The sequence below is a fragment of the Devosia sp. MC521 genome, from assembly GCF_014127105.1.
Taxonomy (GTDB): Bacteria; Pseudomonadota; Alphaproteobacteria; order Rhizobiales; family Devosiaceae; genus Devosia.
On record NZ_CP059902.1, the window covers coordinates 2,820,001 to 3,050,686 of the forward strand.

Sequence of the window (230,686 nt, forward strand, 5' to 3'; positions counted from 1 at the left end):
CCGACGGCGGCAATGAGTACCCCTGCCACGGCGACACCCAAGGTGGCAGCCAAGCGATCACTCGTGCCCAAAATGCCAGTGACACGTTCCAACGAAATCTTTTCCGCCCTTGCCACAATGGGGACGAGCGAGCGCTTGGAAATATCCGATGGGCCGCGCAACATGCCCAAGAGGGCGACAACCGGAATGAGCACCCAGACCGAGAACAGTCCAATGGCGAACAACAGGGGGATGCAGAGCACCAATAGGCAGGAGAGCAGATCGCAGAAAATCGCGATTTTGCGGGCCCCGAGACGATCAATATAGGGACCGGCCAAAAACTGGGCCACCACATAGGGTAGCAGTTCCGCCATGGCGACGGCGCCAGTGAGCACGGGAGAATTGGTGGTGGTGAGCACCAGCCACGGAATCGCCACGGCCGAAAGTCGTGTCCCGCCCACCGAGGCTATTGTTGCCAAGGCCAAGGCGATCAATGACCGATGCAGCATGACGCTTCCCCCTCGCGCAATATGGTGCGTCGACTAGATGGGGAAGTGGGCACTTGGCAAGGCGTGTTTGGTCCATTTGAACCGAAACAGCAAAAGAAACGGCCGGACTGATGATCAGCCCGGCCCAAAAATGTTAGTAATCGCGCTCGAAGTAGACGCCCAGGCTTGAACTCCCGTCCTGTCCGGCAGCTCCCCGCACAGTCAAATCGTCGGTCACATCGAGGTTGATGTTGACCTTGGACTGGCCATTGGCCCCAGCCGTTACGCCAAGGTAGACATTGTCTTGGATGTAGGTCCCGGCCTTCACGCCAACATTGCCTTCCGCATCGGTGACAACGTCGAGGTCAGCCAAGCCTGCAGCACCGCGCAGACTGTCGACGAGACCTCCTCCGCCGCCGCCAACCAACTCAGCCGCCGCCGCCGCCAGTTGCGCCAATTGCAGAGGCGATAGTTCACTGATCGGACGGTTGAAGATCAAACGACTGAGCACTTCGTCTTGCGGCAACGTCGGGCTGGAGCCGAAGGTCACGTCCAGAGCCGAAGCGCGCCCAGACACAGTCACCGTCACGTCGATATCGTCGTTTGATGTCGTTGCCACGAGATTGATCTGCGGATCCAGATCACCCAGCAGAGTTACCCCACCCGAGGTGAAGGTAATGCGCTGACCGAGGATCGACAGCCTGCCGCGGATCAAGTTGAACGCACCAACCGGCTGAATATTGCTTGCCGGCCCTGTCAGGCGCAGCGAACCACCCACTTCAGCATCGAGCCCACGGCCGCGAATAAAGATCTGGTTAGGCGCGTCAATCGTGACGTCGAGCGCAAGCTGAGGACCGGCCCCCGCAGCTGCTGAGCGAGAGGCAGCATCCGTGCCGACCTTCGCACGAACCAAGGTCTGCTCAACGTCGGCTGGGGTCGAACGATGGTCGACATCAATTATCTGCCCTGCGCCGCCAAAGCTATCTGGTACGGTGATATTGGCCTGCTCTACGGTCAAGCCGCCCGATAGGAGCGGGGTCCCCATGAGGCCACCCGTTACCTTGAGGCCACCACGTATGGTCGCGATGAAAAGATCGCCATCGGCATAGCGGGCCGAATTGATCGCTATCGTAAGGTTGGCAGGCAGATTGCCGTTAAGACCAATAGTCCCGCCCACCGCCACACTTCCGCCCGTCGCAAGATTTGCCGTGAGGTTTTCGACCGTTGCGGTTGTGCCCGAAAGCGAAGCGCGACCAGTGATCCCCTGCAGTCGCAGGTTTAGTTCTGGGTCGATATAGCCGCCGTCAGCCAGCGAAACGCTGCCCCCAAATTGCGGGCTAGAAATCGATCCCCCAACTTGTGCATCAAAACTGGCCGTGCCCGAAACCTGCGCGCCACGGTCAGCGACGAAGCGGTTTGCCAGCGCCAGCGGCGCCGAGCCCTTGATGCTCACGGCCATGTCCGCACCAGCAAGTGGAATGCGGCCCGAACCTGATACATTGAGCCCACCGTTCCCATTGGCCGTGAGGCTCTCAATGGTCACCGTGTTGGCCGCAAAACTGCCCGCCAACGAGGCCGAGATTGGGGCAATTCCGAAGGGCCCGATCTGCGCTGTCGAAATGCCATTGGCGTTGGCGTTGAAACGCACATTTGGATCGCTTGCAGCGCCCGTCACAATCGCTTCACCATTCAGCGTACCCGCGACACCCAGCGATGGAACGATGGCATTGGCGATGTTGAGCGGCAGCGCGTCAATGACGACGCGCATATCCAAAACATCGCCCGCCGTGCCGGACGCAGTTATAGATCCCGAACCGACATTAAAGCGCAAGGCGTCGAGCGAAACGCTTTCGCCCGCCACAATAAGCTCAGTTGGGCTCGCCAATGTCGCCGCCAACTGCCCCTGCGTGAGGTTGGCGCGATTAAGCGCCAGGCGATAGCCGTCAGCAATTGGGCTCAACGCGCCAGCGAGATCAATATTCGTACCCGTTTCCAGCGCCGCCTGCGCATCAAAATTGGTGGTATCGCCAGATTGGTTGGCCTTGGCGGTCACGGAGTTGATCACCGTGCCCCCGGCCACAATGGTCGATGCATTTGCCACGCCGTCAATCGCCGGAACACCGAAGAGATCGCCAATAGTTGCGGCCACATCGGCACGCCCAATGGCGACGCCGCTGACCTTGAGATCGCTGGCATTGGCAGTGAGCTGCGCGCCCTGCTCGCCATCCACTGGCGCCAGCGTCACCTTGGCATTGAGCGCGCCCGAGGCTTCGGTTAGCGCCAGAGCTGCTGCCAAAGACACATCTGGTGCAGCAATATCAAAACCGCCGTTGATGAGACCAGTCTCCGCATCACGCAGCGCCTGCCCGGTCACATTGGTTCCGGCGATGTCAAACGACAGGCCCGAGAGCGATTGGGCAACTTCGTCGACTTTGAACTGCGAGGCCAGCTGCGCCAAATGCCCGTCGAGCGCTGCGCTGCCGCTGATCGTGCCGTCGGCCGCGCCATTGAACAGCGACGCTGCAACGCCGAACTTAGCGTCGCGAAGCTCGTAGTCAGACAGTGTCCCAGTCGGAACAACACCGTCCAAAGCCAGCACCAGCGGCGCTTCGGCATTTTCCGAAAGGGCCGAACCCGTCACTCGCAAGGCACCGGAGGCATTTTCCGCCACCAGACCGAGATCGGATAGATCAAGGCCGATATTGAAATCGGCGCTATCGCTCGCATAGACGCCATCCGCAGTGACCTGAATGAGCTGGTTGCCGAGCTTGAAATTCTCTGCCGAGAACCCGCCACCATCTCGCGCCACGCGGCCCGATAGCTGTATCTCGCCGTTGAGCAAACGATCCACAGTCGGATCATCAATGCGCAGCGTATCGCCCGTGCCATCAAGCACGAGGTTGAACCCACCGCCCACGGCTTCCACACGCCCAGTCGCGGTCAGGTTTAGCCCACCGCTCAGCGAGCGCCCGGACAGCGACGAGAACGGCGCAATGCTCGATGTATCGATCGAAATCGTGCCGTCAAAATCAGTACCGTCGATCTTGCCGACCAGCCCAGCCGTCAGCGCCTTACCGGCAATGCGGAACTCGGCGAGATCGATCGGCTGCCCAGCGTTCCAAACGCCTGCAAGGCCCAGACCGACGTTGGAGCCGAGGGCGGCCTCTACGCCCGCATCAGCGGCGATGCCCGACAAAACGCCGTCGCCATTAAACGTGACGAGGCGCGCGGCTGGATCCGCCAAGTTCTTGGCCACGCCACCAACGCCGAATTCCAGGTCCCGCGCGGCAAAGCCATCTGTGACAAAATTTGCGATGGTGAGATCAGCCTTCCAGCTGTCATCTGCCGAAGTACCAAAGCCAATACGCAATTCTGCGCCCTGCACGCTGGTGTCAGCGCCCGCCAAAGGCAGCACCACTTTCCCACCCGCTGGATCAGCAATGGTTGCAGTCAAATCCAGCTTAGAGAGGAAATTGTCCGCAGTGGTCTCGGCCGAGCCCACCAGACCCAGCTGCCCGCCACTGAGGCGAATGTCAGAAATGTCAAAGCCGCCCGCCGTCCGCACCAACGCGTTGACGCCAAGGCGCGTGTCCGCACCAAAGAACGGACGATAGGGCTGAGCCACCAGCGTTGAGAGCGGACCACCAAGATCAACGCTCACCGCCAGACCGTCGCTCGCCTGCGCTATACGGCCCGTACCGGCCAATGCTTCTTGGCCATTGGCCAGCAATTTCAGCTCAGCGTTGAGATCAGTCACCGGCCCCTTGCCGATAAGGTTGAGGTCAACTGCTGGTCGTCCCTCGATATTGAGCAGATTGGCGATCACCCCATCTGGCGGTTCCGCCAAATTGAAAGTGACGTCCACTTCAACATTTTCACGACGATACTTGAGATCAAGATCAAGCGTTCCGCCCGGCTCATCGACACGGTCGATATCAGCAAAGACGTCAAGATCGCCATTTTCCAGCGTCACCCAGCCCTTGAGGCCAATGCGCGAGCCAAGCCCAAAGACGCTTTCGCCAAAGGTCACGCTTGGGACAGCGATTTCGCCAATCTGGATGGCCACCGGGAATTGCGGCACTTCAAATCCGCCAGCTTCCGGCGCCGGCAGATCAACCGAATTTTCGGCGGGTTTGGCGTTGCGCAGGTAATCAATGCTCTCTGCCTTGAGGGAATTGACCTCAAGCTTGCCAAAGAACAGCGCGCCTTGGTTCCAGTTCAGCGCCGCATTGTTGATCCGCAACCAAACGCCTTCTTCGTCGGCAATGCTGATTTCGCGGATAGTTACGTCCGAGCCAAGCACGCCGTCGATATTGGACAGGCGGATCTGGCGTTCAGGCGTCGAAAGCTGGCCCTCGACGAAACTCGTCAGCCAATCCTTCTGCTCTTCATTGCTCATGTCCTGCGCGAACAGGGTCACTGGGACAGCGGCCCCGCCCAACAGCAGCGCAGCAAGGACAAGACGGCGCTTGGTCGAAAATTTTGCCATTAGAATGCCTGTCCGATACCTGCGTAGATGGCCCAGTGCGCATCATTCGCACGCTTGTTGAGCGGAACGGCGACATCAAGGCGAAGCGGCCCAAGGCCGGTGTAGTAGCGAACCCCAAGACCCGCGCCGATACGCATGTCCTGTAAGCTCGGAATCGTGTCGGCAGCGACATAGCCAGCATCGACGAAGGCGACGACGCCGATATCCTCGGTCACCTTAGCGCGGGCTTCAATAGAGCCTTCCACCAAATAGCGTCCGCCAGTTTCGGCCCCTGCCCCATTGTCGACACCGATAGACTTGTGTCCGTAGCCACGCACGGAGCCGCCACCGCCAGCAAAGAACAGCTGATCGGGCGAAATTTCTGCCAAATCGGGGCCGAGCAACGCGCCTAGCTTCACGCGCCCTGCGAGCACGAACTGGTCGTCTTCGCCAAAGCCAAAATAGGTGCGCCCCTCAACCTCAACCTTGGCTCCCGGCTTGTTATAAATAACGTCATACCAAGGAGCGACGGTGGCAGCGGCATAGAAGCCTTCGGTGGCATCCACCGCGCTGTCGCGATTGTCAAAGACGACACCGCCATAGGCGCCGAAATAGGCGAAGTCACGCGTTCCGAAACTATCGTCAAAGCGTGCCCGTTTCGCCTGCACCCCGCCTGTCAGCGTAATTTCATCGGAGAAATACCACTTCAACCCCAGCGAGCCACCGACGGCGGTTTCGGCATAGGTCGTGTAGACGTTGCGCTCAGCGGCGATGGCCGCAACCAGATCAACGTCCGGATGGTAAAAACCGGGCTTGGTAAAGGTGCCGCCCAAGAGATAGTCAAACTGCGCGGTATCGATCGGATAACCAATCGAGGCCACACGCGCATCAAGCCGCAAGCGCTCGGCTTGCCCGAAAAGATTGCGCCACAGGTGATAGCCTTCCACGCCAAGCCCATCGGTCGTGGAATAATTTGCGCCAACGCCAAAGCGTCGACCGGCCATTTCTTCGACCGTCAATTCAAACGGCAGCAAGCCATCCGAGCCAATGTCCTGCGCCGCGTCAAAGCGCGCAGAACGGAAGACCTCGAGACGATCAAGCCGCTTCTGCGCCTTTTTCAATTCGTCCGGATCGTATTCCTGACCCACGGCGAGGCCGGTCTGCTGGGCGACGAAATCAGGGTTCATCCGATCAGCACCGGTCACGCGAATGGCGCCGAACCCAGCCTTGCGGCCCGGATTGACAGTGATCAACGCGTCAATCGTATTGGTTTTGTGATCAGCAACCACATCGCGCGAGACGATCTCGGCCTTGGGATAGCCCTGCTGGCGCCATGCTTCCAACGCAAGACCTTCGGCGCGGGTAATAACCCCGGCGCGCGCAATTTCTCCCGACGCGTAGCCACGCATAATCGGCGCATCGACCTGATCACCCGGATCGCTGGTCGGTGCTGCCTGATTGGCAATAGCCACACTGTTGAAACGGAAAACGGGTCCGGGATTGACGGAAACCGTCACCTCAACCTGATCGGGCAGATTGGTATCGGGCGGAAGGCTTGATGCCTCTTGCCCGCCAATACGAATACTCACCACCCCTCCGTAATAGCCCTCATTATAGAGAGCGGCGAGCAAACGGCGATAATCGCCGCGCGCTTTTGCAATCAGCCCCGCTGCGCCCGAAGCGGGTTCAGCTTGGTCTGCGAGCAATCCCGAAGCATTGCGCAACGCCGATTCTATCGCGCCCCCGTCAGAGCTGGAAAACACGACGGTATAGTTTTTGGGATCGACAACGACGGCCTCAGCCGCCTTGTCCGCATCACTCTTGAAGAGGCCGAAAAAGTCGAACGCAGAGGCAGGTAGCACCGAAACCGACAGTGCGGCCGCAGCGATACACAGAGCGCCAAAACTCGAAACGAGACGCACTTTGAACAAAGGTAACCTGCCCTATTACGCAACAAACCAGATACGGGGCTGAAGCACACAATTGATTCCGTTACGGAAACAAAGAGTTAAACCTGCAGCAACTCCCAAGCGGATCGCATAGTCGTGAACGACCGTTAACCAGTTTAAGCTGATCCAGAGCTCAAAAATACCCTTCTTGGTATTTTTCGTGGCATTCCTTGATCAGAGTGGCGCATGGGCAACGACGTTGACGCGCGCGGCATGGCGGTACAGCATAGCCACCACTCAACACTGAAATTCCTTCTAGGACCCGGTATGTATCAGCTGCTCGACGCAAGCCGCTTTATCGTTTTCATCACAGGCGCAACCTCGGGTTTTGGTCAGGCCGCCGCTCGCCGCTATGTGGCAGCGGGTGCCAAAGTGATTGCCACAGGGCGTCGTATGGATCGCTTGATCGATCTGCAGATCGAGCTTGGCGCCGAGAATTGTCACATCATCGAGCTCGATGTCCGCGATCGCGCCGCCATTGAAGCGGCCATCGCTGACATTCCCGGTCCCTTCAAGAACATCAACATTGTCCTCGCCAACGCTGGCCTAGCGCTTGGCCTCGGCCCTGCCCACGAAGCCAGCCTCGACGACTGGCAGACCATGATCGACACCAATATTTCTGGCCTTGTCTACACGGTGCGCCTGCTGCTGCCTGGGCTCGTTGAACGCGGCGGCGGCCACGTTGTCACCTTGGGCTCAGTCGCGGGTGAATTCACCTATCCCGGCGCTTCGGTCTATGCGGCGTCCAAGGCTTTCGTAAAACACTTCGCCCTCGCCATTCGCTCGGACTTGCAAGGCAAGAACGTCCGCGTCACCGATATTGAGCCGGGCCTGACCGAAACCGAGTTTTCTGTCGTTCGCTTTGCAGGCGACCAGAACAAGGCCGACAATGTCTATAAGGGCACCAAGCCGATGACGGCCGAAGACATTGCTGAAAGCATCTTCTGGGCCACCTCTTTGCCCGAACACGTGAACGTCAACAAGATCCAGCTTATGGCGACGACACAAGCGATCGGCGCGTTTGACATCTACCGCGAGAAATAAGTCGCACGAGGGCGCGCGGCTGCGGCCAAGTTTCCAGTGACGCCGCGCGCTTAGATTTGTATGATCACGGGGCAATAATGAGATAGGCCCCATGACAACTGACCTGGACCCATTCACACGTGACCTTTGGCACGTGATTGCAGCCACGGACGAGCTTAAGATCGGGCTCGTTGAAAACACCATGCTGCTCGACCGCAAAATCTCCATGACCCGTGGGGTTGATGGCGAACCGGTTGTTTGGCTGCGCAGCAATGAGGAAGACGGCGACGACATCGACGCCGAGTCCATCCTCGACCGCCTCCCGGTGAAAACCGCTTATGGCTACACGTGGACTTGCCTCGGTAATCCAACCATAGCCCTGTTCCCCATCCCAGAATTTGCCGAACCCGACCGCAAGAATATGAACTGCGGCTCCATCGGCATTGCCTGCTCGGCGCCTCGTGCCGTTGAGAACTTCCTCGACATGGGCCACTTCCCTTATGTTCACACCGACATTCTCGGCGCTGAACCCCATACGGAAGTGAAGGAATACGACGTAGAAGTGTCGGAAGAACGCGACGAAGTGCTCGCCACCAAGTGCAAGTTCATCCAGCCACGCGCTGCCAAGTCGGCCACCAAGCCGATGGAAGTAGAATATGTCTACCGCGTGCCGCACCCCTTCTGCTCGGTTCTTTATAAGTCCTGCCCAGAAGACGAAAGCCGTCGCGACGTCATCGCAATTCTTCTCCAGCCGATGACTCAGGAAACCTGCCGCGCTCACCTGCTGCAGTCGATGATCGACAGCTATTCCTCCCTCGAAGATCTCCGCCGCTTCCAACAGACCATTTTCGGTCAGGATAAGCCGATCCTCGAAAATCAGTACCCGAAAAAGCTTCCGCTTGATCCGCGTTCTGAAACCCCGATCCGCGCTGATAAAAGCGCCATCGCTTACCGCCGCTGGCTCAGTCAGAAGGGCATCACCTACGGTGTGATCCCACAAGCGAGCTAATCACGCCTCTCTTCCGAGACGCATTCGGCCTCCCCGTACGCCAGGGAGTGCGACGACTAAATCAAGATCGTGGCGCGATCCAACCACTCGGATCAGATCGACATGGCCCTGTCCCTCTCCGACCCAAATTGGTACCCAATCGCCTCAAGCGATGACCTACCATTCCGCCACGTCTACCAAGGACAATTGCTTGGCCGCGAGCTCGCCGTTTGGCGCGCTGACGACGGCAATGTGAACGTCTGGGAAAATCGCTGCCTGCACCGCGGCGTCCGTCTTTCCATCGGCATCAATGAAGGCCAAGAACTCAAGTGCCAATACCACGGCTGGCGTTATGCCAATCAGTCCGCTGGCTGCACCTACATTCCGGCTCACCCCGCCGACGCTCCTGCGCGCCGCATTGAAAACCGCAAATACCCCGTCAAAGAAGCTTTCGGCCTCATCTGGTCGGCTGCTAATGAAGACCTGCCCTTCTCGCCCTTCCCGGGCTCTGAAAGCGGCGACTGGTTTGCGCTGCGCCCCATCCCGATCAATGCTGAACCTGAAGATGTGGTCGCCGGTCTAGCGCGACTTGCGCCCGATGATCAGCCAGCCGAAATCCTGCCTGCAATGGCGGTCCGTCTTGGCCACGCAATTTTCTTCGTCCAGCCGATTGACGCCACCCGCGCACAAATCCGTGGCCTCGTAGAAGGCAAGCCGTCCGACGAGCTGGCGATCCTGCGCCACTACAATGAGCTTCTCACCAAGCTGCGCGATCGTCTCGAACGCGCGCAAATGCGTAAGGCCGGCCAGCCAACGCCGCTCGAACCAGCGTTCGAAAAGGTATCGGTAGAGCTCTCCACCATGCCCGATATTGCCGTACCGCGTGGCAACACCATGCCTGTCGTGGTCAAACGCAAGTGGCAGACCGCCGATGGCATCATGGCCTTCCAGTTCGCCGACCGCGACGGCAAGCACATGCCGACTTTCCAGCCTGGCGCGCATATCGACGTGCACCTGCCCAACGGTCTCATCCGCCAATATTCGCTGACCAACGGCCCGGGCGACCTCTCGTCCTATGTTATTGGCGTCAAGCTTGAGAACGCCTCCAAGGGCGGCTCCAAAGCGCTGGTAGAAACCGTGCGCGAAGGCGACGTGCTGGCCATTTCCGAGCCACGCAACAACTTCCCGCTCCGCCGCGACGCGACCCGCACCGTGCTTATCGCTGGCGGCATCGGCATCACGCCGATCCTCTCCATGGCTCGCTTCCTCGACAAGTCGAGCCTGCCCTATGAAATGCACTACTTCGCGCGCAACGAAGAAAACCTCGCTTTCAAGAGCGAGCTTGGCGCGCTGCATGGCGCGATCACCAATCATCTCGGCCTTGATCCGGTAGCGGTGAAAGCCAAGGTCACCGAAGTCCTCGGCGCTTACGACTTCTCCAACCACGTCTATATCTGCGGCCCCGGCCCCCTGCTGGAAATGGTCCGCGACACCGCCACCGAACTCGGTTGGCCGGATGAAGCCATCCACTTCGAATATTTCCAGAACACCACCGAGATCGACAGCTCTTCCGCTTTCGACATCGAACTGGCCCGTTCGGCGATGACGCTGCACGTCCCGGCTGGCAAGACCATTCTGGAAGTCATGCGAGAAGCTGGCCTCACCGTGCCGTCCTCGTGTGAACAAGGCGCCTGCGGCACCTGCCTCACCGGCGTCATGGAAGGCGAGGTTGACCATCAGGACGTCTACCTGAACAAGACCGAAAAAGCCTCCAACACCTGCATGATGACCTGCGTCAGCCGTGCCAAATCCTCTCGTCTGGTATTGGATATCTAACCCATGGCCATCACGCTTTATGATTTCGAGCTTTCGGGCAACTGCTATAAAGTCCGCCTGCTGCTCAACATCCTGAACCAGCCTGCCGATATGCATCCGGTGGAATTCTTCCCCGGCAAGGAGCACAAGTCCGACTGGTTCTTGCGCCTCAATCCCTTCGGCCAGCTTCCGGTGCTGAAAGACGATGACCTCGTCCTTTCGGACTCAGGGGCAATCCTCGCCTATCTGGCCAAGAAATATGACACCACCGACCAATGGTTCCCGGACACTCCTGCCGTCACCGCAGAAATCCTGCGTTGGCACTCGGTCGCCGATGACATCACCTCCACCAGCTCGGCAGCGCGTCTTGCCCTCGGCTATGGTTATGATTTCAACATCGAAAAGGTTCAGGCCGGTGCTCACCGCATCTTCCGCCTGATGGACGAGCATTTGTGGTTCGGCGAACGCCAGGGCCGCGATTGGCTCTGCTCGCCATCCCACCCGACCACGGCCGACATCGCCTGCTTCCCTTATGTCATGCTTTCGGAAGAAGGCGGCATTTCCCGTCAGGACTATCCAGCGCTCCGCCGTTGGACCGACCGCGTCCGTCGCATACCCGGCTTCATGGTCATGTCAGGCATTTTCCCGGCCGGCAAGGCCAAGGAAAGCGCATAAATCACCTTCAAATTTGCCCCTAGCGGGCAAAACAACCCGTGGCGGCTGGAAACCAGCCGCCATAAACGCTATCAGCGTGGCAAGATCGAGGAGTTATTCTCATGATTATCGAGCCCAAAATTCGCGGCTTTATCTGCACTACCGCTCACCCAACTGGTTGCGCCCGCAATGTGCAAAACCAGATTGATCACGTCACGATCAAGGGCGCTATCCCGTCAGATCGCAAGCGCGTTCTCGTGCTCGGCTGCTCCACGGGCTATGGCCTTGCCTCGCGCATCGTCACCACTTTCGGCTCTGATGCCGACACCGTTGGTGTTTCCTTCGAACGCGAGCCCGGTGAAGCCAAGCCAGCGTCGGCTGGCTGGTACAACAACCGTGCCTTCGAGAACCGCGCCAAGGCTGCTGGTCGCAAGGCCGTCACCATTGAAGGCGACGCCTTCTCGGACGCGGTAAAGGCTGAGACCATCGAAGCGATCAAGGCGAACTTGGGTCAGGTTGACCTCATCGTCTACTCGCTCGCTTCTCCAGTCCGCACCGACCCCAAGGACGGCGTCACCTACCGTTCGGCCATCAAGCCATACGGTTCGCAGGTCACCTCCAAGACGCTCAACACGGGCACTGGTGAAGTTTCTGAAATCACCGTTGAACCGGCGACCGAAGAAGAAGCTCAGGCGACCGTCAAGGTTATGGGCGGCGAAGACTGGGAACTCTGGATTGCGGCGCTCGCCGAAGCTGGCGTTCTCGCTGATGGCTTCCGCACCCTCAACTACACCTATCTCGGCTCAGAGCTGACTTGGCCGATTTACCACAAAGGCACTCTTGGCCGCGCTAAGGCTGACCTCGACCGTGCTGCAGCTGCCATCCGCGCCAGCCACGGCAAGGACTCGGCAAACGTTGTTGCGCTCAAGGCTGTTGTCACACAGGCAAGCTCGGCAATCCCCGTCGTTCCGCTCTATGGTACGCTCTTGATCAAGGTCGAGGACGAACTGGGCCTGGGCGAAGGCCCAATCCACCAGATCGATCGCCTCTTCCGCGAAAAGCTTCAGGGCGACGTTGCGCTGGACGACGAGAACCGCATTCGTGTTGACGATTGGGAACTCTCCGAAGCCATGCAGGCCGAACTCAAGAAGCGTTGGGCAGAACTCTCCACCGAGACCCTTGCCGATCTCGCGGACCTGCCGAAGTACCGTGAAGAGTTCATGCGCCTCTTCGGCTTTGCCGTTGGCGGCGTGGACTACTCCCAGGACGTTGATCCTCGGATCGTCGAGTAATCAAAGTTTAGGGGCGCTCCGGCGCCCCTTTTTTATTGTTCAGAATTTGGCATTTTGGGCGGATATTGATGCACATTGCCCTGCCAATCGGCCACTAAATGCCCCTGATCGGCCAATTGGGCCATAGAAACGGCCAAAGGAGATTTCCCATGTCCACCGGGAATATCGAGCACGTAGGTCGGCTGGCACAGCCCCGATAACCGTCCGCGCAATTGCGCCACCAATTCCTGACCCCGCTCCACGGAAACCCGGAAATGCCCCGTGCCCGGCGCCAAGTCCGGGTGGTGTAAGTAGTAGGGTTTAATGCGGTTTTCGACAAAACCACGCATCAAAGCGGCGAGCGTATCAAAGTCGTCATTGACCCCCGCCAAAAGCACGCTCTGGCTGACAAGAGCAACGCCACCTTCCACCAACCGGGCGAACGCGGTTTTGGCAACTGCCGTAAACTCACGCGGATGATTGGCATGCACCGCCAGATAGGTCGTCTTGCCCGAAGCCCTAAGCGCCGAAACCATCGCATCATCAACCCGTTCCGGCTCAACCACCGGCACACGTGTATGAAATCTAACGATTTTTACGTGTTCAATCGGTGCCAGACGCTCCATCAAATCACGCAACCGGCGCGGCGAGAGCACCAGCGGATCGCCACCGGTAAGGATGACTTCCCAGATTTCCTCATGCTCAGCGATATAGGCAATCGCAGCGTCCAGCTCCGCTGGCGTCAGCGTCCCTAACCCCTGCGGCCCCACCATTTCGCGGCGGAAACAGAAGCGGCAATAGACCGGGCAGACATGCACAGCCTTGAGCAAAACACGGTCCGGATAGCGATGCACGATCCCTTCAACCGGCGAATGCGCAAGATCGCCAATGGGATCGTCCCGCTCTTCCGGCGTGGTCGTAAGCTCTTCTACACGCGGCACAAATTGGCGGGCCATCGGGTCATTGGGATCGTTAGGGTCGATCAATGCCGCGACAGCAGGCGTAATGCCAATGGCATACTTATCCCCGACTGCATCCAGCCCTGTTACATTCTGAGCAAAACCTGCGGCCTGTAGTTCTGCAACCGACTTTATCGCGCGCGCAGGGCTACTCCCTCGCCCCTCAGGGGAGAGGGCTGGAGTGAGGGTTGAAACGCCGTCGGCAGGTACACTAGGCAAGGAGTTCATTCCGCCACAGGAGCCCACAAAACAGCATCGATGCGCTGGGCCCCCGTCGCCAGCATCACCACGCGATCAAAGCCAAGGGCTACACCCGAAGCTTCCGGCATAAAGGCCAATGCTGCTAGAAAGTCCTCGTCGATTGGATAGCGCTCACCATAGATGCGCGCTTTTTCGTTCATCTCATCCTCAAAGCGTACACGCTGTTCAGCTGGGTCTGTCAGCTCGCCAAAGCCATTGGCAAGCTCCACACCACAAGCATAGACCTCGAACCGTTCAGACACACGCCTATCGCCCGGAACACGGCGCGCCAAAGCCGCCTCACAGGCCGGATAGCGATCAAGCACTGTCACCCGGCCATTGCCCAGTTCCGGTTCAACCTTCTCCACGAGCACATGCGTAAAGAGGTAACTCCATGAGTTATCGTCAGGAATTGCCATGCCGACAGCCTTCATTTGCGCCGCAAGCTTTTCCCCGTCCGGTACTCCGTCTTCGTCCATGGTCGCTAAAAGATCGACACCAGCGAACTGCAAGAAAGCTTCGGCCACGCTGACACGTTCGGCGGGCAAGCGCGGATCGCAGGTTCTGCCCTTAAAGGCGAACTCAGCAATCCCGGTCGTTTCTGCTGCCAGTTTAATCAGCGCCACCGTGTCCTCAATGATGACATCATAAGTTTCGCCAACCCTATACCACTCCAGCATGGTGAACTCGGGATGGTGGGTCGCAGAGCGTTCACGATTGCGCCAGACGTGCTGCAGGCTAGCTATGCGGCGCTCTCCCGCAGCCAGCAGTTTCTTCATGGTGAACTCGGGCGAGGTGTGCAGATACATGGTCCGCCCTTCCCCATCATTACCGATCATCTGCGTGCCAAATGCATGCAGGTGAGTCTCATTCCCCGGCGAGCGTTGCAGCCCCGGAGGATCGATCACAAGGAAGTCACGCTCGGCCATCCAAAGGCGCACAGCAGCATCGATCTTGGCCCGGCCAATGAGCAGCGGGCGGCGGTCTGCATGGCGATCAGGGTGCCACCAGGGCGTTTCACCCGATGGAAATGGCTTGGTCATGGTGTTTCTTGCGGTCCGGTCTGGCGAAAAGGCGCAGAATATTGTATCCGGCGCTCCACAGAACATATTCCGGCGCCTGGATGGCATTGCCTCTAGACCGCGCCAGCGACACGAACAAGGAATAATTATGGTCAAGGTGATTGCCTCGTCCCTGCGTAAGGGCAACGTCGTCGAGCAGGACAACGCCCTTCACGTCGTCCTCACGGCAGAAAACGTCCACCCAGGTAAGGGCAATTCGGTGACCAACGTCACCATGCGCCGCATCTCGGACGGCGTTAAGGTTCTCGGCCGCTGGCGCACCGTTGAAATGGTGGAAAAGGCCGACGTTGACGATCGTGAATACGATTACCTCTACTCGGATGGCGAAGGCCACCACTTCATGGAACCGACCACCTACGAACAGATCACCGTTGGTGACGACGTGATCGGCGACCAGAAGGCTTACCTTTCGGACGGCATGAAGGTTCACCTTCTGACCCACGAAGGCATCGCGCTCTCGATGGACCTGCCAATGCGCATGACCTTCGAAATCGTTGAGACTGAGCCGGTTGTTAAGGGCCAGACAGCTTCGTCTTCGTACAAGCCAGCAATCCTCAACAACGGCCTGCGTGTCATGGTCCCACCGCACATCGACGCGGGCACCAAGATCGTCATCCTGACCGAAGACAATTCCTACGTTGAACGCGCGAAGTAATCTTCGACGCGTCCGCTGGACATAAAAACGGGCCCCTCAGGGCCCGTTTTTTTATTTGTCGTCGATAGCGCTTTCGGCGGCATACCAGTGTGACGAAGATCGGCCAGGCGGGGTCCCTTCAGCCAGCCAACGATCATAGGCGAGCTGCCGCTGATGCGCGCCCTTGGCCTTGAGCCAATAGTCCATGGCCTGCCCTTCCGGGCACCCATCCTGCTCCCAAAGAAAATAGGCTGTCTGACGAACTCGCTCCGCCATAACCGTATTTTTATGCACTTAGGCACCCACACCGTTGAAAGGTCACGTAATCTATCAACCGCGCGAGTGGCCCACTTGTTCCGTACTAACTAAAGCGTGACCCTTAAGGCTGGAAGCGCTCTGTGAGCCACTTCATTTGCGCACGGTCCTGGAAAGGACCTCCGCCTTCGTGGTTGTTAAATTCATATTCCACGAGCGTTTTATCGCTGCCCGAGAAGGCCTTAAACGCCGCAAAAACGGTGGATGGTGGACAAATGTCGTCCATCATTCCAACAGAGAACAGCGCCGCTGCCGAGCTGCGCCGAGCAAAATTGACCCCATCAAAATAACGCAGGGTATCAAACACCTGCGCGGTTTTTTCCCGATGCTGAGCAAGGAAACGCACGATTTCAAGATAGGGATCGCGCCCGGCCTGACGGACCGAACGCGGGAAATCGCAGAGGAACGGCACGTCCGGCATCACAGCTTTAACGCGAGGATCGAGCCCGGCCACAGCAATGGCAATACCACCGCCCTGCGAGCCACCGTTGACGGCTACGCGGGTTGGGTCAACGAAGTCTTGCCCAATCATCGCGTCGAGCGCCCGAACGCCGTCAGTAAAGACGCGGCGGTAGTAATAGTCGTTTTTGTCGAGCACGCCCTTGGTCATCATGCCCGGAATCTGGCTGGTCGAGCCGACAGGATCTGGCGTTGCCCCCATGCTCCAACTTGAGCCTTGTCCGCGTGTATCCATACGGAAATAAGCATAGCCAGATGCGGCCCAATGCAAGAGTTCATGAGGGAACCCCCGGCCACCGCCATAACCGACAAACTGCACCAGCAGCGGCAGTTTTTCTGGACGATGTTTCGGCAGCGCAAGCCACCCCTTTACCGGATGCCCACCAAAGCCGGGAAAGGTCACATCAAAAACCTCCACCAGCTTGAGCGTTGTCTCAGCCGGGGTGATCACCACTTCCCCGCCCGCGGAGCGGGCCTCTGCCAGTGTGCTGTCCCAAAAGGCAGCAAAATCATCAGGCATCGTCACCTGGCTTTCATAGGCGTCGATAGCGGGGTGTTGCAGATCGGGAAAGGGCACTTTCAAAGCTCCGGCCAACAGGACAGCGCACGCAGCACAAATCACTGCGCGCGGAATAGACTTCGATGATAGGCGATCATGGCCGTGCTTGGCCAAAATTCTGCACTGTCAGGGAGAAACAATTTTCGGACGCCACTCGGCAGTGATCGCGCACTGCTATCCATGAGATCAGCGCGAGCAATAAAGGCCTCGAAAGCGTCGGATATCAGGACTAATCCCGATTGTAACAAGCGCCCGCTAGCGCGCTCAACCAGAACCGCATTCTCGGGATGAATACGGCCACCATGCTCCAAGGGCTGGAGGAAGAACACCGTCGGCTCAAGATTTTTGTTTGAAAGATCCGCGCCGCTCACCGCACAGCGGAAACGGTATTGTTCCATCAAGCGGTTAGCGAGGGTGGCGATCTCTGAATAGTCAAAGAACGCTTGGGCCGCCTCTCCAAAGCCGCTGCTGGAATCGTCATCTGCCATGGGTACGCGCCTCTAGGGCAAGAACCTACGCAAATTTTACAGGCAGTAAAGTCCTCAGTTTTGTCCCGACGCAGAGAAAAACCGCGAGTTCTGGCCCGCACACAGAGCCTATGTGAGCAATGAGTGGCAATAGGGGAACGCTAAAGCAATGGGAGCGCTCACACCGAGCGCATCAACAGTGCGGCGGCGACGGCGACGGGTGTTGGATATCCGGCCACCACCAATGTCGCTGCCACCGCACCACACGTATCGCTACGACCGCGCTGACCAAAGCCAGCACCGCCTGCGGCGACTGCCTCGACCTTCCCAATTGTAAAATGCAATCGGGGCCCCACGGTCGAGGACTGCAGCTAGGCTATCGAATAAACGAATATTCTGCCAAGCCAATTCGAGATAATTTTGGAATAACAGCCGGTTAATAAGATGTACGCCAAAAAGGGGAAGGTATTTTTCGGGATATTTGAGTGCCGAAAGCCCCCCTCCCGTGCGCGGATATATCCTACTCAACCAGCCCTATGTCGGGCGCGTTAGCGCCCGACTGTGTCCATAAAGTGTTGCAGCACCTTATCGGCCTGAATTTCCGTGCAGATCGTGTTGGAGCGACGACCAGTCCACGCCGGGTGACCACCCTTGCGGCTATCGGGCCACTGCGCCGTCTGACCTGCGGCTAGACCATCGCGGATCACCACAATCGGACCAGTACGGGTTTCAAACCATTCTGGGAACAAAGCGTAGGTCACTGCAACCATGTCGTGGCCAACCACGCCATCGATGTCCATCACGGCCTTGTAGAAATCAGCATAAAGCTGAGACACGTCACGGATGAACTTGCCGTTGTCGCCGCCCTTTTCAGCAACCACGTCAAGCATCTTATCGGTAACGATAATATCGTGCGTGACATCGAGCCCGATGACATGCACCGGCCATTCTGCCGCAAACATTTCGTCGGCTGCAACCGGGTCACCGCAGATATTGGCTTCGGCCAGCGGGGTCATATTGCCCGAACGGCCCTTATAGCCGAACGCGCCGCCCATGATGATGACCTGTTTGGTCAGCTTGGCCACTTCTGGGTCCTGACGCAGCGCCAGAGCCAGATTGGTCATACGGCCAACAGCAATAATGGTCACTTCGCCTGGATACTTGCGCACGGTATCGATGATGAACTGGGTCGCCGAAACCGGCGCCAGACCAGATTCGTCGACTTCCGGCAGTTCCACATCACCCAAGCCGTTCACACCGTGAATAGCGGCAGGTTCTTCTTTGTAGACGCCGTCCAGCGTTTCGCCGGCGCCGCGCGCGACCGGAGCAGAAATGCCAAACATTTCACGCAGTACCAGCGCATTACGGGTCGTCGTCGCAATGTCGGCATTGCCCACAACAGTGGTAATGCCCAGAAGTTCGAGTTGTGGCAGCTTGCTGATATACAGCAGCGCCATAGCATCATCGATGCCTGGATCGGTGTCGAAAATGACCTTCATGCGATTAGTCCTTTGTGTCTGAGGCTGGTGTATAGCAAATATCGGCGTCCCCCTAGTACATCCCGCTTGACTATGAACCATTTTTGACCAAACGATCAAAAATACGTTCGTCTGACTTGGGAGGGTCATGATGCGTTTCGGGTATAAGGCTTCGGCAGAACAGTTCGGGCCAAGCACGCTTCTCGATTTTGCTGTCGCGGCTGAAAAGGCCGGATTTGACTCCGTCTTCGTGTCTGACCATTTCCAACCGTGGAAACACACGGACGGCCACGCACCGTTCGCTCCGGGCTGGATGTCCGCGGTTCTCGCTCGCACCGAGCGCATTATCTTGGGCACCTCGGTGCTCACCCCCACCTTCCGCTTGCACCCGACCGTTGTCGCCCATGCCTTTGGCACTATGGGGGCGATGTTCCCCGGACGCGTCATTCTCGGGGTTGGCACGGGTGAAGGTCTCAATGAAGTTCCCGCCACCGGCATGGAATGGCCAGAGCTGAAAGAACGTTCGGCCCGCCTACGCGAAGCGGTCAAACTCATCCGCACCCTCTGGACCGAAGATCGCGTCAGTTTTGAGGGCGAGTATTACAAGACCGTCAACGCCACCATCTACGACAAGCCTGCCGAACCTGTGCCGATTTACATCGCAGCTGGCGGTCCGCTGAATGCCAAATATGCCGGCCGCGCTGGCGATGGGTTCATCTGCACCTCCGGCAAGGGTGCAGATCTCTACACCAAAGAACTGCTGCCCAATGTTGAAATTGGTCGAGGTGAAAGCGAACGCGCGGCAAAGCCCTTTGAGCGCATGATCGAGGTGAAAGTCTCCTTTGATCCAGACGCGAACCGCGCTCTAAATGATTGCCGCCATTGGGCCGCTCTCGCCCTCTCCGCTGAAGAAAAGCATTCGGTGCAAGATGCCGAGGAGATGGAACGCCTCGCAGATGCCCTGCCGATTGAGCGTGTCGCTAAGCGCTGGATTGTGTCTTCCGACCCCGACGAGCATGTCGAGCAGATTAAAACCTATATCGACTATGGGTTTGATCATCTGGTCTTCCACGCCCCCGGCCCAGACCAGCATCGCTTCTTGGCCCTCTATTCGAAAGAAATCCTCCCTCGGCTGCGGAACCTGGCAGGCTAAAAATGGCAAGAATTTCGGCTTGGGGGGTCCCCGGAATTCCTGAAATCATCAAGGGCGACGACCTCGTCGCTCTCATCGGGAAAGCATTGATCGAGCAGGCCATCGCAGAGCCAGATTGTGCCGTGCAGCCTGGCGACATCTTGGTCGTCACCTCCAAAATCGTATCGAAAGCCGAAGGCATGCAGGTGCCCGCGCAAGACCGTGAAAAGGCTATCGCCGAAGATACAGTGCGCATCGTTGCCGAACGTATTCACCCCGGCGGCGTGACTCGGATTGTCGAAACCCGTCAAGGTCTCGTCATGGCGGCCGCTGGCATCGACATGTCCAATGTCCCTGAGGGCATAGCCCTTCGCCTGCCTACCGACCCTGATGCCTCCGCCCGCGCCCTCTGTGCGGGCCTTCGCGAACGGTTTGGCTTTGATCTCGGCCTCATTATCACCGATACCATCGGCCGCCCTTGGCGTGTTGGCCAGACAGACCAAGCCATTGGCGCGGCTGGATTACAGCTCACCGACGATTTGCGGGGAGCCAATGACGCCAATGGGCGTCCGCTGCACGTCACTCAGGCCGTCATCGCCGATGAGATCGCTGGAGCTGCCGATTTGGTGAAAGGCAAAACCACCAATATTCCCGTCGCCGTCGTGCGCGGCCTTGGCCACTTCGTCCGCGATTTGGACGCGCCGGGCGCGCGAACCCTTACCCGAACGGGGGACGATGATATGTTCCGCTTTGGCTCCGCCGAAGCCTATCGGCTTGGCTATCAGGCCGCTCTGGCAGAGCAAAACACGCCGCCTCGTCCGAGGCGCAGAGCGGGTTCGGCGGAACCGGATGCAGCGGCCTCGCAAAGCCCACCGAAAGCAGAAAACAGGTCCAGCTCCCACAAGGGAAATGCACTCTAGCTCACCGCTCTCCGCAGGAACCGTCGCATGCGTACACTTATGTTTATTGCCACTGCGGCCGTGTTCATCGTCCCGGCCCACGCCCAGACGCTCTATCCCCTCACCGTCGAAAACTGCGGCGTGACCATCACAATTCCGCAAGCTCCCGAGCGCGTCGTTACCATCAAGTCGACCGCAACCGAGCTTCTACTCTCGCTTGGCTTGGGAGACAAAATCGTTGGTGTCGGTTTTCAAGATGCTCCGCTCCCCGCGCATCTCTCTGACACGCAGCTCAATGTCCTTGCTGATACGCTGCCCAGTCAAGAAGTGGTGCTCGAAGTCGAACCAGACTTTATCTATGGCGGCTGGGAGAGCAATTTCACTGCCGGTGGCGCGGGTGAGCGCTCGACTCTTACTAAGCTTGGTGTCGCCAGCTATGTCGCCCCCGCAGCCTGCCGGAGCATTGCTCCACCCAAACTGACCTTCGACGACCTCTTTGCTGAGATCACCGAAATGGGCAGCATTTTTAATGCCGCGTCAGCAGCCAATGCTCTGATTGCAGAACAAAAGTCGACCCTCGCGAGCATTACGCCGGACACACGCGGCCTAACAGCCGTCTGGTATTCCTCTGCGACGAAAACCCCTTATGTCGGAGCCGGCAACAATGCACCCGCCATGATGATGGAAGCTCTCGGCCTCACCAATATCTATGCCGGCATCCCCGAAGGCTGGACCTCTGTAGGCTGGGAAGCAGTTGCTGATGCCAACCCGGACATCATTATCCTGGTTGAAACCCCTTGGAACACTGCCGAGCAGAAGAGAACTTTGCTGGCGGAGAACCCGGTGACCAAGGAAATGGATGCGGTCAAGAACACCCGCTACCTCACTCTGCCCTTCCCCGCTGCGGAAGCTGGTGTGCGGACCATCCCCGCTATTGTTGACCTGTCTAAGCAGCTGTCGAACCTCAGCATACCATGACTTTTTGGCCGCAAGTAAATGTCGTCAGCGCATCGGAAGAGAAGAACACAGAGGCGGCTCCATGACCCGAGTGTTGCTCCCACTTCTCTTTATGCTGACTCTCTTGGCAGCTATTGTCGCCATCACCATCGGCCCAGCCGACATCACCCCAAGTGATGCGCTTGCCGTTATCGCCTATAAGCTCGGCCTTCTGCCCGAGAGCCCACTTTCAGCCCTCCGCACCGCCATTATCTGGGACCTTCGCCTGCCCCGCGTGCTTGCCGCCATAGGCACCGGAGCGGGCCTAGCCTTGGCAGGAACAGTGATGCAGGCCCTCACCCGCAATCCATTGGCTGACCCCTATCTCTTGGGCCTCAGCTCGGGCGCCGCGCTTGGCGCTGTTATCTTTATGCTGCTGGGGTGGACGCTCGTTCTGTCCTTCGGTGCGTTCATCGGCAGTCTTGCCGCTCTAACCCTCGCGCTCACCATCTCCAAACTGCTTGGCGGCACCACACCGAGCCGCGCCATTCTGGCGGGCATCTGCATCTCGGCCCTAGCAACCGCTGCCACCTCATTCCTCATCTTCTGGTCCGCCACAGGCGATAGCTATCGCGAAATCCTAAGCTGGCTGATGGGCTCCCTTGCCGGGACCACGTGGCCCGAAACCGGTCTCATTTTCGCAGTGCTCGTCGTGTCCGTCCCAATCATTCTGCATGCTGGTAAAGCGCTGGACGCCTTTGCCTTTGGCGATATCGCTGCCGCCAGCCTTGGCATTGATGTGCCGCGCTTGCGCTTTTCCTTGCTAGCCGTCACAGCCCTCCTCACCGGCATCATGGTGTCGATTGGCGGCGCTATCGGTTTTGTAGGTCTTGTTGTTCCCCATGTCGTGCGCCTTGCAACCGGGCCACGCCACCGTCTTTTGTTGCCCCATGCCGCCCTCTGCGGCGCAATTTTCATGCTGTGCACCGACACGGCCGCCCGTACCCTCTTCGAGCCGCGCGAGCTGCCGGTGGGCATTATTACCGCTCTTCTCGGCGCCCCGATCTTCCTAGTCGTGCTCATGCGCTATCGGAGGCTGACATGAGTTTGGACGTTCGCCAGCTCACTGTTGCCCATGGCGGCAAAACCATTGTTTCCAATGCTAGCTTGACAGCGCCCGCCGGAGCGATCACCGGCCTCATCGGCCCCAATGGTGCGGGCAAGTCAACACTGCTCACTGCCATCCTCGGCCTTACCCCTGCACGCGGCACCGTTGGCTTTGAGGGCTCTGACCTTCACGCCATGCCGCGACACGAGCGCGCCAAGATTGCTGCCTTTGTGGAGCAGTCGGTTTCAACTGAAGAGCGGCTCACCGTTGCCGATGTCGTTGCACTCGGGCGCATTCCACATCAGCCCGCTTGGGCAAGCGCCCTTTCACCTCAAGACGAACTCATTGTCGGCGCTGCGCTAAGCGCAACCGGAATGACGGCGTTCTCCGCTCAGAGATTTCATACTCTTTCAGGCGGGGAGCAGCAGCGCGTGCTGATCTCACGTGCCCTAGCCCAAGCACCGCGCCTCCTGCTGCTTGATGAGCCGACCAGTCACCTCGATATCAAGGCACAATTGCAACTGCTGACACTGCTGCGGCGCCTAGCGGAGAGCGGCATGACAATTGTCTTGGCAATTCATGATCTCAACCACGCCGTCCGCTTCTGCGACCATCTGGTCGTCATGGACCATAGTAAAGTTATCACCCAAGGCAGACCCAAAGAAATCATCACCGATGATCTTCTGCGCACAGTCTACGGGGTGAAAGCACATCTTCAAAATGGCGATCACATCAGCGTCTTTTTTGAAGATGTCTCCGACAGTTGGAATTGAGATTGACAAACCACAATTAGAGCATGAAAAATTTGATCATCTGGTCAAATTTATTGCTGACAGGGAGCGCGGGGGAATAAATGGAATTTGGCATTACATTTAAGGGCTTTATCGAACACGAGCGGGCACGATATCTGGTCCGTGCGGCGGAATATGCCGGGTTTTCCTACTGCTGGTTTTACGACAGCCACATCCTCTGGCGCGATTGCTACGCCGCTATTGCCATGTGCATGGAACACACAACGGACATGCGCTTCGGCCCACTGGTGACCAATCCGGACGTGCGCGACTGGTCCGTCGCTGCCTCAATTTTTGGTTCTCTCGCCAAACAGTCCGGCGGTCGGTTCGACCTCGCCGTTGGCCGTGGTGACAGCTCCATGCGCGTCATGGGCAAAAAGCCCGCCACCCTCGCCCGCGTTGCCGAATTCATCGACAAAACAAAGGCTATGGTGCGTGGCGAAGAAGTTCACTACGGCGAAATCCCAGCGGCTGTGAAGTTTCCGTGGGCGGTCGGCCATGACATGCCGAGCTGGATCGCTGCTTATGGTCCGCTGGCCCTCAAGACCGCTGGCGAAAGCGCCGACGGCGTTGTCTTACAGATTGCCGACCCCGGCCTCTGCAAGTGGTTTACCGACCAGTGCATCGACGCTGGCAAGGCCGCAGGCAGAGACATGAGCAACTACCGCTCCATGGCCGCTGCCCCGGCCTATTTCGGCGACAAGAAGCGCGCTATCGAGAAGGTCAAATGGTTCCCAGCGATGGTCGGCAACCACGTCGCCGACATCGTCGAAAAATATGGCTCTGATAGCGACAAAGTCCCGGCAAGTCTGACCAGCTACATCGAAAAGCGCCGCGGCTACGACTATTCCAAGCATGGTCAAGCCGATAACCCATTCCTCGACTTCATCTCCGATGACGTCGTTGAGAGCTTTTGCGTGCTCGGAGAGCCCGACGACCACATCGCCAAGATCCGCAAACTGGAAGACGCTGGCGTCACCCAGTTCAACATCTATCTCGACAGCGGTGATGAAGAAGAAATCATCGCCAACTACGGCCGTCACGTCATCCCGGCTTTCCGCTAAGAAGCTCCCCTGCGCTAGGCTACTAGCGCAGGACCTTTCGCGGTCTGTGCGAACCACTCAACGGTACGCATCAATCCCTCATCGAGCGCAATTCTTGGGTGCCAACCGATAAGTTCTTCTGCACGCGAAATGTCTGGGCGACGACGCTTTGGATCGTCCGCTGGCAATGGAGAATAAACGAGCCTGCTCTGGCCGGGGATAAGTTGCGAAACTTTCTCTGCCAATTCAGCAATCGTGAACTCACCGGGATTACCCAGATTGACCGGCGCCTCCGGGTTTAGCTGGAGCGCCATGAGACCGCACAGGCCCGCAACAAGGTCCGACACAAAGCAGAACGACCGTGTTTGTGTCCCGTCGCCGTAGATGGTCAGGGCCTGCCCAGCAAGCGCCTGAACAATAAGATTGGAAACAATCCGCCCATCGTCCGCCCGCATGCGAGGCCCGTAGGTATTGAAGATGCGAGCGACGCGGACGTTGGCCTTGCCCAAACGCAGATAATCAAAGCAGAGGGCCTCTGCGGCGCGCTTGCCCTCATCATAGCAAGCGCGCGGACCAGTGCAGTTTACATGCCCGACATAGTCCTCACGCTGAGGGTGAACATCTGGATCGCCATAAACTTCGCTGGTGGAGGCCTGCACCAAGCGCGCGCCGTTTGCTTCGGCCAGATAAAGCAGGTTTTTAGTACCCAGAACGCAGGTCATCATCGTGCCGATTGGATCGGCTTGGTAGTGCGGAGGTGAAGCGGGGCAAGCGAGGTTATAAATCTCGTCGAGGCGCTCGTTGATCATCGGCAGCGAACGAACGTCACCCTCAATCAGCTTGAACTTAGGGTGGTTTTCTAGCGCCGCAATATTTTGTCGGCGTCCGGTCTGGAAACTATCGAGACAAAGAACCTTTGCGCCTATCCCCAGAAGGGTCTCGCACAAATGCGAGCCTAGAAACCCCGCACCGCCAGCAACCAAAATTGTCTTCGGCTCGGTGCGTTCTAATCCACTCATAAAATAACTCGTTGCCAGCTCAAAAATATGCGCCGACCATAACGGCATAGGGCCCGCGCGCAAGAGTACTGCCCATAAAAAAACCGCCCCGTAGGGCGGCTTCATGTTTGATTATTCAGCCGGGGTCGGCTTGGTCTCTTCCTCGCCGTGGTGCCCATCATCCGGGCCCTTTGGCATGAAGCGGCGGGTGAAGGCGCTGAAGCTATCGATATAGGTCAACAGCACAGGCACCACCAACAGCGTCAATGCCGTCGAGGAGATCAAACCGCCAATAACAGCGTGTGCCATCGGTGCGTTCTGCCCGCTGCCTTCGTGCAGGCTTAGAGCCAGCGGCAGCATGCCAAAGATCATGGCCAGAGTGGTCATGATAATTGGACGGAAACGGGTAACACCGGCCTCCACGAGCGCTTCGTAGAGATTCATGCCGTCTTTGACGTGTTGGTTAGCATTGTCGACCAGCAGAATAGCGTTCTTCACCACAAGCCCCATCAACATGATAAAGCCGATTGCAGAGAACATATTCAGCGTCGAACCGCCAACGAGCAAGCCGACCATCACCCCGATCAGAGCCAATGGGAGCGAGCCCATGATCGCCAGTGGCTGCAAGAAGCTGCCAAACTGGGACGCCAGAACGAGGTAGATGAAGATCACAGCCAGCAGCAAGGCCGAGCCAACCGAACCCATGGTATCGGCAATCTGCTCAGCTTCACCACCAAAGCCACTACGGTAGCCCACTGGGAACTCGATCTTGTCGATCGCAGCCTGCACCTGCGGAATAACGGTCCCCAATTCAACGCCTTCAAGGTTGGCTGAGATGGTTACGCCACGCTGAAGATCCTGACGGTTGATAGTGGCCGGGCCGTTGCTTTCAACGACTTCAGCAACCTGACCGAGCGTGATCATTTCCTGGGTGCCGGTGCCGGTCTGTGCAATCGGCAGATTTCCGATGGCTTCGATGTCATTGCGCAGGCTTTCTGGTAGACGCACGACAACCTTATAGACCTGACCATTTGGCGCGACCCAATCCGATACGTCTTCACCCGAGATCAGCGGCCCCAAGGTTGCAGCAATCTGACCCAGCGAAACGCCAAGGCTATCAGCGAGCTCGCGGTTGATCTGTATGCCGACAACGGGCTGGGCCTCATCGAGCGAGGAAGAAATATCGATCAGGCCAGGAATCTGGCGGAGATCTTCCATGAAGCCATCTGCGAGACTTCCGAGCACTTCAAAGCTGTCGCCATAAAGAGTGACGGACACCGGCGCTGTGCTCGGACCCATCATCGAGGCAACGGCAACTTCGAACTTGCTGCCTGGGATCGCCTGTAGATCACGACGCAGCTTAGGCATGAAGTCAGCGACGCTAATATCACGCTCCGCTGCACCGACCAGAGTGACGGTCATCGTGCCAACATTGGCGCCGTCCGCAGACATACCACCAGCGATAGTGGAATATGTACGCTCCACTTCTGGGTGGGCACGAACGATCAGTTCAGCCTGACGGAGCTTGCTTTCGGTATACTCCTTTGAAGAACCCGACGGGGTTTCCACCTTAACGGTGAAAATGCCGTTGTCAGTCGCCGGAACGAATTCGACGCCAACCCGTGGGAACAGAGCTACAGCACCAACCAACGACAGCAATGCGATCAGCAGCACTGTCTTGCGGCTCTTGAGACCCCAACGAATGAGGTGACGATAGCCTTCGGTGATGCCTTCGAACCAGCGATCAAAACCCTGAATGGCACGACCAACAGGGCCACGCTTTGCATTGGGGTTCGAGGCCGGATCATACCACACGCTCGACATCATCGGATCGAGCGTAAACGCTACGAACAGCGAGATGAGAACGGCAACAGAAACGGTGACACCAAACTGCAAGAAGAACTTGCCCATGATGCCGTCCATGAACGCTACCGGCAGGAACACCGCAACGATGGAGAGCGTGGTGGCCAGAACAGCCAGACCGATTTCATTGGTACCATCAAAAGCCGCCTGACGGTGGCTCTTGCCCATGTGCAGATGGCGCGTGATGTTTTCACGAACCACGATCGCGTCGTCGATAAGAATACCAACGGCAAGCGATAGTGCGAGCAGGGTCATGGTGTTGAGCGAGAAGCCGAGGAAGCTCAGCGCCACCATGGTACCGATGATCGAAATCGGCAGGGTCAGACCGGTAATGATGGTCGAACGCCAAGAGTTCAGGAACAGGAAGACGATGACGACGGCGAGAACCGCGCCTTCAATCAACATGTTCTGAACGGCATGGAAGCTGTCCTCAACGGGCTTAGCGTTGTCGACCACAACCTCGATATTCACTTCGCCGTTTGGCAGTTCTGTCGCCAGAAGACGATCAATGGTCTTGCGAATATCGGTGGCAACGCCAACGGTATTCGCGCCCTGCGTCTTCAGAATATTGATGGCGAGAGCGGGTTCACCATTCAAGATCGCCAGAGAGTCTGTCTCGCCAGTGCCATCTTCAATGATTGCAACGTCGCGCAGCGTGACCGGCTGACCACCTTGGTTGCCCACGGTGATGTCGTAATAGTCCTGCTGGTCTTCAATGCGACCGAGAACCTGGATCGAGCGCACAATGCTGTTTTCAGTGATCGAGCCGGCAGCCAGATCCTTGTTGGCCGCCTTGAGCGCGTTGATAACAGCCGCGGGGCTAATATTGTAGGCGCTGAGCAGGTTTGGATCGAGCTGGATGTTAAGCTGACGTGGCGTGCCACCGACAACAGTCGCCGAACCAACACCATTAATATTTGACAGGCGCTTGACGATGATCTCTTCGGTCAGAGCCGTTAGGTCACGAGCCGACAGCGTATCCGAGCTGACCGCGAGGGAAAGCACCGGCAATGCCGACGGGTCAAAACGCAAGACCTGCGGGTCCATCGCGGCCGCTGGGAAATTCGCCTTGATCGGATCGATCTTGTCGCGAACGTCCTGCGCCTTCTGCTGCGAGTTCGCTTCAAGGTCAAACATCATGATGACCATTGCGCGGCCAGGCTGCGCAATCGACTGAACCGTATCAAGGCCAGCAATGGTGTTGACCGCGTCTTCGATCGGCTCGATCAAATCCTGCTCAACCGCTTCCGGCGAGGCCCCTGGATAGGAGACCACCACCGCAACGACTGGCAAGTCGATGTCGGGAAGCTGCTCAACCGGCAGCCGTGAATAAGAAAAGATACCAAACACCAGGATCGCGACCATGATCATGGTCGTGAAAACTGGGTTGTTTACGCTTATGCGCGTTAAGAACATTGGTTATTTCCCCACGAGTTCGTAGGTATCGCCAGCCGAAACTTCCGACAACGCTGCTGCGATAACGCTTTCGCCAACGGTGAGGCCTGTGACCTCAACGATGCGACCACGGTCCCACGCTGCGCCGACTTCGATAGCCTTGCGCTCAAGTGTGCCATTATTGAGAGCGAGAACAAACTTGCCGTCGGCGTCCTCACGCACTGCTGCTGCAGGCAGAGCTATCGCATCTGGCTTTTCAGCGACGGTAACTTCGCCCACAGCGAACATGCCACCACGCAGGATGCCGTCGACATTGTTAATCTCGATGTACATTGGCACGGTTCGTGTACCTGCGGTCGCAACTGGATTAACGCGCACAACCTTGCCTTCAAAGGCTTGGCCGTTAACGCCATTGACCGAAACGGCAACTGGCTGGCCAGCGGTGACAAGGGCGCTAGAGTTGACTGAAGCGGACGCTTGGAACTCCATCGAGTCAAGGTTCACGACAGTGAACAATGGTGTGCCTGCGCCAATGATCTGACCCGGCTCGACGCTACGAGCGGAAACGACGCCAGAGAGTGGCGAGCGCACAGTGGCGTTGTCGAGTGCGATCTCAGCCGCTGCGACACCATTTTCAAGAGCCGCTAGATTGGATTCCAGAGCAGCAGTGGCCGAACGGGCCTGCTCAAGAGCCGAAGGGCTGGTGAGCCCCTGACGCGCCAATTCTTCCGTGCGTTCCAGCTGCTGACGGCTGTTGGAGAGCTGAATTCGGGTGGCTTCTGCCGTCGCACGCTGCTGATTAAGCTGAATTTCGAGGGTAGCGCGATCGATTTCTGCGAGCACGTCACCTTCATTCACAGCGTCGCCTGGGCTTACGGTGACGGAAAGAACACGACCCGACGCCTGCGCGGACACGCTCGCCTGGTGACCAGGGACGAGCGACCCGGTGACCTTGACCGACTGCTTGAGGGTTGTCGGCGCGATCTCGACAATCTCGGTCGGGATCAGCTGCTTGGCAACAGCGGTTGTGTCCTCAACCACCGCAGGCGCCTCTGGCTGTGGGCGAGTAAGCATGAACGCCGCGCCCCCGACAACGATAACGCCGAGAACGACCCAACGAAGAACCTTCTTCTTCGGCTTAAGCCCTTGAGCGATGCGCTGTTCGTTCATTTTATCGAACTTGCTTTGCGCCCATTCGGGCTTCTTATGTGCGTCCGTCATGTCGGTTCCTTTCGCGGCGTGGCGTCGTTTTGCAAGTCGCCAGCCCAGTAGGCAAGAATATCTGCAGATTTTTCGTATAGTTTATGGAGTTCGAGAACGCGTATTGCGGCCGCTGCGTCCTCTCCCTCAATTCCTTTGGCGCAGGCCATTATCCTGCTCGCATTGCGTCGAGCTTGCGTCGCCATGCGTTCCAACATGTGTTGATGAAACGTCCCGTCGACAAGATAGTAGTCCTGACGATCACCGGAGTGCGCCACGCGCCGGATCATCCCGCGTTGAGTCAGTTGCCGAGCATTGGTGCTAACACTTGCTCGACTGACGCCCAGACGTTCGCTTATCTGCGCAAGACTCATCTCCTGTCCCTCGGCGACGAGCAGTCCGAGCACACGCCCAGAGATGCGTGCATCACCATGCTCCTGAGCCATCAGGCCCATTTCTTCGATGAATGCGTCGATTGCGGACACGGGCCACCCCTATCGTTCAGTCCCTACTAAACGATCTTTACGCCGCAAACAATCAATCCAATTGCATTGCTGCACCGCCTGCGACGCATCGCCACAAACTGATACGAGTGGGAACGGAGAACAGATCAAGTCGTTCACTATTAAAGAACGGAGATAGTTGATGACTACAGTGACGACTGTTCCTCATGTTGACCTCAATCGTTATTTAGGCCGCTGGTATGAGGTGGCGCGCCTGCCCCTGAAATGGGAAGATCCCAAAGCGACCGATATTACCGCCAACTATTCTCTTAGCGAGAGCGGTACAGTGCGCGTGGACAACCGCTGCTTTGATGAGGACGGAAAAGCCAGCCAATCGATTGGTGAAGCCAGCGTTCAAAACGACGCCAACAGTCAGTTGAAAGTCACCTTCCTGCCAGAGTTCATCCGCTGGCTGCCTTTTACCAGTGGCGACTATTGGATTATCAAGCTCGACAGCGACTATCGGCACGCCCTGGTCGGTACGCCGGACAATAAGAACCTCTGGCTTCTATCCCGCTCTGCGCACATAGAAGACGACGTCAAAGCAGAATATCTCCTTGAAGCTCAGCGCCAAGGGTTCGACCTTGACCAACTGATTGTGCCGCGTCACACGGGACGCGAAGTGACCGACGCGCAGATCGAAGCCGACAAGCATAACTAGGAACGAACTAGACAGGTCGCACGCCCTAACCCCCTACAAGCAATCAAAGAATTCACTGCAAATATTACGTACACCCTTATCGAAGCTGACGCGGCTGCTGTATTTTGACAAATACATCGGATGAAATAGAATATTTTGTAGAATACTGGCGAGCGACTGATCGTATCGTCGAGTAATTTCTACAGCGCGATAGCAACGTCTGACGATGAAAGTCGAGCGTCCATACAACGCAATAGAACTCCTCATCGCCTGCGCATGCTGAGATTTCGGGGGGAATCGAGTGCAGAAGAATAAAGCCGGAAAAGCCTCAAGTGAGTCACTCACCCAACAGGCCTATCACCGCATCAGCCTAGATATCCGAAACTGCACCCTACAGCCGGGTTCAGAAGTATCTGAAGGCGAAATTGCCGACAGTTTGGGAATGAGCAAGACCCCAGTGCGAGAAGATCGTGTCCCTCGGCGTGGTGTAACTGAGGCAGGGCCTCCACGCATATCCGGCTTGGCCGGGTTGGTCAGCGTGCGGGGACTGCCGGCAGGCTGACGAGGGGATCATCGCTCAACGGGGCGACGGATTCCAGCGTCATGTATCTGGCGCGCTGCACAGCCCACTCATCGTTCTGCTCAAGCAGGATGGCGCCAACGAGCCGGACGATGGCATCCTCGTTGGGGAAGATGCCCACCACCTCGGTCCGCCGCTTCACCTCGCCATTCACCCGTTCTATCGGGTTGTTGCTATGCAGCTTGGCCCGATGCTCCCTGGGGAAGCTCATGTAGGCAAGGACGTCGTGCTCGGCCTCGTCCATGATGGTGGCGAGCTTGGGCACCCGCGGACGGATCTGGTCGGCAACGGCGCGCCATTGGGTGCTGGCGGCCTCCGGCGTCTCCTGAGCGAAGGCCGTGGCGATAAAGGCACTGGCCACGCGGCGACCGCTCTTGCCGGCATGGGCAAGGACGTTGCGCATGAAGTGGACTCGGCAGCGTTGCCATGTGGCACAAAGCACCTTGGTGACGGCCGCCTTGATGCCCTCATGGGCATCGGAGATCACCAGCTTCACGCCTCGCAGGCCGCGGCGGGTCAGCTTGCGCAGGAACTCGGTCCAGATCGCCTCGGCCTCCGAGGTGCCGATCTCCATGCCCAGCACCTCGCGCCGGCCATCCGCATTGACGCCCACCGCCATGATGGCTGCCACCGAGACGATGCGGCCGCCCCTGCGTACCTTGAGGTAAGTGGCGTCGATCCACAGGTAGGGCCAATCGCCCTCGATCGGCCGCTCGAGGAAGGCCTTCACCCGCCCATCGATCTCCTCGCAGAGCCGGCTGACCTGGCTCTTGGAGATGCCACTCATGCCCATGGCTTTGACCAGGTCGTCCACCGAACGGGTTGAGATGCCCTGGATGTACGCCTCCTGGATCACCGCGGTAAGAGCCTTCTCGGCCAGCCGCCGAGGTTCCAGAAAGCCCGGGAAGTAGCTGCCCTTGCGCAGCTTGGGGATGCGCAGCTCGACCGTGCCGGCCCGCGTCTCCCAGTCCCGCTCGCGGTAGCCATTGCGCTGGACCCGCCGCTCGGCGCTCTTTTCGCCATAGCCGGCCCCAGTGGCGGCACCCACTTCCATCTCCATCAGCCGTTCGGCAGCGAAGCCAATCATCTCACGCAGAATATCGGCGTCGGGGGTCTTCTCTACCAGCGTGCGCAGGTTCATCATCGTGTCGGTCATCGGTGGTCCTTCAGGTGCAGGGTTGGGGTAAGCAACCAGACCTTACCGGAAATCCGTCGATGACCACCCAGCCGCTCGCTCGCTACGGCGCTCCTAATGGCGCGCTCGCGAGCGGCTTGACCACCTCAGTTACACCACGTCCCGGGACACGACCGTGCGAGAAGCTCTGGGTCGTCTTGCACTGGAAGGTTTCGTGAAACCTCTACCGCGCCGCGGGTATCAGATCACGCCGCTGACTATCGACGATTTGACCGAACTATTCGAAATCCGCGGCATCCTTGAAAGCGCGATTGTCGAAGACATTATCGAACGCATATCGGATGAAGAGCTAGACGCGCTCGAGGCTCTCGCCCATGCCAGCCGCGATCCGGTGCAGGTGCAGACGGCCAGCGATATCATCAACACCAATCGCGCGTTCCATCTGGCGCTCGCAAAAGCCCATCAGAACAAGCGTATTTTCACGATTGCTGAGCACCATTTCGATGAGATGGAGCGATACTTCCACCGCGGGGCACGCTTGCCAGAACTCAGCCGGGACCTGAACGAAGATCACGTTGCTATCGTTAATGCGCTACGCAAACGCGACTTAAAGAGCGTCCGCAGCGCCATCATTGAACATAATTTCGAGACCCACAACCAGGTGCTCAGCGCACTGGCGGCGCCTCGCTTGCGACGCTCGATGGAAGACGTTGCGATCCGCCCCTAGGAACAAGCCCAGCACCGTGCCGCGTCAGAGCCTTAGCGCTCCGCGCGGCCGAAGTGCTCTACGATTTTCTCAACAATCATCCGCGCCGTTTGATCCTTACCGGCTCCCCCCCAATCTTCGACACCGTCGTGTGAAACGCGGTGAACATGATTGCTATCGCCGCCAAACACCCCTTGGGCTGGGGAGACGTCATTGGCAAAGATCCAGTCTGCAGCTTTGCTCGACAGTTTACGCTGGGCATTCGCAATCAGATCTTGGGTTTCGGCGGCAAAGCCAATCACCAGTGCAGGCCGCGTCGCGTGATGACCAATCGTAGCCAGAATATCTGGGTTTCGCACGAGGCGAATAACCAGCTCCTCCTGGCCATCCTGCTTTTTCATTTTCTCGTCGGCGACGCTGGCGGCACGCCAATCTGCAACAGCAGCAGCGAAAATGGCACCATCTGCCGGGAGCGCTGCCTCGACAGCATCGAGCATTTCCGCAGCGGTTGACACCTTCTTGACCTCAGCACCTGCGGGGGCTGGCACAGAGACAGGACCGGAGACGAGGGTGACGCGGGCGCCTTCCGCCAGGAGAGCTGCGGCGATGGCATGGCCTTGCTTGCCCGAAGAGCGATTGGAAATATAGCGTACGGGATCAAGTGGCTCTTCTGTTGGGCCAGAAGTCACCACAAAATGACGTCCCGCAAGAGCCGCGCTTGAAGCTACGAAGATGGATTGGGCCGCAGCAAGAATTGCGAGTGGCTCAGACATGCGACCAACGCCCGCCTCATGGCTCTCGGCCATTTCGCCACTTTCGGGACCAACAAACTGGTAGCCGTCCGCCTTGAGTGTCGCAACATTGCGTTTAACCGCAGCATGATCCCACATCTTAGGATTCATGGCTGGCGCAATGAGCACTGGGCCGTCGGCAGCAAGCAGAATTGTCGACGCCAAATCGTTTGCAATGCCATGAGCGAGCTTGCCCAAAATGTCGGCCGTCGCGGGGGCAATAATGATGAGGTCGGCCTCACGCGCTAGGCGCACATGGCCAACATCCATGCCTTCAATCGGGTCAAAGAGCTCGGAAACGACAGGCGTCCCACTCACCGCGGCCAGGACAGTTGGCTGAATGAAGTTCTTTGAGGCCTCTGTCATGGCGCAGCGAACCACCGCTCCAGCCTCACGCAGGCGGCGGACGAGATCGGGACTTTTATAGCTGGCGATACCACCGGTAACGATCAGCAGAATGCGCTTACCGACCAAGCTCATGCGTGTCCCCTTGTTCCGGCGATAGCGAAGCCGCGCGCCTCTTGATCGGCAAACAGCATCCGACCACGGCTGATATCAATATCGTAAACTGCGATCTCAGCCTCGCCCAGAGTTGAAATCAGATTGTCCGGATGTTCTGCATCCGGATAGGCAATGCCGGCAACGCCACTTGCTGGCAGTTCGTTTTGTCCGCCAACGGGGTAAGCCCAATCGCTGACAGCGACATGAGCGGTTTGCTCGAAGGCGCGAGCAATCATGGCATGCTTCCACCGTGCTCTCGCCATATCGGGTGTTGGTTTGCGGCTCACCGAACTGGCCGTAACAAACACAATATCGGCGCGCTCTTGGAAGCGCATAAAGGTGTCTGCATGGAAAAAGTCAGCGCATATGGTGACAAAGCAAGCGACACCGTTGATGACGACATGAGCGCCACCATTGCCACGACCCGCTCCGTGATCCCGCTCGCCGAAATAGGGGTTGGCCTTTTCGTATGAAGCAAGGACATCACCGTCCAGCGCAACCACAAACCCTTGATTAACAAGGTGATCTTTCGCATCGCGAAAATGACTGCCAGCAATGATGTGCGCATGATAGCGCGAAGCCAATTCCACCAGCGCATTACGGTATTGCTCGGTGGTCAAACCGAAACCAATGAGCTCGGGCAGGACAATGACATCAGGGCTCTCTAGTCGCGGGCGATGCGTATCGAGCAGTCGCGTGACATAAGTGAAATTGTCTTGGGCAGTTCCCCGCACACTTGGCTGTGTCAGCACCAAACGCATTGTATACTCCTCGACACCGTCGCGCCGCTACGCTGACGCGCCCAAAGTGTCGAGTGTCATATAGTGGCTTAACGGGCCAGCGCCTACCCTTCGCGCCACTCACACCAAGCTTCTGGCACAAGCAGGCTCTAGCCAAGGGTTCATGCAAATTACGGAAATTCCTCTGTGAGAAATTCGTAAGTTATTCCCCGTGGGGACTAGCGGAGGCCCCTAAAACCCACTTCGACAAACCACAATAAAACCGAATCCATCAACAATAAAAGCAACATAGTTAGAAATTTAACGCAATAAATCTAACAAAAGTACATGGTCGATATTTTGTACTATTTACTATATAAGCGACATTAACGGAAAATATCCATCAACAACACGAAAGAACCAACTCTCGTTCACCGAAAAACCGTTCACCATTCACGCCCTACGCCGGCTCTGGGAGTATGCTCATTGTCGTATTCCTGTCCAACACTGCCGTATCGAACAGCGCTCGTTCATGACTGGATGCCGGTTATCGGCGGTGCTGAGCGCGTTCTGGCCGAAATGATCGCCTGCTGCCCACAGGCAGATGTGTTCACAGTCTTCGACTTCCTGAACGCGACAGACCGCTCCGAACTGTTGGGGAATGCGCGCGTGATCGCAAGCGGCCTCAATAAATTGCCCAAGGTCCAGCACTACTACCGCAATCTTTTGCTGGCGGCGACGCGGGCTGTCGAGCGCTTCGATGTCTCCAAATATGACCTCGTTCTGTCGTCCAGCACCGCCTTGGCGAAAGGCGTTATCACCCACTCAAATCAACATCACATCGCCTACATGCATTCGACGACGCGTTATGCGTGGGTCTGACGCATGATTATCTGGCGACAATCAAAGGACCACTTGCCCCGCTCCGACGCTTGATTGCCCATGAAATGATGCATCGCTATCGCGTCTGGGACATGCGAACGGTGAGCAGTATCGACCACTTCATTGCAAATTCCCGTTTCACCCGCGAGCGCATTTGGAAGTTCTATCGACGGGAAGCCGAAGTTATCTACCCGCCTGTCGATATCGACAAATTCCAGCCCGGTGCGAAGCCACGCGAAGCATTCTACCTCACCCTCTCTCGCCTCGTGCCCTACAAACAAATCCCGCTGATGATTGAAGCCTTTGCCGGCACCCCAGAGCGTCAGCTCGTGGTGATTGGCAACGGACCAGATCTGGGCAAGATCCAACGCATGGCACCAGCCAATGTTACAATCTTGGGCTATCAGGCCACGGAAGTCGTGATTGACTATCTACAGCGCTGCCGTGCCTTCATTTTCGCGGCGCAGGAAGATTTTGGCATTGCGCCTGTCGAAGCGCAGGCCTGCGGCACTCCGGTCACTGCTTTCGATGGCGGCGGTACGGCAGAAACCATTCGGGGGCTCAATCGCTCGCAACCAAGCGGGGTCCATTTTGATCAACAAACCGCGTCGAGCCTCCGTCGCGCAATCGCCCAGTTTGAAGAAGCCGAAGGGAGCATAAGTGGCGCGAACTGTCGGGCACAGGCAGAGCGGTTCTCATCGCGACGCTTCCACACCCAGCTTGTGGGACACGTTCTCGAGCTCACTCAGACCGCATCGCGGCAAACAAGAACGCCGGCATGAGCCCGCTCGCCCTGCCCTTTTCTTGGGTTGTGGCGGGGCTGACGGTCATCATGGTTGGACTGCTTTACAGCGGTAGAGCGGACGTCGTGCAACTTGGCTTTTTACCCGTTGTCGTAGCGCTGGGTGCATGGGCCTATATGACGTCCCCGTACAACAGCTTCATTGGGCTTGTTCTCGCCTTGTGGCTATACGCACCCATGATGCGACGGATCGTTGATTGGCAAATGGGCCGAACGGACGCCAGTCTTATCATTCTCGCGCCTTATGCAGTTACCGCAATAGCTCTACTCAGTGGCGCCAAAGCGCTGCGCATGGTCTCCTCTCACGAGGCCGGTGCGATGTTGACCTATTCGAGCCTCATCTGCTTTGGCTGCCTCAATGGCGTTTTGCGAGGCTATGGCGCTGCCGCCATATTTGACTGTCTCGCCTATCTCGCCCCCATGGGCTTTGGTCTGCACTTGCTCGCAGCGAAGGACCATTTGAGCTCAATACGGCAGCGGATCGTCAGACTTTTGATCCTGCATGGATTGGTTGTCTCGGCTTATGGCGTCATCCAGTTCGTTTATGTTTTGCCGTGGGACGCCGAGTGGATGCGGGAAGCGGCCATTCAATCCATCGGCCAACCTTTGCCGTTTTTAGTGCGAATATACGCCACCCTAAATGCCCCGGGGATACTTGCCGTTTTTCTGATGGTGGCGCTGCTGCTTACCACGTTCAAAAAGCCGCAAGCGTTTGTGGTGCTGGCGGTGCCAGCTGCGCTCTGTCTCTGGCTGACCTTAGTGCGTTCGGCCTGGGGTGGCGCTGCACTAGGTTTCGCCATTTTGCTCGTACTGAGCCCCATAAGGATCAAGTTCGATGTGCTTGTTGGCGGGCTGATCTGCGCATGCCTACTCATCCTGGGCGCGAGCACCTTGGATGTTCCCAGCGTGCTGCTCAGCCGAGTGGCGACGATCTTTGGCCTTACGGACGACGACAGTCTTTGGGCGCGCCTCGCCATTATTGGCGAAATTGTCCCGACAGTTCTGGTCAATCCCTTAGGCTATGGCCTTGGCTCTACGGGTATTTCGACCATCGTCGGGCAGCAGGACGAGAATACATTTCCGATTTTCGACAGCGGATTTCTGGACATTACCTACACCTTAGGCTGGGCGGGACTGACCATATGGATGCTGCTGGGGTGCTGGCTTTGGGCTGCACTGCATAGCGCATTGGGCGCGCCACAATCGCTGCCCTTCACAGCAGCGCTTTGTGCCCTTGTCCTGCAGATGGTGTTCTTCAACATCTTGGTTGGTTTGGGTGGGGTGCTGTTTTTTACATTGCTGGCGTTGGCACTGCCGTCTCGTTCGGGGGAGAGTCAGACCGAATGAAAACCATCCAAATCGGACTTGATTGGCTTTCTGACCGCGCGGGCGGATTGCCGCGCTATTACAATGAATTATGGCGAGCGTCCGATGGGGTATTTGGCTTTGTCGGCATGGTCCTCGGGACAGATAATGTCGGCGACGAGACCAAGGGTGCCGTTGTGGCTTTTGCTAAGCCCAAGGCTAGTTTTGCGGCAACAATCATCGGCGCAAGGCGCAGCTTTAGGGCGCTCAAAGCCACCGTAGAGCCGAATTTAGTTGCCAGCCACTTTGCCCTCTCAACACTTCCTGTGCTCGGCCAAATCGACACGCCCTTGGTCAGTCATTTTCATGGGCCCTGGGCGCAAGAAGGCATCGCATCGGGACAGAACCGAGTACAGGCGGCGCTCAAATTCCATATCGAAAAACAGGTCTACAAACGAACAGACCGAGCGATAGTTCTGTCCAGTGCATTCGCAGACGTCTTGGAAAAAACCTACACGTTTCCACGCTCTAGGATCGACATCGTCCCCGGAGGCGTCGACATCTCGCGCTTCAATTCGAGCACAAGCCGACGTGAAGCCCGCGAGATTTTAGGCTGGAGCGAGAGCCGGTTTATCGCAGCCTGTGTGCGGCGATTGGTGCCGCGCATGGGCCATACCACCGTGCTTGCTGCTGCCGAAATTCTCAGATCCAGAGCGCCTGACGTTGAGATCAAGCTGGTCGGGAGTGGCCCCTTGGGCTCCAGCCTAAGCGCGGTAATTCAAGCTCAAGAGCTTGAAAAGCATGTGCAATTAATTGGGCACGTTCCAGACGAGCACCTTCCTTTAGTCTATCGCGCCGCCGACATCACTATTGTGCCATCTATCGCTTTGGAAGGATTTGGGCTTGTGGTTCTGGAGTCGCTCGCCGCGGGCACGCCGGTTGTCGTCACAGATGTTGGCGGGCTTGCTGAACTGATGCTGCCATTTGCCCCGCAACTCATTGTTCCAGCAGCGCATTCCAATGCATTGGCGGATGCCATCACCGCCGCGATGCTCAGTCAGAATTTGCCAAGCGCCTTAGAATGCCAGGCGTATGCCGCCGGTTTTGACTGGCCCATAATCGCGCGTCGGATCCGAGACGCCTACGAGCGGGCGCTATGACAATGGCGATGCCCCGCGTATTATTCTTCAATCAGGCAGGGCTTTACGGCGGGGCGGAGCGCTCGCTCTACGATCTGGTGACGCACTATCCCGGACATTGCCGGGTCGTACTGATGCAGGCTGGGCCGCTCTATGACGATCTCATTGCTGCGGGCGTGGATACTGATGTGCTCGGCGGCGGTTTTCAGCGGGCGACACGTCGAAAATGGATCACGCTAACTATCAGATTGTATTCACTTATTGTGGTCGCGATTGGTTTAGTTCGCCTCAGCCGCGGATATGATTTGATCTATGCCAACAGCATGAAGGCGGCGGTGATTGCGGTTCTAACTAAGCCTTTCCATCGGCGAAAAATGGTCTGGCATTTACGTTCCCTATTGGTCCCCGAGCATTTCTCGCCGCTGGCGCGTTTGGTCGCCCGATGGTGCGGCAATTGGGGGCTGATCTGGTAATTGCTAACTCCGACGCAACCGCCCGCGCCTACCAGAGTAATGGCGGTAAGTGCTTACCGCTTATAGCTTATAACGGCTTTACTCTCGAAAAATTCAGACCTGAAATGCGGGCAGACCTGCGCGCGCAACTGGTCGCCGAACATGGTTTAGACCCCATGCGCCCGATCATCGGCATGATTGGCCGCATTGGGCCTTGGAAGGGCCAAGCGCTGGCACTTTTGGGCCTCTCGATGGGCACCGACTGGCAATTGCTGGTCGTTGGCGAGGCACTTTTTGAGAGCGAAAACTTCAGGCAGGATTTTCACGAGAGTGCCACTCGCTACACCCAAGCCGGCGATGTTTTCTGTATCGGGCACCGGGACGACATTGCCGAGATCATGGGCGGGGTGGACGTTGTCATCCACGCATCAACTTTGCCCGAACCCTTTGGGCGAGTCATCGTCGAGGCCATGCTGGCCGGAACGCCCGTGATCGCCAGCAACGGTGGGGGCGTGCCAGAAATTGTGCAGAACGGCGTCAGCGGGCGATTGATCGCGCCCAATAGTGCCACGGCCCTAGCTACGGCAATAGAAGCGGCCCTGCGCGAGACCGAGCAGAGCCTGAGAATGGCGGTTGCGGCGCGGCGTTACGCCGAACAGCATTTTGCGCTTGAGCTCACATTGCCGCCCGTCTGGCTGGCACTCCGGTCCGTGGCGGCACAGCCAGACGGGACGGACCGGAGTGCCAGCTCTCGCTGCAGGCGCGCATGAGAGCAGCATTAAAGGGTGACACCGCTGCGCGCGGCTAACCACACCTGCACCTCCGGCCCGACGCTGCCTGTGGCAAGGGCGACAGCGTAAATTCTGCCCTGCCAGCGGTCATTATCGCGGAAAGAGAAGAGCCTTAGGTCGACCATGTCACCGGAAGTATTTGTGTTCGTAGTGGTGTTTTTAACCACGCCATTGACCGCTAAGGACATGGCACCAGCATCGAAACTGGCTGTGGCAATCTGCGGTGCGTCGCTGGCGTTCGAGCGGGCATCGAGCGTAAGGCTGGCCTGATCCGTCGCCCGAAGCTGGTAGCTGCCAGCACTGGATTGCATCAGAGTTTTGTAAGCACTGTTATCTTTGCGCAACGCAACAATACCGCCTTCGTCGGCTGCAGCCAGCATCGAAAATCCCGCCATGATCTGGAAGGGATAGCTGTTGAGAACGATGGTGCTGACCAGAAAGTCGTCAATCCCGTCGCCCTCAAGCCAGTGCAGACCTGCGTTCGTTTTATACACGGGACGCGAAGCGCTGCTTGTCTGAAGCAGGTGGTGGCCGCGTCCACTGAGATCGCGCATCGCGCCGACCCGGTCGCCGTCAGCCAAGACCGCGATGGTCATGGCGGCATCCTGAAAAAGGCTCGAACGATCAGAAGGATCATAGAGCCCAATACAGGATGCCGATGATGGCAGACCATGTCGAAGCGCAGCCGCAGATCGTGGCGGAACGCTGATAGACAAAGAACTCTCTAGCAAGTTTATAAATCCCCTCTACAGAATGAGCAGAAGCGGCGCGCTTTATTGATGAACTGAAAAACTATTCATGCCTACACGCGCCACGCCAAGTACCACGATTATCGTCAGTCGTTTTTGCTGGGGGATAAATTGTCCACACATCGGTTGTCGCAAGACTTCATCCGGGAAGCATCTTGGCCCACATGGGGCGACGGTGTCTGGTCATGAGCGCAACGCGCGTCAGCGCCGTCGTACCCACCTTTCGGCGTCTCGACACCCTACGCCGCTGCCTGACGGGGCTGCGGATTTCCGATCACCCCTTTGCGCAAATCATTGTCGTGGTGCGCCCCACAGAGGACCCGGAAAGTTTGTTGTGGCTGACCGCGCAGCTGAGCCTAGCGCCGGAGTTAAAGATCATCACCGTCGACGTGCCGGGCCAAGTCGCAGCACTCAACGCAGGACTTGCGGTCGCGGATGGTGACTACATCGCGTTTTTGGATGACGACGTTCTGATAAGCCCCGACTGGCTTCGGAGGCTACTGAGGATCATGAGAGACCCGCGCGTCGCGGCAGCCGGTGCGCGCGATCGACTACATGAGCGCGGGCATGTGATCGAGGGTGTGGCCAAGCACCCCGGCGTGCGAAACTGGTTTGGCGTTCTGCGCGGCGATCACCACCTCGCCTATGGCGCGGCGCGCGTAGTCGACACCATCAAGGGCTGCAATTTCCTGGTGCGGAGAGCGGCCCTCGGCAGCTTGCACTTTGACACGCGGTTGCTCGGCCAAGGCGCGCAATATCGCAATGAAAGCTGGCTCTGCACCAATCTCATTCACGCGGGATGGCATATCGTGCTGAGCCCAGAAGTGGCCGTCGACCACTTTGCGGCAGATCGCGCCGATGGCGAGCGTGAGAACTATAGCGCCGACAATTGTTTCATGCACACAGCAAATACTGTCGCCACCGACCTCGCCTTCGCCACTCTTTGGCAAAAGACCAAGTACTTCGCTTATTTTATTGCTATCGGACAGCGCTATTGCCCGGGTGTGTACTATGCGCTTCACGCGCTTATCAGACGCCCTTGGGCCCTGACTGGGATGCTGGTTGGCGGCTGGTCTGGCTTTGGTGCAGGACTGAAACTGGCCAAGCGCTTTCGGGTCGAGCCCCCTGGAAGGGCCACGAGATGGCAGACTATGTCCAAAATCCAACCACAAAAAGACAAGGGTGGATCTCGAATCACAGACGTGTGATTCGGAAAATACGTAGCCGCGGGAGCTAGGCCCAGAGGCGAAGGCATACCCAAATATAAACCTGGCAAAAATACGGAAAAATTTTGACCTAGGGAAAAAGCCCGGGGCTGGACGCTGTTCCGACCGTTTCGGACAGCACGCTGACGTCTGAAGACGGGAGCGTTTCCGTGTTCAAATAATGTTGAACACGAACACTATAATTTTACAAAAACGGAAAAGAAGAAAACCATACCTCACTGGTTTTCTACTTGCGCACCAACCAAAAATCCAGACCAAACCAGCAGTTGAGCAGTAAAAGTGATCGACAACGACCACTCATCTAGCTTCCCAGAAGTTGACGGAAATGTTGTTATAAAATCGAACGTTAGTATGCTTGAGGACCTCGTCCATGAACAGCCCCTGGAAGAGACGACTTTCCGCGCTTGTTTTGTTTTCGACACTGGTAGGCTCTGTAAGTGCGGCAGATCTACCTAGCTATCAATCCCCATCAGGGAGCTACTGCTCCAACCACCGCCAGTCGGTGCTGCCACAACGCCAAGTCAGCGAGATACGTCAAACCGTGTCCCAGAATTTGGCCAGCGCCATTGACGGCATGAATAGCCAATCCGTTCTACGCGACAGCGACCCAGCATTCATCTGGGCGATGGAAGCACGTTGGGCCTGTGCTGCCGCAGTCGGGTATCTGAACGGCGGCACTGTGGACGTTGAGTCCGTCCAAAAGTGCGACTGCTTCCACCAACGCTATCTGTCGTTTCGGTAGAGGGCAGACATAAAGTGAGCATCAAGATCATGAACTCCCTCCTGAAGTCCGCTCTGCTGGCCGGGATCGCTTTTGTCATGCCGCTATCGGCGCAGGCCATGGGCTTGCGTGAAGCTGTACAGACGGCACTCGACAGCAATCCGCAAATCGGCGCGGCAATCCAAAACCATGACGCAATCGGCTTTGAACTGCGTCAAGCAGAAGGTCTTTGGGCACCACGCGTTGATCTTGAAGCGTCAACCGGCATCCAATATTTGAACACGCCGTCGCGCCGCGCGACCGGCATCGAAAATGATGCGCTTTATCCCTCGCAAGTAGGCGTCACCGCACGCTGGGACCTTTACGACGGCGGTTTTCGTGACGCCGAGCTTGCCCGGCAAGCAGCGCGCGTCGACAGCGCCTCTTATCGCGTGCTGGAACGCAGCGAGTTTATCGCTCTGCAGATTGCACGCGTTTATTATCAGGTGCTGTTGCAGCAGCAGATCGTCAACCTGACGCGCCAGAATGCCTCCTTCCACGAGGGCGTCGCCTCAGACGTGTCGAGTGCCATCGAAAATGGTCAACTCACCGAAGCTGACCGCCTGCAGTCGATTGAACGTCTGGCAGCAGCGCGCGCTCGGGTGACGGAAGCCGGTGTGGAACTGGCTGCCGCGCAGATCGAATACAAAACGCTCGTTGGACTGATGCCTGGCGCGGTAAATGCACCACCGCGGGCGTCGTCGGGCATTCCGGGCTCGCTAGAAATTGCAGTCGCCAATGCCATCGTCAACAACCCTCGGGTGAAGACGGCAGGCGCGGACATCAACGCCGCGTCGGCCTTGGTTGAGCAGGCAGCCTCCGATTTTATGCCGAAAATCCAGCTCGAAGGCCGTGCCGCAACGGGTTACGACGTCTCGGGCGCCCATGAATGGCAGAATGACCTAAGCGCTCGCGTATCGCTGCGCTGGAACATTTATGACGGCGGCATTGCACGCAATCACGTGCAGGAAGAAATGCGCCGTGAGAACGAAGCCAAGATGGTGTTTGACCAGACCGCTCGTGAAGTTGAACAGGCGGTACGGGAAAGCTGGCTCCGCATGAAGAGCCAAGCGGAGCTGTCGCGGGTCTATAATGAGCAGTTGAACTCCTCATCGGGCCTCGTCGACTCCTACCGCGAACAGTTCACCATTGGTGAGAGATCACTGCTGGATTTGCTCGACTCCCAGAATACCCGCTTTAACGTGCAAATTCTGCAGGAAACGGCGCGCTATAGCGTCATGTTCGCCGAATACCGCGTGCTGGCAGCAAGCGGCACACTGATCGACTTCCTCGGTGTTCAAACGCACGACGCCGCCAGTGCTGGTACATTCTCGGCCTTTGACTTGAAGTCTTGGGAACAGTTCGAACCACGCACTTTGGAACCGCTGAACCTGCAAAAAGTAGGCAACTACTGAGAGCCGAACCTTCGATCAAATTGAGCGTTATTACTAACGTAGATTTGGGTCATTGCGGTAGGAAATCATGAAAACCCCGGACGTGGCAGAACAGAGTTCTGCCACACCACCTGAAAATGCCCAAAGCTTTGGTACGGCAGATCCGGTTTTGGATTGTGTGCGGTTTCTGGCCCGTGCGTGGCGCAAGTCAGACTCCCCGGCTATTCTCGCCGCCGGACTTCCCCTACAGAACGGGCGCATGACCACCCAGTTGATCGAGCCAGCATTGGCCCGAGTGGGTGTTTCAGCAAACCCGCTGCATCAATCGATTGCGCGCTTACAGCCCTTTGATTTTCCCGTCGTCCTGCTGCGCTCCGAACAGCCTCCGCTGGTCATTCTGAGGCGGCTCAATTCCCGCAATTATCGGGTCTTCGACCCGAGCATTGGTGACGAGAAAACGATTTCAGCCAGGGCGCTGGATGCACGCCAGAGTGTGGATCTGCTGCAGATTTCCCCGGACTACTCCGTGGTGCAGGAAAGCACAGGCACGCGCTTTGCCAATACCAAACACTGGTTTTGGTCGGCTGTGCGCGGGCACACACGCAGTATTGTCTACGTGCTGCTAGCGGCGGCTTTCGTCAACGTGTTTGCGCTGGCCTTCCCACTCTTCACCATGAACGTCTATGACCGCGTGCTGCCCAATTCGGCCCAGACAACGCTCTGGGTTTTGGCCATCGGCATCGGCATGGTCTCGATTTTTGACCTGCTGCTCAAACTCGCCCGCTCGGGCGTGATCGAATACGTGGGGCGCTCGATCGACTTCCGCCTGTCGTCAGCATTGTTTGATCGGGTGCTCAATACCCCCATGTCATCGCGCCCCAGTTCCACCGGCGCTTTCATCAGCAAAATCGGCCAGTATGAGGTGCTGCGCGAATTTGTGGCGGCGAGCACGCTGGTCATGTTTGTTGACCTGCTGTTTCTTGGCCTCTTCGCCTACATCATTGCGATATTCGTCGGCTGGTTAGTGCTCTTCCCCCTTTTGGCGGGCCTGATCGCGCTGATTATCACCATCGTTATCGCTGTGCTCTCAAGCAAAGCGGTGAAGTCGGCATTGGCAGAGTCCTCGGCCCGTAATGCCGTTCTGGTTGAGGCGCTGACAGGCGTCCAATCGGTCAAGGCCTCGCGCGCCGAAGGGCAATTGCTGCACCGTTGGGAAGCGGCGGTTTTGGCCTCCTCCCATACGCAGGATAAACTGCGCTCCTATCAATCTCTGGCCACCAACACGACAGCCACGCTTTCGCAGCTTTCCCTGGTCGGGATCATTGTTGGTGGCAGCTATATGTTCACCTCGGGGGACGTCACCACCGGATCGATCATTGCGGCGATGATGCTGTCTAATCGCCTGATCGCGCCTATTGGAATGATCGCCGGGACATTGCTCAAAACCCGCGCGGCGATAGAGGCCTATCGATCTGTCGACCAGATCATGAAACTACCCGATGAGCGTCCCAACCGCCCTGCACAAGCGCAGCGCGTCGTGCGGGAAGGCAGGATCTCCTTCAACAAGGTGCGGTTCACCTATCCGGGGTCCAAGAGCTACGTGCTCGATGGCATATCGTTCAGTGTTCGGCCGGGCGAGAAGATCGGCATTATCGGCCGCATTGGCTCGGGCAAGACCACGATCGGGCGGCTGCTGGTCAATTTCCACCGCGCCACCGAAGGCGAAGTGCTGCTCGACGGGGTCGATATTGACCAATATCACCCTGAAGACTTGCGGCGCGCTGTTGGCCTTGTCGTGCAGGACCCGGAGATTTTCAACGGCAGCGTGCGCGACAATATCATTATGAGCGACCCTGGCGCGAGCGAAGAGCGCATTATGGCAGCCGCTCGGCGCGCTGGCGTTGAAGGCTTTGTCTCGCGCCATCCGCAGGGCTACGACATGCCCGTGGGCGAGCGCGGCGTGCTGCTTTCGGGCGGGCAACGCCAGACGATTGCGCTGGCGCGCACCATGCTGGTTGAGCCCAAGATCCTGTTCCTCGACGAACCATCGAGTTCAATGGATTTGGCGACTGAAAAGCAGCTGATCAAGCATTTGGAAAACAGCCTCATGCCGGATCAGACCGTGCTGATTGCCACCCACCGCTATAGCCTGCTCTCGCTGGTCACCCGCATGATGGTGCTCGACAATGGCAAGCTGGTTGCTGACGGACCCAAAGACGAGGTTCTCAAGCAGTTGCGTATGCGGGCTGACGCCTCATGAACCAGCATCGCCCCAACGCAGAAGCGATCGATAAACACCATCACCCCTCCAGCAGACCACCACGGGAATGGACGACTATTATCGTCCTCGTGATCATTACGGTGGTGGCGTTTCTAGCGTGGTCGAACTGGGCAGAGGTCGATCAGATCAGCCGCGCTGAAGGCAAAGTGATCCCATCCGGTAAAACCCAAATTGTGCAAAGCGCCGAGCCCGGCGTGATTAGCGATATTTTGGTGCGCTCGGGCGAGCAGGTTAGCGCGGGGCAATTGCTGATCCGGCTCGATGACACCAACACGTCTTCCAGTGCGGGGGAGGTTGAGGCGCGCGTTTTGGCCCTAACGGCACAGAGCGAACGCCTACGCGTTGAAAGCGAGGGGCTGCCAGCCACCGACTTTATCTGCGCAGATTTTGTGCAGGAGCAGGCGCCGGACGTTTGCGCCACCGAATTGGCCCTGCTCCATTCGCGCCTCGCGAGCAAAGCTGGCAATGCAGAGGTGTTGCAACAGCGTGTTGAGCAGCGGCAGCGCGAGCTCAATGAGGTGCAGATCAACCGGACGCGGATGCAGACGACCTTTGCGATCACCCAAGAGCGTCTCGACTTGATCGAGCCGATGGCACAACGCGCCCTCGTGGCGCAAACAGATCTCTTGGCATTGCGCTCGGAGGCTGCAGATCTCAGCGGGCAAATCAGTGCCGCCGAAGAAAGCATGGCGCGGCTGCGCGCGGCGCTGCAGGAAGCGCAATTGCAGGTGGGCCAAGCCGATCAGCAAATGCAGCAGGAGGCTTTGGCAGAACTGACGCTTAGGCGGGCCGAATTGGCCAGCGCGCAACAGCAATTGCGCGGCGCGGTTGACCGGGTGAGCCGCACCGAAGTGCGCTCTCCCGTTGATGGGGTTATCAATGCCATTGAAGTCACAACCATCGGAGCGGTCGTAACCGCTGGCTCGCGCCTGATGGATGTGGTGCCCAAATCCGATTTCCTGCTCGTCGAAGCGCGGCTCAAGCCCGCTGACGTGGCCTTCGTTATTCCCGGCCAGGCCGCCCGCATTCAATTCACGGCCTATGACTTCTCGGTCTACGGCGGATTGCAGGGCGTGGTGGAGACGATCTCAGCGGACAGCCTCGTCGATGAGCAAACGCGCGAAACCTATTACCTCGTGACAGTGCGGGCTGATGAAACCGTGCTGCACCACAGAGGGATCGATCTGGCGATTTTACCGGGCATGGTGACGACGGTCGACATCATCACCGGCAAGCACTCGATTTTACAATATTTGCTCAAGCCATTGAACAAGGTCCAACAGGAGGCCCTGATTGAACGATAGCGCTCCTGACACAAATGGCGTCACCGCGAGCGATCTGGCTCATGCCGATTATGCCACGCCGATCTTTCGGACTGTGAATACGCACAAGGGGCGTGTGGCCTTGCGGCTGGAGGCGGTGTTCTGGGATGCCATCGCCACTATGGCCCATCGCGCTAGCGTCAAGCCACCCGACATGGTGCGCGACTTGATTTCGCGGAGCAGTGAAGAGGCAACCAATCTCTCGAGTGCGCTGCGCAGCATCGTCACCCGTCAACTCCTCGTCGAAAACGACCGCCTTGCCCCCCTCGCTTCAGCCTTATCGGTGGTGCGGCTGTTGCAGACCGTACCGACGCCCTCTTTCGCGCTCGACAAAAACAAACAGCTGGTGCGCGTGAACGATGAGTTTGTGCGCTATCTGCGCTCGGTCATGGCTAAGGCGGGTGCGGTCGAGCGGGCGCAGTTGCGGCTTGAACGCCCTGCCGATGTGCTTCTAACCGAAATCCCGGCCGGATCGTCCATCGAGTGTGGCCTCTCGATCCACGTCGACAATCATGAGCGGCGGACGCAGGCGCGGATCATCATTCCGCCACCTGCCCCCGCCAATATCCTGGTCGGGTTTATCATCAACTAAGTCAGACGCTTAGAACGAGGAGCCCGGCGAGATCGCGCTGAGGCCCTTTGGCATATTGGCAACCGAGACGCTGCCACCCGCAAAGCCATGGATATAGCTTTTGCTGCCCGCAAAACTCATCAGGGGCAAATAACGCGAGTAGGCGGTGTCGAGCTCTAGGCGGTCGGTGGTGTTGTCGAGCACGTATGCGCCTTGGTCCGTGTGGACCACAAGCACGGCATGGAAAAGCCGGCGGCGCGTGTCTTGCAGCACGACAACCTGCAACTGGCTTTCATCGAACCCGAGTTCCTGAAGCATCCAGTATTTTGTAATCGCGTAATCTTCGCAGTCGCCCCAGGCAAGCTTTGCGGTTTCGCTGGGTGTCGCCCAATAGTCAGTTTGAGCCCAAACCGTGCGATCATCCCGATAGGTGATTGCGCCATTAACGGCAGCATTGACCATCGTCAGCTGATCGAGTGTAGAGCGACCTTCGGCCTGAGAGACAGCATCACGCAAGGACTGCGAAAACTGTGTCTCACAACCGTCAAATCCAAACTCGGCGCAGTTATCAGAGAAAAACCCGCTGTGATCCTGAGCGCGAATGTCGTGCCATTTTGCGGCGACCGGAAGGCGCTGCGCTGAAATCGCGACAGACTGAAAAACGTCAAGTTTAGCCTTCGGAAGAACCGTTTGTGCTTCTGGAAAAGCCCCTGCAGTCGGAGAAATTGTAGCCGTTTCTATAAGCTGCGCAGCCCCTTGCCCGTTATCGGAAAGCGACTGTGCAGACGCTCCCTCGATAGAGCACATGACAACCATCATGGCTGCAAACTGGGAAACTGACCTTATAGGCAAAACGGGGCTCTCCATAAAATTTCATCGAGAGCTTCCAACACAACGCCTAAACATTTGACAATCCGAACGGTTATAAATCATTCGTGTCCATGCATAAGTTTTTATTGATCGACACTAGTAAATCTCTAAAATTTTACCGTGTAAACTGATGCCAAGTTGGGTTTTTTGGTGCACCATCCGCAAAGTCTAGAAGTGGAGTGACCCAGTGGTCAGATCTTGGTTGAGCAAATTTGCCGCAGGCGATGTGGAACCCGAACAGCGTCGCGCCTCTGCGCCAATTGTGCCAGCAGACATCTCTGATGCGGATCGAGACCCATCGCTCGGCACGATTACATTCTCTACATTTACGCGCGTGGTGGAGCAGGAAAAGAGCCATCCCGGCGGGGCGCTCTTGTTCATCGATCTCAACGCAAAATCAGCGCGGATGACGCCAGAGATTGCCGAATTGCACGACGAGACCCTGATCTGGCTGGCGCAGGCCATCGTGCAATGCGTGCGCAGTGACGACCTTGTTTCCCACGTTGAGGGCTACAAGTTTGCCGTGCTGCTGCGCGGGGCGCAGCAAGAGATCGCGGCAAGCGTGGCCGAACGTATTCTGCAGTCGGTCGACAACACCATCTTTTTAACCAGCGACGGCATCGCCCCGCTTGGCGTGGATGTTGGCGGCATCGTGTTTGCAGAGTTTGACAAGCCGACCGATGATCTGGTGCGCTCGGCTTCAGACAATCTCGACACCGCCCGCACCACAGACCGGCGTATCTGCGTCGTCTAAGCCAGTCCTATTCCGCACGAGCCGTTTTGGCGGGTCCTGATCGAAGGGCTTCGGAGACGACGACAATGTCCGTGAGCGTCGAGTGTCACTAACGACGCAGGTTCAGCACCGCAGCGTCGCCGCGCGCTCTTGAGCATTTGACAGAGCCGGATCATGACTGGCTAAAGCACATTGTCGCGCGGGCTGGCTACAGACCGAGCTGATTGATCAGACCTTCAAGAGCATCGCGTCCTATCTGTTCAGGCTGTGGTTCGGCTTGCGGAGTAAGGAAGTCGGTGATGATGTCCTGCGGCGTTGGAGGAGCTGCAGGCGCTGGTGTCGGCGGCACTACAGGCGCTGGCCCGCGCGGGTCGGGTCTGGGCAGGGCAATATTGACCGGCTGCTGCGTCGGAGAAGTTGTCGTATCCACTGGAGCTGGCAGAGGCGCAGTTGGAGCGGGGTTGGCTGGCGCCTGCTGCCCGAGAACATTGCCCAGCACCGAGTTCAGAATACTCTGTTGGCTTGGCGGAGCGTTCGGATCGGTCGCGAGACCCTGCCCGCCAATCATCTGGCCGATGGCATTGGTCAACACCTCATTGTTGAGCCCGCCGGCTTCGCCGCCAAGTGCGCCACCGATGCCTTCGAGCACGCCCGAAGTCCCACCGGTGAGACCACCGACGTCTACGCCAAGCTGTGACAGCGCCTGTAGAGCACGATTGGGATCCGACAGAACGGCCGTGAGATCGGGATAAATGCGCGGGCCGGACAATGGCCCATTGATGATAATCGGCATACCGAGGCCAGAAACGTCAAAGTCCCCACCTTGCCCATCCAGAGACCCGACAACGCGCGGATCAAGACGCATGTCGATGGTCTGTGCAGCGAGATCAACACTGCCAGCGCCGCTCATGCGGACAAACGGCCCGAGAACGCGGATTGTCTCGGCCGTGGCGACACCATTGGCAATATTGACGTTCACCGACAATTCGGTGAATTCGGTCTTGGCCTCGGCGTCCTGCGTATAACCAGCGTCGATGAGCGAGCGCACATTGCGCACAAGGCCCGCCACATCGATACCGCGTATCGCGCCATTCGACACAACGACATTAACCGGGCCATTGAGCGAGCGCGCGAAGGCTTGGCTATCCGCGCCAGCGCCACTCACCTCAACGCTGGCCTGCAATTGCCCTTCAATCTTGTCGAACCCTGCGGCGTCGGTCAGCAGCGGCAGTGCCTGCACATTTTCCATGGAAGCCGTAAGGTCAATCGCGGGAACACTCCCGGCGCCATTGGCGGTGACGCTGGCCGCGACCACACCATTATAGAAACCCGCCTGCGGAATGTTGAGTTTGGCAACGCCCTCGGCAACCGACAGCGTGGCCGTGGTCGGTCCCAGTTTCACATCGCCATAGGCCAGCTGGTTTGCTGCAAACCGAATGTCGGCATTGAACAGGCGCAAGATGGAAAGATCGATGGGCGATGGGCCGGATGCCGCAGCGGCAGGCGCGGAGCCGCCTCCGCCGACCAGCGAGCGGAGATCAAGCGTGTCAACGGACAACGACGCCGTGACACTGGGCTTGCTCGCCATTGCCACAGACACGGAGCCATTGGCGCGAATGTCATCAAGGCGGATTGTTGCATCGGTCACAGCGAACTGGTTGCCGCCAGCCGAAACCCCACCAGAGAAGGCGAACTGGCCGAGCGGGCTACCGACAGATTGCCCGAGCCAAGCAAGAGCACGGGTCATGGATGGCGTTGCGATATCCGCTTTGCCACTGACCTGGCCGGAGGGCGTGATTGTCCCTGAGAAGTTGGCATTGAGGGGCTGGGATTTGAGATCGAATGCGACTGCGCCCTGCTCCTCCCATAGAAACTGCGTCGGAGTGACAGAAGCCGCAAAACTAACGGCTTGGCCGTTCCAACGCGCCGATCCGGACGCACTGACAGGCTGGCGAATGTCGTCGATTTGAACATTTGCCTCCAGCGCGTCCACCACGCCCGCCCCTTGACCGGCAATAGCGACAAGCTGAGGAACAGCGACGCTGCCGCCCGCGATCGACACCGATCCGCGCAAGTTGAGGGAGTTGCGGATGGACGCACTATCCAGCCCCTTGAAGGCGTATTGAAGCTCGGAGGAGAGCCGACCCGTTACCGGCGTTTTCTGGCCCAGCAACTTTGTCAGTTGTTCAATGTCGATTGAGGCCAGATTGACTGAGCCGCTGGCGACCGAAGGGCTGTCATTGGCGTCGAGGGCGACACTGGCAACAAGGCTACCGCCAGCCACGCTGGTGGAATCGACGGTTGAGACGAGACGACCATTTTGGAGCTGCGCTGCGATAACCACGTCCCGCGCGACAGCGTCACCGACTTGGATAGCTTCGGCATGCAGCTCGATATCGGCATCCAGCGCCTTCAGAGCTAAGAGGTCAGGCGCGCTGGCCGCTGCATAGGTGGAAGGCGCCGCGTTCGGAGCCGGATCGGCGTTTGCCGGTTGGAAATCTGCGTACGAAAGAACACCAGCTTTGACACGCGCAATAACGACAGGCTGCTCACCGGGAACATAGCTGGCGTCGAGCAGCATCTTTTGGCCGATACTGTCGATTTCACCACCCGTGACGCGGTAGCTACCATCGTCGGCCAGCTGAATATTGCCCGAGGCTTTGACATCGGCGAGCGCAGGATGCAGCGGCTGGGACGCTTTGGCTGAAATGGCGAATGTTGCAGGCTGTCGCGCCAACAGATCTCGGAGCGAGCCGATTTCAGCGCCAAGCTCCAATTTATTGCCATCCATAACACCGGAAACGGCAACGGAAACCGGCGCGCTTATGCTGGGGAAGGACATCTTCAGGTTAATGGCGCTGGCGAGAGGCGCGAGTGTCCCCGCCTGGTCTTGCACGACCTCGCCGTCAATGACCGCGATGTGATCGATGGAGATTTTCTCCAGATAGCCGGCGAGGACCTGAAAAATGTCTTCGGTGCTGGGCTCTTGTGGCGCGGCAACCGTCTCCCCTGAGCCTGCAGACAGCACAATCCGGGGAGTTTTGATCTCGATGCCTGTCACCTTGATCTGGCCAGAGAGCAGCGACAGCGGCGCAACCGAGGCGACCGAGCGGGCCGCTGTCATTGAGAGGGAGCCGTCCTCCGCCGCAAAAGAGAAGTCTTCTACGACAATGCCAAACTCCGGCACGATGGAAAACTGCAGCGGTCCATTCAGCGCGATGGTTGCGCCGGAGGCACGGGACAACTGATCGGCAAGCGCGGTCCGCAACGCCGTGGAACTGACCGCAAAGGGCAGCAGAAAAACCAGTCCCAAAAGCGTCAGGAAGAGGAGCCCCACGACTATAGCGGTTTTCTTCATGGTGGAGCCCCCGGCGGTGCGGCAAGAGATAGTGTGGTGCATCGCCCCCAATGGCTCGGAGCGCGATGATTATTCAGCACTACCGCAAATGACAGTGTAATTCGTTAACCACTGAATGGGTGCGTCAGGGCGCTGCGATTTTGGGGTGGTTTGCGGACTGGTGGCTTTTAAGTAGGATTACAGTCTAGCGGACGCTATCTGCCCCACATCGGGATAGACAAATTGCACCTGCTTTAAGCACCGTGGACGTTACTGAGATTTCAGCAATAGATAGTTGGTGCATGATTATTTATATTTTCAGCGGAAGCATTCGAACCCGCTGTTCGCCGGAGATATTGTGTGCAATCGATAATAACGCAGACGGTAACATCTGATGGAACGCTCAGGCTTCATATCGATCTTGGCGCTTTCGAGGTTCCGATGAAGGAAGCGCTACGCCGCGCGGCGGTTTTCCTCGGTTATGCCTTTCATTCCTCGCAGATCACCCCGCTCGAATCCGTCAGCCTCAAAGCTCCGGTCGTTCATTCTGTGGGTGTGCCCCACCCAATTCCGATCGCAGACCGAAAGAGTTATCAAATTGAATTCACGCAGTGGGCAATCGGTCTGGCTCTGGTCGAGATCGACCAGAACTATCATCGTTATGTGGTATCGGCGCTCGACACGATCGCGGATATTGACGAGTTCCTGATCAGCGGGAACCTGCCGGGCATACATAAGCCCAATATGAAAAACACATGGACAGTCCATGATCTATTCTACGCCACGATCGGCCAGAACTCGTCTCAAAGTACCGATGAATCGGACTACCTGAGAAGCTTAGGCAACGCGCGAAACGCTCTCGTCCATGATAGCGGCATCGTAACCCAGCTGCGACTAGTAGGTGACAGTTCGACAATGTTCGTGCGCTGGCCGGGGCGCGATATGATCCGGATCGATCAGAACGGCAGCACTAGGGTGGTACAGCAAGATCGTGAGTATCAAGTCCAAGCGGGAGACATAGGATCGCAGTTGAGCGTCCTGGACGTGGTCCGGGAGCATTCCTACGTGTTAGGGGACCGCATCACGCTCTCTCAGACGGATTTGTCAGAGATCATCTTCTTCTACCAAATACTGGCCATGAAAGTGGGGGGCGTAATGCACCAGATCATCGCCGAAAAGTTAGCGATCGCCAACAATCGCTAGGTTTTTGAGCTTCGGCACTCTCGTTGTGGTCGACGCGACCATTGACCACAAATCGATCGCTGGTGAAGTCCGCACATGGTTGAAGCCACGCTATTCGGTTGACCGCGGCAGCTTTCGTGCAATCGTGGATCTGGCGCCCACGACTGAGTAGGAAGCGAAATCAGCCATACGCCCGACACCGGCGCACTCCCCACCTGCCGTTACCCTCGGCCGTGAGCAGGATGCTGTATCATAAGGATTGCAGATGTCGAGAAAGCCCATACCGAGGGAGCGGTGTGCCGGGAGGTATTTCAAAGCGGAACGCTTGCGGGTCCTGCCCGAGGCGCAGTGGATGCGATGGGGCGGAGACATACAGCGATCCACCTCTACGCGTGCAGAGTGCCCGGGGAGCGACTGAGGTGTCAGGGCTTAGAAACAGCGCATATCACGCGCTAACGGCGTGATAACAAAGATCGTTTTTGCTGGGAGGTTGTCAGTGAAATGGCGCGCCCGGAACGATTCGAACGTCCGACCCTCAGATTCGTAGTCTGATGCTCTATCCAGCTGAGCTACGGGCGCGCATATATTTCAGTGATGTCTTTCAACATCGTGCATCACAGGAAGTGATGTAAATGGCGCGCCCGGAACGATTCGAACGTCCGACCCTCAGATTCGTAGTCTGATGCTCTATCCAGCTGAGCTACGGGCGCGCATGCCATTTTTAGTGGCTTCATCTTCTTTAGAACCCCGCGTCTGCGGCGCCCCTCTGAAGATGCGCATTACCTACAGTGCGTTATCGGGATTGGCAAGCAGGGCAGGAAAAATTTCGCTGTGATCGATTAAACTGCCTGTGGATGAATGGGGATAGCAATATCGAAACGCGTGCCAACCGGGGCGTTGGAGAGGGTGAGCCGCCCTCCATGCGCCTCGGTGATTTCTCTGGCGATGGCGAGACCCAGCCCCGTGCCCCCTGCCCGCGCAGAACCTTTGAAGGCAACAAAGAGATTATTCTTGGCGCGCTCTGGCAGGCCCGGACCATTGTCACTGACGGAGACAATTATATGAGAGCCCACCACGCGGGCATCCACTTGCACCTGATTGTCCGGCGCATCGGCAGCTTGGGTTTCAAGCGCCTCGCGGGCATTCTTTAGGAGATTGACGAGGACGCGTGAGAACTGTCCCCGATCGACAGTCATAGTGAGCTGGTCCGGCACGGCATTGATAAAGCTGATACCCGGATGATTGATGAGGCGCGCCTCAAATGCTGCGTCTTCCGCCAAGGGTCGCAGCTTGGCCGCTTCAAAATTGGGAATAGACTCCGCCTGACGGCCATAATCCAAAACGGACTGGGCAAAGCCGATGGCCTTATCCAGCGTTGTCACAAGGCGCGGCGCAAGACGCTGCACTTTTGGATCGTCGAGCGTCGCCACTTGATCGGAGAGCATTTGGGCGGAGGCCAATGTGTTGCGCAGATCATGATTGATCTTGGCAACAGCCAAACCAAGGTCGGCCAAATGGCGTCGCTGACGCAGCATGGTGAAGAGTTCGCTTTCCATCGCAGAAAGCTCACGCGCCAAAATCCCAATCTCATCCTTGCGCTTGGTTGGCTTTAAGATGAGCGCAGCATTCTCGGGCGCCTGCCGGAAGCGCAGGATATTATTGGTGAGGCGATAGACCGGGGCGAGGAAGAGCCGACTGACCAAAAGATAGAGAACAAAGGCGGTGACGGCGGCAATGCCGGCCGAGACCAGTGCGATAGAGCGAGAGAAGTCGACGAGATCACGCTGCAGCGGACGCTCGGGCATCAGCAGTTCGACAAGCGTATCGCCCTCATCAGCCGCGCCAATCACGCGCAAGGTTCGGTTTTCAGTCGAGAACAAGATGTCGAGCGCGCCAACAATGGACTGGATCAGGCCGTTATCGCGCAGATCGGCCACCACCACGCTGCGCACCTGAGTAGGCTCGGCGTGCTCTATCAGCTGGGAATGCCCTTCGCGGCGGTAAACAATCGCCAAGGCATCCGCCGAATCCAAAAGGCGGTCGGTCAACTCTCGCGGCAAAGCCAGCACGTCGGGGACGGCATCGAGAACACGTGTGGCGGTGACGCCGATACGAACGCGATCCTCAAGCCACGTTGTGCGATAGCTGGCGACAGCGGGCAGATAGATCACGACCGCGACGAGCAGAATCACGCAGGTGATCGTCGTGATCAACTGGTAGGACAGTCCTGAAAAGCGTCGCTTGAGCGCGGTTACCAAGTTTTCCATTCTGACCTAGATATCCCGCGACTGCGCGTTTTCAGCTTACCAAGGCAGGTGCTTTCGTAAGGTGCGCAATTGGACATCTACCCAAGATACGGTTTTGGGCGTGGTTTGGTTCGCCACCAGCCGAATTATGTTTGATAAATAACTTAACTGAGGGCTCGGGAGCTCTCCGAGACGTTGGATTGGCATGCCCGCAGCCATTGCCAATGACAGGACACTGCAGATTTCACTCGCCCCTGGGCCAACAGCGCTAACGCCCACAATGGAGCCATTGGCGCGCGTAATGATTTTGACGAGCCCACGCGCCTTATCGGCGGCTTGAGCCAGTTCATTCTCGGCCAGATTGGACCGGTAAATTTTGTAACCAGCTTTGGCGATGCTCGCTGCATCAGGGACGGTACCGATCTCGATGATGACGGGGTCGGTTGCCACCATGCGGGCCGAACCTTGCCAGCGCCTTGTGGTTTGCCCCTGTATAAGAGAGTCCACAACTGCGCGGCCATGATCGAGTGCCATCTGCCAATGGGGCATGCCAGCCGCATAGCCGACAACCCGCACACGCGGATTGGTGGTTTCGCCCAATGCGGCAGAAGCGAAAAGCGCTTCAAGCCCCGGCAGCGAGCGAACCCGAGCCTTATCGAGGTCGAGACCATCGCTCATTGTGTGTCGCGTACCGGCAATTGCGACATGCGAGAGATCAAGAGATTCGATGTCGCCATTGGGATGGGCGACCGTCGCCCCCGTGCCTTGGGTACGAGGATGAATGGACTGCACATAAGCGCCTTCAAAAACACGGACGCCTTCGCGCCGCAAATCGGCGAGGAGAAGATTGACCGTTTCCCGATCAAATCCGGGAAGGGCATCGCCTTGCGGAACCAGGGTGACCATTGAGCCTAGGCGGGCATAAATCTGGGCAATGGTGAACGCCTCACCGGACCCGCCGATAACCAGAAGATGCGAAAGCTTTCGCGTGTTTTCCAGCAAGGCCTCAGGCGTGAGGTAGTCAATTTCGGACAGGCCTGGAATCGGTGGCACCGTCCATTGCGCGCCCAGAGCCAGAATCGTGTTGCGAGGACGAATCTGCTTTTCGCCGACAACAATGGTGCGCTGATCCAAGAACTGTACCGGACCTGCGACAAATTCGATGTCGCTGGCCGCAAGGGTATAGGGCGCAACCTGCGCCTTCGCCGCCTCGACAATGCGCGCGGCGCGCTCTTGAACCGCTTTGACACTCACCTTTGCGTCAACGGAGGTGAGTCCCATAGACTGGCCATTGCGCAAGGCGGAAACCAAGCCTGCACTGGCGCCTAAAGCTGCCAAATGCAGGTTTAAGTGAGGATTATCGCCCGATTCTGCAGCCTCTCGACTGGCCAGAACGACGTTGGCACCCAAGCTCTGGGTATATTTGGCTAACGCAATCCCCAGCGCACCAGCGCCAATAATGCACAGCTCAGGTCGAAGAGGTTCAGCCATATCTTCCTAGGCGTATAAGGTTTCTTCACTTATGAGGGTGATTGGTTCGGTTTACAACTGTTGCTGAATTCGCGGCTTTAGGCATGAGGCGCGTTGACTTGATGTCAGCTTTTCCCTATAGACCGCACCAGCCTGTAGGTGGGTCTCGTGGGCCTGCCCCAAAGACAATTCCTGCGTTTAGCAGCTAGAATTTAGAGGAACCGTGCGCGAGCGCGGTCTGATGTTATGAAGCGTACATACCAGCCCAGCAAGCTCGTGCGTGCCCGTCGTCACGGTTTCCGTGCACGTATGGCAACCAAGGACGGCCGTGCGATTATCAATCGCCGCCGTGCAGACGGCCGCAAGAAGCTGACCGCCTAAGGATTGGTGGCCGGATGACGGCCGACGATTCTCAGTCGAAAGCTAAATTGCGCCGCCTCAAGCGGCGCACGCAATTTCAAAGAGCTGCCCGGGGCAATCGCGCCGGGCGCTCTGCGTTTGGGATGCAAGTGGTTACCGCCCCGCAGGAGGATGCTGGGGTTGGCTTCACTGTCACCAAAAAAATCGGCAATTCGCCCGAGCGCAACCGCATAAAGCGCCGCTTACGCGCCGCCGCGGATGCTTGCGCGCGTGACTTTCATCCCGGACATGACTATGTGCTTCTGGCGCGACGAGAGGCTATAAGCCTGCCGTTCGCCAAATTGGTTGCCGATCTCGGCTCCCTCATTACCCGCGTGCACGATCCTGAAGCTGAAAAGCGTAAAGGACAGAGCCGCGGCCAACGGAACGCCAGATGATGAATTCTGACAATCGTAATGTGATACTAGCCGTAGTGCTCAGCATGATGGTGCTGCTCGGCTGGCAGATCTTTGTAAACGGGCCCCAGCTCGAGCAGGCACAGCGTCAGGCTGAGATTCGCGCTGCCCAACAGGCGGAAGCGGAAAATCTCGCTATGCCGACCGTGGCTGCCGATGGCACCACACCAGTGGCTGATCCGAACACGCTCGTTTATGCGGACCGCGACACCGCTCTTGCGGCCACTGAGCGCGTCTCGATCGACACGCTCGACCTTGCAGGCTCGATCAACCTGACCGGCGCACGCATCGACGACCTGTCGCTCAAGCAGTATCGCGAAACGGTTGAACCAGATTCTCCTATCATTGCGCTTCTCAAGCCAGCCGGTCTTGAGGACGCCTATTTCATCGAGCAGGGATTTGTTCCGGCCAGCGGTTCGACTGTCGTCGTGCCTGATGGCCAGACCCAGTGGAGTGTAGAAGGCGATGCGGCAACGCTGACCGCCACCACCCCAGTGACCCTTCGTTGGGACAATGGTCAGGGCCTCGTCTTCCGTCGCACCATCGCGCTGGACGACTATTACCTCTTCACCATCACCCAGTCGGTTGAAAACAACGGCGCGGGCGACATCACCCTGTTCCCCTATTCGCGCGTTATCCGTCACGGTAACCCGAAGGTCGCCAACTTCTTCATCCAGCATGAAGGTCCGATCGGCGTTCTGGGCTCGAACAACTATGTTGCGCGCAAGTACCAGGATCTGCATGGCGAGCCACAGGTCGACTTCTCCTCGACCACTGGCTGGCTCGGTATTGCTGACAAGTATTGGGCAACCGCTGTCCTGCCAAAGGCTGGCACCAGCATCAATGCGCGTTTTGCTTACAACCAGCAGAACGGCAAGAACGTCTATCAGTCCAACTATGTTGAGACCCAGCCTGTTGTTATCCCAGCTGGCGCAACCATCAGCCACGAAGCCTATGTCTTCGCTGGCGCCAAGGAAGACCGCGTCATCAGCGCCTATCAGGAACAGTACGGCTTTGACCGTATCGAACTCCTGATCGACTGGGGCTGGTTCCACTTCCTGACCAAGCCAATGCATTGGCTGCTGGTTACCCTCTATGGCGTTCTCGGCAACTTCGGTCTCGCCGTTCTCGCTGTGACCGTTATCGTCAAGGCCCTGTTCTTCCCGCTGGCAAGCCGTTCGTACGCCTCCATGGCTGCAATGCGCCGCGTTCAGCCAGAAATGAAGGCCATCCAGGAACGTCTCAAGGACGACCGTGCTGCCCAGCAGCAGGCGATGATGGAGCTGTACAAGAAGGAAAAGATCAACCCGCTATCTGGTTGCTGGCCTGTGCTGCTGCAGATTCCGGTGTTCTTCGCCCTCTACACCGTTATCTTTATCTCGCTTGAGATGCGCCACGCGCCATTCTTTGGCTGGATTCAGGATTTGGCGGCGCCAGATCCGACCAACATCTTCACCCTGTTTGGTCTCATTCCTTGGGATCCGACTGCGGCTCCACTCATCGGTGGCTTCCTGCACCTTGGCATTTGGCCGGTTATCATGGGCATCACCATGTGGGTCCAGATGAAGCTGAACCCGCCGCCACCAGATCCAACCCAGGCAGCCATCTTCAACTGGATGCCAGTGATCTTCACCTTCATGCTCGGGACCTTCCCAGCTGGTCTGGTGATCTACTGGGCTTGGAACAACACCCTCTCGGTGGCGCAGCAGTGGTTCATCATGAAGCGCCACGGCGTTGAAGTGAACCTGTTCGGCAACATCATCGATAGCTTCAAGCGCAAGCCAAAACCGGCCGCTGAAGTTAAGAAATAAGCCCACGCAACGAAACAATGGGCCCGCCGGTAAACCCGGCGGGCTCTGATATTTAAGGGGATCGACATGACCCAACCAGACTTTTCGCCCCATATCATCGAGCGTGGCCGCCTGATGTTTGCGCGCCCGATTATCTTCACCAAGGGCTGCGTCAGCCTCAATGACCTGCCCGACATGGACCGTGTTGAGATCGCCTTCGCGGGCCGCTCCAACGTCGGCAAGTCGAGCTTGATCAACGCGCTGTGCGGCACCTCGGGCCTGGCACGCACGTCCAATACGCCAGGGCGCACGCAGGAGCTCAATATCTTTGAGAGCCAGAGCGAACCCCTGCGCATCGTCGATATGCCCGGCTATGGCTACGCTAAGGCGCCTGAGCCTAAGGTGAAGGCATGGACCAAGCTGGTTCACCAGTATCTCGTTGGCCGCGCCACCCTGCGCCGTGTTTATGTTCTGGTGGACAGCCGCCACGGTCCCAAGGACAACGACATCTCGGTGATGAACGAACTTGACCGCGCCGCTGTGAGCTATCAGGTCGTACTGACCAAGATCGACAAGCCTTTGGCCAAGGATCTGGACGCTGTGATTGCTATGACCAAGGCAGCCATCGCCAAGCGTCCTGCGGCCCACCCAGACGTCATTCTCACCTCGAGTGAGAAGGGTGACGGCATGGAGCACCTGCGCAGCGAAATCGCGCTGCTGCTGGAAAGCTAAAAGCTCTCCCAATAGAAAAGCAAAAGGGGCGCCGAAGCGCCCCTTTTTTATGCGGCCCGCCGCCCCATCTTTTGCCCCCCGGACCGCACCTCTGCGATGGTAAAGACCGCAACGATCCGGTCTAGTTCATCCACCTGGGCTTCGGTCTGTTCGATGGTGGCGTTGGTCTCCTCTACCAAGGCCGCATTGTGTTGCGTGATCTCATCCATTTGCTGCATGGCGACATTAACCTCGCCAATGGCCCGCGACTGCTGCCGTCCCGCCGCAGTGATTTCAGCAATCACCGAAGCGCTTTCGAGGACTGACGCATTCAGCGCGCTAATCCGCTCGCCGATCTGCAGCACAATCTGAGTGCCAGAGCGCACTTCACCCGCAGACAAATCAATCAGGTGTTTAATCTCGGCCGATGCCTCGGCAGCGGACTGGGCCAAGCGCCGCACCTCGATGGCGACGACCGCAAAGCCCTTACCCGCCTCCCCGGCTCTAGCGGCTTCAACCGAGGCGTTGAGGGCCAGAAGATTGGTTTGGAACGCGATATCGTCGATCAAACCAATGATTTTGGAAATCTTGGACGAGGAGGCTGAGATTTTCTCCATCGCCAGCTTTGCCGTTTCCATAGCCGAGCCACTTTCGACCGCAATGCGTGAAGCATCTTCAGCGGCTCTATTGGCGTCTTCAGCACGCGTGGCATTAGCCTCCACGGTTGTGGCCAATTGCTGGATGGTAGCGGAGGTATGCTCGACCATGCCGGCCTGACGACTGGTGCGCTGCGAGAGATCTTCAGAACCGGCGAGGATTTCCCCGGCAGCCGTTTTCAAACGCGAAGACGTGGACTGTAGATCGCCCATGACGCTGGCCAAACGATTGGCCACAGCATTGGTATTGTCGCGGAGGTCAGCGAAGGCTCCGGTGAACTCGCCATCGACACGCTTAGAGAGATCGGCCCGGGCCAGTGCCGACAGCACAAGACCGGTGCTGGTGAGGCCGCTGTCCATCGCGCCTAAGAGACCGTTGACCTCGATGGCCAGCTGACGGAGGTCCGCCTGCTCGTAATGGGCATCGACCCGGCGGCTCAACTGCCCCTGCATGACCGCGCGAATAGTGTCGCGCAAGTCGGTGGTGAGGTGGTTGGCGTCGACCTGTCGCTTGTTTTCTTGGGCAACATGCTCCTGCTCGGCCGCATAGAGCGCAACCTGCTCGATCAGCGCCGCACGGAAGCGTTCAAAGGCATCGAACATGACGGTCAGCTCGTCATTGGTCGTTTGCTTGGGGATCGCGATCTCGCGATTGCCCGATGTGAGAGCCGCTGTGATGCCGACAAGTGTACGAAGGCGCTGGGCGACTAAGCGCTGGAAAAAGAAGAAGACAGCCGTACAGCCCGCGGCCGCAGAGGCACCCGCCAGAACCAACCAAGCGATGACGCTGGTGTTGCCCTGACGGTAGAGTTCAAACAGCGCACCGCCGCCAAAAACGAGAACGAGTGCACCGAATACCAGAAACACACCCACGAGCTTCTGGGTGATCGAAGACTGCCGCAAACGAGCCATGGTAAATCACTGACGCCACAAGAAATCGCGTCATGCTGAACCATAGTTGGTTAAGCGTTGTTTATCGCAAACTGCTCGCAGCGCTAAAAAAACGCATAATCGTGTGGCGCAGCGCCATGCTATCGGAATTTATCCGCATAGATTGAAGCGCCGTCTCGATAACATCGTCGGTTGCGCGACCACGGCGCATTTCGACCAAGGCCTGCGCGTAACTGTCTTCAAACTCGGGATGAGGCTGGAGTGTCAGGGTCACACCATTGGCATAGGTCAGTCCGGCATTGGGCGCGAACGGTGACGAGAGAAACACACGCGCCTGACTCGGGGGCGTGATGACCTGATCCTGATGCGAGCAAGCGACGTTGATGACGGCGGGCAACTCACGAGCAAAGGGGAGATCATTGGCAACAGAATAGGTGTGGCGACCAAGGCCCCAGCCTTTTTCTGACTTCCGCACTTCGCCACCCAAGGCGTCCGCGATAATCTGATGACCAAAGCAAATCCCGAGCATGGGGATGTTGCCCGCATAGGCCGAGCGGATGAACGCACGAAGCGGATCGAGCCAATTGTGATCTTCATAGACACCAGCAGGCGAGCCGGTGATCAAAATGGCATCAAGCGTCGTCGGATCGGGCAAGGCGTCTGCCGCGCAGGCATCGATGTCGTCAAAGGTGAAGCCCTCAACGCCGGTCGAGCCAAACATTTTGCGGAACATCTGCGGATAGTCTTCGTGCTCAGCTTGCAGGTGGCTGGGCACAGCGCCGGTCTGAACGATGGTAATTTTCATGCGAGAATAGGCCAATATGAGATCGACCCGAAAGTAACTGGCTCGACATCACCCCGCAATGGGTTAGGCGCTCGGCTCAAACCGCATAGCGATACCATTGATGCAATAGCGCAGACCGGTTGGTGCGGGGCCGTCTTCAAAGACATGGCCCTGGTGCCCGCCGCAATTGCTGCAATGGACCTCGATGCGCATCATGCCAAGCGTAAGGTCCTCCTCGGTGCCGAGTGCGCCGGGGATAAAATCATAAAAGCTCGGCCAGCCGGTGTGGCTGTCATATTTGGTATCAGAGACGAAGAGGGCCTGATCGCAGGCAGCGCAGTGGAAGACCCCGGCGCGCTTTTCCTCGTTTAAGGGCGACGTATAGGGGCGTTCGGTGCCCTTTTTACGCAGAACGATATAGGCTTTTTGGTCCAAGCGATCCCGCCATTCCTCATCGGTCAGGCTGAAGGGGAACTCGTCATCAGCGGCCCAGGCGCCACGCATAGGGAATGCTGCGGCAGAGAGGGCGGCCAGTGACAAAACAAATGATCGGCGTTGCATGCGCGCACTCCCTGATTTGTGGTTACGCTTAGATTTGAGTTCTAGACCATGGTGGTGCCGGGCTGAAGCACTGTCCAGCCCGTCACATGGCTTTGATCGTTAGTTTGCCGGAAGAAGCACGGCATCGACCACGTGGATAACGCCATTCGAAGCGTCAATGTCGGCTGCTGTGACGCTTGCGGAACCACCTGCTGCGTCGGCAATCTTAACGGTCTCGCCATCGAGGCTAAAGCTCAGCTCGCCACCCGCAACAGTTGCCGCCTTGAAAGTACCGCCGTTGTCCTGGATCAGCTTGATGAGGTCAGCGGCATGAATGTCGCCAGCGACCACGTGATAGGTGAGGATGCCAGTCAGCTGATCTTTGTTTTCTGGCTTCAGCAGAGTTTCAACAGTGCCAGCTGGCAGCGCGTCAAAGGCTGCGTTCACGGGCGCGAATACGGTGAATGGGCCTTCGCCATTGAGGGTGTCCACAAGACCAGCGGCTTGAACTGCTGCAACGAGAGTCGAATGATCTGGCGAACCGATAGCGGTTTCAACCACGGTGCTGGTGCTCGCCATCATTGCGTCTTGAGCCGTAGCCGACAGGGAGCCAAATGCGAGTACTGCAGCAACCGATAGAGTACGAAGCGTCATCATAGAATGCACCTTCCATTGTCTGGGGCTCCAACCATTGGAGCTGCGACAATTACGGGGAGCGATCTGCACTGGATTGGTTTTTACATGAGCGAGGCTCAAAAACCTCATTACAACGAAATATCAATGACTTACGGAATTTTCACGGGTCGAAAACGCTAGTTCTGGGCGAATTTTTTGGAGTGATCCAATCGACTTTGATCACCGTAAAGAACCGATTTTGACGCCGAAGATGAGTGTGACTTGCACGTCCAATCGGGCGCCCGCATAGTTGCGCCGCAGTTTCCCCGGAGGACGCATGTCTACAAACACTATGCGAGACGACATCGGCGGGCTCATTCTCCGGGTCGCCTTGCGTGACCGGTCAGCATTCGATCGGCTCTATACCGCAACGGCTGCGAAACTTTTTGGCACCTGCCTACGTGTCTTAAACAACAGAGCCGAAGCTGAGGACGCCTTGCAGGAGGTTTTCGTCAAAATCTGGCTCAAAGCGGATCGTTTTGCGGTGACCGGACAAAGCCCGATGACGTGGCTGATTGCCGTGGCCCGACACCACGCGATTGACCGATTGCGGGCGCGGCGTGAGGGCCTAGGGCAGATCGATGATGCGGCATTGGCCGTCAAAGACCCGAGCCCTGACCCCGAGGCGCAAACTGTTGCCGCTGGTGAAGCCACCCAACTTGATGGGTGCTTATCCGAACTGGAAGAGCAAAAGGCCAGCGCCCTGCGTGCAGCCTATATGCAAGGCGATAGCTATGCGGATCTCGCGATCCGCTATGCGGTTCCGCTGAACACCATGCGCACATGGCTAAGACGAGGCCTGATGCGACTGAAGGAGTGCTTGGAGCGATGAGCGTGATCAAAGATGACGATCTGCCCGAAGGCGGTGACGATATTCTTGCGGCTGAATTCGCGCTTGGTGTGCTCCCCGCGAGCGAACTGGCGATGCTCGCGCGCCGCGTCGAAACCGACGCAGCATTTGCGCAATCCGTCTACGCCTGGGAAGAGCGCCTCACCCCGCTCGCCGAGGGTTATGTGCCCCAGGATGTGTCGCCACGTTTAAAGACCGCGCTCGACAGGCATCTCTTTGGCGTCGCAGGAGCACCTCAGAGCAAAGGTTTTTGGGGCAGTTTAGTGCTGTGGCGCGGCCTTGCCGCTGGTATCGCAGCGGCATTCCTTGTGGCCGTCACTCTTCCCATGATGCAGACGCCGCTGGCGCCCCAAACCAGCATCCTGGCCTCGCTGGCAGCGGACACAAGCGAAGTGCGCTATATGGCCATTTACGACGCGGGTAGCGGCGAGATCCGGCTCGCCCATCTTGCAGGCGAACCTGCCCCGGGGCAGGTCTTTGAGCTTTGGGTCGCGGAAGGCGACGCGGCTCCAACCTCGCTGGGCGTCATCCCTGTGGGCGGCGCAGCCCGTATGCCCCTTAACGACAGCGTGAGAGCGTTGCTTAACAATCGTGCCCACATGGCGATCAGCGTTGAACCACCGGGCGGATCGCCGACAGGGCAACCGACCGGAGACGTGGTCGCATTAGGCGACCTCCTCGAAATCTAACTTTCTTTGTCTTTCGCTTCAGTACCTTACCAGCCCTGCGCAAAACAAAATGCGTGGGGCTGAAACTTATCTGCCGTTGCTCTCGTGTCTGTTTATGTCCCTCAATCCTGAGGCGATCTACACATGGAGGAACGCCATGAACATGATCTCGAAGACCCTTATCGCAGGCTGTTTTGCTCTGACCACTGCCGGTGCAGCACTGGCACAGGACAATCCAGAAGTGGGCGGCGCTGCAATGTTCGCGGACAAGAACATTGTCGAAAACGCCATGAACTCGGCCGACCACACCACGCTCGTAGCCGCTGTTTCCGCAGCAGGTCTGGTGGAAACCCTGCAGGGTGCCGGTCCTTTCACCGTCTTTGCTCCAACCAACGCTGCCTTTGATGCTCTCCCAGCAGGTGCGGTTGAAGATCTGCTGAAGCCAGAAAATAAGGACATGCTGACCAAGGTCCTGACCTGCCACGTGGTTGGTGCCAAGGCCCTCGCTGCGGACGTTATCAAGATGGTTGAAGACGGTAGCGGCAAGCACGTCATCGACACCCTTGGCGGCTGCAAGCTCACCGCCGAAGTTACCGACGGCATGGTCACCCTCACCGATGAAACCGGTGGCACCGCGACCGTCACCATCGCTGATGTGATCCAGTCGAACGGCGTTATCCACGTCATCGACAAAGTGCTGATGCCAGCGAGCTAATCGCTCGCGGCGGGGCCTCGTCGATGCAGTCTCCCTTCTGCACATCGAGGCCCCTGCCCGATCCGCAAGTTCGATGACACCGAAAGGAAACCCAAGATGACTGCGCTTAAAACCCTCACTGCAGCACTGCTGCTCACCAGTTTTGCTGCACCCGCAATGGCCGCAAATGTCGTTGGCCTATCAGGCGAAAACACCCTTCACTGGCTCGACACCGAAAGCTGGACTGAAACGGGTTCGATCGATGTAACAGGCGTTGATGGGCGTCTTCTCGGGATCGACGTTCGCCCCGCAGACGGGATGCTTTATGGTGTGTTCGCCGATGGCACGCTCGCCACTATCGACCCCGAAACCGGTGTCGCCACCAAGGTCAGCACTTTGGCGACGAAACTCGCAGATGGCGTCTCAGCGACCGTTGATTTCAATCCAGTTGCCGACAAATTGCGTGTCATGGGCAGCGATGGCACCAGCCTACGCGTCACTGTTGATACCGGTGAAACCGTCACCGATGGCAGCCATAGCTACGCGGACGGTGCGTCCCCAAATGTCATCGCGGGCGCTTACACCAATTCCTACGCCGGCACGGAAAAGACCCAGCTCTTTAACATCGACGGCAAGGCTGGTTGGCTGGTTCTTCAGGACCCACCAAATGATGGTGTGTTGAACGCTGTCGGCGAAATTGGCGTTATGCCGACCGAAGCTGGCTTTGACATCGCATCAGATGGCAAGGGCGGCAATGAAGCTTGGCTCGTGATCGACGGTGCATTCCACACGGTTAATCTGGAAACCGGTGCGACCACGGAAGCTGGCAAGATCGACGGCGCAAACGTCCGAGATATCGCTATTATGCCTGCTATGTAAAAATGCTCAGGCTTTAATGCAAAACACCCCGGCGCAAACCGGGGTGTTTTTGTATTCAATTGAGGTTTGGCACTAGACCAGCAGGTTAGACCAAGCCGGGTCAGAAGCGTAGCTTTCCGTCTGGATAGACTGGGCCGCGCGGCCCCAGATGTCGACCGACATCAGACGCGGGCCGTCATTGCCACCCGGATCCTGGAAGAACATGATGACACGACCATTGGGCGCCCATGTTGGGCCTTCGGCGTGATAGCCAGAATAGAGCAGGCGTTCGCCCGAGCCATCTGGAGCCATGGTGCCAATGTGGAACTGACCACCGGACTGACGGGTGAAGGCGATGAGGTCGCCCTTTGGCGACCACACGGGGGTCGAATAGCTGCCCTGGCCGTAGCTGATACGCTGCGGATTGCCGCCCGAGGCACCCATCATGTAAATCTGCGGCGAGCCACCACGATCGCTTTCAAAGACTATCCGGCCACCATCTGGGGAATAGGACGGCGCTGTATCAATCGCTGCGCCAGAGGTCAGCTGCATCGCCTGCCCGCCACCCACGCCAACCGAGTAAATATTGGTTGCGCCCTGCTGCTCAACCGAGAACGCAACCGTGTTGCTATCGGGGGAGAAGCGTGGCGCAAAGGTCATCGCGCCAACATTGGCGAGGCGCTGCTGGCGACCGCTCGAAAGCTGCAGCAGGTAAACCTGCGGATTGCCTTCAGCGAAATTCATATAGGTGATGAGATCACCATTGGGCGAGAAGCGCGGGGTGAGCGCCATGTATGAGCCATCGGTCAGATAGCGCACATTGGCACCGTCCTGATCCATCATCGCGAGACGACGGGTACGGTTCGCCTTCGGGCCGCTTTCAGCGACATAGACAACACGGGTATCGAAATAGCCCGAACCGCCGGTCAGCTGCTCATAAACAGCGTCCGACACCATGTGCGCGATACGACGCGCCGAGCTTGGATCGGTCGCATAGCTCTTGCCAACGACCTGCGCGCCAGCCTGAACATCCCAAACGCGGACCATGGAATTGATCTGGCCGCCGCGCTCTACCGAACCCATGACGACGCCGTCGACATTGGCCGTGCGCCAAATGGTGAAGTCCGGCGAGTTGTTCACATCGCCAACCTGCACCGGAAGCGAGGCAGGATCGAGCGGCAGGAAAAGACCAGACCGGCGCAAATTGTTGCGCACGATATCGGCGATCTCTTTACCAAAGGCCGGGTCCGAAGACGCGAAATCAGGGATAGCAATCGGCAGCGGCTGGAAGTTAGCGCCTTCGACCACAACACGCAGCTGTGCCAAAGCCATAGGGGCAGTGGCAAGCATGACGCCGCCAGCCAAGCCCAATTTCAGCGCATCGCGCCGCGATAGAAGCGTCATTATTCTCTATCTCCGATCTCGCCAGTTTTGCTGCACTAAGGCTAACAAACGGGCAAATTCAAGGTCACGGTCTTAGTTCAAGTTCAATCGTCCGCCACTCGCTGTAGGAGTCTGCGGAAAGCATCGTATAGGGGCCACACTGAATGACAGCGCGTTGAGCGGCGCGCGCCATGGCCTGCCCGGCAGTCGACGGATCAGCCGAAATCACCTGAGGGGTGCCAGCCGGTGAACCGTCCTGGTTCATGTTCACGCGCAGCGTGACATTCATGCCCGAGTTGTAATCGCTCGGCAGCAAGTTCCAGCACGCCTTGATCTTGGCAGCAAAGCCGTCAATTGCGGTCTGGCTCAAGCGCGCTGAGGTGCCGGTTGTGTCACCCAAGCTTGCCGCTCCACCCTGCCCAGTCGTGCCGCCTGTCGTCGGCGCATTATTGATGATCGAGGAGATATCATCTGGCGGTGGGCGCTCGGACGGCGCTGTCGGTTGGTTTTGGCGTGCAGCGGCGGCAGCGGCTTCGCGCTTCTTGCGCTCTTCCTCTTCCTTGCGCTTACGTTCGGCCTCGGCAGCAGCCTCCTCCTTACGCTTTTCCTCAGCAGCCAAGGCTTGCTGACGAACCTGCGCAAGATCGGTTGGGCGTGATGTCGGCATAGCCACATTCACCGTTGGCGCCGCAGGAGGGGTTGGCTCCGGCGTCGGCTCTGGTGTTGTCGGCTCTGGTTCTGGCACGGGCTCTGGAACCGGTTCTGGTTCCGGAACAGGCTCTGGGGTCGGCTCAGGCGTAGGCTCTGGCTCTGGTGGCGGCGGTGGAGGCGTTAAGTCCGCAGGACGCGTCTCAGGCAGCGCTGGTGGCGGCGTCGGTTCTGGCGGTGGTGGTGGCTCCACTGGTTCCGGCTCTGGTTCGGGCTCAGGCTCTGGTGCCGTTTCCGGCGCAGGTGCGGTTTCAGTCACTGGCGAAGGCGTGGGAACATCGGCCGGCGACGGGGTCAGCTGATCTTCTTCCGTATTGCCAGTCGGCTGGGCCAACTCTGCCGGTTCTTCGCTATCAGTTATCGATGGCGTGTCGGTTTCCACGACCTCGCTATCCAACACCCCTTTACGGATATTGGAGAATTCTTCAATCGGCACCAAATCAACGGCAATTGACTGTACGCTCGGCTCAAGCCGTTCAGTCATGCCCAGATTGACCAGACCCAGCACGAGGACGATCACGTGGGCAGAAACAGAGACAACTAGACCTGTGCGCATGGGCCCGGGCCTATCGCTCACGCTCGGTAACGAGCCCGATCTTGGTATAACCGGCAGCCGACAGCTGGCCCATGACACGCATCACAACGCCATAGTTGGCGGTGGTGTCGCCCTGCAAATAAACGCGGTCCTCGGTGGTCGCTAATCCGGAAAGAGTGGTGATGAGTTCGGCTTCAGCCACAGGCGTCTGATCAACAAAGATCGCGCCTTCCGGCGAGACCGACACGGTGATCGGCTTGGTCTGGTTTGGCATCGAGCCTGCAGCGGATTGCGGCAGGTCGACTGGCACGCCAGTGGTCATCATCGGCGCGGCCACCATGAAGATGATCAGCAGCACCAGCATCACGTCCACCATCGGCGTGATGTTGATTTCACTTATAACGGCGCGGCTCTTGCGGCGTCTGCGACGCCCGCCTCCGCCCCCGCCTGAGGAAACACCCATGCCCATATTAGCGGTTCCGTGCTTCGAGCTGGCGCGAGAGGATGGTCGAGAACTCGTCGGCGAAGCCTTCGAGGCGGCCAATCATCTTGCCTGCATCAGCGGAGAGCTTGTTGTAGGCGATAACGGCAGGGATAGCGGCCACTAGGCCAATCGCAGTTGCGAACAGCGCTTCCGCAATCGGACCCGCCACAATTGCAAGGCTGGTATCGGATGAGGCCGCAATATTGGTGAAGGCGTTCATGATGCCCCACACGGTACCGAAGAGGCCAATGAATGGGCCCGCAGAACCGACCGTGGCGAGGAAGCCGAGGCGCTTTTCGAGGCTATCGCTCTCGCGGGAAATGGCAACATCGAGAACCTTGTCGAGGCGCTGCTGCATGCCAGCAAAGCTCGAGGCGTTCTGCTCGTGGCTGCGCTTCCATTCCTTCATCGCGGCGACAAAGACCGCGCCCATACCACCAGAAGGCTTTTCAGCCTGCTGACGATAGAGTTCTTCGAGCGACTGTCCGGACCAGAACGTGCGTTCAAACGCGTTCATCTCAGCGGCAGCGCGACGATACATCAACGACTTTTCGACAATGATCGCCCAGCACCAAACAGATGCCGCGAGCAAGCCAATCATCACGCTTTTGACGACGAAATCGGCAGCCCAGAAGAGGCCCCAGATGGAGAGGTCAGCATGCGGAGCGGCGGCGGTGGCGACTCCAACTGCATCCATGGCTTCCATTAAACGATCCTTTCGGCCGACGAGGCGCGGGTCCACATCGGGCTGCGATGGGGGCCAATTCTGTCAAAATTAAGAGAATTGCTTCGTTTCTCCGGCCGCGAAGCAGCGCGGAGACCGAACTGCGGTCTCTGTTCCTTGGTTATGGTCACCAATGGGTTAACAAAGAGATTCCGGAAAACCCCTTGTGTTCGCTTTGTTATTTATGGAGCCAGGGCGCGAAGCACAGCAGGGAGGCGCGCAGGCCCACCAGAGGTTTTTATTGCGACGACATCAAGTTGAGCGGTTGTGAGCAGCGTATCATCGCAGAAAATCTTTTGCTCAAGCTTGAGACGAGCACCAGTTGCCGCAACAACTTGTGTAGAGACAGACAGCAAATCATCGATGTGAGCGGCGCCGATAAACTCGAGCTGCATTGAACGGACGGCAAAGGCGATGCCCTGCGCCGCCAATTCAGAATGGTGAATACCATTCTCACGCAGGAACTCGGTCCGCGCCCGCTCAAAGAATTTGAGATAGGCCGCGTGATAGACATTCCCCGAAAAGTCAGTGTCCTCGTAATAAATGCGGACAGGAAAACTATGCGTCGTCATACGCGCTCGTCGTGAATGATGTGGGTCAGGGTGCGGGACCGGGTCCGCAGATAGTTCGGCAACCATGAGGGCAACAGATTGCGCTTCTCCAGCGCAGCCCCTTCAAGGCTCACCCATGAGAATTTGAGCAAATGCCCTTCATCCCAACGCTGGAGCCAGGGGGCATTGCCGTCAGGCCCCTGCCCCGGCAAAGCGACTTCATAGAAAAAGCCGAGCTCATGAAAATCTTCGCCGACGCGGCGGTAAAAACTCTCAGAGGTGGCGACCAGAGCACCAACGCGGCCGGGCATATCCAGCTCTTCGGCGATTTCGCGCGATAGCGAAAACTTGCTGTCTTCGCCTAGCTCAATCCGGCCGCCCGGAAGCATGGCATAGTCATCATCATCTTCGCTGCAAATCAGGACGTGATTATCGACCACGATGATCCCGGCGACACGGAAATTGAACCGCTGCGAGCCGATGGGAAAGCTGATGATATGCCGTTCATTCACTCTTCGGGTTCCTCAAACAGGGTCGACTGTATGCCCACAAAGCCTTGCGGCACACCGCGCCCCATATGTTGGAACGCGATTGAGGTGAGCATGCGCCCACGCGGTGTGCGCTGAATAAAGCCCTGCTGCAAGAGGTAAGGCTCGACGATTTCTTCAATCGCATCGCGCGGCTCGGAGAGCGCAGCGGCGATTGTTTCGATACCGACGGGGCCACCATTGTAGAAATCGGCAATGGTTGTGAGATAACGGCGGTCGAGCTGATCAAGACCCCGGCTATCCACATCAAGACGCAAGAGCGCAGCGTCGGCAATCTGTCGTGTCACTTCATGAGCGCCGCCCACCATGGCAAAATCGATGACGCGACGGAGCAGGCGTCCGGCGATACGCGGGGTGCCGCGCGAGCGACGCGCGACTTCCATTGCGCCATCGGGCGACATTGGCATGCCGAGAAGGCGCGCACCACGCGTGACGATTTTGACCAGCTCTTCAGGCGTATAGAAATTGAGACGAACCGGTATGCCGAAACGATCGCGCAGTGGCGTGGTGAGTAGGCCGGCACGTGTGGTTGCACCAACCAGCGTAAACTTGGCCAGATCAATACGAACAGAACGCGCCGCAGGCCCTTCCCCGATGATCAGATCAAGCTGGAAGTCTTCCATAGCAGGATAGAGGACTTCTTCAATGGCCGGGTTGAGACGATGGATTTCGTCGATGAAAAGCACGTCGCGCTCTTCAAGATTGGTCAGCAGCGCCGCCAGATCCCCCGCCTTGGCGATCACCGGGCCCGAGGTCGCGCGAAAACCCACACCCAATTCCTTGGAAATAATCTGCGCGAGCGTGGTTTTGCCGAGGCCGGGCGGCCCCACAAACAAAACGTGGTCCAGCGCCGAACCACGCTGTTTTGCGGCCTGAATGAACACTTCCAGATTGGCGCGCGCCGCCGCCTGTCCGACGAAGTCAGAAAAGCCTGACGGGCGCAACGACACATCGAGATTTTCGTCGCGACCGGTGGAAGGGTTGGTAATTGAGGTCACGCGCAAGCTTACTTTATGTTGCGGACCGGAACACAGGCCGACCTTGTCGCCTGCTTGTTCTTGAGGTCCGGATTGGATCTTGTATTGCGAAAATGCAATTTCGTTAGGTAGTCAAGTCGCGCTTCGCACGACCAGCGCGGCAAGGGGTTATTCAAATCGTGGAAATAATAGGGCTTTGACGTCCCATCGGCTTCCACAAACCAAATCGCCACAGCGACAGCTTCATTTTGGTCGGCCTGCGCCGCCGTTACAGAGCTCGCCGCGCCGAGCATAACCAGTGCCACACATGCAGACTGAAGTTTCGTTGCCAAAATCACTCTCCCCCAATTTGGAGAGAGCTTAACTGCTCAGCTCGCGAAGTCCCAGACGAATAAGCTTTTCGGTCGCGGTATCGTCGCCTTCCTTTTGCACCACGCGTGCCACGGCAGCAGACGCCTGCTGGCTGGAATAGCCCAAATTGGTCAGCGCCGACACGGCGTCGGAAATATTGGTTGCGGCAACGCCTTCGCCAAGCGCGGCCTGCAAGCCCAGAGTGCCAGCATCGACAGCGCCAATGGCTGGAACCTTGCCCTTAAGTTCGGTCACAACACGCAGCGCCAGTTTGGGGCCAACACCATTGGCGCGCCCGATCATCGCCTTATCTTGCAGCGCCACAGCGCTCGAGAGTTCAGACGGCGTGAGGATCGACAGAATGGCCAAAGCCACGCGTGCACCCACGCCCTGCACGGAGGTGAGAAGATTGAACCAGCTCTTTTCAGCTTCGGTGGCAAAGCCATAAAGCCGGATCATGTCCTCGCGCACGATGGTCTCGATAAAGACCACACCAGCTTGGCCAACACTGGGCAATGACTGCAGCGTGCGGCCCGAGCAGAACACTTGGTAGCAAACACCACCGCAATCGATCAGCGTGTAATCATCACCAAAACTATCGACCAGACCTTTAAGCTTGCCGATCATGCATAGGCTCCCATGCGCATCGCTGAAACACGGTGGTGGGCGTGGCAAATTGCAATCGCCAAAGCGTCGGCTGCGTCCGCGCCCTTAAAAACAGCTGTCGGCATCAGAGTTTTGACCATGAGGCCAATCTGCGCCTTATCCGCGTGGCCCGTGCCGACAACGGATTTCTTGATGAGATTGGCGGCGTACTCTGCCACGGGCAGACCGCGCAAAGCAGGCGTCACCAAAACAACGCCGCGCGCTTGTCCAAGGATAAGCGCTGAGCGAGCGCCCGCACTCACGAATGTCTCTTCCACTGCGGCTTCATCTGGCTGATGAGCGTCCAATACGCCATTTAGCCCTTCGGACAAAAATGCCAGCCGGGAGGCCAGTTCGCCTGTTGTTGGCGGGGTGAGCGTGCCACCAGCGACAAAGCGCAAACGATTGTCCTGCGCCTCGATAACGCCCCAGCCACAACGGCGGATGCCAGGGTCGATGCCGATGATTCGAACGGGAGTGCTCATGGATTACCTTGTAGTCAACTTCGCGCAGCCTACCAAGGCTAAAGTGAACAAATTGGCAACAAACGATATACCAGTGGATGAATAAAGCTTTAACAATTCGGGCAAGCATTAATTGAGAAAGCCTCGCCTAGCGTCACGCGCATGCTTTTGGGGGCAAACGGCATGGACACACAGCGCGTTACCAACTGGCGACTTTCAGCTATTTTATATGCACGACAACGCCTCAAACGCGTTGCAAGCCACAGGAAATCTAGGCCATTTCATAGCTGGCCGAGCGTAACCCGTTGGAGCATTTTCGGCCCGGTTTGCTGCGTGGTCGTTTCGTGGATTGTGGTGGCTGTGTTCTTCTCGAGCGCAGAGCTCACATCCGATCTTTCGATCCGCCTGTTTGGCGCGGCGACCCTCTCCCCGCTGCTGGTGGGTCTGCCCTTATTCTACTTGTTCACAATGCGAATGCGCCAGCTGGCGGTCGAAAACCTTCGACTGGCGCGCTTGGCCAATACCGATAGCCTCACCGGCTGCCTGAACCGAGGTGCGTTCACGGAGCTAACGCAGGAGTTTCTCAGTGACCGCGAAGGCACGCCCAGTGGTGCCCTTCTCGTTATTGACGCCGATAATTTCAAAGCGATCAACGATGCCCATGGCCATGATCAGGGCGACATTGCCCTGACCCTTATTGCGGCGACGTTGCGCCGTATTGTACGCACCGGTGCGCTGGTCGGGCGGCTCGGCGGCGAGGAATTTGGCGTTTACTTACCGGGCGCCAATCGCATGAGCGCCTTTCTGGTGGCAGAACGCATTCGCCGCGGCATCCGCAGGGCGAGCTTTTCACCGCGAGGCGTGCCCTGTCCGCTCAGCGTGAGTATTGGGGGCGCAAGTTTCGCCGCACCAATCAGTTTTTCAGAACTGTTCCGCTGTGCTGATCAGGGGCTCTATGCGGCCAAAAAGGCCGGGCGCAATATGGTGGAAGTAGCGGCCGTTTCTTTGCCCCCGGCCCCTGTGCGCCGCGCATAAAAAAATCCCCGCGCGAGGCGGGGATTTCAAATTCGAAATGCTGCTCAATTAGACGAGCTTGGCAGCGTCTTCTTCGCTCATGTCAAAGTTCGAGTAGACGTTCTGAACGTCGTCATCTTCTTCGAGGGTCGCGATCAGCTTCATCAGGGTTGCACCCTTTTCAGCGTCAATCGGCGTACGGTTCTGAGGCTTCCAGACGGCCTTGACCGTTTCAGCTTCGCCCAACACCTGCTCAAGCGCGGCCGAGACTTCGGCCATGCCTTCAAAGCTGGTGTAGATGTAGTGGCCTTCGTCGTCGCTCTCAACGTCATCGGCACCGGCCTCAATCGCCGCTTCCATGACCTTGTCTTCCGTACCGACTGCAGCCGGGTAGGTGATTTCGCCAACGCGATCGAACATGAAGCCGACCGAACCGGTTTCACCCAAGGCGCCACCGTTCTTGGAGAAGTACGAACGAACGTTCGAGGCCGTGCGGTTGCGGTTGTCAGTCAGCGCTTCAACGATGACGGCAACACCACCCGGGCCGTAGCCTTCATAGCGGATTTCGTCATAGTTCTCAGCGTCGCCACCGGACGCCTTTTTCACTGCGCGTTCGATATTGTCTTTTGGCATCGACTGCGAGCGCGCATTGGTGATGGCCAAACGCAGACGTGGGTTAAACGCTGGGTCAGGCTGACCCATCTTGGCCGCCACGGTGATTTCGCGGGCGAGCTTCGAAAATATCTTGGAGCGAATAGCATCGCTCTTGCCCTTGCGGTGCATAATGTTCTTGGCGTGGGAATGGCCAGCCATTCGTTACCTCGGCGAGAATTTGTAAAATCGGGCTGCTTATAGGGCCCGCGAGGGCAAAAATAAAGCGCCCGCCCCCGGTGTCACGGCAGCGAGCGCAGGTTTTTTAGGCCAAAAACAGTTTAGCCGGGGTCCTGCCTGTTCCAGATCGAATGATCGATCTTGCCATCGAGCTCAGGATAATCCGAGGCCTGGAAGGTTGGCACCTTCCCCGCTTTACGCTGATCGACATAGTCCTTGGTCAGTTTCGCAACAGTACCGGAGAGCAGAACAATGGCGATCAAATTGATGGTCGCCATCAGCCCCATGGATGCGTCGGCCGCATTAAAGACCGTCGCCACGGTTTCAACAGAGCCCCAGATCACCATGCCCATAGCGGCCAAGCGCAGAACTGTAAGCGCAGGAAAATTGCCCAGCTTGAGGAAGGTCATGGCATTTTCGGCATAGGTGTAATTGCCGATGATGGAGGTGAAGGCGAAAAAGAAGATCGCAATGGCGATAAAGGCATTGCCGAACCCGCCGATGTGAACAGTCATGGCGGCCTGGGTCAGCGGTGTGCCAGTCAAATCGCTGCCCGGAACCATAACCCCGGAAAGCAGAATAAGCAGCGCAGTTGCAGTACACACCAGAATGGTATCGATGAATACGCCCAGCGCCTGCACGAAGCCCTGCGATGAAGGGTGGTGCGGGTCAGGCGTTGCAACGGCGGCGATATTGGGCGCAGAGCCCATGCCGGCCTCGTTGGAAAAAAGACCACGCTTCACACCGTTGAGCATCGCGCCCGCGATCCCGCCACCAGCAGCTTCAAGACCGAACGCGCTGCGGACAATGAGGCCGAGCATGTCGGGCACCTCGGTGATGTGCATGGCCACGACCCAAAGCGCGACCAGAAGATAGATACCGGCCATGATCGGCACGACCACTTGCGACACATAAGCGACGCCGCGAATACCGCCGAAAATCACGATGCCGGTTAGCACAGCCAGAGAAATGCCGACCCAGAGCTTATCGAAGCCGAATGCGCCCGCGGCCGCATCAGCAATTGAGTTGGCTTGAACGGCATTAAAGACCAGACCAAAGGCGAGGATCAGGCAGACCGAAAACAGAGCACCGGCCCACGGAGCTTTGAGGCCACGCGCGATATAAAACGCGGGCCCACCGCGATAATCGCCGTTCTGGTTTTTGATTTTATAGAGCTGGGCGAGCGTCGATTCAGAATAGGCCGTGGCCATGCCGAGGAGCGCAACCACCCACATCCAAAAGATAGCGCCGGGACCGCCAAGATAAAGAGCCACCGCGACACCGGCGAGGTTCCCCGTGCCAACACGGGATGCCAGTGAGGTGCAGAGGGCCTGAAAGGGTGTGATCCCGGCTTTGTCGTTGGCCTTTGAACCGACAACCGCTCGAAACATCTCACCGAAATGGACAAACTGCACGAACCGCAACCGGATCGTGAAGAATAACCCAACGGCAATTAGGCCATAAACGAGGACATAGCCCCAGAATATGTCGTTCAGAAAATTGATGATGGGATCAAGCATATCCCCATTTCCCCCGTTAACGAGCCGCTGGTTAAAGCCGACACAATCATCGAGGTAACGAGAACAGCGACTCACGGTTCCGTGAGTCGCTTATGCTAGTCTTTATGCAGGGAAGTCCGGCAATGCCTGAGCCAGTACGCCGCCAACCCGCAAAGGTGCAACGTAACGCGCCAGACCCGTCAGTGGGTCAGTCTCAACGGCGACGCCGCAGAGCGTGGCTTCACCATCTGCCGGAACAAATCGGCCAGTCGGTATGCCACTGAGGAACCGGTTCAACGGCTCCTCATAATCACTGCCGATAACAGAGTCGAAATCTCCGCACATGCCAGCGTCGGCCATCAGCGCCGTGCCGCCACGCAAAATGCGGTGGTCGGAGGTGGGGATATGGGTATGTGTGCCAACCACGAGGGTAGCACGACCATCCAAGAAATAGCCCATCGCCTGGATTTCCGACGTGGCCTCAGTGTGGAAGTCGACCAGAATAGCGTCGGCGACATGCCCGAGTGGCGCTTGCGCGATCGCCGCTTCAACAGCGCGGAATGGGTCATCGATCGGGGGCATAAATACGCGGCCGAGCGCATTGACCACCAAGACGCGATGCCCATTGCGGCCTTCGACCATCATTGCGCCGCGGCCCGGCGTGCCAGAGACATAATTGATCGGGCGCACCAAATTGGGTTCACGCTCGATATAAGAAAGCGCTTCACGCTGATCGAAAGCATGGTCGCCAAGCGTGACAATGTCCGCGCCCGCGTCACGCAATGCGTTGTAATGGCCCTCAGTGAGACCGCGCCCATGGCTGGCGTTCTCGCCGTTGATGACGACGAAATCGAATTTGTATTCTTGGATCAAGCCCGGCAGGCGTTCGGTTATGGCATCACGTCCGGCCTTACCCATCACGTCGCCAAGAAAAAGCAGTCTCATAAAGTGTCTCCGAACATGCGCAGGCCAGTCTCTGTAATGACGGCATCTAGCGGCACGTCGTGGTCCAAGCGAGGTATCTCATCGAGCTCTTGAACGGCGTAGGCCAATCCAATGAGCCGTGGCTTTTTAGGTAGGGACGCAAGCGTCCGGTCGTAATACCCACCGCCATATCCCAGACGCGTGCCTGTTTTGTCAAAGGCAACGAGCGGCAGCAATAGGACATCGGGTATCGCCCGTGGCGCAGTGCTCGGGGGCCCGAAGGTACCAAAACCGGCTTTTTCCAATGGAACATCAGGCTCCCAGAGCCTTAGATCGAGCGGCTGACCGGATGCCGCCACCACCGGCAAGATGACTTTTCCGCCCCGTTCTTTCAGCGCATTCAAGATCGGCAGGCAATCGAGCTCATCGCGCAGTGTCCAATACCCAGCGACAGTATCGGCGTCAGACATCAGCGATGATTGGAAAAAATGGGAGGCGACGGCCAAAGCGGCATCACGTCGATAGTCGGCACTCAGCGCCGCGCGGGCAAGGTATGCTTCGTGCCGCAGGTCTGACTTGATCTCATCAACGCTCAGCTGCGCCATCAAACCTCAGATATTTGTGCCGCCCAGGCCGTGGGAATTGCGATCCCGGGAACCTACTTACGTAGGTGGGCGCCGTATGTCCAAGCCCACGGGCCTGGTCAGGGACAGCTCCCTTAGGATCGATTAAGGCCCCGGGGATTCTGTGTCCTCACGCGCCGGGCAGCGCTTACACATATAGGCGCTTCCGGCACCGCTGCAAAGGCCACCATCGCGCTTTCAACGAGGTTGATCGCTCAATTCGCAACTGGCGCAGTTTGCTCGAGAACGCTGGCGATGCTCTCGATCGTCCGTGAGGCTTCATCGAGCTTCTGGGTAAACTTACGCTCGGTCTGCTCAAGCTCTTCGGCAATGCCTTGCCCGGCCTCGGTCAAAAGCGCCACTTGCTCTTCAAGAGCGGCGATGCGTTTTTCCGCTTCCGTCAATTCATCCATGACGGCAATGCCTGCCATGACCGTTAGACGGGTATCCCCGATTTCGCCGACGGCACCCTTGAGCGCTTCAACCTCAGCGTCAAAACGCTCGGCAAGGCGCATCAAATGCCCCTGTTGACCTGCTTCACAAGCCATACGGTACTTGCGGCCATTAATTTCAACATTGACCTCGGGCACTCAACTCTCCGTTTTTTGGAGCACGGACCGCACGGTTTCCATGGCTTCGACGAGACGACGCGACACTTCGTGTGCACCGTCATCCAGACGCTTCGCCTTTGCTGCCGTTTTATCGAGCTCAGTGGCAAGCCGCGCGCGTTCATGCACGAGCCTTTGCGTGTCCACTTCCATGCGCTGACGTCTCTGGATACGCCCATTAAGGTCGCGCAGACTGGTTTCCAGTCTTTCTATTGCCCGGTTGAAACGGGCGTCGGCTGCTTGCAGCCCTTCTTGAAGTTCCGTCTCACTCATTGCCGGTACTGCCCTTTAGGCGCATCGTTTCGAGCACATAAACTTGGCCCACCCTACCCGGCATTGCAACCGAGTCGCCATCCATACCCCCTTATTTTGCAAGAAGAGGCGAACGTATTGCCCTAATGCCGACATTGACAGCCTAAGGGAACCTGTTATGGCTCAAAACCGCCTTGGGAGGGTGACATTTGCGCGCCCACTCCCACGTTTTCAGCCTTTTGAAAGAGCGGTCCGCCCCATGACGAACACAGCCCAGCAGAACGAATTGGCCAATGCCATCCGGTCTCTCTCCATGGATGCCGTCGAGAAAGCTAATTCTGGTCACCCAGGCCTTCCCATGGGCTGCGCGGATATCGCAACCGTGCTGTTCACAAAAATCATGAAGTTCGACGCTGCGGCGCCCCACTGGGCAGATCGCGATCGCTTCATTCTTTCGGCCGGTCACGGCTCGATGCTGCTCTACTCTTCGCTCTACCTTCTGGGCTATGAAGACATGACCATCGACCAGGTCAAGAACTTCCGCCAGATCGGCGCCAAGACCGCCGGTCACCCAGAATACGGTCACGCTACCGGCATCGAAACCACCACTGGCCCACTCGGCGCTGGTATCGGCAATTCGGTTGGTTTCGCTGTTGCAGAAGCCAAGCTCGCGGCCGAATTCGGCTCCGACCTTGTCAACCACTACACCTATGTTCTTGCTGGTGACGGCTGCCTCATGGAAGGCATCTCCCAAGAAGCAATTTCCCTTGCTGGCCACCTCAAGCTCAACAAGCTGATCGTCATCTGGGACAATAACAGCATCACCATCGATGGCGCAGTGTCCAACGCTTGCTCCACCGATCAAATCGCGCGTTTCCAGGCTTCGGGCTGGAACACCATCGAAATCGACGGCCACGACCAGGCAGCTATTGAAGCGGCTCTGCTCGAAGCGAAGAAGTCGACCGATAAGCCAACCATGATCGCTGCCAAGACCGTCATCGGTCGCGGCGCGCCAAAGAAGGCGGGCACCGAAAAGGTTCACGGCGCTCCACTTGGCGCTGAAGAACTCGCTGGCGCAAAGGCCGCACTCAGCATCGACTACCCAGCCTTTGAAATCCCTGCTCATATCCTCGACACGTGGCGCGCCGCTGGCCAGCGCGGTGCAAATATCCGTGGCGATTGGGAAGCGACCCTTGCCGCCTCCGCGCACAAGGCCGAGTTCACCCGCCGTATGTCGGGCAAGCTCCCAACCGGTCTGGACGCAGCCTTCGCCGCCTACAAGCAGAAGCTCGCTGAAGACAAGCCAAAGGTCGCCAGCCGCAAGGCTTCGCAGATGGCTCTCGAAGTCGTCACCAAGAACGTGCCGGAAATTCTGGCGGGTTCGGCTGACTTGACCCACTCGAACCTCACCAATACCCCGGACACCGTGCCGTTCCAGGCGAACAACCGCTCTGGCAACTACATGATGTACGGTATCCGCGAGCACGAAATGGGTGCAGCCATGAACGGCGTTACCCTTCATGGCGGCCTGATCCCATACGGCGGCACCTTCATGGTGTTCACCGACTATGCCCGCCCAGCGATCCGCCTCGCTGCGCTGATGGAAATCCGTTCGATCTACGTCATGACCCACGACTCGATCGGTCTTGGCGAAGACGGCCCAACGCACCAGCCAGTGGAGCACCTGACCGCTCTGCGCGCGATCCCGAACCTCTACGTTTTCCGTCCAGCTGACGCGATGGAAACTGCAGAATGCTGGGAAATCGCTCTGGCGTCGCAGAAGACGCCGTCCATCCTCGCGCTGTCGCGCCAGAACCTGCCGGCGCTGCGCACCGAATATTCGGTTGAGAACAAGTCGGCTAAGGGCGCATACACTATCCTCGGCGATGCCAATGCAGACGCTGTCATCTTCGCGACCGGCTCGGAAGTAGCCATCGCTGTAGAAGCGCAGAAGGAGCTGACCGCACAGGGCATTTCCGCTCGCGTCGTCTCGGTTCCGTCCATGGAACTCTTCAACAAGCAGTCTGATGCCTACAAGGCTGAAGTGATCGGTTCGGCTAAGGCACGCGTTGCTGTGGAAGCTGGCATTGAAATGAGCTGGAACAAGCTCCTTGGCGACAAGGGCCGCTTTGTTGGCATGAGCTCGTTCGGTGCTTCTGGCCCAATCGATGCGCTCTATGCCCACTTTGGCATTACGCCGAAGGCCGTTGTTGAAGCCGTCACCGCGCAGTTGTAACAGATCGGGACCTCCCTCCCAATCTTCCTTCTTTGGAGTTTAAAACTATGGCAGTTCGCGTCGCCATCAATGGCTTTGGTCGTATTGGCCGTAACGTTTTGCGCGCTATCATCGAGTCGGGCCGTACCGACATCGAAGTCGTAGCGATCAATGACTTGGGCCCTGTAGAAACCAATGCTCACCTGCTGCGCTTTGACAGCGTGCACGGTCGCTTCCCTCATGAAGTGAAGGTGGATGGCGACACCATCGACGTTGGTCGTGGCCCAATCAAGGTCACCGCAGAGCGCGATCCAGCGAACCTGCCGCACGCCGCAATGGGCGTCGACATCGCTCTTGAGTGCACCGGTATCTTTACCTCGAAGGAAAAGGCATCGGCTCACCTCAAGGCCGGCGCGAAGAAGGTGATCATCTCGGCTCCGGGCGACGGCGCTGACAAGACCATCGTTTACGGCATTAACCACGCCAGCCTGACCAAGGATGACGTGGTGATCTCGAACGCATCGTGCACCACCAACTGCCTAGCACCAGTCGCCTATGTGCTGCACAAGGAATTCGGCATCGAGAAGGGGATGATGACCACCATCCACTCCTACACCGGTGACCAGCCGACCCTCGACACCATGCACAAGGATCTCTATCGCGGCCGCGCAGCTGCGCTCTCGCAGATCCCAACCTCGACCGGCGCTGCTAAGGCTATCGGTCTGGTTCTGCCAGAACTCGCTGGTAAGCTCGACGGTGTTTCGGTCCGTGTACCGACCCCGAACGTATCCTGCGTCGACTTCAAGTTCATCGCGTCGCGCAATGTAACCGCTGAAGAAATCAACGCTGCGATCAAGAAGTACGCCGATGGCGAACTCAAGGGCGTTCTCGGCTACACCGAAGTTCCAAACGTCTCGATCGACTTCAACCACGATCCGCACTCCTCGACCATGGCTCTGGATCAGACCAAGGTACTGGGCGGCAACTTCGTGTCGATCCTGTCCTGGTACGACAACGAGTGGGGCTTCTCCAACCGTATGTCCGACACCGCAGTGGCACTGGCAAAGACCCTCTAAGGATCTTCCAGACAAACTGTTTAAGGGCGTCCCTCGGGGCGCCCTTTTTTTGTTTGAGCGCCACCGGGTGACAAAATGAGAACCCCCGTGCCATCCTCACCCAGAGGGACAGGACGATGACGCTCAATCGCACGATTGCTTGGAAAGGGCTTGAGCTTGATACGCTCGAACATGCCCACGTGATTTTCAACGGACGCGACACCCGCATTCGCGGTACGATTATTGGCCCCGACTTTGGCCTGTTTTATCGGCTCGACATTGACGGTGCAGCGCGTGTTCGTGCCGCAAAAATCGAACACACCAATGGCGGCGTGCTAGAGCTTTTCTCAGACGGCCTCGGCAATTGGAGCGACAATCGCGCCGAGCCCATCGCCGCGCTCAAAGGATGTCTCGATCTCGACATCTGGCCCACCCCGATGACCAATTCCCTTCCCCTCTGGCGGCTGGAGCCGGAGGTGGGCGTGGCTCAGCGCCTAGCCCTCGTCTATATTGACGCCACAGACCTCAGCTTTAGCCGTGTCGAGCAGATCTACACCAAGCTCTCCGACACAGCTGCGCGCTTTCAATCTGCCCAGATCGACGTTGAAATCACCCTCGATGCAGATGGTTTGGTGGTGAACTATCCGGGCTTGTTCAAATCGATAGACTAGTGTGCATGTTTCGCCCTTCCGCCAAACGTGCCACTCTGCTACCCAGCGGCCACACACTCGGAGCAGCACCATGAGCGATAGTTTCAAGACCCTGGATGAACTCGATCTGACCGGCAAGCGCGTGCTGCTGCGAGGCGATCTCAACGTTCCGGTTGCAGACGGCAAGGTCACAGATGCGACCCGTATCGAACGTCTGGTCCCGACCATCCGCGAAATCGTCAAGCGCGATGGCAAGGCTATCATCCTCTCCCACTTCGGCCGTCCGAAGGGCAAGGTTGATCCTGAATTCTCGCTTGAGCAGGTCTGTGAAGCTGTTGCCAATGTCACCAAGCTTCCAGTTGGCTTCATTGCTACCGATTGGATCGATGTGTCTGAAGCCGGTGCCGCGATCGACGACGCGCCGGAAGGCTGCGTCCTGATCCTGGAAAACACCCGCTTCCACCCAGGCGAAGAAGAAAACGACGTTGAACTGGCCGAACGCATGGCCAGCCTTGGCGATGTTTATGTCAATGACGCCTTCTCGGCTGCGCACCGCGCCCACGCCTCGACCGAAGCCCTAGCGCGCCTCCTGCCCGCTGCGGCCGGTCTTGCGATGCAGGCCGAGCTTGAAGCGCTTGAAGCCGGTCTCGGCAAGCCAAAGAAACCGGTCGTTGCCATTGTTGGCGGCGCTAAGGTGTCTTCCAAGATCGACCTGCTGGAAAACCTCGTTTCCAAGGTGGATGCCCTCGTTATCGGCGGCGGCATGGCCAACACCTTCCTTTACGCACAGGGTCTGGGCGTTGGTAAGTCGCTTTGCGAAAAGGACCTTGCCGATACCGCCCGTCGCATCATGGAAAAGGCCGACAAGGCCAATTGCGCCATCATTCTGCCTATCGACGCCGTCGTCGCTTGGGAGTTCAAGGCAAACACGAAAACCATGCTGTATGGGGTCGATGCCATTGCTAACGACGGCATGATCCTCGACATCGGCCCGTCCTCGGTTGAGCGCATCAATGCAGCTATCGACGACGCCAAAACCGTCATCTGGAACGGCCCAGTGGGCGCGTTTGAAATCGAGCCCTTCGATACAGCAACAGTCGCTATCGCCAAACATGTCGCCAAGCGCACTCATGACGGCCACTTGGTCTCAGTTGGTGGTGGCGGTGACACGGTCTCCGCGCTTGCCCACGCTGGCGTCAAGGATCAGCTGACCTATGTCTCGACCGCTGGCGGCGCCTTCCTTGAATGGATGGAAGGCAAGCCTTTGCCAGGCGTCGAAGCGCTCAAGAAGTAAGAATTTAGGCCGGGATCACTCCCGGCCTTTTTCTTTTGATTGTTAGAACGTCATCGTCGCCGGATCGAAGCCGATGCGCCCTCCAGCGTCGTCTAGGGCGTTGATGGCTGCCATCGCTTCGGCATCAAGCGCAAAGTCGAACACGGCAAAATTCTCAATAATGCGGCTCGCTGTCACCGATTTCGGGATGACATTGAGGCCGCTGTCCAAATGCCAGCGGATAATGATCTGCGCAGGGGTTTTGCCATACCGCTTGGCGATTTCCGCAATCACCGGATTATCAAGCTGCTGACCTTGTCCCAATGGACTCCAGCTCTGAGTAATGATGCCAAGCTTCTCGTGAAGAGCCCGCAGTTCACGCTGTTGGAACTTTGGGTGTAGCTCGATCTGGTTGATCACCGGCACGACGCCAGTGGCATCAATGATCTCGTTCAAAAAGCCAGTCGTAAAATTCGACACACCTATGGAGCGCGCCTTACCCGTCTTTTGGATATCGATGAGCGCCTTCCAGCTCTCAACATACTTGCCGCGAAAGGCTGACGGGGCATGGATAAGATAGAGGTCGACATAGTCGGTGCCCAGTCTGTCTAGGCTCGCATCGAGCGCGCGAAACGCACTGTCATAACCTTGGTCCTCATTCCAGAGCTTGGTGGTCAGAAAGATATCCTTTCGCTCCACCCCGCTTTGGCGCATGCCTTCACCAACGCCATTTTCATTGCCGTAGATGGCCGCCGTGTCGATATGACGGTATCCAGAGCGCAGAGCCGTGGCGACAGCATCCACAGCCACATCATCGGGGGTTTTCCACACGCCCAGTCCAATCTGGGGAATGGTGTAGCCGTCGTGGAAAGTCTGGGTCGGTGCAGTGGTCATTTGGATCCCTCGATGCGCGTCTTTCATCTCGACGAGAGATGTAGTGTTTTGCCACGCCATCGCAAGGCCAACGCTCACTACCATACTAGATTAGCCTTTCGTCTAATAACCACAGGTCTAATCGAAAGCAGAAGTCCAAAAGTCTAATGTCGCCTCAAGTTCCCAACTGAGGTGCACACGATGACGAAGTCCCTTAACGCGATTGCGCAGAAACTTATGACGCCCGGACAGGGCATTCTTGCTGCCGACGAGAGCGAAGGCACTATCGGCAAGCGTTTTTCAAAGATTAACCTGCCGAATACTCTCGAAATGCGCCGCGACTACCGCGAAATGCTCTTTGGCGCTTCCGATGCCATGCGCAACTATATTTCCGGTGTCATCCTCACCGAAGAAACTCTCAAGCAAGAAGCGGCAGACGGCACACCGTTCCGCGCCATTCTCGCTGATGGCGACGTTATCCCGGGCATCAAGGTCGACCGCGGCGCATTCCCAATGCCCGGTGAGTCTGGCGAAAAGATCACAGAAGGTCTGGATGGCCTGCGTCAGCGCCTTGAAGAATACGCCAAGCTCGGCGCCGGTTTCGCCAAGTGGCGCGCTGTGATCACCATCAATGACATCGCCCCAACCCGCAACAACATCCGCGCTAACGCCCACGCGCTGGCCCGCTATGCCGTGCTCTGCCAAGAAGCTGGCATCGTGCCAATCGTTGAACCAGAAGTGGTTGGCGATGGCGAACCGGGCAACCACTCGCTGGAGCGCTGCGCTCAGGTCACTGGCGACGTACTCGAAAACGTCTTCAAGGAACTCCGCCTTGCCGGCGTTGATCTCGCAGGCATGCTGCTCAAGCCAAACATGATCCTGCCGGGCATCAACTCCCGTGACCGCCCAAGCGTGGAAGAAGTTGCAAAGCGCACTGTTGAAGTGCTGCGCGACCACGTTCCTGCGGCTGTTCCCGGCATTGCCTTCCTTTCCGGCGGCCAGACCGACGAAGAAGCAACAGCCCACCTCTCTGCCATGAACCAGATCAGTGGCAAGCCTTGGCCAATGACCTTCTCCTACGGCCGTGCTTTGCAGAACGTTGCACTGCGCACTTGGTCAGGCCGTCGTGAGAACTTCATGGCAGCGCGTACCGCTTTTGCACACCGCGCCCACATGAACTCGCTCGCTGCACTGGGTCAGTGGAATAACGCTGTAGATCGCGCAGCTTAACGCTCCGCATCACTGTGGATTTGGGCGCGCGTCGACTGGATCGATCCGCGCCTTATTTATTGCACCATTGCGCCAACCCGTTCTCATCCCCTATGTGAGACATGCCGCGCATTGCTAAAATCGCAATGAAGGCAACAATGCTTTGCAGTATCGGAAATGCCCATGGCGCCGCAGCTCTATCTCATCACCCCGGCCAATCCGGATGTCGCCCAGTTTCCGCGCCAGCTGATGGCTGTGCTGACCGGCCCCGAAATTGCAGCCATTTTGGTGCAGCGCGGCACCCTTTCTGACGCTGATTATGCCAAGTTCGTTGCCAGCCTCGTTCAGGTCGGACAAGCAGCAGGCGCAGCTGTTCTGGTCGAAAACGACGCTAAGCTCGCTAAAAAGCTCGACGCCGATGGCGTGCATATTTCGACCGGGGACGTTGAAGACATTGAGGAAGCAATCAAGCTCCTCAAGCCTCAGGGCATTGTTGGCGCCGGACACATCCGCTCGCGCCACGACGCCATGAGCTTTGGCGAAATGGACGTCGACTATGTCTTCTTTGGCCCGATTGGCGACAAAGCCGACCCACAAGCCGCTGAACTCAGCGCTTGGTGGGCAGAAGCTTTTGAGGTTCCCGCTGTTTTTTCGAACCCGAGTGCAGAGGCGGGCGATGCTGCCGCAACTTTGGCGGAATTTATTGCAGTGTCTGATAGCGTTTGGTCCGCTGCTGATCCTGCAGCGGCTTTGGCTGCTATTGATCGTGCCCTTCGGGAGACAGAATGATCCGCACATCGCGCCTTTTCGCCTTAGCGCTGCTCGCCCTGCCCCTCCCCGCTTTCGCGCAGGATGCAGAACCGGCTGAGCCAGCGCAGGCCCCTGTTGCTGAAGAGGCCGCACCACCGGCCTCTCCCATGCCCGGCGCGATTGAGATCAATAACTCCATCTTCGGCTCCACGCGCGAACCCGACTATGCCTATGGCGCGTTCCAGCGCGGCTATTATCTAACCGCTCTCGAACTTGCCCTACCACGCGCTGAAAAGGGCGATGGCGCAGCGCAAACGCTCATTGCTGAAATTTACTCCAAAGGCCTAGGCGTAGCACAGAATGCTGAGCGCGCTCGCGGCTGGTATGAACTCGCGTCCCGCTCGGGCGACCGCCTCGCGACGTTTGAGCTCGGCATGCTGTACCAACAGGGAATCGGTGTTGAGAAAGATCGCGCCAAGGCCGCCGAACTGTTCAAAATGGCTGCGGACGCTGGTTATGCTCCCGCCAAATATAATATGGCGCTCTTGCATGTTGAGGGCATTTACGCCGAACCCAACATGAGCAAAGCGGCTGGTCTTATGAAAGAGGCCGCCGACGCTGAACTGCCCGAAGCCTTTTATGATTATGGCACCATGCTCATCGAAGGCGTTGGCGTTCTGCCCAATGCAGTTGAGGGCGCAGAGTTCATCAAGCGCGCAGCAGAAGAGAATCTCGTTTCGGCCCAGATCGACTACGCGACCCTGCTCTATCTCGGTCAGGGCGTTGATCGCGATCTTGAAGAAGCAGCGCGCTGGTACGGACGCGCCGCCGATAGCGGCAGCGCTGTAGCACAGAACCGCTACGCCAAGCTCCTTGCCGTTGGTGAAGGAATATCACTCGATCTTGAAGAGGCGGCGATGTGGCGCTCTTTGGCGCGCCGCCAGGGCTTTACGGACCCTTCATTGGACCGCCTGCTTGTGTCGATCCGCCCAGAGGCTTTGGCACGGGCTGAGGAGCGCGCACGCTTCTGGCCATTGCCCGCGCCGAGTTCAACCGCCAGCGCCACTGTTGAGGCTATCGAGCCCATTGGTGAAGTTTTACCCACCACTCTTGATCCCGAAAATGCACCAAGCCTCGTGGTCGATCCGACGGTCGAGGATGAACAAGCTGCGCCGGGACAAGATGATGCGGGCCAAGACCCTTGAACCGCGCCCCGTTCTGAGGCAATAAGCCCGCCACACATTTATTTTGCGGCGGAGCTTTTCTCCTTCTGCACTGGTTCCATCCACACGGGCCCGATGCATATAATCCGCATGAGCTAGCGAGCAAATCCGATATGGCGCGTTCCGCCCTTCTAAACGTTATGGTCAGCGCGGCCATTAAAGCCGGTAAATCCCTCACCCGCGACTTCAACGAAGTCGAAAATCTGCAGGTATCCCGCAAGGGCCCAGCGGACTTCGTTTCCAAGGCCGACCTTCGCGCCGAACAGATCATCTATGATGAACTGCGCAAAGCCCGCCCATCCTATGCCTTCCTGATGGAAGAAGGTGGCGAAGTTGCAGGTACCGACGGCCAGCACACTTGGATCGTTGACCCGCTCGATGGCACAACCAACTTCCTACACGGCATCCCACTGTTCGCAGTCGCAATCGCGCTGCAGCGCGGCGACGATATTGTCGCCTCGGTGATCTACAACCCAGTGCTCGACGAACTCTACACCGCCGAAAAGGGTGGTGGCGCATGGCTTGCTGATAAGAAGCGCCTGCGCGTTGGCGCGCGTCGCCACCTTGCTGACGCTGTCGTCTCGACTGGCATCAAGACTCAGGGCACCTCTAACGACGTTCTCCAGATCAAGCAGGTCGCATCGATCAATGCTGCCGTTGCTGGCATTCGCCGCTCCGGCTCGATCTGCGTTGACATGGCTTGGCTCGCAGCAGGTCGTTTCGACGCCCTCTGGGAAGCTGGCCTTAAGCCATGGGACGTGGCTCCGGGTCTCCTGCTCGTCAAGGAAGCCGGTGGCGTTGTTTCGGACTACGCCGGTCAGCCTGGTTCGGTTGCCAACGGTCAGCTCGTGGCTGGCAACGAAACCCTGCAGCCACTGCTGCTCAAGGCTCTGCGCCCAATCCACTAAGTTTAGCCAAACTGATTTTCTGCCCTCGCCCAGCGTTCTAGCGCTCGGCGGGGGCTTTTGTTTGTGCGGGTCACGAAATCTGGTTTGTGGATTGAGAAATCCTTAACCTTACGAGTTGTCACGCATCGCTAGCCCCTCTAGTCTTTGCCATGCCTGATTTGCGGCGTAAGGGGCGTGAATGTCGATGAGCCAAGGATATGATCCCTATCACCTAGCAAGCCCGGGTGTGTATCTGGTCAAGATCGTGATCTTCCTGATCCTAGTGGGCTTGGTTGCCGCCATTCTGGCCGGGCAAATCATCAGCTTCTTCTGGGCAAACCCGTTCATCAACTCGATGATCTTTTTTGCTCTCGCAATCGGCATTTTCCTAAGCTTCCGTCAGGTCATCCGCCTCTTCCCAGAAGTGAAGTGGGTGAACTCGCTTCAAGACGGCACACAGGCCAATGTGCGTACGCCAGTACTGCTCGCTCCTGTGGCAGGGTTGCTGCGCGAACGCATTGGCGACGCGGTTATCACGCCGTCGTCCATGCGCTCCATCTTGGATTCGGTGGGAAATCGCCTCGATGAGGCCAAAGACACCTCACGCTATTTGACGGGTCTTCTGGTCTTTCTGGGGCTGATGGGCACGTTTTACGGCCTCTTAGAAACCGTCAGCTCCGTTGCTGGCGTTATCAATGCTCTCGATGTGACCTCCGCAGACAGCGCCTCGCTCTTTTCCAACCTCAAGGAGGGCCTCGCCGCTCCTCTCGGCGGCATGGGCACGGCGTTCTCGTCCTCGCTCTTTGGCCTTGCAGGATCGCTGATCCTCGGCTTTCTCGATCTTCAAACCAGTCAGGCTCAGAACGCCTTCTACACCGACCTGGAAGACTGGATGACCTCCATGACCGAGTTGGATCACCCTGTTTCGGCCATGCAGGCCAATGCGGGCGGCCCGGACATGCAGGCCATGTTCGATAAGCTTGGCGCCAATATGCAGAACGCCAATTCCTCGCAAAACGCCATTCGCGCCATGGCCGAACTGGCGCGCGGTATTGATGGCCTCGTCAAGCACATCCGCACCGAGCAAGACGATTTGCGCGCCCATATCCTGGAGCAAGGCGAAACCAACAAGAAGCTGCGCGATTTGTTGGAAGCCATGACCAAAGAGCTCGACAACGAGCGGCGGAACTAAGCCATGCCGGGAGCCCGCTCGCGTCGCAGGCAAGAGGCCAATTACTGGCCGGGGTTCGTAGACGCCCTATCGAGCCTTCTGCTCGTCATCATTTTTATGCTGTCGCTGTTCATGCTGACCCAGTTCTTTCTGGGTCAGGAGATTCAGGGGCGCGATACGGCACTCGCTCGGCTCAACTCCCAGATTGCCGAACTGACCGAGCTCTTGCAGCTGGAGCGTGCCAATTCCGATGATTTGCTTGGCCAAATCTCCGTCATCACCGCAACGCTCGCTTCCGCCGAGAACGAAAACCAATCGCTGAACTCGCGCCTCGCCGGAATCGGCGCGGGTCTCGGCGACAAGGACGACGCCATCGCAGGGCTGCAATCGGAGCTACTGGCGGCCGAACAACTCTCCGACGAGGCCAATGCGCAGGTCGCCCTGCTCAACCAGCAGTTGGCCGCTTTGCGCACTCAGATCGCCGCGCTCGAAAACGCGCTCAACGCCTCTGAGGCTCGCGATACAGAATCGCGCACGCAGATTGCCGATCTTGGCCGTCGCCTGAACCTTGCACTAGCCCAACGCGTGCAGGATCTGTCGCGCTACCGCTCTGATTTCTTTGGTCGCTTGCGCCAGATTCTTGAAGGTCGCGCCGACGTCCGCGTTGTTGGAGACCGGTTCGTCTTCCAATCCGAAGTTCTGTTTGACGCGGGTCAGGCCACTCTGGGCGAAGACGGACTGCCCGATCTTGATGCTCTGGCCGACGCCATCCTGCAGCTTGAAGACGAAATTCCACCCGATATTAATTGGGTCCTGCGCATCGACGGCCACACCGACAAGCGCCCGATTTCCAACGCACGCTTCCCCTCGAACTGGGAATTGTCGGCCGCTCGCGCAATTTCCGTCGCCCAATATCTGGTTTCACGCGGGGTTTCGCCAAATCGCTTGGTCGCCGCTGGCTTTGGTGAATTCACCCCACTCGATGAGGGTGAGACCGATGACGCCTACCGGCGCAACCGCCGTATTGAGTTCAAGCTAACGGAGGGGTGAGAGTTTCTCTCTCCCCTTCAAATCATGGGCGAGAGCTAAACGGCTTAACCTTAACAGCTTTTCATGGCGGTGCTGTCTGAGATCGACCGCGCCACAAAAAAGCCCGGATTCCCGCCACATCCCAGCCTCAATAGGACAAGATTAACCATAGCAGCAAACTCGCTTTTAAGAATAAGAGCGGTAAATGCCCTGCTTAAGTTTAAAGCCTTCTTGAGGAGCCGCTCGTGGCCATCTCTGCACCCATCTCTAATGTAATGCGCGCTGCTGCCATGATGCTTTTCGTCGTGGTGTTGGCAGCGTGCTCGCGCTCTGCAACTGACAATGTTGGCCTGACCGGTGTTGGTAATACAGGTCCGGGCGGCGGCGCCCCTGGCAGCCAGCAGGAATTCATCGTCACCGTTGGCGACCGTATTTTCTTCACCACCGACTCGAGCTCTCTGACTCCAGAAGCCATGGCGACCCTCGACAAGCAGGCCCAGTGGCTCAACCAGTATCCGAACTACCGCGTCATGATCGAAGGCCATGCCGACGAACGCGGCACCCGTGAATACAACATTGCACTTGGTGCACGTCGCTCCAACATCGTGGTCAACTACCTCGTCTCCAAGGGCGTTGGCGCGCAGCGCATCACCAGCCAGTCCTTCGGCAAGGAACGCCCAGTTGCAATTTGTAACGACATCTCCTGCTGGTCGCAGAACCGCCGCGCGGTAACCGTCGTCCAGTAAGCTAAAGGCCTCTCCTCTCGAGGAGAATGCCACTGACCCAGTGAAAACTGGAGGTAAAAGCGCCCAAAACCAGAAATGGTTTGGGCGCTTTCTTTTTTTTGGCACGATTGGGGTTTATCGACACATATTGATACCCATTTAATCCGCATCGGCGGCGACACTCGGAGGCTAGGGTAACCTTGTTCAAAACTAAGAAATTCGGAAGGGCGGCGCTTTGCGCACTGGGGCTAAGCCTCGGCGCACAAGCCGCACAAGCGCAGACCTCTCTGCCCGCTGCCGAACTCGGCGGCCTCTCCTACAACAATAATGGCGGCCGCATTCTGGTAGCGCAATCGAACGACGCACAGTCGATGGTTCGCATTCAGCAGCTCGAAGAACAGATCCGCACCCTGAACGGCCAGATTGAAGGCCTCACCTTCCAGCTGACCCAGCTGCAAGAAATGCTGAACCGCTTCCAGGAAGACGCAGAGTTCCGTTTCCAGCAATTAGAAGGCGGTGACTCGGGAAACTCTGAAGCGGCAACCCGCTCGGGCAGCGTGATGCAGCCCCAGGCGTTGCCGCAGGCCCCAGCCACTAACGAAGAAGCAGCCCCGCTGACCGACATTCCCGAGCAAGGCGTTAAGCCTCTCCCGGGCGAGCAGGAATTTGACCCGACTTTTGGCGACGAGGGTGCTGTTGACGAACTCGGCAATTCTGCCGATCCGCTCGTTGGTACCGGCCAGAATGGCGGGATCAACTTGGCGACCGGTCAACCCCTTGATCTTAGCTACAATCCTACGCCCAAAACCGGCAATGCTGACGCCGATGCGCAGTTTGCGGCAGCCCGTCAGGCTCTTGAAACTGGCGATTACGAGTTCGCCGAAGACCAGTTCAAACAGTTCCTAGAACTATACCCAGACAACCCAAATCTCCCCGATGCGTCGAGCGGATTGGGTAAAGCCATGATCGCGCGCGGCGGCTATACCGAAGCTGCCGATGTGCTGGTCACCGCCTATGAAAAGCACCAGAGCAGCCCAGTTGCTCCGGAATTGCTGATGAACCTCGGCGTGGCATTGGCTGGTGTCGGTGAACGCGAAACCGCGTGCCGGACATTCGGCGAGGTCCGCTCACGCTATCCCAATACCGGTCAAACGTTCCAGACGAGCCTGTTGCAGGCCAATTCGCAGGCGCAATGTCCGCCAGTCTGACGCCGGATTTTACCAACTCCACACTGCTGGCGCAGCTTTTTGCGCCAGCAGCGCTTGAGAAAACCATCGGCCTAGCGGTTTCCGGCGGTGCGGATAGCCTAGCTCTGATGATCTTGGCGCACCGCTGGGCGCAAAGCGCGCCCCACACACCAAAACTCATCGTTTATAGTCTCGATCATGATCTTCGCCCAGAAGCCGCGGCCGAGGTCGAGATGGTACTACGTGAGGCGGCGCGCTTGGGCCTCACTGCGCGGGCTCTAAAGTGGACTGGTAAAAAGCCAGAAACCGGCGTTTCCGAAGCGGCACGAGCGGCCCGCTACGGGATAATCGGCGCGGCAATGATAGACGATGGGGCAACGCTACTTCTCACCGCGCACCATCGTTCCGACCAAGCCGAAACCGTCCTGATGCGCCTGGCGCACGGCAGCGGCATCGAGGGCCTGCGCGGCATGGCTGCCCGCTCGCAAGTTGAAGGCATCACGGTATTCCGCCCGCTCTTGGAGATTGACCCCAAGCACCTCATTGCCCTCGTCAAGCAAGAAGCCATGACGGCTGTGCAAGACCCAACAAATGAGGACACCAGTTATGAACGCGTGCGCTGGCGCAAGCTCCTGCCTGCACTGGCCGCTGAGGGCCTAGACGGGGCAGCACTCTCCCGCTTCGCCCAGCGCATGGCCGAGACCGATCTTGCAATCGGGCAAATGGCTGATGCAGCTTTTGACGAACTCGTTGATCTCGATGGCTTTGGCGCCGCCACCATTTCACGCGACGCCTTTACCGCTCTCAGCCCGGCCATCGGTCGGCGCATGCTTTCGCGCGTGCTCACCATCGTTGGTGGTCGTCAGAAACCGCGCGCTTTGGGGCAAGTCGATCGTCTCTACGATTCGATCATTGCCAATACACTGCAGCGCGCCGCGACCGCCCTTGGCGCCGTTGCTCGTGTCCGCGAAAAGACCCTTGTCATTTCGCGCGAACCCGGCCGTACATTGCCCGCAGACGCGTTTCTTGAGCCGAATGGCGTGCTCACTTGGGACGAGCGTTTCCTCTATGCCAATCTCTCGACCGACAAGCGTTTCACCGCTTCAGTATCGGAATTTTTGCCCCGCCACCGCATTGAAACAGTGCTTGGTGCCAAAGTAACCGCCCCATCGGAAGCCATTCGAACCACTCCCATTCTGCGCGACGAGGCAGGAAACGTGGTCGCATTGGGCGGATGGTCGTTTGATGATCGAATTAAGGTCGAAATTCTTGTCGATTGATCGTTCTAAAGTCCAAAGAATCCTGATTTCATCCGCCACAGAAATCCTATAGACCCTTGGCCCAATTTGAGGCTTTGTTCCCAGGGAGCGCCCACTGCAATGACTACCCCCGATACAGACCGGTTCAGCCATGATGCCGGCATCCTTGCGCAGGCCCTGCCCTATATGCAGCGCTATGAAGGCAAAACCGTCGTTGTGAAATACGGCGGCCACGCCATGGGCGATGCCGCACTGGGTCAGGCATTTGCGCGCGACATCGCGCTGCTCAAGCAGTCCAAGGTTAATCCGATCGTGGTTCATGGGGGTGGACCACAGATCGCCTCGATGCTGAAAAACCTCGGCATCGAATCCAAGTTCGAAGGCGGCCTTCGTGTCACCGACAAGCGCACCATGGAAATCGTGGAAATGGTGCTGGCGGGTTCGATCAATAAAGAGATCGTCGCCACCATTAATGCTGAAGGCGAATGGGCCATCGGCCTGAGCGGTAAAGACGGCAACATGGTTTTCGCCAAAAAGGCGGTTAAGACCATGATCGACCCAGACAGCAATATCGAGCGCGTGCTCGACCTTGGTTATGTCGGCGAACCGGTTGAAGTCGATCGCACCCTGCTCGACCTGCTGGCCCGCTCGGAAATGATCCCGGTCATCGCTCCGGTTGCTCCAGGCCGCGACGGCAATACCTACAACATCAACGCCGACACCTTCGCGGGCGCCATTGCTGGCTCGCTCGGTGCTAAGCGCCTGCTGTTCTTAACCGACGTGCCGGGCGTTCTCGACCGCGATGGTAAGCTCATTCCAGAATTGACCGTGCGCGAAGCCAAGGCGCTCATCGCCGATGGCACGATTTCGGGCGGCATGATCCCCAAGGTGGAAACCTGCCTTGACGCGCTCGACAGCGGCGTTGAAGGCGTCGTGATCCTCAACGGTAAACAGCCACACGTCGTTCTCGTCGAGCTGTTCACCGAGTTCGGCGCGGGCACGCTGATCGTTCGCTAACCTGTTTCAACGGCCGCCGGTGACGTACTGGCGGCCGTTCCTCATTGCATAGGCGAACTCCGCGACCATCGTGCTTCGGGCACACACCGTCGGTCGCTCTGGCAATTTCCAACTCTAAATACTGTGAGAATCTCAGGCCTTCCCCGCGCTGATCACGTAACCGTGACGATCCGCCATCCCAGCGGCGCAATTGACATTTAGCGCACGGAAGCGTCCATCAAACGCACGCGCTGGAGCCATATTGATGACCGACTACGTCCGTAAGATCCTTTCCTCCTCAGTCTACGAAGCTGCTATTCAAACGCCGCTCGAACAGATGGAATTGCTATCGGCCAAGCTCGGACGCCAGATCCTCGTTAAACGCGAGGACCTACAGCCCGTATTCTCATTCAAAATCCGCGGCGCGCATAACCGCATCGCCAATCTTACTGAGGAAGAGAAAGCGCGCGGCGTCATCTGCGCCTCCGCGGGCAATCACGCTCAAGGCGTTGCCCTCTCGTCAACCCGTGCGGGCATTCGCTCGGTCATCGTCATGCCCACCACCACGCCCTTAATTAAGGTCAACGCCGTTAAGCGGTTGGGCGGTGAAGTGGTTCTATTCGGCGATGGTTTTGACGCTGCTCGCGCGCAGGCAGAAATCCTCGCAGAACGGCACGGCTATGTCTTCGTCCACCCCTTTGACGATCCCGACGTGATCGCCGGGCAAGGCACAGTTGGCCTCGAGATTATGCGCCAGCACCCGCACGACCTCGGCGCGATTTACGTGCCTGTAGGTGGTGGTGGTCTGGCCGCAGGGATTGCGCTCTTGGTCAAATTCCTCAACCCAGATGTCAAAGTTATTGGCGTTGAGCCAGAGGAAGCCGCCAGCATGAAGGCGGCGATTGAAGCCGGCCATCCTGTGCCGCTCGATCAGGTCGGCCTCTTTGCTGATGGCGTCGCTGTGCGCCAAGTGGGCGAGGAAACTTTCCGTATCTGTCGCGAGCTGCTCGACGGGATCGTCACCGTCTCAGCCGATGAAATCTGCGCGGCCATCAAGGACATTTTCGATGACCATCGCGCTATCACTGAACCAGCTGGCGCTTTGGCCTTGGCAGGGCTCCGCCGCGACATTGAAAATGGCACCGCCCCCGCAACCGGCGCTCTGATCGCCGTCAACTCTGGCGCCAATGTCAATTTTGATCGCCTACGCTATGTCGCCGAACGCGCCGAAATCGGCGAACGCGCTGAGGCATTGCTGGCCGTGACCATTCCCGAACAGCCGGGCAGCTACCGCTCCTTCATTCGCCAGATTGGCGCACGCGCTGTGACGGAGTTCAACTATCGCTATGCGCAGGGCGACAAGGCCCGAATTTTCGTTGGCGTCAAACTCGCCCGCGGTGATGCCGAGAAAGCCGACATCATCTCCCATCTCGTGGCGCAAGGATTGGCCGTGACCGATCTCACCGACAATGAAGTGGCCAAGCTTCACGCTCGCCATATGGTGGGTGGCCGCGTCGGTGGACTGAACAATGAGATGGTGTTCCGCTTCCAGTTCCCAGAACGGCCAGGCGCACTGCTGAAATTCCTTGAGGGCCTCAACGATGAGTGGAACATCACCCTATTCCACTATCGCAACCATGGCTCCGACTATGGTCGCGTGCTGGTGGGTGTCGAAGTCCCGGCGGAAACGCGGGAAAGCTTCTTTAGCCATATCGACGAGATTGGTTTCCCTTATTGGGACGAGACCGAAAATCCAGCTTATAAGCAATTTTTGCATCTGGCTTAGGCAAAGCGCCTGACACCGCCCCGTTTGGGTCGCATTTCTGTCAGACTAGCTTTGCTACAAGTCATACGAAGACAACGATACGGTTTTGCAGCGGCGGTGCAGCCCTGCGCATTCACTCAGAAGGGACACAGCTCATGCTCGGCACTATCAAGACGGCCACCGCATTACTGGCAACAAGCGTTACGGCACTGCTTGTCGCTCAGCCTGCTCTCGCTTTCGAGGCCGATGCCGTGCTGGAGCGCTTCAGCGCTGTCATGGAATATTCGGGCAGCAAGATTACGTTTGGCCCAGCAACGGTGAACGGCGATACGATTACCGTCGAAGGCGCCACCATGGATGTGCCCGGCGAAGATCCTATCGTATTCGACCAGACGATCACCTTCTCCGGCGTGGCCGAAGGCAGTGGCGGCAATTTCACGATCGAATCCGTTTCGATCCCCGATCTCGAAGTTGCTGAAGGGTCCAAGAAGTCTAAGACGAACGTGACCCTCAAAGACATCAAGGCCTCCGACATTTGGCTGCCGCCGCCAGGCGAAGTGACCGCCGCTCATGTCGTGCAGTCTTTCGGCTCGATCAGCACCGGTCCACTGACCGTTATCACGAACGGCACAACCGTTCTCACCTACGATAGCCTGCTTGCGAAGTACGACTTTGGCTTCGATAGCGCGGACGTTCTCGAAACCGTTGATAGCACTTTTACTATCGCCAACATTCAGGCTGACCTAGAGCCGCTCAAGGCCGAAGATCCAGCCGCAGCCGCGATGATCGACGGCTTGGGACTTCAAACGCTGCAGGGTGAAGTGAACCAGACAGCGCAGTGGACCTTGGCCGATGGCCGCATGGTCATGGATCAGTTCCTGATCGACTTCGCCGACGTTGGCCAGATCAACTCGACCTTCGACATTTCGGGCTTCACACTGCCACTGCTCGAAAAGCTATCTGCCCTGTCCGCAACAACGGCGGCGGCGGCCAATAGTGAAGAAGCTGAAGCACAGGCCATGGTGACGGGGCTGGAGCTAGCGCAGGCGCTCTCGATCAGCGGCTTCACGCTTCGCTACGATGACGCAGGTTTTGCTCAGCGTGCTCTAAAAGTCTTTGCAGATCAGGCAGGTGTCTCCACCGAGCAATACGCAGCAAGCCTCAAACCAATGGTGCGCATGGCGTTGGAGCAAGTTGGCATTCCAGCAATCGTTGATCTCGTTGCGCCACCGGTCGAGGCCTTCCTCGACAAGCCTGAGAACATCGAACTCAAGATTGCTCCACCCACGAAAACCAGCATGCTGATCCTGGCGGCCGGTGCGGCAAACCCAGCAAGTCTGATCAAGACCCTGGGCATTACCCTCACGGCAAACCAGTAAATCTCCTAGGGGCCCTCGGGCCCCTTTCCTTTTCAAGCTATTGATGCATTCTGCGCTTATGACCTCTGTGATCTCCCCGTCCCCCGCCGCCGACCTCAGCCACGTATCCGAGTGGGTCTTTGACCTCGATAACACGCTGTACCCGCGTGAATGCAATTTGTGGGAGCAAGTGGACGTCCGCATCACCCACTATGTGATGGACGTTACGCGGCTTGAGTTTACTGAAGCTAGAAAGCTGCAGAAAGAGTTCTACCGGGACTACGGCACGACGCTGAACGGCTTGATGAGCCGCTATTCAATCGATCCGGACCATTTTCTCCATACGGTCCACAACATCGACTATTCCCCGGTTCAGCAGAATCTCGAATTGGTGGCGGCCATTCGCAACCTGCCAGGTCGTAAGTTGATCCTGACCAATGCGGACACCAACCACGCCAAATCAGTGCTTACTCGCCTCGGCGGCGCGGACCTCTTTGAAGACTTCCACGACATTCGTGACATGGTCTTCATCCCCAAGCCACGCAAAGAGGCCTATGAAGGCTTCTTCTCGCGCTACAGCATCACCCCCAGCAATTCGGTGTTTTTCGACGATCTCGAAAAGAACCTCGTCGTTCCGCACGAAATGGGGATGAGCACGGTGCAGGTGGTGGCCAGCGAAGACTATAGCCACGACCTCGTCGATGCGTGGGAGCTGGAGCAAACCTCCGGTCCGCACGTCCATCACGTCACTGCAAACCTGACGAAGTTTCTCCGCAATCTGAAATAACGACTATTTCTTCGCCCTCTGCTGCGGATTAAACTGCGCGTATGACCGATCTTCCTGGGCGTCGCCCGCCACCAATTCCCGAAACGCCGCTCACCTTCCGTCAACGACTGGACAACATGCGCCACCTAGGGCGCCTGATCGCGCAGATTTGGCGCACCAGCAGATCCTTGACGGCGGCGAGCATCGGTTTACGCCTCGTGGCGGCGTTCCAACCGATCGCGGTGCTCTATACGGCGAAGCTGATTGTTGATGAGGTCGTGCGGCTTACCGCTCTGCCCGCCCCCGGCCCCAGCATTCTAGACTGGTGGAATGCCGGTGCGCTCAACACGGTTCTCGGCTTCCTGCTGATCGAGCTGGCTCTGGTGTTGGCCAATGATGTGATCAACCGCGCCACAGGCCTAGTCGACTCCATCCTCTCCGAACTGCATTCGAACACTGTCAGTGTCGAGTTGATGGCGCACGCCGCCAAGCTTGATCTGATGCATTTTGAATCGGCGGAATATCAGGACCGATTGGAGCGCGCACGCCGTCAGGCTGCAGGGCGCAATCAACTCTTGAGCCAGCTGTTTGGCCAAGCGCAGGACATGATCACAGTCGTGACCCTCGCGGCAGGTCTCGTCATCTACGCCCCGTGGTTGGTGCTCTTACTGCCCTTGAGCTTCATCCCCTCGATTTGGGGCGAAACGCGGTTCAACACGCTTAATTACATGCTCAGCCGCTGGCGCACCCCAGAGCGCCGCGAACTTGAGTATCTCCGCCACGTTGGTGCGAGCGCTGAAACAGCTAAAGAGGTCAAACTCTTTGGCCTAGGCGATTATCTCATCGGGCGCTTTAAAAAGCTGGCTCACGGCATCTATGTCGACAATCGCCGGGTCGCTATTGCGCGCGCCAGCTGGGGCTCCCTCTTTGCGGCCATTTCCAGCCTCGCCTATTACCTCGCCTATGGCTACATCGTCTGGCGCACCATTACCGGCGAGTTCACGCTCGGCGATCTCGCCTTTTTGTCGGGGTCTTTCCTCAGGCTCAATGGCCTGTTCCAAAAAATCCTTCTCGGCTTCACCCAGATCGCGGGGCAGTCGCTCTACCTCGACGACCTCTTCTCTTTCTTCGAGATCGAACCGTCCGTTCTGCCCCCGGCCTCCCCCAAGGCCTTCCCAACCCCGATCCAGCGCGGCATCGTCTTTGAGAACGTCGGCTTCCAATATCCCGAGACGGAGTATTGGGTGGTGCGCAATCTCAACTTCACCCTCGCGGCAGGCGAAACTCTTGCGCTGGTTGGGGAGAATGGCGCTGGCAAAACCACCATCGTCAAACTGCTGACGCGTCTCTACGATCCGACAGAGGGCCGCATCACCATCGACGGCATCGACCTGCGTGACATGTCGCCCACCGACATCCACCAGCACATCGGCGTGATTTTCCAAGACTTCATCCGTTACAGCTTTTCCGCTCGCGACAATATCGGCGTTGGCCGTATCGAAGCGCGAACCGATCAGGCGCGGATCGAGCAGGCCGCTGAACAAAGCCTTGCCGATGGGGTCATCGCCAAGCTGCCGCAGCAATATGATCAACAGCTCGGTCGTCTCTTCAAGAAGGGCCGCGACCTCTCGGGCGGCGAATGGCAGAAGGTCGCCATTGCCCGGGCCTATATGCGTGACGCCGATCTCGTCATTCTCGATGAACCGACCGCAGCGCTGGACGCTAAGGCGGAAGCTGAGGTGTTCGCCCGCTTTAAAAACCTTGCGACCAACACTACGGCCGTCATCATCTCGCACCGCTTCTCGACTGTCCGCATGGCAGACCGTATTTTGGTGCTTGAAAAGGGCGCGATTCTTGAAGCAGGAAGCCACGAGGAATTGCTGGCGCTCAATGGGCGCTATGCCGAACTCTTTGAACTGCAAGCGGCAGGCTATCGTTGATGCACATCACCATCTACCACAATCCCGAATGCGGCACCTCGCGCAACACCTTGGCAATGATCCGCGGCACCGGGATTGAGCCAGAAATTGTGCTCTATCTCGAAAACCCTCCGTCTGCTGCAACGCTTGCCGACCTCATCGCTCGTGCCGGGATTTCAGTGCGGGATGCGATCCGCACCAAGCAGCCAGAATACCTCTCCCAGGGTTTGGACAATCCCGAGTTGAGTGACACGCAGCTGCTCGCAGCCATGGTGGCGACGCCTATTCTCATCAATCGCCCTCTCGTGGTTACTCCGCATGGCGTGCGCCTCTGCCGCCCCTCAGAGCTCGTTTTGGACATTCTGCCAGAAGCGGCCACCATCCCGTTCACCAAAGAGGATGGTGAGGTGGTGATCGACAAGGATGGTCAGCGCATCTAAGCGGCTTTAAGGTCAGGGCGAACCAGCAAATTGAGCGCATCGCCCCGTGGCCCTTCCTGAAGAACACACCATCCAACTGATTGCCGAGACCTATAAGCTGTTGGGCGATCCGACCCGTCTGCGTGTGCTCTTAACCTGCCTTGAAGGCCCCATCGCGGTGGGCGATATCGCCAAAACCACCGGTGCCTCCCAATCTCTCGTTAGCCACCATTTGCGTCTCCTCCGCGCCGCCCGACTGGTGCGCGGAACCCGGCGCAATAAGCAGGTATTCTACCAAGCAGCGGACGATCACATCGCCAGAATTCTGGCCGATATGATTGCCCATGCGATGGAAGAGCACGACCTGCACGACGACGATTTGGCAGAACCGAAGACAGACGAGGCATCCAGCCAAGTCTAAGGGTTCTAAACGGGCGAGCTTCATGCGCGAAGTCACGATCACGCCAGCGTGTCTACCATGCTTGTTGACCATCATATGAATACATGTTCATATGACTATAGAACGAGGGTATCATGGCACATCCGCACGACCACTCCGGCCACAGTCACGACGAAACTGACCACGATCATGAGGCGCATCAACACGCGCCCCATGCTCATGACCATGCAGGTCATAGTCATGATCACGCCGGACACGATCATACGCCAAAAGTAAGTTCCGCCAACGAACGCGCTGTCCTCATCGGGCTAACGCTGACCGGCACGTTCATGGTCATCGAAGTGATCGGCGGCCTGCTGTCGGGCTCCCTCGCCCTGCTGGCCGATGCTGGTCATATGCTGACCGACACCATAGCCCTTTTCCTGTCGTGGCTCGGCTTCCGTATCGGCAAGCGTGTAGCGGATAGCAAGCGCAGCTTTGGCTATGCTCGTGTCGAAGTCCTTGCCGGGCTGATCAATGCGCTGACCCTCTTCGGTATTGTGGTCTGGATCCTCTATGAGGCGTTCCAGCGCTTCATGGCGCCGGACGAAGTCCTCGCGGGTCCCATGTTCGCCGTCGCCGTCGCTGGGCTTCTCATAAACCTGCTGGTGCTGCGCATCCTCGGGGGGGCCGACAAAGACCACGTCAACATCAGGGGCGCATCGCTACACGTCATGGGCGACCTTTTGGGCTCGGTGGGCGCTATTGCAGCCGCGATCATCATCTGGCTCACCGGCTGGACGCCGATTGACCCGATCCTCTCGGTATTTGTCAGCCTGCTCATTCTGCGTGGCGCTTGGGCTTTGCTGATGCGGACCTTCAATATTCTCATGGAGGGCGCACCCGATGGCGTCGATCCCACAGCGATCACCGCTGATCTCAAGGCCAATATCCCCGGCCTCGCCAATGTCGACCATCTCCACGTCTGGTCGCTGTCGTCAGGCCGCACCATGGCTACGCTCGACATTTCTCTCACGGGAGCAATCGCCCCGGCCACGGTTTCAAATGCCGTGCGGCAACGCTTGGCACAGACCCACGACATCAATCACGCCACGATCGAGATCGACTGGACCGGTCACGGCTCCCAATGCGCGGCCGCTAAGCCTGCGTAACGCCCAGTGGCCATGGACGCCGTAAGCAGATAGCCCCCCGTCGGGGCCTCCCAATCGATCATTTCCCCGGCGACAAACGTCCCGGGGATTTTCTTGAGCATATAGTTGGGGTCGATCTCATCCCAGACCACCCCGCCCGCCACCGAAATGGCTTCAGCAATAGGACGCGTGTTATCGAGACGCAGCGGCAAGCTCTTGAGCATCATCGCCAATGCCTCAGGAGCCAGCTGCGCAGCCTCAGGCGCCAGCTCGCGCACCAATGCCGCCTTCACCCCATCGAGCCCCGCGGCCTTACGCAATCTATTGGTAAAACTCACCTTGCTCGGCTGGCGACCGAAATCCGCCGCCAATCGTTCAACACTGCGTCCCGGCACCAAATCGAGGGTCAGCACTGCTGAACCGTCTGCCTCAATAGCGTCGCGCAGCGCAGCAGAATGAGCATAGATCAAGCTGCCTTCAACACCGTAAGGGGTGACCACAAACTCGCCTGGCAGACCGCCCAGAGCACTCGTCGCCACAACGGACTTTACTGGGTGACCGGCGAAACGCTCGCTGATAAACGGGCTCCACCCCCGCTCGAAGGCGCAATTGGCGGCCCGGAACGCGGCGATTTCAATTTCACGTTCTGAAAAGGGCGAAACCCAAGCGGCATCTGAGCCTAGTCGCGGCCAGCTCGCCCCTCCAAATGCAAAAACCAGCGCATCAAACGCGTGCTGAACCTCACCCTCAGGCGTCGCAAAAACCAGCTTTTCCCCCGCCCAGCCAATCCAGCGATGACGGGTGCGGATGGTAACGCCCTGCTCGTCCAGCCGCTTGAGCCAAGCGCGCAACAGAGGCGAGCCTTTCATAACATCTGGAAACACACGGCCCGACGAGCCAACAAAAGTGCTCACACCCAATCGATCCGCCCAAGTGCGGACATCATCGCCCGTAAAGGCGTTCAACGCCGTTTCGAGCCTTGCTCGTGAAGCCCCAAACCGTCCTAGCAAGGCTTCATGCGGCTCAGAGTGGGTGATGTTAAGACCAGACTTACCGGCCATGAGGAATTTCCGGCCGACACTGGGCATAGCGTCGAACACGGTGACACGCGCCCCGGCATTCGCTGCTGCCTCAGCTGCCATGAGCCCCGCAGGCCCAGCTCCAAGAATTCCGATGTGCCGCTGCATCATGGCCTGCCTAACAAGAAGTGAAGCTTCTCATAGCGCAAGAGAGCCAAATTTGGCCATGCCAAGAGCGCGCAGCTCCCCAAAGAGAAAAGCGCGACCGAAGCCGCGCTTTTTCTGCTTTATGCTGCCGGAAAGAGTCTGAACCGCTTGGGGCGAAACGCAAAGCGGGATCGGTCTGCCAGCGGATGGTCGAACGGCAGGTCAATCTCGACGCGATGTGCGCTTCCCTGCAATTCAAGCTCAACACGGCGCGTACCACCAACGCGGCGGCTGGCGACAACATCGCCGCCGAGCGCCGAGGACGCGTCTGTCAGCTCGATATCATGTGGACGGAAATAAAGCCGTTGGGCCCCCGTGGCTCCGCTGGCCGGAAGACCGAGTGAGCGACCATCGAGGTGAAGTTCGCCCCCCTCGACCGTGACGGGAAGCTCTGAACTTTCGCCGATAAACCCGAAGACAAACGGCGACGCCGGTTGGTCATAGACCATATCAGGCGTTCCCACCTGTTCGATCTTGCCCTGGCTCATGACACAGAGACGATCAGCCAGCTCCAGCGCTTCTTCCTGATCATGCGTCACAAAAACTGTGGTGTGGCCGGTGCGATCATGGATTTCGCGCAGCCATTTGCGCAAGTCGCGCCGAACCTGCGCGTCGAGCGCACCGAATGGTTCGTCGAGCAGCAAAACGCGCGGCTCGATAGCCAATGCGCGAGCGAGCGCCACACGCTGACGCTGCCCGCCCGATAGCTGGCTCGGGTAGCGTTTCTCGAGACCAGACAGCTGCACCAGATCGAGCAGCTCCAACGCCCGGCGGCGGATTTCACTATTGTGCGGGCGGCTCGAACGCGGGCGCACCTTCAGGCCGAAGGCAACATTCTCCAAAATCGTCATATGCCGGAACAGCGCGTAGTGCTGGAACACAAAACCAATGTTCCGCTCCTGCACACTCTTTTCCGACGCGTCTTCATCTCCGAAGAAAATCTTGCCTTCCGTCGGGCGCTCAAGCCCGGCAATTAAGCGCAGCAGGGTGGTTTTGCCGGAACCAGATGGCCCCAGAAGCGCAATCAACTCGCCCGAAAGAATATCCAGAGACACCGAATGCAGTGCTGGAAACCGGTCGAATTCCTTGCGGACGTTTTGTACTTTTACTTCCATTCCCAACCCTGTCAGTGGCCGCGGCCAGTAGCGGCGAGTTCATCGCCGAAGCGCCATTCAAGCGCCGTTTTGAGCACCAGAGTGACAAGGGCCAGCAAGGCCAATAGCGACGCCAGCGCAAAGGCGGCTGTCCCTTGATACTCATTATAGAACATTTCGACCTGCAACGGCATGGTCGTGGTTTGACCCCGGATTTTCCCAGAAACCACCGCGACCGCACCAAATTCGCCCATAGCGCGCGCATTACACAGCAGCACGCCATAGAGCAGGCCCCATTTAATATTGGGCAGCGTCACGCGGAAAAACGTCTGCCACCCCGAAGCGCCAAGCGAAATGGCCGCCTCTTCATCGCCGGAACCTTGGTCCTGCATCAGCGGGATCAGCTCGCGGGCCACAAACGGAAAGGTGACAAATATCGTCGCCAGAACAATCCCCGGCACCGCGAAGAGAATTTCGATGTTGTAGGATTTGAGGAACGGCCCCAACAGGCTCCCCGAGCCAAACAGCAGCACATAGACCAAGCCAGAAATCACGGGCGACACCGAGAACGGTAGGTCGATAAGCGTGATGAGAAAGGCTTTGCCCTTGAACTCAAATTTAGCGATGGCCCACGAGGCCGCGATACCGAACACCACATTGAGGGGCACGGAGATCGCCGCCACCAAAAGCGTCAGGCGGATGGCCGACTGCGCATCAGCAGTCTGCAGTGCCTCTACAAATCCGGGTATGCCCTGACGAAGCGCTTCGGTGAATACGGCCACGAGCGGCAAAACCAAGATCAGCCCCATGAAGGCGACGCCGATCAGAATTAGGGTCACGCGCACCCAGAGAGGCTCATTGGTGGGGTGGTAGCGACGGGATGGGGCGTTCTTACGTGCCATAGCCATACCTCTTGCGGCTCCACGCCTGAATGAGATTGATCGCAAAGAGCATCAGAAACGAAATCGACAACATCACCGTGGCGATCACAGCGGCCGCAGAATAGTTGAATTCCTCAAGCCGGATCACGATCAGCAGCGGCGCGATTTCGGATACGAACGGAATATTGCCAGCAATAAAAATCACCGAACCATATTCTCCGACAGCGCGGGCAAAGGCCAAAGCGAAGCCGGTTAAAATTGCGGGCGTGAGGCTCGGCAACAGCACTCGGGAAATTGTCTGAAAGCGGTTGGCGCCAAGTGTAGCTGAAGCCTCTTCCACCTCTCGGCTGGTTTCTTCCAAAATCGGCTGAATGGTCCGAACGACAAAGGGCAGGCCGATAAACACCATGGCTATGGTGATGCCGATTGGCGTGTAAGCGATCCGCCAACCCAAAGGTGCAAACAGCGTCCCGATCACCCCGTTGGGCGCATAGATTGCCGTCAGAGCAATCCCGGCCACCGCCGTTGGCAGCGCAAATGGCAGGTCCACCACCGCATCGAAAATACGCCGACCGGGAAAACGATAGCGCACGAGCACCCAAGCGATCAGCGTGCCAAAAACAACATTGATCCCGGCAGCGATCAGCGCCGTCACGAAGCTGGTGCGCAGCGCCGCAAGCATGCGCGCATCGAGCGCCACCGCCCAAAACCCGGTCCAACCAATACCCGCAGCACGCAACACCAGCGCGATGAGCGGAATAAGAATGATCAGGCCAAAGTATGCAAGAGTAAAACCAAAGGTCAAACCGAAGCCCGGTATGACGCTAGGCTGAACAAATCCAGTCTTCCGGCTCATATGAGATCTCCCCTGTCAGACAGGGTTCGGCCTCTATGCTTTGGTCGATGCATACATCTACCCTCAAGAACTGGCCTAACCCTAGCTTTCCGCTCGACTTTCTCAAGGAGCGGACTGGGCGAGTTTTCTCAAGAATGTAGAAAATCGTTCCGGAAGGAGCAAGCAATTCACGAAGAGCTTTGCGTGGCCGCCTCCGCCTGTCCTGCAGCGAGCAAAGATTGCGCTAGTCCTGCCGCCTGTACGCGGATGTCTGGAACAGCCTCAATTTCGAAATATCGTCCCCGCGTGAGGGGGCCAATAACGCGCACTCTTGGCGACACCTGGCCGTTCGCCGTGATGAGCGCGCAGGCACCATCCACATCGATACCGATATGCATTGAGTCTGGACGTGCCGCCCCTGTGCTCACCAGATGCTGGAGCAGTGGATTATGGCTCGCACGGACATCAACACTCACGCCACCGCAGTCATAGACACGCGCAACCGTAAGCCGTTCGCGCTGTTCGGTCCCTCGCGCGCGGATGATCGCCACGGTATTCCCGCCGTCCCGCTCAATCCCCACAAACTCAGCTGCGCGCAGTGTCACCTGCCCCGAACGGATGGCATCGACCAGACGCTGATAAAGATCAGGTGGCAGGCGGTGACGATGGATATTCCACCAAGGCCGGATGTGGCGCAGGAACTGCCGCTTCACCGGATCAGACCAGCTCTGCCACAGTTTCTGATTATAGGGCCTTAGGCCGTCGACAACACTGCGCCAATCGCCCCCTTTGCCCTCAGTGTCGCGCACAAGCGCGCGGAACCACTTAGCCAATTCGGTCATATTGGTGCCGAAGGGGACATCGCTTTCGCTGATCGTCAGCGGCGGCACGTCCTTATGCCCTTTCGGCAAAAGCCCGTTGCGCGAAACAACCGTGATCGGCCCCCGATGCTTGGCCTCAACCAGCGACACCCAAGCGTCCACCATCGACAGGCCGGAGCCGAGGATCATCACCGGAGCGTTCCGCTCAAGCGGCGTGTCTTCTTCAGACCCGACACGAACCGCGATCCCCCGCCCGCGCGCGGGCTGTGTCTCATGCCCAACGGCCAGAACAGCGCGACGGCTCACAAGGCTGGTGCCATTGCCCAGCTCGACTTCCACACCCTTGCTGGTCTCGCGCAGCGAGACAGCCTCCTCAGCGAGGATACGCAGACGACCCTGCATGCGTGCACCTGCCTGACGCAAAACATCCTCTAGATAGCTGCCATATTTGCGACGCGGCACAAAAACATACGAGCTGTCGTAAACGCCCGGCTCGTGCTCTTGCAGCCAATTCCAGAAGTGATCCTTATCATCGGCAAATGCGCTCATGCCACGCGCCGGCACGTTCACCCGATGGTCCTTGCGGCGGGCTGAATAGGCGAGACCTTGGCCGAACTGCCCTTGGCGTTCTAGCAAGGTGACGCGCAAATCTGGATCGTCGCTTTTGAGCAAATTGGCCGCCAGCAGGACACCACTTGCACCGCCACCGATAATCGTCACCGATTTCTCAGCCGGGGTCTTAGATAGGTCCTTCGGATCAGCCATGTACTGCGCCTTCCATAATAAGCTGGAAGCTGCACGCGCTCACAAAAATGAAGCTACGGCACACCGCTGCCAGGCTGAAAATCACCCAATACGAAAGCTTTGGGGATCAGCCTGAAAACTATAAAGTCGACTAAGGCACTAGACAAGAGCGCTGGACGCTCTGTGGGCCCATCGCGCGGCGGTGCCGCTGTTGTCGATCAGCCTTATCGGCAAGCTGTTGGGCCAGATCATAGCCGCGTGCCCAGCGACCAAACCCGCTCGCAATATTGATATGCCCTGCGTGCCCCAAATCCAGCACAGGGACGCCCCAGTGCTGCGCGAGGGTCCGCGCTTTAGCAAGGTTCATAAAGATATCGTCGCGGCTGGCGACCATGAGCCCCGGAAATGGCAGCTTATCCCCCGGCAGCGTGCCAAACTCATAACTACGCGCGTGCAAGGTCGAAGTGCGCTCTATGTCCGCCGGTGCTACCAACAGCACCCCACCCACCAATGGCGCGACCGGGCTTGTTGCGAGGCGAGCCGCAAGGATAGTGCCCAGGCTATGCCCGACAACGATGGCGCCCGGATAGGTCATCACCGCTTTCTCTAACCAATGCAGCCAACGCCCAGCCTTTGGGTCAGCCCATTCGGCTTGTTCAACGAGAACAGCTTCCGGCTTGTCACGCAGCCAATAGTGCTGCCAATGGCCATCATTCGAGCCATTGAGGCCCGGCACAATGAGAACTGGTCTGGTCATGGCTCACCTGCGCGCTCACGACTATTGGCCGGGGTGTCGCGATAGTCGGGTTCAGGCGCTTTACTGGCCAGATAGCAGGCATCTTGCTCTGCTCGGCTCAAGGGCACAGCGCCCTGAGCAATGTCTGGCACCCCACCGAAAAAGTTTGCTTTGGATCTGGCTTCCGCTGCCGGAGCGCGTTGGAGCTTTCCGGGGCCGAAGATACCGAAGAAGTAGACCATGTTCCTTCTCCTGGGTGAGGCTCCCCGGCTTACAGGGCCGAGGAGCGCTGTTCCGTTACTGGGTTGGACCGGAATAGATCTGGTCGAACACACCACCATCGCCGAAGTACTTCGGCTGCGCTTCACGCCAGCCGCCGAAATCCTCGATCGTCACAAGGTTCAACTCACCGAAGCGGGCTGTGTCTTCAGCCGGGACCTTTGAGAAATCCGAAGGACGATAGTAGTTCTGCGCTGCAATAGTCTGGCCTTCATCCGAATAGAGATATTCGAGATAAGCCTGCGCCAAATCCGTCGTTCCCTTCTTGTCGGCATTGCCCTTCACAACCGCAACTGGCGGTTCAGCGAGGATCGAAAGCGACGGGGTGACGATATCGAAAGCATCAGGGCCAAGCTCTTCAAGGGCGAGGTAAGCCTCGTTTTCCCAAGCCAGCAGAACGTCGCCAATGCCACGCTGCACAAAAGTGGTGGTCGAACCCCGTGCACCTGTGTCGAGAACAGGAACATGGCGGAAGAGTTCAGAGACAAACTCCTGCGCCTTAGCTTCATCGCCACCATTGGCTTCGCGCGCCCACGCCCAAGCGGCGAGGAAATTCCATCGTGCGCCACCGGAGGTTTTCGGGTTCGGCGTGATCACCTCGACACCATCAGCAATCAGGTCACCCCAATCTTGGATGCTTTTGGGGTTCCCCTTGCGAACGAGGAAGACAATGGTCGATGTGTATGGCGCACTATTGTGCGGCAAGGCCTGACGCCAGTCGGCTGGAATAAGATCGGGATTGGCGTCTGAGATTGCGTTGATGTCGCTTTCGAGCGCCAGTGTGACGACATCAGCCTCGAGGCCGTCGATGACGGTGCGAGCCTGCGAACCAGAACCGCCATGGGTCACCTGAATGGCGACGGTGTCGCCCTTTTCAGCGTTCCAGTGCGTGATGAAGGCTTCGTTATAAGCGCGGTAGAGTTCCCGCGTGGGATCGTAAGACACGTTGATCAGGGTGCGATCCTGTGCCTGAGCGGTAATAGAAAAGCCCACGAGCAGGGATGCGGCGAGGGCTGAGTAGGCAACTAGCTTGGCTGTCCGTTTCATTGGGAACCTCCCGTTCATTTGATGTTTTAAACTCTATCAACGTGGTCGCCTTTGAGAAGGTTTTGGCTTGCCGTAACGGCGAGAATGAAGAAAAAAATGCCTCCAATCCTGCTTTTGCTTGGATCAAATAGAACTTAGTTCCGAAAACACCTAAAAGCTACCCCGGCTGCTTTCCGCCAGAAATCACTCTCAAACAGAACCCGAATGGCACCCTATCTGGTTTTGAGGCGCGAGCTATCGGGGTGCCGCGCCGTTTGGCATTGCCGCGCCGGCAGATCAGAGGGTCACTGTGAGGCAAGGACGGCTACGGCAAGTAGCGATGACATGATGCGCAAGAGCGAGAAGCCGAACATCTCTGACATTCTAATGCAATGGCACCAGAGCAGGATGCAGCTCAAACACTGCCGTTTGACTTTTATTTAAAAATGACAGAACAATAGGCAGTAACAAAACTATATTTTAGTTTTTTTCCAAATGGAAACGCGCTGTGACTTAACAGTGCAACAAAGTCACTTCCAAAGGGCGCACTCCCAGCAGAAGTGATTGGGCCCCGACTTTCGGTCGGGGCCCTTTTTATTAGTCTTTATTCCAAGAAGGCTTAGAGCCCGCGCAATTTGCGCAGGTTCACTGCATAGGTCTCAAAATCAGAGATCGGACGGCGCGCGACGCCGCTCTCTTCCGCTGCCTTTGCCACGGCGATCGAAACTCGCTCAATCAAACGCGGATCGAACGGGTTCGGGATCAGCTTCTCGCGACCGAAGGTGCTTGCAGAACCGTCAAGTTCGGCTTCCTGCGCCAGCTCAGCAATTGCCTGCGCTGCAGCTGCCTTCATCGCTTCGTTGATCGTGGTTGCGCCGCAATCGAGCGCGCCACGGAACAAGAATGGGAAGCACAGAACGTTGTTCACCTGGTTGGCATAGTCCGAACGACCCGTGCAAACCATAGCGTCTGGGCGCGTGGCCTTTGCCAATTCTGGCATGATTTCCGGAATTGGGTTGGAGAGACCCAAGATCAGCGGATTTTCCGCCATATTGGTCATCATCTCTGGCTTGAGCGCGCCAGCCTTGGAAAGACCAACAAACACGTCTGCGCCATCCATAACTTCGCTCAGCTGGGTCTTGTCGGTATCCTGAGCGAAAGCTGCACGCCAACTATCAACCGAGCCAACACGCGCGGTCGTGACGAGACCCTTGCTGTCCGCCAGCCAGATGTTCTCGCGCTTAGCGCCAACAGCGATGAGCATGTTCATGCAAGCGATAGCCGCAGCACCTGCACCCGATGTGCAGATCTTGATCGAGCCAATATCCTTGCCGATCAGCTTCATCGCATTGAGGACAGCAGCAGCCACGATGATCGCAGTACCGTGCTGATCGTCATGGAACACTGGAATGTTCATGCGCTCGCGCAAGGCTTCTTCGATTTCGAAGCACTCTGGAGCCTTGATGTCTTCAAGGTTCACACCACCAAAGCTTGGAGCGAGCGGCGCAACGATCTCGATGAACTTCTTCGGATCCTGCTCGTCAACTTCAAGGTCAATAGAGTCAATGCCAGCAAAGGTCTTGAACAGAACGGCCTTGCCTTCCATCACCGGCTTGGACGCCAGCGCACCAATATTGCCAAGGCCCAGAACGGCAGTGCCGTTTGAAATCACGGCAACGAGATTGCCCTTGGAGGTGTAGCGGTAAGCCGCCTCTGGGTTCGCTGCAATTTCTTCACAAGGAATAGCAACGCCTGGCGAATAGGCGAGCGAGAGGTCGCGCGTGTTCGCGAGTGGCTTGGTCGCGACGATAGCGAGTTTACCCGGGGTCGGATACTCGTGGAAATTAAGCGCTGCGTCCTTCAGGCTGGAATTATCGACGGTCATACGGTCCTACACATGTCGAAGGGGCGGCCAGCGATGACCGCCCCTCAATAGATTCGCCCATTTTGGGCCAGTAGGAGAATGAACCCAAATTACATCGAAAAGAGAACATAGCCTTTCGACGCATGGACGATAAAGTGCAAAAACGTCTACCGGTGCAAGACCTTAGTCCTGGCCTACAACAAGCGACTTCTTGAGGAAGCTACGCGTGTTACCCTTAGGAAAATCGGGCAGTTCGCCAAAAACTTCGTAACCAGATTTTTTGTAAACATGCAGCGCGTGCGCGCTGAACGTGTCGATGTGCGCCGAATGGCAACCGCGCTGGCGCGCTTCGGCCTCAGCCGCCTCAAGCATGCGACCAGCGAGCGATTGCCCGCGCGTGCTTTCATCGATCCACAGCCACTGGGTATAGAGCCAGCCCCAAGCCGTGTAGCCGGAAATCCCGCCAACGATCTCGCCGCTGTCGTTGCGCACGACCACGGCGAGATTTTGCTTTTCCGACGGCCCCACCATCGCCTGATTGAAAGAGGCAAGCCCCTTGCTGATGGTGTCGAGATCTTCAGCAGCGGGCGAGGCAGTGACGTCGAATACAAGCATTTTACTGAACCAGAATGCCACCAGTCATCGGATGCGGCGCACCCGTCGTGGTGGGGAAGCTAATCGGCATATTGCGCAGAACACGTACTGCGAGGAAGGCAAAGCATTCCGCTTCCACGGCGTCGCCGCGCCAACCCACAGCTTCTGCCGGCACCGCTTCCACGCCCGCACGGACATTGAGCATAGCCATGATTGCCGGGTTATGACGACCGCCCCCGCAAACGATCAGCTTGTCTGGACGTCCGGGCAGAATGTCGAGCGCCTTACCAACGGCCCCCGTGGTGAATGCCGTCAACGTCGCCGCGCCATCATCCGCGCCAAGGCCTTCGGCCATGGTGTGGAGGAAGTCGAAACGGTCGAGCGATTTTGGATAGGGCGCTGAGAGATATTTATGGGTCAAGAGTTGCGCGAGGCGCTCTTCGTCAACCGTGCCGCGCAGTGCCATCGCACCATTGCGGTCCATTTCGCCTAGGCCCAGCGACTTTACAAAGTCGTTGATCGGGGCATTGGCCGGACCTGTATCGAAAGCCACGAGCGTGTCTGCACCATCCCAATAGGTGACATTGGAAACGCCGCCCAGGTTGAGCACAGCGGTCTTGCCATCAACATGGCCCAGCGTGCGCAGCAACGCTTGGTGATAGACAGCCGCCAAAGGCGCGCCCTGCCCGCCAGCACGCACGTCCGCCGAGCGGAAGTCATAGGCAACAGGGATGCCGAGGATTTCGTTCATCAGCTTGCCATTGCCCAGCTGACGGGTTGCACCAATGCGACCCGGAACCGGCGCGCGGTGCAATACTGACTGGCCATGGAAACCCACGACGCCAATGTCCGACGGTTTGAGACCAGCTTGGGCGACGAGGTCGGCCACAGCCGCAGATTGCGCACGGGTCAGCGCATCTTCAGCCTTGGCGAAAATGGCCGGCTCTTCGCCCTCAAAATTCCAAACCCGGGCTTCCGCCAATGCCTGCTCCAGCATATCGCGGATGTCTGCGGGATAGGGCGCGAGCGTATATGCACCAAATTCGCTGATCGTCTCGCCATCGGTGCGCAACAGCGCAACGTCGATGTTTCCGTCCAGCACCGTGCCTGTCATCAGGCCAACAGCCCAAATCGGCTCCATGTGCGTCTCCTAGTTTGCGTTGATAGCGTCAGCCACAGCGCGACGGAGCGGAATAATACCGCTGTCGAAATGGCGCGTGGGGTGAACGCGATTGGTAAGAAGTGTCCAGGCATGACCGCGCTCGAAATCGAGCCAGAGGCCAGTGCCGGTAAATCCAGTGTGCCCGATGGTGGAAGAAGAGCTGAGCTCCCCGCCAGACCAGCCCTCATAGGGGCGCTCCCAGCCATGGGTGCGACGCCCCGAAAGCGGCGTGCGGATCAGTGCGTTTTCGCCCGCAGACTGCAGTTTTTCCGCAGCGAAGTCGAGGACTGAAGAGACCGTGCCAAATAGCCCTGCGTGACCAGCACCATTGAGCGCCGAGCAATTGTCGTCATGCACTTCGCCAACGAGAACGCGATGACGCCAATAGCAATCTTCGGTCGCTGCAGTATTGTCCGGATCAGCGCCCCAAGCAAACCCCTTGCCCGGATCAAGATCGCGGATCCAGCACTTGTTCAGCCGCTCCAGCACAAAGCCGAGAAGGATGAAGTTGATATCAGAATAGACCGAAGGTCCTGCCGTATACTCATATTGCAGAATAAGCGTACGCAGCAGGTCCGGGTCACGCCCATAGGCGTAGAAGGGAATGACGGCTGGGAACGGCGTCTGATGCCCGAGGCACTGACGGAAGGTAACGTTCCGCTCCCAATTGTCGAGATTGTAATGGCGGAAGTCTGGCAGGACGGAGGTGATCGGCTTGTCGAGGTCGATCGTCCCCGCTTCTGCCAAAGCCAGAATACGCTCGGTGGTAAAAAGCACTTTGGAGAGCGAGGCCAGATCGAACCAAGTGTCCTCGGTCATCGCCCGCGCCGCAGGAACGGTCTGAGCCTGCCCCATAACGCGGGTGACACGATTGCCGTCGCGATCGACAAGGCCCAAAATCCCACCGGGGATTTTACCGGCCTCAATCGCCGCCGCAACCGGCGCGAACGCCCGATCGAGCTTGCTCTCCAAAATACCCATAGGCCTAAGCCTCCAACCGCACCTGATGATCCGCCCCGGCCTGACGCCACTGCGCCGCTGGTGGTTCATAACCCACCGGACGCACGAGTGATGGCACTTGCGTATTGTCGACAGCAAAACTCTGACGACGACGCTCAACCGCCGGAACGGCGGAAATCAGGCGCTTGGTATAGCTGTGCTGTGGATCGGCCAGGATCGACTTGGCGTCGCCAATTTCCACCACCTGCCCCGCGAACATAACCGCCACGCGGTGCGAGATGCGTTCCACTACGGCCATATCATGCGAGATGAAGAGGTAAGCGAGGTTGAACTCTTTTTGCAGTTCAACCAAAAGCTCAATCACCTTGGCCTGAACCGAAACGTCGAGCGCCGACACAGCTTCATCGAGAACAACGACGTCAGGGTTGAGCATGAGCGCACGCGCAATGCACAGGCGCTGGCGCTGACCACCCGAGAACTGATGCGGGAAACGCACGAGCGCGTCTTCCGGCAAGCCAACACGTTTTAAGAGAAACAGCATACGCTCGCGCAGTGCTGCATCCATTTTGCCGCCATTGGCAATCGCTGGCTCGGCCAACAAAGCCTCAACGTTCAAGCGCGGATTGAGCGACGCAAACGGGTCCTGAAACACCATCTGGATAGGACGACGCGAGCGACCGGTTTTAGCGTCGATCTCACCACGGTGCTTTTGCACGAGGCCGAGAACAGCACGCGCGGTTGTCGACTTTCCGCAACCGCTTTCGCCGACGATCCCGAGCGTTTCGCCCGGCATCAAATCAAAGCTCACCCCATCAACGGCATGGATCGCGCCTGTCAACTTGAAGAACTTTTTCTTCATTGGGAACCGTACGGCCAGATCAGACACCTTGACGATTGGCTCCATGCCTTCGGCACGTGGGCTATCGGTGCGGACCGAGCGGCCCGAGGTGAAGTGTGGCACGGCATTGAGCAGATGCTTGGTGTACTCATGCTGGGGGTTGTCGAGCACTTCATCGGCAGCGCCCTGCTCCACACACACGCCATTTTGCATGACCATGATGCGATCAGCGATACCGGCAACAAGGCCGATATCATGGGTGATGAAAATCATCGACATCCCCGTCTCTGCCTTAAGCTCAGAGAGGAGCGCCATGATCTGGGCTTGCACGGTAACGTCGAGTGCCGTGGTCGGCTCGTCAGCGATGAGGAGGCGCGGGCTCGCGGCCAAGGCCATGGCAATCATCACGCGCTGGCGCATACCGCCCGAGAGCTGATGCGGGAAATATGCCGAGCGCGTTGCCGCATCCGGAATACGAACGCGCGCCAAAACCTCGAGCATCGCCTTTTTGGCCGCTTCGCCTTTGAGCCCGTGGCTCAGACGAAACGCTTCTTCGATCTGATCGCCAATCGTGTGGACCGGATTAAGCGAGGTCATCGGCTCTTGGAAGATCATGCCAACGTCGCGACCGCGCAGCGAGCGCATGGTCACTTCATCAGCCGAGGCGACATCGACCACAGTGCCGTCTTGGCGCTGCAGTTTGATCGACCCACTGATCACCTTGCCACCGCCAAAATCGACGAGGCGGTTGATCGACAACGCTGTCACCGACTTGCCTGAGCCACTCTCGCCAACGATGGCGAGCGTTTGTCCTGGCAGAAGGTCAAAGCTTACGCCATGCACGACTTCATTAGCCTGCGGATCGCGGCCAAAGCCGACCTTCAGATCTGTTACGGAAAGCAGTGGGGTGGTCATGCTGCCCTCCTCTGAGTACGCGGATCAAGAATGTCACGCAGCGCATCGCCGGTGAGGTTAAAGCCCAAAATGCCGAGCATGATGGTCAAGGCTGGGAAGATCATCAGCCACGGCGCCTGCTGCATCAAATTCTTGCTTTCGGCCAGCATCACCCCGAGAGACGGGGTCGGAGGCTGTGTACCAAGGCCAAGGAACGAGAGACCCGCTTCAGTGAGCAATGCCCACGCCAGAGCCAAAGTCACCTGCACGGCGAGCGGAGCCACAAGATTGAGCAGCAAGTGGCGGCTCAAAATATAGGGCTGCGACGAACCAAAAGTGCGCGCTGCATCGACGAAGTCGCGGTTTTTGAGCGACAGCGCCGGGCCACGCACAACGCGAGCAAAGATGGGGATGTAAACCAGCGCAATCGCGAACACCGAAGTGAATGTGCCCGGACCAACAATGGCAATGATGAGCAGGGCAAGCAGGATCGCTGGGAAGGCGAGCAGGATGTCCATGATGCGCATGAACAAGCCATCCCACAATCCGCCCCACCAAGCCGACAACAGGCCAATAATGGTGCCGACGACCGTCGCAATGGCCACCGCCGCAAAGGCAATGATCAGCGACTGACGAATGCCAACCATCAGACGGCTCAACGTGTCACGACCAAGCAGATCCGTTCCGAACCAATAGGTGGCGCTCGGCCCCTTGAGGCGGTCGATAGCAAAAAGCTTGAGTGGGTTGTGCGGCGTCAAACTCAACGCGCCCAAAATGGCGACGATGAGATAGACGGAAATGATAACCAGCCCGATCCGACCTGACGGATGCCGAGCAAGAGCGCCAAGAACTTTGCGCATCAGCGGTTTCCGATACGAATACGCGGATCGAGCGCCACATAGGCGAGATCGACCAGCAGGTTAACCACGAGGAAGTTGAAGGCGATAAACAGCACCGAGCCCTGCACCAGCGCATAGTCGCGCTGTGTGATCGCATCGAGCGTCAAACGACCAACGCCGGGCAGTGCAAAAATCTGCTCAACGATAACGGCACCGCCCAACAAATAGCCGAACTCGACACCCGCAAGGGTCACAACCGGGATCAGCGCATTCGGCAGTGCATGACGCCAAACAACGCTGCGCGGCGAAGCGCCCTTGGAGCGCGCCGTACGGATGTAGTCGTCACTCAACACATCCAGCATGGACGAGCGCGCAATGCGCGTCACAGACGCAGCAAAGGCAAAACCAAGCGTGATTGCCGGGAAAATAAGCTGACCAATGCTCGCCAATGGGTCCTGCAACAGCGGGGTAAAGGTCCCCATTGCAGGCACAAAGCCGAAGAATACTGACAGCACAAAAATGATCAGCACGCCGACGACGAAGCTTGGGGTCGATTGCCCCAGCATGGCCAGCATACGAATACCAAGATCGCTTGGACGCTCATTGCGAGTCGCTGCCAGAACACCGAGCGGAATACCGATAGACATGGCAATAACCATGCTCATCAGCGCCAGCTGCAAGGTGAGCGGGAAACGCTCGAGAATGACGGTCATGACGGGCTTGCCATAAATCGTTGAAATGCCCAGGTCGCCCTGGAACACGCCACCAATCCAGCGCAGATACTGCGACCAAACCGGTTGATCTATGCCGAAATAATTAGCCAATGCGGCACGCTGGTCGGGCGTAAGCAGCCCTGCTTCAGTGCCAAGCATGGCGGTGATCGCGTCACCCGGAACCATCCGGATTGCCACGAATACGAGGATCGAAACCCCCAAAAGGATCAGCGGAAATGTGATGAGCCGCTGTACCACGTAATTCATAAAACCCGTCCTGCGGACGAGGCTGGCCGAAATGACCAGCCTCAGATTGCATTAATTACTGAATGGAGACCGTGGTCAGACCAAACAGAGTGCCTGTTGGCGACGATTCAAAGCCAACAACGTTCTTCTGCGAAGCGGTGTAGCTATAACCGGTCGAGAGCCACAGCCATGGAGCCTGTTCGGCCATGTGGCGTTCCCATTCCTGGAAGACTTCCTTGCGGGCAGCCGGATCGGTTTCCCACTGACCCTGCTTGAGCAGAGTGTCCGACTTTTCGTCGAGGAAGTTGGAAACCTTCTGCAGGTTGCCTTCATTGGTGAAGTAGCGGTTGTACATCGGATATGGATCCGGACGGCCGCCGTTCTGCGCAACTGCCATATCGAAATCACCCTTGAGCCAGGTGTCGACATAGACGTTGAGTTCCATCATTTCGATTTCGAGCGTTACGCCGATTTCTGCCAGCTGTGCCTGCAGAACCTGAGCCTGCGACGCTGCGGTTGGCGGCTCGCCAGTCGCTGCAATCACCTTGACGGAGAATGGCTCAACGCCAGACTGCTCCATCAGCGACTTCGCAGTTGCGATGTCCTGGTTGTAGCAAAGCAGGGTCGATGGCTCCTGAGCAAATGCTGGCATGGTCAGAGGACCGGTGACAGCACCTTCACCAGCAAGCGCTGCGTCAACGATTTCCTGACGGTTGATCGCGCAGCTCATAGCCTGACGCACGAGCAGATTGTCCATCGGCGCACGGGATGGGTTCAGCTGCAGCACGTTGTAAGCAAGACCGGTAACGCGGTTGAGCGTCAGGTTCTGCTCGTTCGGGACGAGGGTTGCAACCAGCGGGTCGTTGAGCAGAGCAAAGTCGGTCTGGCCAGCGCGGAGCGAAGCCAGGATCGCGGTTTCGTCTGGCAGAACCGAGATGTTGATGCCTTCGATGGCGATTGCGCCACCAGCCCATTCGGTGTTGGTCTTGAGAACTTCCTTGGAGTTTGGCTCCCAGGATTCAAGAATGAACGGACCCGAGCCAACAGCAGTGTTGCCGACGTTGCCAGCTTCAATTTCGCTAGCAGGAACGATCGCCGCGTTCACGGTTGCCATAGCAACCAGCAGCGGCACGTCTGGGGTCGAGAGGTTGAAAACAACGGTCTCAGCATCTGGGGTGTCGATGCTCGCGATGGTCAGGAAGTTCGCGCGCGCAGCGGCACCGGTTGCTTCGTCCATAAGACGATCAAACGAAGCCTTGACGTCAGCTGGGGTAACAGCCGCACCGTTGGTGAACTTGGCCTTTGGATCGAGCTTGAAGGTCAATGTCTTTGCGTCTGGCGCAAATTCCCAAGACGCAGCGATCGCAGGAACAACGTTCAGATCTGCGTCCAGACGAACCAGAGGCTCATAGATCAGCTCAAGCAGGCGGAGCGAAGAAAACGCAGTCTGCTTGTGTGGATCAAGGCCAGTGGCGTCCTGCGACCAAGCCATATTCAAAGTTGCGGCCTGTGCCGGCAGCGCAAAAGCTGCGGTCGACAGAGCCGTTGCCACGGCAAGCCCAGCGATGAGCTTACGGGATGTCATCCAGTTCATACTTCCCTCCATAGGACCAGCCTGAACACTGAGTTCGGCTGGATTGGTATCGACGCCCTTGCTCTTTTAGGAGCCAAAGCGAACGCCCGGCAGGATTAAACCTGTCTGGGGCAATTCCAGCTAGCGTATGAACCCACACCCTTCTCTGTCAATAATTTTCAGATGTCTTGTCTCGTTTGAACTTTTGTTACACACAAGAGTCAAATCTGCGAACAAATTGGCTAAGACCGGTTTCGCAGAGGAGGATGTGAGGAACAGCTTTGGGCATACAGTCGACGATTGAAGCTTCGACCAGTAAATTTACCCCAGCAACACAGCGTGTGGCCTCGACGGTGCTCGCAAACCCAACCTTGGTCATGGAAAAGACGATTTCCGAATTGGCCAGTTGTTGCGACACATCAGTGGCTTCCGTGGTGCGATTCTGCCGCATCCTCGGTCTTTCGGGTTATGCCCAATTGCGCATGACGCTCGCGACCGAACTGGGCCGCGAAGCCGCTCAATTTGGCTCCGCCCAAACGCTCGGCGCTGAAATCGCCAAGTCCGACACCCTCCAAGAGATCGCCTCAAAGATCGCATCGCTCGAAATGCTCGCCATTGATGAGACTGTGAGCGGGCTCGATTATGAAGTGCTGGATCGCGTTGTAGCGCTCATTGACCAAGCGCCCCGCATTCTACTGTTTGGAATTGGCGCGAGCCAATTTGTGGCACGAGATCTCCATCACAAGCTTTTCCGCATCGGCCGCAGCGCGTTTCTTCTCACCGATACCCATGAGGCATGGTCTTCAGTTCTGCTCGCACCAAAGGGCACAGTGGCCATCGGCTTCTCGCACTCGGGCGAAACAGCCGACACGGTGCGGTTCGTAGAACTGGCCCGCGACGCTCACCTGCACACACTGGCCATCACCGGCAGTCCAGATTCCTCTATCGCCCGCGCCGCGCAGGATCGCCTCACGACCAGCGCCCGCGAAAGTCACCTCCGCGCGGGCGCTATGGTGAGCCGCATTGCGCAACTGCTCATTGTCGACTGCCTGTTTATGGGCGTCGCGCGTCAGCGCTATGATGAAACCATCGACGCCCTACAACGCACGCGCGACGTTACCCACCCGCGCTGATCACTGCCCCCAAAGCGTCATTGCCGCCATGTCGATGACCCCATCACGATAGATAAGACCACCGGGACGATCTTGCGCCAGCAAAAGTGGACCATCCAGATCCACCCAGCGCGCCGATGCCGCCAACAGCGCAGCAGGGGCCATAGACAGCGAACTGCTCACCATGCAACCAACCATGATCGACATATTAAGGTATTGAGCGCGTTCCACGACCGCCAAAGCCTCCGTCAGTCCACCAGTCTTATCGAGCTTGATGTTGATCGCATCGTACCGCGTTACCAACTCGTCGATCCCGGCGAGCGCATGTGCGCTTTCATCAGCGCAGATCAAAACCGGATGATCAATTTCGGCCAAACGCCAATCATCCGATGCCGGCAGGGGCTGCTCGACCAGCTCCACCCCCAATTGCGCCGAGAGCGCCAACATCGGCTCTAGCATGTCCGCGGTCCAGCCCTCATTAGCATCCACCAAAAGCCGTGCATTGGGCACAGCCGCCCGTACCGCTTTAAGCCGCTCCGCATCGCCTTCAGCACCAAGCTTCAATTTCAAAAGAGGCATATGCGCAGCCTTGCATGCCGCCTCGGCCATAATCTCGGGCCGATCAAGGCTAATGGTGAACGCTGTCGTGACATGCGATGGCAACTTCAGCCCACACATATCTGCAACTCTTAGCCCCCGCTCCCGCGCTTCTAAATCCCACAGCGCACAATCCAGGCCATTGCGCGCGGCGCTCGGCTTCAGTGCCTTGAGCAATCCCTGACGATCCAGCCCGCCAGCGATCAAACTGGCCATAGTTTCAACCGTTGCGACCGTTTCCGCAGGCGTTTCACCATATCGCGGATAGGGCACGCATTCGCCCCGCCCAATGACGCCGTCGCGCTCGATCTCAACGCTGACCACGGCCTGTTCGGTACGGCTCCCCCGAGAGATAGTGAACTTGCCGGCGATAGGGAAAACATCGATCGAGGCACGAAGGTGTGTAGTCATTCTATGGGCTCAATTATAGGCGGTCAGCAGGAACCGGCGCTGCTCGATTTCTGCGGGGTCACAACACGTCTAGCAACAAAAAACCCGGCCTCAAAAGAGACCGGGCACAATTGGTCGGAGTAGAGTGATTCGAACACTCGACCCCCTGCTCCCGAAGCAGGTGCGCTACCAGGCTGCGCTATACTCCGTCAGGCACAGCAATCATTTCTGACTGCGTTGCTTGGCTAATAACGCCGTAACTGAACATCTTCAAGCACCCTCGCACTCAAATTCTATGCGCCCAATGGCACTGAATGCAACGCTCGGAGTTCATCCCATTCCGATCACAAATCACGTTTCCGCGATAATTCGAATGGCACAACCACACCGATATCGTTAAACACATTGAAATAACAATGACGCCACAATCCAAGACGCCCAATAGACTTCAATACAATACTTTAGAGGATATGATTGAGCTCCACCAAAGCAGCCAATAAGCCTAAATCTCGACGCGGATTACCGCTTCGATCATTTATCGCTCTGGTGATTTTTATCGCCATGCTGCCTCCGGTAGTGATGCTCTCGTTAACCCTAATGCGCGTTTCAGACGCCGACCGTGAGACGGCGGAACAGCGCTTCCTCGACAACGCTGCGCTGATTGCCGGGCTTGTCGAGAGTGCGGTGGCGGCGCACGCTTCAATGATCAGCTCCCTAACAGCAGATCAGGATCAACTCATTCCGCTCGCCCGTCACTTTGGCGGCAATATCGACATCACCCGGCAGCCCAGTCAGAGCCTCGCCGAGAGCGCGCCGCAAACCTGGCGGCTGGGCAATCTCTACGACATTGAAGAAGGGGTGAGCGGCCGCGTCCCCCTCACCATCCCTCTGGCCAACGGCGACAGCCAGATAAATCTACACGCCGACGCCAAGGCGTTGACGCGCAACATTGATCTCTCAGCCAGTGCCAATTCAGACCTGCTGATCGCGCTTGTCGACGGCAATGGTCGAATTGTTGCTCGCTCGGCCCAGCAAGAGCGGTTTCTGGGCCGTCCGGTGCCAACATGGAGTGCGCTGCTTGCTGTCGGCGCCGATACCGGCCTTTTTGACGCTGAAACGTTAGAAGGCGACACAATCACCTTCGGCTTCTCGAAGGTGAGAAACACAGACGGCTGGGCGGTCGTAATCGGGCTACCCAAAGCGGTCTTCCAAGCACGTTGGCAAGAACCGATGGCCGTGCTGGCCATTGGCGCAATTATCACCGTCTTCGCAACGATTGCCCTCTCGAGTTGGATGGCCTCGCTCATCGTTACCCCGGTGACAGGTCTTGTGCAGCGCTCCCGCAGTATTTTGCGCGATGAACCTTTGGCTGAGGACTTGGCCCCAACTCCAGTCATTGAGTTGGCCGAACTCAGACGGCGCAGACGCGCGCCCAACAAGTGCTGCTCGAACGCGCACGTGAGCTCTCCATCAGCAATCAACGGTAGCGCGCCTTGGTCAAAGTTGGCGCGCTCGCTACGTGGCGCACCGACGTTGAAGGCAAGAGGCTTGAACTGGAAGGCTGGGAAGAGCTCAGCAATGAGCCGTGGCAGCACGATCCAAGCTGGTCAAATCTCGTTCACCCCGAAGACAGCCCCTACACAGCCGACGTCTGGGAGCAAAAACGTCGGTCTCCAGAACCCTTGGTCTTGGAGTTCCGCATCAGGGTGGGCGTAGATGACACTGCGTGGATTAAATGCAGGGGCGCTCCCATTCTCAATGACCTGGGCGACGTCATCGAATGGATTGGCACATTCGAGAATATCGATGAGCAGAAGCGCCAACATTTGCGCATCAGCCATCTCGCCTATCACGACAGCCTCACCGGCCTTGCCAATCGCAGTCAATTGGATGAGCACTTAGAACAAGCCTGGGAAGGCTTGGAGCACCAGCGCCAAAGCGCGCTCCTCTATATCGACCTTGATCGGTTCAAACAGGCCAATGATCGCTATGGACACGCCGTTGGCGACGAAATCCTGCGCCATGTCGCCGAGCGCCTCCAAGGCCTAACGCGGCCCGGGGACATTGCTGCCCGCATGGGCGGGGATGAGTTTGCCCTTGTCCTGCATGACATTCAGGACCCCAGCGTTGCCCTTCTCGTGGGCATGCGCATCGTCAAAACGCTCTCCCGGCCCTACAATCTCTCAGGGCAGCTGATCGAAATCGGCGCCAGTGTCGGCATCTCGCTGCTGACGGTCGACAGCGTGGACATCGTCTCGTGGCTCAAGCAAGCCGACAGCGCTCTTTACGCCGCCAAATCGGCAGGTCGGAACCGCTGCATGATGTTCGAAGAGTTCGATAAGGTCGAGCAAAAGCTCTAACCTGCCGCAAAGCGCTTCCGTTCCCAAAAAATCTTCTGTGTCGCAGTAGGCAAAACTTGCGCACACTAGGCTTTGTATTTCCTAACGAATTCAATTAACCATGAGCCCAAGCGGCACATTTTTCCTAGCAAGCGAGCACATATTACCTACTAACTCATTGAAAAATATATATTTTTATAAAATATCAGCGCCTGAAAACTGCCGGACAGCCGTGTAACTGTTGACCCCTCATTGCGAGGGAGAAACGCAGGAAGCGGACATGATGGTTGAAATGGCTGCCGAGAAATTCGGCGACAGCATCACAGGACCAGTGCGAAACGATCAGTTTTCGCCCCGTGTTGTGCAGGCGCCAGTGCCAACAGAACGCCCCATGGACGAAGACGACCTCCTCTTAAGACGCATTGCCGAACACGACGAGGCTGCTTTCCGCGCGCTGGTTGAACGCCATGTCGATCGCGCCTTCGCCCTTGCCTTGCGCATCCTCAACAACGAAGCTGACGCTGATGATGTCGTACAGGATGTGCTGCTGAAGGTTTGGACCACTCGCGGCACGTGGCAGGAAGGTCGCGCGCGTTTTTCAACCTGGCTTTATCGCGTCGTCACCAATCGCTGCCTTGACCTGCGTCGTCGCCCACGCACCGAAGACATCGAAACTGCGCCTGATGTTCAGGATGATCGCCCGGATGCCGTCACCACCATCCACCAGGGTGAAGTAGGTCTTTTGCTCGAAAAAGCGATGAGCCGCCTGCCCGACCATCAGCGCATTGCCGTGATTTTGGCCTACCACGATAATTTATCTAACCCCGAAATTGCAGAAATTTTGAACACGACCGTCTCGGCTGTGGAATCCCTTTTGAAGCGCGGACGCCAGCATTTGCGGCATAATTTGCGAAATGACGAAGTCGACATTCTGGACTCTTTTACCAAGGGTTAACCATAAGCCTCACATCGGCTGAATTTTCTCCGCCCGACTTGCGTCACTCCCACCGTTCTACTGTCAGACGCGGCGATGCTGCGACAGCGGCCCCAGAATGAAGGGCCGCAGACATCATTACTTAGGAGTAGGTCCATGCCTGTTATTTCCACGAACATTGCTGCAAACTCGGCTGTCCGTCACCTGAACGCAAACTCGGCTGAGCAGAGCGCATCGCTCGCCAAGCTCGCTTCCGGCACCCGTATCGCACAGGCATCTGACGACGCTGCTGGTCTTGCTATCTCGACCCGTATCTCGTCCGACGTGACCACTCTGACCCAGGCAGCGACCAACGCTTCCCACGGTATCTCGATCCTGCAGACTGCTGACGGCGGCGCTGCAAACATCTCCGACATTCTTCAGCGTATGAAGGCACTGGCCGCTCAGTCGGCTTCGGGCACCGTAACCGACGGCGAACGTACCTACATCAACGCTGAATTCACTCAGCTGATCGAAGAAATCGACGGCATCTCGACCGGCACCCGTTACAACGGTGAATCGCTGCTCGACGGCACCTCTTCGCAGGACTTTGCGGCCGGCATCAACATCATGGTCGGCTCGGACGCCGGCGACATGATCTCGCTCAAGATCGACCTGCTGGACTCCACGACGCTCGGCGTTAACGCAGCAGCTGTCGACACCCAGCCAAACGCACTCGCTGCAATCGCTCTGATCGACACCGCAATCGACTCCGTATCGAACGCACGTGCAAACATCGGTGCTCTCGAATCCCGCTTCGCATTCCGCGGCGCTTCGATCGCAACCTCGGTTGAGAACCTCTCGGCTGCTAACTCGGCAATCGCAGACGTTGACGTCGCTGCTGAATCCGCAAAGCTCGCTTCGGCTAAGGTCAAGACCCAGGCTGCAGTTGCAGCAGCTGCCCAGGCATCGCAGATGCCACAGGAACTTCTCAAGCTCCTGAACTAATCATCGTCTAATCGGGCGCGCTGACCATCAGCGCGCCCGAACTCTTTATCTATGGAGTTGAATTTTGAGCACTGTTAGCACCACGTCGTCCGCAACCCCCGCTGCGACCACGACCGTCGTTGCGGCGCCGAAAACCTCCACGACCAAGCCGGTAAAAGAGCCGAGCGACGGCACCAATATCGACTGGGCCGGACTGATTGAAGAATCCGTCAACGCCAAACTGGCGAAAGCGACTTCCATCGATCTCAAGATCGATGCGAACGACCTAAAGATGGCGGCCTATCAAGACGCCAAAAACCTACTGTCATCGCTTCAAACCGCAGCCAACGCTCTGCGCGCGCCATCTGGCAGCACCGCAAGAAGCACAGACGCCTTCCTATCGCGTAGCGCCTATTTGACCGCTAATGGCAACGTCAATGCAGCTTCAGTTTTCTCTGCAACGGTAGATCCAGCAGCCGATCAGGGCACCTATAAGCTCGAAGTCGTGCAGCTCGCGACCGCTCACAAGATTTCCAGCGGCACAGTCGCTACCAAAACATCAGACCTGAACATCACGAGCGTCATTTCGCTTGGCGTTGAAGGCGGCCCCCCCTCGACCCTCTCCATTACAGCTGACATGTCGCTAATGGAAATTTCCGAGGCCATCAACAAGACCAAGGCCTCATCGGGCGTTCAGGCGAGCATCGTCCAAGTCACTCCAAACGACTTCCGCTTGATCCTGACGGCGACCGAAACAGGCAAGTCGATCACCTCTGAAGTCCTCTCGGGCGATGACGCGCTTGGTGCACTCGGCCTGACCAATCCGGCAGGTGATTTCGCAACTGTACTTCAGGACGCCCAGCAGGCGATCGTCCGCGTCGATGATCTGGAAGTTACCCGCTCGTCCAATGAGATTAGCGACATCATCACCGGCACGACCCTCTACCTCTATCAGGCCACACCGCCCGGCACCTCGATCACTCTGGAAGTCGACGCCAACGTCAACAATGTCAAAACCGCCATTCTCCAGCTGGTCGAGGCCTATAACGCCTACCGCGACTTCGCTGTAAAGCAGCAGACATTGCCCAGCCGCACCTACGATCCACCGCTGTTTGGCGATGGCACAATGCGCAGCGTTAACGCTTCTATCGGCGACGCATTGGCAACGGCCATTGGCTCAGAATCAATGAGCCTACTCGGCCTGACTTACGACAATCAGAACAAACTCGTCATCGAAGAAGACAAGCTTGATAATATTCTACTGACCAATTTATCGGCAGTTCAGAACTTGCTTAGCTTCGGCATGACAACGTCGAATACCAACATCCAGCTGTTGGCGCGCGGCTCCAGCCTACCACCGGATTTTACGCTCGACATCGAAACCGACGTCAATGGCGTTCTAACCGGCGCGACCGTGAACGGCCAAGCTGGTCTGTTCACAGTTTCCGGCTCGCGCCTCGTTGGTGCCGCTGGCACGGCGTACGAAGGCATCTCTCTGGTTTACACCGGCAACTCTCCAGCTGCCGTTGACCTCTCCTTCAAGACTGGCATCGCAGAAAAGCTCTTCAATGCGGCCAATGGCGCCACCAGTGGCTCCGGCTCTTTGACATTGCTGATCAACAACTTATCATCTCAGAGCACCGAGATGACCAAGCGGAGCGATAACATTCGGTCGCAGGCAGAAGCCTATCGCACCACCATATCGATGCGCTATGCCCGATACCAAGCAGCCATTGCCCAGGCTGACTCCATGAAGGACTATCTGAGCACCCTGCTCGACACCTGGAACGCCAAGTCATGATGCAGCAAGCCATGGCGGTTAACGCCTATCGCCAAGCGGCGACCCAAGTTCATCCGATGGTCGCAGTGGTCAAGCTTTTTGATGAAGTCTTGCGCCGCATTCGACGTACGCAACTAGACCATCAGAATAAGCGGATGGAAGACGCGTATAATAATATATCACGTGCTTCCCTCATCTTGCGCGGACTCGCAGCCAACTTGCGCACTGAAAAAGGCGCAGATATGGCTGAAACTCTAAAGCATACCTATATTGCGAACATGATCGCAATGAACACAGCATTCGGGAAACCTGATGCAGTTGAACGGTATGACAAGATCATTGAAGGTCTCAAAGAACTGCGTAATGCCTGGGCCGAAGTGGCCGGCATGCCAGCCATCTAAAGACATCCCCTCAGTGGTCTTGATTGTCAAAGCAATCGGCCACAACCAGGAGGGGACGTGGACGTCGAAGAGTTTGAGGCGCATCTCGCGCAGTTCGGCAGCCGGTTCGAAGATTGGCCATCCGATCTGCGATTATCTGCCTTTATCCTCAGCTCGCTCAACCCCACAGCCAAGTCGCTGCTCGACGAAGACAGTCGCCTCCGGGCCCTCTTTGCCGAACAGCCCAAGCTCCGAGCTCCTGCGGACCTCGTCGAGCGGATCATGCTAGCGGCACGTCAGTCCGACACCAATCCGCGCTAAAATAACTTTTTTTGATATTTTTTTGCCGCCCATTTTACATGGGCGCGCATAGTCATTCCGCTGCCCAAGCACGAATTCACCGTGCATGATCTTGAACAGCCGCGCCTGCCCCGGTGAGTAGTTTACCAAGAACTGCAGGAGCCGTTTGGCTATATCGCGTTTGGCAGCGCCTGCATTACAGCAGTACAGACCAACCACCCGGCAACTCCTGACGCTGCGCATTGGCTGTTACGGCAAAAATTGCCGACCCTATACAATCCCATTACTGATTTTATTCTATTCTCCCTGCAAAAATTGCAGCGCACCAACTTTATAATTCCAAGTCAAAAGCGCCAAACAACTTACAGACAGCAAAAAATCTGCGCCTGAATTCCTGACCTCGCCCGTTTCACTAATAGCGCCCTATGGCGTCCTTTTTTGAAATCTGTCGACGGCATGCTGCTCCCACCAGCGCCACCGACGCCTTGGGGTTCACCATGAGCATTTCAGCGCTTTCATCCGCAGCGGGCACCTCCAGCTCTTTAGCAACGTCTACCGCGCGAAAGGGTGGCCTCGACACCGACGCCTTCCTGCGCCTCATGGTCGAACAGCTCCAAAACCAGAACCCGCTCGATCCGACTGACTCCAATCAGTTGCTGAGCCAGATGGTTTCCTACGCCAGCTACAACGAACAGTCCGCGACCCGCGAAAGCATGGCCGAGCTGACCAAGCTCGTGAAGACCATCGCCACCTCCCTCGATATTCAAGTCTGAGTTATTAAATGAGCCTTTCAGCAGCACTGGGCGCAGCCGTCACCGCCTTGAACTCGCAGAGCTCCGCCCTGTCGATCATCTCGACCAACTTGGCCAACAGCTCGACCAACGGTTACAAGTCCATCGACGCGAGCTTCGCCAGCCTCTTGTCCGGCGGCACGTCGAAGGCCAGCAATGGCACTGGTGGCGTATCGGTCGCTAGCCGTCAGAACGTCCTATCGCAGGGCCTGCTCAGCCACTCGTCCAGCTCCACCAACATGGCGATCACCGGCAACGGTTTCTTCATCGTCTCGGGCGGGCAGGAATCGAAGGAACTTGGCTACACCCGTAACGGCGAATTCGGCGTCGACGAAGAAGGTTTCCTCGTCAACAATGGCCAGTATCTGATGGGCTGGGCAACCGACGCTTCTGGCGTCGTCACCGGCAGCGAAAGCGCTGACGCCCTCAGCTCGATCGACACCGACGCCATTGCAACCATTGCTTTGCCAACGTCGAACATGACGCTGATGGCCAACCTCCCAGCTGAAGCAGCTGACGGTTCGACCTTCACCTCCGCGCTCGAAATCTACGACAGCTTGGGCACTGCCGGCTCGATCGACGTCACCTGGACCAAGGTTGGCCCACGTGAATGGACGGCACAGTTTGCTGACCCAACCATGGCAGGCGGCGGCGCCGCAACAGGTACCGTAGCCAGCCCGGCTATTACCATCAACTTCAACGCTGACGGCACACTGGCCAGCACCAACCCGAACCCACCAGAACTGCTCGTCACTGGTTGGGCCACTGGCGCTGCGGACTCGACCATTTCGCTGAACCTCGGCTCGCCGGGCACGTCGTCTGGCCTGAGCCAGTATTCGAGCGGCGCGACAACCCCAGCGGTTGAAGTGAAAAGCTCGCACGATGGTGTAGGCCTGGGCGCTCTGAGCGGCATCGAAGTAACCGACGCTGGTATCGTAAAGGCGCTTTACGATAACGGTCTGTCCCGCGCGATTTACAAGGTTCCACTGGCAACCTTCTCGAACGCAAACGGCCTGACCGTTTCCGACGGTGGCGTTTATTACGCAACAACAACCTCGGGCAATGCAGCTCTGCGCACCGCAGGTGAAGGCGGCGCCGGGACCATCTCTGGCAGCCGTCTCGAAGTATCGACAACCGATACCAACTCTGAGTTCTCCAAGATGATGGCTGCGCAGCAAGCCTACTCGGGAGCCGCCCAGGTGATGTCGGCGGCGAACTCGATGTTCGACACGCTCATCTCCGCCGTTAGATGAGTTCTTCAGAACAAAAGGAAGACGCGCATTTTGCGCGTCTTGCCGTTCTGAAAGCCCAAATCGAACAAGAGTTCGGCGCGGGTAAGGAACCGCCCCCTGCCGAACGCGAAGCGCGCCTAATCGCGCTTCTCGCCTCAGTACAGACCCTCATCGAAGACCTCTCGCACATGCGCGATGAAATCGGTGAGCAACTCCAGGGCTCCGCCAGTGGCCTTCTAGCCAATGCGGCGTACCGCTCTTCAGCCGGACTTGGAACGAACCGAAATGACCAGTGAACAGACCGAACTCGACACTCAATTTGGCTTCCTGATCACTCTGATGACCGAACTGACGGCATTGCTGGACCGTGAAAACCGCGCCCTTGAGGCCGGACTGCGCACGTCTCTGGCTTTCGCTGCAGAGCGAACCCACGAGCGCAAGGCCGAACTCAGCGCCGAGTTGGAAACATGGGTTAGTCAGGTCCGCAGTGGTCAGATCAATCTCGGCTTGGCATCACCAGACGTCCGCGAGCAGGTCACCGCCAGCTCCGAAGCTCTTGACGCGGTCGTCAAAGAGAACATGGAGCGGCTGAAGGCGGGCATTGAAACCACCCGCACCCGCGTTGAGGCGATCATGAGCGCCATCCGCGAACAAGCAACTTCCGAAGGCGCCTATGATGCAACCGGCCGACGGGCCCGCATCTCCGACGCCCCATCAAGCCTATTGGTATAAGGTCTCGCGCAATGTCGTTTGCTGCAATCCGTAATACCGCAACCAGCGCACTCGCCTCGTCCCAGGTGAATATGCAGATTGCGGCGTCAAATATCGCCAACGCAGATACCGCTGGGTACACGCGAAAAACCGGCACCCAATTGATGACCGCCACAGGCGGTTTGGGAGCCGGTGTTGAAGTCGCCTCAGTCAGTGGCTCAGCCGATAAATATCTGCTCAAAAGCCTCAATGCAGCAACCAGCGAACTCGCTTCAGCATCCGCTCTGAAGCAGTTCGCCGATCGCGTTCAGGCCCTGTTTGGCACCATCTCTAGCGATGGCTCGAGCAACACGCTCGCTAACCACGTATCGGCTTTTGAAACCGCGCTGGCTCAGCTCTCTGGCACCCCGGAAAGCCAGACCTTGCAGGTTCAGCTTGTCGACACGCTCGACACTCTGGTCAGCAATCTGCGCGCCATCTCCACCGGCACCCAGAGCCTGCGCGCCAGCGCGGACGAAGGCATTGCCGACGGCGTTACCACGGTCAATCAGCGCCTCGAAGCCATCCACGCGCTGAACAAAGACATTAAGCAAGCTGCAGCCCGTGGCGACATGACGGCAGATCTCGAAGATCGCCGCGCCGTAGCGCTTCAAGACATTGCCGCTGAAATGAACGTTTCGGCCTATGTCGGCCCAGACAACACCATGAAGATTTACACCGCCTCTGGTGCAGCCCTTCTCGATGGCACGGTCCATAAGCTGAACTACACCGGCTCGGCTTTCGTCACGACCGAAACGGTCTTCAGCCCGATCATGTTGGACGGCAAGAACGTCACCAGCGCGATCACCTCTGGCAAGATTGGCGCGCAGCTCTATCAGCGCGACGTCAACCTGCCCGCGACCCAGGCCGAGATTGATACCTTCGCGCAGTCGCTGATCGAAAGCGTCAACGCGGCCTACAATCAGGGCACCAGCCTGCCTGCCCCGTCCAGCGTCACCAGCAACGCCCAAGTTGTTGGCACCGACGCGCTCAACGGTAACGGCACTTTCCGCGTCGCCGAGATCAATCCTGACGGCACGCTGGTCGCCTACAGCGACTTCGACCTTGCGAACTATGCAACGTTCGACGATTTCGCAGCAGCGATCGATGCCGTACCAGGACTTGATGCCAGCATTGACGCGAGCGGCAAATTCTCCATCAGCTCGACTGCTGGCAATGGCATCTCCTTCGCCGATATTTCGAGCGACATTGGTGGCAAGGGCGTTTCCGCCGCTTTCGGGTTTAACGATCTGATCGTTGGAACCGATGGCCGCAACGTCGCCGTTCGCGCTGACATCCGTGCTGCGCCGACCGGGCTGTCGACAGCCTCACTCAGCACGGACGATCCGCTCGTCGTCGGCGCCGGCGCCGCTGGCGTCTCGCCTGCCCTCGCTAAGACCCTCCAAAAGAGCGTCACCGATAAGCATGATTTCCCCGCCGCTGGTGGCCTCGCCGCAGCCTCGTCAAGCTTTGCCTCATACGCTGGCCTGATCGCCTCGCGCTCAGCCATCAGCGCGAGCACAGCTGGCAACACGCTCGACAGCAAGCAGAACACCTACGAGACCCTCACCACCGCCATTTCCGCACAAAGCGGCGTAAACGTTGATGAAGAAATCGCCCGCGTTTCTGAGCTTGAGCAGCAATACACCACTGCAGCCCAACTGCTGCAGGTCCTCAATGACATGTTCGATGCCCTTCTGGGCGTTGTGAAGTAAGGGAGGCACTTCGCATGGCAATGCGCGTAGCGACGTTCGCTCTAAATGACCGGATGCTCTCAGCATCCCTACAAACCCAGTCCCGCATGGCGGAAATGCAGATGCAGCAAGCGAGTGGCATTAAGTCCAACGCGCTTGGTGAATATGGCGCCAGCGGCAAGGTCCTGATTGATCTCGAAATCTCTCTGGCCCGCTCGCAGACCTACACAGCATCAGCCCAGGAAGCGTCGAGCCGTGTTGCCGTCATGTACGGCATCATGGACACCGTCAACGAACTGCTGAGCAATTTCCGTGTGGCGTTGGCCGGCATCAAGAGCGTCAATTCCGATGCCGAGACGCGGGCATCTCTCGCCAACAATGCATCCTTCACGATGACCGAATTGGGTGCTCTGCTCAATTCCCAGTACGAGGGCCGCTATCTCTTCGGCGGTAGCGCAACGACCACTCTTCCGGTCGATTTGGCCAACTACACTCTTGCAGATCCTACCCAGCCCTATACCGACTACTACATGGGCAACGACGCCTTGGCGTCGGCTCAGGTCTCGGCAGAACAGTCGGTAAGTTATGGCGTTGCGGCGAGCGATCCAGCTTTTGAAAAGGCCTTCCGCGCGCTGTCCATTATCGCCGATACAAACGGCGTTTTTGGCGCGACCACCGTTGATGACTCGCTGAACCTGATCATGGGAGCGATCAACAACGCAGCGGGCGTGCAGGGCACTCTCTCGCTCAATGCTGCAGCACTCGAACGCTCAGTTCGCCGCGAAGAAGATTTCCAGGAAATGTTCAAAGCGGATCTGTCAGGTGTTCGCGACGTCGACGTCACCCAGGTGGCGGTACGCCTCACATCCTATGAAATGCAGTTGCAAGCGTCCTTCGCCACCATGGCAAAGGTCAGCAATCTGAGCCTGCTCGACTACCTGCGGTAAGAACCATGTCCCTCAAGCTCACCCTCAAGCCCGGCGAAAGCGTTCTCATCGGCGACACGCGTGTAGAGATTGTCTCACGCGGATCATCTACGCTGTTGATCAGTGGGAGCGTGCCCGTGCTACGGGGTGAGTTTGCTGTGGATGCTGATACCGCGCAGGATACGCCCTCTCAGTTGCGCCTTGTGCTGCAGAAAATGTATCTCGATGCCAATGTCGCCACCCATCACGATGCGTATTTCCAGGTGGTTGGCGACATGTTGGCCGAGTACCCGAACTCGGTCCCCTTTATCACCGAGATCAATCGCTGTCTGATGACGGGCGACGTCTATCGCGCCATCAAAATCGCCAAGGAATACCTTGCCGATATGAACGCGCCTGCCGACAAGTGGATGCTGAGCGGCCCCGAGCCGAAACTCGCTCCTCAGCGCACCAACGCCGCTTAATCAATCGAGCGCAAACGCAGCAGATGGACGCGCATTGCGTCCTCTGCCTTATCGGGCTCGCGCGCTTCGATATGGTCCAAAATTTCGGCATGATCACAATCAATATCATGCCAGAGGTGAGGTCGCCCCGGACTGCTCTTGGCGCAATGGGCAAAGATGCGCCACACTGGCGGCGCGATAACAGCCATCAAACGGTTACCCGCCGCCTCCATCACGGCCTGATGGAAATCCACACTGTGATCGGTGCGCTCACTCAGCACCTTACCGCGCTCAACGCTGCGCGCCGCAAGCCGAATGCGCTCAAGGTCTTGCTCTGTCCGACGCTCCGCCGCCCAACGCGCTGCAGGCAGTTCTAATGCCAGACGAGTCTCCAGAATCTCGGCTTCCGAAATCTGCTCCCCCGCGGTCATGAGACCGAGGCCGTTTTCAATATTGGCCTGCACAAAGCTCACATCGGGAATGACGACGAATGTGCCGCCGGTGATTCCCCGCGACGTCTGCACCAATCCCTGCGAGCTCAACACCCGAAGCGCCTCTCTAGTAGTGTTCCGACTGACGCCAAAATTGGCAGACAGCTGAGCCTCCGAAGGCAGTTGCTCTCCCGGTTGCAGCGCGCCTTGCAGGATTAAGTCCCGCAATTGCTCAGCAATCTGCAAATAAGCACTCTGCACCTTGCGCACGGCCAAAGCCTTACCCTTGGTTGGTTTTTCTATCAAAGAAGCCCCCAAAATCAGCATTCCGGCCCTGCACGGCACAGCGCGCGATTAAATTTTAATCACAACGATTTCATGCTCATCATTTAAACTTTTTTTCGCCTCCCGGACAGCTTTTTTGTTGCCGGGGTGCGAGATAGCCCCTTAGCCTCTAATTGTTGGACATTTAGAGGCGAGCGATGCCACGCTATATTCTCACCCGTATTGCATGGGGTCTGTTGACCCTGCTGGCAATCCTTACCTTCGTGTTTTTTCTGGCGCGAATGACCGGCGACCCGGTCCGTTTGCTGCTGCCAGACCAAGCCACACAGGCCGATGTCGATGCCATGCGCGAGACGCTCGGGCTTAATCGTCCTGTTGTAGAACAATACTTCGACTTCATGGCGAAGGCCGTCACCGGCGATCTGGGTGACTCTCTGCGTCAGCAGCGTCCCGCCCTCGAAATCGTGCTGGAGCGCCTCCCCGCGACCTTAGAACTCGCGATCACATCCTTTGTCATCGGCTTTGCCGTTGCGCTGCTTCTGGCGGTCTTAGGCGAAGTGACGGGCAATCGTCGCCTGCGCAACGGCCTCCTGTGGGTCGCAACATTCCGCCAGTCGGTGCCGCCCTATCTTTTCGGCATCCTGCTCATTCTCATCCTCTCGGTGAATATGGGCGTCTTGCCCGCCATCGGCCGCAATTCCACCGCCAGCTATGTCATCCCAGTTCTGACCATGGCGACATTTGAAATCGCGCTCTACCTGCGCCTCTTCAACACCTTCTTTGATGAGATGCGGCGTAACGATTGGGTCCGCACGGCCATTGCCAAGGGCATCAGCCGCAACCGCCTCGTTTTCCGCCACATGCTGCCAAATGCCATTCTGCCGGTCATCACGGTCGCAGGCATCAATCTGGGCATCCTCATCGGCGGCACTGTGGTGCTGGAGATGGTGTTCAATTGGCCGGGCATGGGACGTCTGATCGTCCAGGGCGTCACCCAGCGTGATTACCCCATCGTGCAGGCCGGCGTGGTCGTCACCGCTGCTGTGTTCATCCTCATCAACATCGTAGTCGACATTCTCTATGCGGTCCTCGATCCGCGCGTGAGGCTCTCATGACCCCAACATCTGTCACGCCCGAAAAGACCACCAAAACTATCCGCCTGCCCCGCCTGCCCTTTTCTCTTTGGATCGCAATCATCATGCTCGCCGGTGTTCTGGCGCTCATGGCCTTGGTGCCCCTGTGGTCCGGGTTTGATCCCAATAAGCAGAGCCTGTTCTTTGCGCTCGAACCCGCCTTCACCAATCCGGCGCACCCGCTGGGCACCGACGCTCTGGGCCGCGATATCCTGAGCCGCCTGTCGGTCGCGGCCAGTGTCTCTGTTCTGGTCGCTCTAGGTGCCGTGTGCATCTCGGCCGTCATCGGCATCGTCATTGGCCTCTTGGCCGGTTGGATGCGCGGCCCGGTCGACAGCCTCCTCATGGCGCTGGGCAATGTGCAATTGGCTATCCCAACTGTTCTTCTGCTCATCGTTCTGGTCGCCGCCCTCGGCTCAAGCCCGCTTTTGCTGGTGATCCTCCTCGGTTGCGTCAACTGGGTCGGTTATGGTCGCGTCGTCCGGGCTCAGGTCATCTCGCTGCGGGAGCGCGAATTCATCACCGCCGTCACTACGGCCGGTGGCTCCAGCTGGTGGATCATGCGCAAGCATCTCCTGCCCAATGTTCTGCCCGCTGTGCTCGTGCTCGCCGCTTTCGATGTCGGCGTCATCATCACCGTTGAATCCTCCCTCAGCTTCATTGGTCTGGGCATCCAGCCTCCGACCCCGAGCCTGGGTCTGATGATCAGCGAAGGTCAGCGTTATCTGCAGACCAATTTGCCGCTCACCCTCCTGCCGGCCTTGGTCATCTTCTTCCTCATCGGCGGCATTCAGTTCGCCTCCCAATCCCTCAATCGCGCCCCGTCTCGCGGTTGAGCTTCCGCCCTTCCGTTTCCTCCACCTACCCAACACTGGAGAACACTATGATCCTCTCACGTCGCACCCTGCTGGCAACGACCACTGCCCTTCTCGCCATGACTGCGCTGTCACCAGCCTTCGCTGCCGACAAGACCAGCGTCACCGCCGCACTGGTCGCCGAGCCTGTCAGCCTCAACCCGATCTACGACACCAGCCTGCCAGCTTTGAACGTTTTCTATAACGTCTTTGATCAGCTGACCGGCATTGACGCCTCGGGCGCTGTTGTTCCGCGCTTGGCTGACGCGTGGGCAGCTTCGGAAGACCTCAAGACTTGGACCTTCAACCTGCGTGAAGGCGCCACCTTCCACGACGGTTCGCCTGTCACCGCTGAAGACGTGCTCTTCACCTATGAAACAGCCATGACCGACAAGACCTCGCGTCTGGGTGGCTATGTCTCAACGGTCGAAAGCATCAGCGCGGAAGGCAACCGCATCATCTTCTCGCTGAAAATCCCATATGCACCGTTCGACCGTCAGACGACGCTGATCCCGATCATTTCCAAGGCCGCGTTTGAGACCATGGGCGCCGAAGCCTATGCCCGCAAGCCCATCGGCAGCGGCCCATACTCCGTCGAAAACTGGGCCAATAGCGACACCATCACTCTTCAGCGCTTCGACGCCTATTGGGGCAATAAGGGTACCTACGAAACCGTCATCTTCCAGCCGGTTCCCGATGAGACCACCCGCGCCAACTCGGTTCAGTCCGGCGATCTCGACATTGCCCTTCTTGGTCCATCCAGTGTTCCAGCCGTTGAAGGCTCGGGCAGCGCCAAGGTTGTACACCAGCAGTCCAACCGCGTTGTCTATCTGGGCTTTAACGCCACCACGGCTCAGCTGAGCAATGCCAAGCTGCGTAAGGCTGCCGATCTGGCGCTAGATCGTCAGCTGCTGTCCTCGCGTCTGCTCAATGGCGCTACCGAGCCAGCTTCCCAGCTCGTCGCCCCTGTGTCCTTCGGCTACAGCCCGGACATCGCCCCCACGACCTACAATCTCGATCAGGCCAAGGCTCTAGTTGCCGAAGCTGGCTATGACGGCACGGCCATCCCCCTGACCTACCCAAATACTGGTCTGCCGCAGATTGATCAGGTTGCACAGGCCATCGCCTTCTTCCTCGGCGAAGCGGGCATCACCGTGACCCTCGACCCGCAAGAAGCCAACACCTTCTCCAATTCGTGGTTCTCAGCCTCGCTCGGTGGCTTCTACCTCCACGCCTTTGCCCCATCGGTGATGGACGCGGACCTGCCCTTCAACATGCTGCTCCGCTCTGGCGGTCAGGGCTATGCCAACAATGCTGACATCGACGCTCTGCTCGACGTTCAGGTCGGCACTGCAGCCCAGAACGCACGCGCCGCAACACTGGCTCAGATCAGCACCATCGTTACCGAAAACACCTTCTACGCACCGCTGTTCGTGGACACCTATTCCTACGCTGTCACCCCAGACGTCGAATGGTCCCCGCGTCCCGATGGCATGATCGTTTTCAACTAATTCACTGATTTCAGAGGGATATTAAATGGCTGAACTCCACCCAATCCGCGAATACACCGGCGACGTTCCAAAGCACGAAACCGCCGTAATCGTTGTCGATATGCAGCGCGCCTTCTTCGACAATAACGATAGCCTGGGTCAGGCCGGTTTCGACGTCACCCCTTTGCGTGAAGCCATTCCGGGCACCATCGAGCTGGTCAACCTTGCCCGCGCCAATGGCGTGCCGGTGATCTTCACCCGCTACGTTTACTCCCCCGGCATGGTCGATTTCGGTCGCAAATACGGTGCGAACCCAGAAGCCCGTAAGTCCACCAATTCGCTTGGCTACGGAACTGCCGAAATCGAGATCATCCCAGAGCTGAACGTACAGCCCGATGAAGTTGTCATCGACAAGTCCCGTCCAAGCTCCTTCTACGGCACCCGCCTTGAGCCAGTGCTCACCGGCATGGGCGTCCGCAACGTCATCGTCTGCGGCGTCACCGCCAATATCTGCGTGGAAACCACCGTCCGCGACGCAGGCCAGCGCGACTATGGCACCTTCGTTGTTGCCGATGCTGTCGCCGAGTTCCTCCCAGAGCGTAAGCACTATGCCCTTTTCGGCATGGCTTGGTCCTTCGCCAACGTCGTCAACGTCGCCGACATCGCCCGCTCTTGGGCAGCGACTTCTGCAAGCGACGCTGCTTAGGAACACTTGTGTCTTCACTTTCACGCTCAGCAGGGTCGGGCCAATCTTTGGCCCGGCCGGCAATCTTGGTGGCGCTTGGGTTTGCCGGGGTCATCGGTGCCCTGATGCAGACCCTTGTGCTGCCCCTGCTTCCGCTCTTTCCCTCGATGTTCAACGTCTCCATCGCCGCCGCTTCTTGGGTGGCGACATCGACCATGCTGGTCGGGGCCATCGGCGCCCCCTTGGTTGGCTGGCTGGGTGACCGTTTTGGCCTCAAGTCGATGATCATGCTCTCGCTGATCGCCTTGGCCATTGGCTCTTTCATCTCCGCCCTCGCCACCGATTTCACTACCATGATCATCGGGCGCGTCCTGCAGGGCTTTTCTGTCGGCATCGTCGGCCTCTCAATGGCCATGTTGCGTCGCCTCTGGCATGTCGAAGGCCTGCCCATGGCCGTCGGCATCATCGGCGGCACCATCGGCATTGGCACGAGCTTGGGCGTGCCTTTAGCGGGCTTCATCGTCTCCTTCGGCACCTGGCAAACCCTATTCTGGATCATGGGCGGCTCCGCCGTCCTCGCAACCCTTCTCCTCTGGGTCGTCGTCCCCTCCGTCGCCCCCATCTCAAAGCAGCGCTTTGATCTCACCGGCGCGCTGGGCCTTGGCCTGATCCTTACCCTCATTCTTTTGCCGTTGAGCCTGGCTGCCGATGGCGAAATGTCCATTCCCATGAGCGCCACCCTGCTCATCATCGCCGCTGCGCTTCTCTGTGCTTGGGTCTGGCACCAGAACCGCACGCCACAACCTTTTGTGGATCTAAGCCTCCTGCGGGTTCCGGCCGTCTCGACCAGCCACCTCATCGCACTCTTCCTCGGTTTCGGCTTCTTCCTCAGCTTCACCGGCACCATCACCATCAGCCAAATGCCCATGCACAATGGCGTTGGCCTTGGCGGCACCGTCCTCACCACCGGCTTTGTGCAATTGCCCGCCAGCCTCATCGCCATTGTCGCGCCGCCCTTGGCCGGGCTCATGGTCGTCCGTTCAGGTGTCCGCGCCGCAATCGCCACCGGCATAGCCGTCTCCATCGCAGCCTTTCTGGCGCGCTGTTTTTATCTCGATAACTCCATCTACGTGGCGCTCTCGACCATGTTCCTCTCCGGCGGCATTTCCTTTGCCTTCGCAGCCCTGCCCGTGGCCCTGATGAGCGCGACCCCCACCGACAAGCTCGGCGCCAGCAATGGCTTCAATATGCTCAGCCGCCAGATGGGGGCGGCCGCTGCTAGCGTCGCCGGAGCCGTTATCGTTGCGCTCCACCTTGATTACGTCACCCCCTCTGGCCCCGAAGGCTTTTACTGGCTCTTCGGCCTTGGCGGCGTGTCCACGCTGATCGCGCTCATCCTCGCTCTCAGCACCAAAACCCTCAATTCCGCACCCCTTTCGCAGGAGACATTGTCATGACTGAAAGCTCGAACCCACTGCTCGTTCTTCGCGATGTGTCCATCGAATTTGAGACCTCGCGCGGCCCCGTTACTGCCGTCCGCAATTTCAATCTCACCCTGCCCGCAGGCCGAAAACTGGCCATCGTTGGCGAGTCCGGGTCCGGCAAATCCACCATTGCTGCCGCCATCAATGGCCTTCTGGCCGATAATGGCCGCGTCTCCACTGGCGAGATTTTCTTTGATGGTCAGGACGTCACCAAGCTTGACCAAAAGGGTCTGCGCGCCCTGCGCGGCAAGAGCATCGGTCTCGTCCCGCAGGACCCGATGACCAATCTCAACCCTCTTCAGCGCGTCGGCACCCAGATCGCCGAAGCGCTCGAAGTCCATGGTCAGGCCAATAGCACCCAAGCGTTCAACCGTGCCGTCGAACTGCTCGACATGGTTGGCATCAATGAGCCCGCCCGCCGCGCCCGCCAATATCCGCATGAGCTTTCCGGCGGCATGCGCCAGCGCGTCCTCATCGCCATGGGCCTTGCCTGCCGCCCGCGCCTCTTGATCGCCGACGAACCCACCAGCGCGCTCGACGTCACGGTGCAAAAGGTCATTCTCGAAGAGCTCGAGAGCCTCACCCAGCAGTTGGGGACCGCCCTCATCCTCATCACCCACGATCTCGCCCTCGCCGCAGAGCGCTGTGACGATGTGGTGGTGATGTATCGTGGTGATGTCGTTGAAACCGGCACGGCCGCCGAGGTTATGGCCAATCCGCAACACGAATATACCCGCCGCTTGATCGCCGCCGTGCCAACCATGGTCACGCCACCGCTGGTCAAGCCTTTCCCCACGACCCAAGACACAAGCCGTCGACCCCTCGTAGAGCTTGTCGCCGTCCAAAAAATCTATCCCGGCCGTCAGGGCATGTTCTCCAAGGGCGCCGATTTCACCGCCGTCCAAAACTCCTCCTTCACCATCCAGCGCGGACAGACCGTCGCTGTGGTCGGGGAGTCCGGCTCAGGCAAATCCACCACCGCCAAGATGCTGCTCAAAATCGAAGAGCCCACCTCGGGCGACATCGTCTTTGACAGCGGCACCATCACCCATTTGCGCGGCAAAGACCTGTTCGACTTCCGCCGCCGCGTGCAGCCCGTCTTCCAAAACCCCTTCGGCTCGCTCGACGCGCGTTACACCGTCCGCCAATCCGTCGAAGAACCGATGATCCTGCACGGCATCGGCACCGCCGCCGAACGCCGCGATCGCGTGGATGAGCTTTTGCAGCAAGTTGCCCTGCCCGCAGCCCTTGCCGATCGTCGCCCTGCTGAAATTTCGGGCGGCCAGAGCCAGCGCGTCGGCATTGCCCGCGCCCTCGCCCTAAAGCCCGAACTCGTCGTCCTCGACGAAGCGGTATCCGCCCTCGATGTGCTGGTGCAGGAACAAATCCTCATTCTGCTGGCCAAGCTGCAAGAAGAGCTGGGCCTCTCCTATCTCTTCATCAGCCACAACCTCGCCGTCGTCCGCATGATCGCCCATCAGGTGCATGTGATGAAAGCGGGCGCTATCGTCGAGTCTGGCACACCCGACGACATTTTCCTCAATCCGCAGCACGCCTATACCCGCGAGCTGATCGCCTCCATTCCCGGTGCAGCGCCGCCAAGCCACGCGCTCAAAGCGGCAAGCTGATCACCCTCCACCACGGCTGCGCCCCGGCGCAGCCGTCAGGCGCGGTGACGAGATTTTCGCCAAAAAATATTCGCTCTACGACCGGCAAATATCTCTTTTTGCCATGCTGACTTAATCAGAGGATGCAATACGATACCGGCCATGCGGTCAGGGCAGTTTTTGTATTATGTCGTTCTACGCCTATTATTTTGCTCTCTATGCCCAAATCGCAATTGGGATAAGTTTCATGCCGCTGTGGCTGCAGTCTGAAGGCCTCAGCATCCAAGACATCGGAACCATCACTGCCGCCGGGGCCCTATTGGCAGTATTGATCAATCCCATCGTTGGCGGATTGGCTGACAAAACAGGGCAAGCCAAAGTCATCCTCCTTGGCCTCATCGCTCTTGCCCTGCTCGCCAATGCCGGGCTGCAGCTGGCCTCAACGCCGCTCGCTATAGCCGGTATCTTCCTCTGCTCGCGCTTCGTTAGCGCTCCGTTCATTCCCTTGAGCGAGTCCATTCTACTCGCCAACCTCGCCTCCACGCGGCTTGAGTTCGGCAAGGTGCGCGCTTGGGGCTCTGGCGCTGTTGTCGTCACCACGCTTCTGTGTGGCTATCTGATCGATTGGCAGGGCACAGCGGCCGTCATCGTCTTGGTCAGCGTTGTTCTGGTGTGCCAAGCCGTACTGGCCAGCGCCCTGCCGCGCAGAACCCGCACCCGCGATCAAGCGACCTCGCTTGCCACAATCAGCACCGCCATTCGCAACCGCAGTTTCTTGCTGCTCGTCGGCAGCGCCGCAATCGCGCAATCCTGCCATGGCGTCTTCTACGCCTACAGCACGTTCCGCTGGATCGAGGCTGGCCACTCAACACTCGCCATTGGCGCGTTTTGGGCGCTTGGCGTCGGCGCCGAAGTATTCGCCTTCGCGCTCTCAAGCCGCGTCTCCGCACGCCTCACTGCTGGCAAAATTATCGCCATTGGCACCATAGCAAGCGTTCTGCGCTGGGGCACCTTCGCCTATTCGGCAGATCTCTACCCCACGCTCTTCATGCAGCTCTTGCAAACTGGTTCGCTGGCCATGACCCAAATCGGCGTCGCCACCTATATGCGCCGCAACATCCCGGTCGAAGCACTCTCGAGTGCGACCGGCACCTATGCCGCTGGGACAGGGCTCATCTCGGCCCTCTTCATCCTCGTCGCCGGACAGCTTCACGCCCTCGACAGTGCTCTGGTATTCTTATGCACCAGCATAGCCTGCATCTTCGCGGCTTGCGTCGCTCTCATCCTCGTCCGTACAGAAAACAACAGCGCGACACCAACATCACCCTGATACGCCAAAGCGCCTTATCGCTGATGGCCTTTCTGCCAATACCAAGTCACTCAAAAAGTTAGAAGCTGGCCACAGTCCGTGGTCAGCTTCTCATTATGCGACAGATATTCAGGGTAAGTCGCCAGCGCCCACAGTGCGGCCGCTGGCAAAAAGCTTAAAAGCCCTGAGTGAACTTCTGATTGATCTGATCGACCGACAGCTCGTCGATACCCAGCGCCACGGCCATGGTGTTTTTGGTGCGATAGTCGCGATCGCGCATGATTTGATACATGTCGATGACACGTGTCACATTTGGCGTCTGAATGCCCGCAATGCGGCCAAAACGTTCAAGCGTTACAAGGTTGTACGGAATCTCTTCCTCAACATAGCGGTGCTCGATCTTGCGCGGACCATTGCGGAAGGTGCGTTCGTAGGTCAGTGGGAACAGCACTTCACGAACAGTCGCGTCAGGACGCTGACCCTGGGTGAAAAGCCCAGCAGCGCTTGGGCTATCGATGCCAAAGGCCTTGGCGACAGCGCGGCGGTCTTGGTCGAGCGCATTGATCAGGCGACTGATGGACTCGGTGACGTAGTAATAGCCGCACCATTCCTCACCCTCTTCCATGCGGGTGATATTGCCCATCACAAGGCCGGAGTGAACAATGCCGCCCATGGCCATCAGGCCAACTTCCAAGGCGCTGCCAAAGCCCTTGAAGCGGTCACCAAAGGCTTCCGAGACAACAGCGATAGCGCGGTCAGTCTGGTCAGCAGGGATGGCTGAAATGCGCGCCATCTTCTTTGGTGGCACTTGCACAGCGTCATTTGGCCCAAGCTTACGACCCATGGTCATTGGACCATTGAGCACAGCAATCAGGGTCTTCTTGCCCGCATCAGCCAAGAGCTTGGAGAGGTAGAGATCGCCCAGACCCATTTGACCACCGGTGATCAGCACGGTGTGCTCATCGGTCAAATAGGGCACCAGCTGATTGAAAATCGAGCGCTGACCATAGGCCGGAATAGCGATCAGGATCAGCTTGGCGGACTCGACCAGAAGCTTTGGGTCTTCGACGAAATTCACATCGAACGTGCCGTTCACGCTGCCCGTCGTGGTGATCTTATTGTTCTCGCGCAGACCCATGGTCCCACGACCCGACGGCGACCAGAGCGTAACGTCATTGCCGAGGAGGCGGAGCAAACAGGCGGACGTAAAACCAACGGCACCAGCGCCTGCGATAGCGACTTTCGTCATGACAAAGTGTTCCTAGATTTGAGTTTACGAGTTGAGGCGCTTCGCCTTGGAGAGATCGCCATAGACCTCGCCTGCTTGGATGGATTTGAGCGCCATACGCAGCCGTCGCGGGTCGTCAGCACTCATCGCAAACACGATCACCCCATCGTCATTGAGGTAAAGGGCCGAGAACTTCCCGTCCGCACGGTCGCCTTCTTCAACCACCTGCGTGGCCAGAGCGGCATTGCCAGCCATCTGGAAATTGCGGCCGAACTGATCGGTCCAAAACCGTGTTGTCGGCGCATAGACTGTCGGCGTGCCAGACAGCGTTTTCGCCATGGCCGCAGCGTGGTCCATGGCGTTGTACCAGGTCTCAAGCATTGCGTGCGTTTTGGAGCCGTCATGGAAGAACTCGGCAACATCGCCCAGCGCATAGATCGCCGGATCGGACGTCTGACCGTAAGTATCAACAATGATCCCGCGACCGACCGCGAGCCCCGCCGCAGTGGCCAGTTCGGTATTGGGCGACATGCCGATGCCCGCGACGATTAGACCAGCCTCAAGCGCCTGCCCATCAGCCAAGACCAGCTGATAGCCCGCCTCTTTCGCCTCAATCGAGGAAAGACCGGCGTTAAAGTGAAACGCGACGCCACGCTCGACATGGGCCGCTTGGAAAAAGTCACGCTCAGGCGCTGGCAGCAATCGCCCCATTACGCTCGAGGTGGCTTCAACGACATGCACGTGCACCCCGAGGTCTCGCGCCACGGAAGCCAGTTCAAGACTAATCACCCCGGCGCCAATGCAGACGAGCGAAGACCCCGCCGTCAGCTTTTGGCGGATTGCCAGAGCATCCTCAAAACTGCGCAGATAGGCCACATGCTCCGAGCCCGGAACAGCAAGCCGCCTTGGGCTTCCGCCCGTTGCGAGGATCAACTGATCATAGGCCAGCGTCTGCCCCGATTGCAGCACCACCACACGCTCTGCGCGATTGATCTCGGCAACCCGGCTATCGAGTAGAAGCGCAATATTGCGCTCCGCCCAAGCCTCCGGAGGGAGCAGATAGGGCGGCGCGGGTACATCCGCCAGCAGCACCGCCTTGCTCAGCGGCGGCCGATCGTAAGGCGCATACGCTTCCTCAGAAATCACCGTCAGAGCAGTATCAGCCGAGGCTTTGCGGAGAGCCGTGGCCAGCGCATAACCCGCCAAGCCACCACCAATGATTACGATCGATTGTGTCATGCCAAGAGGCCGCTCTTTGTCAGTTGCCAAAATGGTCGCGCAATTGGCCCAGAATGATCTCGGCGCGCAGCGGCAACACTTCGACGCTGGAGCTTCCCTGATGGGGGCTCAGCACCACACGGTCTAGCTGCATCAGCTCTGCCGGAACGCGCGGCTCATCGGCGAACACATCCAGGCCTGCCCGTTCGATCGTGCCGTTCTGCAACGCCGCAATTAGCGCCGCCTCGTCGACCACAGACCCACGCGCCACATTGACCAACCATCCGCCCGGCCCCAAAGCCGCCAAGACGTCCGCGTTGATAATGTTCTGCGTCTCCGGGCCACCCGGGCAGGACAGCATCAAAGTGTCAGACCACTTTGCAAGCTCAAGCAGATCCGCTTCATAGCGGTAGTCGACGTCCTTCGGACGCGGGCCGTAGTACGCGACCTCCATGCCAAACGCCGCGCAGCGATGCGCGATCTGCAGGCCAATGCCGCCGAGCCCAACAATACCCACCTTGCGCCCACGCAAGAGATTGCCCGGACGATAGCGGCGCTCCGGCCACAGATTGGCCCGCACATGCGCATCGGCCCCGGTGATATCGCGGGCGATACCCAGCAACAGCGCCAGCGCCAAATCCGCAACCGTGTCGTTCAGCGCCGCAGAGTTGTTGAACAACGCAATGCCACGACGCTTGACCGCTTCCACGTCGATAGGATCAACACCGGCCGTGTAGCAGGCGATAATGTCCAGCGCGGGCAGTTGCTCCAGCAGCTCTTCGCGCACATAGCCGCGCGAGCCGGTCACGATCCCGCGGATGCGCGGGCCCACTTCGGCCAACATAGCGCTGCGCGCCTCACCCTCTTCGGGCAGCTGGTGCACAGTAAAATGCTCAGCAATACGCTCAGCCGCAGGCGATGGAATTTTGATGAGCGCGAGAAGTTCGATCACTTAGCTTCTGCCGTGTTCATGAGAAGGGTATTTTGGGTGCTCCAGGCCATAACCACCTGATCACCAGCGGCAAAATTCTGCTCGGCTGACGCGGTGACAGCGAAGCGAACGCCGTTGACCTCAACGGTGTAATGGACAGAGCTGCCGCGGAAGACGCGGTCTTCGATACGGCCGGTAAGCATATTGTCCTGCCCCACGCCCTGCTGGTTGGCATGCAGCGTGATCTTGTCTGGACGCACGCCGATGAGGTTCGAGCCAATCTTCACGTCCGCCGAAACCGGCACAGCGCGCAAATCGAACTGCCCCCAGGCCACATTGGCCAAACCATCTGACAGCGTTTTGACTTGAACCGGCAGGAAGTTCATCTCGCCAATAAAGCGGGCCACGAACTCGGTCCGTGGGAAATTGTAGAGCTCCTCCGGCGAGCCCATCTGTTCGATGCGCCCCTCGTTCATCACCACAATCGTGTCGGACATCGTCAACGCTTCTTCCTGATCATGGGTGACCAAAACGAAGGTTTTGCCTGTAGCGCGCTGCAAGCGACGCAGTTCATCCTGCATTTCGCGGCGCAGCTTGGCGTCGAGCGCCCCCAGCGGTTCGTCGAGCAGCAGCAATGGCGGGTTCGGCGCAAGCGCACGCGCCAAAGCCACGCGCTGGCGCTGACCGCCAGACAATTCGCTGGGCATACGGCGATGCATGGTGTCGAGCTGAACCAGCTTGAGCAGTTCATCAACACGCGCCGTAACCTCGGCTTCCGGCAGGCCCTTGAGCTGCAAGCCGAAGGCAACGTTCTGCCGAACGGTCAGGTGTGGGAACAGAGCATAGTCCTGAAACACCATGTTCACATTGCGCTTATGCGGCGGGATATTCGTTGAATCCACGCCCTCAATGTAAATCTTGCCGCTGGTCGGTTCTTCAAACCCACCCACCATACGCAGCGTCGTCGACTTCCCGCAGCCCGATGGTCCAAGCAGGGTGACAAACTCGCCAGACTTCAATTCGAGCGACAGCGACTTAACGGCGACGAAATCAGAAAACTCTTTGGTGACGGCGTCAACCTTGAGAACGTTAGCCATTGTTCATCCTTCTGCGAACCATGCGCTCGGTGTAGAGGCCAATACAAATCGTCACGACGAGGATCATGGTGGACATAGCCGCCAGACTAGGCGTGAGACCGGAGAAAATGCGGCCGTAAATCAGGACAGGAAGTGTCGGGTTGTAGCCGCCCAAGAAGAACGAGCGGACGAAGTCGTCAAAGCTCGACAGCATTGAGAACACCGTCCCGCCGATCAGCGCTGGCATAAGATAGGGCAGTGTCACGCGCACGAAGGTGACGAAGCTATCCGCCCCCAAATCGCGCGCCGCTTCGGTAATGTTCTTCGGCATCCCATTGAGACGGGTCAGCGCCATCAAGGTCATGTAGGGCACGCTATGGATCGCATGCGCCATGATGATTGCTGTCGTGCCAGGCGGGATGCCCACCGACTGCGCAAAGATGCGCAGCGAAATGGCCGAAACGATTGACGGCACAACCAGCGGCATACAGGCCAGTGCGAAAATAATTGGGCGGCCCCAAAGCTTGGCGCGGGCCAACAGCACCGCCACCCAAACGCCGACGATCAGCGCAATCAGCGTCGAGATCACCGCGATGTAGAGCGACAGGCCCAGCGCGCTGTGAAACTCGCGATCTTGCGCAACTTCGAGGAACCAACGCGTGGTCCACTTCTCAATCGGGAAGCCGAGGAAAACGCCATCCTTAAAGCTCATCATCACGACGATCATGAGCGGGCTGAGGAGGTAGAAGGCAAAGGCCGCATAAGCGAAGCCGAGCCAGCTCCAGTTTTGCGTCAGTTTGGTGAAGAACTTCATCGATCAGTACTTCTTCTTGGCGCGCAGAAGCGAATGCAGAACGCCGCTGATGATCAAGGCACTGACAAACAGGATGATCGCGAGCGCTGCGCCGCGTGGCCAGGTCAGGCTGGATTCATGGAAGTAGGAGGCGATGACCTGCGCAAACAGATTGCTATCTGTGCCAGCAAGGATCATCGGCACGGTATAAACACCGGTCGTAATCAGGAAAACCAGCGTCACACCCGTCGCGATACCATCGCGCATAAGCGGCAGCGTCACCTTGAAAAAGCGGGTAATGCCATTGGCGCCGAGGTCTGAAGCGGCTTCAAGCACATTGCTTGGGATCTTCTCGATGGCAGCATAAAGCGGCACGAGCATGAACAGCGCCACGACATACAGCATCCCTGCCCCCAGCGAGAACCAAGTGTAGAGAAAGGGGATCGGGCGCTCGATGAAATTGGCCCACATCAACACGAGATTGATCGCGCCGTTCGAGGCAAAAATCAGCACATAGGAGAACACGCGGATAAGCTCGCCCACCCACGATGGGACCATGGCCAGAAGCAAGAGGCGCACCTGCCAGTTCTTCGGCACTTTCTTGGCAATGAAATAGGCCAGCGGCGTCATCAGCACGAGCGCGACGAACGACACCACAACGGCAAAGCCCATTGTCCTTAGGAACGGCAGATAGACCGTGTAGTCGGTAAACAAGAGCAGGTAATGCTCAAAAGTCCGGACTTCAGACTGTCCCGCGGGCACAGGATATTGCTGGAGCAGGCTGATATTGAGCATCTGTCCCAGCGGAAAAATGTTCCACAGAACGAGCCAAGCAACAGGAAGCACCACCATAAGGATGGAGGCCAGCTTCAGGTTACGATTGAGGAAACCGGAAAGCGCGCGGTAAGGCGTGTTGGACATGAGAAGGTACGACCAGTGGACCTTCCCTTCGCTGCGGCGCTTTGTGGCGACAACTGTTGAGCTCATAGTCTGCTCTATATCTTTCGCATATCAAAGACCGAGACATGCGTGGGGGCCGCAGGGACCTGCGCAGCTTTTCAGCTGCGCAGGTGTTTGCATCAAGCTTCGCGCAAGCCAGCGCCGTACTGATCGAGCAAGCCGTAACGGTTGTCGTCGGCGCCCTTCACGTCGAGCCAGGTAATGCGCTGGAGCTGTTCATCCGAGAATTGGATCGCCTGAGCTTCCGCTTCGGTCAGGCCCGATGTCGCATCAAGGAAGGTCGACAGGCTGCCAGACGAACGGGTCATCGACGAGCCAATGCTCTCCTGCTGCAGCAAGAAGTCGATGAACTTATAAGTGTTTTCCTGGTTCGCTGAATTCTTGAACAGCGAGTAGTTGTAGGTCCAGCCAGTCGTACCTTCGACCGGAATGCCCGGCTGAACGCTGCTGTCTGCACCGGCAAGAAGCATTGCCGTTTCGGTAAAGCCCATGCCCGCATCAATTTCATTGCCGAAATAGAGCTGCTGGAATTCAGCAGTGGTATCATACCACTTGCGCAGAACATGCTTACGGGAAATGGCATATTCGCGGCATTCCTTGAGCATGGCTTCGACGGCAGCAGAGTCACCGTTGTAACCGGTCCAGACATCCTGCAAACCAAGATGGAACATGGCTGCATAGAGCGCGCTGCCCGGACGCAGGGTGACGCGACCGGCATATTTGTCGCCGAAAATGGTTTCCCAGGTTTCGGTGTCTTCCGGCGCAACCACGCCCTTGCGGCTTGCCATCATGGCAAAACCAGTCAGGACAGGAATGCCGTAGCGCTTGCCCTGAATGAACTGAGCGTCCGCATCGCGGTAGACCGGGTTGATCTTGGACATGCCCGGAAGCTTGGACTCGTCGATTTCGGCCAGATAATCGGTGGCGATGTAAGCGAACATGCGGTGACCCGCGATGATCGACATATCGGTCTGGCGCTGATCACCTTCGGCAGCCAGCAGATTGAAAATCTGCGACTGATCGGTTGTCGAACGCAGATTGATGACGATGCCGGTTTCCTGCGTGAACTTCTCGCGCAGGTCCTTCGGCACGTAAGAGTCGTGACCAACAATGTTGACCACGCCTGCGGCGTGTGCGCGGCCGATCAGGGCGGGCATCGCCAAGCCGGCGGCGAGCGTCGCAGCACCAGCCTTCAAAAATCCACGGCGGTTCAGCTTGAAATTCATCTTATTATCCTCTCACCCTCTAATGCGTGTCGGAATTCCCCAATTCTGACACGCTAATACACGTCGGGTTATCGTACCAGTTGACGGACGACTAACCTTGGTGCGTTCCCTAGAATAGAAATCCAAGCCTTACCGCTGATTAGAAATTCTCTTTTCAATCAGCCAGTTCGACGTGAATCTCTTCTCCTTCAACCCGGACCTTGTAGGCCCGAATTGCCACCTCGCAGGGCGCCAAAGTGGGCTCCCCAGTCAGCGTATCGAAACACCCACCATGCAATGGGCATTCAACATGGCCTTCATCGGTCAGCCAGCCGTCAGACAAGAAGGCTTGGCCGTGTGAGCAGAGGTCGTCAGTGGCTCGGAATTCGCCGCCGGGCATATGGTACAGGGCGATCTGACGATCCCCAACAAACACCTTGAGAATTTCCCCCTCGGAGACATCGGCGACAGCAGCAACACGAACACTAGACGACATACGCAAACAGCTCTTTAGACAGACACAACGATATAGTTATCATCGACCGAAACCTCAAAAGTCTCAGCCTTATAGGGGCCTTTTACAACTTCATTGCCGGAGGCAACTTCGCTGAAATAGGTCTTCACCTTGGTGTTCGCCGGGTCGAACCATGATTGCCCCGTGCGGATGTCAAACTCCCAACCGTGGTTGGGGCACATGACAATCTCACCCTGACGTTTCATGCACGGACGGCCCGGACCATCATGGCCCGCCAGACCAGAGCGCACACCCGAACTCAGCGGCGCACCTTGGTGCGGGCACTTGTCCAGCAGGGCGAAATATTCGCCATCGAGATTATATACGACGATCGGACGACCACCCGCCTTGAATGCGAGCTGCGCGCCTGGAGCAATATCACCGACCTTGGCAACAACGTATTTCGCCATCAGAACCTCCTAGAGACGCAGGAACTTGCGGGCGTTATCGGAGAACACCTTACGGCGCTCCTCAGCCGAGAGTGGGAAGGTGAACACGTAACGCGGATCGTCAAAGTCCCAATGCGGGTAGTCCGATGCGAAGCACAGATTGTCCCAACCAACCCATTCCATGATTTGACGCAGGTCCGCCGGGTTCTTGTAAACGTCCATAGGCTGGGTCGAAACATAGACGTTCGAGGCGAAGTATTCCGAAGGCTTGCGCTTGAGGTTCGGCACTTCCGAACGCATGGTTTCCCAGAGCTTGTCCAAGCGCCACAGCGTCGACGGCACCCAGGTAAACGCCCCTTCCACCAGCAAAAGCTTGAGGTCAGGGAATTCCTCGAACACGCCTTCCATGATCATACTCATGGCAAAGGCGGTGAAACCACCATGCGTCAGCTGGTGCTGCTGCACGTGATAGGAGGCCCAGCCTGCATTGCCCATTGGCGGCGTGCCGCCATTGCCGCCCACATGCACACCAATCGGCAAGCCATGCTCAACAGCTGCCTTGTAAATCGGCCAATAGCGACGACGCCCAGCCGGTTCAGTATTGCGCTGCAACAGCCCAACCTGCGCCACCAGCGGGTTCTTGCCGAGGCGATTGATTTCCTCAACCGCTGCCTCTGTATGATCCTGCGTGACCGTGATCGAGGTGCGCAGGCGATTGTCTTCCTGCGACCAGCGTTCCAGCTGCCAATCGTTGACGGCCGAGGCCATGGCCACGCCCAGATCCAAATGGCGCTGCATGCCACCGGTCGGCGACAAAGGCTGCAAAAGGCCAATCTCGACATTATGCGGATTGAGATACTGCTCCTGCATAAACGCTAGATCAGTCCCCGGAATGCCACCACCCGGCGGATAAGCGTCGCGACGGGAAATGTTCGGCTCGATACCGGCATAGGGGTCGAGGCCAAAGAATGGTCCCTTCGACGCCCCGCGATAGAGGTCGTGCATTTCGTGCCACTTGGCGGGCAGGAAGGTCTTCAGCAACTCAGGCGGGCAGACAGGATGGATATCGCAGTCAACGATGCCGTTCTGAACAGGAGAGGTTGGAGAGCTCATCAGACCGCCTCAGACAAACGCGAATAAGTTGCGAGTGGATTTATGCTTTTGAGGCGAGCGATCCGCTCGTCACTCAGGCCAGTTGGCAAGGCGTTGTCGCCGTTGAACTGGAAGTGCGGATAGTCCGTGGAGAACAACAGCATGTCCTCAGAACCCAGCATGTCGATGACCCGATTGACGATCTCGCCATTGTTTGGCGCATCAAACGGCTGGGTGGTGAAACGGAAGTGTTTGCGCGCGTAATCCCATGGAGATTTATCAACCCACGGCACTTCACGGCGCAGCGCCATCCACTTGTTTTCCGCGTCGGTCAGATAGGACGGAACCCAGGTCACACCCGATTCCAGCATCACCACCTTGAGGTCCGGAAACTCCGAGAAAACGCCTTCGTAGATCAGGCTCAACATCTGGTGCGCCATGGTCGACGCCTGCAACGCATAGTCTTCCAGATAGAGAGAGTGATTGCCGATATAGCTCTGCTGGTAGCGACCACCGCCACCCGGATGGATCGCGATTGGCAGGCCATGCTTGGCCGCAGCCCGATAAATCGGCCAATAATAGCGGCGTCCAAAGGGCATATCGCCAGCCACAGGCATCACCACCTGCACAAAGCGACGATCGCCCGCTAGGCGCTCAATTTCTTCTGCGGCCAGATCTGGGTCTTGGATCGACACCATGATCGAGCCGCGCAGGCGCGCATCCTTGGCCAACCAATTCTCGATCAGCCAATCATTGCTGGCCTTACACGTCGCCGCTGCGAAATAGGGATTGAAGAATGACGACGCGCCATTGAGCACGGTGCAAATGGCGATATCGACCTTGAACGGGTCGAGCAGCTGCCCCTGAAGCACATCAAGGCTCGCCCCCGCGCGCGGTTCAGTCCCCAGCCAATCTGGGCGCGCACTCAAAGGCAAAGACGGGCGGTAAATGCCCAAATCCATGCCGTTCAGCTCACGCATCGAGACAAAGTCACGCCAATAGTCATCGTAATAGGGCAGCAGATCCTGCAACCCGCTAATGGCCGGATGAACATCACAGTCGATGGTGTTGTACGCCATTTTCATCTCCTGCACTTAAGCCGTCGCCTTGGCGAGCGACGCAGCGCGAATCTCCGACAACCGCGCCCGAACAGACACGACATCAGGTTGTATGACTAGATGAAGCACGGTCGGAACATCGCTTGCCAAGGCCTGCTGCAGCGCAGGCGTGAATTCCTCGGTCTTATTCACCGTTATTCCGCGTGCACCGAAGGAACGGGCATAAGCGGCGAAATCAGGATTGGTCAATTCCGTCGCCACAACACGCTCCGGATACTCCCGCTCCTGATGCATGCGGATGGTGCCGTAAATGCCGTTATCAAACACGATAAAGATCGGGTTGAGACCATAATGCATGGCCGTCGCGATTTCCTGCGAGGTCATCATGAAGCAGCCGTCACCGGCAAAGCAGAAGACCTGACGATCGGGGAAAAGAGACTTCGCCGCGATAGCCGCTGGCACGCCATAGCCCATCGCCCCGCTCAGTGGCGCGATCTGGGTCGGATACTGGCGGAAGAGATAATGACGCTGCAGCCAAGCCGTGTAATTCCCGGCCCCATTGGTGAAAATCGCATCGTCATCGGCCAGAGCACTCAGCTGCTCCATCACCGCACCAAGCTCGAGCTCCGTGCCAAACGCACGCGCCACGCGACCCTTTTCAAATTCCGCACGCCCCGCCTCGGCCCATTCGGCCCAGTCGTTATGCTCAACCACAGGCGCTGCCGAAAGAACATCAAAGAACGCCGCAACATCGGCATTGATCGCTAGATCCGCATGGTGCACGCGGCCAAGTTCTTCGGCGCCAGCATGGACATGCACAAGCTTCTGCGTCGGGACGGGTGACGCAATAATCGTGTAGCCGGCCGTCGTCATTTCGCCGAGGCGATCCCCCACAACCAGCAGGAAATCAGCTTGGCTTACGCGCGCCTTAAGGTCCGGCGTCACCGATGTCCCGAGCTCTCCGACATAGAGAGGATGCGCGTTATCGAACCGATCCTGACACCGGAAACCCGCAACCACAGGCAAGCCATAAGCTTCCGCAAACCTCTGTGCCTGCACGCGTGCCTCATCATTCCAGCCAGAGCCCCCCACTACCATCAGTGGTCGCTCCGCTGCACTCAAATCGGCCAAAAGCTGATCAATTGCCTGCGAGGTCGGCGCTGCTGAAACGCGCGCTGGGCGCGGCACATCGGCCACGTCCACGCATTCGGTGAGCACATCTTCCGGCAGCACCACAACCACAGGGCCCTTGCGGCCACTCGTTGCGATGGCGAAAGCGCGCGCCACGACCTCGGGTATCCGCTTGGTGTCGTCGATCTGCTCCACGTGTTTGGCGACTTCGCCAAACATGCGTCGGTAGTCAATTTCCTGAAAGGCTTCACGACCAATCTGCTCGCGCGAAACATGGCCAATGAACAGAACCATCGGCGTCGAATCTTGGCGCGCCGTATGCAGACCGATGGAGGCATTGGTCGCGCCCGGACCGCGCGTGACAAAGCAAATGCCCGGCTCGCCGGTCAGCTTGCCATAGGCCTCAGCCATGTTCGCAGCGCCACCTTCGTGACGGCAGGCGATGAGAGAAATCTGCTCAGCACTGTCGTAAAATGCGTCGAGCGCACCAAGAAAACTCTCGCCAGGAACGCAATAGCTCACCTTGGCACCGTAAGCGATGAGATGATCAACCAGAATACGGCCGCCAGTACGCACTACCATTCGTCCTGCCCTTCTTTAAAACACTGAGGCATTATCATTGGTTATATGGTTATCGTACAAATGATCCGTGTCAAGGCCATGACCGCCGCGCGTTGAAAACTCCGCTCATGCGCCCCGTGCGCGCAACTGCTCCAAAATCAGCGAAACCGGATGCCGCAGACGCGCATCGCTCTCTTTTTCCGCCTGGCACCGGCACGAAAGGCCGGTCGCTACCAGCTCGCCTGCCTCAAGAGACGGCTCTTCAACGCGAGACCGCCAGCTGAGCCCATAAATCTGCTGCGACAGGCGCCGGTTCTTGGCCTCGTGCCCAAAGGTCCCGGCCATGCCGCAACAGCCCAGACTTTCCGTTTGCGCGGCAATCCCAGCTGCCGCCAACACCTCACCCCACTGCCGCGACGAGGCAGAGAGGTTCGACGTAGCGGTACAATGATTGGCCAAACGTGCCTTCATCGCCCCCGCATCACGACGCGCATCCGCCAGACGATGAAGATTCTGCGAGAGAAACTCTTCAATGGTTTTCACATTCACCGCGCCGTCGACAATCGGCGCATATTCATCGCGATAGACCAAAGTCATCGCCGGATCGACACCGATCAGCGGCACACCGAGCGCATCGTAAGCGCGCAACCGCGCCGCGGTCCGACGCGCCACGGCGTCAAAACGCTTCAGCAACCCCTTGGCATGCAATGGCTTGCCGTTTTGCACCCGCACAATGAACGGCCGGAAGCCCAAGCCCTGCAAGAGATCGACCAGATCCAACAACAGCGCGGGCTCAAAAATCGCCACAAAGGCATCTGGCACAATAGCAACGAGATCCTGCCTCTCACGCGGCGACAGGGCCCCGATGTCCGGTGGAGACAAGGCCCCGACCCCACGCTCGGCCAGATCACTTTTCAGCAGTGTTTTAGGCAAAGAAGGCAGCGCCTCAAGCCCCAAGAGCCGCAAGCCAGATTGCCCCAGTTTGGTATTCGCCATGAGGCGATAAACCGGCGCAACGAGCGGCAGAAGAGGCAAGAACAATTCAATCTCAGCGATCAACCGATCAGCCGGCGTCCGCCAATAGCGCGTATGATATTGTTCCAAAAATCGCGACTTAAACGCCGGCACATCGACCTTAACCGGACAAGTGCCCTTACACGCCTTACACCCAAGGCAGGTGTCGAGCGCCGCCTTCACCTCATGAGAAAAGTCAGCGCCTTTGCTGCCCCACGCAAACAGGCGCGGACGCCATGACCGAGACCGCGTACCGGACTGAGTGCCCTCCTCCGCCTGCACCAAGCGCAGCCACTCGCGCACCAAAGTCGCGCGGCCCTTAGGCGATTGGCGGCGATCGCGCGTCGCCTTCCAGCTCGGACACATGGGCGCGTCAAATTCGAAGTCGAAGCACGCGCCATTGCCATTGCACGTCAGCGCACGGCTATAGCCATCGCTATGCGCCCGGGCCAAGCCCGCTTCGCGCTCGCCCCGCATCGGCACATCCCCAACATCTGTCAGGGGGCCGAAATTGCTGGCAATTTTTCCCGGATTGAACTGCTCATGCGGATCAAACAGCGCCTTCACGCGCTGGATCGCAGGGTAAAGCTCTCCAAAGAACGCGCGCGTATAGGCCCCGCGCACGCCCTTGCCGTGCTCGCCCCACAGCACCCCGCCATATTTCTGAGTCAGCGCATAGACACTGTCAGAAATGGCCTGCACCTGCTCGCGGCGCTCGGGCACATAAAGATCCATGTCCGGGCGGACGTGAATAACGCCACTATCAGCATGCCCAAACATGCCATAACCAAGCCCGAAACGATCAAGCAGGGCCCTGAATTCCTGAATATAGTCAGCCAGTTGATCGGGCGGAACCGCCGTATCTTCGACAAAGGCAACCGGGGCGCTCGTCCCCGTCACATTGCCCAATATGCCCACTGCGCGTTTCCGCATCGCCCATATATCGGCAATATCGGCGCGCGAATTTGTGGTCGCCAATGACAAATACTGCCCATCGGCTTTGACCGCTTCAACAAGGCGCAACATCTGCTGCTCGAGCCCATCGGCGCTATCAGCGACAAATTCGACCATGCAGGCGCTGCCAAATCGCCCATCGGCACTTGGCTTAAAGAAATGCGCGACTTTCTCCCCGGCCGCATCGGTTCGCGCCAGCCCAAGAACGCGCTCATCCACCACCTCGACCGACGCCGCACCAAAACCGAGAAACTTCTTTGTTTCCCGCAGCATGGACACAAAATCCGCATAGACGATGGTCACAAGACCCATATGGTCCGGAATAGGCGTCAACGCCAACTCGGCCTCGGCGATGAGCCCGAGCGTCCCCTCAGAACCGCAGATGACCGAGTTCAAGTCCAGCGAACCATCGGCTTTGCGCAGATGCCCCAGATCATAGCCGGTCACATTGCGATTAAGCTGAGGCACATCGCGCAGCCAGCGCTCAGCAACGTCTCTTTCCAGCGCGTCGAGTTCCTGCGCGAGGTCCAAATCGCCATGCGCGCCCGTATCGAGTACAGACCCATCGCTCAACACCAGTTTGACCGCGCGAACGTGATCTCTGGTTTTTCCATAAAGCACAGATCCCTGCCCCGAGGCGTCCGTGCTGATCATCCCGCCAATCGTCGCCCGATTAGAGGTTGAGAGTTCAGGTGGGAAAAACAGACCGTAAGGCTTGAGCGCCTTTTGCAGCTGATCCTTGACGACGCCGGGTTGAACAATGGCAACGCGGCGGACCGGGTCAATCGCCAAGATCTTGTTCATATGCCGAGACATATCAACAATCACCCCATTGCCCAGCGACTGACCATTGGTCCCGGTGCCGCCGCCACGAGGCCGCAGGATGATCGAACGATGCTGCTCCTCGCGCGCACGACTGGCGATCAGTTGCAAATCGGCTATGCTACGCGGGTAAGCGACAGCGTCCGGAACGATTTGATAGATCGAGTTGTCCGTCGACTGGACAAGGCGATGACCTAAGCCCGTTTCCAAATCACCCGAAAATCCCGCAACCCTGAGGTGATCGAGGAAGTTTTGATAGCTCACGGCCATCACATCGGGCGATTTTACAGCTGGTATCATGGGCCCAGCTTTACTTGTACGACGACCCGATCTCAAGCCCCAGAAAACGGTGTTTCAGCCAGCATCGTCGTCCGCTCGACGTTAGAGTGCCTGCTGCGCCAACCGCCCTAGCCGCGCCAAGCTCGCTTCGAGATGCTGGCGCATCGCATCACGCGCAGCATTGGCATTGCCATCGTTGATCGCATCAAAAATCTGCTGATGCTCGTTCTGAAGTCGACTGAGATAGGACGCGTCTTTCACGCCCCCAACATTGGTCGCTCGGCGCGGCACGCTATACTGGCCGAGGAAATCCAGGGTTCGAGGAAAATGTGGATTGCCAGATGCTTCCGCTACCGCTTGGTGGAACCGGAAATCTTCCTCGGCGCCGTCTTCACCGCGATCAATCGCTGCAGAAATATCGTCCAGAGCTGTGCGCAGGCGTTCTATGCTTTCAGCGCTGGCCCGTGCCGCCGCACGCGCTGCCGCCTCGACCTCGATCGCCAGTCGCAGCTCATTCAAATTGATCAGGTCGCCCACGACTTTCATGTCATTGGGAGAAATCTGCAAAGTCCGGTGATGGGCACCGGCCGACACAAAGGCACCAAGCCCCTGACGCGTCGTCACCACGCCGCTCGCACGCAATTGCGCAACGGCTTCGCGGATCACTGTTCGTGACACGCCCAGTTGCTGCATCATTTCGCGTTCGGTTGGCAGGCGCGCGCCTGGCTGCAAGTTGCCAGTGCGAATATCGGCTAATAGTCGAGTGGTAACTTCCTCGACGAGCGTTGGACTCTTTTCAACACGGCGAGATAACTGACTCACACCACCGGCGCTTCCACCGTTATCTGCCATCCCCGCCCCCAAATTCTTTTGTCCAGCTCGCAAAATACGCGCTCTTGCCCAGCACAGCCAGCGAAAAGAAAACCATAACCCACTATATGGCAAGTTTTTATCAGGTGATATGACCACACGACCAATTTAGCGATTTTGGACTTCGAGCACATGCATGACCGCCGGCAGCCACAAGTCACTGCACGCACGCTCTTGGTCATGGCCGCCCCCGTCATGTTGGCGTCGATGTCGACGCCGCTCGTCGGTGCGGTTGACCTGGCAGTACTCGCGCCCCTTGGCGACACAGCATTGCTCGGCGGCGTCGCCGCCGCCAATATCCTCCTGAACTTCCTCTTTTTTAGCCTCAACTTTCTGCGCTCCTCCACCACAGGCATGACCGCTCAGGCCCTTGGCGCCGGAGACACCAGCGAAGCCCTGGCCGTTCCCCTCCGGGCCATTGTCATCGCCCTCACCTTGGGCCTTCTCGCCATCGGACTGCAGGTTCCCGCTGAGCATCTCGGACTCGGCCTGATGGGTCTCAGCGACGAGATCCGCGCAGCCGCAGCGACCTATTTCAGCATTCGTGTTTGGTCAGCGCCCATGCTGCTCCTCACCTATTGCTTCACCGGCTGGGTGCTCGGGCGAGGCGAGATGCACAAGGGGTTCGCTCTGCAACTCGTGCTCAACCTGAGCAATATCGCCCTCTCGATCTTTTTCGTCTGGCATCTGAATTGGGGACTACAAGGCGCGGCCTTTGCCACTGTTTGCGCGGAAACGCTCACCGCACTCTTCGGAGCCGCACTGCTCACGGCCCAACTGCGTCCAAATTGGCGACGCGCCTTTGCCGCCGTGCCGAACTGGACAGCGGTCCGTCGCATGCTGCTCGTCAATGGCGATATGGTTCTGCGCTCACTCGCGCTCATTATCGTCTTGGCCTCGTTCACCAGCATCGGCGCGAGTTTCGGGCCTGACGTCATGGCTGCCAATGCCGTGTTGATGACCGTCTTTTATATGTCCGGCGCGGTGATGGATGGGCTGGCGACAGCAACCCAGCAGCTTTCGGGCCGCTTTGTCGGCGGGCGCGATGCAGCGGGCTTTAAGGCCGCCATTGCTCTGGCCGCCAAATTCAGCGCCATAGCGACGGCAATTTATGTCGCTGTTCTGCTCCTTGGCAAAGATGTCCTCATCTCCACCATGTCGCCGAACGAAACGGTGTCCGAGCTTATCTCAACCTATTATTGGTGGACCTTGCTCATCCCGATTGCAGGCCTCCTCGCCTTCCTCATGGATGGTGTTTTTATCGGCGCCAGCTGGTCGCGCGATCTGCGAAACATGATGTTCGCGTCGGCCCTGATCTTCTTCGGCCTCACCGCCACGATCATCCCGCTCTGGCATAACCACGGCCTTTGGATCGCCCTCGTCAGCTTTATGGCGTCCCGCGGCCTGCTTCTCGCCATGCGCCTACGCCACCAAATGCAGACCCATTTCTAGGCGCAAAGCCGCACAAACGCCAAAACCGGCATCGCTTGAAACGTTTTGAATTTTGTGAGGGAAAAAGTGGTGCCCGGAACCGGAATCGAACCAGTGACACGCGGATTTTCAATCCGCTGCTCTACCAACTGAGCTACCCGGGCAACCTGCTCGCCTTACGTCTGCGAACACCCGCTTTCTAGGGCATCATTTCGCGCTTCGCAATTGCTAGACGCGTGTGTGAACACAAGTTTTTTCGCTGTCCACAGGCTTCCATCATTTTGCCGCCCACAACGCCGCCAACTGCCCCGCAATCAACAAAAAACGCCGCATCGTCAACGCGGCGTTTGGTTCGTGTCTGCGCTGGCTCAGCGTCGAGCCTTGCTCAGCGAGCCCATGCCCACCGCCAGCAAGATGAGCGCCCCCACCAGAATCTGGCGGATATAGCTATCAACGCTCATCTGCGTCAGCCCATTGTCCAACACCCCGAGCACCAACACGCCCACGACTGTCGCCAGAATACGCGGCTCACCATGGCGCGACATGGTCGAGCCCAAAAACACCGCCGCAATCGCATTGAGCATCAGCCCCGAGCCCTGCACCGGATTGGCCGATGCCACGCGGCTGGCATACATAATGCCCCCCACCGCCGCAGCAAAACCGGTGAGCGCAAAGGCAATCGTGCGCAACCGCTTGACCGGAATGCCGCCCAAATGCGCCGCTTCCATATTCCCGCCAATGGCATAGAGGCGACGACCGAACGTTGTCTGCTCCAGCAGCACCCACACGGCAAAGACCACCAAAATCGCGATAATGGAGAGGTTCGGCAGGCTGATCGCCACCCCGCCCCATTCGCCCAGCGGAATGCCCCCACGCGCAAATGTGCCAAACTCTTCCGGAATGGCCCGCCCCGAAATCGTCTTGCCACCACTGACGACAAAGGCCAGCCCTGAGAACATCGTCATCGTCGCCAGCGTCGCGATGAAGGGCAAAATCCCGACAAAGCTCACCATCACGCCATTGACCACCCCGCCAAGCAGGCCAATCGCCAGCGCCCCGAGCACAGCCATGCTCACCGGCATCCCCGCCGCCATCATCAGCGCGGCGACAATCCCCGCCAGCGAGGCAGTCGAGCCCACCGAGAGGTCAAAATCCCCCATGGTCATGACAATGGTCATGCCCGCCGCCACAACCATCAACATCGACACCTGCTGGGTGATATTGAGCCAGTTGCGCGCGGTCGGGAATGTACCCGGCAGCATGATCGAGAAGAACAGAACGATAGCGATAAAGCCGATCAGCGTGCCGTAGCGACGAATGTGCTGCATATTAGGCCACCTTCACGCCGGAGGCCCGGCCGTAGCAAAGATTGATAAGAGTGTCTTCGGCGAGCTCCTCGGCATCGACAATGGTGTCGAACTGCCCCTCGCGCATCACCGCGATCCTGTCGCTCATGCCCAAAAGCTCAGGCAGATCGGTCGACACCAGAATAATGGCCGTGCCCTTGGCAGCCAGATCGCGCAGGATGGTGTAAATATCAAACTTGGCGCCCACATCGACGCCGCGCGTCGGCTCTTCCAAGAGCAGCAGTTTTGGCGGCCCCGCCACCACGCGACCAAAGACAACCTTCTGCTGATTGCCGCCGGAGAGCTCATAAACGGGCTGGCCAACACTGGCCGCCTTCAAGCGCATCGCCGCGCCGGTTTCGCTCGCATAGGCCTTCTCATGCCCCGGCTTGAGCCACACCCCCGCCGCGCTATGGCGCTTCAAATGGGCAACGGTAATGTTCTCATAGATCGGGCGCTGCATGAACAGCCCCTCAGCCCGTCGCTCGCGTGGCACATAGGCAACGCCCGCTTCCCAGGCCGCCCCCGGCGATTTCGGCGCATAAGCCACTCCGTCGAGGGTTAAGCGCCCGCTCGTGATCTTCTGGTCGCCAAACAGCGCCCGGATCAATTCGCCCTGCCCCGAACCGGAAAGCCCGGCAATGCCGAAAATCTCCCCGGGACGGACCGCAAATTCAATCGCTCCAATACCCTTGGCCATCAGCCCTTGAGCCGCAAAGGCCTCGCCCTCGCCCGGCTGCGACACCGCCTTTGGGAAAGCCTCGTCCACCCGCCGTCCGATCATCATGGCAATGAGATCGTCCTGCGTAATATTGCTCATCGCGCCGCTGTCGATGGAGGTGCCATCACGCAAAACCGTGGCCTTGTCACACAGCGCCATAATCTCATCGAGCCGGTGCGACACATAAAGGACCGAGCTGCCCGATGCGCGAATCTCGCGCAAAACCTTGAATAGCCTCTCACTCTCGTCGCGCGTCAGCGCCGCCGTCGGCTCGTCGAGCACATAGACCTTGGCGTCATCGAGCAGCGCCGCCGAAATACGCACCAACATCTGATCGCCCAGCGACAGCTCGCCCAGCGTGCGGCGCGGATCAATATGGTCGATCCCCAGCCGCGTCAGCGCCCGTTGCGCTTCCGAGTTCAGCGCAGCCCAATCGACAAAAACACCCGCCCGGCGCGGATAGTCGCGGCCAATGAAAATGTTCTCGGCCACCGACAGGGTCGGCACAACATTGAATTCCTGATGGATAAATCGCAGGCCCAGATTATAGGCCGCCTTAGTACCCTCGATGCTCACCAGCGCGCCATCAACACGGATCTCAGCGCTATCGGGCGTCACCACCCCGGCGAGAATTTTGATGAGCGTCGATTTCCCCGCGCCATTTTCGCCCATAAGCGCATGGATTTCGCCGGGAGCGACCACAAGGTCCGCCCCTTTTAACGCAGGCACGCCCGCGTAGGATTTCGTAACTCGGGTCGCGGAAAGAAGCGGAGTGGGAGAGGCCATAATGGCCACTCCCTTAACGCGGAAATTTGAGCCCGCGCAACTTATTCGGCAGCGTTTGCCGAAGTTACGAGCTTGGTTGGCACATAAATCGCCGACTGGCGGATGTCTTCGCCGGCAAGAACACGCGCAACTGCGTCTGCGGTTGCCGCGCCAATCCCCGCAAAGTCCTGCGCCACCGAAGCTTCGAAATTGCCGCCAGCAGCAATCGCTTCCTTGGCCTGTGGGTTGGCGTCGATCCCGGTGATGATGATGCCTTCGCCTTCGCGACCAGCCGCTTCAATCGCCTGCAGCACGCCCAGTGCTGGCTGATCCCAAGCCGCCCACACAGCCTTGATGCTGCCTGGCTCTGGGTTTGCCGCAAGGATTGCTTCCATCTTGGCGCGGCTATCGGCGATACCGCCGTCCGACACGTCTGGGGTTACGCGGTCGATCACCTTGATATCGGGGAAGTTGCCAAACACGGCATCCGCCACTACGCCACGCACCTGCACCGGTGGGAAGGCTTCAAAGATGAACATCACCACATTGCCTTCGCCGCCGATACGATCAGCAACATAGGTCGAGGTTTCCGCTGCCATGGCGTAGCCATTGGAGGTCACATTGGTCACAAGCAGGCTATCTGCGCCCGCATCCATGCCGAACACCGGAATGCCAGCGTCCTTGGCGGTCTGCAGCCCTGCGGTCACCTGTGCCGGGTCAACGTTGATCACAATGGCATCAACACCCTGAATGACGAGATCTTCAATGCGGCTGATGACAGCGGCGACGTCGCCTGCAGTGTCGATGACGTTGACATCCCAGTCCTGCCCCTCGGCATAGTCTTGGAACGCTTCAACGTAAAATTGCGTGCCCGGCTGCGCCATATAAGGGGTGACAATCGCCACCTTGCTCGCGGCGAATGCGGCACTCGAAGACAAAACTGCAAGCGTAAGAGCCAAGCCGGATACGGCGAGCTTTGTGCGCGACATTGGAAAAATTCCCTCCACATAATTTCCGGAGGCAAACCAATTGCCTACGGTTGTTTTCCTTTGTGGTGGGGGCACTATATGAGCCAAATAGCGCTGAGCAAGTAGCGAATTGGACGGAGACGAGCATGGCCCTGACCCTAATCGGTATTGACGTCGGGACAACCGCGACCAAAGCCATCCTCATTGATGCCTCCGGCCAGCAAATTTCGAGCTTTTCGCGCGCCCACCCAATGGATCGGTCAGAGGCCGGCAAAGCCGAGCAATCCCCCGATACTTGGGTGGAAAGTGTCCTCGCCGCCCTCGCCCAATTTGCCAAGGTCGCGGATTTGTCTGAGCTAGCGGGCATTGGCCTCACCTCGCAGGTCAACTCTCATGTGTTTGTTGGCAAAGACAGGAAGGCACTGCGCCCAGCCCTCACATGGCAAGACACCCGTGCCGCCACCGATGCCGCCAAGGTCGACGCCGCCGTCACCACCGAACAGAAAACCAAATGGTTCGGCGGCCCCGTGCCGATTGACGCCAGCCACGCTCTCTCGCGCATGGCCTATATTGCCCGCACCGAACCTGAAGTTTGGAACCAGACTTGGCAGGTCCTGCTCCCCAAAGACTACATTGCTCTCCAACTCACAGGCGCACTCGCGTCCGATCCTGTGGCCGCTGTCGGCCTCGTCAACGAGGCTGGCGCCTATGTCTCCGAGCTGCTCGATCTGCTCCCCGGCGCCGAGGCGCGCCTCCCCCCGCTCTTTTCCTATGAACACGTCGTCGGCACGGTGAGCGCCGGACTTCCCGGCGCCGGTGCACCCGTCTGCGTTGGCGCCATGGATGCTTGGGCAGGCATGTTCGGCTGCGGCGTCGCTGAACACGGCGACGCCATGTACCAATCCGGCACCAGCGAAGTGATGGGCATTGTCTCCAACACAATTGTGCCAACCCCCGGCGTCATTCTCTTCCCGCCCTATCAGGGCATTCGTATGCATGCTGCCCCCACTCAGTCGGGTGGCGCTTCGCTCACCTGGCTTTCGGGCCTCCTCAATCGCCCCATCGGCGAGTTGGCGGCACTGGCGAGAGATGTCGACATCACCGCCCAAACCCCGCTTTTCCTTCCCCATCTGGCAGGCGAACGCGCCCCGATCTGGGATGCGCAATCGCGCGGTGTTTTCGCCAATCTCTCTTCGGCCACCACGCCGGGAGACATGGCAATTTCCGTGCTCGAAGGGGTCGCCCACTCAGCCCGCTGGGCGCTTGAAGCCCTCATCAGCTCAGCCGATCTCACACCCGAAACCCTGCGCATTGGCGGGGGCGGCGCACAGTCCGATTTGTGGTGTCAAATTCGCGCCGATGTCTTGGGCATCCCGCTTGAGCGCGCCAGCGGCGACGCCACCGCAGCGCTCGGGGCGGCAATTATCGCTGGCGTTGGCAGCCAGGTTTTCGCCTCCCTGCCTGCGGCCGTCCGCAGTCTCGTCCACTTCGACAAAACCTTTGTGCCCAATGCCGCCAACTCAGCGTTTTACGCTGCCCGCCACGGCCAATTCCGAACGCTCTACCAGCAGATGAAAGCGCTCAATTTCGCGTAAGCAAGGGTCTGAAATGGCGTGACACAGCGCGTGCCGCCGGAAAATCCAAATTTCTGAACTTCCGCGCGCCTTTAGCCTATGCCCTTGTCAATTCACGAGATAAACCAAAACCAGTGATTGCGGCGCTCACACGCGCTGAAAGCATATTTGAATGGAGTACCAATAAGATGTCATCTCAGCCCAATATGCGGTGGGGCACTGCGGCCGCGACCCAGAGCAACGCCGCTTTTGACGAAGGCCTCCGCCAGCACATGCTGCGCGTTTATAACTATATGGGTCTGGGCTTGGTCATCACCGGGCTGGTTGCCTTCTTCGTTGGCAACACGCCAGCGCTCTATGTCCCGATCTTTTCGTCGCCGCTCAAGTGGGTGGTGATGTTCGCCCCACTGGGCTTCGTGATGTTCTTCTCGTTCAAGATCAACACGCTCTCAGCCAGTGCGGCACAGGCCATGTTCTGGGCCTTCTGCGGCATCATGGGCCTCTCCATGGCCTCGATCTTCCTCAACTTCACCGGCGCGAGCATTGCCCGCACCTTCTTCATCTCCGCTGCTATGTTCGGCGTGATGAGCCTTTACGGCTACACCACCAAGGCGAACTTGGCTAAGTTCGGCTCCTTCCTGATCATGGGTCTGATCGGCGTGGTCATCGCCTCGATCGTCAACATTTTCCTCGGCTCGAGCGTCCTGCAGTTCGCGGTCTCGATCATCGGCATCTTGGTTTTCCTCGGCCTCACGGCTTGGGATACCCAGTCGATCAAGGACCAGTATTCCGAACATAACGGCGTTGAAGGCAATCAGAAGCTCGCTGTGATGGGAGCGCTCTCGCTCTACCTCAGCTTCATCAATATCTTCCAACTGCTGCTCAGCCTGACCGGGCAACAAGAGGACTAATCTTTTGGCGCGCTGTAGGGTATTGATCTTACAGCGCTCCTCCTTTCGGCCAAGGATTGCCAATGTTGAATGAAGATCCCAGCGCGCGCGTTACCGACGAAGCCTATAGCCTCTCTACCGCTCTGCAGCGGATCGCGGACCGCACCGACCGTGACCGCATCTTCATTCGCGATCTTCTAGCCGAACTCGACCAGCGGGCCATTGCGGCCATGCTCTTTGTTTTCGCCGTCCCCAACACCATCCCCGTGCCACCCGGCGTTTCGGGCGTTTTGGGTGCGCCGCTGCTGTTTCTGGCCGCGCAGCTCATGCTGGGCCGCGCCCCTTGGTTGCCTGCCCTGATCGCTGACCGCTCGTTTGCGCGGGCCGACTTCGCCCGCATCCTCAATAAAATTGGCCCGTGGCTGGCAAAGGCCGAGCGCCTCATGCGCCCGCGCCTCACTGTCCTGACCAAGCCGCCCGCCGAATACATCATCGGCGCGATCATGCTCGTTCTGGCGATAGTGCTGTTCCTGCCCATTCCGCTCGGCAACATGCTCCCCGCCATTGCCATCTGCATTCTGGCGCTCGGGCTCATCCAGCGTGATGGCCTATGGGTCATCGCAGGCACGGTCACAGCCATAGTTTCAGTCATTATCGTTTCAGGCGTCGTTGCAGCCTTTGCCTTCGCCGCCTGGCTGGCCTTAACGGCCATATTCTGATCGCCAAACCCGCTCCCCCGCGCGCTAGACCACGAGGAAATTCTATGTCGCTCGCCTTGTCCAATCTTCTGCTTGCCCAGCATAATGCCGGAACACTGATCGAAACCCTCGACGAAAACCTAGTCCCCAAAGACCGGGCTGAGGCCTATGTGGTGCAGTCAGAAGTCGTCGCCGCGCTCGGCCCGATTGGCGCATGGAAAGTGCAGCCCTATCCTGCCGACGCTGAGCCACTTGCCTCCCCTATTCCTGCCAGCTTCGTCTTCCCAGCGGGCGACGCAATCGCGCTCAACACCAAAGCCGCTCTGCTTGTCGAGGCTGAAGTTGCGGTGACGCTCAAGAGCGACCTACCAGCGTTTGATGGCACCTATGGCCCAGACGACGTGCTCGCCGCCATTGGCACCACGCAGCTGGCCATCGAAATCCTCGGACCCCGCTTTGCCAATCCAGCAGCCACCCCATCGCTCGCCGGTATTGCCGATTTCCAGAGCAATGGCGCTGTCATTTTCGGCAAGTCCCGCTCCTTTGGCGATCTGGCCGAACTGGGCACGCTCGACATGGATCTGCTGGTTGATGGCGCGTCCATTGGCAAGGTCACCGAAGGCCCAACCACCGAACGCACGCTGCGCTCGCTCGCTTGGCTCGCCAACCACGCCGTTTCGCGCGGCACCCCACTCAAGGCTGGCGATGTGATCATCACCGGCGCGCGCATTGGCGCTCTACCGCTCAACGGCAAGACCATCACCATCACCGCACCTGGTTTTGAAACCATCACCGCAACGCTCGTCTAATCCAGTTTAGACGTCACGCATTTTCTCAAGGGCTGCACCTCGGTGTAGCCCTTAGTTTTGAGCGCCATCCCCGCCCTATCAATTTGAGGTATTATCGAGAAACCGCCAGTCGGACTTCGACGGCCAGCACCGCGCCAACTGCGCAGTTTGAAATCCCCAACATGTCTCAAGCTTTAGCGCACGTAGCCGCCTCGTTTGCGGCCATCAACAAGCCCCCAACGGCCTATCCCGCGCCCAAGCTCAAGCCCATAAGTGCCAGCCAAAAGCCACAGCAACGCCCATGCCTACAGCACTAGCGACCAGCTATACTGATCATGTTTTCAATGTAGGGAAATAAGTGGTGCCCGGAACCGGAATCGAACCAGTGACACGCGGATTTTCAATCCGCTGCTCTACCAACTGAGCTACCCGGGCAACCATAATTCGCAACATTGCTGCGAACCGAGGGCCTTATAGGACATGTCTTTTTTCCGCGCAAGCAAGAACACCCGCTGTGGAAAAGAAACATTTCAACCCACAGTGATCCGCGCCAATTCAAAGTTCTTGGCGTTAATTTTCGGCACATCCCCGGCAACGAGATCTGCCATAAGCTCCCCCGCGCCCAGCCCCTGCGTCAGGCCGAAAGTGAACCCGCCCATGACAAAAAGTCCCGGCGTACTCGGCACCGGGCTGATCACCGGAATCTCGTCCTTAGCGACATCGACCATGCCACCCCAACGCTCGATAACACGCCCCTCCTAGAACGCCGGAAACTCGTCTTTCAGCCAGCCGAAAGAGGCATCCAGCGTGCCATCATTATGCGTTGGCGCCACAATACGGGCCCGCTCAAACGGCGTTTGCTGATCGAGCTTCCACGAGCGCTCAATGCCAAAAGACCGCGGCAAATCAGAGCCTAAAGTCATATCAAGCGGCGTATCACCGGAGAGCATTTCCGGCAGAACCGGCAGAAAATCAAAGAGTAACGAGAAGCTATCGCGCAAAATCGGAGCGGTCATAAAACGAGGACCGTTCGAATAGCTCCCGTCCACTTCCTTGCGCCAAACCACACGCCCGGCTGCGCCCACAGCAGGCGGCCCCTCAACGCCCGCAATGCGTTGCTGGGACAGGTAAACCGGCAGAACCGGGAAGTTGATATCGGCGTTACCGAGGAACAGACGCGACCAGCTCCCACCCGCAACCACCAAGGCCTTCGTCCGCACCACCCCCTTTTCGGTGATGACATGGGACACCGCCCCACCCTCAGTTTCAAACCCGCGCACAGCACACTCGGTAACAATGGTCACGCCCCGCGCCATCGCTCCTTCGGCAACAGCAGGCGCTGCAAACGCAGGCTCCATCCCGCCATCATCGTCTTGATAATACCCAGCTTTCCACTCAGATTGCGCCCCGGGCAACAGTTGCTCCAGCTCTGCCCCCTCGACAAATCGAGCCCGAATAGGAGCCTGAATAGGCGCCACGGCTTCGGCCTTTGCCAGCCACGCACGCGCCTCTTCAATCTCGCTGTCTTCCTTGAAAGCCTGCACCCGCCCGTAGGCCCGATAACTCGTATCTTGCCCAATCCGGGCGTTCATCCCCTGCCAGAGCATTTTGCTCTGCTGACCAAGCTCGACAACCTCCTGCGGCAGGCCAAAATTGGTGACCTGCCCATAGGCTCGACTCGATTGCTCCGCGGCCACTTGACCCTTTTCGCAAACGACGACGGAAAGGCCTTTTTCGGCCAGAAAGAATGCCGTGGAGACGCCCATGATCCCCGCGCCGATAATGACCACATCGGCTTCCGCCGGCAGGGTTCCTTGCCCGCTCACAGGCCGGGCGCGCGACGTCGACGCCTGCAAACTGCCCGGACGCAACGCCATGGGGATTGTGATCGCGCCAGCACCCGCGAGAAGCAGGGCTCCCGATCCAAGCAACACATTCCGTCGCGTCAGCTTCATCCCGACCACCCTAAAATCACGTCATGACAACGGAACCGCAGGCGGCGTGGGTGGTTCCCCTTGATAACAATTGTGCAGATTTGCGCAGCGCATAGCGTCGTCCCTTGCCGCGAAAATCGCAGCATGAGCCGACCAAAAAACAGAACGCTGAAGACCAAAAGGCCCCGAAAACTCTCGTTTTCAGGGCCTTAAAATTGGTAGCGAAGCCCAGATTTGAACTGGGGACACACGGATTATGATTCCGCCGCTCTAACCAACTGAGCTACTCCGCCTCAAGGGCATCAGCGTTGTGCGCCGATGAGCGACTTACTAAAACCGTCTGCTTTTGAAGTCAAGCGCTTCAGCACCAAGGCTGTGAATATCCTTTTCCATCATGAGGTTTCGCACAAGTGTCAGATCCGATTGGAACTTTTCCATTTCCTCCTGCCGCACTGCAGGGTCCGGCAGCCTTAGGAGATAGGAGGGGTGATTGGTCACAAAGAGGAGCGCACCATTGTCCAATGCGAACGGCTTCCCTCGGCTCTCGGCAATGGAAACGCCACGCCGACCGAGCAGGCTTTCCGCCGCTGTCGCGCCCAAAGCCACGATGATTTTGGGCTTCACCATAGCAATCTCCATATCGAGCCAGAACCGACATGCTTGAACTTCGCCAGCGCTAGGCCTTTGGTGGATCCGGCGCTTGCCCCGCGGTTCAAATTTGAAATGCTTGACCGCATTGGTCACATAGATCTTTTTCCGGTCGATCCCGACCCGACCCAAAACCTCATCAAACACCTGCCCCGCAGGCCCAATGAAGGGCTTTCCCGCGAGGTCCTCGCTGTCGCCAGGCTGTTCCCCAACAAACAAAACCTCTGCGTTTTCCGGACCTTCGCCAAACACGGGCTGGGTGGCGAATTCGTGGAGCGGACAGTTTTTACAAGAATGGATAGCCTCTCGCGCGTCGGCGAGGGTTTCAATATCCACCGGCTGCGCTGCCACAACGCGGTCCTGCATCCGCATATGGCGCGCTGGCGGTTGCGAGCTTGCCTGCGCAATCATCAGCACTTCCATCGCCTTGGCATCACGGATGAGGCTTCCAATCTCCTCGGCCTCAGGCAGGTTCTTCCAATATTTGACCGGCATCTCCGATTTCATCATCGACACCTTCAACCGCGCCGGATTGAAAATGGACCGATAATAGGTGCGCCAATCGTCCTCGACGCTATCCTCTTGCGGAACATCGCTCTTTTGGCCGCCCGGTCCAAAAGTGAGCGTCTCCGTATCCCAAAAGGCGCTGGCATAGGGTGTGATAATGGCCCAATCCATGCTGGCAAAGCGGCGCACGAAAAAGGGGGCCGTCGCCTCGAGCACAAAGTGTTCAGGCTCAAACCACGAGACAAAATGTTCGCCATTGGCGCAGCTCTCGTCTTCGAGCCGCCGAAAGCGCACAAAGGCTTTCATCTTGTGGCTGTCTCGTCTCACCCCGGAGGCAAGCCGCGTCAGCAGAAGCATGTCGCGATCAGAGGCGACATGCACCAGAGAGCGGTCTTTTTGCAGCCGCCACAACAAACGATAAAGCCCATCGAACCGCGCAGGATCGGAGTGCTGTATCGCCCCACGCGCCAGCTCAATAAATTCCTTCGGCACGGACCCCACGGGGCCATTGGCTTCCGGCAGCAGCTCCTCACCCGCTTCGAACAGCCCGTTTTGATCTGTCCCATAGCGCCAAACAACGTCATGCGGCGCAACGCCTGCCGCCAACAGGCGACGCGCCTTGCCGCGCCATTCGTCAAGATCGTTGGGCTTGATCAGTCGGATCGCCAACATAGCGCTTAAAACAGGCTCATTTGCTCAGGCGGCGGGGCGAGCCTTTCGCGAAGCTTTGCGTCGTCGGTCAGCCCGCCCGGCGTCCAATCGGAGGCAGCGATAAAGGGGCGAACCTTGTCGATCGACGCGGCCATCTTCGCCACATCTTCAAGCCTGAGGCGCTGGAACCGACGCGAAGCGATGATGCGATCGACGCTACGCACGCCAAGCCCAGGCACGCGCAGCAACATTTCCCGATCGGCGCGGTTCACATCCACGGGAAAATTCTGTCGCTGTTTCAGGGCCCAAGCCAATTTGGGGTCGATCGCGAGATCGAGCAGCCCCTGATCATCCCCACCCGAAACAATTTCAGGAACATCAAATCCATAAAACCGAATAAGCCAATCGGCCTGGTAGAGCCGATGTTCCCGCATCAGCGGCGGTGCCTTCAGCGGCAGGCGCGACGATGCGTCAGGAATGGGCGAAAATGCAGAGTAGTACACCCGCTTCAGCCGATAGCCCGAATAAAGCCCGGCCGCGCGGGTAAGGATTGCGCTGTCATTGGCCCCGTCTGCGCCCACGATCATCTGCGTGGACTGCCCGGCAGGCGCGAATTTCTGCTTTTTTGCCTTGCTCAACAGCGGCTTTTTATCGGGCTTGGCCTCGTCCAGTTTGCCCCGCAGATTGGCCATGGCCGTACGGATTTCCGATGGTCGCTTTTCGGGGGCCAAGGTTTCCAGCGCCACGTCGGTCGGCAGCTCAATATTGGTCGAGAGGCGATCGGCCCACCGCCCTGCCTCAATAAGCAGTTCCGGCGCGGCATTTGGGATCACCTTAAGATGGATATAGCCCTTGAAATGGTGCACTTCGCGCAGCGCTTTGGCCACGCGCACCATCTCCTCCATCGTATGGTCCGGCGATTTAATTATCCCCGATGATAGAAAAAGGCCTTCAATATAGTTGCGACGATAAAAATCGAGCGTGAGGTTGACCATCTCTTCGACAGAGAACCGCGCGCGCTGAACATTGGAGGACGAACGATTGATGCAATAAGCACAATCATAGATGCAGAAATTGGTCAGGAGCAGCTTGAGCAGGCTAATGCAGCGGCCATCGGGTGCGTAGGAATGGCAAATGCCGCTCCCCTCGGTCGAGCCAATCCCCTTGCCGTCCGAACTATTGCGTTTCTCCGTGCCGCTCGACGCGCAAGACGCGTCATACTTGGCTGCATCGGCGAGAATAGCGAGCTTTCGGTTGAGAGTCAGCGGAGCCATTGTTCATCCTTTGTTCTCACCCTTGTAGCGCGACAAGCGGCGGGATGAAAATAGGATTGCAGGAATGTGAAGTGGACTTATCCCCGCCCCTTCACAGCCTGTCAGAATGTCGACCCACAAAAAGACGCAGGATCAATCAACCGAAGTCAGAACCACAATTCAACGACATTACCGCCGCGAATGGAATGGTCAGCCGGCCGATGTCACGAACTATAGCCGCCTTCACACCTTCGATCGACGCCAGCCTGCGGCCCGAGCTTCTTGTTCGGAACAAAACCAGCGCTCTCCATGCGACGCGCTAATGCGGGTCTCGGCGTAATAACGCTGCCCGGGAACGTGGTAGATCTTCTCGCCACGAGTGCTGACGTTGCCCTTAATGTTGCAACGCGTTCCTTCTTGCGCAAAGCTGTCAGATACCGGAAAACAGAAAACAATCGCGATAAGCGCGAGAGCCACAATAGAAATATTCTTCGTCATGAAATCCTCCGCAGGGATTTCATCATAGCCAATAATGTCTCGCAAGTTTTGTGAAACACCATACTCTTAACTGGGACGAGCCAGAACATGGATAGCGATCACACACGCCTATTCAATTACACATTCGGCAAAATCTATGTGCTCTATCTGCAAAAAATTGAGCGTAAAGGACGCTCGAAAGAGGAACTCGACCAGGTCTTGTTCTGGCTCACCGGCCACGATGCGCAGAGCCTGGGCGAGGCGATAGCAGATGAACGCACGCTTGAAGCCTTCTTTGCCCGAGCGCCAAAACTCAATCCTGCTAAGTCACTCATAACGGGCGTGATCTGCGGTGTCCGCGTTCAAGACATCGACAATCAGACCGTTCAGAACATCCGCTTCATGGACAAATTGGTCGATGAAATGGCCAAAGGCAAAGCACTCAATAAAATAATGCGAAGCTAAGCCAAGCCCGTGCTCAATCCTAACGCACTGCATACCGGCAAAAATCAGTAAGTACTATTTACAGAACATCCTTGACCGCGCCCTAGGCGATCAGCGTAAATCACTGAGCGAGCACAAATTGCGGGCAGGAGAATAAGTATGAGACTTGCGTGTTTCGGCGCAGTGGGGATGTTGGCTTTGGCCCTAAATCCGGCTTTTGCGCAAGCAGAGCCAAGCGAGACCAATCAAGATTTCATGGCTTTAGAAGCCGGTGTCCCGCTCGAACTACTCCCCGGGGAAGTCGTCGGTGATGCACTTGGCCAATATAGATTCACCTTAGAGTTCGCTCCGACACAGAACAACGAACTCGCTCTGATCAAGAATATGCTTGAACGGACTGGCGTTTTCGCCAGCGTTCTCGATGAGCTTTCTGACCAGATCGCCCTTCCTGAAACCGTGCCCGTGATTTTCCAAGAGTGCGGCGAACCCAATGCCTACTGGAGCCGCAACGACCACACCGTAACCATGTGCTACGAACTCGCGGCCCAGTTTTTTGATGATTATTCGACGCTGGACAACAAGTTCGCACCAATTTTCCCATGGGCGGACCACCGCCAAGTCACCATTGGCTCAACGCTTTTCGTGCTCCTGCACGAAATCGGCCATGGAATGGTGACACTCTTCGACCTGCCCATCACCGGCCGCGAAGAAGATGTGGTCGATCAGTTTGCAATCTTTATCGTCACCAACTCCGATGAGGAGGATCAGGCTCTGGCGGAGCGCCCGTCGCGCCTAGCCCTCTTGGCTGCCTATGGGATGATGAGAACAGAACTGCCGATGGAACGTGCGCCGCGCCACTACTGGGGCGATGAGCACAGCTTAGCGCAACAGCGCGGCATGGACATGCTCTGCATGGTATTTGGTTCCGATCCCGACGCTTACTCCTTACCAGTAATGCCCGGTTTCACCATGATCGCCGACTACGCCGCGCAGAACCCGGACGCCTTCACAGGTCCTGCACTGGTTGAAGCGCTGAACCGAGCGGACGATCTCAATCTCATCCCGTGGATGCGCGCTCGGCTGTGCCCTATGGACTATGCCAAATATGAGGCGAGCTGGGACTATTTGATTGAAACTTTCATGACCCCGAAGTCGAACTGAGCGGGAACGAGGAGACACACATGAAACTCACATCTCTCGTTCTTGCCACAGCGGTTCTCTCCCTTGGCGTAACCGCAGTCTTGGCTCAGGACACCGGCGCCGCAGATAACGTTGAAACGCCAACCCTGATCGAAAAAGCCGACCTTGAGGCTCTCGAACCTGGTGCAGCGGCCGGCCAGCAACTCGGCGAGCACCGGTTCATCGTCTCCTTCGAGGAAACGACAACGCGCGCAGAAGCGCTCGTACGAACGACGCTGCAGAACGAGCCAGCGTTTGTTGGCTTGTTGGACTCTCTTGCCGATCAGATTGCCCTGCCGCAGGACGTGCCGGTCCGATTTAAGAACTGCGGGGAATCCAACGCGTACTGGAGCCCGGCCTTAAAAGAAATAAGTATGTGCTACGAGCTCTTAACCGGGTTCAACCAGAGCTTTCAGGAGAAAGAGGACGCCTATCGGAACGCCTTTAAGTGGGCCGACCAGGTCGAAGTTCTTCTCGGCTCAACAGCATTCGTAATGCTCCACGAGATCGGCCACGGCATGGTCGATTTGTTCGAACTACCCGTCACGGGCCGCGAAGAAGATGCCGTAGACCAGTTCGCCACCTTCCTTTTGCTCGCAGCAGATGAACCCGGGCAACCCCTGCAGGAGCGCTCCTCACGCCTCGCTCTACTGGGGGCCTACTTCTTTGAAAGCTTGCTTCCGATCGGGGTGGAGGTGAACCAAAGATATTGGGCCGATACCCATACGTTCGGTGCCAAGCGCAGCATCGACATCATGTGTCTGCTCATGGGTGCCGCCCCGGAAACCTATGCCGAGATCGTTGTCTCGGGCGGCACGATGCTCAATAGTTTCTACAATGACCACCCTGAATTCATCGTCGGTCGTGAAGCCGAATGGATCGCGAAAACGGATGATCTCAATCTTGTCCCGTTCAGCCGTGTCAGCAAATGCGCTCAGGAATACGCGCGCTACTCTGGTGGCTGGAAATATCTCATTGAGACGTTCATGACCCCACAGGCGCACTGATCTGTCTCATAGTCCCCAATCACAAAGCCCTGGCCTCGGTGGGACTGTTTACAACTTGCTCATTTGGGATTCTAGTTTGACTGCTTGGGGGTGATTTGCCGGAGGGTTTGAGATGGATTGTCCAGATTGTTCTAGCACTGCCACGGTCAAGCGCGGCCTCAAGGCGGGTTACCAGCGATTTAGCTGTAAGCAGTGTGGTCGGTACTTTACTGATCGCGCCCCTAAATTCAGCGCTGAGACAAAAGCGCAGGCCGTTCAGATGTATCTCAACGGCACCGGCATTAGGGCCATTGGGCGCGTCCTTTCGGCCTCCCCAGCCGCGGTCCTTAAATGGATCCGCAAGGAGCACGACATCTTGCAAGAGCGGATTGCGGCTCAGCGCGGTACGCCAGCGAGCGGGCCCGATATTATTGAGATGGACGAGATCTATACCTACGTCCAAAAAAACAGCAGCGAGCGGTTATCTGGACCGTTTATAGCCGAAGACAGCGCCGCGTTGTTGCCCACCACATCGGTGACAAAGGCGTAGAAAGTGCGATCACGGCCTATCGCTTGGCCCTTCAGGCTGTGGGTGAGATCGGGGCCATCTTTACCGATGCCAACTCTTGTTACGCACTCGCTTTCAAGCGCAATGGCGTGACCGTGCCACATCTGGAAACAAAGGCGCAAACCCACCTGATTGAGTCCTCCAATTCCTCAATCAGGGACAATCTTGCGCGGTTCAATCGGCGGACAAAGCGCGTCTCCAAAACAGTGCAGATGCTCGAGATTACGCTCAATCTGTTCTTCAACAGACACCTCATAAGGAGTCCCAAATGAACAGTCCCGGCCTCGGTCGGGGCTTTTCTGTTTCTGCTGCGCCCGACTGTTCATCAATCGACACCAATCCGTTGCTTATTACGCAGTTTCTGAACCCCTAATCCTGACATACATTCAGTCTCGAACAACGGCGCACTGGCGCCGCGCTAGGAGAATACAAAATGACCCTGGAACTTGGCGGCATTCACCATCTGACGGCAGTGACGGCAGATGCACCGCGCAACCTGAAATTCTACACGAAGACCCTGGGCATGCGTCTGATCAAGAAGACGGTCAATCAGGACGACACCTCGGCCTATCACCTGTTTTATGGTGACGGCGTTGCCTCTCCGGGCGCAGACATGACCTTCTTCGACTTCCCCACCATGCGTGAACAGCGCGGTAATCACACCGTCGGCCGCACCGGCCTGCGTGTTGACAGCGAAGCGACCTTGCAATGGTGGAAGGAACATCTGGCTGATCAGAATGTTGCGACCAGCGGCATCAAAGAACGCTTTGGCCATGTCTCGATGGATTTTGAGGATTTCGAAGGCCAACGCTTCCGCCTCCTCGTCGACGACAAGAACAAGGTTGTTCCTTGGGCGAAGTCGCCGGTCCCAGCCGAAAAGCAGATTATCGGCCTTGGCCCGATCACGCTGTCTGTGCCGGAGCTGGCGCCAACCGATGCGATGCTAACCCGCGTCATGAACATGCGTCAGGTCCGCAACTATCCGGCCCGCGACCGCAAGGGCGAGGTTTTCGTTTACGAAATGGGTCCCGGCGGTCCGGGCGCTGAAGTGCATGTCTCGGTCAACCCTGATCTGCCACGGGCTCGCCCGGGCGCTGGTGGGGTGCACCATGTCGCCTTCCGCACCAAGGATCAGGATGATCTGCGCGCTTGGATCGATCGCATCAACAGCTTCGGCATTCGCTCGTCGGGCGAAGTGGAGCGCTTCTACTTCACCTCGCTCTACTTCCATGAGCCGAACGGCATCCTGTTCGAACTGGCGACAGACGTTCCTGGCTTTGCTGCAGACGAACCAATGGAAACTCTGGGCGAAAGCCTAGCGCTACCACCATTCCTTGAGCCGCACCGCGCTCAAATCGAAGCGGGCCTGAAGCCACTCGAATAAAAACTAAAGGCCGGAGGAAACTCCGGCCTTTGCTCTTGTGCCCTATGGTCGAGATGGCGGGAGCCCGTCGTCTGCCGCGCGCCCTCCCATGCCAAGTCCCATTCCCATCCCGCCGCCAGTGCCACCGGCGCCCCCTCCCCCTTGGCCACCGCCTCCTTCACGTCCACCGCCTGAACCCGCGCCACGTCCGCCACGAGCACCGCCAGCGGCAGGACGTGTGGGACCTTGCATCGGAATTTCGAGGTCTTTGGGAATGGGATCTAGGTCAAGCGCGTCACGAATATAATTGCGCAGCGACACCACGAGGTCATGGGTATGGATTTGATTGCCAGCGACCAACTCTCGCGCCGCCTTCTCGGCAAGTCGAACCTGTTCATCAGTGCCCAAAAGAATAATGTCCGACAGTGCGGCCTCCACCGCATCGCGCACCTGGCGCACCCGTTCGAACATCTCATCGCTCATCGTACGCGGCGAGCTTTCGACCTCCCCACTTTCGGCAGCGGCTTTTTCTGCTGCACGGATGTCACGCAAATGGCGCGGATCAACCGATAGGCGTCCCGTAAAGGAACCACCCAAAACCTTATAGGCCGCGATCAGCGTCTTAAGCCGCTCATTGATTTGCCGGTTCATTCGCTGCTGGCGCTGCTGAATGGTCGTCATCATCACTAGCCGAATGCCAATACCAACCAGAGCAAACAGAGCGATGCCAATCAGACTTGTGAGCACTCCCTGCCAAGTCGAAAAATCAAATCCCCGCACAGTCCGCTCTCCTCCGTCTAGGCTTCTGCCAGCATAACCAAAAAACAAGGGGCCGGTTTGTCCGGCCCCTCCTATTATTTTACCGCACGGTCTGACTGTAGCGCTGCCGCGTCGCCGATGAGGCGGATAAACTCAGCACGATACCCGCCCTCGTCATTGCCTCGCCCAGCTTGCGCGAGGGTTTTGATCTCATCCCAACTCATGGTTTTTCCATAAGATGAGCCTCGCAGCTTCTGACCAAAGGCGGCAACAGCGGCGGAAAACTGTGCATCAACGCCAGCGTCGGCAATGTCGCCATAAACCACCTCGGGCGTAATCGGCACTTCGATCAGCTCGGAAACCGCGCCCTCAGGCGCCTTATAGCGCATTTTCAAAAAGGCGATTTCCTCGGCCGCCCCAGTTGGCGAGGTCTGCCCATAGCGCAGCGGGTCAACGTGCTCCCCACCCGATCCCACCGGGGTAATTTCGTAAAGCGCAGTCACGGTCGTCCCAGCACCAACCTCGCCGGCATCCACCGCATCATTGTTGAAATCCTCGCGGTTCAATGCGCGGGTCTCGTAACCAATCAGACGATACTCAGCGATGACTGCTGGATTGAACTCGACCTGAACTTTGACGTCCTTGGCTATGGTGTGGAGCGTTCCACCCACCTCCTCAACCAACACTTTTCGAGCTTCAGCAAAGCTCGAAATATAGCTGGCATTGCCGTTCCCATTTTGGGCGAGTGCCTGCATGGTCGCATCATCAAGATTGCCCCGCCCAAAACCCAAAACAGACAGGCTAATGCCACTGTCGCGCTTGATCGCGATGAACTTCTCAAGGGCACGCGGGTCATCAATACCCACGTTGAAATCACCGTCCGTGGCGAGGATCACCCGATTGGTGCCCCCTGCAATCTTGGCTTGCTCGGCGAGCTTATAGGCGAGCTCAATCCCTTCCGCCCCAGCCGTACTGCCTCCGGCGTAGAGCTGATCAAGTGCGTCCATAATCTTGGCTTTATTGTTCGCGCTCGTAGGCTCGAGCGCCACGCCAGCAGAGCCCGCATAGGTGACGATGGAGACCGTATCGTCACCCGACAGCTGATCCAGCAAAAGCGCGAAGGCGCGTTTGAGCAGCGGGAGCTTGTCGGCATATTCCATTGATCCAGACGTATCGATCAGAAACACCAGATTACTGCTGGTTTCTTCACGCACCACATCGCTACCCTTGATGCCGATCTGCATGATCTGGGTCTTATTGTTCCACGGCGTCGGGAAGATTTTGACCTCAGAGGAGAACGGCGCGCCATCCGCCTCCGGCGCGGGGTAATCATAAGGAAAATAATTGATCAGCTCTTCGATACGAATAGCGTCCGCTGGCGGCACGAAGCCATCGTTGAGCGCTCGGCGCGTGAAGGCATAGCTGGCTGTATCAACATCAAGGGAAAATGTCGAAACCGGCTCTTCAGCCGCGACCTTGAGGCGTTGCTCGTCAAACTCGGTAAAACTGCCACCTACAGGGTTTTCGGCCATTGCGGCCATAGGTGCACCGCCCTGCACCATCTGCGCCGCTTGGCGGGTGGCGATGGCTCCAACCGATGGCGCTGGCGCACGCATGATCGCCTCTGATGGCAATGGCGCGGGCGGCGGGGCAATGGCCATGTCGAGCGCTGGCGCCGCAGGCGCTTCTTGCGCAATAGCGGGCGCAGCTTCTGCCAATACCTCTGGCTCAACAGCGGGCTCGGCCGGCACCACTTCAAGCTTCTGCGTGTCTGCTTCGGTTTGAACGACTGACGGGGCTTGGGTCAGCGCAGTCGAGTTATAAAGATGATACCCGAGTGGCAGCACAACGAGGGCAATGGCCAAACTGCCGATAGGAAGACGCATATCCATGATCGAACCCTTCGAGAGGTTTTTGATGATGGACATAAGACGGTTCCCCCAAGCAGAACCTTGGGTCGGCTTTTCGTTTTTTTGCACTCCCGCGGCCTGAGCCGTCGCAAAGGCAGCGCTCGCAGCGGCGAGTGCTCGAGCGCGCGCATCGTCTCGCGGTGCTGGCGGCTCTACGCGGTTCAACGAGGAAAATGGATCGTTCTGGTGGCTCATAAGAACCCACTCAAAGTCTTGCGGGCTTCGTGGACATGGAAGGACACAGTGGCCTCCTTGATACCCATAATGTCTGCGGCTTCCGCGTGGCTCAGCTCTTCGGCGTAGACCAAGAGCACAGCGTCGCGTTGTTTCTCAGGAAGTGTGCGCACCGCCGCCCAAAGCTCATTGCTTGTGGTGGCCATTTCCTGTTCGGCAGGCTGATCATCGAGTGAGACCTGCGAATAGGCCTTGGCATAGTTCCCACGCGTTTGCCGGGCGCGTTGAAAGTCGCGCACTGCATTGAACGTAATGCGATAGGCCCAACTTGAAAAAGCGCTGCGTCCGTCAAACCCGGCAATGGCCTGGCCGATCTTAACGCAAACTTCCTGAGCGATGTCTTCGGCGTCATCTCGATTTCCGCACCACCGCCACGCGGTACGGTAGATTGCATCATAGTGCTCAGCTATAAGCACGCCAAAAGCCTCAGGATCACCATTGCGCGCGCGGATCGCTAGCGCATGACTCGTCGCTGTAGTTTTTGGCTCTGGTGCGGCGGACAGTCCCATCACTTGAGCATGCACATTTTTACTCGAACAGCTATTGTGCAGAGTAAGACGCCCCACAAGCACCACTCCTTAGGTGTGTGCGGTAAAAAAGTTTGGAACGAGCCAATGACCGAGAAAAAGCCCCTCCCCTTCGGCCTAACCAGTGGACGCATTCTCATTCTTTGCATGGGCGCGCTGCTGGCCATCATCACCATTTCGATGTCGATGGGTGGTCTGCACACCTATGAGGCGCTGAAGGAAGCGAACAACGCTGCCAAAACGGCAACGCCAGCCCAGGTCGAAGTGGCACCAGCCCAATAAACAAAATGGGCCTCACCGAATTGATGAGGCCCACTTCAATTTCAAACTATGCCACCAGCGCCTGCGGCACGGCTTCAGCGATAAAGCCGCCGCCGAGGACTTGGCTGGTTTGGCTATCGTCAACGTAGAAGACGCAAGCCTGCCCGGGCGAGATGCCGTATTCGCCAGTGACCAAGGTCACATATACCTCGCCGTCACGCATTTGAATGACGCCGGGCTGCGGGCCACGGGTGGACCGCACCTTCACTTCCACAGGGGCGCCATTACCCGACGCTGCTTCGGCCAACGGCACCGAACCCAACCAGTTCACATTGCGCAAACGCACGGTATGGGTCTTGAGCGCTTCGCGCGGACCCACAATGACGCGCCCGGTCTTGTGCTCGAGCTTAATCACGTAAAGCGGCTCCCCGGCGGCAACGCCGAGCCCCTTACGCTGACCAATGGTGTAATTGACGATACCGTCATGTTCGCCGAGCACGCGACCGTCCAAATGCACGATCTCGCCCGTAGAGAAGGCTTCCGGATGCATCTTGCGGATGATGTCGGAATATTTCCCCTGCGGCACAAAGCAGATGTCTTGGCTGTCGTGCTTTTCCGCAATCTCAAGGCCGAGCTCACGCGCTAGTTCACGCACCTGCGGCTTGCCCATCCCGCCGAGCGGGAAGCGCAAAAAGTCGAGCTGGTCCTGCGTGGTGGCGAAGAGGAAGTACGTCTGGTCGCGATCGCTATCGACCGGACGGTAAAGCTCGCGCTTGCCGTCGGCACCAATCCGGTCCTGCACATAGTGCCCCGTTGCCAAAACATCGGCACCAAGGTCACGCGCGACCGTCATGAGATCAACGAACTTCACCGACTGATTGCACGCAATGCACGGCACTGGCGTTTCGCCCTGCTGATAGGCATTGGCGAAAGGCTCAATCACCGAGCTTTTGAAGCGTTCTTCGTAATCGAGAACATAGTGCGGAATGCCGAGCTTAGCGGCAACGCGACGCGCATCGTGAATGTCCTGGCCAGCGCAGCACGCACCCTTACGGTGTGTGGCTTCGCCATGGTCATAAAGCTGAAGCGTAACGCCAACAACTTCATAGCCCTGACGGGCAAGAAGGCCAGCAACAACGGAGGAGTCTACGCCACCGGACATCGCGACAACAACGCGAGTGTCTTCGGGGCGCTTGGCAATATCAAGCGAGTTCAACATTTCTCTTTTGTGTCCGGATGGGTTCAAGGGCCAGCGGAAACTGTGGGGCGCGTTCTACGCCGAAGCGTTAGCGCTGTCCATTCCTACCCGGCAGCTTTTGCCCCAACACGGTAGTTCTTACTCGGACACCCAGAGCGGCTACCGCATAACAATCCCGCTACACCCCTGAAATCCTTGAGTTTACTGAGCAGATCTCAAAATGGCAGGGGTTTTGCATCACAACGCTCAGTATTGTGTATTGAGGCTCCCAGTGGCTCCTAATTCTTTCGCTATCAATGGTGGCAGCTCCAGTGCGGCGGCTCAGGCATTTGCAAGCCAGCAGAGCCAGCCCAGCAATGGCAAAAACTCAGGCGGCAGCGATTTCGCAGCGCTGCTTTCAGGCACCAATACGAGCAAAGCGGTGGAACCTGCTCCCAAGAAGGATACCCCGCCTCCTACTGAGCCGACTAATTCTGCCGCTCACCAGCACGAACCCGCTCCTATTGAAGACAACGAAGAAATCGAAGTCGTTGATCCCACAGCTGCGCCGGTGCCGCCGCCTATCGACACCACACAATTGGTTGCGTTGAGCGACGCTCTGGCGCAGCTCCGCGACAGCTTGGAAAGTGGCCAGGCAATGGACCCGGAATTGCTGGCGCAAATCAACAACACGTTGAGCCAGCTGGCCAATCAGATGGGCGTCAATTTTGAAGCTTTGACCGCTTCAGCTGATCTCACAGCGCTGCTCAATGGCGTGCCGAACGATGCGACCTCGGCAGAAGGCTATTTCGCCACGCTAATCCGGTCGCTCGGGGGCACCAACGGCCTCGATAAATCTGCCGAGGCCGCGGAAGCTATCGCGCAGATCAATGAGAAATTGGCCAAGCTGCTTGCCGCTATCGAGGCTGGCGAAGTCGACGCCAACAAGCTCGCTTCTTTGGGACTTGCCGCTGACAAGCCGCGTCCCAATGACGTCGAGCAATCTCTTCTCCGCCTCGCCAAATCAGCAGCAGACCAACCCACCGGCCCGGTATTGGCAGTTCGGACGCTCAAAATGTCCGACCAGCTTCTGGCAGGCAGTGCTGAAGACACGTCTTCGACGCCGACGACACTTTCCGAGCCCAAGTTTGCCGAAACCAGCACGGCATCTTCAGGCGATGACAACAGTGACGCCAAGCAGTCGAACGACGGCGCACCTGCTGACCGTCGCCCTGTGGCTGCCCCGACCACTGCCAAGCTGGCAGATATAATTCCAGCGTCTACCCAGATCGTTGACGTTCCAACTGCGCAAACCGCAGACATAAAAATTGAAGCTGCCGCCCTGCGCACTATTCCGCAGACCTATTTGTCGAGCCAACAACAGCTCAACATTCCGGCGATAGCCTTTGAAATGTCCAGGCAGATGGAGGGCGGCATCTCCCGCTTCCAGATTCGCCTAGATCCAGCCGAGCTGGGTCGCATTGATGTGCGTCTCGACGTGGACCAGAATGGTCAGTTGAACGCCAAACTGATTGTCGAACGGCCAGAAACCCTCGACATGATGCAACGCGACCAGCGCGCACTTGAACGTGCGCTGCAACAAGCCGGCATCGATGCCCATCGCGCTACGCTCGAATTCTCGCTCAAGCAGAATGACCAGCAAGCCAATCGCGACGGCAGCCCATTTGATCGCGCAGAAGCGTTGCTCGAATCCGACGATACGACATCCGAACCTGTTCCACAGGTCACGCTCTACCGCGGCTCACTCCAAGCTAGCGGGCTCAACATCCTTGCTTAGGTGAACTCAAATGGCTGTAAACGGCGTAACTGGCTCATCAACCACGTCGGCCTCGTCAACTGCGCGATCAACGATCGCGCAGAACTTTGACACATTCCTGTCGATTCTGACGACGCAGCTAAGAAACCAAAATCCGCTCGACCCCTTGGATACGAACCAGTTCACCCAACAACTGGTTCAATTCACTGGGGTTGAGCAGCAGCTCAAGACCAATGACTTCTTGGAAGCTCTGCTGGCCAATACGCAGAATCAGGGTCGCGTCGATGCGGTCTCCTATATTGGCAAGGAAGTGACCGCCTCGGGCAAAACTGGGGAACTCAAAGAGGGCGGGGCGATGTGGACGTACAACGCCGCCTCACCCGTCGCCAACGCGACGGTCACCATCAAGAATGCAACAGGCAGCGTGGTCTATGTGGAGCAAGGCTCGCTCAATGCGGGCGTGGGCAACTTCCTCTGGACCGGAGCGGGTTCGGACGGCAACAAGCAGCCCGACGGCGTCTACACAATCGAGATCACCGGCACCAATGTGAGCGGCAATGCCATTTCGATATCGACCTCCAGCGTTGGAGTCGTCACCGCCGTCGATTTTAGCGGTGCTGAGCCAGTCCTCACCGTTGGACGCAACAAGGTCGCCCTCAAGGACGTCACCAGCGTGCGCAGCACCGGCCAAGTGACGACACCGCCACCCGCCACTGGCAGTTGAAATAGACTGCCGTGTGTAGGCCAAAAGCTGTCCGCAATCATACGCTACTGTTAACCTATTGTAAGTTTCCCCTTAGGGGTATTTTAAGGCCACTGCCCTACTCTCACCATCATATGGTCAGGTTTGAGTAGAGAGTAAAATGACCGTACAGATGCGTCCTCGCGTGAAGTACGTTATTGGCCCGGATGGCAGCCCGCTAACTATTGCGGATCTGCCCCCAGCCAATACACGACGGTGGGTTATCCGTCGGAAGGCCGAAGTTGTTGCTGCCGTTCGCGGTGGGCTGCTAAGCCTAGAAGAAGCATGTGAGCGTTATACGCTCAGCGTCGATGAGTTTCTCAATTGGCAGGCAGCCATCGACAAGCACGGCCTTGCGGGGCTGCGCACCACTTGGATTCAGCATTACCGAGAGGGATAAAATGCGTAGGGCTCCGGCCCAACTTGGGTTTCCCACAGTTGCATCTTCCCTAGACCCTCAAAAAGGGTCAGTCACAAGTCTGCCACAAATCTTAACCCGCCGGCGAAAGCTGGCGGGTTTTCGCATTGTAAATCCACAGCTTATGACGAACGTGCCTCCCCAGCAAATGCTTGGGTGGCAGGCAGTTATTGCCGGGTATTTGCAAAATGCGGCAATCGGTTAACACCTTGTTAACCATCAAATAGGTAAATTTTGCCCAGCGGTTGGTGGGGGCTCCAGCGACCGAACGAGTCGCAGAGTGAACGCGTGGAAACCTTAACTACATTTATCAACCGGATCGGAATGGCCCGCCTTGCGGCAATGGCTCTCGTTGCGGTTCTCATGCTCGGATTTTTCGGGTTTCTTATCATGCGCGCCCAGACCCCAAATCTGGCGCCTCTCTATTCTGGATTAACGTTAGAAGATTCATCGGCAATCATTACCGAGCTGCAGACGCTCAACATGCCGCACGAAATTCGCGGCGACGGTGACACTATTCTGATCCCGCGCGATCAGATCACCACCGTCCGTATGCAGCTTGCTGGCGAAGGTCTGCCGACCCGCGGCCAAGTGGGCTATGAAATTTTCGACCAGCAGTCGACGCTCGGCGCGACCAGCTTTGTCCAGAACATCAACAATGTTCGCGCCCTTGAAGGCGAACTCGCACGGACCATCACGTCCCTGACCCGCATCAAAAGTGCGCGCGTGCATTTGGTTCTGCCAGAGCGTGAACTTTTCCGTCGCGAACGCAAGGATCCTTCAGCCTCCATCGTACTTTCGGTCCGCGGTCAACTTTCGAACAACGAAATTCGCGCCGTTCAGCACATGGTCGCCTCGGCCATTGAAGGCCTGAACCCAACCCGCGTCTCCATCGTAGACGACCAAGGCAATCTGCTCGCCTCGGGCGCCGAAGGCGACGAAGGCAGCCTCGTCACCGCCAAGAATGAAGAGCGCACGCTTTCTTATGAAAACCGCATGCGCACCCGCATCGAAGACATGCTGGCAAACGTGGTTGGTGCAGGGCGCGCCCGTGTTGAAGTTGCAGCAGAGCTCGACTTCAATCGCCAGACCGTAACGCAAGAAACCTTCGATCCTGAAAGCCAAGTTGCACGTTCTATCCAGTCGCGCGAAAGCGAGACCCTGTCGAACGGCGCGAATGGTCAGGTCACGGTTGCAAACGAGCTTCCAGGCGCCAGCGAGAACGCTGCCAATGGCTTTGCCGAACAGGGCACCTCGCTCGAAGAGACCACCAACTACGAAATCAATCGTACGACCCAGGTAGCCACCACTGAGCCGGGTGCTGTTAAGCGCCTCTCCGTCGCTGTGGTTGTGGACGGTAGCTATGCCGACGATGGCAACGGCAACCTCGCCTACAATCCCCGTAGCGCCGACGAAGTCAGCCAGATCTTGACCCTTGTTCGCTCAGCGGTCGGCTTCTCGGCAGAACGTGGCGACACTGTTGAAGTGGTCAACATGCAGTTTGCCGAACGCCCAGGCCTTGCTGGCGTAGGCACCGACAACACCGCAGGCCTTCTCGACTTCACCCGTGATGACCTGATGAATGGCGCAGAAATGGCCGTCACCCTGCTCATCGCTCTGGCCCTCGTGTTCTTCGTGATGCGCCCTCTGCTCAAGAAGGTTCTGAGCCCAGAAACCGAAACGCTTGCTTTGCCCGAAGCAGCTGAGCTCGGCAACCACGCCGTCCTCACTGCCGACGGACAGCTGCTCGACGAGCAGTTGCTCCAACCCCAGGACAAAACCCCAGCGTGGGTGGCCAACGCCAAGTCCATGGGCGAAACCCAGCTGCAGACGCTCAAGACCGTCGGCACGCTCGTTGAAGAAAACCCCAAGCAGGCCGCACTTATCGTGCGTGACTGGCTCGGCAGCGCGGCGTAATCGAAATGACCCTCGTTTCTCAGTCTGGCAAAGATCAGAACCTTCAAATCGGCGCCGGCGCACTCTTGCAGGTTGGCGGTCAGCAGCGCACCCTTAAGGGCGACGAGAAGGCCGCAGCCCTCGTCCTCGCGCTCGGTCCTGATTACGGCAAGCCCATTTTTGACGAACTCGACGAAGTCGAAATCCGTCAGCTTTCCCGCGCCATGGCTCGTCTTGGCCCGATCACGCAGGAAATGCTCGACGATTTGTTGATCGATTTCGTCACGAACATCTCCTCGCACGGCAATCTGACCGGCACCACGGACTCCACTGAACGCTTGCTCCTCTCCTTCCTGCCGCAGGAACGTGTGGACGCGATCATGGAAGAAATCCGCGGTCCGGCTGGCCGTAATATGTGGGAGAAGCTGTCGAACGTTCAGGCGGATGTTCTGGCCGCCTATCTCAAAAACGAATACCCGCAGACCATCGCTGTGGTGTTGTCCAAAATCGATCCAGACCACGCCTCCAAGGTCCTCGCCGTTCTGCCAGAAGAATTGGCGATGGACGTGGTGCAGCGCATGCTTGGCCTAGACCCTGTGCAGAAGGAAATTCTCGAGAAAATCGAGAACACGCTGCGCGTCGAGTTCATGTCCACACTCAACCACCAGAAGCGTCGCGACAGCCACGAACAGATGGCTGAAATCTTCAACGCATTCGATCGTCAGACTGAATCGCGCTTCATTACAAGTCTTGAGGAGATTAACCGAGACGATGCCGAGCGCATCAAAGCGCTCATGTTTACCTTTGAGGATCTGGCACGGCTCGACACGTCGGCCATCCAGACCCTGCTTGCACGCCTCGACAAGCGTGACCTCGGTATCGCCCTTAAGGGGGCCAGCGATACCGTCAAGGATGTGTTCTACCGGAACATGTCTGGTCGCGCTGCCAAGGTCTTGCAAGACGATATGCGCGATATGGGCCCGGTTCGGCTCAAGGATGTTGACGAAGCCCAGACCCGCTTGGTGGCAACGGCAAAAGATCTCGCGGCCAAGGGCGAGATCGTCATCCTTAAGTCCAAAGCCGACGACCAGATGGTGGCTTAACCATGGCCCAACCGGTCCGCTATCTTTTCGATCTCGATCTGGGCGAAGAACCCGGACACGTGATCAGACATGTGCCAGCCGAAGCGGAAGCACCCGCTCCGCCGCCCGTTCCCTCAATCCCCGAGGATTTGGTGGCGCAGCTGATAGCCGACGCCAAACGCGAAGCGTTCGCTGAGGGTGTAACACAAGGCGAACGCAATGCTGCCAACACAGCAGCACAGACGATCGCCGCACTCGGCACGACACTGGCGACCCAAGTGGCACCCTATGCCCAGGCGCTGGATGAAGCCATTCATCGCCACCAGTCAGAAGCCGCAAGCTTGGCACTGGCTGTTAGCAAAAAGCTCGCGCATCAACTCGTCGCTCGCCAGCCGACAGTTGAGCTTGAAGCATTGATAGCGGAGTGCCTCGAAGGCTTGGGGGCCGTCCCACACCTTGTGGTGCGGTGCCACCCTGAAATGGCCGACGCTATTCGGGAGTCAGCCACCCAACACGTCAATGCCACGGGATTTGCCGGGCGTTTGGTAATCATGGGTGACGAAGACATTCGCCTTGGCGATGGCCGTATGGAATGGGTCAATGGCGGTGTCGTGCGCGACATAAGTCAAACGACCATCCAAGTGGAACGCCAAATTTCTGACTACCTTGCTGCGCGTCAGCGCAACCCGAATGCTAAGGAGAGCGGTTAATGGCCGATCCTGACAACACACTTGAGAGCCTGCTCGACGAGATGGACGCGCCCGAGCGCGCCGAACGCGATGTCACCTATGTCGAACGTACCGCGGGCGACCTAGAGGCCGTTTTTGACGTACCAGTACGCGTTTCGGTCGTTCTCGGCCGGACCAAAATGCCTGTTTCTCAGCTGCTCAAACTCGATACCGGGACGGTCATCGAGCTCGACCGCCAAGTTGGCGAAGCCGTAGAAATCTATGTCAACGACCGTTTAATTGCGCGTGGTGAAATCGTGCTGGTGGAAGACCGGCTGGGTGTCACCATGACCGAAATTATCAAGCCACAATAGGAGCTCTGCCATGCGCCTTCTCATTATCGGTGCGCTTGAGGGTCAGCTCTCGACGGCAACCAAAATGGCTATGGATGGGGGAGCCAAAGTCGCTCACGCCCCCTCGGTTGAGATTGCGCTGGCTTCGCTTCGTTCTGGCAAAGGGGCCGATCTGCTGCTGGTCGATGTCATGATGGACATCACCGGCCTAATCGCCGCTCTGGAAGCAGAACGCATTGTTATACCGGTCGTCGCCTGTGGCGTCGAAGCCAATGCCGCAGCAGCCGTCAACGCCATCCGCGCCGGGGCCAAGGAATACATTCCTTTGCCACCCGACGCGGAGCTCATTGCCGCCGTCATTTCCGCAGTTGCCCGCGAAAGTTCCGACTTCCTCTTCCGCGACCCTTCGATGGAACGCGTTGTCCGCATGGCCGAGCAGATCGCTGGCTCGGAAGCCTCGATCCTGATCACCGGTGAGAGCGGCACGGGCAAGGAAGTTGTGGCCAAGTTCGTCCACGCTCGTTCCAAGCGCGCCAACAAGCCCTTTATCTCGGTCAATTGCGCCGCGATCCCAGAAGCTTTGCTCGAATCCGAACTTTTCGGCCATGAAAAGGGCGCCTTCACCGGCGCCGTCGCGCGCCGAATTGGCAAGTTTGAAGAAGCCTCTGGCGGCACGTTGCTGCTCGACGAAATTTCAGAAATGGATGTTCGCCTGCAGGCAAAGCTGCTGCGTGCCATTCAGGAGCGCGTCATTGACCGCGTCGGTGGCGGCAAGCCAGTCCCCGTCGATATCCGCATTCTCGCGACCTCGAACCGCAACCTCAGCGACGCTGTGCGTGACGGCTCGTTCCGCGAAGACTTGCTCTTCCGCCTCAACGTTGTGAACCTCAAGCTGCCTCCGCTGCGCGAGCGTCCAGGCGACGTTGCCATTTTGTCGGAACACTTCGTCGCGAAGTACGCCAAGGCAAATGGCATTCCGCCGCGTCAGCTGTCGCCTGAAGCTCGTGACGCCCTCGTTCGGGCTCCATGGCCAGGCAACGTCCGCGAATTGGAAAACACGCTTCACCGCGCGGTGCTGCTGTCTTCTGGCGACACCATTGGTCCCGAGTCGATCGTTTTGCCAGATGGCATGGGCCTCGCTGAGGCAGCCCGTGCTACCTCCCCGGCACAGATGGCGGCTCAAACGGCCCAGGCTATGAATCGTGCGATTGTCGGCCGCACCGTTGCCGACGTTGAACGCGACCTCATCCTCGATACCTTGGATCATACGCTGGGTAATCGCACCCACGCGGCAAACATTCTGGGGATTTCTATCCGCACGCTGCGCAATAAGCTCAACCAGTACACCGATGAAGGGTTACATGTTCCTGAGCCAGGCGAACGGCGGAGCGCTTAAAGGAGCGGTTGTGCAGAACCACGAGTTAATCGGAATGCAGCGAAACGAGCGCTATGCGCGGACTTCGTTTATCGCGGCCAAGCCGTTCGTGAGCGAGCATGACTGACCAATCCACGAATTCGCGTAACAATTTTGGTCTGCCCGATCTCGGGCAGATCCTACAAGTCCTGCGCTCGGGCGACGTTGCCCTAGCCGCCGGCGTCATGGGTCTGATCGTTATCCTGATCGTCCCACTGCCCGCTATTCTGGTCGACCTCCTCCTTGCCATCTCGATCGTCTTCTCTGTGATGATCCTGATGACTGCCCTCTTCATCCAGAAACCACTCGAATTTTCGGCTTTCCCGACGGTTCTGCTGATCGCGACCATGTTGCGCTTGGGCTTGAACCTGGCGACAACGCGCTTGATCCTGTCAGAAGGGCACAACGGCACCGATGCAGCTGGTCACGTTATTGAGGCCTTCGGCAACTTCGTTACTCGAGGCAATTTCGTCATCGGTACGGTGATCTTCATCATCCTAGTGATCGTGAACTTCATCGTTATCACTAAGGGTTCTGGCCGTATCGCCGAAGTGGCGGCTCGCTTTAGCTTGGACGCCATGCCGGGCAAGCAAATGGCGATCGATGCGGACTTGTCCGCCGGTCTGATCGATGAAGACACTGCCAAAAAGCGCCGTGCTGAACTTGAGGGAGAAAGCTCCTTCTTCGGTAACATGGACGGTGCGTCCAAATTCGTGCGCGGCGACGCCATTGCAGGCCTCATTATCACCTTTATCAACGTGTCCGCCGGCATTCTCATCGGCGTCATGCAACAAGGGATGGACTTTGGCGAGGCTGCGAACGTTTATACGCTCCTGACCATTGGTGATGGCCTAGTCTCCCAGATTCCCGCTCTGATCGTTTCGACCGCAGCTGGTATTCTGGTTTCTAAGTCGGGCGTCACCGGCGCCGCTGACAAGGCCCTCAGCAGCCAGTTTTCAGGCTACCCCCGCGCACTTGGCATGTCGTCCGCAGTCATGGCCATGCTCGCCATGCTCCCAGGCATGCCAATCTTGCCGTTTCTGGCGCTCGCAGGCGGCGTTGGCTATGCCGCGTTCCGCGCCTCAAAGTCAAAAGCTGTCAGAACGGCCGATGACGCCGCAAACGCCCTTAAGAAGTCGGCGCTGCCCGGACCAGGCGGCGCACCGGGCCTTCCGGCGAATGCTCCCGGCTCACCTTTGGCGGAGGCTCCGATCAGCGACAGCCTCAAAATCGACGATCTCAAGCTCGAACTGGGCTATGGTCTGCTCAGCCTTGTACGCGACGATGGCAATGGTTCGGATCGTTTGACTGAACAAATCAAGGCTCTGCGTCGCCAGCTGGCGATGGAGCTTGGTTTCGTCATGCCGCCCGTCCGCATTCTCGACAACATGCAGCTTGAACCAAACGACTACAAAGTTCGGATCAAAGAAGTTGAAGCAGGTGCAGGGCAGATCTTTGCCAACCAGTTGATGGTGATGGACCCCTATGGCAACAAGATCGACCTGCCGGGACACTCAACTGTCGAGCCAACTTTTGGCCTTCCGGCAACGTGGATCGACCCCGCATTGCGCGACGAGGCGGAGCTTCGCGGCCTGTCGATCATCGACCCGTCAACCGTCATTTCGACCCACCTGACCGAAATCCTCAAGGCTAACGTCTCGGATCTTCTCAGCTACGCCAACGTGCAGTCTCTGCTCTCCGGCCTTCCGAAAGATCAGCAAAAGCTCGTGGAAGACATTATCCCGAGCCAGATTACGGTTTCGGGGATCCAGCGCGTCCTACAGGCACTCCTTGCCGAACGCATCTCAATCCGCGATCTGTCGACAATTCTCGAAGGTATTGCAGAAATCTCGGGTGCCGGTCGCTCCGTGCAAACCATTACCGAGCATGTTCGCTCGCGCCTTTCGCGCCAGATCTGCGCTGCTAATTTAGGCCCGGATGGCAGCTTGCCGCTTTTGACCCTCTCGCCCCAGTGGGAACGCGACTTCGCTGAGGCCATGGTTGGTGATGCTGATAACCGTCACCTCGCTATGGCCCCATCCAAACTTCAGCAATTCATCTCCGGCGTGCAGGCCGCTTATGAAAAGGCAGCACAGGCGGGCGAGATGCCAGTTCTGATCACATCGCCTTCAATTCGCCCGCACGTTCGCTCGATCGTAGAGCGCTTCCGTCCGCAGACCTTTGTGATGAGCCAGAACGAAGTTCATCCACGCGTTCGCCTGAAAACAGTCGGCAGCGTCTAGCGCCATGCCCCTCTTGGTCGTTACAAGAGGGGCATGAGCACCACTATTCTTTCCGTTCCGGTTTTTTCCACCCTCTGCAACGCCGCCTTCGGCCTGCGCAGGGAAGTTTTCGTATGGGAACAAAAAGTGCCCGAAGAAGACGAAATGGATGACTATGATCTCACCGCAACCCATTTCGTCGCCATCCAAGAGGGCGAAGTTGTGGGCACTCTGCGGCTGATCTTTCTCGATGAGCACGTCAAAATCGGCCGGGTGGCCGTGCGACAGAGCTTCCGGGGACGCGGGATAGCCAAGGCTATGCTTCGGACAGCCATGAACGCCGCAGCCGGACAAGGGCACGACCGGTTCTTCCTTGGCGCCCAATCCGACAAACTAGGCTTTTATGAAAGCTTGGGGTTTGTTGCGTTTGGACCCGAGTTTGAGGATGGCGGCATGCCACACCGAGCCATGCGCACCTATGACAAGGATACTGCGCAGCTGATCGATTAGCGGATCGTTAATCATTAACACGCCCTTGAGGTGCTGCTTTAGATAACTTCCGATAAGCTAAGGATGTCGATGCAATGTCGGCTCCTAAGAGCACAAACATTGCGCGCGTCATAATCATCCCCTGCCCTAGCGCAGGCGCGGAAGATTAAATGATATGAGCCCGTTAACGGGAGGCAGAGAAGGCCGGCGTTGGCATCCAACGACCGGCTTTTTCATTTTCGCTGAACCGACAAAGTAAATTTTAACGGAACGGCTGCCGCCGAAGACGCGTTGTTTCAATCATAATGGGCCGCACGGTGCGCCACAGCCAAGTTTTGCACCGCACGGCCCTGTTCATCGCAACGACGAACCATTGGAGCTTACAATGATCCGCACGCTTTTTGCTACTACCGCACTGACCGCTGTTTTGAGCATGGGTGCCATTGCCCAGGACGCCGTAGTGGTCGCCCCAGCAGAACCAACCGTTGGCCAGAAGGTCGACAATGCTCTTGATGCGGCCGGTAACGCCATGCAGAACGCCGGAGATGCCGTTAAGGACGCTGCACAGGACGCGGGCGCCGCTGTCGATAACGCAGTAGACAATGCTGGTGCCGCCGCGAACAATGCGGCTGCCAATGCCTCGGCTGCCGCAAATAATGCAGCGACCGACTTGGCGCATGCAACCCGCCAGCCAATCGATCTGGCGACCGGTTACGTCGTGCTCGACGGTGATGCCGTCGTCAGCAAGCTGATCGGCGCGCCAGTTTACTCAGACACCACCGACACTGCTGAAGAAATCGGTACAGTGAAGGATCTCGTGATCGGCCTTGATGGCTCGATCCAGGCCGTTGTTCTGGGCGTTGGCGGTTTCCTCGGCATCGGTGAAAAGAACGTTGCTGTCGATTTCACAGCCCTCGACCACGCGATCGCCTTTGACAACACCGAACGTTGGGTCATGCCAACAACCGCTGAAGCGCTGACCAGCGCCCCAGACTTCGTTTGGGAAACCGATGCTGTTGTTGCTCCAGCAACCGAAGTGACCCCAGCACCAGCGATGTAATTTGATCTCGAGAGATCCAAAGCAATAGGCCCGCTACGGCGGGCCTATTCGTATTCTTTAACCTGTATTTAGCGGCGATAGCGCAAGCGAGCGACTTCGTCGTATTCAGCCTGCTCGAGCTTGTTCTGCTCATCACGTTCACGCTGGTGCTCGCGCTGATCAAGCAGCTCGATCTTCTTGAGCTCCTCGAGCGCCTCAGCCAGCGCATCCTGCGCCGCTTCAAGTTTCACGCGCATATCGTTTGCCGAGGCGAGCAGATTGTCTCTACGACCCATCGCTGCCTTGGCAAAGGTTGAGTATGCGAAGTGAGCAATATCGGTAATACCGGTTTTGCTTTGTTCGATCTCAATCTGCTGATCGAGTTCGGTGGCCATGCGTTCGAAGTCGGCGATCATCATTTCGATCTGGGCGACTTGGCGACGCTTCTCATCCACCTGAAATTTCTTGAGTCTAATCAGACTCTCATTGCGCGACTTCACGACCTGTACTCCTTACACACCAAGTCAGTTCCGGAGCCCTGCCATACACGCATTGCTCCATCAGCCCCGTGCATCCGCTTCAGCGATAATCTCAGCCAGCCCGGCATAACCGTCCTGGATCGATGTCACCTCATCCCGTCTCTGGCTCAAAAAAGCCTCAAGCTTCGGGTTGATAGCGATTGCGCGGTCCACAAGCGGATCTGACCCTTTCCGGTAAGCCCCCAGCCGGATCAGCTCCTCCATGTCCGAGAAAATGGACATGAGCTCTCGCGCTCGTGTCAGGGTTGGTCGCACCTCTTCAGGCACGCACCCCGGCATTGTACGCGAGATGGACCGGAGCACATTGACGGCAGGGTAACGTCCCCGCTCGGCAATGCCGCGCTCCATCACAATGTGCCCATCGAGAATCCCGCGCACGGCATCCGCAATTGGCTCGTTGTGATCATCACCTTCCACCAAAACGGTAAATAGACCTGTAATAGAACCGGTCAAAGGCGTTCCTGGCCCCGCTCTTTCGAGCAAACGAGGCAGTTCTGTGAACACTGTGGGCGGATAACCCTTCGCGGTCGGCGGTTCACCAACAGCCAGCCCGATTTCACGCTGCGCCATAGCAAAGCGTGTCAGACTGTCCATCATGCACAAGACGCGTTTGCCCTGATCGCGGAAATACTCCGCCAGAGCCATGGACATATAGCATGCCTGACGCCGCATCAGCGCCGCTTCGTCCGACGTTGCCACTACAACGATAGCGCGCTTGAGCCCCTCTTCGCCGAGATACTCGCCGATAAACTCATGCACTTCGCGCCCACGTTCACCGATCAAACCGATGATGGAAACGTCCACATCCGTATTGCGGGCCAACATCGACATGAGCACCGACTTGCCCACGCCCGAGCCCGCAAAAATACCCATGCGCTGCCCTTCACACATGGTGGTGAAGGTGTTGAGGCATCGCACGCCAAGCTCGATAGGCTCACCAACACGGACACGGTCGTGAGCGGCCAGCGGCGACTGACGCAGCGGATAGGACATAGCCCCGCGCGGCAAAGGCCCCTTGCCGTCGATCGGCTCGCCATTAGCGTTCACAACGCGCCCGAGCCAAGCCTCACTCGGATTTACCGCGCCATCATGGCGCCGGAAAATCGCCTTGCAGCCCAACCGCACCCCACCGAGTTCTCCAAACGGCAGGCAAAGCGCATGACCGTCCCGAAACCCGATGATTTCAGCGAACAGCACTGTGCCGTCGCTGTTGATGATCTCAACCCGACCACCGACGCGCAATTCACGCACAGGGCCGGCAACCTCAATGAGCAGGCCTTGCACGGATTTCACCCGCCCAAACACCTCCACTTCCTCGACCGCGTCTATGGCTGAGATAAGGGCCTTCATATTTCCTATATGCGCTCCATATGGCCGTCGCGCGGTAAAGGTTACCGGGGAGAGCGAATCGGCATGCGTAATTCCTCACGAGGGTAACTGAACGTTAACTGAAAATCGCTATCAGCATTCATGATTGGGGATATGTGTCCCCTGCCCAGACTTGGGCGAAACCCTTACCCTCACCGCCAAATGCCTGAGTCGAGAGAGTCCGTTGAAGGGCTTTCTTAACGTAATGCTTTAAGAATTTTTCGAGCAATTTTCCTAAGTTTTTCAACGATTTAAACTTAATTCACCCTAACGCGTTTTGCGTATTGCGGATCAGAATTAAACTTTGTTAACTAATTGCACTTAGGGTTCAGTCATATCCAGTAGGGTTGGAGCGGAAAGGGCAATCTGGCCTTGCCTACCGCAAGTTCCAGCAGGAACGACATGACAAGGGGATTATAATGCGGGTACTCCTTATTGAGGACGACAGCGCGACAGCGCAGAGCATCGAACTGATGCTGAAGTCCGAAAGTTTCAACGTCTACACCACCGACCTCGGTGAGGAAGGCGTGGATCTTGGTAAACTCTACGACTACGACATCATTCTTCTGGACCTGAACCTGCCCGACATGAGCGGGTATGAGGTTTTGCGCACGCTTCGCGTCGCTAAGGTCCAGACGCCAATTCTGATCCTTTCGGGTCTGGCTGGCATCGAAGACAAGGTCCGCGGTCTCGGTTTTGGCGCCGACGACTACATGACCAAGCCTTTCCACAAAGACGAACTCGTGGCCCGCATCCACGCCATTGTCCGTCGTTCCAAGGGCCATGCCCAGTCGGTCATCTCGACCGGTGACCTGCTTGTTAACCTCGACACCAAGACCGTCGAAGTTCAGGGCCAGCGCGTTCACCTGACCGGCAAGGAATACCAGATGCTGGAACTCCTTTCCCTGCGTAAGGGCACGACCCTGACCAAGGAAATGTTCCTCAACCATCTGTACGGCGGCATGGACGAGCCCGAACTCAAGATCATCGACGTGTTCATCTGTAAGCTTCGCAAGAAGCTGTCGGTTGCCACCGGTGGTAAGAACTACATCGAAACCGTTTGGGGCCGTGGCTACGTGCTGCGCGAGCCCGATGAGGCAGACGTTTACAGCGAGAACGTCGCTTAAATCTGATCCCCCAGATCGTTCCAAAAACCTCGTGCTCAACAGCGCGAGGTTTTTCTTTATATGGTACCGCCATCGGAACTGGCGCGCGTCTGATGTCGTTCCGCTTTCAAAGACGCTGTTGAGAGCAGAACCATGACCGACCTATCGCGCCGCCTCCGCGAACCTCTCCCCCTTGTGCTACTGGTCTTAGCTGTCGCTGGCTGGATTGCTTTCGTAGCCATGTGGATCAACGCAGGCCTTTCGGACCGCCAACAGCAGGAGACATTGGCCCTGCTCACAAGCGAGCGCGATCAGCTATCCGCCACCCTGGCGGAGCGTGACCGCACCCATGGGCAAATTGCGCAAGCCAATGCCAAGCTTTTGGATGTTGAACAACAGTTGGGCTCGGTGAGCACCGCGTTCACGGCAGCTTCAACCGAACTCGAGGCCCGCCAGAATGAGTTGGCACAGGCCGTCACACACCTCGAAGACACCAAATCTGCAACGCAGGGCCTGATCCAACAGGCTGACGCCGCCAAACAATTGCTCAATGAAGCCGCGTCGCGGCAAGCCTCTATCCAGGCAGAGACCGAGTCAGCATCACGTCAGCTCAGCGAAGTAGACACGCGCTTAACGGAGGCGCGTCGACAGGAGCAGACGGCAACAACCAATGTTGCGCAAATGGCCCAAGAGGTCGCAACGAACTCAGCAACTCTTGCGGACCTTCAGTCCGAACTACAGTCCTCGCGAACCGAGCTCCTTGAGGCTCAGGACCGCCTAGCACAAGCAAAGCTCGCGACGGAAACGGCGAACACGGCTGCACAAGAGGCTCAGGCTAAACTGGCAGATCTGACGCAGGCAAAGACCACTCTTGAAACACAGGTCGCGGCCTATTCAGAGCAGCTCACAACACTCCAACCGCAGGTCGAAGAGCTGACGCGGAACCTTACGCAACGCTCAACGGCGTTGCAGAGCGTCGAAACCAATATCGCTCAGGCCATAGCGCCGAGCCTAAATGGCACGACATACGAAACACCGAGCGGGCTCAAACTGACATTGCTCGATACCGGCAGCTTCACGCTCTCCGATAGTCTCAACCGCCAAGTTTCTGGAAGCTTTGTTATGGCAGAGGGAGAATTGACCTTAAGCGAGGCCAGTGGACGGCTGGGCGCAGCCCAGTTCCCGATGACCTGCCCTTACTCAGAAACCGAAGATGGCTTCACACTTGGCCAAGCTGAGGGCTGCGTCTTGTCTGATCTTACTTTTGCCAGATCAGAACCGCTCTAAGCAGAGAGCAATTGCGGGTCGAATTTGATCTCTAGGAACTGCCGATCGAAGGGCTTCATCATGTAGTCATTGGCTCCCGCCTTTAGGGCGAGGGCAATGGCCCCAATGTCGTGCTCGACTGTGCAATATATCACCCGAGGCTTTTCACCACCGACATAGGTGCGCAAAAGCTTGATGAATTCGAGGCCACTCATGATGGGCATGTGCCAGTCTACCAGCACGGCATCAGGCATGGTCTCGCGACATTTCTCGATTGCCTCCTGACCATCCTCGGCCTCGTCGACAATATAGTCGAGATCTTCCAGGATCCTGCGGGCAACCTTACGGACGACGCTAGAGTCATCAACGATTAGGCACGTGCGCATAAAAAAGCCCCAGAACGAATGTCGTTCCGGGGACTATGCAGTCTAACTGGTTGGCGAAAGGTTATTAAGCCTGCTCAGGCGCCGTATTTCCTGCAGTCTCAGCCGATTTCATCTTTGGCGTTGCAGTAAAATAGAACTGCTCATTTTCAAGACCAATTGTCAGTTCCATATCGGTCATGCGCGCGAGGAGGCCCGTATAGAAGGGCTGAATGCCACGCGCATCAACATAACCCTCTTCAGGAATGCCCATAACCAGACCCGCGGCTCCCGCAGGGACCAATGTGCGCTGACGCTTTTCGGTGTCGCTCTTAGAATAAAACTCAAACTTTTCTTCGCCGGTCCCACCAGAAATCTTGGCGGTCACCTGACCACCGCGCGGCACCGAACCTGCTGCGATCAGCAGCATGTTCATGAAGAGCTTTGCCTTGTGCTTTGGCAGCAGGATCAGTGGCACATTCCACTCAAGATCGGCCTTTTCGACCTCGAACAGAATGCGCGCAACGCGTTCGCATTCGCGTGTGTCGATATCGGTGCCCGAAGTGGACGACGCGCCATAAGCCAAACGAGCGAACTCAAGCTTTGCCCGGCTCTGCGTGGCCGCGTTGGCGATCAAATCGCGCGCGCCTTCCGCCATTTCACCCTGCGAAGGGTCTGCAAGCACTTCTAGGCCATTACCAATTGCGCCAATGGGATTGATGAGATCGTGGCAAACGCGCGAGCAAAGCATAGCCGCCAGATCAGTTGCATTGAGCTCAATGATATCGGCCATGCGCCTATGCTCCAAAGCTTTATGAGGAATCAGTTCAGGGGAAGAATAAAGGTCGTTTGTCGAACGCACTACCGTATTGAAAGCGTTTTGGACAATGTGACCCAATGTTCAGCGCCTTTTAAGGCTGCTGCATCTGGGGCTAAGAGGAATGCTTCCCGATTAGCCGCCGAATAGAATAAGAACAACCGCCCTTTAAAAACGGTGTAGATTTTGGGATCGGCATCAGAAACGAAGCCTCGTGCCATGCTCATGCCACCATGCCCCCCATATTGTGGGGAGTAGACTTCGGGATGGCCCATAAACACCTGCATATTTGCCTCGTTGGCAAACTGCCAGGGCACCCCCATCCAAGTGTACTCATACTGAGGCTGACCTTTTAATGGTGCAGGATCAGTAAAATAGGAGACAGGATCCATGCCCTCAATGGCAACGCCAGTGAGGGGATCGGTGAGAATATAGGTGACGAGTGATTGCGCCTGTGCAGGCGCAAAAACGGCCGAAACCAGCCAGAAGAATGGCAGGAAGGCGGCGATCATGGTTAAGTTTTGTTTAGAGGTTTGCTTCATCATGAGGACGATCGAGTGGCAGGCCGGCGCATCTCCAGTGTGGCGGCAAGACCTTAAAGTCTTCGTAAGACGCATGCCTCGAATAAGGGAGTTTTATGTATGTTCAAGCGCCTAACCCAGCTGGCAGCGTTTTTAGCCGCAGTGGCGCTGTCCCCCGCTCCCACTTATGCACAGGGTTCTCTCAGCGATACTTACTCTGGTCAGGAACTTGTCGAGAGCGGACAGCAATTCTTTGGCAGTGCCGCCCAGGGCCTCGCCTCGGTTGTTGAGAAGGCAGTGAGCCAGTTTGGCCTGCCAAATGGCTACGTTCTCGGCGAGGAAGCTGGCGGCGCACTGTTCCTCGGCGCTAAATATGGTGAGGGTGTCGTTCACACCCGCAATGCCGGTCAGTTCCAGATCTATTGGCAGGGTCCAAGCATCGGCTTCGACATTGGCGGCGATGGCTCCAAGGTCATGATGCTGGTCTATAACCTCAATAATGTTCAGGAAATTCTTGGACGTTATCCGGGCGTCGATGGCTCCGCCTATGTGTTTGGCGGCTTCGGCATGACTGTCACCAAGCGCGACAATGTTGTGATCGTTCCAATCCGCTCCGGTGTCGGTGCGCGCCTTGGAATTAACGTTGGCTATCTCAACTTCACAGCCCAACCCACCTGGAATCCCTTCTAGATAGGCCCCTCCCCTTTAATCAAGCCGAAGCGCGCTTTGGCTTGATCATGACGGCGGCTCAAATTCTCGCTAAGATTGGGGAACGCCAAAGGCTATAACGCCTTGTAGAATTGCTGTGTCCGGGTGCACCTCGAGCTCTCAGCGCAGCCGGAGAGTTGGCTTTATGTTGGTCGAGAATATTATGTACTTCGTTTTAGGCCTGCTGATTGCAGGGTTGATGGCCTTGGTCATCATGCCCGCAGTCTGGCGCCGCGCAGTACGCCTGACCAAGCGCCGAATTGAAGCTGCCACGCCAATCTCCATGGCCGAGTTTCGGGCTGATAAAGATCATTTGCGCGCCGACTTCGCCCTACAAACGCGCCGCCTTGAACTCACAATCGAAAGTCTGCGCCAGCGTCTTTCTGAACAATTGGGCGACGTTGCTCAAGCGCGTGTTGACGCAGTTCAGATCAGGACGGAACGCGAGCAACACGCCGCCTTTAGCGCTGAAGGCGAAAAGCGGGAGTCCCTGCTGCGGGCGCGCGTCGCCGAGCTGGAAAAAGAAGTCGCAAGCCTCAATTTTGATCTTAGACGCTTTAGCCGTGGCGAAACTGAGCCCCGTGAGCAAGCCACGCCCATTGAGCTGAGCGAAGCCGAGGCCAGCTTGAATCGCGCAGAAATGCGCCTGAACGCGATTTTGACCAAGCCCTCAAAGGCCGACGAAGTCGAAACAGGGCAAAGTCTGCTGGCGGACGAATTGTCTAGCCTTGAGGCGTCCGACGCATTGCGCAAGCAGGTCTTGGCACTCGAAACCAGCATTAACGAAACTTGGGCGAGCGATGATTTCGATGAAGCGGTGCTTCGCCGCGAATTGATGGATGTTGCCAGCGGCATCAGCCGCTTGGTCTATGCCGCCGAAGAAAAACCAGCTGCCACCATCATCGAAGAAAGCCTGTTTGATCGTATCAAACGCTTTGCCGACGATGGCGAAACCGAAGATCTCCTGCCCGCACCAGCTGTCACCCAGCGCGGAACAGTGACAGATCGGCTGGCCGCACTGCGCGAGCTGCGCGGCAACTAAACCTTAGAGCTTTGCGATCTCGATCGTGCGCAGCAGTGTGCCAGTGCTCGAATCGTAAACATTGAGCAGCGTGCTTTCGCCTGCGCGATAGGTCACCTGAACTGTGCCGTCGATATTAAGTGAAGAGAGAACTTCGCTGCCGACAGGCACGCTGACAGTGGCGACGGTGGCAGGCGGCGGTGCGTCGCGCATCACGCGATAGACAATTGCAAAGCCAATCGCCATAAAGCCCAACAACATTATGCTGATCGACCATGCGAACGATCGGCGTGCTTTGCCAAACGCAGCCTTGGCTTCTGGCGACAATTCCATGTCGGCATTATCGGGCTGGTTCTGATCAGGATTACTCATGGCTGACGATACCGATTTCGAGGTTGAGGGCGAGCCCGTAGAAATTTCTATAGACGAAACACTTGCCGGTGGTCGCCTCGACGCTGTTCTGGCCAAGGAACATGACGTCCTTAGCCGTAGCCGCATCAAAGAACTCATTCTCGGCGGCGCTGTTTCTATCGACGGCAAGCCCGTAAGCCAACCCAATTATCGGCTAAAGGCCGGTGAAACTATTGTGCTTCAGGCCCCGCCTCCGGAAGATCCAGAGCCACAGGGCGAAAATATCCCGCTCGAAATCCTGTATGAGGACAATCACCTCATCGTCATTAACAAGCCAGTTGGCATGGTTGTGCACCCAGCGCCCGGCTCGCCGAACGGAACGCTTGTCAACGCGCTGATCTACCATTGCGGAGACAGTCTCAAAGGCATTGGCGGCGTCAAACGGCCCGGCATTGTCCACCGTCTGGACAAAGACACGTCCGGCGTCATGGTCGCCGCAAAAACCGAGAAGGCGCACAAGCACCTTTCCGCTCAGTTTGCGGACCATGGGCGCACCGGTCCCCTGCACCGTGCCTATATCGCCTTCGCTTGGGGCACCACCCAATCAGGTCTGGGCACCGTCGATGCTCCATTGGGCCGCGATCCGGGCAATCGACTGAAACAGGCGGTGTTGAAGAGCGGGCGCGAAGCGATCACCCATTACGCTGTGGAAGCGCGCTATGGCGGCGAGGGCTGGGATGTGACACGCATTCAGTGTCAGCTTGAAACGGGCCGCACCCATCAGATCCGTGTGCACATGACCCACATCGGCCATCCCCTCGTGGCCGATCAGCTTTACGCGCCCGGCTACGCGACCAAAGTCAATCGTTTGCCCGAAGAGTTGGCAGATATCGTCCGCACTTTAGGTCGACAGGCGCTTCACGCGGCCGAGTTGGGCTTTGAACATCCCGCCACTGGCGAGGAAATGATGTTCGATGCCGAACTCCCTGATGATTTGGCTGAACTGGAAGAAGCGCTGCAAGTCTATGACAAGGCGCTAGCGCGATAGTCACCAGACTGTGTCGGAACAATATCCAAACACTAGGAGTTCTGCCTAGTCGGCAAAGTTCGGTTCGCATTGAGAGGATTGTGCGCGGCATCGCGTTCAGTCCTCTTAAATTTGCCAAACTGTGTCCTATATTGAGGCTACATCCACTTCTGTGCCGACATGGATGGGAGTGGTATTTCTGCCCGCGATAAGTGGGGGATGCTGAAAGGGGTGCGTATAAATGGCCCAGACCAATTTGCCTGTGCTCTCGTCTGAGGGAGGCTTGAGCCGTTATCTTCAAGAAATTCGGAAGTTCCCAATGTTGGAACCCGATGAAGAATACATGCTCGCCAAACGCTATAAAGAACACACAGATCCTGCCGCGGCGCAAAAGCTGATCACCAGCCATTTGCGCCTCGTCGCCAAAATTGCCATGGGTTACCGCGGCTACGGCTTGCCAATTTCGGAAGTAATTTCAGAGGGCAATGTCGGTCTTATGCATGCGGTTAAGCGTTTTGAGCCCGAAAAAGGGTTCCGCTTGGCCACCTATGCCATGTGGTGGATCAGAGCTGCGATCCAAGAATATGTCCTGCGCTCTTGGAGCTTGGTCAAAATCGGTACGACCGCTGCGCAAAAGCGCTTGTTCTTCAACCTTCGCAAGGTGAAGGGGCAAATTGCGGCGCTCGAGGATGGCGCGCTCCACCCTGATCAGATCAAGCAAATCGCGACAACGCTCAAGGTCACCGAAGCCGATGTGGTCCAGATGAACGCTCGCCTTTCCGGTGACGCGTCGCTGAACTCGCCCATGCGCGCTGACGAAGGTTCTTCAGAGTGGCAGGACTGGCTTGTCGATGACACGCCAGATCAGGAAACCACGCTTGGCGAGACCGAGGAATACACCGAACGCATGGGCTATTTGAACCAGGCGATGGAAGTCCTTAACGATCGCGAACGTGCCATCTTCCAGGCCCGCCGCCTCAAGGAAAGTCCCTCAACGCTTGAGGAATTGGCCCAGCAATATGACGTGAGCCGCGAGCGTATTCGCCAGATCGAAGTGCGTGCATTTGAAAAAGTGCAAGAAGCAGTTCAACAGGCTGCTCGAACTCAATAATAAGCAGTGCCCCTTGCTTTGGGGCACTGATCAACAAGGGTGCACGATCCGAAATACCGGCGAGTTGCGATTTTCATTAACGCTCTCGCTACAAAAAGACTGGACATCTCGTCCAGAACGGAACAGGCATCACCCTTGTAACACCCCACGCGGGGACTTACATTTGCCCAATACCCGGCGCTCTCCGCGTCGGCCTCTCCGGGACAGGATTAATGAACGGAAATTTCCGCAACTTTGCCATCTGGCTGGTCGTACTCTTCATGTTGATGGGCCTATTTCAGGTCTTTCAATCGACATCGCGGACCTCGAACGTCGGCGAAAAGAGCTACAGCCAGTTCGTCTCGGATGTTGATGCGGGCCGTGTCACAAATGTGACCATCACAAATAACGTCGTTTCCGGCGTTTTGAATGATGGCACGCGCTTTGAGACGATCATTCCTCAGGGCGCAGACCTCGTGACGCGCCTCGAAGAACGCAATGTCGGCATCACTGCTCGCGCCCCTGAATCGAGCCCATTCTGGTCCATCCTCCTGTCCAGCTGGCTGCCGTTCATCGTCATCATTGGCGTGTGGTTCTTCTTTATTCGCCAGATGCAGGGCGGCGGTCGTGGCGGCGCGATGGGCTTTGGTAAGTCGCGCGCCAAGCTCTTGACCGAAACCCAGGGCAAGATCACCTTCGAAGACGTCGCTGGCGTTGATGAAGCCAAGCAGGACCTCGAAGAAATCGTCGAATTCCTGCGCGATCCAGGCAAGTTCCAGCGTCTGGGCGGTCGTATACCGCGCGGCGTACTGCTTGTCGGCCCTCCAGGTACTGGTAAGACTCTGCTCGCCCGTTCGGTGGCAGGTGAAGCCAATGTGCCGTTCTTCACCATTTCCGGCTCTGACTTCGTTGAAATGTTCGTCGGCGTGGGCGCATCGCGCGTTCGCGACATGTTCGAACAGGCCAAGAAGAATGCGCCGTGCATTATCTTCATCGACGAAATCGACGCCGTCGGTCGCCAGCGTGGCGCTGGTCTTGGCGGCGGTAACGATGAACGCGAACAGACCCTCAACCAGCTCCTCGTCGAGATGGATGGCTTTGAAGCCAATGAAGGCATCATCCTGATCGCAGCGACCAACCGTCCGGACGTTCTCGATCCTGCGCTTCTGCGTCCAGGCCGCTTTGACCGCCAGGTCGTAGTGCCAAATCCAGACGTTTCGGGCCGTGAAAAGGTCCTCAAGGTTCACGTCCGTAAGGTGCCACTGGCTCCTGACGTTGACCTCAAGGTACTCGCGCGCGGTACTCCGGGGTTCTCGGGTGCGGATCTGATGAACCTCGTCAACGAAGCTGCCCTTATGGCCGCTCGTAAGAACAAGCGCTTCGTCACCCATCAGGAATTCGAAGACGCCAAGGACAAGATCATGATGGGCGCAGAGCGCCGCACCATGGCCATGACCGACGACGAAAAGAAGCTGACCGCCTATCACGAAGCTGGCCACGCCATCATCGCTCTCAAGGTTGCTGGTATCGATCCGATCCATAAGGCGACCATCATCCCACGCGGTCGCGCGCTGGGCATGGTGATGACCCTTCCAGAAAACGACACCTATTCCTTCAGCCGTGAAAAGGCGCTTGCGCGTCTGACCATGCTGTTCGGTGGCCGTGAAGCGGAAATCATCAAGTTTGGTCCTGAAAAGGTCACATCGGGCGCATCTGGCGATATTCAGATGGCAACAAGCCTAGCGCGTTCCATGGTTATGGAATGGGGCATGAGCGAACGCCTCGGCCGTGTGCGCTACAAGTCCAATGATCAGGAAGTCTTCCTCGGTCACTCGGTCACCCAGTCGACCAATATGTCGGATGAAACCGCCAAGTTGATCGATCAGGAAGTACGCAAGCTCATCGAAGACGGCGAAGCGTCTGCTCGTGACATTCTCACGACCTATCACGACCAGTGGGAAGCGATTGCACAGGCCCTTCTCGAATTCGAAACCCTCACCGGCGACGAACTCCGTGCCCTGATGGATGGCAAGCAGCCCGTGCGCCCAGATGATGGCCCATCGGCTCCAAAGGCTTCCGGCGTTCCCGCAGCTGGCAAGGGTGCAAAAAAGCACAATGACGGCGGCGAAGAACCAGGCATGGAACCGCAGCCTGAAAGCTAACGCTTAATCTCTACGCCTTAAAAGGGTCACCTAAGGGTGGCCCTTTCTCTTTGTGGCCGTCTCGGCTATTCCACTCCAAGTGGTATTCTAAAAACAACACCAGTGAATCGGGAGCGAAACATGGCGCGCAAATATTTTGGTACCGACGGCATCCGCGGTTTAGCCAATGGCGACAAGCTCACTCCTGAACTCGCGCTCAAAGTCGGCATGGCCGCGGGCACCAAGTTCGTGCGCGGCGATCACCGCAATCGCGTCGTTATCGGCAAAGACACGCGCCGCTCCGGCTATATGATCGAACAGGCTCTGACCGCGGGCTTTACGGCTGTCGGCATGGACGTCTATTTGCTGGGCCCAATGCCCACACCTGCTGTTGCCATGCTGACCCGATCCCTGCGCGCCGACTTGGGCGTGATGATCTCGGCCTCACACAACCCCTATGACGACAACGGCATCAAGCTTTTCCGCCCCGACGGCTACAAGCTCTCCGACGAGCTTGAAAAAGAAATCGAAGCATTGATCGACAGCGACATGTCCCGTCACCTCGCCAAGGGGCGTGACATCGGCCGCGCGCATCGTGACGAAGAAGCGCGCACGCGCTACATCGAATACGCAAAGCGTACCCTGCCCCGCAGCATGGATCTGTCAGGTCTGCGGATCGTCGTCGACTGCGCCAATGGCGCTGCCTACAAGGTCGCCCCGGTCGCCCTTTGGGAGCTGGGTGCAGAAGTTTTCACCATCGGTGCCGAACCCGATGGTTTTAACATCAATCACAAGGTGGGCTCGACCGCGCCAGACGCTGTTGCCGCCAAGGTCAAAGAAGTCCGCGCTGACATCGGCATCGCTCTCGATGGCGACGCCGATCGCGTGATCATCATTGACGAGAAGGGCCGCGTCGTCGATGGCGATCAGTTCATGGCCGTCATCGCTGAAAGCTGGGCAAAGCGCGATATGCTTGTCGGCGGCGGCATTGTGGCCACCATCATGTCCAACCTTGGCCTAGAACGCCACCTAGCCAAGCTCGGCCTCAAGCTTGAACGCACTCAGGTGGGCGATCGGTACGTTCTCGAGACCATGCGCTCCAAGGGCTACAACGTCGGTGGCGAACAGTCCGGGCATATCATCCTGTCCGATTTCACCACGACGGGTGATGGCCTCGTTGCCGCGCTCCAGCTGTTGGCGGTCCTCAAGGAAGAAGGTGGCAGCATTTCCTCGATCTGCGCACGCTTTGAAAAAGTCCCGCAGCTCTTGCGCAGCGTCAAATTCAAGTCCGGCAAGCCGCTCGAAAACAAGCAGGTAATTCAGGCCATTGCAGATGGTCAGGCGACGTTGGGTGAAGGTGGCCGAGTGATCGTTCGCGCCTCCGGCACAGAACCGGTCATTCGCGTTATGGGCGAAGCAGATGACGCCTCACTCGTCGAAACCGTCGTCAGCCAAATTGAGACAGCAATCAAACAAGTCGCCTAAAGCATTTAAGAGTGGCTTAGAAAGTATTTGTATTTTTGTTGAGCCCCAGCACTTTATAATTTTGCATAGTTAAGCGGTTAGGTTAAGAGCGCTTTAATGAGTTCTGCGCATATTGCAGGAGACAACTGGTCTCGTGGCAACCGAGGAACTTATGATGCGTACCCTAACCGCTGCGCTGCTCTCAGCAGCTGCCTTTGGCATGGCGGCACCAGCCAATGCCGCCGACATTTTTATTCCGCCCCCAAGCGCGGGCATCGACATCCCGGATGTTGACTACGGCTATGCTGGCTCGATGTATTTGCGCGGCAGCTTAGCCGGCAATTTCCTTTGGGCGCGCAATGCCGATCACTACACCCTGCCTAACAGTCGCTATGAAACGAACAAAACCGGGTTTGGTTTCTCGGCAGGCGCCGGTGTGGGTTACGAAACCGGCACAGGCCTGCGCATGGACGTCACGGCCGATTACCTGCATAACGACGGCTTGGGCATCACTGTCCCAGCGGGTCATGCAACCCTTGCCGCGGGCGACCACAAGCTGAAGCTGCGTTCGACGCTTCTGCTTGCCAACGCCTATTACGACTTTGGCTTCGGCGATGGCTTTGGCGCGGCTGGCGGCACGTTCGGTTATGTTGGTGCCGGTGCCGGTGTGGCGATCAACCGCCTGATCACCGAAGGTCCAGGTCTCCCCGACGCCTGGGGTGGCAACACCAGCTTTGCCGCAGCAGGCATGGTCGGCCTTGGCTATGACTTCGGCCAGGTGGTCGCAGACGTTGGTTACCGCGCGGTCTACATCAACCGCATTGAAAACACAGCGACGACCAATCCCTATCGCATAGACGACAGCTGGACCCATGAGGTTCGCGGAACTGTTCGTTATCGTTTCAACTAAAAAATAATCCGATCGCGGCTGCCACACCGCATCGGAAATAAAAAAGACCGGCGCCTCGCAGCACCGGTCCTTTCATATGAGCAGCTGTAACGCTTAGGCGCCTGTTACGCGCCAGATCACGTCACCAACGTCATCCGCCATCAGCACCGCGCCATCAGCAGCCAATGCCACGCCCACCGGACGGCCATACGAGTACTTCTCATCAGCCGACAGGAAATCGGTGAGAATATCGCGCGGCATGCCGACAGGCTTACCGTTTTCAAAAGCAACAAAAGTCAGCTTATAGCCAGACAACTTGGATCGGTTCCACGAACCATGCTGGCCGATAGCCATACCCTGCGTATACCCAGGCAAGGTGCCTTCCGGCAACCAGCACAGACCCAGCGACGCCGTATGCCCACCGAGGGCATAATCAGGCTGCAGTGCACGCGCCACGAGATCTGCATTCTGCGGCACGCGCTCATCGACCACGCGATCCCAATAGCAATAGGGCCAGCCGTAAAAGCCGCCATCAACCACCGAGGTCAGATAGTCCGGTGGCGTTTCATCGCCCAGACCGTCACGTTCGTTGACCACAGTCCAAAGCTGATTGGTCTGCGGCTCCCAAGCCATGCCAACTGGATTGCGCAGACCGGCACCAAAAATACGGGATTGACCTGTGACAAGATCCAGCTCGTGGATCGCCGCGCGGTCTTCTTCAACTTCCATGCCGGCGTCGGCAATATTGCTGAGCGAACCGACAGCGACATAGAGCTTCTTGCCATCAGCGCTGGCGATGAGATTGCGGGTCCAGTGACCGCCCGCCTTCATCGTCATCAAAACCTTGCCAGCACCAGTTATCTTGGTCTGTCCAAGCTCATAGGGGAAGGCCAAAACCTTGTCACTGGCACCAACGTACAGCGTGCCATCGAGATAAACCAAGCCATAGGGCTGGCGGACATTGTCAACGAGCACATGGCGCTCTTCAGCAACGCCGTCGCCATCAGCATCACGCAACAGCGTCACACGGTTGGCGCTTGAACCAGAGGCCTTAGCGCGCTCCATGGTTACATGCATTGCCCAGTCAAAAATGTTGGACGGCTTACCAGCCTCACCCATGGATTCTGCGACCAGAACGTCGCCATTGGGCAGCACCAGCATGTTGCGCGGGTGATCAAGACCAGTTGCAAACGCATTGACCTTCAGCCCAGCAGCTGCAGTCGGCTTATGGTCCCCAATCCAGCCTTTGCCGGTCGGCATTTTGAGCGTCGGCACAGTGCCCTGCGCCTTTGCGGTTGGGATAGCGGGATTGAGGCCGAACGAACGTGTGGTCAGATTGTCGTTACGGTGACGCAGCGAAATCGCGGTTGCGCCGATAACGGCAACGACTTGGGCAAAGGCTTGCTTGATCATGGAGCACCTCTATTGGGGCAGTGACCATTCTTTTGTCACCCACCCGCCGGGCAGGCAAGCGCTAGCACGCCAAGAGGTGTGGTTTTGTCGATTAACTGTCATCCAAGCTCCCGCCCACCGCACGGAACCAGCGACCAGCGTTCCACATTGACCCCAACACGACACAGCTGACTGGTGGGGCACTTAATGGACGCTGCGGAAACAACATCAGGGGCAGCACTGGGCCGTCATGCCAACGCGCCTTGGCACATTCCATTGTCGGGCTGGAAAGAGATTATTTTCCGTGTCGTCAGCGACTTTCTCGAGAACCGCATCTTGCTCACCGCAGCAGGCGTAACCTTCTTCGTGCTGCTTTCGCTCGTTCCCACACTCTCGGCCGTGGTCACGCTTTATGGCCTGTTTAACGACAGCAACAGCGTTCTCAATCACATCCAGTTGCTGTCCGGCTTCATGCCTCCAAGCGCGCTGGACCTTTTGAACGATCAACTCACACGCCTCATTTCCGCATCAAATGACAGCCTAGGTTGGACGTTTTTACTCTCGCTCGTCATCGCCCTGTGGAGCGCCAGCGCGGGGGTAAAAGCCCTCTTTGAAGCGATGAACGTGGCCTACAAAGAGAAAGAACGGCGCTCCTTCATAGCGGTCAACGCGCTGGGGCTGTTTTTCACCTTCGCTGGCGCAATCGTCACCGTCGTCGTGCTCACCGTTGTTCTCGTCATGCCTGCGGTGCTGCAATTTTCTCCAGCATTCGGTCTCGATTGGGCCGTACGGCTCGGCAGTTATGCTGTCATGCTCGCCACGCTCGCCTTTATGGTGTCAGCCTTCTATCGCTGGGGCCCAAGTCGCCGTCAGGCGAAGTGGCGCTGGATCATGCCGGGCGTGCTCATATCGCTGATCCTTCTCGCCGCGACCTCGGTTGGGTTTTCTTGGTACGTTACCAATTTCCCGCAGCACAACGCAGCTTCCGGCTCACTGGGCGCCGTCATCGGCCTCATGACGTGGATTTGGCTCTCGAGCACCATCGTCATTGTCGGCGCAGTCTTGAACGCATCCATTGAGTTACAAACCGGCCGAGACTCGACCCTGGGCCCCGCGCGCCCTCTGGGTTCACGTGGGGCTTATGTTGCCGACACCATTGCGGGCTCCCCAGCACCCAACATCGTGCAATTGGACGGTAGTCCAAGCGCTTAAGCCAGAACTGCTCAGTCCAGCCACATTCGCTAGGAAATCGACGCGCCTCTAAAATTCTGTTTGACGACTCTGCCATGCAAGGCGTATTGGCGGCCTCAGGACATCTCGCCCTAACGCGAGACCATAGGCCTGGGAGGGCCGCTAGAAGATGGCTAATTCGCCCCTGACTGCACCGGCAGTAAAACCGGCAAACCCAAATTTTTCGTCGGGCCCGTGCTCGAAGCGTCCAGGTTGGACCATCGCTGCCCTTGAAGGCGCGCTGACCGGTCGTTCGCACCGCGCAAAGATCGCTAAGGCTCGCATCCAGCAATCCATCGACCTGACCCGTGAACTGCTTCAGGTTCCGGCTGACTACCGTATCGGTATTGTTCCTGCGTCCGACACCGGCGCGGTCGAAATGTTCCTCTGGAGCGCTCTGGGCGCTCGCGGCGTTGACATGCTCGCTTGGGAATCCTTCGGCGCTGGTTGGGTCACCGACGTGACCAAGCAGCTCAAGCTTGAAGACGTCCGCACGCTCGAAGCTCCATATGGTGAACTGCCAGACCTCACCCAGGTCGACTTCACCCGTGACGTTGTCTTCACCTGGAACGGCACCACGGCGGGCGTTCGCGTACCAAACGCAGACTGGATCCCAGCGGACCGCGAAGGCCTGACCATTTGCGACGCCACATCTGCCGCATTTGCCCAGAACCTCGATTTCGCCAAACTCGACGTTGTCACCTTCTCCTGGCAGAAGGCCCTCGGCGGTGAAGCAGCCCACGGCATTCTGATCCTGTCGCCACGCGCTGTCGAACGCCTCGAATCCTACAAGCCAAACCGTCCTCTGCCGAAGATTTTCCGCATGACCAAGGGCGGCAAGCTGATCGAAGGTATCTTCAAGGCCGAAACCATCAACACCGTCTCCATGCTTTGCATCGAAGACGCGATTGATGCGATGCAGTGGGGCCTTGAGATCGGTGGTCTTCCGGCCATGCAGGCCCGCGCCAATGCGAACTACAAGGTTCTGGCCGATTGGGTTGCCAAGACCGATTGGGTCGACTTCCTCGCCAAGAACGAAGACCAGCGCTCGAACACTTCAGTGTGCCTCTCGATCGTTGATCCAGAAATCGCAGCGCTCGACGCCGACGCTCAGGCAGCCTTTGCAAAGGCCATCGTTGCCCGCCTCGATAAGCTCAATGTCGCTTACGACTTCGGTTCCTATAAGGACGCTCCGGCTGGCCTGCGCATCTGGGCAGGTTCGACCATTGAAGCTTCCGATCTTGAAGCTCTGACTCCATGGCTCGATTGGGCCTTCGCTGAAGAAAAGGCCGCCCTCAAGGCCGCCGCTTAAGTTCTCGCTTCCCCCTCCCTTTCCTCCCCCGCCCGCGGGGGAGGGGCTGATCGAGTTGGCACCAACACATTTGCCAAACTCGGAGCCATCCCTCCCCCGCTCTCGGGGGAGGTTAGGTGGGGGTGGTTCACCGCAAGCACACCAAATTCAGGGACGTTCCCCAAATGCCAAAAGTTCTCGTTTCCGATAAGCTGAGCCCAACCGCCGTCCAGATCTTTAAGGACAACGGTGTTGAAGTTGACTACCTGCCAGACCTCGGCAAGGACAAGGAAAAGCTCCTTGAAGTCATCGGCAACTACGATGGCCTTGCCATCCGTTCGGCCACCAAGGTCACCGAAAAGATCATCGCTGCAGCAACCAATTTGAAGGTTGTTGGCCGCGCCGGTATCGGTGTCGACAACGTCGACATTCCGGCTGCGACCAAGAAGGGCATCATTGTGATGAACACCCCCTTCGGCAACTCGATCACCACGGCAGAACACGCCATTGCTATGATGATGGCTCTGGCCCGCCAGCTTCCAGAAGCGGACGCATCGACCCGCGCGTCGAAGTGGGAAAAGAACCGCTTCATGGGTGTTGAAGTCACCAACAAGACCCTCGGCCTCATTGGCGCGGGCAACATCGGCTCGATCGTGGCCGACCGCGCACAGGGTCTCAAGATGAAGGTCGTTGCTTTCGACCCATTCCTGACCCCAGAACGCGCACAGACCATGGGCGTTGAAAAGGTTGAGCTTGAAGACCTCCTCGCTCGTGCCGATTTCATCACCCTGCACACCCCGCTGATCGACGCGACCCGCAATATCCTCAATGCGGAAACCATCGCGAAGACCAAGAAGGGTGTTCGCATCATCAACTGCGCGCGCGGCGGTCTCATCGACGAAGCGGCCCTTTACGACGCTCTCAAGTCCGGCCACGTTGCTGGTGCCGCTCTCGACGTGTTCCTCGAAGAACCAGCCGAAAACAACCCGCTGTTCGAACTTCCAAACGTCATCTGCACGCCACACCTTGGCGCGTCGACCACCGAAGCTCAGGAAAACGTCGCCCTTCAGGTTGCTGAACAGATTTCGGCTTACCTGATGACCGGCGAAATCACCAATGCGCTGAACTTCCCATCGATCTCGGCAGAAGAAGCACCGCGCCTGACCCCATGGGTCAAGCTTGCTGAAACTCTGGGCGGCTTTGCTGGTCAGCTGACCGAAACCGCCATCAAGGGCATCCGTATTGAGTTCGAAGGCTCCGTCGCTCAGCTCAATACCAAGCCAATGATCGCCGCCGCCATCAACGGCGTTCTCAAGCCATCGCTTGGCGACATCAACATGGTCTCGGCTCCGCAAATTGCTAAGGATCGCGCTATCTTGGTGGAAACCACCAACCGCGACCAGCAGGGTTCTTATGAAGGCTACATCCGCCTGACAGTGATCACCGCTGAGCAGGAACGCGCCATCGCCGGCACCATCTTCGCCAACGGCAAGCCACGTGTCATTCAGGTCAAGAACATCAACATGGAAGCCGAGCTTTCCGACTCGATGCTCTATGTCACCAACGAAGACAAGCCAGGCCACATCGGTCGTCTGGGCACGCTCCTCGGCACGCTGGGCATCAACATCGCCAACTTCAATCTCGGCCGTGCCGACATTGGCGGCGACGCGATTGCTCTGGTCTCCATCGACGGCACACTGACCGAAGAACAGCTCGCTCAGATCGCCGCTTTGGAAGGCGTCAAGCAGGCCAAGGCCCTTCGCTTCTAATCAAGCCACATTCGACGATAACGAAACGGCGCTCTTCGGAGCGCCGTTTTTGTTTAGGCTCTGGTTTTGCGCGCAGCGACTTCAGCGAGGATAATCCCGCCGACAATAATGAGCGCAGCAATGACGTGGTAAAGCTGTAGCGCCTCACCCAAGAGAAGCAGCGAACCCAAAGCCCCAAAAACTGGAATGAGATTGTGGCTTGGCGCCGCGCGGTTTGCCCCGACCAGTTCCACCCCACGGGCATAGGCGACCTGTGAGAACATCGACGGGAAAATCGCCACGTAAGCGATCACCAGCCACACGGCGCCAGACATATCGGCAAGCTTGGCGACCTGCCCGAGACCTCCCCCGAAAAGCGCCAACATCACCACTCCGGTGATCGCCGCTCCCGTAAACGTCACAGCCATAAAGCTCATGATGTCCATCTTCGGCCGATATTTTAGCGCGAGGGTGTAGGCGGTGTAGGCGAGGCAAGCGAGGATCACAAAGCCGTCACCGGGGTTCACGTTCAACGTCAGCAAACGACTAATGTCGCCATGTGTGGCCGTATAGACGACGCCGAGAATGGCGAGAACCACACCCAATACCTGTAGGGGCCGGACACGCACCCGGAACACGAAGAAATTTGCCGCCAGAATGAGCATTGGCAGCGCTGCCTGGACAATCGCGGCATTCACCCCTGTCGTGGTTTGAAGACCCAAATACAGCAGCACGTTAAAGAGCGCGTAGCCCACAGCGCCAAAGGCCATGAGCACAGGCCAATACTTCCGCACAACCGACCAATCTCGTTTCAACGCCGTCCATGCAAACGGCAGAATGAACAAGGTCGCCAAAACACACCGACTCGCCAGCAGCAAAAATGGGTCGATTTCATCGGCTACCAATTTGGCTGCGACGACGTTTCCGCCCCAAAAAAGAGGAGCCAATACAAGCAGAAGATAGGGCTGATTGAGAATCTGGGACGATAAGGCGCTGTTTTGGTGTTCTTGCGGCTTTGTCATTGACGCCATGTGATGTAAGGACATTCCGACTTAGAGTTATCCGTCGGTATATGAACTGACAATATCGCGCGGATGGGTAAGTCCTGATCTGGTAGCTCGACACAGCAGCGTTGGGTTTTTGACGTGTCCGACACCCGGACGCGCATTCTAGAGGAAGACTGATTATGGCGAATGTGGTTGTCGTCGGCTCTCAGTGGGGCGACGAGGGCAAGGGCAAGATTGTGGACTGGCTAGCGGACCGCGCCGACGTTGTCGTGCGCTTCCACGGTGGTCACAACGCCGGCCACACGCTGGTCATCGACGGCGTCAGCTATAAGCTGGCTCTGCTGCCGTCTGGCCTCGTGCAGGGCAAGCTTTCGGTTATCGGCAACGGCGTCGTCGTCGACCCTCACCACTTTGTTCAGGAAATGAGCAAGCTGCGTGCCCAGGGCGTTAAAATCACCCCCGAAATCCTGCGTATCGCGGACAATGCTCCGCTGATCCTTTCGGTCCATCGTGAACTCGACGGCATCCGTGAAGACGCCAATTCCGGTCTCAAGATCGGCACGACCCGCCGTGGGATCGGCCCTGCTTATGAAGACAAGGTCGGCCGCCGCGCGATCCGCCTCATCGATCTGAGCGAGCCAGAAACTCTCATGCCAAAGATCGAGCGTCTGCTCGGTCACCACAACGTTCTGCGTCGCGGTCTCGGCCTCACCGAAATCAGTGCTGATGCAATCTACGAAGAATTGACCTCGGTCGCCGCAGAGATCCTGCCGTTCATGGATCGCGTCTGGGAAATCCTCGACACGAAGCGTCGCGCTGGCGCACGCATCCTTTTTGAAGGTGCACAAGGCGCTCTGCTCGACAATGACCACGGCACCTATCCGTTCGTGACCTCGTCGAACACTGTTGCTGGTCAGGCTGCTGCCGGTTCGGGCCTTGGCCCAACCGCTATCGACTACGTGCTTGGCATTACCAAGGCCTACACCACCCGCGTGGGTGAAGGTCCATTCCCCTGCGAACTCAACGACGACGTCGGCCATCACCTGGCCACCGTTGGTCGCGAAGTCGGCGTCAACACCGGCCGTCCACGTCGTTGCGGTTGGTTCGATGCGGTTCTCGTACGCCAGACCGTCAAGACGTCCGGCATCACCGGTATTGCCCTGACCAAGCTCGACGTTCTTGATGGCCTCAAGGAAATCAAGGTTTGCGTCGGCTACGAACTCGACGGCGAACGCATTGATTACTTGCCTGCCTCAATGGGAGCACAAGCGCGCGTTAAGCCGATCTACGAGACCCTCGAAGGTTGGACTGACACGACTGCAGGTGCGCGCAGCTGGGCAGAATTGCCAGCGCAGGCCGTCAAGTATGTTCGCTACATCGAAGAGCTCATTGGTGCACCGGTCGCTTTGTTGTCGACCAGCCCCGAACGTGCCGATACGATCCTTGTAGTAGACCCATTCCAAGACTAAGTTTTTTTGCTACAAGTCTTCGCAGCAATAGTGAGTACCAAGTAACCTATGGCGGATTACAAGGAGCTGCTCCGTCGAGCTATCTCGGCGCTTCCGGAGAACAATGGGGCTGCGCGACGCGCAGTCTATGAGAAGGCACGTTCAGCGCTCGTAGCTCAGCTACGGGCCATCGAGCCCCCATTGCCAGCAAGGGAAATCACCCAGCACCGACTGCAGTTGGAAGACTGCATTCGGCAGGTGGAACAGGAAGCGAGCGAGGCTGTCATCAGCCTTGGTCGCGATACTGTATTCTCTCGCCCGGTCCCACCGACGCCACGTCCAACTCCTGCCCCCGCCCCTGTGGCGCCGGCTCCCGAGCCGACGCCGCCAAAAACCGAATCAACGCCTCCACCAGCGCCCGAAAAGCTGCCGGAGCCTGAGCCGCAACCCGAGCCACAATTCGTACCGCGCCCGGTTGAAGCCTCTTCTTCAGCAGTGCCGGAAGCGCCTCCGGCTGCGCCTGCGCCGACTATCGTGAGCGAGCCTAATCCGCTTGCCCCTGCCCCCGCGCCCGTGGCTTCCATCGAAGAAATTATCGCTGAAGCGGCCAGCACCACTGGTGTTGCAGTCGTCCAAGATGCGCAGACCGATAAGGCCGACGCTCCAGTGGCCGCGCCAGCCTTCATTGCGCCAATTGAGCGTCCGCAGCCCAAGCCGTTCTTCTTTGCCCCCCGCAAATCTGCTGAGGACACCGCTCCGCCGGTTATGACCAGCACTGCGCTCGGTAATCAGCCAGAGACCGTTCCGGTCATCATCGAGCCGCCGCTCCCTGTTGAGCCAGCTCTGTCGAGCGTGAGCGAAGTCGAGCTTGAGGGCGACACCAAAGAAGCTGAAGGCGCTATCGAACGCGCCATCGAGACTTTGGATCGTGAAGCCCGTGGTGAGACCACCGAGCCGCTGCCGGATCGGGATGCGTCGCTCAAGGCCGCCATTGGCCACACAGAAGACGACCCTAATTTTGTACCCATCCGTACTGAGACGCACTCCGGCACTGGCCTGACAATTTTCTTGATTGTCTTTGCCATGTTGCTTGTTGGCGCTGGCGGCGCTGGTTTCTGGGCGTGGCGCGAAGGCTACGTCAATCTCGACCAGATGTTCGGCCGCACCGAAGTTGCTGCGGTTCAAACCCCTTCCCCGGAACCAACTCCGGGCCCAAGCCTCGATACCACCGTGTCTGACCCAGTGGTCAGCGAAGACGGTGCCAATACCGGTCCCGGGAACACTGCAACAACGGCTCCGTCTGAACCAACGAGCAGTCTCGAAGGCACAGCCGAAGATCGTCTGGCCGCCACCCCATCTGCGCCCACAGCGCTTCCTTCTCTCAACGGCGAAGGAAAAATCGAAGAGCGCCTGACCGGTCTCGACACCCAAATTTCGGGCACGAGCGACCCTTCAGCAACGGTTGATCCTTCGGTACTCGCTGGCAATCAGTCTCTCTTGCTTGAAGCTTCCGCCACTGGTCAATCCGGTGCAGTTCCCTATTCGGGATCGGTGGAATGGACCGAGAGCGTTGATGAACTTGGCATGCCTACTCTGGTCGGCACGGCCAGCATCCCGGCCCGAAACCTTGGTGTGAACCTGATCATCCGCCGCAACACAGATCCTGTGCTGCCAGCGAGTCACTTGATGGAAATCACCTTCAACGTCCCAGACACTTTTGCAGGTGGCAATATAGCGACCCTTGCAGCTGTCCTGCTCAAGGATAGTGAGCTCGTTCCGGGCACCGCTCTGGTCGGCGCTGGCGCACGCGTATTGGGGAACACATTCCTCTTTGCCCTCAGCGCCTCACCATCTGACGTTGAGTCCAATATCGATCTCCTCCAGAACCGTCGTTGGCTCGACCTTGCCATGGTCTATGGCTCAGGGCGCAATGCCATCCTGACACTGGAAAAAGACGACGAAGCGCAAGCGGTCTTTGATCGCGTCATGGCAGAATGGGCTGAATAAAATTGGAGCGCTAAATGCGCTCCAATTTCTTTTCAACGATCTGATAGTGGCGGCTTGCGAGCGCAGCGATATCATCGCTGTGATGGCTCACCAAAACAGTGTGCCAGCCGTGTTTCTTGGTCAAGGAAGCAACAAGGTCCCGGACGGACGCGCGCGTTGTATCGTCGAGCGCCGAAAACGGCTCATCGAGCAGAAGCACCGGCCGAGCGCGCAGAAGAGTCCGCGCGAGAGCAACGCGCTGCTTTTGCCCGCCTGACAGCGTCGATGTAATTTGCTCATCCATCCCACCAAGGCCAACCTCAGCCAAAGCCTGCGCCACCAGCTGAGTGCGCTCTGCCTTGTCGCGGCCTTTAGGAATGCCCAGAACAGCATTCTCCGCCGCGCTCAGGTGGTCAAAGAGATTATCCGCCTGCAACAGCAGGGATATTGGGCGCGTCTCGGGCGGCAGATGCAAAAGCGGTTCACCATAGACCGTGAGCGAGCCGTATACCGGGGTCAGAAATCCTGACAAGAGATCAAGCAGCGTCGATTTCCCCGACCCGCTTGCCCCCGAAACGGCCGTCACCTCCCCCGCTTCGGCCTCGAGCGAGAAGCGATAGGGCTCGGTCTGACCGGGATAGCTAAAAACCAGATCAGTGGCGATGAGCATGAGCGATTCTTTCCAAGGCGCGCGGAAGCACGATAAAGGCTAGGATTGTCCCAATGAGCAAGAGCGCAGCGATAGCTGCGGCATCATTGGACCGGTAAGCCCCAAGGGCACGGAACATCATTAGGGGCAGAGTTTCAAAGTCCTGCGTGCCAAACAGGGCGATAACGCCGAGGTCGCCCAGCGAAAAGCAGAAGGCGAGCGCGAGCATTAAGCCGATATCCCGACCTAAAAGGGGGTATTCGACCGCAGCAAACTGCCTCCACCCGCCCATTCCGAGCGACCGGATCAGCTTCCCACGATTGCGGACAATGCCGTCGAGTGGCGGCCCTAGTGTCGCCATGGCAAACGGCAGCGCCAAAAGACTGTTGGCGACGACGACAACGATGGGCGCCGCAAAATTGATACCCATCCCCAGCGTCCGCACGATCAAGAAGAACCCCAGCGATAGAACCACCGCAGGCACAGCCAGATAAGCATAGGCTGGTGCGCCCAAGATTGTCCGCCAAATCGGATTGGCGACGGCTGCACGCCCCAAAGCAATGATCAGAGCGAACACCAAGGTGAGCACGGCCGAGGCCGCACCAATAATGAGGCTGGTCGCACTCGCCTGCCAAAACTTTGGCTGTTCCAAAACGCGCGGCAATCCAGTCGCCAAACCGTCCCAAAGCACCGACATCAGCGGCAATGCAAAGCCGATGGCAGCGGTCAACAGTATGGCCCACTGCACCACCCTAACGCAGATACTATCCTGCCAGCGGGGCTGCGCGGACAGTCCCAGTGCTGCCGGGACTGGGGCAAATGCCGACGCGAGGAGGATGATCACCGCGCAAACACCAATCTGCGTCATCGCCAGCCATACCGCCCCAACCAGATCAAAATTCAGTCGCACCGCAGAATAGATCGCGACTTCCAACGTCTGATTGGCCGGTCCACCGCCGAGCAACAACACAATCGGAAAGCTGGTAAAGGCGAGCAAGAAAATGATCGCCCCCAAGCCCGGCAAACTCCCCTTGAGCGCTGGCCAGTCGATCAAACGAAACCGCGTCCAGGCCGAAAGACCCAAGGACTGCCCGACTTTAAGCCGTGTAGCAGGCACAGCATCGAGCCGCGCGAGCAGAATACGAGCGGCAAACGCGCCATCAAGAATGACATGGGCGAGCAAAATCCCCGAAAGCCCGTAGGCAGGACTATCAATCGTAAAACCGAAAAGGGATTGAAGCGTCTGGTTGATCCAGCCGTTCCGTCCCCAAATCGAGAGAATACCAAAGGCCACCACCATGCCGGGCGTCACAATGGCCGAGGCAAAAAGCGCCACAACGAGATTCCGCCCGACAAAGCGCAGGCGATTGAGCGACCAGGCCACAGCCACGCCGACGGTCAGCGACAGCACCGTTGTCAGACCGGCCTGCACGCTGGTCATCCGCACCAAATGCCAGATGTCGACACGGCTGGTGCCACCAGCATCATCGGCAGCAGCAGCAATGGCGAGCAGAACGGAAACGATCAGTCCCGCCACTGCCAACGCCAAGAGCGCTGCCCCCGCGATGCGATAAGGGCGAAAGGGAAGAGAATTCACCACCTAATCCTTAGCCAAAGCCCACGCAGGCGCTGCGCCCGCGCGGGTCCAAAGCACAATCGCTATTGCAATGCCCCGAGCATCTCATCGATCCACGCGGGCGAATTGGCGATCACCTCGGCTTCCGGCAGCGTCAGCGTCTTGGTTGGCTGCGGCAGGTCCTTAAAGGAGGCATCGAGCGCGTCACCCAAATCCACCACCGGGAACATCCAATTGGTCGTCGGGATCACAGCCTGCCCCTCCGGTGAGGTCAGATAGGCAAGGAACGACTTCGCCAAGTCCTGATGCGGCGACGATTTCAAAACGCCCGCAACTTCGATCTGCGGGAAGTGCCCTTCGTCAAACAAAGCCGCCTTGATGGTGTGATCACCTTCATCAAAGATATGGTAGGCGGGCGACGTGGTGTAGGAGAGCACCATGTCCGCTTCCCCATCGAGGAACAGCGCATAGGCTTCCGACCAGTCCCGCGTGATGGTCAAAATCTTGGGCTTCAGCCCCTGCCAGATCTCAGCCGCACGATCCCCATAAGCTGCCTTGACCCAAAGCATAACGCCCATGCCCGGCGTCGAAGATCGTGGATCCTGGATGACAATCTTGGTGTCATCGGGCAGTGCGATCATCTCCTCAAACGAGGCGGGAGGCGTTGTGGTTTTGTCGGTGTCGTACATAAACGCGAAGTGCGAATAGTCGAACGGCGCAAATTGCGCATCGACCCAAGGCTCTGGCGTATCGAGGCCGGACAGGTCGAGACCGTGGTCGGCAAACAAGCCCGTCGCCCGCGCTTCCCCGGCGATGGCTGTATCAAGCCCGAGGATAATATCGGCTTCTGTACTCGTCCCCTCAAGCTGCGCACGACGGAGCGCGCCAATCGAGCTATCGGCCGCGACAAAATCGATGGTGCAGCCGCAGGTCTTCTCGAAACCGTCTTTAAGAGGCACACCCGGGCCCCATTCACTGGCAAAACCGTCATAGGTATAAACGGTCAAAGAGGGCTTATCTTGAGCGATCACAGTGCCGGAAACTCCGGAAAGTAGGACCGCAAGCGCAATGGAGGTGAACTTGACCATATTGGTCATCCCTTCAATCAGTTGCGGCCATGTGTGAAGGGGTGTCAATGGTGAGGATGTCCGTAGAGGCACCCTTGCCATCTCGAACTTCCTCCGCCAGCATGACCTGGTTCAGGTTCAATGGGTAACTCTCAGCTCCGGCAGCAACCGGAACACCCCAGCGAGACGTCGTGGACCATATTGAGAGTGAGCCAAGAGTGCAATCCCCCGGTTTGACTGAAACGACCACCCCGCTTGTCTTCGATCAACCCATCGCAATAGTTGGTGGCGGCACCACTGATCCTGCTCTTCTGCGCGATCTTGCCAAGCGCGGCGTGCCATTGATTGGCGCCGACGGCGGCGCTGACATTATCGGCGCGGCCGGGATCATTCCCGACGCCATTATTGGTGATCTTGATTCTGTTTCCGACCGCGCGGCCTGGGAGCAAAAGACCCGCGTGATCCACATCCCTGAGCAGATCACCACCGATTTCCAAAAGACGCTGTATTCCACGCAAGCGCCCGTCACCCTGGCGCTGGGCATGACCGGCGGCCGCCTCGACCACACGCTCGCGGCCCTTAGCGCCGTGCTTCAAGTCGCGCGCAATCGCCATGTTCTCTTGGTCGACGAGGTCGACGTTGCCTTGGCCGTATCGGGCGCCTTCAACTTTACGGCAACGAAAGGCGAGCGCGTCTCCATCCACCCCCTGCTGCCCATCACCTTTACCCATTCCGATGGGCTGTTTTATCCGCTCAACGGCCTCACGCTGGAACCGACCGGGCTTCTCGGCACGTCCAATGCCGCCCTCGGCGGGCCGGTACAGATCGTTCCTGAAACGCTAACGCCGTGGCTCCTCCTCCTTCCGCGCGAGCGTCTTTGGGACTTGGTTGCCGCCTTCACAGCGTGTCACTAGGCCAAACATAACGGCGCACAAAAAAGCCGCCGAGATTGCTCTCGACGGCTCACATTTGCTTTTGGCTGGAAGTCTTACAGCCCTGCGTCATCGCTCCGGAACTGCAACGCCGCCAGATCGGCATAGCGCCCACCGGCCGCGACCAGCTCATCATGCGTACCCGCATCGACAACCTTGCCAGCTTCCATAACCAGAATGCGATCCGCATCCCGAATAGTGGCCAAGCGGTGCGCGATCACCAAGGTTGTGCGCCCGTTCATCAGATGCTCAAGAGCCATCTGCACGAAGCGCTCGCTTTGCGCGTCCAGCGCCGAGGTCGCCTCATCGAGAAGCAGAATCGGTGCGTCCTTCAAAATAGCGCGGGCTATCGCCAACCGCTGCTTCTGCCCGCCCGAGAGCATCACCCCGCGTTCGCCGACAATTGTCTGATAGCCCAGCGGCAGGTCGGCAACGAAGTCATCAACCAGAGCAGCCTTAGCCGCTTCAACGACATCAGCATCACTCGCCCCCGGCTTGCCGAAGCGGATATTGTCCGCAATCGTGCCCGCAAAAATGGTCGGCTCCTGCTCGACATAAGCGAAACGCTGACGCAGATCGGACGTCTTCACATCACGAATATCGACGCCATCGACGCTGATCGCGCCGCCGGTCACATCATAGAAACGCTGCAGCAAAGAGAGCGTTGTCGACTTGCCCGAGCCCGAAGGACCCACCAGCGCAACAGTCTGCCCCTTACCCACCTCAAAGCTAAGCTTGGAGATCACCGGCTCTTCAGAACCGTAGGTAAAGGTCACATTGTTGAAGGCCACAGTGCCCAGCGACGGCACAGGCAGGGCCTTAGGCGCGACTGGATCGATGATCTGCGGCTCAGTATCGAGAATTTCAATAATCCGCTCGGTCGACCCTGCAACGTTCTGCAGCGATCCCATCACCTCAGCGAAATTAGTCAAAGCCCCCGACGCCATCAAAGCATAAACGAGGAATTGCGCCAGCTGGCCTGCTGATACCGAACCTTCAAAGACCGAGCGCGCGCCCCACCACACAAGGCCAACAAGAGCCGCAGTGCCGAGGAAAATCACCATGCCGACGAGGAAAGCGCGGGCCCCAAGACGGCGCACTTCAGCGTCATAAGACTCTGCATTGCGAGCGCGATAAATCTTGTCCTGAATGCCTTCCTGCGTGAAAGCCTTCACGGTGCGGTTCGAGCCCAACATTTCGGTCGCCATTGCCGAAAGCTCAGCCATCGCATCCTGCGTTGTACGGCTCATTTTCCGCAGTCGCTTGGAGAAGGCCAAAACCGGCAGCACGATTGCGGGAATCGCCACAACGACAGCCACGGTCAGGACCGGGCTGGTCAGGATCATCATGATCAGCGCGCCGACAATCGTCACCATCGAACGCAGCGCCAGCGAGAAACTCGAGCCAATAGCGCCGCGAATAATTGACGTGTCGGTGTTGAGGCGGCTCGTGAGCTCACCCACACGATTGGTATCGAAATAGCGTGTTTCGAGCTTGAGCAGGTGGTTGAATAAGTCACCGCGCAGATCGGCGACCACGCGCTCACCAATAACGGAGATAAAATAGAAGCGCGCGCCGCTGGCAAAAGCCATAATCGCCGCGACCCC

General features: G+C 57.9%; 215 protein-coding genes, 6 tRNA genes, 1 other RNA gene, 1 pseudogene and 1 riboswitch (2 of these 224 running past the window's edge). Of the genes and pseudogenes, 117 read left to right on the forward strand and 106 right to left on the reverse strand.

Features of this window, described 5'->3' with window-relative positions:
- From H4N61_RS13545 to H4N61_RS13555, 3 genes are all read right to left on the reverse strand, one after another.
- A protein-coding gene (locus tag H4N61_RS13545) for an MFS transporter (RefSeq protein ID WP_182394263.1) crosses the window boundary here: on the reverse strand, positions 1 to 488 show its beginning. Its footprint begins 763 nt before the window's first position; the window shows 488 of its 1,251 coding nt (coding positions 1–488); the start codon lies at positions 486 to 488; the stop codon falls past the left edge of the window.
- A gap of 133 nt (positions 489 to 621) precedes the next feature.
- Positions 622 to 4,956, reverse strand: a complete 4,335-nt coding sequence (locus H4N61_RS13550) for a translocation/assembly module TamB domain-containing protein (protein ID WP_182394264.1) — start codon at positions 4,954 to 4,956, stop codon at positions 622 to 624.
- Complete coding sequence (locus H4N61_RS13555) at positions 4,956 to 6,857, reverse strand: autotransporter assembly complex family protein (RefSeq protein ID WP_248306615.1); 1,902 nt, start codon at positions 6,855 to 6,857, stop codon at positions 4,956 to 4,958. The genes H4N61_RS13550 and H4N61_RS13555 overlap by 1 nt, the downstream gene beginning before the upstream one ends.
- Positions 6,858 to 7,151: 294 nt before the next feature.
- On the opposite strand from H4N61_RS13555, the gene H4N61_RS13560 reads away from it, so the two are divergent.
- The 5 genes from H4N61_RS13560 (at position 7,152) to fabV (ending at position 12,656) form a co-directional block, all read left to right on the forward strand.
- Positions 7,152 to 7,928: an SDR family NAD(P)-dependent oxidoreductase gene (locus H4N61_RS13560; protein ID WP_169196035.1), complete on the forward strand. Its 777-nt coding sequence runs from the start codon at positions 7,152 to 7,154 to the stop codon at positions 7,926 to 7,928.
- Between the two features lie 91 nt (positions 7,929 to 8,019).
- Entirely contained in the window at positions 8,020 to 8,916 is an 897-nt protein-coding gene (locus tag H4N61_RS13565; protein ID WP_169195940.1) for an aromatic ring-hydroxylating dioxygenase subunit alpha, read from the forward strand.
- Between the two features lie 102 nt (positions 8,917 to 9,018).
- A complete protein-coding gene (locus H4N61_RS13570; RefSeq protein WP_182394265.1) occupies positions 9,019 to 10,731 on the forward strand; it encodes a Rieske 2Fe-2S domain-containing protein in 1,713 nt (570 codons plus the stop codon).
- Positions 10,732 to 10,734: 3 nt separating this feature from the next.
- Positions 10,735 to 11,385, forward strand: a complete 651-nt coding sequence (locus H4N61_RS13575) for a glutathione S-transferase (protein ID WP_182394266.1) — start codon at positions 10,735 to 10,737, stop codon at positions 11,383 to 11,385.
- 101 nt (positions 11,386 to 11,486) lie between these two features.
- Positions 11,487 to 12,656, forward strand: a complete 1,170-nt coding sequence (fabV, locus tag H4N61_RS13580; protein WP_182394267.1) for an enoyl-ACP reductase FabV — start codon at positions 11,487 to 11,489, stop codon at positions 12,654 to 12,656.
- A gap of 32 nt (positions 12,657 to 12,688) precedes the next feature.
- Here the strand turns inward: fabV and H4N61_RS13585 are convergent, their stop codons facing one another.
- Both H4N61_RS13585 and epmA read right to left on the reverse strand, forming a co-directional pair.
- Positions 12,689 to 13,729, reverse strand: a complete 1,041-nt coding sequence (locus H4N61_RS13585; RefSeq protein WP_248306616.1) for a lysine-2,3-aminomutase-like protein — start codon at positions 13,727 to 13,729, stop codon at positions 12,689 to 12,691.
- 89 nt (positions 13,730 to 13,818) lie between these two features.
- Complete coding sequence (gene epmA / locus H4N61_RS13590; RefSeq protein ID WP_182394269.1) at positions 13,819 to 14,877, reverse strand: EF-P lysine aminoacylase EpmA; 1,059 nt, start codon at positions 14,875 to 14,877, stop codon at positions 13,819 to 13,821.
- 127 nt (positions 14,878 to 15,004) lie between these two features.
- Here epmA and efp point away from each other — a divergent pair, with 127 nt between their 5' ends.
- Complete coding sequence (gene efp / locus H4N61_RS13595) at positions 15,005 to 15,571, forward strand: elongation factor P (protein ID WP_182394270.1); 567 nt, start codon at positions 15,005 to 15,007, stop codon at positions 15,569 to 15,571.
- A 51-nt stretch (positions 15,572 to 15,622) separates the two neighbouring features.
- Here the strand turns inward: efp and H4N61_RS13600 are convergent, their stop codons facing one another.
- From H4N61_RS13600 to H4N61_RS13620, 5 genes are all read right to left on the reverse strand, one after another.
- Positions 15,623 to 15,844, reverse strand: coding sequence for a DUF2934 domain-containing protein (locus tag H4N61_RS13600; RefSeq protein WP_182394271.1), 222 nt, complete (start codon positions 15,842 to 15,844; stop codon positions 15,623 to 15,625).
- Positions 15,845 to 15,929: 85 nt separating this feature from the next.
- The gene (locus H4N61_RS13605; protein ID WP_182394272.1) at positions 15,930 to 16,901 is read right to left on the reverse strand and encodes an acetylxylan esterase; all 972 of its coding nucleotides are present in this window, start codon (positions 16,899 to 16,901) and stop codon (positions 15,930 to 15,932) included.
- A gap of 41 nt (positions 16,902 to 16,942) precedes the next feature.
- Entirely contained in the window at positions 16,943 to 17,371 is a 429-nt protein-coding gene (locus H4N61_RS13610) for a hypothetical protein (RefSeq protein WP_182394273.1), read from the reverse strand.
- 158 nt (positions 17,372 to 17,529) lie between these two features.
- Positions 17,530 to 17,694, reverse strand: a complete 165-nt coding sequence (locus tag H4N61_RS13615; protein ID WP_182394274.1) for a hypothetical protein — start codon at positions 17,692 to 17,694, stop codon at positions 17,530 to 17,532.
- Between the two features lie 204 nt (positions 17,695 to 17,898).
- Positions 17,899 to 18,849 (reverse strand): nucleoside hydrolase, encoded by a 951-nt coding sequence (locus H4N61_RS13620; protein WP_182394275.1) that lies wholly within the window; start codon positions 18,847 to 18,849, stop codon positions 17,899 to 17,901.
- Positions 18,850 to 18,976: 127 nt separating this feature from the next.
- On the opposite strand from H4N61_RS13620, the gene fgd reads away from it, so the two are divergent.
- The 6 genes from fgd (at position 18,977) to H4N61_RS13650 (ending at position 24,758) form a co-directional block, all read left to right on the forward strand.
- Complete coding sequence (gene fgd / locus H4N61_RS13625) at positions 18,977 to 19,981, forward strand: glucose-6-phosphate dehydrogenase (coenzyme-F420) (protein ID WP_182394276.1); 1,005 nt, start codon at positions 18,977 to 18,979, stop codon at positions 19,979 to 19,981.
- Between the two features lie 2 nt (positions 19,982 to 19,983).
- Positions 19,984 to 20,880, forward strand: coding sequence for a coenzyme F420-0:L-glutamate ligase (gene cofE / locus H4N61_RS13630; protein ID WP_169195952.1), 897 nt, complete (start codon positions 19,984 to 19,986; stop codon positions 20,878 to 20,880).
- A 27-nt stretch (positions 20,881 to 20,907) separates the two neighbouring features.
- Positions 20,908 to 21,837 carry an ABC transporter substrate-binding protein gene (locus tag H4N61_RS13635; RefSeq protein WP_169195953.1) on the forward strand — a complete coding sequence of 310 codons (930 nt, stop codon included), beginning with the start codon at positions 20,908 to 20,910 and terminating at the stop codon, positions 21,835 to 21,837.
- 61 nt (positions 21,838 to 21,898) lie between these two features.
- Entirely contained in the window at positions 21,899 to 22,900 is a 1,002-nt protein-coding gene (locus H4N61_RS13640) for an iron chelate uptake ABC transporter family permease subunit (protein ID WP_169195954.1), read from the forward strand.
- On the forward strand, positions 22,897 to 23,676 hold the full coding sequence (locus tag H4N61_RS13645) for an ABC transporter ATP-binding protein (protein WP_169195955.1): 780 nt from the start codon (positions 22,897 to 22,899) through the stop codon (positions 23,674 to 23,676). Before H4N61_RS13640 ends, H4N61_RS13645 begins: the two co-directional genes overlap by 4 nt.
- Positions 23,677 to 23,756: 80 nt before the next feature.
- Positions 23,757 to 24,758, forward strand: coding sequence for a TIGR03842 family LLM class F420-dependent oxidoreductase (locus tag H4N61_RS13650; RefSeq protein WP_169195956.1), 1,002 nt, complete (start codon positions 23,757 to 23,759; stop codon positions 24,756 to 24,758).
- 14 nt (positions 24,759 to 24,772) lie between these two features.
- Here the strand turns inward: H4N61_RS13650 and H4N61_RS13655 are convergent, their stop codons facing one another.
- The 4 genes from H4N61_RS13655 to H4N61_RS13670 all read right to left on the reverse strand — a co-directional run bounded on the left by H4N61_RS13655 (position 24,773) and on the right by H4N61_RS13670 (position 30,678).
- Complete coding sequence (locus H4N61_RS13655) at positions 24,773 to 25,756, reverse strand: UDP-glucuronic acid decarboxylase family protein (protein ID WP_182394277.1); 984 nt, start codon at positions 25,754 to 25,756, stop codon at positions 24,773 to 24,775.
- Between the two features lie 111 nt (positions 25,757 to 25,867).
- Complete coding sequence (locus tag H4N61_RS13660; RefSeq protein WP_169195958.1) at positions 25,868 to 29,014, reverse strand: efflux RND transporter permease subunit; 3,147 nt, start codon at positions 29,012 to 29,014, stop codon at positions 25,868 to 25,870.
- A gap of 3 nt (positions 29,015 to 29,017) precedes the next feature.
- Entirely contained in the window at positions 29,018 to 30,214 is a 1,197-nt protein-coding gene (locus H4N61_RS13665; protein ID WP_182394278.1) for an efflux RND transporter periplasmic adaptor subunit, read from the reverse strand.
- The gene (locus H4N61_RS13670; RefSeq protein ID WP_169195960.1) at positions 30,211 to 30,678 is read right to left on the reverse strand and encodes a MarR family transcriptional regulator; all 468 of its coding nucleotides are present in this window, start codon (positions 30,676 to 30,678) and stop codon (positions 30,211 to 30,213) included. The genes H4N61_RS13665 and H4N61_RS13670 overlap by 4 nt, the downstream gene beginning before the upstream one ends.
- Before the next feature lie 160 nt (positions 30,679 to 30,838).
- On the opposite strand from H4N61_RS13670, the gene H4N61_RS13675 reads away from it, so the two are divergent.
- The gene (locus H4N61_RS13675) at positions 30,839 to 31,357 is read left to right on the forward strand and encodes a lipocalin family protein (RefSeq protein WP_169195961.1); all 519 of its coding nucleotides are present in this window, start codon (positions 30,839 to 30,841) and stop codon (positions 31,355 to 31,357) included.
- A gap of 512 nt (positions 31,358 to 31,869) precedes the next feature.
- Here H4N61_RS13675 and H4N61_RS13685 read toward each other — a convergent pair.
- Complete coding sequence (locus H4N61_RS13685; RefSeq protein ID WP_182394280.1) at positions 31,870 to 33,072, reverse strand: IS256 family transposase; 1,203 nt, start codon at positions 33,070 to 33,072, stop codon at positions 31,870 to 31,872.
- 193 nt (positions 33,073 to 33,265) lie between these two features.
- Between H4N61_RS13685 and H4N61_RS13690 the strand changes: the two genes are divergently transcribed.
- Positions 33,266 to 33,778 carry a GntR family transcriptional regulator gene (locus tag H4N61_RS13690; protein ID WP_182394281.1) on the forward strand — a complete coding sequence of 171 codons (513 nt, stop codon included), beginning with the start codon at positions 33,266 to 33,268 and terminating at the stop codon, positions 33,776 to 33,778.
- A gap of 32 nt (positions 33,779 to 33,810) precedes the next feature.
- Here H4N61_RS13690 and coaBC read toward each other — a convergent pair whose 3' ends face one another.
- Positions 33,811 to 35,028, reverse strand: coding sequence for a bifunctional phosphopantothenoylcysteine decarboxylase/phosphopantothenate--cysteine ligase CoaBC (coaBC, locus tag H4N61_RS13695; RefSeq protein ID WP_182394282.1), 1,218 nt, complete (start codon positions 35,026 to 35,028; stop codon positions 33,811 to 33,813).
- Positions 35,025 to 35,810, reverse strand: coding sequence for a carbon-nitrogen hydrolase family protein (locus H4N61_RS13700; RefSeq protein WP_182394283.1), 786 nt, complete (start codon positions 35,808 to 35,810; stop codon positions 35,025 to 35,027). The genes coaBC and H4N61_RS13700 overlap by 4 nt, the downstream gene beginning before the upstream one ends.
- Positions 35,811 to 36,254: 444 nt before the next feature.
- Between H4N61_RS13700 and H4N61_RS13705 the strand changes: the two genes are divergently transcribed.
- The 6 genes from H4N61_RS13705 to H4N61_RS13730 all read left to right on the forward strand — a co-directional run bounded on the left by H4N61_RS13705 (position 36,255) and on the right by H4N61_RS13730 (position 41,118).
- Entirely contained in the window at positions 36,255 to 36,650 is a 396-nt protein-coding gene (locus H4N61_RS13705) for a hypothetical protein (protein ID WP_182394284.1), read from the forward strand.
- 101 nt (positions 36,651 to 36,751) lie between these two features.
- Positions 36,752 to 37,432 (forward strand): glycosyltransferase, encoded by a 681-nt coding sequence (locus tag H4N61_RS13710; RefSeq protein ID WP_182394285.1) that lies wholly within the window; start codon positions 36,752 to 36,754, stop codon positions 37,430 to 37,432.
- Complete coding sequence (locus tag H4N61_RS13715; RefSeq protein WP_182394286.1) at positions 37,429 to 38,799, forward strand: O-antigen ligase family protein; 1,371 nt, start codon at positions 37,429 to 37,431, stop codon at positions 38,797 to 38,799. Before H4N61_RS13710 ends, H4N61_RS13715 begins: the two co-directional genes overlap by 4 nt.
- Positions 38,796 to 39,917, forward strand: a complete 1,122-nt coding sequence (locus H4N61_RS13720; protein ID WP_182394287.1) for a glycosyltransferase family 4 protein — start codon at positions 38,796 to 38,798, stop codon at positions 39,915 to 39,917. The genes H4N61_RS13715 and H4N61_RS13720 overlap by 4 nt, the downstream gene beginning before the upstream one ends.
- Positions 39,914 to 40,369, forward strand: a complete 456-nt coding sequence (locus H4N61_RS13725; RefSeq protein ID WP_182394288.1) for a hypothetical protein — start codon at positions 39,914 to 39,916, stop codon at positions 40,367 to 40,369. The genes H4N61_RS13720 and H4N61_RS13725 overlap by 4 nt, the downstream gene beginning before the upstream one ends.
- A 104-nt stretch (positions 40,370 to 40,473) precedes the next feature.
- Positions 40,474 to 41,118, forward strand: a complete 645-nt coding sequence (locus H4N61_RS13730; RefSeq protein WP_182394289.1) for a glycosyltransferase — start codon at positions 40,474 to 40,476, stop codon at positions 41,116 to 41,118.
- A gap of 8 nt (positions 41,119 to 41,126) precedes the next feature.
- Here H4N61_RS13730 and H4N61_RS13735 read toward each other — a convergent pair whose 3' ends face one another.
- Positions 41,127 to 41,735, reverse strand: a complete 609-nt coding sequence (locus tag H4N61_RS13735) for a hypothetical protein (RefSeq protein ID WP_182394290.1) — start codon at positions 41,733 to 41,735, stop codon at positions 41,127 to 41,129.
- A 338-nt stretch (positions 41,736 to 42,073) separates the two neighbouring features.
- On the opposite strand from H4N61_RS13735, the gene H4N61_RS13740 reads away from it, so the two are divergent.
- The 6 genes from H4N61_RS13740 (at position 42,074) to H4N61_RS13765 (ending at position 49,463) form a co-directional block, all read left to right on the forward strand.
- Positions 42,074 to 43,096: a glycosyltransferase family 2 protein gene (locus tag H4N61_RS13740; RefSeq protein WP_169195972.1), complete on the forward strand. Its 1,023-nt coding sequence runs from the start codon at positions 42,074 to 42,076 to the stop codon at positions 43,094 to 43,096.
- 559 nt (positions 43,097 to 43,655) lie between these two features.
- Positions 43,656 to 43,856 (forward strand): hypothetical protein, encoded by a 201-nt coding sequence (locus H4N61_RS13745; protein ID WP_182394291.1) that lies wholly within the window; start codon positions 43,656 to 43,658, stop codon positions 43,854 to 43,856.
- 14 nt (positions 43,857 to 43,870) lie between these two features.
- Positions 43,871 to 45,289 (forward strand): TolC family outer membrane protein, encoded by a 1,419-nt coding sequence (locus H4N61_RS13750; protein WP_169195973.1) that lies wholly within the window; start codon positions 43,871 to 43,873, stop codon positions 45,287 to 45,289.
- Between the two features lie 67 nt (positions 45,290 to 45,356).
- Positions 45,357 to 47,528, forward strand: a complete 2,172-nt coding sequence (locus H4N61_RS13755; protein WP_182394292.1) for a type I secretion system permease/ATPase — start codon at positions 45,357 to 45,359, stop codon at positions 47,526 to 47,528.
- Positions 47,525 to 48,853, forward strand: coding sequence for an HlyD family type I secretion periplasmic adaptor subunit (locus H4N61_RS13760; protein ID WP_169195975.1), 1,329 nt, complete (start codon positions 47,525 to 47,527; stop codon positions 48,851 to 48,853). Before H4N61_RS13755 ends, H4N61_RS13760 begins: the two co-directional genes overlap by 4 nt.
- Positions 48,843 to 49,463 (forward strand): ribbon-helix-helix domain-containing protein, encoded by a 621-nt coding sequence (locus tag H4N61_RS13765; protein ID WP_182394293.1) that lies wholly within the window; start codon positions 48,843 to 48,845, stop codon positions 49,461 to 49,463. The genes H4N61_RS13760 and H4N61_RS13765 overlap by 11 nt, the downstream gene beginning before the upstream one ends.
- A gap of 9 nt (positions 49,464 to 49,472) precedes the next feature.
- On the opposite strand, the gene H4N61_RS13770 is transcribed toward H4N61_RS13765, so the two are convergent.
- A complete protein-coding gene (locus H4N61_RS13770) occupies positions 49,473 to 50,249 on the reverse strand; it encodes a transglutaminase-like cysteine peptidase (protein WP_182394294.1) in 777 nt (258 codons plus the stop codon).
- A 250-nt stretch (positions 50,250 to 50,499) separates the two neighbouring features.
- On the opposite strand from H4N61_RS13770, the gene H4N61_RS13775 reads away from it, so the two are divergent.
- Positions 50,500 to 51,066, forward strand: coding sequence for a diguanylate cyclase (locus tag H4N61_RS13775; protein WP_169195978.1), 567 nt, complete (start codon positions 50,500 to 50,502; stop codon positions 51,064 to 51,066).
- Between the two features lie 187 nt (positions 51,067 to 51,253).
- On the opposite strand, the gene H4N61_RS13780 is transcribed toward H4N61_RS13775, so the two are convergent.
- Positions 51,254 to 54,403: an AsmA family protein gene (locus H4N61_RS13780; protein ID WP_182394295.1), complete on the reverse strand. Its 3,150-nt coding sequence runs from the start codon at positions 54,401 to 54,403 to the stop codon at positions 51,254 to 51,256.
- 420 nt (positions 54,404 to 54,823) lie between these two features.
- On the opposite strand from H4N61_RS13780, the gene H4N61_RS13785 reads away from it, so the two are divergent.
- Both H4N61_RS13785 and H4N61_RS13790 read left to right on the forward strand, forming a co-directional pair.
- The gene (locus H4N61_RS13785; RefSeq protein ID WP_169195980.1) at positions 54,824 to 55,585 is read left to right on the forward strand and encodes a hypothetical protein; all 762 of its coding nucleotides are present in this window, start codon (positions 54,824 to 54,826) and stop codon (positions 55,583 to 55,585) included.
- A 4-nt stretch (positions 55,586 to 55,589) separates the two neighbouring features.
- Positions 55,590 to 55,736 (forward strand): hypothetical protein, encoded by a 147-nt coding sequence (locus H4N61_RS13790; protein ID WP_182394296.1) that lies wholly within the window; start codon positions 55,590 to 55,592, stop codon positions 55,734 to 55,736.
- 330 nt (positions 55,737 to 56,066) lie between these two features.
- Here the strand turns inward: H4N61_RS13790 and H4N61_RS13795 are convergent.
- From H4N61_RS13795 to H4N61_RS13810, 4 genes are all read right to left on the reverse strand, one after another.
- Positions 56,067 to 56,143 (reverse strand) — tRNA-Arg (locus tag H4N61_RS13795).
- Between the two features lie 54 nt (positions 56,144 to 56,197).
- Positions 56,198 to 56,274, reverse strand: a tRNA-Arg gene (locus H4N61_RS13800).
- Between the two features lie 129 nt (positions 56,275 to 56,403).
- Complete coding sequence (locus H4N61_RS13805; protein ID WP_169195981.1) at positions 56,404 to 57,831, reverse strand: HAMP domain-containing sensor histidine kinase; 1,428 nt, start codon at positions 57,829 to 57,831, stop codon at positions 56,404 to 56,406.
- 36 nt (positions 57,832 to 57,867) lie between these two features.
- Positions 57,868 to 59,301: an FAD-dependent oxidoreductase gene (locus tag H4N61_RS13810; protein WP_182394297.1), complete on the reverse strand. Its 1,434-nt coding sequence runs from the start codon at positions 59,299 to 59,301 to the stop codon at positions 57,868 to 57,870.
- A 225-nt stretch (positions 59,302 to 59,526) separates the two neighbouring features.
- Between H4N61_RS13810 and rpmH the strand changes: the two genes are divergently transcribed.
- The 4 genes from rpmH (at position 59,527) to yihA (ending at position 62,617) form a co-directional block, all read left to right on the forward strand.
- On the forward strand, positions 59,527 to 59,661 hold the full coding sequence (rpmH, locus tag H4N61_RS13815) for a 50S ribosomal protein L34 (protein ID WP_169195983.1): 135 nt from the start codon (positions 59,527 to 59,529) through the stop codon (positions 59,659 to 59,661).
- 14 nt (positions 59,662 to 59,675) lie between these two features.
- On the forward strand, positions 59,676 to 60,077 hold the full coding sequence (gene rnpA, locus H4N61_RS13820; RefSeq protein ID WP_169195984.1) for a ribonuclease P protein component: 402 nt from the start codon (positions 59,676 to 59,678) through the stop codon (positions 60,075 to 60,077).
- Positions 60,077 to 61,906 carry a membrane protein insertase YidC gene (gene yidC / locus H4N61_RS13825; protein ID WP_182396032.1) on the forward strand — a complete coding sequence of 610 codons (1,830 nt, stop codon included), beginning with the start codon at positions 60,077 to 60,079 and terminating at the stop codon, positions 61,904 to 61,906. The genes rnpA and yidC overlap by 1 nt, the downstream gene beginning before the upstream one ends.
- 66 nt (positions 61,907 to 61,972) lie before the next feature.
- Complete coding sequence (gene yihA, locus H4N61_RS13830) at positions 61,973 to 62,617, forward strand: ribosome biogenesis GTP-binding protein YihA/YsxC (protein WP_169195985.1); 645 nt, start codon at positions 61,973 to 61,975, stop codon at positions 62,615 to 62,617.
- A 47-nt stretch (positions 62,618 to 62,664) separates the two neighbouring features.
- Here the strand turns inward: yihA and H4N61_RS13835 are convergent, their stop codons facing one another.
- The 4 genes from H4N61_RS13835 to H4N61_RS13850 form a co-directional block, all read right to left on the reverse strand.
- A complete protein-coding gene (locus H4N61_RS13835) occupies positions 62,665 to 64,164 on the reverse strand; it encodes a methyl-accepting chemotaxis protein (RefSeq protein WP_169195986.1) in 1,500 nt (499 codons plus the stop codon).
- A 61-nt stretch (positions 64,165 to 64,225) separates the two neighbouring features.
- Positions 64,226 to 64,948, reverse strand: a complete 723-nt coding sequence (locus H4N61_RS13840; RefSeq protein WP_169195987.1) for a type 1 glutamine amidotransferase — start codon at positions 64,946 to 64,948, stop codon at positions 64,226 to 64,228.
- A 63-nt stretch (positions 64,949 to 65,011) separates the two neighbouring features.
- The gene (msrB, locus tag H4N61_RS13845) at positions 65,012 to 65,488 is read right to left on the reverse strand and encodes a peptide-methionine (R)-S-oxide reductase MsrB (RefSeq protein WP_169195988.1); all 477 of its coding nucleotides are present in this window, start codon (positions 65,486 to 65,488) and stop codon (positions 65,012 to 65,014) included.
- Between the two features lie 99 nt (positions 65,489 to 65,587).
- Positions 65,588 to 66,124, reverse strand: a complete 537-nt coding sequence (locus tag H4N61_RS13850) for a fasciclin domain-containing protein (RefSeq protein WP_199368561.1) — start codon at positions 66,122 to 66,124, stop codon at positions 65,588 to 65,590.
- Between the two features lie 295 nt (positions 66,125 to 66,419).
- On the opposite strand from H4N61_RS13850, the gene H4N61_RS13855 reads away from it, so the two are divergent.
- The 4 genes from H4N61_RS13855 to H4N61_RS13870 all read left to right on the forward strand — a co-directional run bounded on the left by H4N61_RS13855 (position 66,420) and on the right by H4N61_RS13870 (position 69,233).
- The gene (locus tag H4N61_RS13855; protein WP_169195989.1) at positions 66,420 to 66,974 is read left to right on the forward strand and encodes a sigma-70 family RNA polymerase sigma factor; all 555 of its coding nucleotides are present in this window, start codon (positions 66,420 to 66,422) and stop codon (positions 66,972 to 66,974) included.
- Positions 66,971 to 67,681 (forward strand): anti-sigma factor, encoded by a 711-nt coding sequence (locus tag H4N61_RS13860; protein ID WP_199368563.1) that lies wholly within the window; start codon positions 66,971 to 66,973, stop codon positions 67,679 to 67,681. The genes H4N61_RS13855 and H4N61_RS13860 overlap by 4 nt, the downstream gene beginning before the upstream one ends.
- A 136-nt stretch (positions 67,682 to 67,817) precedes the next feature.
- On the forward strand, positions 67,818 to 68,375 hold the full coding sequence (locus H4N61_RS13865; RefSeq protein ID WP_169195991.1) for a fasciclin domain-containing protein: 558 nt from the start codon (positions 67,818 to 67,820) through the stop codon (positions 68,373 to 68,375).
- Between the two features lie 96 nt (positions 68,376 to 68,471).
- Positions 68,472 to 69,233 (forward strand): DUF4394 domain-containing protein, encoded by a 762-nt coding sequence (locus H4N61_RS13870; protein ID WP_169195992.1) that lies wholly within the window; start codon positions 68,472 to 68,474, stop codon positions 69,231 to 69,233.
- Positions 69,234 to 69,305: 72 nt separating this feature from the next.
- Here the strand turns inward: H4N61_RS13870 and tolB are convergent, their stop codons facing one another.
- The 10 genes from tolB to ruvC all read right to left on the reverse strand — a co-directional run bounded on the left by tolB (position 69,306) and on the right by ruvC (position 76,603).
- Complete coding sequence (tolB, locus tag H4N61_RS13875) at positions 69,306 to 70,616, reverse strand: Tol-Pal system beta propeller repeat protein TolB (RefSeq protein ID WP_169195993.1); 1,311 nt, start codon at positions 70,614 to 70,616, stop codon at positions 69,306 to 69,308.
- 64 nt (positions 70,617 to 70,680) lie between these two features.
- The gene (locus H4N61_RS13880; RefSeq protein ID WP_182394298.1) at positions 70,681 to 71,859 is read right to left on the reverse strand and encodes a hypothetical protein; all 1,179 of its coding nucleotides are present in this window, start codon (positions 71,857 to 71,859) and stop codon (positions 70,681 to 70,683) included.
- Between the two features lie 10 nt (positions 71,860 to 71,869).
- Complete coding sequence (locus tag H4N61_RS13885; RefSeq protein ID WP_169195994.1) at positions 71,870 to 72,307, reverse strand: ExbD/TolR family protein; 438 nt, start codon at positions 72,305 to 72,307, stop codon at positions 71,870 to 71,872.
- 1 nt (position 72,308) lies between these two features.
- Positions 72,309 to 73,019 (reverse strand): protein TolQ, encoded by a 711-nt coding sequence (tolQ, locus tag H4N61_RS13890; RefSeq protein WP_182396034.1) that lies wholly within the window; start codon positions 73,017 to 73,019, stop codon positions 72,309 to 72,311.
- Between the two features lie 209 nt (positions 73,020 to 73,228).
- A complete protein-coding gene (gene ybgC / locus H4N61_RS13895) occupies positions 73,229 to 73,618 on the reverse strand; it encodes a tol-pal system-associated acyl-CoA thioesterase (protein ID WP_169195995.1) in 390 nt (129 codons plus the stop codon).
- Complete coding sequence (locus tag H4N61_RS13900) at positions 73,615 to 74,109, reverse strand: NUDIX domain-containing protein (protein WP_182394299.1); 495 nt, start codon at positions 74,107 to 74,109, stop codon at positions 73,615 to 73,617. The genes ybgC and H4N61_RS13900 overlap by 4 nt, the downstream gene beginning before the upstream one ends.
- Positions 74,106 to 75,143 (reverse strand): Holliday junction branch migration DNA helicase RuvB, encoded by a 1,038-nt coding sequence (gene ruvB / locus H4N61_RS13905; protein WP_169195997.1) that lies wholly within the window; start codon positions 75,141 to 75,143, stop codon positions 74,106 to 74,108. Before ruvB ends, H4N61_RS13900 begins: the two co-directional genes overlap by 4 nt.
- 8 nt (positions 75,144 to 75,151) lie before the next feature.
- Entirely contained in the window at positions 75,152 to 75,454 is a 303-nt protein-coding gene (locus H4N61_RS13910; protein WP_169195998.1) for a hypothetical protein, read from the reverse strand.
- 28 nt (positions 75,455 to 75,482) lie between these two features.
- Positions 75,483 to 76,100 (reverse strand): Holliday junction branch migration protein RuvA, encoded by a 618-nt coding sequence (gene ruvA / locus H4N61_RS13915; RefSeq protein ID WP_182394300.1) that lies wholly within the window; start codon positions 76,098 to 76,100, stop codon positions 75,483 to 75,485.
- A complete protein-coding gene (gene ruvC / locus H4N61_RS13920; protein WP_182394301.1) occupies positions 76,097 to 76,603 on the reverse strand; it encodes a crossover junction endodeoxyribonuclease RuvC in 507 nt (168 codons plus the stop codon). Before ruvC ends, ruvA begins: the two co-directional genes overlap by 4 nt.
- A gap of 312 nt (positions 76,604 to 76,915) precedes the next feature.
- Here ruvC and H4N61_RS13925 point away from each other — a divergent pair, with 312 nt between their 5' ends.
- Positions 76,916 to 77,617: a GGDEF domain-containing protein gene (locus H4N61_RS13925; RefSeq protein ID WP_169196001.1), complete on the forward strand. Its 702-nt coding sequence runs from the start codon at positions 76,916 to 76,918 to the stop codon at positions 77,615 to 77,617.
- Between the two features lie 48 nt (positions 77,618 to 77,665).
- Here H4N61_RS13925 and H4N61_RS13930 read toward each other — a convergent pair whose 3' ends face one another.
- The 7 genes from H4N61_RS13930 to H4N61_RS13960 form a co-directional block, all read right to left on the reverse strand.
- Positions 77,666 to 78,409 carry a YebC/PmpR family DNA-binding transcriptional regulator gene (locus H4N61_RS13930; protein WP_182394302.1) on the reverse strand — a complete coding sequence of 248 codons (744 nt, stop codon included), beginning with the start codon at positions 78,407 to 78,409 and terminating at the stop codon, positions 77,666 to 77,668.
- Between the two features lie 119 nt (positions 78,410 to 78,528).
- Complete coding sequence (locus H4N61_RS13935; protein WP_182394303.1) at positions 78,529 to 79,947, reverse strand: sodium:alanine symporter family protein; 1,419 nt, start codon at positions 79,945 to 79,947, stop codon at positions 78,529 to 78,531.
- A gap of 102 nt (positions 79,948 to 80,049) precedes the next feature.
- Positions 80,050 to 80,871 (reverse strand): TIGR00282 family metallophosphoesterase, encoded by an 822-nt coding sequence (locus H4N61_RS13940; protein WP_169196004.1) that lies wholly within the window; start codon positions 80,869 to 80,871, stop codon positions 80,050 to 80,052.
- Complete coding sequence (locus tag H4N61_RS13945; protein ID WP_169196005.1) at positions 80,868 to 81,455, reverse strand: 5-formyltetrahydrofolate cyclo-ligase; 588 nt, start codon at positions 81,453 to 81,455, stop codon at positions 80,868 to 80,870. Before H4N61_RS13945 ends, H4N61_RS13940 begins: the two co-directional genes overlap by 4 nt.
- 12 nt (positions 81,456 to 81,467) lie before the next feature.
- Positions 81,468 to 81,624: non-coding RNA, 6S RNA (gene ssrS / locus H4N61_RS13950), on the reverse strand.
- Positions 81,625 to 81,688: 64 nt separating this feature from the next.
- On the reverse strand, positions 81,689 to 82,063 hold the full coding sequence (zapA, locus tag H4N61_RS13955) for a cell division protein ZapA (protein ID WP_169196006.1): 375 nt from the start codon (positions 82,061 to 82,063) through the stop codon (positions 81,689 to 81,691).
- Entirely contained in the window at positions 82,064 to 82,354 is a 291-nt protein-coding gene (locus H4N61_RS13960; RefSeq protein ID WP_169196007.1) for a DUF4164 family protein, read from the reverse strand. It abuts the gene before it with no gap.
- Positions 82,355 to 82,592: 238 nt separating this feature from the next.
- Between H4N61_RS13960 and tkt the strand changes: the two genes are divergently transcribed.
- The 4 genes from tkt (at position 82,593) to H4N61_RS13980 (ending at position 87,547) form a co-directional block, all read left to right on the forward strand.
- The gene (gene tkt / locus H4N61_RS13965; RefSeq protein WP_182394304.1) at positions 82,593 to 84,569 is read left to right on the forward strand and encodes a transketolase; all 1,977 of its coding nucleotides are present in this window, start codon (positions 82,593 to 82,595) and stop codon (positions 84,567 to 84,569) included.
- A 47-nt stretch (positions 84,570 to 84,616) separates the two neighbouring features.
- Positions 84,617 to 85,624: a type I glyceraldehyde-3-phosphate dehydrogenase gene (gene gap, locus H4N61_RS13970; protein WP_169196009.1), complete on the forward strand. Its 1,008-nt coding sequence runs from the start codon at positions 84,617 to 84,619 to the stop codon at positions 85,622 to 85,624.
- Positions 85,625 to 85,740: 116 nt separating this feature from the next.
- Positions 85,741 to 86,274: a putative glycolipid-binding domain-containing protein gene (locus H4N61_RS13975; protein WP_169196010.1), complete on the forward strand. Its 534-nt coding sequence runs from the start codon at positions 85,741 to 85,743 to the stop codon at positions 86,272 to 86,274.
- 70 nt (positions 86,275 to 86,344) lie between these two features.
- The gene (locus H4N61_RS13980; RefSeq protein WP_169196011.1) at positions 86,345 to 87,547 is read left to right on the forward strand and encodes a phosphoglycerate kinase; all 1,203 of its coding nucleotides are present in this window, start codon (positions 86,345 to 86,347) and stop codon (positions 87,545 to 87,547) included.
- Between the two features lie 42 nt (positions 87,548 to 87,589).
- Here H4N61_RS13980 and H4N61_RS13985 read toward each other — a convergent pair whose 3' ends face one another.
- Positions 87,590 to 88,420 (reverse strand): aldo/keto reductase, encoded by an 831-nt coding sequence (locus H4N61_RS13985; RefSeq protein WP_182394305.1) that lies wholly within the window; start codon positions 88,418 to 88,420, stop codon positions 87,590 to 87,592.
- A gap of 180 nt (positions 88,421 to 88,600) precedes the next feature.
- Between H4N61_RS13985 and H4N61_RS13990 the strand changes: the two genes are divergently transcribed.
- From H4N61_RS13990 to H4N61_RS14070, 17 genes are all read left to right on the forward strand, one after another.
- The gene (locus H4N61_RS13990) at positions 88,601 to 89,629 is read left to right on the forward strand and encodes a class I fructose-bisphosphate aldolase (RefSeq protein WP_182394306.1); all 1,029 of its coding nucleotides are present in this window, start codon (positions 88,601 to 88,603) and stop codon (positions 89,627 to 89,629) included.
- A gap of 162 nt (positions 89,630 to 89,791) precedes the next feature.
- On the forward strand, positions 89,792 to 90,397 hold the full coding sequence (locus H4N61_RS13995; RefSeq protein WP_169196014.1) for a thiamine phosphate synthase: 606 nt from the start codon (positions 89,792 to 89,794) through the stop codon (positions 90,395 to 90,397).
- A complete protein-coding gene (locus tag H4N61_RS14000; protein ID WP_169196015.1) occupies positions 90,394 to 91,563 on the forward strand; it encodes a tetratricopeptide repeat protein in 1,170 nt (389 codons plus the stop codon). Before H4N61_RS13995 ends, H4N61_RS14000 begins: the two co-directional genes overlap by 4 nt.
- Before the next feature lie 131 nt (positions 91,564 to 91,694).
- Complete coding sequence (locus tag H4N61_RS14005; protein WP_169196016.1) at positions 91,695 to 92,489, forward strand: inositol monophosphatase family protein; 795 nt, start codon at positions 91,695 to 91,697, stop codon at positions 92,487 to 92,489.
- A gap of 178 nt (positions 92,490 to 92,667) precedes the next feature.
- Positions 92,668 to 93,660, forward strand: coding sequence for a flagellar motor protein MotA (locus tag H4N61_RS14010; RefSeq protein WP_349236462.1), 993 nt, complete (start codon positions 92,668 to 92,670; stop codon positions 93,658 to 93,660).
- Positions 93,661 to 93,663: 3 nt separating this feature from the next.
- Entirely contained in the window at positions 93,664 to 94,689 is a 1,026-nt protein-coding gene (locus H4N61_RS14015; protein WP_169196018.1) for a peptidoglycan -binding protein, read from the forward strand.
- Between the two features lie 254 nt (positions 94,690 to 94,943).
- Entirely contained in the window at positions 94,944 to 95,414 is a 471-nt protein-coding gene (gene pal / locus H4N61_RS14020; protein WP_169196039.1) for a peptidoglycan-associated lipoprotein Pal, read from the forward strand.
- A gap of 179 nt (positions 95,415 to 95,593) precedes the next feature.
- Positions 95,594 to 96,601, forward strand: coding sequence for a tetratricopeptide repeat protein (locus H4N61_RS14025; RefSeq protein ID WP_169196019.1), 1,008 nt, complete (start codon positions 95,594 to 95,596; stop codon positions 96,599 to 96,601).
- Positions 96,586 to 97,860, forward strand: coding sequence for a tRNA lysidine(34) synthetase TilS (gene tilS, locus H4N61_RS14030; RefSeq protein ID WP_169196020.1), 1,275 nt, complete (start codon positions 96,586 to 96,588; stop codon positions 97,858 to 97,860). The genes H4N61_RS14025 and tilS overlap by 16 nt, the downstream gene beginning before the upstream one ends.
- A gap of 99 nt (positions 97,861 to 97,959) precedes the next feature.
- Positions 97,960 to 98,856 carry an acetylglutamate kinase gene (gene argB / locus H4N61_RS14035; RefSeq protein WP_169196021.1) on the forward strand — a complete coding sequence of 299 codons (897 nt, stop codon included), beginning with the start codon at positions 97,960 to 97,962 and terminating at the stop codon, positions 98,854 to 98,856.
- 244 nt (positions 98,857 to 99,100) lie between these two features.
- Complete coding sequence (gene ilvA / locus H4N61_RS14040; RefSeq protein WP_182394307.1) at positions 99,101 to 100,621, forward strand: threonine ammonia-lyase, biosynthetic; 1,521 nt, start codon at positions 99,101 to 99,103, stop codon at positions 100,619 to 100,621.
- A gap of 134 nt (positions 100,622 to 100,755) precedes the next feature.
- Complete coding sequence (locus tag H4N61_RS14045) at positions 100,756 to 101,979, forward strand: hypothetical protein (protein WP_169196023.1); 1,224 nt, start codon at positions 100,756 to 100,758, stop codon at positions 101,977 to 101,979.
- Positions 101,980 to 102,022: 43 nt separating this feature from the next.
- Entirely contained in the window at positions 102,023 to 102,745 is a 723-nt protein-coding gene (locus H4N61_RS14050; RefSeq protein WP_248306038.1) for a pyrimidine 5'-nucleotidase, read from the forward strand.
- 41 nt (positions 102,746 to 102,786) lie between these two features.
- Positions 102,787 to 104,664 (forward strand): ABC transporter ATP-binding protein, encoded by a 1,878-nt coding sequence (locus H4N61_RS14055; protein ID WP_199368565.1) that lies wholly within the window; start codon positions 102,787 to 102,789, stop codon positions 104,662 to 104,664.
- Positions 104,664 to 105,083 (forward strand): arsenate reductase (glutaredoxin), encoded by a 420-nt coding sequence (gene arsC, locus H4N61_RS14060; protein WP_182394308.1) that lies wholly within the window; start codon positions 104,664 to 104,666, stop codon positions 105,081 to 105,083. The genes H4N61_RS14055 and arsC overlap by 1 nt, the downstream gene beginning before the upstream one ends.
- A gap of 46 nt (positions 105,084 to 105,129) precedes the next feature.
- Entirely contained in the window at positions 105,130 to 105,483 is a 354-nt protein-coding gene (locus tag H4N61_RS14065; RefSeq protein WP_169196025.1) for a metalloregulator ArsR/SmtB family transcription factor, read from the forward strand.
- Positions 105,484 to 105,596: 113 nt separating this feature from the next.
- Entirely contained in the window at positions 105,597 to 106,613 is a 1,017-nt protein-coding gene (locus H4N61_RS14070; RefSeq protein ID WP_169196026.1) for a cation diffusion facilitator family transporter, read from the forward strand.
- Here the strand turns inward: H4N61_RS14070 and H4N61_RS14075 are convergent.
- The 16 genes and pseudogenes from H4N61_RS14075 to H4N61_RS14150 form a co-directional block, all read right to left on the reverse strand.
- Complete coding sequence (locus H4N61_RS14075; protein ID WP_169196027.1) at positions 106,577 to 107,782, reverse strand: TIGR03862 family flavoprotein; 1,206 nt, start codon at positions 107,780 to 107,782, stop codon at positions 106,577 to 106,579. The two genes, H4N61_RS14070 and H4N61_RS14075, sit on opposite strands and share 37 nt — an antisense overlap.
- A gap of 116 nt (positions 107,783 to 107,898) precedes the next feature.
- On the reverse strand, positions 107,899 to 108,933 hold the full coding sequence (locus H4N61_RS14080) for a sulfate/molybdate ABC transporter ATP-binding protein (RefSeq protein ID WP_169196028.1): 1,035 nt from the start codon (positions 108,931 to 108,933) through the stop codon (positions 107,899 to 107,901).
- A gap of 11 nt (positions 108,934 to 108,944) precedes the next feature.
- A complete protein-coding gene (gene cysW / locus H4N61_RS14085; RefSeq protein WP_248306523.1) occupies positions 108,945 to 109,814 on the reverse strand; it encodes a sulfate ABC transporter permease subunit CysW in 870 nt (289 codons plus the stop codon).
- Positions 109,804 to 110,649: a sulfate ABC transporter permease subunit CysT gene (gene cysT, locus H4N61_RS14090; protein ID WP_169196030.1), complete on the reverse strand. Its 846-nt coding sequence runs from the start codon at positions 110,647 to 110,649 to the stop codon at positions 109,804 to 109,806. The genes cysW and cysT overlap by 11 nt, the downstream gene beginning before the upstream one ends.
- A gap of 167 nt (positions 110,650 to 110,816) precedes the next feature.
- Positions 110,817 to 112,214, reverse strand: a complete 1,398-nt coding sequence (locus H4N61_RS14095; RefSeq protein WP_169196031.1) for an FAD/NAD(P)-binding protein — start codon at positions 112,212 to 112,214, stop codon at positions 110,817 to 110,819.
- 130 nt (positions 112,215 to 112,344) lie between these two features.
- The gene (locus tag H4N61_RS14100) at positions 112,345 to 112,950 is read right to left on the reverse strand and encodes an alpha/beta hydrolase (protein WP_182394310.1); all 606 of its coding nucleotides are present in this window, start codon (positions 112,948 to 112,950) and stop codon (positions 112,345 to 112,347) included.
- Positions 112,947 to 113,171 carry a hypothetical protein gene (locus H4N61_RS14105; protein WP_182394311.1) on the reverse strand — a complete coding sequence of 75 codons (225 nt, stop codon included), beginning with the start codon at positions 113,169 to 113,171 and terminating at the stop codon, positions 112,947 to 112,949. The genes H4N61_RS14100 and H4N61_RS14105 overlap by 4 nt, the downstream gene beginning before the upstream one ends.
- 55 nt (positions 113,172 to 113,226) lie before the next feature.
- Positions 113,227 to 114,255 carry a sulfate ABC transporter substrate-binding protein gene (locus H4N61_RS14110; protein WP_169196033.1) on the reverse strand — a complete coding sequence of 343 codons (1,029 nt, stop codon included), beginning with the start codon at positions 114,253 to 114,255 and terminating at the stop codon, positions 113,227 to 113,229.
- Between the two features lie 631 nt (positions 114,256 to 114,886).
- A pseudogene (locus H4N61_RS14115) lies at positions 114,887 to 116,119 on the reverse strand (malic enzyme-like NAD(P)-binding protein); the annotation flags it as partial.
- Between the two features lie 162 nt (positions 116,120 to 116,281).
- Positions 116,282 to 116,713 carry a GNAT family N-acetyltransferase gene (locus H4N61_RS14120; RefSeq protein ID WP_169195445.1) on the reverse strand — a complete coding sequence of 144 codons (432 nt, stop codon included), beginning with the start codon at positions 116,711 to 116,713 and terminating at the stop codon, positions 116,282 to 116,284.
- 1 nt (position 116,714) lies between these two features.
- A complete protein-coding gene (locus tag H4N61_RS14125; RefSeq protein ID WP_169195444.1) occupies positions 116,715 to 117,833 on the reverse strand; it encodes an anhydro-N-acetylmuramic acid kinase in 1,119 nt (372 codons plus the stop codon).
- A gap of 9 nt (positions 117,834 to 117,842) precedes the next feature.
- The gene (locus H4N61_RS14130) at positions 117,843 to 118,835 is read right to left on the reverse strand and encodes a serine hydrolase domain-containing protein (protein ID WP_169195443.1); all 993 of its coding nucleotides are present in this window, start codon (positions 118,833 to 118,835) and stop codon (positions 117,843 to 117,845) included.
- Between the two features lie 4 nt (positions 118,836 to 118,839).
- Complete coding sequence (locus H4N61_RS14135; RefSeq protein WP_169195442.1) at positions 118,840 to 120,567, reverse strand: ABC transporter ATP-binding protein; 1,728 nt, start codon at positions 120,565 to 120,567, stop codon at positions 118,840 to 118,842.
- The gene (locus H4N61_RS14140) at positions 120,564 to 121,406 is read right to left on the reverse strand and encodes an ABC transporter permease (RefSeq protein WP_169195441.1); all 843 of its coding nucleotides are present in this window, start codon (positions 121,404 to 121,406) and stop codon (positions 120,564 to 120,566) included. Before H4N61_RS14140 ends, H4N61_RS14135 begins: the two co-directional genes overlap by 4 nt.
- On the reverse strand, positions 121,406 to 122,365 hold the full coding sequence (locus H4N61_RS14145) for an ABC transporter permease (RefSeq protein WP_182394312.1): 960 nt from the start codon (positions 122,363 to 122,365) through the stop codon (positions 121,406 to 121,408). The genes H4N61_RS14140 and H4N61_RS14145 overlap by 1 nt, the downstream gene beginning before the upstream one ends.
- A 55-nt stretch (positions 122,366 to 122,420) precedes the next feature.
- Positions 122,421 to 123,938, reverse strand: a complete 1,518-nt coding sequence (locus tag H4N61_RS14150; protein WP_182394313.1) for an ABC transporter substrate-binding protein — start codon at positions 123,936 to 123,938, stop codon at positions 122,421 to 122,423.
- Between the two features lie 260 nt (positions 123,939 to 124,198).
- Between H4N61_RS14150 and H4N61_RS14155 the strand changes: the two genes are divergently transcribed.
- Entirely contained in the window at positions 124,199 to 125,050 is an 852-nt protein-coding gene (locus H4N61_RS14155; protein ID WP_182394314.1) for a MurR/RpiR family transcriptional regulator, read from the forward strand.
- Here the strand turns inward: H4N61_RS14155 and dgcA are convergent, their stop codons facing one another.
- A complete protein-coding gene (gene dgcA, locus H4N61_RS14160; RefSeq protein ID WP_182394315.1) occupies positions 125,051 to 126,037 on the reverse strand; it encodes an N-acetyl-D-Glu racemase DgcA in 987 nt (328 codons plus the stop codon).
- Between the two features lie 111 nt (positions 126,038 to 126,148).
- A tRNA-Pro gene (locus tag H4N61_RS14165) sits at positions 126,149 to 126,225 on the reverse strand.
- Positions 126,226 to 127,509: 1,284 nt separating this feature from the next.
- Between H4N61_RS14165 and H4N61_RS14170 the strand changes: the two genes are divergently transcribed.
- The 13 genes from H4N61_RS14170 (at position 127,510) to H4N61_RS14230 (ending at position 138,572) form a co-directional block, all read left to right on the forward strand.
- The gene (locus H4N61_RS14170; RefSeq protein ID WP_182394316.1) at positions 127,510 to 128,376 is read left to right on the forward strand and encodes a sensor domain-containing diguanylate cyclase; all 867 of its coding nucleotides are present in this window, start codon (positions 127,510 to 127,512) and stop codon (positions 128,374 to 128,376) included.
- Positions 128,377 to 128,635: 259 nt separating this feature from the next.
- The gene (locus tag H4N61_RS14175; protein ID WP_169195433.1) at positions 128,636 to 129,310 is read left to right on the forward strand and encodes an RNA polymerase sigma factor; all 675 of its coding nucleotides are present in this window, start codon (positions 128,636 to 128,638) and stop codon (positions 129,308 to 129,310) included.
- Between the two features lie 135 nt (positions 129,311 to 129,445).
- Positions 129,446 to 130,276: a flagellin gene (locus tag H4N61_RS14180; protein ID WP_182394317.1), complete on the forward strand. Its 831-nt coding sequence runs from the start codon at positions 129,446 to 129,448 to the stop codon at positions 130,274 to 130,276.
- A 64-nt stretch (positions 130,277 to 130,340) separates the two neighbouring features.
- Positions 130,341 to 132,056, forward strand: coding sequence for a flagellar filament capping protein FliD (gene fliD, locus H4N61_RS14185; protein ID WP_182394318.1), 1,716 nt, complete (start codon positions 130,341 to 130,343; stop codon positions 132,054 to 132,056).
- The gene (locus tag H4N61_RS14190) at positions 132,053 to 132,436 is read left to right on the forward strand and encodes a flagellar protein FliS (RefSeq protein ID WP_169195430.1); all 384 of its coding nucleotides are present in this window, start codon (positions 132,053 to 132,055) and stop codon (positions 132,434 to 132,436) included. Before fliD ends, H4N61_RS14190 begins: the two co-directional genes overlap by 4 nt.
- Before the next feature lie 57 nt (positions 132,437 to 132,493).
- A complete protein-coding gene (locus H4N61_RS14195) occupies positions 132,494 to 132,736 on the forward strand; it encodes a hypothetical protein (protein ID WP_182394319.1) in 243 nt (80 codons plus the stop codon).
- Positions 132,737 to 133,212: 476 nt separating this feature from the next.
- Entirely contained in the window at positions 133,213 to 133,488 is a 276-nt protein-coding gene (locus H4N61_RS14200) for a flagellar hook capping FlgD N-terminal domain-containing protein (protein WP_182394321.1), read from the forward strand.
- An 8-nt stretch (positions 133,489 to 133,496) separates the two neighbouring features.
- Complete coding sequence (flgE, locus tag H4N61_RS14205; RefSeq protein WP_169195427.1) at positions 133,497 to 134,759, forward strand: flagellar hook protein FlgE; 1,263 nt, start codon at positions 133,497 to 133,499, stop codon at positions 134,757 to 134,759.
- Positions 134,756 to 135,034, forward strand: coding sequence for a hypothetical protein (locus H4N61_RS14210; RefSeq protein ID WP_169195426.1), 279 nt, complete (start codon positions 134,756 to 134,758; stop codon positions 135,032 to 135,034). The genes flgE and H4N61_RS14210 overlap by 4 nt, the downstream gene beginning before the upstream one ends.
- Positions 135,024 to 135,470: a hypothetical protein gene (locus tag H4N61_RS14215; RefSeq protein WP_182394322.1), complete on the forward strand. Its 447-nt coding sequence runs from the start codon at positions 135,024 to 135,026 to the stop codon at positions 135,468 to 135,470. Before H4N61_RS14210 ends, H4N61_RS14215 begins: the two co-directional genes overlap by 11 nt.
- 11 nt (positions 135,471 to 135,481) lie before the next feature.
- Complete coding sequence (gene flgK, locus H4N61_RS14220; protein WP_182394323.1) at positions 135,482 to 137,203, forward strand: flagellar hook-associated protein FlgK; 1,722 nt, start codon at positions 135,482 to 135,484, stop codon at positions 137,201 to 137,203.
- A 14-nt stretch (positions 137,204 to 137,217) separates the two neighbouring features.
- Positions 137,218 to 138,129: a flagellin gene (locus tag H4N61_RS14225; protein WP_182394324.1), complete on the forward strand. Its 912-nt coding sequence runs from the start codon at positions 137,218 to 137,220 to the stop codon at positions 138,127 to 138,129.
- A gap of 5 nt (positions 138,130 to 138,134) precedes the next feature.
- A complete protein-coding gene (locus H4N61_RS14230) occupies positions 138,135 to 138,572 on the forward strand; it encodes a flagellar biosynthesis repressor FlbT (protein ID WP_169195422.1) in 438 nt (145 codons plus the stop codon).
- Here the strand turns inward: H4N61_RS14230 and H4N61_RS14235 are convergent.
- Positions 138,569 to 139,288, reverse strand: coding sequence for a FadR/GntR family transcriptional regulator (locus tag H4N61_RS14235; protein ID WP_169195421.1), 720 nt, complete (start codon positions 139,286 to 139,288; stop codon positions 138,569 to 138,571). The genes H4N61_RS14230 and H4N61_RS14235 overlap by 4 nt on opposite strands.
- Before the next feature lie 176 nt (positions 139,289 to 139,464).
- Here H4N61_RS14235 and H4N61_RS14240 point away from each other — a divergent pair, with 176 nt between their 5' ends.
- The 7 genes from H4N61_RS14240 to H4N61_RS14270 all read left to right on the forward strand — a co-directional run bounded on the left by H4N61_RS14240 (position 139,465) and on the right by H4N61_RS14270 (position 147,850).
- The gene (locus tag H4N61_RS14240) at positions 139,465 to 140,382 is read left to right on the forward strand and encodes an ABC transporter permease (protein ID WP_169195420.1); all 918 of its coding nucleotides are present in this window, start codon (positions 139,465 to 139,467) and stop codon (positions 140,380 to 140,382) included.
- A complete protein-coding gene (locus tag H4N61_RS14245; protein ID WP_182394325.1) occupies positions 140,379 to 141,236 on the forward strand; it encodes an ABC transporter permease in 858 nt (285 codons plus the stop codon). Before H4N61_RS14240 ends, H4N61_RS14245 begins: the two co-directional genes overlap by 4 nt.
- Before the next feature lie 47 nt (positions 141,237 to 141,283).
- Positions 141,284 to 142,765 (forward strand): ABC transporter substrate-binding protein, encoded by a 1,482-nt coding sequence (locus tag H4N61_RS14250; RefSeq protein WP_182394326.1) that lies wholly within the window; start codon positions 141,284 to 141,286, stop codon positions 142,763 to 142,765.
- A gap of 25 nt (positions 142,766 to 142,790) precedes the next feature.
- Positions 142,791 to 143,450 (forward strand): isochorismatase family cysteine hydrolase, encoded by a 660-nt coding sequence (locus H4N61_RS14255; RefSeq protein WP_169195417.1) that lies wholly within the window; start codon positions 142,791 to 142,793, stop codon positions 143,448 to 143,450.
- Positions 143,451 to 143,458: 8 nt separating this feature from the next.
- Complete coding sequence (locus H4N61_RS14260; protein ID WP_199368567.1) at positions 143,459 to 144,886, forward strand: MFS transporter; 1,428 nt, start codon at positions 143,459 to 143,461, stop codon at positions 144,884 to 144,886.
- Positions 144,883 to 146,541: an ABC transporter ATP-binding protein gene (locus H4N61_RS14265; RefSeq protein WP_182394327.1), complete on the forward strand. Its 1,659-nt coding sequence runs from the start codon at positions 144,883 to 144,885 to the stop codon at positions 146,539 to 146,541. Before H4N61_RS14260 ends, H4N61_RS14265 begins: the two co-directional genes overlap by 4 nt.
- A 166-nt stretch (positions 146,542 to 146,707) precedes the next feature.
- On the forward strand, positions 146,708 to 147,850 hold the full coding sequence (locus H4N61_RS14270; RefSeq protein WP_182394328.1) for an MFS transporter: 1,143 nt from the start codon (positions 146,708 to 146,710) through the stop codon (positions 147,848 to 147,850).
- Positions 147,851 to 148,004: 154 nt separating this feature from the next.
- Here the strand turns inward: H4N61_RS14270 and H4N61_RS14275 are convergent, their stop codons facing one another.
- The 14 genes from H4N61_RS14275 to H4N61_RS14340 all read right to left on the reverse strand — a co-directional run bounded on the left by H4N61_RS14275 (position 148,005) and on the right by H4N61_RS14340 (position 163,906).
- Complete coding sequence (locus tag H4N61_RS14275) at positions 148,005 to 149,078, reverse strand: NAD/NADP-dependent octopine/nopaline dehydrogenase family protein (RefSeq protein WP_182394329.1); 1,074 nt, start codon at positions 149,076 to 149,078, stop codon at positions 148,005 to 148,007.
- Between the two features lie 24 nt (positions 149,079 to 149,102).
- The gene (locus H4N61_RS14280) at positions 149,103 to 150,296 is read right to left on the reverse strand and encodes an FAD-dependent oxidoreductase (RefSeq protein WP_169195413.1); all 1,194 of its coding nucleotides are present in this window, start codon (positions 150,294 to 150,296) and stop codon (positions 149,103 to 149,105) included.
- 19 nt (positions 150,297 to 150,315) lie between these two features.
- Positions 150,316 to 151,227 (reverse strand): 2-hydroxyacid dehydrogenase, encoded by a 912-nt coding sequence (locus tag H4N61_RS14285; RefSeq protein WP_169195412.1) that lies wholly within the window; start codon positions 151,225 to 151,227, stop codon positions 150,316 to 150,318.
- The gene (locus H4N61_RS14290; protein WP_169195411.1) at positions 151,224 to 152,303 is read right to left on the reverse strand and encodes an ABC transporter ATP-binding protein; all 1,080 of its coding nucleotides are present in this window, start codon (positions 152,301 to 152,303) and stop codon (positions 151,224 to 151,226) included. The genes H4N61_RS14285 and H4N61_RS14290 overlap by 4 nt, the downstream gene beginning before the upstream one ends.
- The gene (locus H4N61_RS14295; RefSeq protein ID WP_169195410.1) at positions 152,296 to 153,096 is read right to left on the reverse strand and encodes an ABC transporter permease; all 801 of its coding nucleotides are present in this window, start codon (positions 153,094 to 153,096) and stop codon (positions 152,296 to 152,298) included. Before H4N61_RS14295 ends, H4N61_RS14290 begins: the two co-directional genes overlap by 8 nt.
- A gap of 3 nt (positions 153,097 to 153,099) precedes the next feature.
- On the reverse strand, positions 153,100 to 154,062 hold the full coding sequence (locus H4N61_RS14300) for an ABC transporter permease (protein ID WP_169195409.1): 963 nt from the start codon (positions 154,060 to 154,062) through the stop codon (positions 153,100 to 153,102).
- A gap of 92 nt (positions 154,063 to 154,154) precedes the next feature.
- Positions 154,155 to 155,261 carry an extracellular solute-binding protein gene (locus H4N61_RS14305; protein WP_169195408.1) on the reverse strand — a complete coding sequence of 369 codons (1,107 nt, stop codon included), beginning with the start codon at positions 155,259 to 155,261 and terminating at the stop codon, positions 154,155 to 154,157.
- 154 nt (positions 155,262 to 155,415) lie between these two features.
- Positions 155,416 to 155,736, reverse strand: a complete 321-nt coding sequence (locus H4N61_RS14310) for a non-heme iron oxygenase ferredoxin subunit (RefSeq protein ID WP_169195407.1) — start codon at positions 155,734 to 155,736, stop codon at positions 155,416 to 155,418.
- Positions 155,737 to 155,750: 14 nt separating this feature from the next.
- Entirely contained in the window at positions 155,751 to 156,164 is a 414-nt protein-coding gene (locus H4N61_RS14315) for a Rieske (2Fe-2S) protein (RefSeq protein WP_169195406.1), read from the reverse strand.
- Positions 156,165 to 156,173: 9 nt separating this feature from the next.
- On the reverse strand, positions 156,174 to 157,256 hold the full coding sequence (locus H4N61_RS14320) for an amidohydrolase family protein (protein ID WP_169195405.1): 1,083 nt from the start codon (positions 157,254 to 157,256) through the stop codon (positions 156,174 to 156,176).
- Positions 157,256 to 158,314, reverse strand: a complete 1,059-nt coding sequence (locus tag H4N61_RS14325) for an amidohydrolase family protein (RefSeq protein WP_169195404.1) — start codon at positions 158,312 to 158,314, stop codon at positions 157,256 to 157,258. Before H4N61_RS14325 ends, H4N61_RS14320 begins: the two co-directional genes overlap by 1 nt.
- A 15-nt stretch (positions 158,315 to 158,329) precedes the next feature.
- Positions 158,330 to 160,006 (reverse strand): thiamine pyrophosphate-binding protein, encoded by a 1,677-nt coding sequence (locus H4N61_RS14330; protein WP_169195403.1) that lies wholly within the window; start codon positions 160,004 to 160,006, stop codon positions 158,330 to 158,332.
- Between the two features lie 105 nt (positions 160,007 to 160,111).
- On the reverse strand, positions 160,112 to 163,075 hold the full coding sequence (locus H4N61_RS14335) for an FAD-binding and (Fe-S)-binding domain-containing protein (protein WP_182394330.1): 2,964 nt from the start codon (positions 163,073 to 163,075) through the stop codon (positions 160,112 to 160,114).
- A gap of 81 nt (positions 163,076 to 163,156) precedes the next feature.
- Positions 163,157 to 163,906, reverse strand: coding sequence for a FadR/GntR family transcriptional regulator (locus tag H4N61_RS14340; protein ID WP_182394331.1), 750 nt, complete (start codon positions 163,904 to 163,906; stop codon positions 163,157 to 163,159).
- Positions 163,907 to 164,056: 150 nt separating this feature from the next.
- Here H4N61_RS14340 and H4N61_RS14345 point away from each other — a divergent pair, with 150 nt between their 5' ends.
- Entirely contained in the window at positions 164,057 to 165,376 is a 1,320-nt protein-coding gene (locus H4N61_RS14345) for an MATE family efflux transporter (protein WP_169195400.1), read from the forward strand.
- 67 nt (positions 165,377 to 165,443) lie between these two features.
- Here H4N61_RS14345 and H4N61_RS14350 read toward each other — a convergent pair.
- From H4N61_RS14350 to H4N61_RS14365, 4 genes are all read right to left on the reverse strand, one after another.
- A tRNA-Phe gene (locus tag H4N61_RS14350) sits at positions 165,444 to 165,519 on the reverse strand.
- A 204-nt stretch (positions 165,520 to 165,723) separates the two neighbouring features.
- Positions 165,724 to 166,683, reverse strand: coding sequence for an ABC transporter permease (locus H4N61_RS14355; RefSeq protein ID WP_169195399.1), 960 nt, complete (start codon positions 166,681 to 166,683; stop codon positions 165,724 to 165,726).
- A gap of 1 nt (position 166,684) precedes the next feature.
- The gene (locus tag H4N61_RS14360; protein WP_169195398.1) at positions 166,685 to 168,208 is read right to left on the reverse strand and encodes a sugar ABC transporter ATP-binding protein; all 1,524 of its coding nucleotides are present in this window, start codon (positions 168,206 to 168,208) and stop codon (positions 166,685 to 166,687) included.
- 41 nt (positions 168,209 to 168,249) lie between these two features.
- Positions 168,250 to 169,176: a substrate-binding domain-containing protein gene (locus tag H4N61_RS14365; protein WP_169195397.1), complete on the reverse strand. Its 927-nt coding sequence runs from the start codon at positions 169,174 to 169,176 to the stop codon at positions 168,250 to 168,252.
- Between the two features lie 125 nt (positions 169,177 to 169,301).
- On the opposite strand from H4N61_RS14365, the gene H4N61_RS14370 reads away from it, so the two are divergent.
- From H4N61_RS14370 to H4N61_RS14385, 4 genes are all read left to right on the forward strand, one after another.
- A complete protein-coding gene (locus H4N61_RS14370; protein WP_169195396.1) occupies positions 169,302 to 170,750 on the forward strand; it encodes an FGGY-family carbohydrate kinase in 1,449 nt (482 codons plus the stop codon).
- Positions 170,751 to 170,917: 167 nt separating this feature from the next.
- Complete coding sequence (locus tag H4N61_RS14375) at positions 170,918 to 171,640, forward strand: Bax inhibitor-1/YccA family protein (protein ID WP_169195395.1); 723 nt, start codon at positions 170,918 to 170,920, stop codon at positions 171,638 to 171,640.
- Positions 171,641 to 171,702: 62 nt separating this feature from the next.
- Complete coding sequence (locus H4N61_RS14380) at positions 171,703 to 172,338, forward strand: exopolysaccharide biosynthesis protein (RefSeq protein ID WP_169195394.1); 636 nt, start codon at positions 171,703 to 171,705, stop codon at positions 172,336 to 172,338.
- A gap of 44 nt (positions 172,339 to 172,382) precedes the next feature.
- A complete protein-coding gene (locus tag H4N61_RS14385; RefSeq protein WP_169195393.1) occupies positions 172,383 to 173,126 on the forward strand; it encodes a fumarylacetoacetate hydrolase family protein in 744 nt (247 codons plus the stop codon).
- A 338-nt stretch (positions 173,127 to 173,464) separates the two neighbouring features.
- On the opposite strand, the gene H4N61_RS14390 is transcribed toward H4N61_RS14385, so the two are convergent.
- The 7 genes from H4N61_RS14390 to H4N61_RS18380 form a co-directional block, all read right to left on the reverse strand.
- Positions 173,465 to 173,540: transfer RNA gene (locus tag H4N61_RS14390), tRNA-Phe, on the reverse strand.
- Between the two features lie 95 nt (positions 173,541 to 173,635).
- Positions 173,636 to 173,851, reverse strand: a complete 216-nt coding sequence (locus tag H4N61_RS14395; protein WP_282567633.1) for an FAD-dependent oxidoreductase — start codon at positions 173,849 to 173,851, stop codon at positions 173,636 to 173,638.
- Positions 173,852 to 173,863: 12 nt separating this feature from the next.
- Positions 173,864 to 175,060, reverse strand: a complete 1,197-nt coding sequence (locus H4N61_RS14400) for an FAD-dependent oxidoreductase (RefSeq protein ID WP_169195378.1) — start codon at positions 175,058 to 175,060, stop codon at positions 173,864 to 173,866.
- Between the two features lie 195 nt (positions 175,061 to 175,255).
- A tRNA-Met gene (locus H4N61_RS14405) sits at positions 175,256 to 175,332 on the reverse strand.
- Positions 175,333 to 175,369: 37 nt separating this feature from the next.
- Positions 175,370 to 176,866 carry a UdgX family uracil-DNA binding protein gene (locus H4N61_RS14410; protein ID WP_182394333.1) on the reverse strand — a complete coding sequence of 499 codons (1,497 nt, stop codon included), beginning with the start codon at positions 176,864 to 176,866 and terminating at the stop codon, positions 175,370 to 175,372.
- A gap of 5 nt (positions 176,867 to 176,871) precedes the next feature.
- Positions 176,872 to 178,119: a putative DNA modification/repair radical SAM protein gene (locus tag H4N61_RS14415; protein ID WP_182394334.1), complete on the reverse strand. Its 1,248-nt coding sequence runs from the start codon at positions 178,117 to 178,119 to the stop codon at positions 176,872 to 176,874.
- A 222-nt stretch (positions 178,120 to 178,341) separates the two neighbouring features.
- Complete coding sequence (locus H4N61_RS18380; protein ID WP_248305980.1) at positions 178,342 to 178,596, reverse strand: hypothetical protein; 255 nt, start codon at positions 178,594 to 178,596, stop codon at positions 178,342 to 178,344.
- Positions 178,597 to 178,683: 87 nt separating this feature from the next.
- On the opposite strand from H4N61_RS18380, the gene H4N61_RS14425 reads away from it, so the two are divergent.
- From H4N61_RS14425 to H4N61_RS14450, 5 genes are all read left to right on the forward strand, one after another.
- Positions 178,684 to 179,040 (forward strand): DUF2200 domain-containing protein, encoded by a 357-nt coding sequence (locus H4N61_RS14425; RefSeq protein WP_182394335.1) that lies wholly within the window; start codon positions 178,684 to 178,686, stop codon positions 179,038 to 179,040.
- 138 nt (positions 179,041 to 179,178) lie between these two features.
- The gene (locus H4N61_RS14430) at positions 179,179 to 180,180 is read left to right on the forward strand and encodes a DUF4344 domain-containing metallopeptidase (protein ID WP_182394336.1); all 1,002 of its coding nucleotides are present in this window, start codon (positions 179,179 to 179,181) and stop codon (positions 180,178 to 180,180) included.
- Between the two features lie 20 nt (positions 180,181 to 180,200).
- Entirely contained in the window at positions 180,201 to 181,205 is a 1,005-nt protein-coding gene (locus H4N61_RS14435) for a DUF4344 domain-containing metallopeptidase (RefSeq protein ID WP_182394337.1), read from the forward strand.
- Between the two features lie 112 nt (positions 181,206 to 181,317).
- Complete coding sequence (locus tag H4N61_RS14440) at positions 181,318 to 181,734, forward strand: IS1 family transposase (protein ID WP_182394339.1); 417 nt, start codon at positions 181,318 to 181,320, stop codon at positions 181,732 to 181,734.
- A 451-nt stretch (positions 181,735 to 182,185) separates the two neighbouring features.
- Complete coding sequence (locus H4N61_RS14450; RefSeq protein ID WP_182394340.1) at positions 182,186 to 183,136, forward strand: ring-cleaving dioxygenase; 951 nt, start codon at positions 182,186 to 182,188, stop codon at positions 183,134 to 183,136.
- Between the two features lie 42 nt (positions 183,137 to 183,178).
- On the opposite strand, the gene H4N61_RS14455 is transcribed toward H4N61_RS14450, so the two are convergent.
- From H4N61_RS14455 to H4N61_RS14465, 3 genes are all read right to left on the reverse strand, one after another.
- Positions 183,179 to 183,895: a hypothetical protein gene (locus H4N61_RS14455; RefSeq protein ID WP_182394342.1), complete on the reverse strand. Its 717-nt coding sequence runs from the start codon at positions 183,893 to 183,895 to the stop codon at positions 183,179 to 183,181.
- Between the two features lie 74 nt (positions 183,896 to 183,969).
- Positions 183,970 to 185,802, reverse strand: coding sequence for a VWA domain-containing protein (locus tag H4N61_RS14460; protein ID WP_248306524.1), 1,833 nt, complete (start codon positions 185,800 to 185,802; stop codon positions 183,970 to 183,972).
- 173 nt (positions 185,803 to 185,975) lie between these two features.
- Positions 185,976 to 186,527: an RNA polymerase sigma factor gene (locus tag H4N61_RS14465; protein ID WP_182394344.1), complete on the reverse strand. Its 552-nt coding sequence runs from the start codon at positions 186,525 to 186,527 to the stop codon at positions 185,976 to 185,978.
- A gap of 105 nt (positions 186,528 to 186,632) precedes the next feature.
- On the opposite strand from H4N61_RS14465, the gene H4N61_RS14470 reads away from it, so the two are divergent.
- Positions 186,633 to 186,827 carry a hypothetical protein gene (locus H4N61_RS14470; protein WP_169195368.1) on the forward strand — a complete coding sequence of 65 codons (195 nt, stop codon included), beginning with the start codon at positions 186,633 to 186,635 and terminating at the stop codon, positions 186,825 to 186,827.
- A gap of 46 nt (positions 186,828 to 186,873) precedes the next feature.
- Here the strand turns inward: H4N61_RS14470 and mnmA are convergent, their stop codons facing one another.
- Positions 186,874 to 188,025 carry a tRNA 2-thiouridine(34) synthase MnmA gene (gene mnmA / locus H4N61_RS14475; RefSeq protein ID WP_182394345.1) on the reverse strand — a complete coding sequence of 384 codons (1,152 nt, stop codon included), beginning with the start codon at positions 188,023 to 188,025 and terminating at the stop codon, positions 186,874 to 186,876.
- A 250-nt stretch (positions 188,026 to 188,275) separates the two neighbouring features.
- Between mnmA and H4N61_RS14480 the strand changes: the two genes are divergently transcribed.
- The 11 genes from H4N61_RS14480 (at position 188,276) to H4N61_RS14530 (ending at position 200,104) form a co-directional block, all read left to right on the forward strand.
- Positions 188,276 to 189,781, forward strand: coding sequence for a flagellar hook-length control protein FliK (locus H4N61_RS14480; protein WP_182394346.1), 1,506 nt, complete (start codon positions 188,276 to 188,278; stop codon positions 189,779 to 189,781).
- 10 nt (positions 189,782 to 189,791) lie between these two features.
- On the forward strand, positions 189,792 to 190,484 hold the full coding sequence (locus tag H4N61_RS14485) for a flagellar hook assembly protein FlgD (protein WP_182394347.1): 693 nt from the start codon (positions 189,792 to 189,794) through the stop codon (positions 190,482 to 190,484).
- Positions 190,485 to 190,623: 139 nt separating this feature from the next.
- Positions 190,624 to 190,902 (forward strand): DUF1153 domain-containing protein, encoded by a 279-nt coding sequence (locus H4N61_RS14490; RefSeq protein WP_035085775.1) that lies wholly within the window; start codon positions 190,624 to 190,626, stop codon positions 190,900 to 190,902.
- 306 nt (positions 190,903 to 191,208) lie between these two features.
- A complete protein-coding gene (fliF, locus tag H4N61_RS14495) occupies positions 191,209 to 192,837 on the forward strand; it encodes a flagellar basal-body MS-ring/collar protein FliF (RefSeq protein WP_248306525.1) in 1,629 nt (542 codons plus the stop codon).
- A 5-nt stretch (positions 192,838 to 192,842) separates the two neighbouring features.
- The gene (fliG, locus tag H4N61_RS14500; protein WP_169195365.1) at positions 192,843 to 193,919 is read left to right on the forward strand and encodes a flagellar motor switch protein FliG; all 1,077 of its coding nucleotides are present in this window, start codon (positions 192,843 to 192,845) and stop codon (positions 193,917 to 193,919) included.
- A gap of 2 nt (positions 193,920 to 193,921) precedes the next feature.
- Positions 193,922 to 194,608, forward strand: a complete 687-nt coding sequence (locus tag H4N61_RS14505) for a FliH/SctL family protein (RefSeq protein ID WP_169195364.1) — start codon at positions 193,922 to 193,924, stop codon at positions 194,606 to 194,608.
- A gap of 41 nt (positions 194,609 to 194,649) precedes the next feature.
- Positions 194,650 to 194,940, forward strand: coding sequence for a flagellar motor switch protein FliN (fliN, locus tag H4N61_RS14510; RefSeq protein ID WP_248305988.1), 291 nt, complete (start codon positions 194,650 to 194,652; stop codon positions 194,938 to 194,940).
- A gap of 10 nt (positions 194,941 to 194,950) precedes the next feature.
- The gene (locus H4N61_RS14515) at positions 194,951 to 196,315 is read left to right on the forward strand and encodes a sigma-54 dependent transcriptional regulator (RefSeq protein ID WP_169195362.1); all 1,365 of its coding nucleotides are present in this window, start codon (positions 194,951 to 194,953) and stop codon (positions 196,313 to 196,315) included.
- Between the two features lie 98 nt (positions 196,316 to 196,413).
- Positions 196,414 to 198,576: a flagellar biosynthesis protein FlhA gene (flhA, locus tag H4N61_RS14520; RefSeq protein WP_169195361.1), complete on the forward strand. Its 2,163-nt coding sequence runs from the start codon at positions 196,414 to 196,416 to the stop codon at positions 198,574 to 198,576.
- A gap of 33 nt (positions 198,577 to 198,609) precedes the next feature.
- Positions 198,610 to 199,065, forward strand: a complete 456-nt coding sequence (locus H4N61_RS14525; RefSeq protein WP_169195360.1) for a GNAT family N-acetyltransferase — start codon at positions 198,610 to 198,612, stop codon at positions 199,063 to 199,065.
- 364 nt (positions 199,066 to 199,429) lie between these two features.
- Positions 199,430 to 200,104: a PRC-barrel domain-containing protein gene (locus H4N61_RS14530; protein WP_248305979.1), complete on the forward strand. Its 675-nt coding sequence runs from the start codon at positions 199,430 to 199,432 to the stop codon at positions 200,102 to 200,104.
- Between the two features lie 68 nt (positions 200,105 to 200,172).
- Here H4N61_RS14530 and fliJ read toward each other — a convergent pair whose 3' ends face one another.
- Complete coding sequence (gene fliJ, locus H4N61_RS14535) at positions 200,173 to 200,583, reverse strand: flagellar export protein FliJ (RefSeq protein WP_169195359.1); 411 nt, start codon at positions 200,581 to 200,583, stop codon at positions 200,173 to 200,175.
- A gap of 60 nt (positions 200,584 to 200,643) precedes the next feature.
- Positions 200,644 to 201,972 (reverse strand): flagellar protein export ATPase FliI, encoded by a 1,329-nt coding sequence (gene fliI, locus H4N61_RS14540; RefSeq protein WP_169195358.1) that lies wholly within the window; start codon positions 201,970 to 201,972, stop codon positions 200,644 to 200,646.
- A gap of 437 nt (positions 201,973 to 202,409) precedes the next feature.
- On the opposite strand from fliI, the gene ctrA reads away from it, so the two are divergent.
- Positions 202,410 to 203,117 (forward strand): response regulator transcription factor CtrA, encoded by a 708-nt coding sequence (ctrA, locus tag H4N61_RS14545; protein ID WP_169195357.1) that lies wholly within the window; start codon positions 202,410 to 202,412, stop codon positions 203,115 to 203,117.
- A gap of 132 nt (positions 203,118 to 203,249) precedes the next feature.
- Positions 203,250 to 204,383: a hypothetical protein gene (locus H4N61_RS14550; RefSeq protein ID WP_182394348.1), complete on the forward strand. Its 1,134-nt coding sequence runs from the start codon at positions 203,250 to 203,252 to the stop codon at positions 204,381 to 204,383.
- On the opposite strand, the gene H4N61_RS14555 is transcribed toward H4N61_RS14550, so the two are convergent.
- The 3 genes from H4N61_RS14555 to H4N61_RS14565 form a co-directional block, all read right to left on the reverse strand.
- Positions 204,380 to 204,748 carry a response regulator gene (locus H4N61_RS14555; RefSeq protein ID WP_182394349.1) on the reverse strand — a complete coding sequence of 123 codons (369 nt, stop codon included), beginning with the start codon at positions 204,746 to 204,748 and terminating at the stop codon, positions 204,380 to 204,382. The two genes, H4N61_RS14550 and H4N61_RS14555, sit on opposite strands and share 4 nt — an antisense overlap.
- Positions 204,749 to 204,812: 64 nt before the next feature.
- Positions 204,813 to 205,517: a histidine phosphotransferase family protein gene (locus tag H4N61_RS14560; RefSeq protein ID WP_169195354.1), complete on the reverse strand. Its 705-nt coding sequence runs from the start codon at positions 205,515 to 205,517 to the stop codon at positions 204,813 to 204,815.
- Between the two features lie 68 nt (positions 205,518 to 205,585).
- Positions 205,586 to 206,086: a YHS domain-containing (seleno)protein gene (locus H4N61_RS14565; RefSeq protein ID WP_169195353.1), complete on the reverse strand. Its 501-nt coding sequence runs from the start codon at positions 206,084 to 206,086 to the stop codon at positions 205,586 to 205,588.
- 96 nt (positions 206,087 to 206,182) lie between these two features.
- On the opposite strand from H4N61_RS14565, the gene H4N61_RS14570 reads away from it, so the two are divergent.
- Both H4N61_RS14570 and H4N61_RS14575 read left to right on the forward strand, forming a co-directional pair.
- Entirely contained in the window at positions 206,183 to 206,752 is a 570-nt protein-coding gene (locus H4N61_RS14570) for a DUF1134 domain-containing protein (RefSeq protein WP_169195352.1), read from the forward strand.
- A 163-nt stretch (positions 206,753 to 206,915) separates the two neighbouring features.
- Positions 206,916 to 207,812, forward strand: a complete 897-nt coding sequence (locus tag H4N61_RS14575) for a hypothetical protein (protein WP_182394350.1) — start codon at positions 206,916 to 206,918, stop codon at positions 207,810 to 207,812.
- A gap of 3 nt (positions 207,813 to 207,815) precedes the next feature.
- On the opposite strand, the gene H4N61_RS14580 is transcribed toward H4N61_RS14575, so the two are convergent.
- On the reverse strand, positions 207,816 to 208,163 hold the full coding sequence (locus H4N61_RS14580) for a hypothetical protein (RefSeq protein WP_169195350.1): 348 nt from the start codon (positions 208,161 to 208,163) through the stop codon (positions 207,816 to 207,818).
- Between H4N61_RS14580 and H4N61_RS14585 the strand changes: the two genes are divergently transcribed.
- The 5 genes from H4N61_RS14585 to H4N61_RS14605 all read left to right on the forward strand — a co-directional run bounded on the left by H4N61_RS14585 (position 208,162) and on the right by H4N61_RS14605 (position 214,774).
- Entirely contained in the window at positions 208,162 to 209,190 is a 1,029-nt protein-coding gene (locus H4N61_RS14585; protein ID WP_182394351.1) for an RluA family pseudouridine synthase, read from the forward strand. The genes H4N61_RS14580 and H4N61_RS14585 overlap by 2 nt on opposite strands.
- Before the next feature lie 220 nt (positions 209,191 to 209,410).
- Positions 209,411 to 210,280: an RNA polymerase sigma factor RpoH gene (gene rpoH / locus H4N61_RS14590; RefSeq protein ID WP_169195348.1), complete on the forward strand. Its 870-nt coding sequence runs from the start codon at positions 209,411 to 209,413 to the stop codon at positions 210,278 to 210,280.
- A gap of 212 nt (positions 210,281 to 210,492) precedes the next feature.
- On the forward strand, positions 210,493 to 212,421 hold the full coding sequence (gene ftsH, locus H4N61_RS14595) for an ATP-dependent zinc metalloprotease FtsH (protein WP_169195347.1): 1,929 nt from the start codon (positions 210,493 to 210,495) through the stop codon (positions 212,419 to 212,421).
- A 120-nt stretch (positions 212,422 to 212,541) separates the two neighbouring features.
- Entirely contained in the window at positions 212,542 to 213,885 is a 1,344-nt protein-coding gene (glmM, locus tag H4N61_RS14600; protein ID WP_169195346.1) for a phosphoglucosamine mutase, read from the forward strand.
- Positions 213,886 to 214,036: 151 nt separating this feature from the next.
- Positions 214,037 to 214,774: an outer membrane beta-barrel protein gene (locus tag H4N61_RS14605; protein ID WP_182394352.1), complete on the forward strand. Its 738-nt coding sequence runs from the start codon at positions 214,037 to 214,039 to the stop codon at positions 214,772 to 214,774.
- 93 nt (positions 214,775 to 214,867) lie between these two features.
- Here the strand turns inward: H4N61_RS14605 and H4N61_RS14610 are convergent, their stop codons facing one another.
- Complete coding sequence (locus H4N61_RS14610) at positions 214,868 to 216,166, reverse strand: sorbosone dehydrogenase family protein (RefSeq protein ID WP_182394353.1); 1,299 nt, start codon at positions 216,164 to 216,166, stop codon at positions 214,868 to 214,870.
- 186 nt (positions 216,167 to 216,352) lie between these two features.
- Here H4N61_RS14610 and H4N61_RS14615 point away from each other — a divergent pair, with 186 nt between their 5' ends.
- From H4N61_RS14615 to serA, 3 genes are all read left to right on the forward strand, one after another.
- Positions 216,353 to 217,357, forward strand: a complete 1,005-nt coding sequence (locus H4N61_RS14615) for a YihY/virulence factor BrkB family protein (RefSeq protein ID WP_169195343.1) — start codon at positions 216,353 to 216,355, stop codon at positions 217,355 to 217,357.
- Positions 217,358 to 217,505: 148 nt separating this feature from the next.
- A complete protein-coding gene (locus H4N61_RS14620) occupies positions 217,506 to 218,687 on the forward strand; it encodes a phosphoserine transaminase (protein WP_169195342.1) in 1,182 nt (393 codons plus the stop codon).
- A gap of 164 nt (positions 218,688 to 218,851) precedes the next feature.
- On the forward strand, positions 218,852 to 220,435 hold the full coding sequence (gene serA, locus H4N61_RS14625; protein ID WP_182394354.1) for a phosphoglycerate dehydrogenase: 1,584 nt from the start codon (positions 218,852 to 218,854) through the stop codon (positions 220,433 to 220,435).
- A gap of 53 nt (positions 220,436 to 220,488) precedes the next feature.
- On the opposite strand, the gene H4N61_RS14630 is transcribed toward serA, so the two are convergent.
- The gene (locus tag H4N61_RS14630; RefSeq protein WP_169195340.1) at positions 220,489 to 221,436 is read right to left on the reverse strand and encodes a DMT family transporter; all 948 of its coding nucleotides are present in this window, start codon (positions 221,434 to 221,436) and stop codon (positions 220,489 to 220,491) included.
- A 164-nt stretch (positions 221,437 to 221,600) separates the two neighbouring features.
- Here H4N61_RS14630 and H4N61_RS14635 point away from each other — a divergent pair, with 164 nt between their 5' ends.
- Together H4N61_RS14635 and H4N61_RS14640 are read left to right on the forward strand one after the other, a co-directional pair.
- Positions 221,601 to 222,890 carry an adenylosuccinate synthase gene (locus H4N61_RS14635; RefSeq protein WP_169195339.1) on the forward strand — a complete coding sequence of 430 codons (1,290 nt, stop codon included), beginning with the start codon at positions 221,601 to 221,603 and terminating at the stop codon, positions 222,888 to 222,890.
- A 48-nt stretch (positions 222,891 to 222,938) separates the two neighbouring features.
- Positions 222,939 to 224,876: a hypothetical protein gene (locus tag H4N61_RS14640; protein WP_182394355.1), complete on the forward strand. Its 1,938-nt coding sequence runs from the start codon at positions 222,939 to 222,941 to the stop codon at positions 224,874 to 224,876.
- Positions 224,877 to 224,886: 10 nt separating this feature from the next.
- Here the strand turns inward: H4N61_RS14640 and H4N61_RS14645 are convergent, their stop codons facing one another.
- The 3 genes from H4N61_RS14645 to thiB form a co-directional block, all read right to left on the reverse strand.
- Positions 224,887 to 225,525, reverse strand: a complete 639-nt coding sequence (locus tag H4N61_RS14645) for an ATP-binding cassette domain-containing protein (RefSeq protein WP_169195337.1) — start codon at positions 225,523 to 225,525, stop codon at positions 224,887 to 224,889.
- Complete coding sequence (locus tag H4N61_RS14650; protein ID WP_182394356.1) at positions 225,509 to 227,101, reverse strand: hypothetical protein; 1,593 nt, start codon at positions 227,099 to 227,101, stop codon at positions 225,509 to 225,511. Before H4N61_RS14650 ends, H4N61_RS14645 begins: the two co-directional genes overlap by 17 nt.
- Positions 227,102 to 227,163: 62 nt before the next feature.
- A complete protein-coding gene (gene thiB, locus H4N61_RS14655; protein WP_169195335.1) occupies positions 227,164 to 228,168 on the reverse strand; it encodes a thiamine ABC transporter substrate binding subunit in 1,005 nt (334 codons plus the stop codon).
- Positions 228,169 to 228,237: 69 nt separating this feature from the next.
- Positions 228,238 to 228,338: riboswitch (TPP riboswitch) on the reverse strand.
- A 42-nt stretch (positions 228,339 to 228,380) separates the two neighbouring features.
- Between thiB and H4N61_RS14660 the strand changes: the two genes are divergently transcribed.
- A complete protein-coding gene (locus H4N61_RS14660; protein WP_169195334.1) occupies positions 228,381 to 229,061 on the forward strand; it encodes a thiamine diphosphokinase in 681 nt (226 codons plus the stop codon).
- A 74-nt stretch (positions 229,062 to 229,135) separates the two neighbouring features.
- Here the strand turns inward: H4N61_RS14660 and H4N61_RS14665 are convergent, their stop codons facing one another.
- Positions 229,136 to 230,686: the 3' portion of an ABC transporter transmembrane domain-containing protein gene (locus tag H4N61_RS14665; RefSeq protein ID WP_182394357.1), read on the reverse strand. Its footprint extends 264 nt past the window's final position; the window shows 1,551 of its 1,815 coding nt (coding positions 265–1,815); its start codon lies off the right edge, out of view; its stop codon occupies positions 229,136 to 229,138.

Excerpts from the sequence above, each read along its gene's own strand:
- H4N61_RS14355 (WP_169195399.1), bottom strand. The coding sequence starts at position 166,683 with ATGCAGCACATTCGTCGCTACGGCACGCTGATCGGCTTTATCGCTATC.
- ftsH (WP_169195347.1), top strand. The coding sequence starts at position 210,493 with ATGAACGGAAATTTCCGCAACTTTGCCATCTGGCTGGTCGTACTCTTC.
- H4N61_RS14460 (WP_248306524.1), bottom strand. The coding sequence starts at position 185,802 with ATGTCCATCATCAAAAACCTCTCGAAGGGTTCGATCATGGATATGCGT.
- H4N61_RS14050 (WP_248306038.1), top strand. The coding sequence starts at position 102,023 with ATGCATTCTGCGCTTATGACCTCTGTGATCTCCCCGTCCCCCGCCGCC.
- fgd (WP_182394276.1), top strand. The coding sequence starts at position 18,977 with ATGATGCGTTTCGGGTATAAGGCTTCGGCAGAACAGTTCGGGCCAAGC.
- H4N61_RS14275 (WP_182394329.1), bottom strand. The coding sequence starts at position 149,078 with ATGACGAAAGTCGCTATCGCAGGCGCTGGTGCCGTTGGTTTTACGTCC.
- H4N61_RS14045 (WP_169196023.1), top strand. The coding sequence starts at position 100,756 with ATGCTCGGCACTATCAAGACGGCCACCGCATTACTGGCAACAAGCGTT.
- H4N61_RS14425 (WP_182394335.1), top strand. The coding sequence starts at position 178,684 with ATGGATAGCGATCACACACGCCTATTCAATTACACATTCGGCAAAATC.
- tkt (WP_182394304.1), top strand. The coding sequence starts at position 82,593 with ATGACGAACACAGCCCAGCAGAACGAATTGGCCAATGCCATCCGGTCT.
- flgK (WP_182394323.1), top strand. The coding sequence starts at position 135,482 with ATGTCGTTTGCTGCAATCCGTAATACCGCAACCAGCGCACTCGCCTCG.
- H4N61_RS14565 (WP_169195353.1), bottom strand. The coding sequence starts at position 206,086 with ATGATGAAGCAAACCTCTAAACAAAACTTAACCATGATCGCCGCCTTC.
- fliN (WP_248305988.1), top strand. The coding sequence starts at position 194,650 with ATGGACGCGCCCGAGCGCGCCGAACGCGATGTCACCTATGTCGAACGT.
- ruvA (WP_182394300.1), bottom strand. The coding sequence starts at position 76,100 with ATGATCGGCAAGCTTAAAGGTCTGGTCGATAGTTTTGGTGATGATTAC.
- argB (WP_169196021.1), top strand. The coding sequence starts at position 97,960 with ATGACTACCCCCGATACAGACCGGTTCAGCCATGATGCCGGCATCCTT.
- H4N61_RS14100 (WP_182394310.1), bottom strand. The coding sequence starts at position 112,950 with ATGACCAGACCAGTTCTCATTGTGCCGGGCCTCAATGGCTCGAATGAT.
- tilS (WP_169196020.1), top strand. The coding sequence starts at position 96,586 with ATGTCCGCCAGTCTGACGCCGGATTTTACCAACTCCACACTGCTGGCG.
- H4N61_RS13975 (WP_169196010.1), top strand. The coding sequence starts at position 85,741 with ATGACGCTCAATCGCACGATTGCTTGGAAAGGGCTTGAGCTTGATACG.
- H4N61_RS14250 (WP_182394326.1), top strand. The coding sequence starts at position 141,284 with ATGATCCTCTCACGTCGCACCCTGCTGGCAACGACCACTGCCCTTCTC.
- H4N61_RS14515 (WP_169195362.1), top strand. The coding sequence starts at position 194,951 with ATGCGCCTTCTCATTATCGGTGCGCTTGAGGGTCAGCTCTCGACGGCA.
- H4N61_RS14580 (WP_169195350.1), bottom strand. The coding sequence starts at position 208,163 with ATGAGTAATCCTGATCAGAACCAGCCCGATAATGCCGACATGGAATTG.
- H4N61_RS14130 (WP_169195443.1), bottom strand. The coding sequence starts at position 118,835 with ATGGGTATTTTGGAGAGCAAGCTCGATCGGGCGTTCGCGCCGGTTGCG.
- H4N61_RS14615 (WP_169195343.1), top strand. The coding sequence starts at position 216,353 with ATGGACGCTGCGGAAACAACATCAGGGGCAGCACTGGGCCGTCATGCC.
- H4N61_RS14485 (WP_182394347.1), top strand. The coding sequence starts at position 189,792 with ATGGCTGTAAACGGCGTAACTGGCTCATCAACCACGTCGGCCTCGTCA.
- H4N61_RS14450 (WP_182394340.1), top strand. The coding sequence starts at position 182,186 with ATGACCCTGGAACTTGGCGGCATTCACCATCTGACGGCAGTGACGGCA.
- H4N61_RS14380 (WP_169195394.1), top strand. The coding sequence starts at position 171,703 with ATGTTGAATGAAGATCCCAGCGCGCGCGTTACCGACGAAGCCTATAGC.
- H4N61_RS13835 (WP_169195986.1), bottom strand. The coding sequence starts at position 64,164 with ATGGCTCGTTTGCGGCAGTCTTCGATCACCCAGAAGCTCGTGGGTGTG.
- cofE (WP_169195952.1), top strand. The coding sequence starts at position 19,984 with ATGGCAAGAATTTCGGCTTGGGGGGTCCCCGGAATTCCTGAAATCATC.
- H4N61_RS13850 (WP_199368561.1), bottom strand. The coding sequence starts at position 66,124 with ATGATGACGCTTCGTACTCTATCGGTTGCTGCAGTACTCGCATTTGGC.
- H4N61_RS14215 (WP_182394322.1), top strand. The coding sequence starts at position 135,024 with ATGACCAGTGAACAGACCGAACTCGACACTCAATTTGGCTTCCTGATC.
- H4N61_RS13945 (WP_169196005.1), bottom strand. The coding sequence starts at position 81,455 with ATGGCGCAGCTGAGCGTTGATGAGATCAAGTCAGACCTGCGGCACGAA.
- H4N61_RS14335 (WP_182394330.1), bottom strand. The coding sequence starts at position 163,075 with ATGATACCAGCTGTAAAATCGCCCGATGTGATGGCCGTGAGCTATCAA.
- glmM (WP_169195346.1), top strand. The coding sequence starts at position 212,542 with ATGGCGCGCAAATATTTTGGTACCGACGGCATCCGCGGTTTAGCCAAT.
- H4N61_RS14585 (WP_182394351.1), top strand. The coding sequence starts at position 208,162 with ATGGCTGACGATACCGATTTCGAGGTTGAGGGCGAGCCCGTAGAAATT.
- H4N61_RS14575 (WP_182394350.1), top strand. The coding sequence starts at position 206,916 with ATGTTGGTCGAGAATATTATGTACTTCGTTTTAGGCCTGCTGATTGCA.
- gap (WP_169196009.1), top strand. The coding sequence starts at position 84,617 with ATGGCAGTTCGCGTCGCCATCAATGGCTTTGGTCGTATTGGCCGTAAC.
- H4N61_RS13880 (WP_182394298.1), bottom strand. The coding sequence starts at position 71,859 with ATGCGCACAGGTCTAGTTGTCTCTGTTTCTGCCCACGTGATCGTCCTC.
- H4N61_RS13770 (WP_182394294.1), bottom strand. The coding sequence starts at position 50,249 with ATGTGCTCTATCGAGGGAGCGTCTGCACAGTCGCTTTCCGATAACGGG.
- efp (WP_182394270.1), top strand. The coding sequence starts at position 15,005 with ATGGTCAAGGTGATTGCCTCGTCCCTGCGTAAGGGCAACGTCGTCGAG.
- H4N61_RS14340 (WP_182394331.1), bottom strand. The coding sequence starts at position 163,906 with ATGGCAGATAACGGTGGAAGCGCCGGTGGTGTGAGTCAGTTATCTCGC.
- H4N61_RS13650 (WP_169195956.1), top strand. The coding sequence starts at position 23,757 with ATGGAATTTGGCATTACATTTAAGGGCTTTATCGAACACGAGCGGGCA.
- H4N61_RS14300 (WP_169195409.1), bottom strand. The coding sequence starts at position 154,062 with ATGAGCTCAACAGTTGTCGCCACAAAGCGCCGCAGCGAAGGGAAGGTC.
- thiB (WP_169195335.1), bottom strand. The coding sequence starts at position 228,168 with ATGGTCAAGTTCACCTCCATTGCGCTTGCGGTCCTACTTTCCGGAGTT.
- H4N61_RS14245 (WP_182394325.1), top strand. The coding sequence starts at position 140,379 with ATGACCCCAACATCTGTCACGCCCGAAAAGACCACCAAAACTATCCGC.
- H4N61_RS14345 (WP_169195400.1), top strand. The coding sequence starts at position 164,057 with ATGCATGACCGCCGGCAGCCACAAGTCACTGCACGCACGCTCTTGGTC.
- H4N61_RS13640 (WP_169195954.1), top strand. The coding sequence starts at position 21,899 with ATGACCCGAGTGTTGCTCCCACTTCTCTTTATGCTGACTCTCTTGGCA.
- fabV (WP_182394267.1), top strand. The coding sequence starts at position 11,487 with ATGATTATCGAGCCCAAAATTCGCGGCTTTATCTGCACTACCGCTCAC.
- ctrA (WP_169195357.1), top strand. The coding sequence starts at position 202,410 with ATGCGGGTACTCCTTATTGAGGACGACAGCGCGACAGCGCAGAGCATC.
- H4N61_RS13610 (WP_182394273.1), bottom strand. The coding sequence starts at position 17,371 with ATGGCAGATGACGATTCCAGCAGCGGCTTTGGAGAGGCGGCCCAAGCG.
- H4N61_RS14270 (WP_182394328.1), top strand. The coding sequence starts at position 146,708 with ATGTCGTTCTACGCCTATTATTTTGCTCTCTATGCCCAAATCGCAATT.
- H4N61_RS14075 (WP_169196027.1), bottom strand. The coding sequence starts at position 107,782 with ATGATGCAGCGGCACATCGGAATTCTTGGAGCTGGGCCTGCGGGGCTC.
- tolB (WP_169195993.1), bottom strand. The coding sequence starts at position 70,616 with ATGACGCTTCTATCGCGGCGCGATGCGCTGAAATTGGGCTTGGCTGGC.
- H4N61_RS14310 (WP_169195407.1), bottom strand. The coding sequence starts at position 155,736 with ATGTCGTCTAGTGTTCGTGTTGCTGCTGTCGCCGATGTCTCCGAGGGG.
- H4N61_RS13575 (WP_182394266.1), top strand. The coding sequence starts at position 10,735 with ATGGCCATCACGCTTTATGATTTCGAGCTTTCGGGCAACTGCTATAAA.
- H4N61_RS13995 (WP_169196014.1), top strand. The coding sequence starts at position 89,792 with ATGGCGCCGCAGCTCTATCTCATCACCCCGGCCAATCCGGATGTCGCC.
- H4N61_RS14280 (WP_169195413.1), bottom strand. The coding sequence starts at position 150,296 with ATGACACAATCGATCGTAATCATTGGTGGTGGCTTGGCGGGTTATGCG.
- flhA (WP_169195361.1), top strand. The coding sequence starts at position 196,414 with ATGACTGACCAATCCACGAATTCGCGTAACAATTTTGGTCTGCCCGAT.
- H4N61_RS13570 (WP_182394265.1), top strand. The coding sequence starts at position 9,019 with ATGGCCCTGTCCCTCTCCGACCCAAATTGGTACCCAATCGCCTCAAGC.
- ilvA (WP_182394307.1), top strand. The coding sequence starts at position 99,101 with ATGACCGACTACGTCCGTAAGATCCTTTCCTCCTCAGTCTACGAAGCT.
- H4N61_RS14295 (WP_169195410.1), bottom strand. The coding sequence starts at position 153,096 with ATGAAGTTCTTCACCAAACTGACGCAAAACTGGAGCTGGCTCGGCTTC.
- H4N61_RS14070 (WP_169196026.1), top strand. The coding sequence starts at position 105,597 with ATGGCACATCCGCACGACCACTCCGGCCACAGTCACGACGAAACTGAC.
- H4N61_RS13665 (WP_182394278.1), bottom strand. The coding sequence starts at position 30,214 with ATGACGGACGCACATAAGAAGCCCGAATGGGCGCAAAGCAAGTTCGAT.
- msrB (WP_169195988.1), bottom strand. The coding sequence starts at position 65,488 with ATGCAACGCCGATCATTTGTTTTGTCACTGGCCGCCCTCTCTGCCGCA.
- H4N61_RS14265 (WP_182394327.1), top strand. The coding sequence starts at position 144,883 with ATGACTGAAAGCTCGAACCCACTGCTCGTTCTTCGCGATGTGTCCATC.
- H4N61_RS14560 (WP_169195354.1), bottom strand. The coding sequence starts at position 205,517 with ATGGCCGATATCATTGAGCTCAATGCAACTGATCTGGCGGCTATGCTT.
- H4N61_RS14190 (WP_169195430.1), top strand. The coding sequence starts at position 132,053 with ATGATGCAGCAAGCCATGGCGGTTAACGCCTATCGCCAAGCGGCGACC.
- H4N61_RS14150 (WP_182394313.1), bottom strand. The coding sequence starts at position 123,938 with ATGAACTGGATGACATCCCGTAAGCTCATCGCTGGGCTTGCCGTGGCA.
- H4N61_RS14135 (WP_169195442.1), bottom strand. The coding sequence starts at position 120,567 with ATGACCACCCCACTGCTTTCCGTAACAGATCTGAAGGTCGGCTTTGGC.
- H4N61_RS14530 (WP_248305979.1), top strand. The coding sequence starts at position 199,430 with ATGATCCGCACGCTTTTTGCTACTACCGCACTGACCGCTGTTTTGAGC.
- H4N61_RS14370 (WP_169195396.1), top strand. The coding sequence starts at position 169,302 with ATGGCCCTGACCCTAATCGGTATTGACGTCGGGACAACCGCGACCAAA.
- fliG (WP_169195365.1), top strand. The coding sequence starts at position 192,843 with ATGACCCTCGTTTCTCAGTCTGGCAAAGATCAGAACCTTCAAATCGGC.
- H4N61_RS14105 (WP_182394311.1), bottom strand. The coding sequence starts at position 113,171 with ATGGTCTACTTCTTCGGTATCTTCGGCCCCGGAAAGCTCCAACGCGCT.
- H4N61_RS14630 (WP_169195340.1), bottom strand. The coding sequence starts at position 221,436 with ATGACAAAGCCGCAAGAACACCAAAACAGCGCCTTATCGTCCCAGATT.
- ybgC (WP_169195995.1), bottom strand. The coding sequence starts at position 73,618 with ATGACGACGCATAGTTTTCCTGTCCGCATTTATTACGAGGACACTGAC.
- H4N61_RS14230 (WP_169195422.1), top strand. The coding sequence starts at position 138,135 with ATGTCCCTCAAGCTCACCCTCAAGCCCGGCGAAAGCGTTCTCATCGGC.
- H4N61_RS14555 (WP_182394349.1), bottom strand. The coding sequence starts at position 204,748 with ATGCGCACGTGCCTAATCGTTGATGACTCTAGCGTCGTCCGTAAGGTT.
- H4N61_RS14430 (WP_182394336.1), top strand. The coding sequence starts at position 179,179 with ATGAGACTTGCGTGTTTCGGCGCAGTGGGGATGTTGGCTTTGGCCCTA.
- rnpA (WP_169195984.1), top strand. The coding sequence starts at position 59,676 with ATGACGGCCGACGATTCTCAGTCGAAAGCTAAATTGCGCCGCCTCAAG.
- H4N61_RS13735 (WP_182394290.1), bottom strand. The coding sequence starts at position 41,735 with ATGACCATCGCGGTCTTGGCTGACGGCGACCGGGTCGGCGCGATGCGC.
- cysW (WP_248306523.1), bottom strand. The coding sequence starts at position 109,814 with ATGGCACGTAAGAACGCCCCATCCCGTCGCTACCACCCCACCAATGAG.
- H4N61_RS13715 (WP_182394286.1), top strand. The coding sequence starts at position 37,429 with ATGAGCCCGCTCGCCCTGCCCTTTTCTTGGGTTGTGGCGGGGCTGACG.
- H4N61_RS13930 (WP_182394302.1), bottom strand. The coding sequence starts at position 78,409 with ATGGCTGGCCATTCCCACGCCAAGAACATTATGCACCGCAAGGGCAAG.
- tolQ (WP_182396034.1), bottom strand. The coding sequence starts at position 73,019 with ATGGATGCAGTTGGAGTCGCCACCGCCGCCGCTCCGCATGCTGACCTC.
- H4N61_RS14360 (WP_169195398.1), bottom strand. The coding sequence starts at position 168,208 with ATGGCCTCTCCCACTCCGCTTCTTTCCGCGACCCGAGTTACGAAATCC.
- H4N61_RS14470 (WP_169195368.1), top strand. The coding sequence starts at position 186,633 with ATGACCGAGAAAAAGCCCCTCCCCTTCGGCCTAACCAGTGGACGCATT.
- H4N61_RS14255 (WP_169195417.1), top strand. The coding sequence starts at position 142,791 with ATGGCTGAACTCCACCCAATCCGCGAATACACCGGCGACGTTCCAAAG.
- H4N61_RS14525 (WP_169195360.1), top strand. The coding sequence starts at position 198,610 with ATGAGCACCACTATTCTTTCCGTTCCGGTTTTTTCCACCCTCTGCAAC.
- H4N61_RS14635 (WP_169195339.1), top strand. The coding sequence starts at position 221,601 with ATGGCGAATGTGGTTGTCGTCGGCTCTCAGTGGGGCGACGAGGGCAAG.
- H4N61_RS14320 (WP_169195405.1), bottom strand. The coding sequence starts at position 157,256 with ATGAGCTCTCCAACCTCTCCTGTTCAGAACGGCATCGTTGACTGCGAT.
- H4N61_RS14290 (WP_169195411.1), bottom strand. The coding sequence starts at position 152,303 with ATGGCTAACGTTCTCAAGGTTGACGCCGTCACCAAAGAGTTTTCTGAT.
- H4N61_RS14465 (WP_182394344.1), bottom strand. The coding sequence starts at position 186,527 with ATGGGACTGTCCGCCGCACCAGAGCCAAAAACTACAGCGACGAGTCAT.
- H4N61_RS14095 (WP_169196031.1), bottom strand. The coding sequence starts at position 112,214 with ATGGCTGATCCGAAGGACCTATCTAAGACCCCGGCTGAGAAATCGGTG.
- H4N61_RS14645 (WP_169195337.1), bottom strand. The coding sequence starts at position 225,525 with ATGCTCATCGCCACTGATCTGGTTTTTAGCTATCCCGGTCAGACCGAG.
- H4N61_RS13755 (WP_182394292.1), top strand. The coding sequence starts at position 45,357 with ATGAAAACCCCGGACGTGGCAGAACAGAGTTCTGCCACACCACCTGAA.
- H4N61_RS14305 (WP_169195408.1), bottom strand. The coding sequence starts at position 155,261 with ATGAATTTCAAGCTGAACCGCCGTGGATTTTTGAAGGCTGGTGCTGCG.
- cysT (WP_169196030.1), bottom strand. The coding sequence starts at position 110,649 with ATGAGCCGGAAGACTGGATTTGTTCAGCCTAGCGTCATACCGGGCTTC.
- H4N61_RS14605 (WP_182394352.1), top strand. The coding sequence starts at position 214,037 with ATGATGCGTACCCTAACCGCTGCGCTGCTCTCAGCAGCTGCCTTTGGC.
- H4N61_RS14200 (WP_182394321.1), top strand. The coding sequence starts at position 133,213 with ATGAGCATTTCAGCGCTTTCATCCGCAGCGGGCACCTCCAGCTCTTTA.
- fliI (WP_169195358.1), bottom strand. The coding sequence starts at position 201,972 with ATGAAGGCCCTTATCTCAGCCATAGACGCGGTCGAGGAAGTGGAGGTG.
- rpmH (WP_169195983.1), top strand. The coding sequence starts at position 59,527 with ATGAAGCGTACATACCAGCCCAGCAAGCTCGTGCGTGCCCGTCGTCAC.
- H4N61_RS14145 (WP_182394312.1), bottom strand. The coding sequence starts at position 122,365 with ATGAATTACGTGGTACAGCGGCTCATCACATTTCCGCTGATCCTTTTG.
- H4N61_RS14125 (WP_169195444.1), bottom strand. The coding sequence starts at position 117,833 with ATGGAGCCGATTTGGGCTGTTGGCCTGATGACAGGCACGGTGCTGGAC.
- H4N61_RS14570 (WP_169195352.1), top strand. The coding sequence starts at position 206,183 with ATGTTCAAGCGCCTAACCCAGCTGGCAGCGTTTTTAGCCGCAGTGGCG.
- H4N61_RS13565 (WP_169195940.1), top strand. The coding sequence starts at position 8,020 with ATGACAACTGACCTGGACCCATTCACACGTGACCTTTGGCACGTGATT.
- H4N61_RS14410 (WP_182394333.1), bottom strand. The coding sequence starts at position 176,866 with ATGTTGGCGATCCGACTGATCAAGCCCAACGATCTTGACGAATGGCGC.
- H4N61_RS13940 (WP_169196004.1), bottom strand. The coding sequence starts at position 80,871 with ATGAGACTGCTTTTTCTTGGCGACGTGATGGGTAAGGCCGGACGTGAT.
- H4N61_RS14375 (WP_169195395.1), top strand. The coding sequence starts at position 170,918 with ATGTCATCTCAGCCCAATATGCGGTGGGGCACTGCGGCCGCGACCCAG.
- H4N61_RS13620 (WP_182394275.1), bottom strand. The coding sequence starts at position 18,849 with ATGAAGGTCATTTTCGACACCGATCCAGGCATCGATGATGCTATGGCG.
- H4N61_RS13980 (WP_169196011.1), top strand. The coding sequence starts at position 86,345 with ATGAGCGATAGTTTCAAGACCCTGGATGAACTCGATCTGACCGGCAAG.
- H4N61_RS14120 (WP_169195445.1), bottom strand. The coding sequence starts at position 116,713 with ATGCTTGTATTCGACGTCACTGCCTCGCCCGCTGCTGAAGATCTCGAC.
- H4N61_RS14080 (WP_169196028.1), bottom strand. The coding sequence starts at position 108,933 with ATGGAAGTAAAAGTACAAAACGTCCGCAAGGAATTCGACCGGTTTCCA.
- H4N61_RS14015 (WP_169196018.1), top strand. The coding sequence starts at position 93,664 with ATGCCGGGAGCCCGCTCGCGTCGCAGGCAAGAGGCCAATTACTGGCCG.
- mnmA (WP_182394345.1), bottom strand. The coding sequence starts at position 188,025 with ATGTTGAACTCGCTTGATATTGCCAAGCGCCCCGAAGACACTCGCGTT.
- H4N61_RS13870 (WP_169195992.1), top strand. The coding sequence starts at position 68,472 with ATGACTGCGCTTAAAACCCTCACTGCAGCACTGCTGCTCACCAGTTTT.
- H4N61_RS14440 (WP_182394339.1), top strand. The coding sequence starts at position 181,318 with ATGGATTGTCCAGATTGTTCTAGCACTGCCACGGTCAAGCGCGGCCTC.
- H4N61_RS14505 (WP_169195364.1), top strand. The coding sequence starts at position 193,922 with ATGGCCCAACCGGTCCGCTATCTTTTCGATCTCGATCTGGGCGAAGAA.
- H4N61_RS13760 (WP_169195975.1), top strand. The coding sequence starts at position 47,525 with ATGAACCAGCATCGCCCCAACGCAGAAGCGATCGATAAACACCATCAC.
- H4N61_RS14000 (WP_169196015.1), top strand. The coding sequence starts at position 90,394 with ATGATCCGCACATCGCGCCTTTTCGCCTTAGCGCTGCTCGCCCTGCCC.
- H4N61_RS14240 (WP_169195420.1), top strand. The coding sequence starts at position 139,465 with ATGCCACGCTATATTCTCACCCGTATTGCATGGGGTCTGTTGACCCTG.
- H4N61_RS14110 (WP_169196033.1), bottom strand. The coding sequence starts at position 114,255 with ATGAAACGGACAGCCAAGCTAGTTGCCTACTCAGCCCTCGCCGCATCC.
- H4N61_RS13860 (WP_199368563.1), top strand. The coding sequence starts at position 66,971 with ATGAGCGTGATCAAAGATGACGATCTGCCCGAAGGCGGTGACGATATT.
- H4N61_RS14640 (WP_182394355.1), top strand. The coding sequence starts at position 222,939 with ATGGCGGATTACAAGGAGCTGCTCCGTCGAGCTATCTCGGCGCTTCCG.
- H4N61_RS14175 (WP_169195433.1), top strand. The coding sequence starts at position 128,636 with ATGATGGTTGAAATGGCTGCCGAGAAATTCGGCGACAGCATCACAGGA.
- H4N61_RS13635 (WP_169195953.1), top strand. The coding sequence starts at position 20,908 with ATGCGTACACTTATGTTTATTGCCACTGCGGCCGTGTTCATCGTCCCG.
- H4N61_RS14435 (WP_182394337.1), top strand. The coding sequence starts at position 180,201 with ATGAAACTCACATCTCTCGTTCTTGCCACAGCGGTTCTCTCCCTTGGC.
- H4N61_RS13730 (WP_182394289.1), top strand. The coding sequence starts at position 40,474 with ATGCGGGCAGACCTGCGCGCGCAACTGGTCGCCGAACATGGTTTAGAC.
- H4N61_RS13935 (WP_182394303.1), bottom strand. The coding sequence starts at position 79,947 with ATGCTTGATCCCATCATCAATTTTCTGAACGACATATTCTGGGGCTAT.
- H4N61_RS13865 (WP_169195991.1), top strand. The coding sequence starts at position 67,818 with ATGAACATGATCTCGAAGACCCTTATCGCAGGCTGTTTTGCTCTGACC.
- H4N61_RS14490 (WP_035085775.1), top strand. The coding sequence starts at position 190,624 with ATGACCGTACAGATGCGTCCTCGCGTGAAGTACGTTATTGGCCCGGAT.
- H4N61_RS13810 (WP_182394297.1), bottom strand. The coding sequence starts at position 59,301 with ATGGCTGAACCTCTTCGACCTGAGCTGTGCATTATTGGCGCTGGTGCG.
- yihA (WP_169195985.1), top strand. The coding sequence starts at position 61,973 with ATGACCCAACCAGACTTTTCGCCCCATATCATCGAGCGTGGCCGCCTG.
- H4N61_RS14210 (WP_169195426.1), top strand. The coding sequence starts at position 134,756 with ATGAGTTCTTCAGAACAAAAGGAAGACGCGCATTTTGCGCGTCTTGCC.
- H4N61_RS13885 (WP_169195994.1), bottom strand. The coding sequence starts at position 72,307 with ATGGGCATGGGTGTTTCCTCAGGCGGGGGCGGAGGCGGGCGTCGCAGA.
- H4N61_RS14610 (WP_182394353.1), bottom strand. The coding sequence starts at position 216,166 with ATGATCAAGCAAGCCTTTGCCCAAGTCGTTGCCGTTATCGGCGCAACC.
- H4N61_RS13675 (WP_169195961.1), top strand. The coding sequence starts at position 30,839 with ATGACTACAGTGACGACTGTTCCTCATGTTGACCTCAATCGTTATTTA.
- H4N61_RS14330 (WP_169195403.1), bottom strand. The coding sequence starts at position 160,006 with ATGGTAGTGCGTACTGGCGGCCGTATTCTGGTTGATCATCTCATCGCT.
- H4N61_RS14180 (WP_182394317.1), top strand. The coding sequence starts at position 129,446 with ATGCCTGTTATTTCCACGAACATTGCTGCAAACTCGGCTGTCCGTCAC.
- H4N61_RS13960 (WP_169196007.1), bottom strand. The coding sequence starts at position 82,354 with ATGAGTGAGACGGAACTTCAAGAAGGGCTGCAAGCAGCCGACGCCCGT.
- flgE (WP_169195427.1), top strand. The coding sequence starts at position 133,497 with ATGAGCCTTTCAGCAGCACTGGGCGCAGCCGTCACCGCCTTGAACTCG.
- H4N61_RS14365 (WP_169195397.1), bottom strand. The coding sequence starts at position 169,176 with ATGTCGCGCACAAAGCTCGCCGTATCCGGCTTGGCTCTTACGCTTGCA.
- H4N61_RS13740 (WP_169195972.1), top strand. The coding sequence starts at position 42,074 with ATGAGCGCAACGCGCGTCAGCGCCGTCGTACCCACCTTTCGGCGTCTC.
- pal (WP_169196039.1), top strand. The coding sequence starts at position 94,944 with ATGCGCGCTGCTGCCATGATGCTTTTCGTCGTGGTGTTGGCAGCGTGC.
- H4N61_RS13655 (WP_182394277.1), bottom strand. The coding sequence starts at position 25,756 with ATGAGTGGATTAGAACGCACCGAGCCGAAGACAATTTTGGTTGCTGGC.
- H4N61_RS14400 (WP_169195378.1), bottom strand. The coding sequence starts at position 175,060 with ATGAAGCTGACGCGACGGAATGTGTTGCTTGGATCGGGAGCCCTGCTT.
- H4N61_RS13700 (WP_182394283.1), bottom strand. The coding sequence starts at position 35,810 with ATGCGTTTGGTGCTGACACAGCCAAGTGTGCGGGGAACTGCCCAAGAC.
- coaBC (WP_182394282.1), bottom strand. The coding sequence starts at position 35,028 with ATGAGCTTGGTCGGTAAGCGCATTCTGCTGATCGTTACCGGTGGTATC.
- H4N61_RS13855 (WP_169195989.1), top strand. The coding sequence starts at position 66,420 with ATGTCTACAAACACTATGCGAGACGACATCGGCGGGCTCATTCTCCGG.
- H4N61_RS13780 (WP_182394295.1), bottom strand. The coding sequence starts at position 54,403 with ATGAAGAAAACCGCTATAGTCGTGGGGCTCCTCTTCCTGACGCTTTTG.
- H4N61_RS14385 (WP_169195393.1), top strand. The coding sequence starts at position 172,383 with ATGTCGCTCGCCTTGTCCAATCTTCTGCTTGCCCAGCATAATGCCGGA.
- H4N61_RS18380 (WP_248305980.1), bottom strand. The coding sequence starts at position 178,596 with ATGACGAAGAATATTTCTATTGTGGCTCTCGCGCTTATCGCGATTGTT.
- H4N61_RS14225 (WP_182394324.1), top strand. The coding sequence starts at position 137,218 with ATGGCAATGCGCGTAGCGACGTTCGCTCTAAATGACCGGATGCTCTCA.
- H4N61_RS13645 (WP_169195955.1), top strand. The coding sequence starts at position 22,897 with ATGAGTTTGGACGTTCGCCAGCTCACTGTTGCCCATGGCGGCAAAACC.
- arsC (WP_182394308.1), top strand. The coding sequence starts at position 104,664 with ATGCACATCACCATCTACCACAATCCCGAATGCGGCACCTCGCGCAAC.
- H4N61_RS13785 (WP_169195980.1), top strand. The coding sequence starts at position 54,824 with ATGAAGGAAGCGCTACGCCGCGCGGCGGTTTTCCTCGGTTATGCCTTT.
- H4N61_RS14140 (WP_169195441.1), bottom strand. The coding sequence starts at position 121,406 with ATGCGCAAAGTTCTTGGCGCTCTTGCTCGGCATCCGTCAGGTCGGATC.
- H4N61_RS14315 (WP_169195406.1), bottom strand. The coding sequence starts at position 156,164 with ATGGCGAAATACGTTGTTGCCAAGGTCGGTGATATTGCTCCAGGCGCG.
- ruvC (WP_182394301.1), bottom strand. The coding sequence starts at position 76,603 with ATGAGCACTCCCGTTCGAATCATCGGCATCGACCCTGGCATCCGCCGT.
- H4N61_RS13720 (WP_182394287.1), top strand. The coding sequence starts at position 38,796 with ATGAAAACCATCCAAATCGGACTTGATTGGCTTTCTGACCGCGCGGGC.
- H4N61_RS13685 (WP_182394280.1), bottom strand. The coding sequence starts at position 33,072 with ATGACCGACACGATGATGAACCTGCGCACGCTGGTAGAGAAGACCCCC.
- H4N61_RS14415 (WP_182394334.1), bottom strand. The coding sequence starts at position 178,119 with ATGGCTCCGCTGACTCTCAACCGAAAGCTCGCTATTCTCGCCGATGCA.
- epmA (WP_182394269.1), bottom strand. The coding sequence starts at position 14,877 with ATGACCAAGCCATTTCCATCGGGTGAAACGCCCTGGTGGCACCCTGAT.
- H4N61_RS14010 (WP_349236462.1), top strand. The coding sequence starts at position 92,668 with ATGTCGATGAGCCAAGGATATGATCCCTATCACCTAGCAAGCCCGGGT.
- serA (WP_182394354.1), top strand. The coding sequence starts at position 218,852 with ATGCCAAAAGTTCTCGTTTCCGATAAGCTGAGCCCAACCGCCGTCCAG.
- H4N61_RS14620 (WP_169195342.1), top strand. The coding sequence starts at position 217,506 with ATGGCTAATTCGCCCCTGACTGCACCGGCAGTAAAACCGGCAAACCCA.
- H4N61_RS14005 (WP_169196016.1), top strand. The coding sequence starts at position 91,695 with ATGGCGCGTTCCGCCCTTCTAAACGTTATGGTCAGCGCGGCCATTAAA.
- H4N61_RS13990 (WP_182394306.1), top strand. The coding sequence starts at position 88,601 with ATGACGAAGTCCCTTAACGCGATTGCGCAGAAACTTATGACGCCCGGA.
- yidC (WP_182396032.1), top strand. The coding sequence starts at position 60,077 with ATGAATTCTGACAATCGTAATGTGATACTAGCCGTAGTGCTCAGCATG.
- H4N61_RS13660 (WP_169195958.1), bottom strand. The coding sequence starts at position 29,014 with ATGTTCTTAACGCGCATAAGCGTAAACAACCCAGTTTTCACGACCATG.
- rpoH (WP_169195348.1), top strand. The coding sequence starts at position 209,411 with ATGGCCCAGACCAATTTGCCTGTGCTCTCGTCTGAGGGAGGCTTGAGC.
- H4N61_RS14055 (WP_199368565.1), top strand. The coding sequence starts at position 102,787 with ATGACCGATCTTCCTGGGCGTCGCCCGCCACCAATTCCCGAAACGCCG.
- H4N61_RS13560 (WP_169196035.1), top strand. The coding sequence starts at position 7,152 with ATGTATCAGCTGCTCGACGCAAGCCGCTTTATCGTTTTCATCACAGGC.
- H4N61_RS13805 (WP_169195981.1), bottom strand. The coding sequence starts at position 57,831 with ATGGAAAACTTGGTAACCGCGCTCAAGCGACGCTTTTCAGGACTGTCC.
- H4N61_RS13985 (WP_182394305.1), bottom strand. The coding sequence starts at position 88,420 with ATGACCACTGCACCGACCCAGACTTTCCACGACGGCTACACCATTCCC.
- H4N61_RS14550 (WP_182394348.1), top strand. The coding sequence starts at position 203,250 with ATGACCGACCTATCGCGCCGCCTCCGCGAACCTCTCCCCCTTGTGCTA.
- H4N61_RS13840 (WP_169195987.1), bottom strand. The coding sequence starts at position 64,948 with ATGAAAATTACCATCGTTCAGACCGGCGCTGTGCCCAGCCACCTGCAA.
- dgcA (WP_182394315.1), bottom strand. The coding sequence starts at position 126,037 with ATGACTACACACCTTCGTGCCTCGATCGATGTTTTCCCTATCGCCGGC.
- H4N61_RS14325 (WP_169195404.1), bottom strand. The coding sequence starts at position 158,314 with ATGGCGTACAACACCATCGACTGTGATGTTCATCCGGCCATTAGCGGG.
- H4N61_RS13725 (WP_182394288.1), top strand. The coding sequence starts at position 39,914 with ATGACAATGGCGATGCCCCGCGTATTATTCTTCAATCAGGCAGGGCTT.
- H4N61_RS13550 (WP_182394264.1), bottom strand. The coding sequence starts at position 4,956 with ATGGCAAAATTTTCGACCAAGCGCCGTCTTGTCCTTGCTGCGCTGCTG.